This window comes from Streptomyces sp. NPDC031064 (assembly GCF_055570965.1).
The window spans coordinates 572323-742168 of the sequence record NZ_JBVIGF010000004.1; the positions used below are offsets into that span (position 1 = coordinate 572323).

The 169846-nt window shown below is 72.6% G+C and carries 156 protein-coding genes, 1 tRNA gene and 1 pseudogene (1 of these 158 cut by a window edge); 100 read left to right on the forward strand and 58 right to left on the reverse strand.

Annotated features, from left to right (window positions below; genetic code table 11):
• Positions 1-1902, reverse strand: partial view of a transglycosylase domain-containing protein gene (locus ACZ46W_RS18040; RefSeq protein WP_468338436.1) — the 5' portion only. The gene continues 348 nt to the left of window position 1, outside the view; the window shows 1902 of its 2250 coding nt (coding positions 1-1902); the start codon lies at positions 1900-1902; the stop codon falls past the left edge of the window.
• Between the two features lie 540 nt (positions 1903-2442).
• On the opposite strand from ACZ46W_RS18040, the gene ACZ46W_RS18045 reads away from it, so the two are divergent.
• Positions 2443-2787 (forward strand): WhiB family transcriptional regulator, encoded by a 345-nt coding sequence (locus tag ACZ46W_RS18045; RefSeq protein ID WP_058940833.1) that lies wholly within the window; start codon positions 2443-2445, stop codon positions 2785-2787.
• Positions 2788-2950: 163 nt separating this feature from the next.
• On the opposite strand, the gene bagB is transcribed toward ACZ46W_RS18045, so the two are convergent.
• Entirely contained in the window at positions 2951-4264 is a 1314-nt protein-coding gene (gene bagB / locus ACZ46W_RS18050; RefSeq protein WP_468338440.1) for an ATPase BagB, read from the reverse strand.
• A complete protein-coding gene (gene bagA / locus ACZ46W_RS18055) occupies positions 4261-5223 on the reverse strand; it encodes an ATPase BagA (RefSeq protein WP_468338443.1) in 963 nt (320 codons plus the stop codon). The genes bagB and bagA overlap by 4 nt, the downstream gene beginning before the upstream one ends.
• 129 nt (positions 5224-5352) lie before the next feature.
• On the opposite strand from bagA, the gene ACZ46W_RS18060 reads away from it, so the two are divergent.
• From ACZ46W_RS18060 to ACZ46W_RS18080, 5 genes are all read left to right on the forward strand, one after another.
• A complete protein-coding gene (locus ACZ46W_RS18060; protein WP_019992579.1) occupies positions 5353-5511 on the forward strand; it encodes a DUF4177 domain-containing protein in 159 nt (52 codons plus the stop codon).
• Positions 5508-5981 carry a RidA family protein gene (locus ACZ46W_RS18065; RefSeq protein ID WP_366128350.1) on the forward strand — a complete coding sequence of 158 codons (474 nt, stop codon included), beginning with the start codon at positions 5508-5510 and terminating at the stop codon, positions 5979-5981. The genes ACZ46W_RS18060 and ACZ46W_RS18065 overlap by 4 nt, the downstream gene beginning before the upstream one ends.
• Before the next feature lie 103 nt (positions 5982-6084).
• Positions 6085-6954 carry an NUDIX hydrolase gene (locus ACZ46W_RS18070; RefSeq protein WP_468338448.1) on the forward strand — a complete coding sequence of 290 codons (870 nt, stop codon included), beginning with the start codon at positions 6085-6087 and terminating at the stop codon, positions 6952-6954.
• Entirely contained in the window at positions 6951-7781 is an 831-nt protein-coding gene (locus tag ACZ46W_RS18075) for an MBL fold metallo-hydrolase (protein ID WP_468338451.1), read from the forward strand. Before ACZ46W_RS18070 ends, ACZ46W_RS18075 begins: the two co-directional genes overlap by 4 nt.
• A gap of 207 nt (positions 7782-7988) precedes the next feature.
• A complete protein-coding gene (locus tag ACZ46W_RS18080) occupies positions 7989-8873 on the forward strand; it encodes a prohibitin family protein (RefSeq protein ID WP_468338454.1) in 885 nt (294 codons plus the stop codon).
• 61 nt (positions 8874-8934) lie between these two features.
• On the opposite strand, the gene ACZ46W_RS18085 is transcribed toward ACZ46W_RS18080, so the two are convergent.
• Entirely contained in the window at positions 8935-9609 is a 675-nt protein-coding gene (locus ACZ46W_RS18085) for a Crp/Fnr family transcriptional regulator (RefSeq protein ID WP_014046869.1), read from the reverse strand.
• 228 nt (positions 9610-9837) lie between these two features.
• On the opposite strand from ACZ46W_RS18085, the gene nth reads away from it, so the two are divergent.
• The 3 genes from nth to ACZ46W_RS18100 all read left to right on the forward strand — a co-directional run bounded on the left by nth (position 9838) and on the right by ACZ46W_RS18100 (position 13453).
• Positions 9838-10851 carry an endonuclease III gene (nth, locus tag ACZ46W_RS18090; RefSeq protein ID WP_468338457.1) on the forward strand — a complete coding sequence of 338 codons (1014 nt, stop codon included), beginning with the start codon at positions 9838-9840 and terminating at the stop codon, positions 10849-10851.
• A 673-nt stretch (positions 10852-11524) separates the two neighbouring features.
• The gene (locus ACZ46W_RS18095; protein WP_468338804.1) at positions 11525-12178 is read left to right on the forward strand and encodes an NUDIX hydrolase; all 654 of its coding nucleotides are present in this window, start codon (positions 11525-11527) and stop codon (positions 12176-12178) included.
• A 75-nt stretch (positions 12179-12253) separates the two neighbouring features.
• Positions 12254-13453 carry a MarP family serine protease gene (locus tag ACZ46W_RS18100; protein WP_468338460.1) on the forward strand — a complete coding sequence of 400 codons (1200 nt, stop codon included), beginning with the start codon at positions 12254-12256 and terminating at the stop codon, positions 13451-13453.
• 244 nt (positions 13454-13697) lie between these two features.
• Here ACZ46W_RS18100 and ACZ46W_RS18105 read toward each other — a convergent pair whose 3' ends face one another.
• From ACZ46W_RS18105 to ACZ46W_RS18130, 6 genes are all read right to left on the reverse strand, one after another.
• A complete protein-coding gene (locus tag ACZ46W_RS18105) occupies positions 13698-13877 on the reverse strand; it encodes a hypothetical protein (protein ID WP_084898261.1) in 180 nt (59 codons plus the stop codon).
• A 187-nt stretch (positions 13878-14064) separates the two neighbouring features.
• A complete protein-coding gene (locus ACZ46W_RS18110; protein WP_468338465.1) occupies positions 14065-14997 on the reverse strand; it encodes an alpha/beta fold hydrolase in 933 nt (310 codons plus the stop codon).
• Positions 14994-15500, reverse strand: a complete 507-nt coding sequence (locus ACZ46W_RS18115; protein WP_468338468.1) for a phage holin family protein — start codon at positions 15498-15500, stop codon at positions 14994-14996. The genes ACZ46W_RS18110 and ACZ46W_RS18115 overlap by 4 nt, the downstream gene beginning before the upstream one ends.
• Positions 15501-15539: 39 nt before the next feature.
• Complete coding sequence (gene nhaA, locus ACZ46W_RS18120; RefSeq protein ID WP_468338471.1) at positions 15540-17051, reverse strand: Na+/H+ antiporter NhaA; 1512 nt, start codon at positions 17049-17051, stop codon at positions 15540-15542.
• Between the two features lie 206 nt (positions 17052-17257).
• A complete protein-coding gene (acs, locus tag ACZ46W_RS18125; protein WP_468338474.1) occupies positions 17258-19213 on the reverse strand; it encodes an acetate--CoA ligase in 1956 nt (651 codons plus the stop codon).
• 281 nt (positions 19214-19494) lie between these two features.
• On the reverse strand, positions 19495-22179 hold the full coding sequence (locus ACZ46W_RS18130; RefSeq protein WP_468338477.1) for a bifunctional SulP family inorganic anion transporter/carbonic anhydrase: 2685 nt from the start codon (positions 22177-22179) through the stop codon (positions 19495-19497).
• 300 nt (positions 22180-22479) lie between these two features.
• Between ACZ46W_RS18130 and ACZ46W_RS18135 the strand changes: the two genes are divergently transcribed.
• The gene (locus tag ACZ46W_RS18135; RefSeq protein ID WP_468338480.1) at positions 22480-23913 is read left to right on the forward strand and encodes a polysaccharide deacetylase family protein; all 1434 of its coding nucleotides are present in this window, start codon (positions 22480-22482) and stop codon (positions 23911-23913) included.
• On the opposite strand, the gene ACZ46W_RS18140 is transcribed toward ACZ46W_RS18135, so the two are convergent.
• On the reverse strand, positions 23901-24887 hold the full coding sequence (locus tag ACZ46W_RS18140; RefSeq protein WP_468338483.1) for an ATP-binding protein: 987 nt from the start codon (positions 24885-24887) through the stop codon (positions 23901-23903). The two genes, ACZ46W_RS18135 and ACZ46W_RS18140, sit on opposite strands and share 13 nt — an antisense overlap.
• A gap of 113 nt (positions 24888-25000) precedes the next feature.
• Between ACZ46W_RS18140 and ACZ46W_RS18145 the strand changes: the two genes are divergently transcribed.
• Complete coding sequence (locus ACZ46W_RS18145; protein ID WP_468338485.1) at positions 25001-25825, forward strand: Fic family protein; 825 nt, start codon at positions 25001-25003, stop codon at positions 25823-25825.
• 489 nt (positions 25826-26314) lie between these two features.
• Here ACZ46W_RS18145 and ACZ46W_RS18150 read toward each other — a convergent pair whose 3' ends face one another.
• Positions 26315-27145 (reverse strand): HAD family hydrolase, encoded by an 831-nt coding sequence (locus tag ACZ46W_RS18150; protein ID WP_468338487.1) that lies wholly within the window; start codon positions 27143-27145, stop codon positions 26315-26317.
• A 559-nt stretch (positions 27146-27704) separates the two neighbouring features.
• On the opposite strand from ACZ46W_RS18150, the gene ssd reads away from it, so the two are divergent.
• From ssd to ACZ46W_RS18185, 7 genes are all read left to right on the forward strand, one after another.
• Complete coding sequence (ssd, locus tag ACZ46W_RS18155) at positions 27705-28808, forward strand: septum site-determining protein Ssd (RefSeq protein ID WP_468338489.1); 1104 nt, start codon at positions 27705-27707, stop codon at positions 28806-28808.
• Entirely contained in the window at positions 28805-29956 is a 1152-nt protein-coding gene (locus ACZ46W_RS18160; RefSeq protein WP_468338491.1) for a TadA family conjugal transfer-associated ATPase, read from the forward strand. Before ssd ends, ACZ46W_RS18160 begins: the two co-directional genes overlap by 4 nt.
• Positions 29953-30798 carry a type II secretion system F family protein gene (locus ACZ46W_RS18165; protein ID WP_468338493.1) on the forward strand — a complete coding sequence of 282 codons (846 nt, stop codon included), beginning with the start codon at positions 29953-29955 and terminating at the stop codon, positions 30796-30798. Before ACZ46W_RS18160 ends, ACZ46W_RS18165 begins: the two co-directional genes overlap by 4 nt.
• Positions 30795-31547, forward strand: coding sequence for a type II secretion system F family protein (locus tag ACZ46W_RS18170; RefSeq protein ID WP_468338495.1), 753 nt, complete (start codon positions 30795-30797; stop codon positions 31545-31547). The genes ACZ46W_RS18165 and ACZ46W_RS18170 overlap by 4 nt, the downstream gene beginning before the upstream one ends.
• Before the next feature lie 53 nt (positions 31548-31600).
• Positions 31601-31804, forward strand: a complete 204-nt coding sequence (locus ACZ46W_RS18175) for a DUF4244 domain-containing protein (protein WP_468338497.1) — start codon at positions 31601-31603, stop codon at positions 31802-31804.
• Complete coding sequence (locus tag ACZ46W_RS18180) at positions 31791-32156, forward strand: TadE family type IV pilus minor pilin (RefSeq protein ID WP_468338500.1); 366 nt, start codon at positions 31791-31793, stop codon at positions 32154-32156. The genes ACZ46W_RS18175 and ACZ46W_RS18180 overlap by 14 nt, the downstream gene beginning before the upstream one ends.
• A 221-nt stretch (positions 32157-32377) precedes the next feature.
• The gene (locus ACZ46W_RS18185; protein ID WP_468338503.1) at positions 32378-32719 is read left to right on the forward strand and encodes an Rv3654c family TadE-like protein; all 342 of its coding nucleotides are present in this window, start codon (positions 32378-32380) and stop codon (positions 32717-32719) included.
• Here the strand turns inward: ACZ46W_RS18185 and ACZ46W_RS18190 are convergent.
• A complete protein-coding gene (locus ACZ46W_RS18190) occupies positions 32661-35138 on the reverse strand; it encodes a DEAD/DEAH box helicase (protein ID WP_468338505.1) in 2478 nt (825 codons plus the stop codon). The genes ACZ46W_RS18185 and ACZ46W_RS18190 overlap by 59 nt on opposite strands.
• A 79-nt stretch (positions 35139-35217) precedes the next feature.
• Between ACZ46W_RS18190 and ACZ46W_RS18195 the strand changes: the two genes are divergently transcribed.
• From ACZ46W_RS18195 to ACZ46W_RS18245, 11 genes are all read left to right on the forward strand, one after another.
• A complete protein-coding gene (locus tag ACZ46W_RS18195; RefSeq protein ID WP_468338508.1) occupies positions 35218-35571 on the forward strand; it encodes an STAS domain-containing protein in 354 nt (117 codons plus the stop codon).
• 721 nt (positions 35572-36292) lie between these two features.
• Positions 36293-36751, forward strand: a complete 459-nt coding sequence (locus ACZ46W_RS18200; RefSeq protein ID WP_468338511.1) for an ATP-binding protein — start codon at positions 36293-36295, stop codon at positions 36749-36751.
• A gap of 237 nt (positions 36752-36988) precedes the next feature.
• On the forward strand, positions 36989-39379 hold the full coding sequence (locus ACZ46W_RS18205) for a sodium-translocating pyrophosphatase (RefSeq protein WP_468338513.1): 2391 nt from the start codon (positions 36989-36991) through the stop codon (positions 39377-39379).
• A gap of 245 nt (positions 39380-39624) precedes the next feature.
• Positions 39625-40329 carry a small secreted protein gene (locus ACZ46W_RS18210; protein WP_468338516.1) on the forward strand — a complete coding sequence of 235 codons (705 nt, stop codon included), beginning with the start codon at positions 39625-39627 and terminating at the stop codon, positions 40327-40329.
• Positions 40330-40420: 91 nt separating this feature from the next.
• Positions 40421-41962 carry a DUF7059 domain-containing protein gene (locus tag ACZ46W_RS18215; RefSeq protein ID WP_468338519.1) on the forward strand — a complete coding sequence of 514 codons (1542 nt, stop codon included), beginning with the start codon at positions 40421-40423 and terminating at the stop codon, positions 41960-41962.
• A 271-nt stretch (positions 41963-42233) separates the two neighbouring features.
• On the forward strand, positions 42234-42431 hold the full coding sequence (locus ACZ46W_RS18220) for a hypothetical protein (RefSeq protein ID WP_468338522.1): 198 nt from the start codon (positions 42234-42236) through the stop codon (positions 42429-42431).
• Positions 42432-42799: 368 nt separating this feature from the next.
• Positions 42800-45676, forward strand: a complete 2877-nt coding sequence (gene topA / locus ACZ46W_RS18225; protein WP_468338525.1) for a type I DNA topoisomerase — start codon at positions 42800-42802, stop codon at positions 45674-45676.
• A gap of 138 nt (positions 45677-45814) precedes the next feature.
• Entirely contained in the window at positions 45815-48961 is a 3147-nt protein-coding gene (gene tmk, locus ACZ46W_RS18230; protein ID WP_468338528.1) for a dTMP kinase, read from the forward strand.
• 101 nt (positions 48962-49062) lie between these two features.
• Positions 49063-50268, forward strand: coding sequence for a DNA polymerase III subunit delta' (locus ACZ46W_RS18235; RefSeq protein ID WP_468338531.1), 1206 nt, complete (start codon positions 49063-49065; stop codon positions 50266-50268).
• Between the two features lie 53 nt (positions 50269-50321).
• Positions 50322-51860: an alpha/beta hydrolase gene (locus tag ACZ46W_RS18240; protein WP_468338534.1), complete on the forward strand. Its 1539-nt coding sequence runs from the start codon at positions 50322-50324 to the stop codon at positions 51858-51860.
• Positions 51861-51937: 77 nt separating this feature from the next.
• Positions 51938-52011, forward strand: a tRNA-Thr gene (locus ACZ46W_RS18245).
• Positions 52012-52103: 92 nt separating this feature from the next.
• Here the strand turns inward: ACZ46W_RS18245 and ACZ46W_RS18250 are convergent.
• Positions 52104-52388 (reverse strand): annotated as a pseudogene (locus ACZ46W_RS18250) (tyrosine-type recombinase/integrase); the annotation flags it as partial.
• 152 nt (positions 52389-52540) lie between these two features.
• Here ACZ46W_RS18250 and ACZ46W_RS18255 point away from each other — a divergent pair.
• Positions 52541-53158, forward strand: coding sequence for a hypothetical protein (locus tag ACZ46W_RS18255; protein ID WP_468338537.1), 618 nt, complete (start codon positions 52541-52543; stop codon positions 53156-53158).
• A gap of 87 nt (positions 53159-53245) precedes the next feature.
• Here ACZ46W_RS18255 and ACZ46W_RS18260 read toward each other — a convergent pair whose 3' ends face one another.
• Together ACZ46W_RS18260 and ACZ46W_RS18265 are read right to left on the reverse strand one after the other, a co-directional pair.
• Entirely contained in the window at positions 53246-53881 is a 636-nt protein-coding gene (locus tag ACZ46W_RS18260; protein WP_468338806.1) for a vitamin K epoxide reductase family protein, read from the reverse strand.
• Positions 53882-54008: 127 nt separating this feature from the next.
• The gene (locus tag ACZ46W_RS18265) at positions 54009-54518 is read right to left on the reverse strand and encodes a DUF5949 family protein (protein WP_468338540.1); all 510 of its coding nucleotides are present in this window, start codon (positions 54516-54518) and stop codon (positions 54009-54011) included.
• A gap of 189 nt (positions 54519-54707) precedes the next feature.
• Between ACZ46W_RS18265 and ACZ46W_RS18270 the strand changes: the two genes are divergently transcribed.
• Positions 54708-55121 carry a tyrosinase family oxidase copper chaperone gene (locus ACZ46W_RS18270; protein ID WP_468338543.1) on the forward strand — a complete coding sequence of 138 codons (414 nt, stop codon included), beginning with the start codon at positions 54708-54710 and terminating at the stop codon, positions 55119-55121.
• Positions 55105-55971: a tyrosinase family protein gene (locus ACZ46W_RS18275; protein ID WP_468338546.1), complete on the forward strand. Its 867-nt coding sequence runs from the start codon at positions 55105-55107 to the stop codon at positions 55969-55971. Before ACZ46W_RS18270 ends, ACZ46W_RS18275 begins: the two co-directional genes overlap by 17 nt.
• An 80-nt stretch (positions 55972-56051) precedes the next feature.
• Here the strand turns inward: ACZ46W_RS18275 and ACZ46W_RS18280 are convergent, their stop codons facing one another.
• From ACZ46W_RS18280 to ACZ46W_RS18300, 5 genes are all read right to left on the reverse strand, one after another.
• Positions 56052-56339, reverse strand: coding sequence for a chaplin (locus tag ACZ46W_RS18280; protein ID WP_366128390.1), 288 nt, complete (start codon positions 56337-56339; stop codon positions 56052-56054).
• A gap of 366 nt (positions 56340-56705) precedes the next feature.
• Complete coding sequence (locus tag ACZ46W_RS18285; RefSeq protein WP_468338549.1) at positions 56706-57230, reverse strand: hypothetical protein; 525 nt, start codon at positions 57228-57230, stop codon at positions 56706-56708.
• 225 nt (positions 57231-57455) lie between these two features.
• On the reverse strand, positions 57456-57737 hold the full coding sequence (locus tag ACZ46W_RS18290) for a hypothetical protein (protein ID WP_468338552.1): 282 nt from the start codon (positions 57735-57737) through the stop codon (positions 57456-57458).
• A 303-nt stretch (positions 57738-58040) separates the two neighbouring features.
• On the reverse strand, positions 58041-58676 hold the full coding sequence (locus ACZ46W_RS18295; RefSeq protein ID WP_468338554.1) for a hypothetical protein: 636 nt from the start codon (positions 58674-58676) through the stop codon (positions 58041-58043).
• Positions 58677-59077: 401 nt separating this feature from the next.
• Positions 59078-59317: a chaplin gene (locus ACZ46W_RS18300; protein ID WP_366128394.1), complete on the reverse strand. Its 240-nt coding sequence runs from the start codon at positions 59315-59317 to the stop codon at positions 59078-59080.
• 362 nt (positions 59318-59679) lie between these two features.
• Between ACZ46W_RS18300 and ACZ46W_RS18305 the strand changes: the two genes are divergently transcribed.
• Genes ACZ46W_RS18305 through ACZ46W_RS18340 form a run of 8 tightly spaced genes read left to right on the forward strand, consistent with a single transcriptional unit; the run spans position 59680 to position 68912 of the window.
• The gene (locus ACZ46W_RS18305; protein ID WP_468338557.1) at positions 59680-60840 is read left to right on the forward strand and encodes a glycosyltransferase; all 1161 of its coding nucleotides are present in this window, start codon (positions 59680-59682) and stop codon (positions 60838-60840) included.
• The gene (locus ACZ46W_RS18310) at positions 60837-62270 is read left to right on the forward strand and encodes a sugar transferase (RefSeq protein WP_468338559.1); all 1434 of its coding nucleotides are present in this window, start codon (positions 60837-60839) and stop codon (positions 62268-62270) included. The genes ACZ46W_RS18305 and ACZ46W_RS18310 overlap by 4 nt, the downstream gene beginning before the upstream one ends.
• Positions 62270-63718: an O-antigen ligase family protein gene (locus tag ACZ46W_RS18315; RefSeq protein ID WP_468338561.1), complete on the forward strand. Its 1449-nt coding sequence runs from the start codon at positions 62270-62272 to the stop codon at positions 63716-63718. Before ACZ46W_RS18310 ends, ACZ46W_RS18315 begins: the two co-directional genes overlap by 1 nt.
• Positions 63711-65372, forward strand: coding sequence for a lipid II flippase MurJ (locus tag ACZ46W_RS18320; RefSeq protein ID WP_468338563.1), 1662 nt, complete (start codon positions 63711-63713; stop codon positions 65370-65372). The genes ACZ46W_RS18315 and ACZ46W_RS18320 overlap by 8 nt, the downstream gene beginning before the upstream one ends.
• Positions 65305-66033, forward strand: coding sequence for a polysaccharide deacetylase family protein (locus tag ACZ46W_RS18325; protein WP_468338565.1), 729 nt, complete (start codon positions 65305-65307; stop codon positions 66031-66033). Before ACZ46W_RS18320 ends, ACZ46W_RS18325 begins: the two co-directional genes overlap by 68 nt.
• Entirely contained in the window at positions 66030-67124 is a 1095-nt protein-coding gene (locus tag ACZ46W_RS18330; protein WP_468338566.1) for a glycosyltransferase, read from the forward strand. Before ACZ46W_RS18325 ends, ACZ46W_RS18330 begins: the two co-directional genes overlap by 4 nt.
• Before the next feature lie 7 nt (positions 67125-67131).
• Entirely contained in the window at positions 67132-67818 is a 687-nt protein-coding gene (locus ACZ46W_RS18335; RefSeq protein WP_468338568.1) for a YveK family protein, read from the forward strand.
• Entirely contained in the window at positions 67815-68912 is a 1098-nt protein-coding gene (locus ACZ46W_RS18340; RefSeq protein WP_468338570.1) for a GNAT family N-acetyltransferase, read from the forward strand. Before ACZ46W_RS18335 ends, ACZ46W_RS18340 begins: the two co-directional genes overlap by 4 nt.
• Here the strand turns inward: ACZ46W_RS18340 and ACZ46W_RS18345 are convergent.
• The 4 genes from ACZ46W_RS18345 to ACZ46W_RS18360 all read right to left on the reverse strand — a co-directional run bounded on the left by ACZ46W_RS18345 (position 68902) and on the right by ACZ46W_RS18360 (position 73136).
• Positions 68902-70365 carry a glycoside hydrolase family 26 protein gene (locus ACZ46W_RS18345; protein ID WP_468338572.1) on the reverse strand — a complete coding sequence of 488 codons (1464 nt, stop codon included), beginning with the start codon at positions 70363-70365 and terminating at the stop codon, positions 68902-68904. The two genes, ACZ46W_RS18340 and ACZ46W_RS18345, sit on opposite strands and share 11 nt — an antisense overlap.
• 208 nt (positions 70366-70573) lie before the next feature.
• Positions 70574-70807: a chaplin gene (locus ACZ46W_RS18350; protein WP_468338574.1), complete on the reverse strand. Its 234-nt coding sequence runs from the start codon at positions 70805-70807 to the stop codon at positions 70574-70576.
• Between the two features lie 459 nt (positions 70808-71266).
• Positions 71267-72619 carry a cytochrome P450 gene (locus tag ACZ46W_RS18355; protein WP_468338576.1) on the reverse strand — a complete coding sequence of 451 codons (1353 nt, stop codon included), beginning with the start codon at positions 72617-72619 and terminating at the stop codon, positions 71267-71269.
• 148 nt (positions 72620-72767) lie between these two features.
• The gene (locus ACZ46W_RS18360; RefSeq protein ID WP_468338578.1) at positions 72768-73136 is read right to left on the reverse strand and encodes a DUF6479 family protein; all 369 of its coding nucleotides are present in this window, start codon (positions 73134-73136) and stop codon (positions 72768-72770) included.
• Positions 73137-73338: 202 nt separating this feature from the next.
• On the opposite strand from ACZ46W_RS18360, the gene ACZ46W_RS18365 reads away from it, so the two are divergent.
• The 4 genes from ACZ46W_RS18365 to ACZ46W_RS18380 all read left to right on the forward strand — a co-directional run bounded on the left by ACZ46W_RS18365 (position 73339) and on the right by ACZ46W_RS18380 (position 76302).
• On the forward strand, positions 73339-73731 hold the full coding sequence (locus ACZ46W_RS18365; protein WP_366128409.1) for a rodlin: 393 nt from the start codon (positions 73339-73341) through the stop codon (positions 73729-73731).
• A gap of 161 nt (positions 73732-73892) precedes the next feature.
• Positions 73893-74285, forward strand: coding sequence for a rodlin (locus ACZ46W_RS18370; RefSeq protein ID WP_468338581.1), 393 nt, complete (start codon positions 73893-73895; stop codon positions 74283-74285).
• Positions 74286-74502: 217 nt separating this feature from the next.
• Positions 74503-75015 carry a SigE family RNA polymerase sigma factor gene (locus ACZ46W_RS18375; RefSeq protein ID WP_468338583.1) on the forward strand — a complete coding sequence of 171 codons (513 nt, stop codon included), beginning with the start codon at positions 74503-74505 and terminating at the stop codon, positions 75013-75015.
• Between the two features lie 63 nt (positions 75016-75078).
• Entirely contained in the window at positions 75079-76302 is a 1224-nt protein-coding gene (locus ACZ46W_RS18380) for a hypothetical protein (RefSeq protein WP_468338585.1), read from the forward strand.
• A gap of 14 nt (positions 76303-76316) precedes the next feature.
• Here ACZ46W_RS18380 and ACZ46W_RS18385 read toward each other — a convergent pair whose 3' ends face one another.
• The 3 genes from ACZ46W_RS18385 to ACZ46W_RS18395 all read right to left on the reverse strand — a co-directional run bounded on the left by ACZ46W_RS18385 (position 76317) and on the right by ACZ46W_RS18395 (position 80977).
• The gene (locus ACZ46W_RS18385; protein ID WP_468338587.1) at positions 76317-78005 is read right to left on the reverse strand and encodes a bifunctional 3'-5' exonuclease/DNA polymerase; all 1689 of its coding nucleotides are present in this window, start codon (positions 78003-78005) and stop codon (positions 76317-76319) included.
• 66 nt (positions 78006-78071) lie between these two features.
• The gene (locus ACZ46W_RS18390) at positions 78072-80159 is read right to left on the reverse strand and encodes an ABC transporter permease (RefSeq protein WP_468338589.1); all 2088 of its coding nucleotides are present in this window, start codon (positions 80157-80159) and stop codon (positions 78072-78074) included.
• Positions 80153-80977 (reverse strand): ABC transporter ATP-binding protein, encoded by an 825-nt coding sequence (locus ACZ46W_RS18395; RefSeq protein WP_468338591.1) that lies wholly within the window; start codon positions 80975-80977, stop codon positions 80153-80155. Before ACZ46W_RS18395 ends, ACZ46W_RS18390 begins: the two co-directional genes overlap by 7 nt.
• Positions 80978-81114: 137 nt before the next feature.
• Here ACZ46W_RS18395 and ACZ46W_RS18400 point away from each other — a divergent pair, with 137 nt between their 5' ends.
• The gene (locus ACZ46W_RS18400) at positions 81115-82275 is read left to right on the forward strand and encodes a DUF2786 domain-containing protein (RefSeq protein WP_468338593.1); all 1161 of its coding nucleotides are present in this window, start codon (positions 81115-81117) and stop codon (positions 82273-82275) included.
• Between the two features lie 201 nt (positions 82276-82476).
• Complete coding sequence (locus ACZ46W_RS18405; protein WP_468338595.1) at positions 82477-84534, forward strand: FUSC family protein; 2058 nt, start codon at positions 82477-82479, stop codon at positions 84532-84534.
• On the opposite strand, the gene ACZ46W_RS18410 is transcribed toward ACZ46W_RS18405, so the two are convergent.
• The 3 genes from ACZ46W_RS18410 to rpmB all read right to left on the reverse strand — a co-directional run bounded on the left by ACZ46W_RS18410 (position 84531) and on the right by rpmB (position 85575).
• Entirely contained in the window at positions 84531-84971 is a 441-nt protein-coding gene (locus ACZ46W_RS18410; protein ID WP_468338597.1) for a hypothetical protein, read from the reverse strand. The genes ACZ46W_RS18405 and ACZ46W_RS18410 overlap by 4 nt on opposite strands.
• Before the next feature lie 62 nt (positions 84972-85033).
• A complete protein-coding gene (gene rpsN / locus ACZ46W_RS18415) occupies positions 85034-85339 on the reverse strand; it encodes a 30S ribosomal protein S14 (protein WP_468338599.1) in 306 nt (101 codons plus the stop codon).
• Positions 85339-85575, reverse strand: coding sequence for a 50S ribosomal protein L28 (rpmB, locus tag ACZ46W_RS18420; protein ID WP_344356933.1), 237 nt, complete (start codon positions 85573-85575; stop codon positions 85339-85341). The genes rpsN and rpmB overlap by 1 nt, the downstream gene beginning before the upstream one ends.
• Before the next feature lie 63 nt (positions 85576-85638).
• Here rpmB and rpmG point away from each other — a divergent pair, with 63 nt between their 5' ends.
• From rpmG to ACZ46W_RS18445, 5 genes are all read left to right on the forward strand, one after another.
• A complete protein-coding gene (rpmG, locus tag ACZ46W_RS18425) occupies positions 85639-85803 on the forward strand; it encodes a 50S ribosomal protein L33 (RefSeq protein ID WP_290113321.1) in 165 nt (54 codons plus the stop codon).
• 8 nt (positions 85804-85811) lie between these two features.
• Complete coding sequence (locus ACZ46W_RS18430) at positions 85812-86075, forward strand: type B 50S ribosomal protein L31 (protein ID WP_468338602.1); 264 nt, start codon at positions 85812-85814, stop codon at positions 86073-86075.
• On the forward strand, positions 86075-87199 hold the full coding sequence (locus ACZ46W_RS18435; RefSeq protein WP_468338604.1) for a CobW family GTP-binding protein: 1125 nt from the start codon (positions 86075-86077) through the stop codon (positions 87197-87199). The genes ACZ46W_RS18430 and ACZ46W_RS18435 overlap by 1 nt, the downstream gene beginning before the upstream one ends.
• A 4-nt stretch (positions 87200-87203) precedes the next feature.
• Positions 87204-87449: a 30S ribosomal protein S18 gene (rpsR, locus tag ACZ46W_RS18440; RefSeq protein ID WP_366128422.1), complete on the forward strand. Its 246-nt coding sequence runs from the start codon at positions 87204-87206 to the stop codon at positions 87447-87449.
• 247 nt (positions 87450-87696) lie between these two features.
• Complete coding sequence (locus ACZ46W_RS18445; protein WP_351821188.1) at positions 87697-87936, forward strand: DUF397 domain-containing protein; 240 nt, start codon at positions 87697-87699, stop codon at positions 87934-87936.
• A 78-nt stretch (positions 87937-88014) separates the two neighbouring features.
• Here the strand turns inward: ACZ46W_RS18445 and ACZ46W_RS18450 are convergent, their stop codons facing one another.
• Positions 88015-88524, reverse strand: a complete 510-nt coding sequence (locus ACZ46W_RS18450) for an ATP-binding protein (protein WP_468338607.1) — start codon at positions 88522-88524, stop codon at positions 88015-88017.
• 328 nt (positions 88525-88852) lie between these two features.
• Between ACZ46W_RS18450 and ACZ46W_RS18455 the strand changes: the two genes are divergently transcribed.
• The 8 genes from ACZ46W_RS18455 to ACZ46W_RS18490 all read left to right on the forward strand — a co-directional run bounded on the left by ACZ46W_RS18455 (position 88853) and on the right by ACZ46W_RS18490 (position 96580).
• Positions 88853-89716, forward strand: a complete 864-nt coding sequence (locus ACZ46W_RS18455; RefSeq protein WP_468338609.1) for a helix-turn-helix domain-containing protein — start codon at positions 88853-88855, stop codon at positions 89714-89716.
• Positions 89717-89778: 62 nt separating this feature from the next.
• The gene (locus ACZ46W_RS18460) at positions 89779-91236 is read left to right on the forward strand and encodes an aldehyde dehydrogenase family protein (RefSeq protein ID WP_468338611.1); all 1458 of its coding nucleotides are present in this window, start codon (positions 89779-89781) and stop codon (positions 91234-91236) included.
• Between the two features lie 128 nt (positions 91237-91364).
• A complete protein-coding gene (locus tag ACZ46W_RS18465) occupies positions 91365-91910 on the forward strand; it encodes a DinB family protein (RefSeq protein ID WP_468338613.1) in 546 nt (181 codons plus the stop codon).
• A gap of 73 nt (positions 91911-91983) precedes the next feature.
• The gene (locus ACZ46W_RS18470; protein WP_468338615.1) at positions 91984-92625 is read left to right on the forward strand and encodes a PadR family transcriptional regulator; all 642 of its coding nucleotides are present in this window, start codon (positions 91984-91986) and stop codon (positions 92623-92625) included.
• A gap of 128 nt (positions 92626-92753) precedes the next feature.
• A complete protein-coding gene (locus tag ACZ46W_RS18475; protein ID WP_468338617.1) occupies positions 92754-93698 on the forward strand; it encodes an ATP-binding cassette domain-containing protein in 945 nt (314 codons plus the stop codon).
• Positions 93695-94543 (forward strand): ABC transporter permease, encoded by an 849-nt coding sequence (locus tag ACZ46W_RS18480; RefSeq protein WP_468338619.1) that lies wholly within the window; start codon positions 93695-93697, stop codon positions 94541-94543. The genes ACZ46W_RS18475 and ACZ46W_RS18480 overlap by 4 nt, the downstream gene beginning before the upstream one ends.
• A gap of 239 nt (positions 94544-94782) precedes the next feature.
• Positions 94783-95541, forward strand: coding sequence for a MerR family transcriptional regulator (locus tag ACZ46W_RS18485; RefSeq protein WP_468338621.1), 759 nt, complete (start codon positions 94783-94785; stop codon positions 95539-95541).
• Between the two features lie 337 nt (positions 95542-95878).
• A complete protein-coding gene (locus ACZ46W_RS18490; RefSeq protein ID WP_468338623.1) occupies positions 95879-96580 on the forward strand; it encodes a DedA family protein in 702 nt (233 codons plus the stop codon).
• A gap of 8 nt (positions 96581-96588) precedes the next feature.
• On the opposite strand, the gene ACZ46W_RS18495 is transcribed toward ACZ46W_RS18490, so the two are convergent.
• Positions 96589-101073, reverse strand: a complete 4485-nt coding sequence (locus tag ACZ46W_RS18495; RefSeq protein ID WP_468338625.1) for a cation-translocating P-type ATPase — start codon at positions 101071-101073, stop codon at positions 96589-96591.
• A gap of 90 nt (positions 101074-101163) precedes the next feature.
• Here ACZ46W_RS18495 and ACZ46W_RS18500 point away from each other — a divergent pair, with 90 nt between their 5' ends.
• Positions 101164-101586 carry a hypothetical protein gene (locus tag ACZ46W_RS18500; RefSeq protein WP_468338627.1) on the forward strand — a complete coding sequence of 141 codons (423 nt, stop codon included), beginning with the start codon at positions 101164-101166 and terminating at the stop codon, positions 101584-101586.
• Between the two features lie 236 nt (positions 101587-101822).
• On the opposite strand, the gene ACZ46W_RS18505 is transcribed toward ACZ46W_RS18500, so the two are convergent.
• Both ACZ46W_RS18505 and ACZ46W_RS18510 read right to left on the reverse strand, forming a co-directional pair.
• Positions 101823-103472 (reverse strand): threonine/serine exporter family protein, encoded by a 1650-nt coding sequence (locus ACZ46W_RS18505; protein ID WP_468338629.1) that lies wholly within the window; start codon positions 103470-103472, stop codon positions 101823-101825.
• A 216-nt stretch (positions 103473-103688) separates the two neighbouring features.
• On the reverse strand, positions 103689-104183 hold the full coding sequence (locus ACZ46W_RS18510) for an inorganic diphosphatase (RefSeq protein WP_031077398.1): 495 nt from the start codon (positions 104181-104183) through the stop codon (positions 103689-103691).
• Between the two features lie 111 nt (positions 104184-104294).
• Here ACZ46W_RS18510 and dacB (ACZ46W_RS18515) point away from each other — a divergent pair, with 111 nt between their 5' ends.
• The 7 genes from dacB (ACZ46W_RS18515) (at position 104295) to ACZ46W_RS18545 (ending at position 112827) form a co-directional block, all read left to right on the forward strand.
• Positions 104295-105728 carry a D-alanyl-D-alanine carboxypeptidase/D-alanyl-D-alanine endopeptidase gene (gene dacB / locus ACZ46W_RS18515; RefSeq protein ID WP_468338632.1) on the forward strand — a complete coding sequence of 478 codons (1434 nt, stop codon included), beginning with the start codon at positions 104295-104297 and terminating at the stop codon, positions 105726-105728.
• A 55-nt stretch (positions 105729-105783) separates the two neighbouring features.
• Entirely contained in the window at positions 105784-106911 is a 1128-nt protein-coding gene (locus ACZ46W_RS18520) for a zinc-dependent metalloprotease (RefSeq protein ID WP_468338634.1), read from the forward strand.
• Positions 106912-107111: 200 nt separating this feature from the next.
• A complete protein-coding gene (gene tilS, locus ACZ46W_RS18525; RefSeq protein WP_468338636.1) occupies positions 107112-108161 on the forward strand; it encodes a tRNA lysidine(34) synthetase TilS in 1050 nt (349 codons plus the stop codon).
• Positions 108162-108202: 41 nt separating this feature from the next.
• The gene (gene hpt / locus ACZ46W_RS18530; protein ID WP_064067358.1) at positions 108203-108742 is read left to right on the forward strand and encodes a hypoxanthine phosphoribosyltransferase; all 540 of its coding nucleotides are present in this window, start codon (positions 108203-108205) and stop codon (positions 108740-108742) included.
• Between the two features lie 170 nt (positions 108743-108912).
• On the forward strand, positions 108913-110979 hold the full coding sequence (gene ftsH / locus ACZ46W_RS18535; RefSeq protein WP_468338638.1) for an ATP-dependent zinc metalloprotease FtsH: 2067 nt from the start codon (positions 108913-108915) through the stop codon (positions 110977-110979).
• A 118-nt stretch (positions 110980-111097) separates the two neighbouring features.
• The gene (gene folE / locus ACZ46W_RS18540; protein ID WP_366128439.1) at positions 111098-111703 is read left to right on the forward strand and encodes a GTP cyclohydrolase I FolE; all 606 of its coding nucleotides are present in this window, start codon (positions 111098-111100) and stop codon (positions 111701-111703) included.
• Between the two features lie 119 nt (positions 111704-111822).
• Positions 111823-112827, forward strand: coding sequence for an aldo/keto reductase (locus ACZ46W_RS18545; protein WP_468338640.1), 1005 nt, complete (start codon positions 111823-111825; stop codon positions 112825-112827).
• A 22-nt stretch (positions 112828-112849) separates the two neighbouring features.
• Here ACZ46W_RS18545 and ACZ46W_RS18550 read toward each other — a convergent pair whose 3' ends face one another.
• From ACZ46W_RS18550 to ACZ46W_RS18575, 6 genes are all read right to left on the reverse strand, one after another.
• The gene (locus tag ACZ46W_RS18550) at positions 112850-113335 is read right to left on the reverse strand and encodes a DUF3180 domain-containing protein (RefSeq protein WP_468338642.1); all 486 of its coding nucleotides are present in this window, start codon (positions 113333-113335) and stop codon (positions 112850-112852) included.
• Between the two features lie 58 nt (positions 113336-113393).
• Positions 113394-113993: a 2-amino-4-hydroxy-6-hydroxymethyldihydropteridine diphosphokinase gene (folK, locus tag ACZ46W_RS18555; protein WP_468338644.1), complete on the reverse strand. Its 600-nt coding sequence runs from the start codon at positions 113991-113993 to the stop codon at positions 113394-113396.
• Positions 113990-114349, reverse strand: a complete 360-nt coding sequence (folB, locus tag ACZ46W_RS18560; RefSeq protein ID WP_366128443.1) for a dihydroneopterin aldolase — start codon at positions 114347-114349, stop codon at positions 113990-113992. Before folB ends, folK begins: the two co-directional genes overlap by 4 nt.
• A 133-nt stretch (positions 114350-114482) precedes the next feature.
• The gene (locus ACZ46W_RS18565) at positions 114483-114947 is read right to left on the reverse strand and encodes a nuclear transport factor 2 family protein (protein ID WP_468338647.1); all 465 of its coding nucleotides are present in this window, start codon (positions 114945-114947) and stop codon (positions 114483-114485) included.
• Positions 114944-115804, reverse strand: coding sequence for a dihydropteroate synthase (gene folP / locus ACZ46W_RS18570; protein WP_468338649.1), 861 nt, complete (start codon positions 115802-115804; stop codon positions 114944-114946). The genes ACZ46W_RS18565 and folP overlap by 4 nt, the downstream gene beginning before the upstream one ends.
• A 36-nt stretch (positions 115805-115840) precedes the next feature.
• Positions 115841-117673, reverse strand: a complete 1833-nt coding sequence (locus ACZ46W_RS18575; protein WP_468338651.1) for a phosphatidylglycerol lysyltransferase domain-containing protein — start codon at positions 117671-117673, stop codon at positions 115841-115843.
• A 145-nt stretch (positions 117674-117818) separates the two neighbouring features.
• Here ACZ46W_RS18575 and ACZ46W_RS18580 point away from each other — a divergent pair, with 145 nt between their 5' ends.
• Positions 117819-118934, forward strand: a complete 1116-nt coding sequence (locus ACZ46W_RS18580) for an alpha/beta hydrolase (RefSeq protein ID WP_468338653.1) — start codon at positions 117819-117821, stop codon at positions 118932-118934.
• Here ACZ46W_RS18580 and ACZ46W_RS18585 read toward each other — a convergent pair whose 3' ends face one another.
• The gene (locus ACZ46W_RS18585; RefSeq protein WP_468338655.1) at positions 118935-120077 is read right to left on the reverse strand and encodes an ABC transporter ATP-binding protein; all 1143 of its coding nucleotides are present in this window, start codon (positions 120075-120077) and stop codon (positions 118935-118937) included.
• A gap of 163 nt (positions 120078-120240) precedes the next feature.
• Between ACZ46W_RS18585 and ACZ46W_RS18590 the strand changes: the two genes are divergently transcribed.
• The 4 genes from ACZ46W_RS18590 (at position 120241) to ACZ46W_RS18605 (ending at position 123841) form a co-directional block, all read left to right on the forward strand.
• Positions 120241-120942 carry an ABC transporter permease gene (locus ACZ46W_RS18590; protein ID WP_468338657.1) on the forward strand — a complete coding sequence of 234 codons (702 nt, stop codon included), beginning with the start codon at positions 120241-120243 and terminating at the stop codon, positions 120940-120942.
• 3 nt (positions 120943-120945) lie between these two features.
• Positions 120946-121623, forward strand: coding sequence for an ABC transporter permease (locus ACZ46W_RS18595; RefSeq protein WP_468338659.1), 678 nt, complete (start codon positions 120946-120948; stop codon positions 121621-121623).
• Positions 121624-121677: 54 nt separating this feature from the next.
• The gene (locus tag ACZ46W_RS18600) at positions 121678-122658 is read left to right on the forward strand and encodes an ABC transporter substrate-binding protein (protein WP_468338661.1); all 981 of its coding nucleotides are present in this window, start codon (positions 121678-121680) and stop codon (positions 122656-122658) included.
• Between the two features lie 154 nt (positions 122659-122812).
• Positions 122813-123841, forward strand: coding sequence for a hypothetical protein (locus ACZ46W_RS18605; protein ID WP_468338663.1), 1029 nt, complete (start codon positions 122813-122815; stop codon positions 123839-123841).
• A 14-nt stretch (positions 123842-123855) separates the two neighbouring features.
• On the opposite strand, the gene ACZ46W_RS18610 is transcribed toward ACZ46W_RS18605, so the two are convergent.
• Positions 123856-124998 (reverse strand): NADH-quinone oxidoreductase subunit D, encoded by a 1143-nt coding sequence (locus tag ACZ46W_RS18610; RefSeq protein ID WP_468338665.1) that lies wholly within the window; start codon positions 124996-124998, stop codon positions 123856-123858.
• Positions 124995-126233 carry an SAM-dependent methyltransferase gene (locus ACZ46W_RS18615; RefSeq protein WP_468338667.1) on the reverse strand — a complete coding sequence of 413 codons (1239 nt, stop codon included), beginning with the start codon at positions 126231-126233 and terminating at the stop codon, positions 124995-124997. Before ACZ46W_RS18615 ends, ACZ46W_RS18610 begins: the two co-directional genes overlap by 4 nt.
• A gap of 96 nt (positions 126234-126329) precedes the next feature.
• Between ACZ46W_RS18615 and ACZ46W_RS18620 the strand changes: the two genes are divergently transcribed.
• The 3 genes from ACZ46W_RS18620 to ACZ46W_RS18630 are packed head-to-tail and all read left to right on the forward strand — an operon-like array spanning position 126330 to position 128837.
• Positions 126330-127532 carry a sensor histidine kinase gene (locus tag ACZ46W_RS18620; RefSeq protein WP_468338669.1) on the forward strand — a complete coding sequence of 401 codons (1203 nt, stop codon included), beginning with the start codon at positions 126330-126332 and terminating at the stop codon, positions 127530-127532.
• Positions 127533-127555: 23 nt separating this feature from the next.
• The gene (locus ACZ46W_RS18625) at positions 127556-128230 is read left to right on the forward strand and encodes a response regulator transcription factor (RefSeq protein ID WP_468338671.1); all 675 of its coding nucleotides are present in this window, start codon (positions 127556-127558) and stop codon (positions 128228-128230) included.
• A 4-nt stretch (positions 128231-128234) separates the two neighbouring features.
• A complete protein-coding gene (locus ACZ46W_RS18630) occupies positions 128235-128837 on the forward strand; it encodes an AAA family ATPase (RefSeq protein WP_468338674.1) in 603 nt (200 codons plus the stop codon).
• A gap of 277 nt (positions 128838-129114) precedes the next feature.
• On the opposite strand, the gene ACZ46W_RS18635 is transcribed toward ACZ46W_RS18630, so the two are convergent.
• Complete coding sequence (locus ACZ46W_RS18635; RefSeq protein ID WP_468338809.1) at positions 129115-130221, reverse strand: DUF5937 family protein; 1107 nt, start codon at positions 130219-130221, stop codon at positions 129115-129117.
• Positions 130222-130326: 105 nt separating this feature from the next.
• Between ACZ46W_RS18635 and ACZ46W_RS18640 the strand changes: the two genes are divergently transcribed.
• The 11 genes from ACZ46W_RS18640 to ACZ46W_RS18690 all read left to right on the forward strand — a co-directional run bounded on the left by ACZ46W_RS18640 (position 130327) and on the right by ACZ46W_RS18690 (position 138706).
• Positions 130327-130494: a hypothetical protein gene (locus ACZ46W_RS18640; RefSeq protein WP_468338676.1), complete on the forward strand. Its 168-nt coding sequence runs from the start codon at positions 130327-130329 to the stop codon at positions 130492-130494.
• Positions 130495-130576: 82 nt separating this feature from the next.
• Complete coding sequence (locus ACZ46W_RS18645; RefSeq protein ID WP_468338678.1) at positions 130577-131527, forward strand: Rossmann-like and DUF2520 domain-containing protein; 951 nt, start codon at positions 130577-130579, stop codon at positions 131525-131527.
• Positions 131524-132537 (forward strand): pantoate--beta-alanine ligase, encoded by a 1014-nt coding sequence (gene panC, locus ACZ46W_RS18650; protein ID WP_468338680.1) that lies wholly within the window; start codon positions 131524-131526, stop codon positions 132535-132537. The genes ACZ46W_RS18645 and panC overlap by 4 nt, the downstream gene beginning before the upstream one ends.
• A complete protein-coding gene (locus ACZ46W_RS18655; protein ID WP_468338682.1) occupies positions 132534-134228 on the forward strand; it encodes an L-aspartate oxidase in 1695 nt (564 codons plus the stop codon). Before panC ends, ACZ46W_RS18655 begins: the two co-directional genes overlap by 4 nt.
• Positions 134229-134230: 2 nt before the next feature.
• Complete coding sequence (gene nadC / locus ACZ46W_RS18660) at positions 134231-135241, forward strand: carboxylating nicotinate-nucleotide diphosphorylase (RefSeq protein WP_468338684.1); 1011 nt, start codon at positions 134231-134233, stop codon at positions 135239-135241.
• Positions 135241-136047, forward strand: a complete 807-nt coding sequence (locus ACZ46W_RS18665; protein WP_468338686.1) for a type III pantothenate kinase — start codon at positions 135241-135243, stop codon at positions 136045-136047. Before nadC ends, ACZ46W_RS18665 begins: the two co-directional genes overlap by 1 nt.
• Before the next feature lie 308 nt (positions 136048-136355).
• Positions 136356-136937 carry a hypothetical protein gene (locus ACZ46W_RS18670; RefSeq protein ID WP_468338811.1) on the forward strand — a complete coding sequence of 194 codons (582 nt, stop codon included), beginning with the start codon at positions 136356-136358 and terminating at the stop codon, positions 136935-136937.
• Positions 136938-136950: 13 nt separating this feature from the next.
• The gene (locus ACZ46W_RS18675) at positions 136951-137139 is read left to right on the forward strand and encodes a hypothetical protein (RefSeq protein WP_468338688.1); all 189 of its coding nucleotides are present in this window, start codon (positions 136951-136953) and stop codon (positions 137137-137139) included.
• 102 nt (positions 137140-137241) lie between these two features.
• Positions 137242-137670 (forward strand): BlaI/MecI/CopY family transcriptional regulator, encoded by a 429-nt coding sequence (locus tag ACZ46W_RS18680; protein WP_468338690.1) that lies wholly within the window; start codon positions 137242-137244, stop codon positions 137668-137670.
• 9 nt (positions 137671-137679) lie between these two features.
• Positions 137680-138207, forward strand: a complete 528-nt coding sequence (locus tag ACZ46W_RS18685) for an amino-acid N-acetyltransferase (RefSeq protein ID WP_366128466.1) — start codon at positions 137680-137682, stop codon at positions 138205-138207.
• Positions 138208-138370: 163 nt separating this feature from the next.
• A complete protein-coding gene (locus ACZ46W_RS18690; protein WP_468338692.1) occupies positions 138371-138706 on the forward strand; it encodes a histone-like nucleoid-structuring protein Lsr2 in 336 nt (111 codons plus the stop codon).
• On the opposite strand, the gene ACZ46W_RS18695 is transcribed toward ACZ46W_RS18690, so the two are convergent.
• Complete coding sequence (locus tag ACZ46W_RS18695) at positions 138685-139251, reverse strand: SCO3374 family protein (RefSeq protein WP_468338694.1); 567 nt, start codon at positions 139249-139251, stop codon at positions 138685-138687. The genes ACZ46W_RS18690 and ACZ46W_RS18695 overlap by 22 nt on opposite strands.
• A gap of 429 nt (positions 139252-139680) precedes the next feature.
• Here ACZ46W_RS18695 and ACZ46W_RS18700 point away from each other — a divergent pair, with 429 nt between their 5' ends.
• Positions 139681-142206, forward strand: a complete 2526-nt coding sequence (locus ACZ46W_RS18700) for an ATP-dependent Clp protease ATP-binding subunit (RefSeq protein WP_366128469.1) — start codon at positions 139681-139683, stop codon at positions 142204-142206.
• 87 nt (positions 142207-142293) lie between these two features.
• Here ACZ46W_RS18700 and dacB (ACZ46W_RS18705) read toward each other — a convergent pair whose 3' ends face one another.
• Positions 142294-143865 (reverse strand): D-alanyl-D-alanine carboxypeptidase/D-alanyl-D-alanine endopeptidase, encoded by a 1572-nt coding sequence (dacB, locus tag ACZ46W_RS18705; RefSeq protein ID WP_468338697.1) that lies wholly within the window; start codon positions 143863-143865, stop codon positions 142294-142296.
• A 521-nt stretch (positions 143866-144386) separates the two neighbouring features.
• Here dacB (ACZ46W_RS18705) and ACZ46W_RS18710 point away from each other — a divergent pair.
• Positions 144387-145103, forward strand: a complete 717-nt coding sequence (locus ACZ46W_RS18710) for a M23 family metallopeptidase (protein WP_468338699.1) — start codon at positions 144387-144389, stop codon at positions 145101-145103.
• Between the two features lie 3 nt (positions 145104-145106).
• Here ACZ46W_RS18710 and ACZ46W_RS18715 read toward each other — a convergent pair whose 3' ends face one another.
• Positions 145107-145682 (reverse strand): TetR/AcrR family transcriptional regulator, encoded by a 576-nt coding sequence (locus ACZ46W_RS18715; RefSeq protein ID WP_468338701.1) that lies wholly within the window; start codon positions 145680-145682, stop codon positions 145107-145109.
• A 102-nt stretch (positions 145683-145784) separates the two neighbouring features.
• On the opposite strand from ACZ46W_RS18715, the gene ACZ46W_RS18720 reads away from it, so the two are divergent.
• Positions 145785-147362, forward strand: a complete 1578-nt coding sequence (locus tag ACZ46W_RS18720; protein ID WP_468338703.1) for an MDR family MFS transporter — start codon at positions 145785-145787, stop codon at positions 147360-147362.
• A 63-nt stretch (positions 147363-147425) separates the two neighbouring features.
• Here the strand turns inward: ACZ46W_RS18720 and cseC are convergent, their stop codons facing one another.
• The 6 genes from cseC to ACZ46W_RS18750 all read right to left on the reverse strand — a co-directional run bounded on the left by cseC (position 147426) and on the right by ACZ46W_RS18750 (position 152526).
• Positions 147426-148754 (reverse strand): two-component system sensor histidine kinase CseC, encoded by a 1329-nt coding sequence (gene cseC, locus ACZ46W_RS18725; protein WP_468338705.1) that lies wholly within the window; start codon positions 148752-148754, stop codon positions 147426-147428.
• Positions 148751-149461 (reverse strand): two-component system response regulator CseB, encoded by a 711-nt coding sequence (gene cseB / locus ACZ46W_RS18730; protein ID WP_468338707.1) that lies wholly within the window; start codon positions 149459-149461, stop codon positions 148751-148753. Before cseB ends, cseC begins: the two co-directional genes overlap by 4 nt.
• A 33-nt stretch (positions 149462-149494) precedes the next feature.
• On the reverse strand, positions 149495-150205 hold the full coding sequence (locus ACZ46W_RS18735; protein WP_468338709.1) for a hypothetical protein: 711 nt from the start codon (positions 150203-150205) through the stop codon (positions 149495-149497).
• Positions 150193-150750, reverse strand: coding sequence for a SigE family RNA polymerase sigma factor (locus ACZ46W_RS18740; RefSeq protein ID WP_468338711.1), 558 nt, complete (start codon positions 150748-150750; stop codon positions 150193-150195). Before ACZ46W_RS18740 ends, ACZ46W_RS18735 begins: the two co-directional genes overlap by 13 nt.
• 173 nt (positions 150751-150923) lie before the next feature.
• On the reverse strand, positions 150924-151847 hold the full coding sequence (locus ACZ46W_RS18745) for an HhH-GPD family protein (protein WP_468338713.1): 924 nt from the start codon (positions 151845-151847) through the stop codon (positions 150924-150926).
• A gap of 25 nt (positions 151848-151872) precedes the next feature.
• Positions 151873-152526 (reverse strand): phosphatase PAP2 family protein, encoded by a 654-nt coding sequence (locus ACZ46W_RS18750; RefSeq protein ID WP_468338715.1) that lies wholly within the window; start codon positions 152524-152526, stop codon positions 151873-151875.
• Positions 152527-152662: 136 nt separating this feature from the next.
• Between ACZ46W_RS18750 and ACZ46W_RS18755 the strand changes: the two genes are divergently transcribed.
• Positions 152663-153502, forward strand: a complete 840-nt coding sequence (locus ACZ46W_RS18755; RefSeq protein ID WP_468338717.1) for a hypothetical protein — start codon at positions 152663-152665, stop codon at positions 153500-153502.
• A gap of 63 nt (positions 153503-153565) precedes the next feature.
• Here ACZ46W_RS18755 and disA read toward each other — a convergent pair whose 3' ends face one another.
• Positions 153566-154690, reverse strand: a complete 1125-nt coding sequence (gene disA / locus ACZ46W_RS18760; RefSeq protein WP_366128481.1) for a DNA integrity scanning diadenylate cyclase DisA — start codon at positions 154688-154690, stop codon at positions 153566-153568.
• Positions 154691-155063: 373 nt separating this feature from the next.
• Entirely contained in the window at positions 155064-156473 is a 1410-nt protein-coding gene (radA, locus tag ACZ46W_RS18765) for a DNA repair protein RadA (protein WP_468338720.1), read from the reverse strand.
• A gap of 198 nt (positions 156474-156671) precedes the next feature.
• On the opposite strand from radA, the gene ACZ46W_RS18770 reads away from it, so the two are divergent.
• Positions 156672-158417: a BACON domain-containing protein gene (locus tag ACZ46W_RS18770; protein ID WP_468338722.1), complete on the forward strand. Its 1746-nt coding sequence runs from the start codon at positions 156672-156674 to the stop codon at positions 158415-158417.
• A gap of 6 nt (positions 158418-158423) precedes the next feature.
• Here ACZ46W_RS18770 and ACZ46W_RS18775 read toward each other — a convergent pair whose 3' ends face one another.
• Positions 158424-159284, reverse strand: coding sequence for a DUF3109 family protein (locus tag ACZ46W_RS18775; RefSeq protein WP_468338724.1), 861 nt, complete (start codon positions 159282-159284; stop codon positions 158424-158426).
• A gap of 39 nt (positions 159285-159323) precedes the next feature.
• Between ACZ46W_RS18775 and ACZ46W_RS18780 the strand changes: the two genes are divergently transcribed.
• The 4 genes from ACZ46W_RS18780 to ilvD all read left to right on the forward strand — a co-directional run bounded on the left by ACZ46W_RS18780 (position 159324) and on the right by ilvD (position 163729).
• A complete protein-coding gene (locus ACZ46W_RS18780) occupies positions 159324-160256 on the forward strand; it encodes a Ppx/GppA family phosphatase (RefSeq protein ID WP_468338725.1) in 933 nt (310 codons plus the stop codon).
• Between the two features lie 44 nt (positions 160257-160300).
• Positions 160301-161107 carry a sugar phosphate isomerase/epimerase family protein gene (locus ACZ46W_RS18785; RefSeq protein ID WP_468338813.1) on the forward strand — a complete coding sequence of 269 codons (807 nt, stop codon included), beginning with the start codon at positions 160301-160303 and terminating at the stop codon, positions 161105-161107.
• A gap of 55 nt (positions 161108-161162) precedes the next feature.
• A complete protein-coding gene (locus tag ACZ46W_RS18790) occupies positions 161163-161771 on the forward strand; it encodes a TetR/AcrR family transcriptional regulator (RefSeq protein WP_468338727.1) in 609 nt (202 codons plus the stop codon).
• Positions 161772-161875: 104 nt separating this feature from the next.
• Positions 161876-163729: a dihydroxy-acid dehydratase gene (gene ilvD / locus ACZ46W_RS18795; protein ID WP_468338729.1), complete on the forward strand. Its 1854-nt coding sequence runs from the start codon at positions 161876-161878 to the stop codon at positions 163727-163729.
• A gap of 143 nt (positions 163730-163872) precedes the next feature.
• Here ilvD and ACZ46W_RS18800 read toward each other — a convergent pair whose 3' ends face one another.
• The gene (locus ACZ46W_RS18800; protein WP_468338731.1) at positions 163873-166002 is read right to left on the reverse strand and encodes a serine/threonine-protein kinase; all 2130 of its coding nucleotides are present in this window, start codon (positions 166000-166002) and stop codon (positions 163873-163875) included.
• A 149-nt stretch (positions 166003-166151) separates the two neighbouring features.
• Between ACZ46W_RS18800 and ACZ46W_RS18805 the strand changes: the two genes are divergently transcribed.
• The 5 genes from ACZ46W_RS18805 to proC all read left to right on the forward strand — a co-directional run bounded on the left by ACZ46W_RS18805 (position 166152) and on the right by proC (position 169484).
• A complete protein-coding gene (locus tag ACZ46W_RS18805; RefSeq protein ID WP_468338733.1) occupies positions 166152-166451 on the forward strand; it encodes a peptidase in 300 nt (99 codons plus the stop codon).
• Between the two features lie 34 nt (positions 166452-166485).
• Positions 166486-167004, forward strand: coding sequence for a hypothetical protein (locus tag ACZ46W_RS18810; protein ID WP_468338735.1), 519 nt, complete (start codon positions 166486-166488; stop codon positions 167002-167004).
• Between the two features lie 64 nt (positions 167005-167068).
• On the forward strand, positions 167069-167833 hold the full coding sequence (locus tag ACZ46W_RS18815) for an ABC transporter ATP-binding protein (RefSeq protein WP_468338815.1): 765 nt from the start codon (positions 167069-167071) through the stop codon (positions 167831-167833).
• Complete coding sequence (locus ACZ46W_RS18820; RefSeq protein ID WP_468338737.1) at positions 167830-168567, forward strand: ABC transporter permease; 738 nt, start codon at positions 167830-167832, stop codon at positions 168565-168567. Before ACZ46W_RS18815 ends, ACZ46W_RS18820 begins: the two co-directional genes overlap by 4 nt.
• 107 nt (positions 168568-168674) lie before the next feature.
• Positions 168675-169484: a pyrroline-5-carboxylate reductase gene (gene proC, locus ACZ46W_RS18825; RefSeq protein WP_468338739.1), complete on the forward strand. Its 810-nt coding sequence runs from the start codon at positions 168675-168677 to the stop codon at positions 169482-169484.
• Positions 169485-169846: the final 362 nt, after the last annotated feature.

Sequence of the window (169846 nt, forward strand, 5' to 3'; positions counted from 1 at the left end):
GGGGCTGCCCACCCACACGGCGCCCGACAGGTTCGGGGTGTAGCCGACGAACCAGGCGTTCTTGCGGGCGTCCGTCGTACCCGTCTTGCCCGCGTTGTCGCGGCTCGTCAGGCCCGCCTTCTCACCCGTACCGGAGTCGATCACACCGCTCAGCAGGGAGTTGATGGTGTCGGCCGTCCGCTCTGACATCGCCTTGGTGCAGGCCGTCTTCGGGACCGCCAGGCTCTTGCCGTCCGCCGTCTTGATGGACTCGATGGCGGTCGGGGTGCAGTACGTGCCGCGGTTGGCGAAGGCCGCGTATGCGTTCGCCATGTTCAGCGGCGAGATGCCGTTGGAGCCGAGAGTGAGGCTGGAAGGCCGCTCGGGCAGCTTCTCGTCGTTGCCCATCACCACGTTCAGCTTGTTCGTCAGCTCCACGACCGGGCACATGCCGATCTCGCCGAGCATCTGGACGAAGTAGGTGTTGACCGACTTGGCCATGGCGTCCTTCAGCGCGTACGGGCCGACCTCGGACTCGTTCTCGTTCTCCACGGTGTCCCCCTGGTTGCGCCAGGGCTTCCCGCTGCACGTGGAAACGGACTCCGGGTAGGGCATCTCGAACGGCGACGGGTACACCTGCGTCGGCGGCTTGCCCTGCTCTATGGCGGCGGCCGCCACGAAAGGCTTGAACGTGGAGCCGGTCGGGAAGCCGTAGTTCGAGCCGCCCATGCTCTTGTTGACCGAGTAGTTGATCTGGGTCTCGTTCTTCCCGAAGCCGTACGGCCGGGACTGCGCCATCGCCACGATCTTGCCGGTGCCGGGCTGAACCATCGTCACCGCCGTCGCGACCTTGTCGGTCTGGTAGACGTGGTTCTTGATCGACTCCTGCGCCGACTTCTGCGCCTGCGGGTCGAGCGTGGTCCTGATCGTCAGGCCGCCGCGGTTCCAGATCTTGTTGCGCTCCTCGCGGTCCTTCCCGAAGACCGGGTCGGAGAGGAAGACCTCGCGTACGTAGTCGCAGAAGAAGCCGGCGCCGTCGACGGCGGTGATGCAGCCGTTCTTGGGCTTGCTGACCTTCAGCTTGATGGGCGTGGCCTTCGCGCGCTCCGCCTCCGCCTCGCTGATGTCACCGACGGCCGCCATGCGCGACAGGACGACATTGCGGCGCTTGGTGGCCTCCTGCACGTCGTTGACCGGGTCGTAGCGGCTCGGCGACTGGACGATGCCGGCCAGCATCGCCGCCTCCTCCAGGCTCAGGTTCTTGGCGGGCTTGGAGAAGTACCGCTGGGAGGCGGCCTCGATGCCGTACGCCTGCTGCCCGAAGAAGGTGATGTTGAGGTAGTTCTCGAGGATCTTCTTCTTCCCGAGCTCCTCCTCGACCTGGATCGCGTACTTCAGCTCCTGGATCTTGCGGCCGAGGGTCTGCTGGGTGGCCTGGGCGACCTTGTCGGGGTCGTCGCCGGCCTCCTCCACGAAGACGTTCTTCACGTACTGCTGGGTCAGCGTCGAGGCGCCCTGGGCGACCCCGCCCGACTGGGCGTTGCGGTTGAGCGCGCGCAGGACGCCCTTGAGGTCGATGGCCCCGTGCTCGTAGAAGCGCGAGTCCTCGATGGCGACGATCGCCTTCTGCATGTACGGGGAGATGTCCTTGAGATCCACGACCGTGCGGTCACGGGAGTAGACCGTGGCGATCTGGCCGCCCTGCGAGTCCAGGATCGTGGTGCGCTGGCTCAGCGGCGGTCGCTTGAGGTTGGCCGGGATCTCGTCGAACCCCTGGACCGTGCCCTTCGCCGCGAGCCCCAGCGCTCCCGCGGCGGGCAGGGCGATGCCCGCCATCACGGCTCCGGCGAGCACGCTGACACCGACGAACTTGGCGGCCTGCTGGGTCCCGGTCAGACCACCGCCCGAGCGCTTCTTTGGCATGGATGCAGCCTAATCCGTCGGTGGTGGCGTTCCGAGGGAGCGGGTGCCTTACGGGATGTTCGAGTACGAGGTTGTGACACTGGTTGTGACGTCGGCTGGTGCGGGTGGTGGCGTTCGAGTGGGCTGTGGGTGGTCCGCGGGCGGTTCGCGGGCGGCTGCCGCGACCTCCCTCGGCGTTTTCCGGACAGGCGTACGGGCCTTGGCCTAAGCTGGTCACAACTGTCACACCCGTTGCGCCCCCGGCATGACCCCCCTGCGTTCCCGAGCCGCGCCGGACCATGTCCGTTTCCGCCCCATGCATCAGCACGTGCCCTTTGCGGGCCGCCTGAAGTGCCCTGCCTCGCGCTATTTATTACGCATGTCTATCGCTCACTCCCCTGGGTGATCTGCCGCGTACGCATAGTCCGTTCGGACCATTCAAGATTGGGCCCGAAGGGGGTGTTGCGCTGTGCCCACCTTCCGTAACGTCCTCAACTGGTGGCGGTGAATATGCCGCTGCCGCCGTGGGGGAGCCTCGATTCGGGAGAGGACGGCGCCGGTATGGGCTGGGTAGCTGACTGGAGTGCGCAGGCCGCCTGCCGCACTACCGATCCGGATGAACTGTTCGTACAAGGAGCGGCGCAGAACAGGGCCAAGGCGGTGTGCACCGGGTGTCCGGTGCGGACCGAGTGCCTGGCCGACGCGCTGGACAACCGCGTCGAGTTCGGCGTGTGGGGCGGTATGACGGAACGTGAGCGCCGCGCACTGCTGCGGCGGCGGCCGACCGTCACCTCCTGGCGCCGGCTGCTGGAGACCGCGCGTACGGAGTACGAGCGGAGCGCGGGCATCCTGCCCGTCGCGCTGGACGACGACGAGACGTACGAGACGTACGCGGCAGTGGGGTAGGGCGAGCCGCCCAGACGGGACCGCCTGACCGGGACCCCCCACCGGGCCCCCGACCGGACCACCTGACCGGGCCCCGACCGGCACCGGGCAGCGGTCGAGCGACGCGGACGGAACGCGGAACACGGGCGCGACGGCAGCGACGCCGCCGCGATGGTCGGTCAGGTCAGCCGGGCTGCCCTGCCGCGAGGCGGTCGCCGATGGCGCGGAGACCCGCCAGGTCGTGTACGTCGCCGGGGAGCGCGGGTACTTCGGTCACCGCCACCTCGGGGTGGAGCGCGGTGAACCGGTCACGCGTGCGCTGCTCCCGCGCGAGCACCTGCATCCGTTCGGCGTGCAGGCGCAGAAGACCCGCGGTCAGTTCCGCGACGGCGGGCGGCGTGGCGGTCGCGACGGCACCGCCAGGAGCGGTGGCGGCGCCGGAGCGTGCTGCTGCTGTGGTGTCAGGGGCCTCGGGCTCGGGAGAGGTGGCCTCGGGAGAGATGGCCTCGGGCCCACGAACACCAGTCTTCCCGGCCTCCTGATCCACAATGCGGACATCTTCAAGATCTTCCAGATTTTCCGCGGCGGCCAGCGCCCGCTCGGCGGACAACCGGACCGCCCCGCTCCCGTGCACCCGGTTGAGCACCAGCCCGGCCAGCGGCATCCGCTCCGCCGCCAGCCGCTCCACGAAGTACGCCGCCTCCCGCAGCGCGTCCCGCTCCGGCGCGGCCACCACCAGGAAGGCCGTGCCCGGCGCCTGGAGGAGCCGGTAGGTGGCGTCCGCCCGCGTACGGAAGCCGCCGAACATGGTGTCCATCGCCGCCACGAAGGTCTGTACGTCCCGCAGTAGCTGACCCCCCAGCAGCTTGCCCAGGGTGCCCGTCATCATCGACATGCCGACGTTCAGGAATTTCATCCCCGCCCGGCCGCCCACCTTGGCCGGTGTCATCAGCAGCTTGATGAACTTCCCGTCCAGGAACGACCCCAGCCGCTTCGGGGCGTCCAGGAAGTCCAGGGCGGACCGGGACGGCGGGGTGTCGACCACGATCAGGTCCCACTCGTCGCGCGCCCGCAACTGCCCGAGCTTCTCCATCGCCATGTACTCCTGCGTGCCCGCGAAGCCGGCCGACAGGGACTGGTAGAAGGGGTTGCCCAGAATGGCCGACGCCCGCGCGGGGTCGGCGTGCGCCTCGACGATCTCGTCGAAGGTGCGCTTCATGTCGAGCATCATGGCGTGCAGTTCGCCGCCGCCCCTGATGCCGTCCACCCGGCGGGGTGTGTTGTCCAGTTGGTCGATGCCCATGGACTGGGCGAGCCTGCGGGCCGGGTCGATGGTCAGGACGACCACCTTGCGGCCGCGCTCCGCCGCGCGTACGCCCAGGGCGGCCGCCGTCGTCGTCTTGCCGACCCCGCCCGCCCCGCAGCACACGATGATGCGGGTCGCCGGGTCGTCGAGCAGCGGATCGACCTCCAGGCCGGGAGGTCCGTCGAGAGTCATGCGCCCACCCCGAGCTTCCTCAGTTCCTTGGCCAGCCGGTAGAGACCGGCGATGTCCGCCCCTTCCCCGAGGAAGGGCAGTTCGTACGTCGGGACCTGAAGCTTCGCCAGCGCCTCGCGCTGCTCCCGCTCCAGCTCCACCCGCTGGGCGTGCTCGGCGGCCTGGTCCAGGAGCGGGCCGACCAGCCGGGCGGAACCGCTGATGCCCGCGGCGGCGAGCGCCGCGGCGATGCCCTTGCGGTGGTCGCCCCCCGCCGCCCGTACCGCGTCCTCGTCCAGAATGTGCGGGCGGACCATGTTCACGACGACGCCCCCCACCGGGAGGTCGGCCTCGCGCAGTTCGGCGATGCCGTCGGCGGTCTCCTGGACCGGCATCTCCTCCAGCAGGGTCACCAGGTGGACGGCCGTCTCGGGGGACTTCAGGACCCGCATCACCGCCTGGGCCTGATTGTGTATCGGGCCGATCTTCGCCAGGCCCGCGACCTCGTCGTTGACGTTGAGGAAGCGGGTGATGCGGCCGGTGGGAGGGGCGTCCATGACGACGTGGTCGTACACGAAGCCCCCCTGTTTCTCCCGCCGGCGTACCGCCTCGCACGCCTTGCCGGTCAGCAGGACGTCCCGTACACCCGGCGCGATGGTGGTCGCGAAGTCGATGGCGCCGAGCTTCTTGAGGGCGCGGCCCGCCGAGCCGAGCTTGTAGAACATCTGGAGGTAGTCGAGGAGCGCGCGTTCGGCGTCGATGGCCAGCGCGTACACCTCGCCGCCGCCCGGGGCGACGGCGATCTTCCGTTCCTCGTACGGAAGGGCCTCCGTCTCGAAGAGCTGTGCGATGCCCTGCCTGCCTTCGACCTCCACGAGGAGAGTCCGCTTGCCCTCGGTCGCGAGGGCGAGCGCGAGGGCGGCGGCGACCGTCGTCTTACCGGTACCGCCCTTGCCGCTGACGACCTGGAGCCTGCTCACGTATTCGAGCCTAACCAGTCGGGTCGTGAGCCAGTCGCCCCCGGGTCGGATTGGGCGGGTCACGGCCGGGCCACCCCTCGTGCCCGCCTGTGCGGGAGGCTGCCTTTGGCAGCGGCTACAGTCGGCTCCATGACCAAGTGGGAATACGCGACCGTGCCCCTTCTCGTGCACGCGACCAAGCAGATTCTGGACACCTGGGGCGAGGACGGCTGGGAGCTCGTCCAGGTCGTCCCCGGGCCCAACAACCCCGAGCAGCTCGTGGCCTACCTGAAGCGGGAGAAGCCGTGACCGGCCGCGTGGAGGCGACGCTCGCCGAACTCGGGCTGACCCTGCCGGACGTGGTGCCGCCGCTGGCGTCGTACCAGCCGGCGGTCAGGTCGGGCGTGTACGTGTACACGGCGGGCCAGCTCCCGATGGTGGACGGCAAGCTTCCGGTCACCGGCAAGGTGGGCGGCGAGGTCACCCCGGAGGAGGCCAAGAAGCTCGCGCGGATCTGCGCGCTCAACGCGCTGGCCGCCGTGAAGTCGGTCGCCGGGGACCTGGACCGGATCGCCCGGGTCGTGAAGGTCGTCGGGTTCGTCGCCTCGGCGGCGGACTTCACCGGGCAGCCCGCCGTCCTCAACGGCGCCAGTGAGCTGCTGGGCGAGGTGCTGGGCGACAAGGGCGTGCACGCGCGCAGCGCCGTGGGCGTCGCCGTGCTGCCGCTGGACGCGCCGGTCGAGGTCGAGATCCAGGTGGAGCTGGTCCCGGAGGACTGAGCGCCCCACTGCTCCACGGTCCCGTGCCCCGGGTGGGTGCGGGACCGTTGCCGTATCCACCTTTCCTCTCGAACATCTCGGCGGATGCGCATAGCATCCGGCCATGCCCAATGGTCAGTGGTACCCACCGGAGTGGCCCGACCGCATCCGCGCGCTCGCCGGCGGCACGCTCACGGCCGTGACGCCGAAGCGGGCCGCGACCGTGCTGCTCCTGCGGGAGGGCGTGGAGGTGCACATGCTGCGGCGGCGCACCTCCATGGCCTTCGCGGGCGGCGCGTACGCCTATCCGGGTGGCGGCGTCGACCCGCGCGACGAGCACCCGGTGCGGTGGGCCGGCCCGTCGCCGGCCGCGTGGGCGGCCCGGCTCGGGGTCGCGGAGCCGGCCGAGGCGCAGGCCATCGTGTGCGCGGCGGTGCGTGAGACGTACGAGGAGTCCGGCGTTCTGCTCGCCGGGCCGACCGCCGACTCGGTCGTCGCCGACACGCGGGGCGACGACTGGGAGGCCGACCGGGCGGCGCTGGTCGCCCGTGAGCTGGCGTTCGCCGACTTCCTGGAGCGGCGGGGCCTGGTGCTCCGCTCCGACCTGCTGGGCGCCTGGGCGCGGTGGATCACGCCCGAGTTCGAGCCGCGCCGCTACGACACCTGGTTCTTCGTGGCCGCCCTCCCGGCCGGGCAGCGGGCCTCCAACGCCTCCACGGAGGCGGACCGGACGGTCTGGATCCGCCCGGCGGACGCGGCGGCGGGCTACGACCGGGGCGAGCTGCTGATGATGCCGCCCACGATCGCCACGCTGAGGGCCCTGGAGCGGTACGGGACGCCCGCCGAGGCGCTGGAGGCGGCCAGGGAACAGGACCTCACCCCCGTACTGGCCCAGGCGCGTCTGGAGGGCGACCAGGTGGTGCTGAGCTGGCCGGGCCACGACGAGTTCACGAAACGTATCGGTACGGGGGGCACGGCGGGGGAGGCGACATGACCGACGCCGCCGCGCTCCCCGGGCAGCCGCGCGGAGCCGTGGTCTCCGGCCCCGCGACCGAACGTGCCGTCAACGTCCTCGCGCCCAACCCGTCCGCGATGACCCTCGACGGCACGAACACCTGGATCCTCTCCGAGCCGGACTCCCCGCTCGCCGTCGTGGTCGACCCCGGTCCGCTGGACGACACCCATCTGCGGCGGGTGATCGACACGGCCGAACGGCTCGGCAAGCGCGTCGCGCTGACCCTCCTCACGCACGGCCACCCCGACCACGCCGAGGGCGCGGGGCGGTTCGCCGAACTGACCGGGTCGCCCGTGCGCGCCCTGGACCCGGCGCTGCGGCTCGGTGACGAGGGGCTGACGGCGGGCAAGGCGGTCGAGGTCGGGGGCCTGGAGCTGCGCGTCGTACCGACGCCGGGGCACACCGCCGACTCGCTCAGCTTCCACCTGCCGGCCGACCGGGCGGTGCTCACGGGCGACACGATCCTCGGGCGCGGTACGACGATGGTGGCGCACCCCGACGGGCGGCTCGGCGACTACCTGGACTCGCTGCGGCGGCTGCGCTCGCTGACGGTCGACGACGGCGTGCACACGGTGCTGCCGGGTCACGGCCCGGTCCTGGAGGACGCCCAGGGTGCGGTCGAGTACTACCTGGCCCACCGGGCCACCCGGCTCGCCCAGGTGGAGACGGCCGTCGAGAACGGCCACCGGACGGCGGCGGACGTCGTCGCGCACGTGTACGCGGACGTGGACAGGTCCCTGTGGCCGGCGGCCGAGCTGTCCGTGCGGGCGCAGCTCGAGTACCTGTCGGAGCACGGCCTGATCTGAGCGGGGGCCGGGTGGCCGTGGGGCCGGGCGGCCGTGGGGCCGGGTGGCCGGGCGCGAGTCGGGCGGGGTGGATGTTGGCGCGGCTGGGGCCGGGCGGGGCGGATGGAGGCGGGGCGGGGCGGATGGGGGCTGGGCGGGGCCGGACGGGCGTAGGCCCATGCTTTACGCTCCGCTTACTTCTCTGCTCCGTCCCTGGGGGGATCTTCCGTGTTCGTCCTGTCCATCCTGTTGCTCATCGCCGCCGCGGTGCTGTTCTTCGTCGCGCGCGGCAGCGACCGCCGGGGCCTCAAGCTCGGCTCGGCCGGTGCGCTGATCGCCGGCCTGTTCGCCGCCCTGTCGAGCTGCCTCCACGTGATCAGCGCGTACGAGGTCGGCGTCCCCGTGACCTTCGGCAAGGTCGGCGCGCCCATGACGTCCGGCATGAACGTCACCTCGCCGTTCACCAACGTCACCACCTTCTCCACGCGCCCGGTCGACCTGAACCTCTCCGACAAGGACGTCGTCGAGGTCCGCTCGTCGCAGGGCGGCGTGATGTACGCGGAGGTGACGGTGAAGTGGGCCGTCACCCCGGCCAAGGCGGTCGAGCTGTACAAGCTGGCCGGCAGCGAGGAGGCGATCCAGCAGCGGCTGGTCTTCCCGGACAGCCGGGAGATCATCCGTAACGTCTTCGCCCGCCACACCAGCGAGGAGGGCTACGCCTCCGCCCGCGAGCAGATCAACACCGAGATCGGCGACCTGATCAAGGAGCGGCTGGCCCCGCGCGGCATCGACGTGACGACGGTGAACCTGCGCAACGTGAAGCCGTCGGACCAGCTCCAGAACCAGATCGACCGCAAGATCCAGCAGCAGCAGGCCACCGAGCGGGCGACCGAGGCCGCGCGTACCGCGAAGGCGGAGGCCGAACGGCGCCGGATCGAGGCGGAGGGCATCGCGGCGGCCAACAAGATCCTCAACAACTCGCTGAGCGACAAGGTCCTGCTGAACCAGTGCATCGACGCCTACAAGGAGGCGGCCGCGAAGAACCCGGTGTACGCCGTGCCCTGCGGCGGCGGCAGCGGCAACCCGCTCATCGTGGACGGCACCAAGAACTGACGTGACGACAATGGGCCGCCCCGGTGACCCCGGGGCGGCCCATTCACATCTGCCTGGCGTACTAGCGCGAGCGCTTGGCGAGCCGCTCGACGTCCAGCAGGATCACGGCACGCGCCTCCAGGCGCAGCCAGCCGCGGCCCGCGAAGTCGGCGAGGGCCTTGTTGACCGTCTCGCGGGAGGCGCCGACGAGCTGGGCCAGCTCCTCCTGGGTGAGGTCGTGCACGACGTGGATGCCCTCCTCGGACTGCACGCCGAAGCGGCGCGACAGGTCCAGGAGCGCGCGGGCGACACGGCCCGGCACGTCGGAGAAGACCAGGTCGGACATCTGGTCGTTGGTCTTGCGCAGGCGGCGGGCGACGGCGCGCAGCAGGGCCGTGGCGACCTCGGGGCGGGCGTTCAGCCAGGGCTGGAGGTCGCCGTGGCCGAGGCCGAGGAGCTTGACCTCGGTCAGGGCGGTCGCGGTGGCCGTGCGGGGGCCGGGGTCGAAGAGGGACAGTTCGCCGATCAGCTCGCCGGGGCCGAGGACGGCGAGCATGTTCTCGCGCCCGTCGGGGGACGTGCGGTGGAGCTTCACCTTGCCCTCGGTGACCACGTAGAGCCGGTCGCCCGGGTCGCCCTCGTGGAAGAGCGCGTCGCCGCGGGCGAGCGTCACTTCACTCATCGAGGCGCGGAGCTCCGCGGCCTGCTCGTCATCGAGCGCCGCGAAGAGCGGGGCGCGCCGCAGAACGTCGTCCACGAGTTCTCTCCTATGTCGACCTGCTCAGGGACGTTGGGTCCCATGATGCCGGACGGTAAAACAGTGCGATCAATCACAACAAGTTTGACGCACTGGCACGCGTGTCCGTACGGCAGGGGCCCGATTGGGTCGTGATCGACCATGGCCGGGGCGGATGTCAGCGGTGGCGCTTAGGCTGGCCGGGTGTCCAATTCGCCGGTGAGAGCGCAGGCCGAGGGGGCCGGGAGAGTGTCCGGGGAACAGAATTCCGCTGTGGGCGAACACGTGTCGGCCACGGCCAGGAAAGCCGCGAAAGCGGACAAAACGACGAAGGTGGCCAAGAGTGCCGCCAAGGTCGTCAAACCGTCGAAGAACGCGGCGAAGTCGTCCTCGGCGTCGAAGACCACGAGCTCCGCGAAGGCCGCGAAGGCCGCGAAGGCCGCGAAGGCGCCCTCGGCGTCGAAGGAGCCGAAGGCCCCGAGGGCGTGGAAGCCGGAATCGCACCTGGGGATGGTGCGCCGCGCCCGCAAGATCAACCGCGAGCTCGCCGAGGTCTATCCGTACGCCCATCCCGAGCTCGACTTCCGCAACCCCTTCGAGCTGCTCGTCGCGACCGTCCTGTCGGCGCAGACGACCGACCTCCGGGTCAACCAGACCACCCCGGCGCTGTTCGCGAAGTACCCGACGCCCGAGGACATGGCGGCGGCAGTTCCGGAGGAGCTGGAGGAGATCATCCGGCCGACCGGCTTCTTCCGGGCCAAGGCCAAGTCCCTGCTGGGCCTGTCCGCCGCTCTGCGGGACGACTTCGGAGGCCAGGTGCCCGGCCGTCTGGAGGACCTGGTCCGGCTGCCGGGCGTGGGCCGCAAGACGGCGAACGTGGTCCTGGGCAATGCCTTCGGCGTCCCGGGCATCACCGTGGACACCCACTTCGGACGGCTGGTCCGGCGGTGGAAGTGGACCGAGCAGGAGGACCCGGAGAAGGTCGAGGCGGAGATCTGCGCGATCTTCCCCAAGTCGGAGTGGACGATGCTCTCGCACCGGGTGGTGTTCCACGGCCGGCGCATCTGCCACTCCCGCAAGCCGGCCTGCGGCGCCTGCCCGATCGCCCCGCTGTGCCCGGCGTACGGGGAGGGGGAGACGGACCCGGAGAAGGCGAAGAAGCTCCTCAAGTACGAGATGGGTGGGTACCCGGGCCAGCGCCTGGCGCCGCCCCCGGACTACCCGGGCCGCCCGGCGGCGCCCCTGGGCACCGGTGACGAGTGACGGAACGAACCAGTGGGTGGAACGCGTTGTGAAGCCGGGGGTGCCTATGACGCGCGCTGAGGAACACACGTACGACCGCGGGACCGACCGCCCGGCACCGCCGGCCGGTCCCCGCCCGACCCCGCCGCCCTCGGGGATCGAGCCCACGGCCCCCCGCGCCCCCCGCCGAGCCCCGACCCCGCCCCCGGCCGCCCACCCCGCCCGGGCCGACACGCCCCCGGAAGCGCTCGCCCCCGGCGCCCAGGCACCACAGCGCACCGATCCCGCCGCCGCGGGCCGGGAGGCCGCCGCCCCGGACACGGCCGCCCGCCGGGAGGCTTCCGCCCCGGCCACCGCCCACCCGGAAGCCGCCGCCCCAGCCGCCCCCGTCGGCCACGCCCGCCCCGGCTCCGCCCATCAGGCCGCCTCCCATCAGGCCGCCTCCCGCCAGGCCGGTGCTACGCCCGCTGCCCGCCCGGGGCCGGACGGCCGTACGGCCCAGGAAGCCCAGGCGGCCCGGAGCGCGCCCCTCGACGGTCCCGCCGGTCCCGCCGCCCACAGCGCCCTCTCCAGGCGCACCGCGGGTGCCACCAGCACCACCAAGGCCACCGCGCGCACCGCCAAGGCCACCGCCCCCGCCACCAACCGCCCCACCGGCACCCCCAGCCCCACCCCCCACCACCCGCCCGTCGTCGTGAGCGAAGAGGGGTTGCCGGAGTGGCTGGAGCCGGTGGCGCGGGCGGCGCGTACCGTCGAGCCCGAGCAGCTCAGCCGCTTCCTGCCGCCCGAGCGCGGCGGCCGCCAGTCCGCCGTGCTGATCCTCTTCGGTGAGGGCGACCGCGGCCCCGAGCTGCTGCTCATGGAGCGCGCCGGCAGCCTCCGCTCGCACGCCGGGCAGCCGTCCTTCCCCGGTGGCGCCCTCGACCCCGAGGACGGCGACCCGGAGGGCGACGGGCTGCTGCGGGCCGCGCTGCGCGAGGCGGAGGAGGAGACGGGCCTGGATCCCGCCGGCGTACAGGTCTTCGGCGTGCTGCCCCGGCTCTACATCCCCGTCAGTGGCTTCGTCGTGACGCCCGTCCTCGGCTGGTGGCGGTCCCCGAGTCCGTTCCGGGCCGTCGATCCGGCGGAGACCGCCAGGGTCTTCACCGTGCCCGTGGCGGATCTCACGGACCCCGCCAACCGCGCCACGGCCGTCCACCCCAGCGGTCACCACGGTCCGGCATTTCTGGTCGAATCGGCTCTGGTCTGGGGTTTCACGGCCGGAGTGATCGACCGGATCCTCCATTTCGCCGGGTGGGAGCGCCCCTGGGACCGGGAGAAGCAGGTCCCGCTCGACTGGCGCTCATGACAGGCTGATCGCTGTGCTCCGCGGCCGGACGGGGCGACTGGGGCGACCGGAGACGAATCTGCGAGGCTAATGACGGTGAACGTGCTGGACATTCTGCTGCTGGTCGCCGCCGTGTGGTTCGCGATCGTCGGGTACCGCCAAGGCTTCGTGGTCGGCATCCTGTCGGTGATCGGCTTCCTCGGCGGCGGTCTCGTCGCGGTGTACCTGCTCCCGCTCGCCTGGGGGCCGCTGACCGACAACGCCAAGGTGTCGACGACCGCCGCGATCATCGCCGTCGTCATCGTGATCGTCTGCGCCTCGGTGGGCCAGGCCTTCACCACCCACCTGGGCAACAAGCTGCGCCGCCACATCACCTGGTCGCCCGCCCGGGCGCTGGACGCCACCGGCGGCGCCCTCGTCAACGTGGTGGCGATGCTGCTGGTCGCGTGGCTGATCGGTTCCGCCCTGGCCCGTACGTCCCTGCCCACGATCGGCAAGGAGGTCCGCAACTCCAAGGTGCTGCTCGGCGTCTCCGAGGTGATGCCCGCGCAGGCCTCCACCTGGTTCACCGACTTCACCTCCGTACTGGCGCAGAACGGCTTCCCGCAGGTCTTCAGCCCGTTCGCCAACGAGCCGATCACCGAGGTCCGCGCCCCCGACCCCGCGCTCGCGGGCAGCCCGGTGGCCGCCCGCGCCAAGAGCTCCATCGTCAAGGTCGTCGGTACGGCGCCGAGCTGCGGCAAGGTCCTCGAAGGCACCGGCTTCGTCTTCGCCGAACGCCGCGTCATGACCAACGCGCACGTCGTCGGCGGAGTCGACGAGCCGACCGTCCAGATAGGGGGCGAGGGCAGGCGGTACGACGCCAAGGTCGTCCTGTACGACTGGCAGCGCGACATCGCGGTCCTGGACGTGCCGGACCTGGAGGCCAAGCCGCTGAAGTTCACGGACGCGGACGCGCGCAGCGGCGACAACGCGATCGTCGCGGGCTTCCCGGAGAACGGCGCGTACGACGTCCGCTCGGCCCGCGTACGCGGCCGGATCAACGCCAACGGCCCGGACATCTACCAACGCGGCGAGGTCCGCCGCGATGTGTACTCGCTGTTCGCGACCGTGCGCCAGGGCAACTCCGGCGGCCCCCTGCTCACGGCGGACGGCAGGGTGTTCGGGGTGATCTTCGCGAGGTCCCTGGACGACCCGAACACCGGGTACGCCCTGACGGCGGACGAGATCCGCCAGGACATCGAGCTCGGCCGGACGGCCAACCAGCAGGTCGACAGCCAGGGCTGCGCCCTCTGACCGGCGCCACCCGGCACCCCGAACCCCAAACCCCGCGCCCCGATCCCCGAGGCGCGTGCGCGGTACCCCGAGGCGCGTGCACTCGCGCCCTCGGGGAGTGGGGGACGGGCGCCCGCGCACGGCCGGCGTCCAGGCCCGGAGGGGAGTCACCCGTACGCCTCAGGCGTCGACCGCGCCCATGCTCCGGATGCCTCCGCGCGGAAACGCCGCGGCCGGGCGCACGCGCCCCGCGTACGCTCCGGCGCTAGCCGCGCGTATGCCGCAGGCGGGCGGAGACCCAGCGGGCCCGGCGGCGGAGGATGCGGGAGATCCCGAGGCGGGGGTCCGGCCCCTGGCCGGCCGGCGGGCCGCTCCTCGGGGGGATCGGCGCAGAGGCCGAGCGGCGGTTGCGTGCTGCGTCAGCGTAGTCGTGCGTCCAGCCCATACCCCGACGTCTGCCCGGGCCCCAAGGTCGGTAACCGCCCCGGGGCCCGCCAATTGGCCTATGCGCCAGGCAATTGGCCGTTCGTCGCACAACCAGTTCGTCGTGCAACCGTACGACCATCCAAAGCGCGACAGCCAAGCAGCAACCACGCGGCGACCAGGTGACGGCCAAGCAGCCGGCCAGGTGACTACCGGTCCGGCTCGGGGTCCTTCAGCCAGTTGATGAGCTCCGTCGAGAACGCCACCGGGTCCTCCTCATGGGGGAAGTGACCCAGCCCGTCGAACAGCCGCCACCTGTACGGGGCTTCCACGTACTCGCCCGAACCCGCCGCGCTGCGCGTGCGCATCGCCGGGTCGAGGGAGCCGTGCAGATGCAGCGTCGGGACCCGTACGGGCCGCTTCATGCGGCGGTTGAACTGGATTCCGTCCGGGCGGGCCAGCGACCGCACCATCCACCGGTACGGCTCGATCGAGCAGTGCGCCGTCGACGGGATCGTCATCGCCCGCCGGTACACGTCGATCACGTCCTCGCCCAACTGCTGTCCCGGCCCCGACCAGTCGCGGATCAGCCTGCCCACCAACGCCCCGTCATCGGCGACGAGCTGACGCTCCGGCAGCCAGGGCCGCTGGAAGCCCCAGACGTACGAGCCGGCGCGCGACTGCGAGAAGTCGGACAGCATCGCCGAACGCCACCGCCGGGGGTGCGGCATCGACGAGACGGCCAGTCGGCGCACCAGCTTCGGCCGCATCACCGCCGCCGTCCACGCCAGGTACCCGCCCAGGTCGTGGCCGACCAGCGCCGCGTCCGGCTCGCCGAGCGAGCGCACCACACCCGTGATGTCGAGCGCCAGGTTCGCCGGGTCGTAACCGCGCGGCGTACGGTCGCTGCCGCCCACGCCCCGCAAATCCATCGCGACCGCCCGGAAACCGGCATCGGCGAGCGCGGGGAGCTGGTGCCGCCACGTCCACCAGAACTGCGGGAAGCCGTGCAGCAGCAACACCAGCGGGCCGTCGCCCATCTCGGCGATGTGGAAGCGTGCCCCATTGGCGGCCACGTCGCGATGTGTCCAGGGACCATCGATCCGTACGGGACTGCCGGTGCTGCTCTCAGGGACGGTCATGCAGACGAGCGTGCCACAACCCCGGCCTCGTCCTTGCCCTGAAGGGCGGGACGAACCGGACGGGACGAACCGGCGACGGACACCTCACGCGGGTGCGGCTTGGCGTTGCCGAGCACGGCGGCCGTCTGCTTGGCCGAGGCGATGGACCGCTCCGGCGGCTTGACCTTCTTGAACTTGGACACCGCGACCAGCGCCAGCAGCCCCGCCAGCAGCAGGTACGCGCCGCCCACGATGAGGAAGGACCAGGCGAGCCCGAGCCCCAGGTTGTGGATGCCGTACGCGGCGGCGAAGCTCAGCACGGGAAGCGAGAAGAGCGCGAAGACGCCCGCGACGCTGATGGCCGCACCGCCCATCACGCCGCGCTTGACGTCCTGTCGCAGTTCGGCCTTGGCCAGCGCGATCTCGTCGTGCACCAGCGCGGACATCTCGGCGGTCGCCGAGGCGACCAACTGACCGAGGCTGCGCTCGGCGCCGGGTCCACCATTCTCGGCGGGGTAGCTCATCGTCTCGCTCCCTCTTCTCTCCTACGGTCCGACCTCAGATCATGCCGGACGGTCGCCGTCTGCGCGCGATGCCCCCGCCACTTCCCCCGTACCGGCCGTCGTGCCCGCGTCGGCTGTCGCGCCCGTACCGGCCGTCTTACCCGTACCGGCTGTCGTGCCCGCGTCGGCCGTCTCGCCGGCGGCGGCCGCCGCCTCGGCCAGGCGCCGGTGCTCGGCGGCCTTCTTCTCGTGGATCGCCGCCATCCGCAGGTGGTACGCCGGGTCGTGCAGCTCGTACACGTCCGGTATGCCGTCCATGTCCTCGTCGCGCTCCTCCTCGGCGAGCAGCGCCTGGTACTTCCGTACCCGCAGCTTCAGCAGGATCGCGGCGAGTACGGCGGCGATGAGCGAGCCCATCAGGACGGCCGCCTTGACCTCGTCCGTCAGCGCCTCGTCCCCGGCGAAGGCCAGCTCGCCGATGAGCAGCGAGACGGTGAAGCCGATGCCCGCGAGCGTGGCGACGGCGAAGAGGTCCGCCCAGGTCAGGTCCTGGTTGAGCTCCGCCCTTGTGAAGCGGGCCGCCAGCCACGTACCGCCGAATATGCCGACCGCCTTGCCGACCACCAGGCCGAGCACCACGCCAAGGGTCACGGGCTCGGTGAAGACATCCGCCAGCGCGCCGCCGGAGACGGACACGCCCGCCGAGAACAGCGCGAACAGCGGCACCGCGAAACCGGCCGACAGCGGTCGCACCAGGTGCTCGATGTGCTCGCCGGGGGAGTGGTCCTCGCCGTCACGGCGGGTGCAGCGCAGCATCAGGCCCATGGCGACGCCGGCGATGGTGGCGTGGACGCCGCTGTTGTACATCAGGCCCCAGATGACCAGGGCGAGCGGCACGTACACGTACCAGCCGCGCACGCCCGTGCGCAGCAGCACCCAGAAGACGACGAGACCGGCGGCGGCGCCGCCGAGCGCCGCGAAGTTCAGGTCGCTGGTGAAGAAGATCGCGATGATCAGGATCGCGAACAGGTCGTCGACGACGGCCAGGGTGAGGAGGAAGGCGCGGAGCGCGGACGGCAGTGAGGTGCCGATGACGGCGAGCACGGCGAGCGCGAAGGCGATGTCGGTGGCGGTCGGGACCGCCCAGCCGTCCAGGGAACCGCCCCCGGTGACGTTGACCAGCACGTATACGAGGGCGGGGGCGATCATGCCGCAGAGCGCGGCGATCACGGGGAGTGCGGCCGCCTTCGGGTCGCGCAACTCGCCGGCGACGAGCTCGCGCTTGAGCTCGATCCCCGCGACGAAGAAGAACACGGCGAGCAGTCCGTCGGCCGCCCAGTGCTGGAGGGACAGGTCCAGCCCGAGGGCGGCCGGGCCTATGTGGAAGTCGCGAACGGATTCGTAGCTGCCGCTGATCGGGGTGTTCGCCCAGACGAGGGCGGCGATGGCGGCGAAGAGGAGCAGGACACCGCCGACGGTCTCCGCGCGCAACGCGTCCGCGATGTACGTCCGCTCGGGAAGCGGCAGCCGGGCGAGGAACGTACGCGGGGTGCTGGGGCGGGGAGCTGTCACGGCGGTGGACCTCCGGTCGGTTCGGCGGGCATGGCGAAACACATGCCGACCAGACTTCCCGGCGCACCCTGAAGCTCATGTTGTTGACGCGGTCCTTACACCCTACCCGGCGTGCGCAAGGGCATATCCGGCGAATGTCACCTTATGCGCGAAGAGGGCATCCGGCGCGTCGTCGCCGGATGCCCTCTCGGTGTGATCGAGGCCCGTCAGTCCTCGCTGGCGGCGGACGGCAGCTTGGACTGGATCAGGTCCATGACGGACGAGTCCGTGAGCGTGGTGACGTCACCGAGCTGGCGGTTCTCGGCGACATCGCGCAGCAGGCGGCGCATGATCTTGCCGGAGCGGGTCTTGGGCAGCTCGGCCACCGGCAGGATCCGCTTCGGCTTGGCGATCGGGCCGAGCGTGGCGCCCACGTGGTTGCGCAGGTCGGCGACGAGGGTGTCGTCCTCGCTCGCCGTGCCGCGCAGGATCACGAACGCCACGATGGCCTGACCGGTCGTCTCGTCGGCCGCGCCCACGACCGCGGCCTCGGCGACCTTGGGGTGGGAGACCAGCGCGGACTCGACCTCGGTGGTGGAGATGTTGTGGCCGGACACCAGCATGACGTCGTCCACGCGCCCGAGCAGCCAGATGTCGCCGTCGTCGTCCTTCTTGGCCCCGTCACCCGCGAAGTACTTGCCCTCGAAGCGCGACCAGTAGGTGTCGATGAACCGCTGGTCGTCGCCCCAGATGGTGCGCAGCATCGACGGCCACGGCTCGGTGAGCACCAGGTAGCCGCCTCCGCCGTTGGGGACCTCGTTCGCCTCGTCGTCGACGACCGTGGCGGAGATGCCCGGCAGGGGCCGCTGCGCCGAACCCGGCTTGGTCTCCGTGACGCCCGGCAGCGGCGAGATCATCATCGCGCCGGTCTCGGTCTGCCACCAGGTGTCCACGATCGGGGCCTTGCCGCCGCCGATGTTGTCCCGGTACCAGATCCACGCCTCGGGGTTGATCGGCTCGCCGACCGACCCCAGGACGCGCAGCGACGACAGGTCGAACTTCGCGGGGATGTCGTCGCCCCACTTCATGAACGTACGGATGGCGGTGGGCGCGGTGTAGAGGATGGTCACGCCGTACTTCTGCACGATCTCCCAGAACCGGCCCTGGTGCGGGGTGTCGGGCGTGCCCTCGTACATCACCTGCGTCGCGCCGTTGGCCAGCGGCCCGTACACGATGTACGAGTGGCCGGTCACCCAGCCGATGTCGGCGGTGCACCAGTAGACGTCCGACTCCGGCTTGAGGTCGAAGACGGCGTGGTGCGTGTACGCCGCCTGGGTGAGGTAGCCGCCGGAGGTGTGCAGGATGCCCTTGGGCTTACCCGTCGTGCCGGACGTGTAGAGGATGAAGAGCGGGTGCTCCGCGTCGAACGCCTCGGGGGTGTGCTCGGTGGACTGACGGTCGACGATGTCGTCCCACCACACGTCCCGACCCTCGGTGAACGCCGTGTCCTGGCCGGTGCGGCGCACCACCAGGACGTGCTCGACCTGCGGGCACCTGGAGACGGCCTCGTCGATGGCCGGCTTCAGCGCGGACGGCTTGCCGCGCCGGTAGCCGCCGTCCGCCGTGATGACGAGCTTGGCGTCGGCGTCCTGGATGCGGGAGGCGACGGCGTCGGCCGAGAAGCCGCCGAAGACGACCGAGTGCGCGGCGCCGATACGGGCACAGGCCAGCATCGCGACGGCGGCCTCGGGGATCATCGGCATGTACACCGCGACCCGGTCACCCTTACGGACGCCCAGTTCGGTCAGCGCGTTGGCCGCCTTGGAGACCTCGTCCTTGAGCTCGGCGTACGTGATGGCCCGTCCGTCACCCGGCTCGCCCTCGAAGTGGATGGCGACCCGGTCGCCGTGCCCGGCCTCGACGTGCCGGTCGACGCAGTTGTACGCCACGTTGAGCTTGCCGTCGGCGAACCATTTCGCGAAGGGCGGGTTCGACCAGTCGAGGGTCTCGGTCGGCTCGGTGGCCCAACTGAGCCGACGTGCCTGCTCGGCCCAGAAGCCGAGCCTGTCCGCCTTGGCCCGCTCGTACGCGTCCGCCGTCACATTGGCGTTCGCAGCCAGCTCGGCGGGCGGTGCGAAGCGCCGCTCCTCCTTCAGGAGGTTGGCCAGGCTCTCGTTGCTCACGACATCTCCCATTCCCAGGGCGTCCGATGTGTCCCAGCCCATAGCTCATCAGCCCGATGCCCCGGGTGACAAGAGCATCCGGCCTATTGGTTTAGACCTCTTCGGGTGAACGGGGCGACGGGACCGGTGGTCAAGTGGCCCCTCCTCCTCGGGCGGTGGGGAGAAGGGGCCACCGCTCACTCCCACGGACGGGACCCGCCGAAGGTTCACCACCGAAGGTTCACCACCGGTGGCTCGCCGCCGAAGGCTCACTGGCGGAGGCGTACCGGCCGGCGCGGCGGTCAGGCGGGTGCCCCCTCCCTGGACGACGGCCGGGAGGGCGGACGGGTGGCGGGGTGGGAGGAGCCGTGGGAGGAGGCGTGGGAGGAGCCGTGGGAGTCGGCGTCGGCGGAGGCACCCGCGGAGGTGTCGGGGGAGGACGCGGCGCAGGACGCCGGCGCGGAGGCGGGCGAGGTGGTGGGCGGAGCCGTGCTCGTCCAGGCCCTGCCGGTCGGGGCCACCCACTCGAAGACGGCGCCTTCCCCGTCGCCACTCGTACTCGTACTCGCACGCGTGTCCGGGTCCGGGTCCGGGTTTGGGGCCGGGTCCGGGCCCGGCTTCGGGTCGGTCAGCAGGTACGCCTGCGCCTCACCCACGTGGAAGTACATGCCGTGCAGTTCCAGCGTGCCCTCCGCGAGGCGCCGCGCCACGGCATCGTGGGCCTTCAGGTGCTCCAGTTGCTGGACCACATTGGCCAGGCACAACTGCTCGGCCGCGTCGGCCGGCAACCTGCCCGTGCAGTCGCCGGACGGGCCTCCGGAGAGCCGGGCCCAGGTGCGGTGCGCGCTCTTCATCCGCTCCAGGCTCGGCAGCCCGTGCCGCAGCCAGCGCCGCAGCGACGTCTCGGGCGCGTCCGGGTCGCTGCTCAGCAGGGTCTGCATCGCCCCGCAGTCCGAGTGCCCGCACACGGTGATGGACTGCACACGCAGCACGTCCACCGCGTACTCGATCGCGGCCGCCACCGAGTCGTCCCCGCTCTCCGCGCCCGGCAGCGGCACCAGATTGCCGACGTTGCGCACGGTGAACAGGTCGCCCGGACCGCTGGCCGTGATCATGCTCGTGACCAGCCGGGAGTCGGCGCACGTCAGGAAGAGCTGCGACGGCCGCTGGCCCTCCCGCGCGAGCCTCGCCAGCTCCTCGCGCACCAGTGGTGCCGTATTGCGCTGGAAGGAGCTGAGCCCGCTGGCGAGCTGGTGCCCCTTCAGGTGGTGCTGCTGGGGCTCGGCCTCGGGATGTTCGCCGCAGTGGTGGTTGCGCCAGGGTGTCCACGGGCGGCAGCAGGCGTGGGCGCCCGCGCCCGGCTCGGCGATCCGCACGCCGGTGCGGCCGGTCATCTTGACCTGCCCACCCCGGGCCAAATGGGACATCTGCCAGTCCTGGAGGGTCTCGTACGCCGCATGGTCCATGAACGAACCGTCCAACTCGACGACGGCGTCCGCCCCCTGCGGGATCTGGTGCAGTGCCCGGCTCAGCCTGGGCACGGCGAGGAACGTCAACTGCCCTCGGATGCGGATGTGTTCGACGCCCTCCTCGGTCTCCCTGGTGATCCGTGTCCTGGTCAGCCGGTGCATGGCGACACCGCTGGCCACGACGATGCCCAGCGCCACGCCCTCCAGGATTCCGATCAGGACGACCCCGGACACCGTCACGGCGTACACGACCACTTCGCGGTGGCGGGTGACGCTGCGGATGTGGGTGATGCTGACCATCTGGATGCCGATGACCATGACGAGCGCGGCCAGCGCGGGCAGCGGGATCAGATCCAGTACGGGTACGAGGACGAGGGCGGCCAGCACCACCCACAGGCCGTGCAGCATCGTGGAGTGCCGGCTCACGGCACCCGCCGACACATTGGCCACGCTGCGTACGGCGACCCCGGCGACCGGCAGTCCGCCGAGCGCCCCGGAGACGATGTTCGCGGCGCCCTGTCCCGCCAGCTCCCGGTCGAGGTTGGAGCGCGGTACGTGCACCGTGACGTTCTTGCGGGCGGCCGCCAGCTTGTCCACGGCGACGGCCGACAGCAGGGACTGGACGCTGGTGACGAGCGTGATCGTCAGGACGCCGGTGGCGATACCGAGGACGGGTCCCTCCGGCAGCCCGGGCAGCGCGTGGCTGCTCCAGGAGGGCAGGTCCACGCGGGGTACGCCGATCCCGGCGACGACGGCCAGTACGGTCGCGGCGGCCACGGCGGCGAGCGCGGCCGGCACCGTCCGCAGGGCGCGGCCGAAACGTCCGGGAAGCCGCGGCCACGCCAGCAGGACGACGACGGTCACGGCGCTCACGGACACGGCGGCCGTGTGCAGGTCGGCCAACTGCCCGGGCAGGCCCAGGAAGTTGTCCACGGCGGAGCTCTGCGGCGTACCACCGAGGACGACGTGGAGCTGGGCGAGGGCGATGGTGACGCCGATTCCGGCCACCATGCCGTGGACGATCGCCGGGGAAACGACGAGGGCCGAGCGGGCCACCCGGAGTGCGGACAGTGCGAGTTGGGCGAGCCCCGCCATGACGGTGATGGCACAGGTGGTGCGCCAGCCGTACTTCTGGATGAGCTCGGCGGTGACCAGGGTGAGTCCCGCGGCGGGCCCGCTGACCTGGAGCGGTGAGCCGCCGAGCCGGCCGGCGACGATGCCGCCGACGGCTGCGGCCACCAAGCCGGCCTGAAGCGGGGCGCCGGTGGCGAGCGCGATGCCGAGGGAGAGCGGCAGCGCGATGAGGAACACGGCGATGGAGGCCGACACGTCGGCGCCCGCGACGGGGAACCGCCGGCCGCCTCCCGAAGAACCTCCGGACGGCGGCGGACTGTGCGGCCTCTTGAAGCGTGGTCTCGCGGCGTCGAGGAACGCGCGGCCAGGACGGCTGGTACGGCCGGTACGGCCTGTGCGGTGACTGTGGGTGGGGCTGGTGCGTGCCGGGATGCAGGCAGTCATGGGTTCCCGTCTCCTCCGGGGCGGCGCGGTCGCGGTTACGTGCGGGCGGAACGAACGTGGGGTCGCGGCCGTGGGTCACGGCGTATAGCGGCGGGAGCTTGCCAACTCTCTGTAAACAGATCGTAATGCAGAGTAAAGACTCCGGCATTATTTTCGATGCAAATGGGGCAATGTTTCATCCCATTCAGTGATTAGTCGTTCTAGTACGGCTTGTCGTATCTTCACACCCACTTTCGTGGTGCGACGTTGACGGCGCTCGCAGCAGAGACCTCCGTGGACCACGAGAAGGGTGGGCGGAAGATGGCCGCCAGGAAGAAGAACGCCACGCACGGAACCGCCGCCCACGACGACACGGTCCGCAGCGCCGCCGCCCGGCCGTCCGCCGCCCGCCCGTTCGCCGCCCGCGGCACCGGCACCGGGCGGTTCCCCGGGCGCGCGCCCGGGGCGGCGGTGGCGGCCGGGGTGACCGCGGCACTGGTCGCCGGGGTGGCCGGATGCGGCGGCTCGGACGACGACACCAGGGGCGCGGGCGGGCCCCAGCGGCCCGCGGCGCCCAAGAGCGTGGTCCGCCTCATCGGCGACGGCTCGACCGCCTACACCGGTGCCCAGCCCGGACTGCACAAGCCGCAGCGCCTGAAGCCGGGCGAGAAGCCTCCGCAGTTCGTGGTCTTCTCCTGGGACGGCGCCGGCGAGGACAGCCAGAAGCTGTTCTCCCACTTCCGCGAGGTGGGCCGGAAGTACCGGGCGACGATGACGTACTTCCTCAGCGGCGTCTACCTGCTGCCGGAGGAGAAGTCGACGCTGTACGACCCGCCCGGTCACGCCCCCGGCCGCTCCGACATCGGCTTCAACGACACCGAGGGAATCCGTGACACCGTGCGCGAGCTGCGTGGCGCGTGGCAGGAGGGCAACGAGATCGGCACGCACTTCAACGGCCACTTCTGCGGCCCGGAGAGCGGTGTCGGCACCTGGTCGGTCGAGGACTGGAAGAGTGAGATCTCCCAGGCCAAGTCCTTCGTCAAGAACTGGAAGACCAACTCCGGCCTCACCTCCGAACAGCCCTTGCCGTTCGACTACGAGACCGAACTGATCGGCGCCCGCACCCCCTGTCTGGAGGGCCGGGACAACTTCGTCCGCGCCGCGAGCGAGCTCGGGTGGCGCTACGACACCAGCGGCATCAATAACCAGGTGTGGCCCGGGAAGGACCGTGGCCTGTGGGACCTCTCGCTCCAGATGATCCCCTTGCCGGGGCGGTCGTTCGAGACGCTGTCCATGGACTACAACTTCATGGTCAATCAGTCGGGGACGGCCAAGGGCGCGCCTTCCATGCACCAGTTCTGGGGCGACCAGTTCCGTGACGGGATGCTCCAGGCCTTCGACCGCGCGTACAACGGCAACCGTGCCCCGCTGATCATCGGCAACCATTTCGAGTCCTGGAACGGCGGCACGTACATGCGTGCCATCGAGGAGACGATCGCGAACGTCTGCGTCCGCAGCGACGTGCGGTGCGTGTCGTTCCGGCAGCTCGCCGACTGGCTGGACGCGCAGGACCCCGCCGTACTGGCCAAGCTCCGCACCCTGAAGGTCGGGGAGAGTCCGGAGGGCGGCTGGACGGCCTTCCTCGCCGCCCAGCCTTCCGCTGCTCCGGCGTCCGGCGCGGCCATGCCCGCCGGTCCGCCCGCCGGTCGGCCCACCGGTCCGTCCGGCGCCGCCGCCCGTCGTCAGGCCGGCTGAACGGCGTCGATCCCTTCACCGAGTACGAAGCCGGGGTCGACCTGCGCGGCCAGGTCGGCGCCCGTCTTCGCGTTGCCCCAGCTCTCCGCGTTCTTCAGGTGGAAGTGCACCATCTGGCGGGTGTAGCGCTCCCAGTCGCGGTGCCGGTACGAGTCGTCCGCGGCGTTCTGGAGGGACTGGAGCGCCATCCGGTTCTCGGCCTCCAGCAGCTCGAAGCGCGTGGGGCGGCCCTTCTCCATCGAGCGGACCCAGTCCGAGTGGCCGACCGTGACCAGCAGGTCGTCGCCGATCTCCTCGCGGAGGAAGTCGACGTCCTCCATGCCCTGCACCTTGTTGCCGACGACCCTGAGCGCGACGCCGAAGTCGCGTGCGTACTCCTTGTACTGGCGGTAGACGGACACCCCCTTGCGGGTCGGCTCGGCCACCAGGAACGTCATGTCGAAACGGGTGAACATCCCGGAGGCGAACGAGTCCGAGCCGGCCGTCATGTCGACGACGACGTACTCGTCGGGCCCGTCGACCAGGTGGTTCAGGCACAGTTCCACCGCGCCGACCTTCGAGTGGTAGCAGGCCACCCCCAGGTCGGACTCGGTGAACGGCCCGGTCGCCATCAGCCTGATCTCGCCGTCGTCCAGGAGGACCGGGCGGGCGCACGCCTCGTAGACGGGGTTCGCCTCGCAGACCCGCAGCAGTCGCGATCCCTCACCCGGCGGTGTCGTCTTGATCATCGTTTCGGCGGACGGGATCCGCGGATTGGTGCCGCGCAGGTACTCCTTGATCAGGGGCAGGTGCGCGCCCATCGCCGGCAGCGCGGCCGCCGCTGCCTCGTCGAGGCCCAGGGCGGCCCCGAGGTGCTGGTTGATGTCGGCGTCCACCGCGAGGACGGGGGCCTCATTGGCGACGAGGTGGCGGATGAAGAGCGAGGACAGCGTGGTCTTGCCGCTGCCGCCCTTCCCTACGAAAGCGATCTTCATGTTCAGATAGCGTAGCGGCGCGTAGCGGAGCCATTGCGGGAAGTCGCCGGTACGTATGAGGAACGCCACTCCAAGGTGGGGCCGCCGGTGCCGGGCGCGTAGCCTCGCTACTTATGAGTACGAATCCCGCTGACCCGCTGGTCGCGCTGGGGACGCTGCCCGGTGTGCCCGATGTCGTGGACTCCGTTCGCAAGGCCGTCGACCGGGTCTACGGGCACCGCGTGATGCGGCGCCGCAGCAATGAGGTGACCTCGGAGGCGGCGCTGCGCGGCGCGCGCGCCTCGGCGGCCCTGTCCGGTGCGGACTGGGCGCTGGAAGAGGTGCGCCGCCGTACCGACTTCGGCGGTGACGAGGAGGCGCGGACGGTCGGTGCCGCGCTGCGGCTGAGCGCCGAGGCGGGACAGCTCCTGTCCATCTGGCGCCAGTCGCCGATGCGTGTGCTGGCCCGGCTCCACCTGGTCGCGGCGGGCGAGGCGGGCGCCGCGGACTCGGTCGGGCGGCCGAGGCGGGACGGTGAGCCCGTCGACGAGCCGCTGATCGACGCGCCGCTGCCGGACGCCGATGAGCTCGCGGGCCGGCTGGAAGGGCTGGCGGACCTGATCGTCGCGGGTGGTTCGGCGCCGGCGCTGGTGACGGCCGCGGTGGTGCACGGCGAGCTGCTGGCGCTGCGGCCTTTCACCTCGTACAGCGGGCTGGTCGCGCGGGCGGCCGAGCGGATCGTGCTGATCGGCAGCGGGCTGGACCCGAAGGCCATCTGTCCGGCGGAGGTCGGTCACGCCGAGCAGGGGCGCGCGGCCTATGTCGCGGCGTTCGAGGGGTACCTGTCCGGTACGCCGGAGGGCATGGCGCAGTGGATCGCGCACTGCGGGCGGGCGGTGGAGCTCGGCGTCCGTGAGTCGACGGCGGTCTGCGAGGCGCTCCAGCGCGGCGCGGCGTAGGGCGCGGCATCGCGGCGCAAGGACAGCGCGGCGGCGCGGAGGAAGGTCCCGGACAGGATCGCGGTGAAGTCCCGGACAGGGTTGCGGCGGTACCGCTGAACGGTACCGCCGCTGGCACGTCCGCCGAGTTACCATGCGTCCTCGATATGTGCCCATCAGGCGGGGACTTTGCCCGACGCCTGGTGCGGCTGGCCCGTAATCGACGGGTCGACGTCGCGTGGGTGCTCAGCTTTCGTGCTGTTCGGTCCGTGGGGCCTTCTTGCTCAACAGGTAATCCTTTCGGATGTCCTCGGTCTCGCGGGCCGTTAAGTCCTTTGTACTACCGTCCGGGGGGATGCGAAAGCCCTGGCTCCACTTTTTACTTTTGGGGCCGGATGCCCGGTTACCTGGCCTCTTGGGCCCCGCTCGGAGCCCGCTCGGGCTCCGCTCGGAGCCCATCGGGTACCCGCTCGGGCCCGTCGGGTACGTGCTGAGCCGTCCGGGATGACGTCACGCCGACTGGCGGCGCCGGTTGGCGTACCAGACGAGGCCGGCGGTGGCCGCCGCCGCGCCCACCGCCGCCGCGGCGACGAGCGCGGGACGCGGTGGCATCCGGAAGGCGGGCAGGCGCTGCTTCAGCCGGACCGGGCGGTTGAAGACGAGAACCGGCCAGTCGCGCGCCGCCGCCTCCCGGCGCAGCGCGCGGTCGGGATTGACCGCGTACGGGTGCCCGACGGCCTCCAGCATCGGCAGATCGGTGGCCGAGTCGCTGTACGCGTAGCAGCGGGAGAGGTCGTACCCCTCTGTTTCGGCCAGCTCGCGGATCGCTTCCGCCTTGGTGGGGCCATAGGCGTAGTACTCCACCTCCCCGGTGAAGCAGCCGTCGTCGCCGACGACCATCCGCGTCGCCACGACCCGGTCGGCTCCGAGGAGCTCGCCGATGGGTTCGACGACCTCGGCGCCGGAGGTGGAGACGATCACGACGTCCCGGCCGGCGGCGTGGTGCTCCTCGATGAGGGAGGCCGCCTCGTCGTAGATGATCGGGTCGATCAGGTCGTGCAGGGTCTCGGCGACCAGCTCCCTGACCTGCTGGACGTTCCAGCCCTTGCAGAGGGCGGAGAGGTACTCACGCATCCGCTCCATCTGCTCGTGATCGGCGCCGCCGGCCAGGAAGACGAACTGGATGTAGGCAGTCCGCAGTACGGCGCGGCGGTTGATCAGACCGCCTTGGTAGAAGGACTTGCTGAAGGTCAACGTCGATGACTTCGCAATGACCGTCTTGTCCAGGTCAAAGAAGGCTGCTGTGCGCGGCAAGGAGTGGTTTTCCACGAGCCCGAGCATAGGTGCCCGCCATTCGGCGTACGCTGGGGCGTGTGGGTTTGCCTGAGAAGGCTCTCGGGTACACCATGGAAGTCACGGATCGTTCGCGACCGTGCTAACCCGGTCCGGCTCCTCCCCCCCCGAGTCGGCCGGAGAGACGACCCCCGCTCTCCCCCCCGGCGGGGGTCGTCGCATGTCCGGACGCGTTTTCGCCCGTGTCCCGCGGCTTGAACCGATCATTTGACTCTTCCCTCCGCCGCTCCGGCTGGACGCTCGTGTCGCCGGCTCTTCGTCACTCAGTGTAGTCGTTGCGCTGCTCTGTGGAAGTCGCTGGTATGGGCTAACGGGATATTCACAAGCGGTGAGTTGTCCACAGTTTTTGAGCAAGATCCACTTCTTTTCCGGAAGCCGTGCACCGTGATTCCGGTCGCGAAGTCCGCGGATGCGGGGAATCGCAGATCTCTCATCCGCGAGGACGGGGCGGGACTTCGTGTCGACTTCACGCCGACTTCGTACCGCCCGTCGTGGCGTATCGCACGGACAGGACAACGGAGAAGACAGGGGAGAGGGGGCGGAGATCATGGCCGGATCCATCACATCCGACCGGGCGCCGGCCGTCGAGGGGCGGCGGGCCGGACCGCTGATCGTCACCGAGGACATGGAGCTGCTCGACGACCTGCTGCGGCTGTGCGCCGCGGCGGGCGCGCACCCGGAGGTGTACCACTCGGTGCCCGAGCGCGGCACCTGCTGGGAGACCGCGCCGCTGGTGCTGGTGGGCGACGACGCGGCCGCCCGGTGCCGGGGTGCGGCACGGCGGCGTGGCGTGCTGCTCGTCGGACATGACCAGGACGATCCCGGTGTGTGGCGGCGGGCGGTGGAGATCGGCGCGGACTGCGTGCTGCGGCTGCCCGACGCCGAGAGCTGGCTCGTCGACCGGATCGCCGACGTGGTCGAGGGCGCCGGGCGGCAGGCGCTGACCGTCGGCGTGATTGGCGGGCGCGGTGGTGCGGGGGCCTCGACGCTGGCCTGCGCGCTGGCCGTCACGGCGGCCCGCGACGGCCGGCGAACGATGCTCGTGGACGCTGACCCGCTGGGCGGAGGGCTCGACGTCCTGCTCGGCGGGGAACAGGCGGAGGGGCTGCGGTGGCCGGATCTCGCCGCTTCCAAGGGGCGGGTTGCCGGTGGGGCGCTGGAGGAGTCCCTGCCTTCTCTGCGCGGGCTCCGGGTCCTGAGCTGGGACCGGGGCGACGCGGTGACGATCCGGCCGGAGGCGATGCGGTCGGTGCTGGCGGCGGCGCGCAGACGCGGCGGCGTGGTGGTCGTGGACCTGCCGCGCCGGGTCGACGACGCCACGGCCGAGGCGCTGGCGCAGTTGGACGTCGGGCTGCTGGTCGTGCCTGCCGAACTGCGGGCCGTCGCGGGCGCCAAGAGGGTGGCGTCCATGGTGGGCATGGTGCTGCGGGACCTCCGCGTGGTGGTGCGCGGGCCGTACGCGGCCGGGGTCGATGATCAGTGGATCGCCGAGGTGCTCGGCCTGCCACTGGTGGGCGAACTTCCGGTGGAGCCCGGCCTGTTGGCGGCGCTGGACGCGGGCGCCCCGCCGGGCGACAGCGCGCGGGGGCCGCTGGGCCGGTTCTGCGCGGCGTTCTGGGAGCGGGCGCTCGCCGGGGAGAGTGCGCCGTGACGGCCGCGCTGCTGGAGGCCGTCCGCCAACGTCTCGTGGAGAGCGGCACGGAGCCGACCCCGGCCGGTGTGGCGGCGGCACTGCGGGCGCAGGGCAGGTTGCTGGGCGACACGGAAGTGCTGGGTGCGGCCGAGGAGTTGCGCTGCGAACTGGTGGGGACCGGTCCGCTGGAGCCGTTGCTCGCCGATCCGGCGGTGACGGACGTGCTGGTGTCGGAGCCGGACCGGGTGTGGGTGGACCGGGGCGCCGGGCTGGAGTTGTCGGGCGTGGCGTTCCGCGACGCGGCGGCGGTGCGCAGGCTGGCGCAGCGCCTGGCGGCGGTGGCGGGGCGGCGGCTGGACGACGCCCGGCCGTGGGTGGACGCACGGCTGCCGGACGGGACACGGATGCACGCGGTGCTGCCACCGGTGGCGGTGGGTTCGACCTGCCTGTCGCTGCGGGTGGTGCGGCCACGCGCCTTCTCCCTGGGCGAGTTGACCGTGGCGGGGACGGTGCCGCCGGGCGGGGAGGAAGTGCTGCGGGCGCTGGTGGAGGCCCGGGTGTCGTATCTGATCAGCGGCGGTACGGGGTCGGGGAAGACGACGCTGCTTTCCACGCTGCTGGGCCTGGTGGGTGAGCGTGAGCGGATCGTCCTGGCCGAGGACTCGGCCGAGTTGCGGCCCGATCACCCCCATGTGGTGCGGCTGGAGGCCCGGCCGCCGAACCAGGAGGGCGCGGGCCTGGTGACCCTGCGGGACCTGGTGCGCCAGGCCCTGCGGATGCGCCCCGACCGGCTGGTGGTGGGCGAGGTGCGCGGCCCGGAGGTCACGGATCTGCTGGCCGCGCTGAACACCGGCCACGAGGGCGGCTGCGGCACCGTGCACGCCAACACCGCCGCCGATGTGCCGGCCCGCCTGGAGGCCCTCGGGACGGCCGCCGGGCTCGACCGGGCGGCGCTGCACAGCCAGGTGGCCGCCGGCCTGTCGGTGGTGGTCCATCTCGCGAGAGACCGGGCGGGACGGCGCCGGATCGCCGAGGTGCATGTGCTGGAACGGGACGTGCGGGGGCTCGTGGTCACGGTTCCCGCACTGCGATGGGGCGTCGAGGGATTCCGGCACGAGCGGGGCTGGGAGCGGCTGCGGTCGCTGATCGGGGGTGCGCCGTGGTGACGGGACAGCCGCTGTACGCGGCGGTGTGCGCGGGTGCGGCGGCCTGGTTCCTGCTGGACCGGGAGCGAGGGCCGCGGAGGGCGCGGCTGCTGTTCGCGGGCGTCGGCGGGACGGCGGTCCAGCCCCGGTGGTCCTGGCGACGGTGGGCGCCGGTGGTGCGGTTACGGCGCGAGTGGCTGTGCCTGGTGGTGGCGGTGGTCCTCGCGCTGCTGGGCCGGTCGGTACTGCCGCTCGTCGCGGGGGCGTGCGCGGTGCCGCTGGTGGGACGGCGGCTGCGGGCCCGGGAGCGAGCCCGGACGCGGGAGCGGCGGGCGGAGGCGGTGATCACGTTGTGCGGTGCCGTCGCCGGTGAGCTGCGCGCCGGGTGGCAGCCCGGGCAGGCGCTGCTTTGGGCGGCGCGCGGCACCGGGGCGCTGGGCGGTGAGGAAGCGGCGGTCCTGTCGGCGGCCCGGTTCGGGGGCGACGTGCCGGAGGCGCTGCGGCGGGCGGCGCGGGAGGACGGCGCGGACGGCCTGGCGGGTCTGGCGGCCTGCTGGCAGGTGGCCGTGGACGGCGGGGCCGGTCTCGCGGCGGGCCTGGACCGGCTGGAGGCGGCGCTACGGGAGCGGCGGGACCAGCGGGAACGGCTGAAGGCCCAGATGGCGGGTGCCTGGGCGACGGTGGGGTTGCTGGCGGCACTGCCGGTCGTGGCGCTCGCGATGGGCTGGGCGCTCGGCGCCGATCCGCTGCGGGTGCTCCTGCACACTCCGGCCGGCCTGGGCTGTCTGGCCGTCGGCGGGCTCCTGGAGGGCCTCGGCCTGTGGTGGGCCGGGCGGGTCGTACGGGCCGGGGAGGAGCCGTGAGCGGACAGCTCGTGGGGGCGGCGGTGGCCTTGGCGGCCGGTGTGGTGTGGCCGGTCTGGTCGGTGGCGGCGCGCCGACGGGAGCGCCGGGTACGCCGACGGGGCGCGGCCCTGCTGGGGTCCGGGCACGAGCGGCGCTGGGCCTGGCGGCCGGAGTACGGGGCCTGGGCGCGGCAATGGGTGGCGCCCGCCGGGGCGGTGATCTGCGGCTGGGTGCTGGTCGGCGGGATAACCGGGTGCGTGGTGGGCGTCGCGGCCGCGTACGGCGTGCGCAGGTGGCAGCGGCGCCCCCGCCCGGCCGGGGACGCGGGCGGCGAGGCTGCGCGTGGGCTCCCCCTCGCGGCGGACCTGCTGGCCGCGTGCCTCGCTGCCGGTGCGGGCCCGCGCGAGGCGGCGGAGGCCGTCGGGGCGTCGCTGGGCGGCCCGGTCGGCGGCGGGCTGGCCAGGGCGGCGGCCGAGCTGCGGCTGGGCGGCGAACCGAGCGAGGTGTGGGGCCGGTTCGGCGAGATACCGGGCGCCGGGCCGCTGGGGCGGTGTCTGGAGCGGGCGAGTGCCTCGGGTGCTCCGGCGGCGGAGGCGGTCTCCCGGCTGGCCGCCGGCCTGCGGGCCGAACAGGCGCGCCGGGCCACGACCCGCGCGCAGCGGGCGCAGGTACTGATCACCGCGCCGGTGGGGCTCTGCTTCCTGCCCGCGTTCCTCGCCGTCGGCGTGGCGCCGGTGGTCATCGCCCTGGCGGGCGAGCTGTTGTGACGGGCCGACATCTCAGTCGTGGACATCTCGACATCTCAAATGGGGGTTGTGGCATGTGGAATCGGATGGCGAAGGCCCTGGCGGCGCGGGTGCGCGGGCGGGGGCGTGGTGACGCGGGGATGACGACCGCCGAGTACGCCATGGGAACACTGGCGGCGGTCGCCTTCGCGGCCGTGCTCTACAAGATCGTCACGAGCGACGTCGTGTCGGGTGGGCTGGAGTCGGTGATCGGCAGGGCGCTCAATGCCCAGTTCTGACGCCGCCGGTGATCGCGGATCGGTGACGGCCGAGGCGGCGGCGGTCCTCCCGGCACTCGTGCTGTTCACGATGGCGCTCGTGTGGGCGCTGATGGCGGCCGCCGCACAGATCCAGTGCGTGGACGCCGCGCGGGCCGGGGCGCGGGCGGCGGCCCGTTCCGAGCCGCGCGAGCAGGCGGTGGCCGCGGCCCGCTCGGCCGCGCCGGACGGCGCCCGGGTGGCGGTCGAGCGGGCCGGGGACCTCTGGCGCGTCCGAGTGGAGGCCCCCGCACCCGGCCCCGGCCCCCTCGCCCTCACCCTCCACGCGGAGGCGGCCGCACTGGCCGAGGACACCGTGGGCGTGACGCCATGAGGGCCGGGGCTGGCGCCGTGGGCGGCCACTCGGACGGACACGTTGGCCCGGGCGCGGGCTTGGGGCGCGGCACGGAGGGCGGCGTGGGCGGCCTCGGCTCGGGCGGCCCCGGCTCGGGCGGCGGTGCGGGCCCGGGTGTAGGCGCCCGTCCGGGTGCCGGCTCGGGCGGTGGTGAGGGCCTCGGCTGCCGTCGCGGTCCGGGGCGGTGGTCGGATCGGGGGATGGCGACGGTGTGGGCGGCGATGGCGGGCATGGTGATGTGCGTGGTCTTCGCGGCGGTCCTGGCCCTGGGGCAGGCGGTGGCCGCGCGGCATCGGGCGGGCGGCGCCGCGGACCTGGCGGCGCTCGCGGCGGCGGACCGGGCGCTGTGGGGCGCGGCCGACGCGTGCGAGGCGGCGGACCGGGTGGCACGGGCGCAGGGGGCGGAAGTGGTGCGGTGCACGGTGCGCGGCGAGATCGCGGACGTGACGGCGCGGGCCCGGTTCGGGCCGTACGCGCCGGGGGTCAGGGCGCGGGCGGGGCCTCCTGGGGGGCTTCCGGGGCTCCCCGCAGCAGTTCCGTGAGCAGGCGGACGGCGCCCCGCTTGTGCAGGGGGTCGTTGCCGTTGCCGCACTTGGGCGACTGGACGCAGGAGGGGCAGCCGGCCTCGCACTCGCAGGACGCGATGGCGTCACGGGTCGCGGTGAGCCATTCCCGGGCGGTGTGGAAGGCGCGCTCGGCGAACCCCGCGCCACCCGGATGGCCGTCGTACACGAAGACCGTCGGCAGCAGGGTGTCCGGGTGGAGCGGGACGGACACGCCGCCGATGTCCCAGCGGTCGCAGGTGGCGAAGAGCGGCAGCAGGCCGATGGACGCGTGCTCGGCGGCGTGCAGGGCGCCGCCCAACTGCTCCGGGTTCACCCGTGCGGCGTCCAGTTGGTCCTCGGTGACGGTCCACCACACGGCGCGGGTGCGCAGGGTGCGCGGCGGCAGGTCGAGTTTGGTCTCGCCGAGCACCTCGCCGGTGATCAGGCGGCGGCGGAGGAAGGAGACGACCTGGTTGGTGACCTCGACGGACCCGTAGCACAGGCGTCCGTCCCCCCAGGGGACCTCGGTGTCGGTCTCGAGCACGGAGATGGCGGTGGTGTCACGGGCGGTGGTGGAGTACGGCGGGTTGGCCTCCTCGACGAGGGCGACGGAGTCCTTGAGGTCGAGCTCCTTGACCAGATAGGTGCGGCCCATGTGGAGGTGGACGGCGCCCTCGTGGACGGCGGCGTGGGCGGCCGACTCGTCGACCGTGCCGAGCAGCCGGCCCGTGCCCGCCTCGACGATCTGGACGGGGCTGCCGCCCTCGCCCCGGATGTCGGTGAGGTCGGCGGCGCGTTCCCGGCGGGTCCAGTACCAGCCGGACGCGCGCCGCCGCAGCAGGCCGGCCGACTCGAGCTGGGGCAGCAGCTCCGGGACGGCCGGGCCGAACAGGGCCAGGTCGGCATCGGTGAGGGGGTGTTCCGCGGCCGCCGCGCACAGGTGGGGGGCGAGGACGTACGGGTTGTCCGGGTCCAGGACGGTCGACTCCACCGGCTGGCGGAACAGCGCGTCCGGGTGGTGGACGAGGAACGTGTCCAGCGGGTCGTCACGGGCCACGAGCACCGCGAGCGCCCCCTGGCCGGAGCGTCCCGCGCGGCCCGCCTGCTGCCACAGCGAGGCCCGGGTGCCGGGATAGCCGGCGATCACCACGGCGTCCAGGCCCGATACGTCGATGCCCAGCTCCAGGGCGGTCGTCGCGGCCAGCCCGAGGAGTTCACCCGAGTGCAGGGCCCGCTCCAGGGCCCGGCGCTCCTCGGGCAGGTAGCCGCCCCGGTAGGCGGCGACGCGCTTGGGCAGCGAGCGGTCGACCTCCGCGAGGCGTTCCTTGGCGATGACCGAGATCAGCTCGGCACCGCGCCGGGAGCGCACGAAGGCGACCGAGCGGACGCCCTGGACGGTCAGGTCCGTCAGGAGGTCGGCGGTCTCGGCGGTGGCGGTGCGGCGTACGGGGGCGCCCTGCTCGCCCTGGAGTTCGGTGAGCGGCGGCTCCCACAGGGCGAAGACCAGCTCCCCGCGCGGGGAGGCGTCGTCGGCGACCTCGCGGACGGGCAGGCCGGTCAGACGCCCGGCGGCGAGGGCCGGCTGGGCGGCGGTGGCGGAGGCGAGGAGGAAGACGGGCGAGGAGCCGTACCGGGCGCAGACGCGGCGCAGGCGGCGCAGCACCTGGGCGACGTGGGAGCCGAAGACGCCCCGGTAGGTGTGGCACTCGTCGATGACGACATAGCGCAGGGCGCGCAGGAAGGAGGACCAGCGCGGGTGGGAGGGGAGTATCCCCCGGTGGAGCATGTCGGGGTTGGTCAGTACGTAATTGGCGTACTGGCGGACCCACTCACGCTCCTCGACGGGCGTGTCGCCGTCGTACACGGCGGGCCGGATCCGGTTGCCCAGCGGGGCGGCCAGCGCCTTCACCGAACGCCGCTGGTCGGCGGCGAGGGCCTTGGTGGGGGCGAGGTAGAGGGCGGTCGTGCCCCGCCCGTTGGGTGCCTCGGAGCCGTCCAGCAGAGTGGACAGGACCGGCGCGAGGTAGGCGAGGGACTTGCCGGACGCGGTACCGGTGGCGATCACGACCGACTCGCCGTCCAGCGCGTGCTCGGCGGCGGCCGCCTGGTGCGCCCAGGGGTGCTCGATGCCCGCCGTTTGGATGGCGTTGATCACTTCTGGACGGATGCGATCGGGCCAGACTGCATGGCGACCCGCTCTTGGGGGCAGGTGCTCCGTATGAGTGATGCGCGCAGCCCGGTTCGCCCCTGCGGCGAGCCGGTCGAGGACCGTACCGGGGGAGGGGCGGGTGTCCCCGCTCTCGGGAGGTCGACTGGGGCTGTGATTCATGGCCATCGGCACCGAGTGTGTCACCGGCCTGACGGACAATGCTCCCAAGGCGTCGTGCATGGCTGCTGGTAAGTGATTGAATGCCATCGCGGCTGGCGATCCGTCCCCTGGCTCCGTCCGGAGAATCCGAGGGGCGACCGCTCGATAGCAAGGTGCTGGAGGATCCGTGGACCTGTCCCTGGCGACTCGCAATGTGTCCGGCCCTGGTGGCGACCGTACGGTCGTCGAGGTCGGTGGCGAGATTGATGTGTATACCGCGCCCAAGCTGCGCGAGCAGTTGGTCGAGTTGGTGAATGACGGCAGCTACCACCTGGTTGTCGACATGGAGGGCGTGGACTTCCTCGACTCGACCGGCCTCGGCGTGCTCGTGGGCGGCCTGAAGCGCGTCCGCGCGCACGAGGGCTCGCTGCGCCTGGTCTGCAACCAGGAGCGCATTCTCAAGATCTTCCGGATCACCGGTCTGACCAAGGTGTTCCCGATCCACACCACGGTCGACGAGGCCGTCGCGGCCACCGACTGAGTCGTACGACTGAGCCGGCGCCGCACCGGTGGGTCGCCATCGGACGGCCGCCGTTCGGGGTCCGGCGCTGTCCGGCTCCCGCCCCGGTCCCGGCGCCGTTGGTCTCCGGCTTGTCCGGCCCGTCCGGCTCCGCCGGGCACGGCCCGGCTCCGCGCCGGGTCGTTCGGGACCGGCGCTCCGGGCGTTCCCGGCCCGGCCCGCGCTCGGGTCCCGCCCGGCAGGCAACGGCCGGCATCCGGGAGGGCAACCGGGCCGGTGGGACCGGGCTGGTGGGACCGGGCGACCGGGTCGGCGCGGCCGATCGGCCGACCGGTGCTCGGCCGGTCAACCCGCCGGTCGGCGGACCGGTGGGCCGGGTCGGCCACCACGGCCGGGGCCCGGGGCGCCGTAGGCACCCGGCGGCCGTGGGCGACCGGGCTCGGCCGACTCGTCGGCTCGACCGGCCCAACCGGCCCGACCGGCACCGCCCGGCCGGACCGGCACCAACCGGCCCAACCGGCCCGACCGGCACCGACCGGCCGGACCGGCAGCAACCGGCCCGACCGGCCCGACCGGCACCGACCGGCCGGACCGGCACCGGCCGGCCCGACCAGCTCGACCGGCCCAACCGGCACCCACCGGCTGAGGCCCGGAGAACTGAAGGATTCGGGAGGAAGAGCAGGGTGCCGGGCGTTCAGCCCGGTCCTCTGAGAGGCACGCTCGCACGTCCGAGGGGGACCGCATGGCCACCGTTGAACTCCGCTTCAGCGCCCAGCCCGAGCACGTCAGGACCGCCCGTCTCGTGGCGGCCGCCGTGGCGCGCCGGGCCGGGGTCGATGAAGCCGTGCTGGACGAGGTCAGGCTCGCCGTCGGCGAGGCGTGCTCGCGCGCCGTCGGGCTGCACCGCAGCAACAACGTGACCTCCCCGGTCCGGGTCGTGCTGACCGAGGAGGAGAAGACGTTCTCCATCGAGGTCGGTGACGAGGTCCCGGGCGCGGGCGTCGCGGCGGCCGACGCCGCCGGGGTGCCGGGCAGCCGTGACGCCGCCCCGGCCGAGCAGTTCGACGACGCGGAGGGCGAGGACGAGATGGGCCTCGCGGTCATCACCGGGCTCGTGGACGACGTCGAGGTGTCGGCCGGCGAGGCGGGTGGCGTCATCCGGATGACATGGCCGACGAATCCCACCGCCGTGGTGTCCTGACCATCGGACCGGCGAAATAAAAGGCCCTGCTGAGCAGGGCCTTTTCTCATTTCCTAGATCGTCCTACCGGACGTCAATGGTTTAAAGTCATTACTGCTTTCGAGTGGATTCCTTGCAACGTGCATTTGCCGACTGGCAAGCGAAGGTCAATTCTGTTCTACGGCGCTCTGTTTTGATCAGGTTCTGCTCCCTACAATCCGTCCACGTCTTGAGCTCTTCTGACGTCAAGGAGGACGAATGGCGGGGCTCTTCACCACACAAGTGTCCGACCACCCGACTTCTCTCGCGGCCGCGGTTCTCACCGATGACAACCGGATCATCGTGGTCGTCATCGCGGCCGTGGCCCTGGCCGCCCTGATCGTGGCCCAGCTCCTGGTACGCCAGGTACTGGCGGCCGGTGAGGGCACCGCTGCCATGAAGAAGATCGCGGCTGCCGTCCAGGAAGGCGCGAACGCCTATCTGGCCCGTCAGTTGCGAACCCTCGGCATCTTCGCGGTCGTCGTGTTCTTCCTGCTCATGCTGCTGCCCGCGGACAACTGGTCGCAGCGCGCCGGACGATCACTCTTCTTCCTGGTGGGCGCCCTTTTCTCGGCGGTCACTGGTTACATCGGCATGCGGCTCGCCGTGCGGGCCAATGTGCGCGTGGCGGCAGCCGCGCGTGAGGCGACTCCGGGACCCGGAGAGCCGCAAAAGGATCTGACGACCGTCTCGCACAAGGCGATGAAGATCGCTTTCCGTACGGGTGGCGTCGTCGGCATGTTCACGGTGGGGCTCGGCCTGCTCGGCGCGTCCTGCGTGGTCCTGGTGTACGCGGCCGACGCGCCCAAGGTGCTGGAAGGTTTCGGCTTGGGCGCCGCGCTGATCGCCATGTTCATGCGTGTCGGCGGCGGCATCTTCACCAAGGCCGCCGATGTCGGCGCCGACCTGGTCGGCAAGGTGGAGCAGGGCATCCCCGAGGACGACCCCCGCAACGCCGCCACCATCGCCGACAACGTCGGTGACAACGTCGGCGACTGCGCGGGCATGGCCGCCGACCTCTTCGAGTCCTACGCCGTGACCCTGGTCGCCGCGCTGATCCTCGGCAAGGCGGCGTTCGGAGACCTCGGCCTCGCCTTCCCCCTGATCGTGCCGGCGATCGGCGTGGTCACCGCGATGATCGGCATCTTCGCGGTCGCCCCGCGGCGCGCCGACCGCAGTGGGATGGCCGCGATCAACCGCGGGTTCTTCATCTCCGCCGTGATCTCGCTCGCCCTGGTGGCCGTCGCGGTCTTCGTCTACCTGCCCTCCTCCTACGCCTCCCTCGAAGGCGTCACGGAGGCGGCCATCAGGACGCACGGCGGCGACCCGCGCATCCTCGCGCTCGTCGCGGTCGCCATCGGCATCGTGCTGGCCGCGCTGATCCAGCAGCTCACCGGCTACTTCACCGAGACCAGCCGGCGCCCGGTCAAGGACATCGGGAAGTCGTCCCTGACCGGCCCCGCCACCGTCGTCCTCGCCGGCATCTCCATCGGTCTGGAGTCGGCCGTCTACACCGCGTTGCTGATCGGCCTCTCGGTGTACGGGGCGTTCCTGCTCGGCGGCGCGTCGATCACGCTGGCGCTGTTCGCCGTCGCCCTGGCCGGCACCGGACTGCTCACCACGGTCGGCGTCATCGTCGCCATGGACACCTTCGGCCCGGTCTCCGACAACGCCCAGGGCATCGCCGAGATGTCCGGCGAGGTCGAGGGCTCCGGGGCGCAGGTCCTCACCGACCTCGACGCCGTCGGCAACACCACCAAGGCGATCACCAAGGGCATCGCCATCGCCACGGCCGTACTGGCGGCGGCTGCGCTCTTCGGCTCGTACCGGGACGCCATCGCCACCGCCGTGCGCGACGTCGGCGCCAAGGCGACCGAGATGAACCTGACCATGGACATCTCCCAGCCCAACAACCTGGTCGGCCTGGTCCTCGGCGCCGCGGTCGTCTTCCTCTTCTCCGGGCTGGCGATCAACGCGGTGTCGCGGTCGGCCGGAGCGGTGGTCTACGAGGTGCGCCGGCAGTTCCGCGAGCACCCCGGGATCATGGACTACAGCGAGAAGCCGGAGTACGGGCGCGTCGTCGACATCTGCACCAAGGACGCCCTCCGCGAGCTGGCCACGCCCGGTCTGCTCGCCGTCATGGCGCCCATCGCCGTCGGCTTCACCTTCGGGGTGGGCGCCCTCGGGTCGTACCTCGCAGGGGCCATCGGCACCGGCACCCTGATGGCCGTGTTCCTCGCCAACTCCGGAGGCGCCTGGGACAACGCCAAGAAGCTCGTCGAGGACGGCCATTACGGCGGCAAGGGCAGCGAGGCGCACGCGGCCACCGTCATCGGCGACACGGTCGGCGACCCGTTCAAGGACACCGCCGGACCGGCGATCAACCCGCTGCTGAAGGTGATGAACCTGGTGGCGCTCCTGATCGCGCCCGCCGTCGTCCAGTTCAGTTACGGCGACGACGCCAGCGCCGGCGTACGGGCGGTGGTGGCGACGCTCGCGATCCTCATCATCATCGGTGCCGTGTACGTGTCGAAGAGGCGTACGGTCGCCATGGGTGACGAGGACAACAACACCGCGAGCCGGGTCACCAGCAAGGCGGCGACCTTGTAGACCGGCGCCGGACCGGCGTACACCCGGGGTGGGCCCGGCGTAACACCTGGTCAGGGGACGGGCGGGCGGAGCGTGCTGACGCCCCGTCCGCCCGTTCGGCGCACCGGCGGTGAGAGGCTTCTCTCTCCCGTTTCTCTCTTGATGCAAATGGTTGTAAAAGCGTACGGAACGGTCACATGGCGCGCGAATGTAGCCCACTTGGCGTGTATGTTCCGGGGCCGAGAGCCTTGGAAGGGACCAAACCGGTGAACAAGAAGCTTGCGGTCGCACTGTCCGGCGGTGCGGTACTGATGCTCGCGCTGTCGGGCTGCGGCGGCGACGACGACGGCGGCGACAACAAGGTGGACGCCTGGGCCAAGAAGGTCTGCGACCAGGCGCAGCCGCAGATCCAGAAGAGGGCCAACGCCCAGCAGGCCATCATCTCGACGGCGGCGGACGGCAAGCCCGCCGACATCCAGGCGGCCGACTCGAAGGCCTTCCAGGACATCGCCGACGCGGACAAGGCGCTCGCCAAGGCCGTGCAGGACGCCGGCGTACCGCCCGTCGACAACGGCGAGAAGCTCCAGCAGGACGCGGTCAAGGAGCTCAACGCCACGGCCGTGGCGTACGAGGGCCTCAAGAAGCAGGTCGACGCGCTCGACCCGAAGAACCAGCAGAAGTTCGCCGACGGGCTGCAAGGCGTCGCGGACGGGCTGAAGAAGATCGAGAAGATGGACCAGGACGCGCTGGCCAAGCTGCAGTCCGGCGAGCTGGGCCAGGCGATGGCCAAGCAGCCCGGCTGCCGCAAGGCCGAGGCGACGGTCTCGCCGACCATCCCGCCGGCCAAGCCGGGCCCGGACGCGGCCGCTTCGGCGTCCGCCGGGGCTCCGGCGTCGGCCGGCACTTCGGCGTCGGCCCGTGCCTCGGCAACCGTCGCGGCTTCCGCGTCGTCGAGCAAGGCAGCCCAGTAAGGCGTTCCGGCCCTGACGTAAGAGTGGCCCGGTCTCCCCGCGGGGGCCGGGCCGCGCGTCGATTGTCAGTGGCGGCGGTCACAATGGGCAGGTGAGTACGTCCAGCCTTACCGCCAGCCTCCCGGTGCCCGACCGCGCCGACCGCCTCCGCGACGCCCTGCTCGCCGCCGACTTCACCGCCGACGGCCTGCTCGAACTGCTCGGCGCGCCCGCCTACGCGGCGCTCGCCCGCAGCGAGACGGTTCCCGCCCTGCGCGCCACCCGCGCGGACGGGCCGCTCGCCACGCTCGTCCGCCTCTTCCTCCTCCAGTGCCCCGTGCCGCACGAACGGGCGCGTGTGGCGCTGCCGCTGGACGAGGCGCTCGCAGACGGATGGGTGGTGGAGGAGGGCGGCGAGGTCCGCGCCACCGTGGACGTACGGCCGTACGGCGGGCCCGAGGGCCAGGACTGGTTCATCGTCTCCGACCTGGGCTGCGCCGTGGGCGGCGCGGCCGGGGCGAGCGGCCGTGGCGAGGGCGTGGTCCTCGGCGTGGGCGGCGCGTCGACCACGCTCGCCGGGATCACGGTCCGTACGCCCGTCGCCTCGGCCCTGGACCTGGGCACCGGCTCCGGCATCCAGGCGCTGCACGCCGCGCAGCACGCCACGCGCGTGACGGCGACGGACCTGAACCCGCGGGCGCTGGAGTTCGCCCGGCTCACGCTGGCGCTCTCCGGGGCGCCGGAGGCCGACCTGCGCACCGGTTCGCTGTACGAGCCGGTGGCGTCGGAGACGTACGACCTGATCGTGTCGAACCCGCCGTTCGTGATCTCTCCCCTGGCCTCCGGCATGGGGGGCCCGAGCGCCCGGCTGACCTACCGGGACGGCGGGATGGGCGGGGACGATCTGTGCAGGTCCCTCGTCCAGCAGGCGGGGGAGCGGCTGAACGACGGGGGGTTCGCGCACTTCCTCGCCAACTGGCAGCACGTCGAGGGCGAGGACTGGCAGGACCGGCTGCGCTCCTGGGTGCCGCGTGGGTGCGACGCCTGGATCGTGCAGCGCGAGGTCCAGGAGGTGACGCAGTACGCCGAGCTGTGGCTGCGGGACGCCGGGGACCACCTCCTCGCGGACCGGGAGGAGTACGCGGCGCGGTACGAGGCGTGGCTGGACGAGTTCGAGGCGCGCAAGACCAAGGCGGTCGGCTTCGGCTGGATCACGCTGCGCAAGTCCGGTGCGGACGAGCCGTCCATCGTCATCGAGGAGTGGCCGCACCCGGTGGAGCAGCCCCTCGGCGAGACGGTACGGGCGCACTTCGCGCGCCAGGACTACCTGCGCTCGCGCGACGACGCCGGGCTGCTCGCCGACCACTTCGTGCTGGCGCCGGAGGTGATGCAGGAACAGGTCGGACTGCCCGGCGCGGAGGACCCCGAGCACGTGGTGCTCCGGCAGAACCGGGGCATGCGCCGCGCCACCAAGGTGGACGCCGTTGGCGCGGGCTTCGCGGGCGTCTGCGACGGCACGCTCAGCGCGGGGCGCATCCTGGACGCCATCGCCCAGCTCATGGGCGAGGACCCGGTGCTGCTGCGGGACCGTACGCCGCAGTCGATCCGGCTGCTGGTGGAGGAAGGCTTCCTGGAGCCGGCGCGGGGCGCCTGAGGGCGCCGGGGAATGCCCGCCACGAGGGGTCCCCGCCACGGGGGCTCCCTCACGGGAGGCGAAACCGGCCAACATCCACTCCTCGCGGTGACCCCGCCGGTCCCCTCACCGCCCCCACCGCCGCCCACCCCCCTCCGCACCCGGCGCCGCGCGGGTGAACCCGCGGCGCGTCTCCCGTGCCGTTCACCCACAATTCGCGCCCACGACTCCCAGAGGTGTCAGCCTCGCCCTCGGGGCAACCCAGAGGATCACCGAGGAACGGGGTACGGGCATGGAGAGCGGACCGGCCATCTTCGCCGGGACGGCGTTCACGCTGTTCGGGGCGGGACTGCTGTTGTGGACCGGGACACGCGCGCTGCACCGGGCGCCGGTCGCGCTCGGGGTGAGCCCGGTCGCGGCGATCACGTTCGCGGTTTCGCTGGGCGCGGCCTTCGTGATCCTCGGGGTGTGGTGCTTCGGCCGCGTCTGAGCCTCGCCCGAGCCCCGTCCGCACCTGGTCGGAGCCGAGTCCGGAGCCGCAACCGAGCCGCGTCCGAGTCGCATCCGGAGCCTCGGCCGAGCCGCGTCCCAGGGCGCGGCGGAATGGGGGGCTCCGGGTTCTGAGGGGAGTCCGGGCGGCAGGAATGCCCGGAGTCGGGTTACCGTTCGAGTGGCCGTTGCGGTCTTTTGCCGTTTGACACGGGGGCGGGTTGTACCGTCACACTCCGCAGCGACAGCAGCGTAAACAGCGCGAGCAGCGTCAGAGCACAGCGTCACAGCAGTGCGCAAGGAGTGCACGCGGTGCGACCACACCGCGCGGCACGCGCCACCGAGCGTCGACCGGAGAGAAGAGCGAAGTTGTCCCCGACCAGCGAGACCGCACAGGGCGGCCGCCGACTCGTCATCGTCGAGTCGCCTGCCAAGGCGAAGACGATCAAGGGCTACCTCGGCCCCGGCTACGTCGTCGAGGCGAGCGTCGGGCACATCCGCGACCTCCCCAACGGCGCCGCCGAGGTGCCCGAGAAGTACACCGGCGAGGTGCGCCGCCTCGGGGTGGACGTCGAGCATGACTTCCAGCCCATCTACGTCGTCAACGCCGACAAGAAGGCCCAGGTCAGGAAGCTGAAGGAGCAGCTCGCCGAGTCCGACGAGCTCTTCCTCGCCACCGATGAGGACCGCGAGGGCGAGGCCATCGCCTGGCACCTGCTGGAGGTCCTCAAGCCCAAGGTCCCGGTCCACCGGATGGTGTTCCACGAGATCACCAAGGACGCGATCCAGGCCGCCGTCGCCAACCCGCGCGAGCTGAACAAGCGCATGGTCGACGCCCAGGAGACCCGCCGCATCCTCGACCGCCTTTACGGCTACGAGGTCTCGCCGGTCCTGTGGAAGAAGGTCATGCCCCGGCTGTCCGCCGGCCGGGTCCAGTCCGTCGCCACCCGCCTCGTCGTCGAGCGGGAGCGCGAGCGCATCGCGTTCCGTTCCGCCGAGTACTGGGACCTGACCGGTACGTTCGCCACGGGCCGCACCGGGGACGCCTCCGACCCGTCGAACCTCATCGCCCGCCTCACCACCGTCGACGGCCGGCGCGTCGCCCAGGGCCGTGACTTCGGCCCCGACGGGCGGCTGAAGGCCTCCTCGGGCCAGGTGCTGCACCTGGACGAGGCGAACGCCCGCGCCCTGGCCGCCGCGCTCGCCGACGCGTCGTTCAGCGTCCGGTCCGTCGAGTCGAAGCCGTACCGCCGCTCCCCGTACGCGCCCTTCCGCACCACCACCCTCCAGCAGGAGGCCAGCCGCAAGCTCGGCTTCGGTGCCAAGGCGACGATGCAGATCGCGCAGAAGCTGTACGAGAACGGCTTCATCACGTACATGCGTACGGACTCGACCATCCTGTCCGACACCGCCGTCGCGGCGGCCCGGGCCCAGGTCACGCAGCTCTACGGTGCCGACTACCTGCCCGACACGCCGCGCGTGTACGCCGGCAAGGTCAAGAACGCGCAGGAGGCGCACGAGGCGATCCGTCCCTCGGGTGATCGTTTCCGCACGCCCGCGGAGACCGGCCTGACCGGCGACCAGTTCAAGCTGTACGAGCTGATCTGGAAGCGGACCGTCGCCTCCCAGATGAAGGACGCCGTCGGAAACTCCGTCACCGTCAAGATCGGCGGCCGGGCGAGCGACGGCCGCGACGCCGAGTTCAGCGCGTCCGGCAAGACGATCACGTTCCACGGCTTCATGAAGGCGTACGTCGAAGGCGCCGACGACCCGAACGCCGAGCTCGACGACCGCGAGCGCCGGCTGCCGCAGGTCGCCCAGGGCGACGCGCTGACCGCCGAGGAGATCACGGCGGACGGCCACGCCACGAAGCCGCCGGCCCGCTACACCGAGGCCTCGCTGGTCAAGGAGCTGGAAGAGCGCGAGATCGGCCGCCCGTCGACGTACGCGTCGATCATCGGCACGATCCTGGACCGCGGCTACGTCTTCAAGAAGGGCACGGCCCTCGTGCCGTCCTTCCTGTCCTTCGCGGTCGTCAACCTGCTGGAGAAGCACTTCGGCCGGCTCGTCGACTACGACTTCACCGCGAAGATGGAGGACGACCTCGACCGCATCGCGCGCGGCGAGGCGCAGGCCGTGCCGTGGCTGAAGCGTTTCTACTTCGGCGAGGGCGACGCGACGGTCGCGGCGGGCGGTGCCGCCGAGGCCGGCAACGGCGACGGCGACCACCTCGGTGGCCTGAAGGAGCTGGTCACGGACCTGGGCGCGATCGACGCCCGGGAGATCTCCTCCTTCCCGGTCGGCAACGGCATCGTGCTGCGCGTCGGCCGTTACGGCCCCTACATCGAGCGCGGCGAGAAGGACGCGGAGGGCCACCAGCGCGCCGACGTGCCGGAGGACCTGGCGCCCGACGAGCTGACGATCGAGCTCGCGGAGGAACTGCTGGCCAAGCCGAGCGGTGACTTCGAGCTGGGCACGGACCCGGCGACGGGCCACCAGATCGTGGCCAAGGACGGCCGCTACGGCCCGTACGTCACGGAGATCCTGCCCGAGGGCACCCCGAAGACCGGCAAGAACGCGGTGAAGCCGCGCACGGCCTCCCTCTTCAAGTCGATGTCCCTCGACACGGTGACCCTGGAGGACGCGCTGCGCCTGATGTCGCTGCCGCGCGTGGTGGGCACCGACGCCGAGGGCGTCGAGATCACCGCCCAGAACGGCCGCTACGGCCCGTACCTGAAGAAGGGCACGGACTCGCGGTCGCTGGAGAACGAGGAGCAGCTCTTCACCATCACGCTGGAGGAGGCTCTGGCGATCTACGCCCAGCCGAAGCAGCGTGGCCGCGCCGCCGCCAAGCCCCCGCTGAAGGAGCTGGGCACCGACCCGGTGAGCGAGCGCCCGGTGGTCGTCAAGGACGGCCGCTTCGGGCCGTACGTCACCGACGGCGAGACGAACGCCACGCTGCGGACCGGCGACAGCGTGGAGACGATCACGCCGGAGCGCGGGTACGAGCTGTTGGCGGAGAAGCGCGCGAAGGGCCCGGCGAAGAAGACCGCCAAGAAGGCGGCGGCCAAGAAGGCCCCGGCGAAGAAGACCGCCGCGAAGAAGACGGCGACGGCCAAGAAGACGGCCGCGAAGACGACGACGGCCAAGAAGGCGACCGCCAAGAAGACGACGGCGAAGAAGGCGACGGCGAAGGCCACGGCCTCCAGGACCGCGTCGGCGTCGTCGGCGTCGTCGGAGGAGTGACCAGCCGCTGACGGTTGACGGCCGACGGCTGACGGCACCAGCACCGCCCCGGGGCCTCGCCCCGGGGCGGTGCTGCTGGTCAGCCGTTTGTTCGGGCGGGGACGACTGGGTGTCAGTCGGTCCGGATAGGCTGATGGGATGACGCGAGCCGAGCAGCCAACGGTCTTGAGCCCCACCTCAGACTCCGACGCCGCACTTGCCGCAGACTCCCGCGAGCGCGCCGTACGGGCTCTGTTGCGCACCCCGCCGCTGAGGCGGCTGTGGAGCGCGCAGCTCGTCGGCGGGATCGGCGATGCCCTCGCCCTGCTCGTCCTGGTGCTGCTGGCCCTGCAGGCGGCGGTCGTCGAAGGCGCCTTCGGAGGCGGGTACCGGGGCGCGGCCTTCGCGGTCGCCGCCGTCTTCGGGGCCCGGGTGCTGTCCACGCTCCTGTTCGGCGCCGTCCTGCTCGGCCCGCTGACCACGCTCACCGCCCCCAAGGGCCCCCTGGACCGGCGCTGGACCATGGTCGGCGCCGACGGCGTACGGGTCGTGCTGCTGGTCATCGCGCCGCTGTGGATCGACTGGACGCCCGACCAGGCCTTCGCGTTCCTCCTCGGCACCGCCTTCCTGGCCGGGGTCGCCGAGCGCTTCTGGACCGTCGCCAAGGAGGGCGCGGCCCCCGCGCTGCTGCCCGCCCCGCCCCTGGAGGGCGCCGCCGTACGGCCGCTGCCGGACCACATGGACGCGCTGCGCCGCCTGTCGCTGCGCACGGGCTTCGCCGCCATCCCCGGCGCCGCCGCCGCGCTGCTGGTCGCCACGCTGATCGGGAACGTGCTGGGGACGGGCATCGACTGGTTCTCCGGCCACCAGGCGGCCCTCGGCTCGTACGTGGCGGCCGGACTGTTCGCCGCGTCCGTCTCCGTCCTGTACTTCCTGGAACTGCCCGACGCCCAGACGCCGCGCCCCCGCTCCCCGCTGGAGGGCCTGCGCCGCCCGTCGACCGGCAACGGCGTCGACAAGGGGCGTACGGGAGCCATACCGCTGCTCGTGCTGGCCTGCGCCGCCGTCGCCGGAGCCGTCGCGTCCGCCGCCGCCGTCGCCGCCCTGCACGCCAGGGACCTCGGCGGGGGTCCCGTCGCGTTCGCGCTCCTGGTGCTGGTGCTGACCGGCGGCGCGGGCCTCGGCATCCGCCGCGCCCCGTCCGTACTGCCCGCCCTCTCCCGGCGCCGCCTGCTGGCGCTCGCGACCGCCTCCATGGGCGTCGCGCTGCTCGCCCTGGGGCTGGTGCCCGACACGGCGACCGTGCTGTTCGTCGCGCTCGGCGCGGGCTTCGCGGCCGGTGTCGCCGCCAACACCGGGCACACCCTGCTGGACCAGGAGACGGAGGAGTACCGGCGGCCGCGGCTGACCGAGCACCTCCACGCCGTCGTACGGGTGTCCATCGCGCTCGGCGCGCTCGCCGCCCCGCTGCTGGCGGCCGCCATCGGCCCGCACCGGCTCGCCAGCGGCGACTTCGTCTTCGCGCACGGCGGCGCGGCCTTCACGCTGATGCTGGTCGGCGCCCTGCTGCTGCCCGTCGCGGCACTGGTGCTGGCCAAGACGGACGACCGTTCCGGCGTGCCGCTGCGCCGCGACCTGCGGGACGCGCTGCGCGGCGGGGACCCGGCGCAGGCGCCGTCGAAGACCGGGTTCTTCATCGCCCTGGAGGGCGGCGACGGCGCCGGCAAGTCCACGCAGGTGGAGGCGCTGGCCGAGTGGATCCGCGCGAAGGGCCACGAGGTGGTCGTCACGCGCGAGCCGGGCGCCACACCGATCGGCAAGCGGCTGCGCTCCATCCTCCTCGACGTGTCGAGCGCCGGGCTGTCCAACCGCGCGGAGGCGCTGCTGTACGCCGCCGACCGCGCCGAGCACGTCGACTCGCTGGTCCGCCCGGCCCTGGAGCGGGGCGCCATCGTCATCTCCGACCGGTACATCGACTCGTCCGTCGCCTACCAGGGTGCGGGCCGCGACCTGTCGCCCACCGAGATCGCCCGCATCAACCGCTGGGCCACCGGTGGACTCGTACCCCACCTGACCGTTCTCCTCGACGTGTCGCCCGAGACCGCGCGGGAGCGGTTCACGGAGGCGCCGGACCGGCTGGAGTCGGAGCCGGCGGAGTTCCACCGGCGCGTACGGGCGGGCTTCCTCGCCCTCGCGGCGGCGGACCCCGGGCGGTACCTGGTGGTGGACGCGGGGCAGGAGCCGGAGTCCGTCACCACGGTCATCCGCCACCGGCTCGACCAGGTGCTCCCCCTCTCCGAGGCCGAGGTGAAGGCCATGGAGGCGGCGCGCAAGGCGGCCGAGGAGGAGGCCCGGCGCAAGGCCGAGGAAGAGGCGGCGCGCAAGGCCGAGGAGGAGCGCCTGGAGCGTGAGCGCCAGGAGCAGCTCGCCAGGCTGCGCGCCGAGGAGGAGGAGCGCAAGCGCCGCGAGGAGGAAGAGGCGCGGCAGCGCGAGGCCGAGCGGCAGGCCGAGGAGGCCAGGCGGCGGGCGGAGGAGGCGCGCCGGCTCGCCGAGGAGGAGCGGCGCCGCCGCGAGGCCGAGGAGAAGGCCCGCCGCGAGGAGCAGGAGCGGCTGCGCAAGCTCAAGGAGGAGCAGGAGCGGCTGCGCGCCGAGGCCGAGGCACGGCGCCTGGAGAAGCAGCGCAAGGCCGAGGAGGCCCTGCTGCGCGCCGAGGAGGCACGGCGGCGCGCGGAGGAGGCGGCCGCGGCGGCGTCCGCGTCCGCCGCGGAGACCACGGTGCCGACGCCGGTCGTCAACCCGGACCAGGAGACCCAGGAGGTCCCGGCGCCGCGCGTCAACATGCGCAAGGACGACGACGAGACGGCTCTCCTTCCGCCCGTACGGGACACGGGCGCGGCGGCCGACGACGAGACGACCGTGCTGCGCGCGGTGCGCGACACCGGGCCTGCCGACACCGACGCGGCCGGTCCCGCCACCACCACCGGTTCGCCTGCCGACCCCAGCGACACCACCGGCCCCACCGGCCCCACCGGCCCCGCCGACGAGACGGCGGTCCTGCCGCCCGTCCGGGACGCGGGGCCCGCCGACCGCGTGCCGCCGGGGTTCTTCCGTGACGAGGAGCCCGGGCGCGCCGCCGTGGAGCGGACCCGGGAGCTGCCGCAGGTCGACGAGCAGGGCCGGCCCCGGCGCCGCTCGGACTGGGCGGAGGAGACCCCGCTGGACGACCTGCCGACGCTCGCGGACGAGCTGCTCGGCCCGCACGACGACGACCAGGACTACGGGGCGGGAGGCGGCCGCCGCCGCTGACGGGCGCCTCCCGTCAGCGGCGGCCCGGCGATCGTTGTCAGACCCCTGCCCCACAATGGGAAGCCGGATCGATACGTACGTCCGCAGGAAGGCGGTGACCCATGCCCGTATGGGACGACCTGGTCGGCCAGGACCGTGTCCAGGAGCAGTTGCGGGCCGCCGCCCGTGACGCCGACGCACTCGTCACCGCCGACGCGGGCGGCACGGCGCCGCCGGACGCGTCGAAGATGACCCACGCGTGGCTGTTCACCGGTCCGCCCGGCTCCGGGCGGACCACCGCCGCCCGGGCGTTCGCCGCCGCGCTCCAGTGCGTCAGCCCCGACCGGGCGCTCGGCGGGGAGCCGGGCTGCGGATTCTGCGACGGCTGCCACACGGCGCTGGTAGGCACGCACGCGGACGTGTCGACGGTCGCCGCCGTGGGCACGCAGATCCTGGTCGACGACATGCGGGACACGGTCCGCAAGTCGTTCACGTCGCCGGCGAACGGCCGCTGGCAGGTCATCCTCGTCGAGGACGCCGAGCGGCTGAACGAGAAGTCCGCCAACGCGGTCCTGAAGGCGGTGGAGGAGCCCGCCCCCCGCACGGTGTGGCTGCTGTGCGCGCCCTCCATCGAGGACGTCCTGCCCACCATCCGCTCCCGCTGCCGCCACCTGACGCTGCGGACGCCGCCGGTCGAGGCCGTCGCCGACGTCCTGATCCGGCGCGAAGGCATCGAGCCGGAGGCCGCGTACGCCGCCGCCCGCGCCACCCAGGGCCACATCGACCACGCACGCCGCCTCGCCACCGACGAGCGCGCCCGGGCCCGCCGGGCGACGGTCCTCAAGGTGCCGCTGCGGGTGGACGACATCGGCGGCTGCCTCAAGGCGGCCCAGGAGCTGATCGACGCGGCGGCCGAGGACGCCAAGGAGGTCGCCGAGGGCACCGACGTCAAGGAGACCGAGGAGCTGAAGGCCGCGCTCGGGGCCGCACCCGGAGGCAGGATGCCGCGCGGCACCGCCGGCGCGATGAAGGAGCTGGAGGACAAGCAGAAGCGCCGTAGGACCCGTACGCAGCGCGACAGCCTGGACCTGGCCCTCGGCGAGCTGACGAGCTTCTACCGCGACGTCCTCGCCCTTCAGCTCGGCTCCGGCACGGCCCTGGCCAACGAGGACGTGCGCGACGCGCTGGACCGGATAGCCCGCGAGTCGACACCCGAGCGGACGCTGCGCCGGATCGAGGCGGTGCTCGCCTGCCGGGAGGCCATGGACCGCAATGTGGCGCCGCTGCTCGCGGTGGAGGCGATGACCATGGCCCTCCGCCAGGGGTAACCCGTACGGGTAGTCGCGGGCACGAGGCGTGAGCATCCGGCTACGCTCCGGGGATGGACTCCAGCCGTCTGCTCCGCACGTCCGCCATCACCCTGTCGGTCTTCGGCCTGCTCCTGGCCGGCTGCACGGAAGGGGGTACGACACCGGCCGCCTCCGCCCCGGCCGCGTCCTCGGCCGCCTCGGCCGAGCAGCTCAAGGCGTACTACGGCCAACGGCTGACCTGGCGCGCGTGCGGTGCCCCCGGCTTCGAGTGCGCCACGCTCAAGGTCCCCCTCGACTACGCCGAGCCGCACGGCGAGCAGATCAAGCTCGCCGTCTCCCGGGTCAAGGCCACCGGCCCCGGCAAGCGCCTCGGCTCCCTGCTCGTCAACCCGGGCGGCCCCGGCGGCTCGGCGGTCGGCTACCTCCAGGGGTACGCGGGCGTCGGCTACCCCGCCCCCGTGCGCGCCCGCTACGACGTGGTCGCCGTCGACCCGCGCGGCGTGGCCCGCAGCGAGCCCGTCCGGTGCCTCGACGGCCCGCAGATGGACGCGTACACGCAGGTGGACCAGACCCCCGACGACCCGGGCGAGACCGACCGCCTCGCCGCCGCCTTCCAGAAATTCGCGGCCGGTTGCCGGCAGCGCTCCGGCCGGATCCTGCCCCACGTCTCCACGGTCGAGACCGCCCGCGACATGGACATCCTCCGCGCGGTCCTCGGGGACAAGCGGCTGAACTACGTCGGCGCCTCCTACGGCACGTTCCTGGGCGCGACGTACGCCGAGCTGTTCCCCTCCCGCACCGGCAGGCTGGTCCTGGACGGGGCGATGGACCCGTCCCTGCCGACCGCCGAGCTGAACCGCGACCAGACGGCCGGCTTCGAGACGGCCTTCCGCTCCTTCGCCGCCGACTGCGTCGAGCAGCCGGACTGCCCGCTGGGCACCGAGTCGCCCACGGCCGCGGCCGCCCGCCTCAAGGCGTTCTTCGCCGCGCTCGACGACCGGCCCGTCCCCACCGGCGAGAGCCGCGAACTGGGCGAGGCGCTGGCCACCACGGGTGTGATCGCCGCCATGTACGACGAGTCCGCCTGGCCCCAGCTCCGCGAGGCACTGACCCGGGCGATGGGCGGCGAGGGCTCCGCCCTGCTGGCCCTGGCCGACGGCTACTACGAGCGCGACGACGACGGCACGTACTCGAACCTGATGTACGCCAACGCCGCCGTGAACTGCCTCGACCAGCCGCCCGCCTTCACCAGCCCCGACCAGGTCGCCGCCGCCGTCCCCTCCTTCGAGAAGGCGTCCTCGGTCTTCGGCGAGGGCCTCGCCTGGGCGTCCCTGAACTGCGCGTACTGGCCCACCAAGGCCACCGGCACCGCCCACCGCATCGAGGCGAACGGCGCCGCACCGATCGTCGTCGTCGGCACCACCCGCGACCCCGCCACCCCCTACAAGTGGGCCAAGTCCCTCGCCGCCCAGCTCTCCTCCGGCACCCTCCTGACCTACGACGGCGACGGCCACACCGCCTACGGCCGCGGCAGCGACTGCGTCGACACCGCGATCAACACCTACCTCCTGGACGGCACGGTCCCCCCGCCCGGAAAGCGCTGCCGCTGACGCGTGTGCGAGGCACCCCCTGGACCTGTGTAAACTGGTCCCCGCTGCTGCACCTCCCAGGGGGATCGCACGGCACTGCCGCCTTAGCTCAGTTGGCCAGAGCAACGCACTCGTAATGCGTAGGTCTCGGGTTCGAATCCCGAAGGCGGCTCACTCTGGAACCCCAGGTCAGACTCTTCTGACCTGGGGTTTTGTGGTTCAGTGGACGCGACGGCGGAGCCGGGAGCGTGCCGCGCGTGTGACCGTGGTCTCAGTTCTGGTCTCAGTCGGGGGTTCGGCGGGCCCCGGATCTGCGGCCGGAGCTGGGGGAGGAACGCGTCTCCGGCGGCGGTGTGCGATCTTCAGCGCCCGCGACAGGATGCGGTGCACCTTGAGCACGTGGGAGGGGGCGTGTCCCTCCTCCGGCATCGCCGCGTGCGTCGTTTCCAGGTGCTCCGGTTCCAGCTTGTTCAGCCGGTGCTGACCGATGCCCGGGATGATGTCGTTGCGGGTCTTGGACGAGTAGTCGTCCAGCGATCGTGGCCTGACCGGCCGGACGGGAGGGCCGTCCCCTCTCCACAGTGGCGCCTCTGCATCCTGGGGTTCGCCGTCCGCTTCTCGTGGGAGCCAGGGCGGGGCCCTGTGTAAAGCCCCTTAGTATCGAGCGAATTGACGATCAATCATGGAAGGACGGGGGCGTCATGGTGATGCGGAAGACGTGCGGTGGGCTTGTCGGGCTCGCGCTGGTACTGGCGCTGGCCGGCTGCTCGGACGATGGCGGAACGAATGCCGGTGGCGAGAAGGCGGCCGTCGGACCGCTCACCCCGTCCCAGGTGGCGCAGGCCATTCCGAGCGAGCTGGCCGCGCCCAAGGGGTGGAAGGGTCGGACTCCGCAGGTTCAAGAGGGCAGCGAAATACAGGAGTTCTGTCAGATGAAGGGCGCTTGGAACTGCGCCGGACTCACCGGCGTAGCGACTACCCAGCACTTCGAGCTGGACAGCGGCGGTGAGACCGACGTGGACTTCGAGCTGCTGGCTTACGACTCCGTCGAGAGCGCCAAGGCCGGCATGAAGACGGTGGTCGCCCGGCACCATGAGAAGAACACTGCCGCGATCAAGCCCTTGACGATCGAGGTGGGCGCCGATGAGACCGACGCCTACACGAAGGAAGAATCCACGGTTGCGGCGCTCCGCGTCGGCACTGTCGTAGCCCTTGTGTACGGCCATTCGCTGCCGAAGGACCACGACTTGCGGTCCTTCGCCACGATGCAGGTGCAGCGCATCACCACCGTCGCCGCCGGTAAGAACCCGGACGCCTAGGCGGACGCCTCCTGGGCGTCGGCGGACGTCCACGGAGAGGCCCGGAACAAGATCGGACAACTCGTCATGCGTACCCGCCCGGGCTCGTCAGCTTGTCCAGAAGGTCCACCAGCGGGTGAGGATCAGCATGCCGATGATCCCGATGTGGAGCGCGGGCAGGACCCAGGTGAACTCGTCGAGGAAACCCCGCACCGCGCGCGGGGCGGGGAGCAGGCCCTTGCGGAGGGTGTGGGAGGTCACGTACCAGAACATGACGATGGTCGCGGCCCAGGCCGAGCAGCACCACAGGCAGAGCGAGCCGATCTCGTAGAGGGACTGGTGCATCAGCCAGGTGCAGAAGCCGACTCCGAAGAGCGTCCCGGTGTTCAGGCCCAGCCAGTACCAGCGCCGCAGGCGGGCGCCCGAGAGGAGTGCCGCGCCGATGGCGATCACCATGCCGTAGGTCACCAGCCCGAGCATCGGGTTGGGGAACCCGAACACCGACGCCTGCTCGCTCTTCATGATGTTGCCGCACGACACCACCGGGTTGAGGCTGCACCCCGGGGTGAAGGACGGGTCCTCGAGCAGTCTGAACTTGTCCAGCGTGATCACCCACGCCGCGAGCAGCCCGACCGCGCCCGTGATCACCAGCAGCCACGCGAGCGGCCGGCCGGCGCCGACCGTGATGTCCCGCTCGCGATCCTCAGTCCGGGCGAGGGGCGCCTCGTCCTTCACGCGCGTCATCGTCATGGCGGCGACGTTACACGCCGAATCCTTTCGTCGCGGTTTTCCCCGATTTCTTCCCCGGAACGAGGGAAAGCCCCGGCGGCAGGTCAACGCGCCTGCCGCCGGGGCCTCTTCGGGGGAAGGGTCAGGTACGTACCCTGCGCACGGGCAGCAGGCAGTGGGCGCTCTGCTCCACCAGCTCGTCGGCACCGACGAACGCCCGCAACTGCTCCTCGCTGACCGGCTGTCCCTGCACGGCCTCGGGCCACGGGCGCAGCGAGCAGATCAGATAGGCCTTGCCGGTCTCGTGGGCGGCCTTCTCCCACTCCGGCGGCACCGGACACTGCACCTTCATGAACGGCAGGTTGAGCACGGCCTGTTCGGCCTCCACCAGCAGCGTGACCGGAACGCGGGTCTCGCGGGTGAGGTCCGTGACCTTGTCGCCGATGGACAGGCCGGCCTTCTCCAACTCGCTCCGCAGCGCCTCCGCCCCCGCCTCGGGCCCGTCCCGGCCGTCCCCGAGGGAGTACACCATCAGGAACGGCATGACGGGCGCATCGGACTCGGGCTCGGGCTCATTGGCCCACGGGATGACGGCAAGGGTCCCCAGGAGGGATTCCTGCTGCCCCGGGGTTGCGGCGGTGGAAGAGGTCATGCTGCCGGATGGTAGTGGCGTCTTGCGGTGCCTTCGGATGGGTTTCCACCCGTTCAGCCGATATGCCGGGCCAATGATTCACCTGGCCGGGTAATGGCCCGGTGAGGGATGCGGTTACGCCCTCCGGAACGGTTCAGGTGCGGGGTCGTTGTGCCCGGTGGGAGCCACGATGAGCAGGGAGCCCGATCGATGAGCGTCGTACAGCCGTTGTCCCGCCTCCTCCCGCGCCGGCGCGCCGCGCTGCGGGCACTGTTCACCCTGACCGTCACCGCGTTCACCGGCGGGACGCTCGCCCATGTCGCCGCCACGCCCCGCGACGGGGCGGCACGGACGCGGTCGTGGGCGCCCGGGGCGGGGTTCGACGAGATGTACAAGGGGCGGCACATCCAGGGCGAGCCCCTGCCACCGGACGGGCGGCGATTCGGCGTACGGGTCGACGGCAGGCCCCTGCACCTGATGCGGTGCGCCGACGGCGGCTACCTCACGCCCGTCGACCACTACCAGTCGTACCCGACGCCCCTGGCCGCCACCCGCGCCGCCGTGGACGAGCTGGGCTCCGCCCGGCTCGCCCCGGGAGGAGGACACCATGGCGTACGTTCGTAAGAACCAGCGCGACCTGACCGGCGCCGAGCGCAAGAAGTTCGTCAGCGCCGTCCTGGCGCTGAAGCGCAGCGGCCGGTACGACGACTTCGTCCGCACGCACATCGAGTACTACAGCGCGGACGGCGACGACGATCTGCGGGTCGCGCACATGGCGCCGTCCTTCCTGCCCTGGCACCGGCAGTACCTGCTGGAGTTCGAGCGGGCGCTCAGGAGCGTCGACCCGACGGTGACCGTCCCCTACTGGGACTGGACCCGCGACAACACCCCCGCCGCGTCCCTGTGGGGCGAGGACTTCATGGGCGGCAACGGGCGGCGCGGCGACCACCAGGTGATGACCGGCCCCTTCGCGTACGCCAGGGGGAACTGGCCGATCACGGTCGGCGTCACCGAATCACCGTTCCTGACGCGGAACTTCGGCAACCCGGCCAACCCCATCGGGCTGCCCACCGCGCGGGAACTGGCCGGGGCGACCGCCGAGACCGTGTACGACTCCGCGCCCTGGGACTCCACCAGCCGCACCGGCTTCCGCAACGCGCTGGAGGGCTGGACCCGGCAGAGCGGCAACGGCCGCTGGCGCAACCACAATCGCGTCCACCGGTGGGTCGGCGGTCTGATGCTCGGCGGCGCGTCCGTCAACGACCCGGTCTTCTGGCTCCACCACTCCTTCATCGACCTGATCTGGTCGCGCTGGCAGCGGAAGAACCCCAGGGCCCGCTACCTGCCCGCCACACCGCCCCCGCCCGGCTCGGCCCAGTACCGCCGGGTCGTCGCGCGGAACGAGCCCATGCCGCCGTTCAAGGTCACCCCCGCCGACGTAGCCGACCACCACCACATCTACCGCTACGCGTGACCGGCCGGAGACGCGGAACGGCCCCCCGGCCGGTGAGCCGGGGGGCCGTATGCTGCTGACGTGGTTGTACGCCGCGGTGTTCAGCCGCCGTAGCCGCCCTTGTGGTCCTTGTGGTCCTTCTTGTGACCGTCGACGTTTGCGCACTGGTTGCCGAACGCGGGGTTGAGCAGACCGATGATGTCGATGGTGTTGCCGCACAGGTTGATCGGGATGTGGATCGGGACCTGGATCGCGTTGCCGGAGATGACACCGGGGGACTCGACGGCAGCGGCGTCGGACCGCGCGTCGGCGACGGCCATGCCGGTTCCGCTCAGGGCGACAGCACCCGTGCCGACGATGACGGCGGCAGCCTTCGCGATGCGAGACATCAAAATCTCCTTGTACGTGGAAATCCGACCGCGGAACCGCGGTCGTCACTCCCCTACAACGCCGCTTTTCAGGACGGGTAACGGCCGCGCCACTCCAACAGCCGGTCGTGGCACAGGGTTCGCCCTTTTGGACGCAGGGAGTGCGGGGGAAGGGAATTCGGGGACGGGGGGGAACTTGTGCTTGAACTTGTGGGGGGTGGGGGGGAGAGGGGGACTTGTTGGACGGAGCGGGGGCTTGAGGAGGAAAGGGAACGTGCGGGGCGATGGGATTTGCGACCGCTCGGTGAGAGGGGCCGCTCGGGGGGAGTGACCGCTCGGGAGGAGGGACCGCTCGGCGGCAGGGGCCGCTCGGGGGAGGGGCCCGGGTCAGTTCTTCGGCTGAGCCAGCCCGAGCGTCGAGTCCAGCGCCCCCGACACGGTCGGCGCCAGGAAGCCCGCCTGCGGCAGCTCGACGCCCGGCAGGCCGAGCGACTCGGCGCGCGGCAGGGTGATCGGGAGGCCGAGGATCGCGCCCGGCGTGGTCGCCTGCACCTCGGAGGCGGGGGCGGCGACCAGCGCCCGGCCCGTCGGCTCGCCCTCCACGACGTCCGGCAGCGGCGCGCTGACCAGCGTCTCCGGGATCCCGGCCGTGATGGGGAGCTGCGGCAGGAGCAGCGGCTGTACCCTGCCCTCCCCATGCCCGGTGAGCCCCATGGGCGCCCCCGGGAGCGGGATGGGGACGCCGGTACGCAGCGTCGGCGTCTCCGTCGGGAGTACGGTTCCGAGACCGTGCAGCGGCACGTCCACCGGTGCGACCGGCACGGCGGCGGACGCCGCCGCGGGCGACGCCATCGCCGCCGATGCGAGGCACGTGACGACAATCCCCACGCCTGCCTGAGACTTCAGGTTCATTGCTGCGTACGCCTTCCCGGGCTGTGAGTAACGGTGCTGCCTCAAAGAACGAGCACGCGCCGAGAGCGGCGTCAGAATTCGCCTGATTGCAGCAACGCCGGTGCGTCGCGTCGCGCGCGGAGAACCGGGCATGCCGAAAGGCCGACGGGAAACGAAGTTCATCGTCTTCCGCCGGCCCCGGCAGCGTCACGTACGAGGGAGTACTTTCCCGTCCATCAGGCGAAGTTACTTGCCGCCGCCCAGCGCGGGCAGGCCGCCCAGGAGCGGCGTGGCGGTGTCCTTCGCCCCACCGGCGGTGTCCTGCACCTTGTCGACGGCCTTGCCGTCGGTCACCTTGCCCACCGCGTCGGCGGGAACGGCCTCGGTCAGACCGCGCTTGCCCAGGGCTTCGACGCCTCCGTTGAGGCTGGACGGGGTGAGGGTGGGGTCGATGGCGAAGGCCGGCGAGGCCGCGCCCAGAGCCATCACGGAACCGGCGACGACCGCAGCAACCTTGGTGGGCTTCATGGGAGGGAGTCCTTCCTGGAATGGCGTCTGTTCGCTGCAACTCACGCACATCACAGGCCACTTGGATCACCTGTGCAGCGCTCTGTCTTCCCTAACGAGCCCTCCGCGTGGGGGAAACTCCACGAGCCGCGAATTCTCGGCACTGCACTCGAACGATACGAATCGGTCCTATTCTCCGATCAGCGAGATCAGTGGGATGAACCAGATCAATGGGATCAGCTTGGCGGGTGGGAAATGGCCGGCGGCCGTGTCGGCTCAGTGGGGGCTGAGGCGGCACGGCCGTCGGGGGCGGGCCCGATGGACCTAGAGGCCGGTGGCCGGGAGCGTGGTGGCCGGGAGCGTGCTGACGCCCGTCGCCTGCGTACCGGTCATTCCGGCGACGTCGCGCATGATCGCGTCGATCAGGGTCTTGGTGGCCGTCTGGACCTGGGACGCCGAGGTGACCGCCTGGCCCTTCATCGCGGCGGCGACCATGTCGTCGATGGCCTTGTCCATGCCGGCGAGTGCCTTGTCCACGGCCGCGTCCGTGGTGTCGGTGGTGTCCGTCGAGTCCGTCGCGTCCATGGAGGTGCCCGCGGGCGCGGGGGCGGAGGTCGCGGGTGAGGAGGTCGCGGGGCCGGAGTTGGCCTCCGCTTCGGCCGCCGCCTTTCTCAGGGCCTCGATGGCGGCCGTGAGGTCCTTCATCTGCTGGTCCATGTCGGTCGCGGGGAGCGTCTGGGTGCCGCTGTTCGCGCCCGACACGGTGCCCAGGACGGAGTCGAGCACGTTGCCGATCGAGCCGAGGATGTCGCCGATGTCCTCCGGCGCCTTGACCTGCTCCTTGGCCTGTTCCTTGGCGGCCTGGTGGGTGGCGTGGGCGAGGGCGGGTCCCGCCGTACCGAGCGTGAGCGCGGCACAGAGCGCGGTGACCGCCACACGGCGGGGTGTCAGGAGACGCATGCCTTGTCCTTCCGGTGATGCCCAGTGATGCGTCGAGAACGTGACATCACCGTGAGTCCGCCCATTGCGGCCCGCAAACGCATGCGTGACCACGTACGAGTGGGCCCGACGGGTGAATCGGGCCGCCTGACCTGCCACGAAAAGCACCCCGGACTCGGCCGCCGGGGCGATGGCGGCGCGCCGCCGATGGAGTGGCACGCCCTTTTCCGCACGCGTTCCCGCACGCGTTCCCGCACGCGTTCCCGCACGCGTTCCGGCAGCATTCCGCACGCGTTCCCGTACGCGCTTCCGCGTCCGTTTCCACCCGCGTTCCCGCACCCGCTTCCGTACACGCAGAAGTGCGCCACCCCCCGCGGGGATGACGCACTGTCTCGCGCCGGCTGTGCGCGTGGCGTGCCGCGTCAGTCGTTGACGCAGACGTTGCCGAAAGTGGGGTTCAGCGCACCGATGATGTCGATCGTGTTGCCGCACAGGTTGATCGGGATGTGGATCGGCACCTGGATGATGTTGCCGGAGATGACGCCGGGGGACTTCACGGCCGCTGCATCCGCGTCGGCGTCGGCGTGCGCGACGCCGGTGGCACCGGCGACGGACGCGGCTACGGCGGAGGTCAGGACGGCTGCCTTCGCGATACGGGACATGGAGGAGCTCCTAGGTTGGTGGGGCACTGCGGCCGACGTGGCCGGCTACACCAACAACGCCTCAGTATTTCGCCGGTTGCGCGACCGAATGGGTGACACCGCCGCCCGGCTCTCGCGCGCGACACGCCGCACCACGAACGCGACGTGAAAATACGGAAGTTGCTCCGGCGGTGTTTCATATGCTTCTGGTCGTGATTGTTGAGTTATAACGTTCCTCTCGCCGGACCTCATCCGTCAAAGCGGAGAAGCGAGGAAGCGGAGAAGCGGAGAACCAACAGGGGGAATTCAGAGGCCTGACATTCGCCCGCGCGCCGGAAAGCGCCGACCCCTCACTGCCACCAGCTTCGTAGAAAGGGTCACGCGTGCGTCCCCCACTTACCGCATTGCATGTTGTCCAGCCGGGTGACGGCGGCGTGGCCCGTGTGGTCACCGACGTGGCCGGTGCGCAGGTGGACCTGGGAATGCGGGTGGCCGTCGCCTGCCCGCCCGGGACGCCGCTCGCGGTGGCGGCCGGGGCGTGCGGCGCCGATGTGCACCCGTGGCGGGCGGGGCGCGAACCGGGGCCGGGGCTGGTGGCGGAGAGCCGCCGGATCGCCGAGCTCGTCGACCTGCTCCGCCCCGACCTGGTGCACGCGCACAGCGCGAAGGCCGGGCTGGCCGCCCGGATCGCCGTGCGCGGCCGTGTGCCCACCGTGTACCAGCCGCACGCCTGGTCGTTCGAGGCGGTCGACGGGGTGACCGGCGCGCTCGCCAGGCGGTGGGAGCGCTGGGCCGCCCGCTGGACCGACCGGGTCGTCTGCGTCAGCGAGGCGGAACGGCGGCGTGGCGAGCGGGCGGGCGTACGGGCGGCCTGGTCGGTGGTCCACAACGGCGTGGACGCCCGGCGGTTCGCCACGGCACCGGACCGGGCGGCCGCCCGCGCGGCGCTCGCGCTGCCCGCCTCGGCACCGCTCGTGGTGTGCGTGGGACGGCTGTGCCGTCAGAAGGGCCAGGACACCCTCCTGGAGGCGTGGCCCGCCGTCCTCGACCGCGTACCGCACGCCCGGCTCGTCCTCGTCGGCGACGGCCCGGACGCCGAAGCCCTGCGCGCCGCCGCCGGGCGGGGCGGCCGCGTGACGCCGTCGGTGACCTTCGCCGGCGCCGTCGCCGATCCCGCCCCCTGGTACCGGGCCGCCGACCTCGTCGTCCAGCCGTCCCGCTGGGAAGGGATGGCCCTCGCGCCCCTGGAGGCCATGGCGGGCGGCCGCCCCGTCGTCCTCACCGACGTGGACGGCGCCCGCGAGAGCCTGCCGCCGGGCCACGAGACGCACTGCCTGGTACGCCCCGGCGACCCGGCGGCACTCGGCGCCGCCCTCGCCGGACTGCTGCGGCGGCCCGTCCTGCGGGAGGCCCTGGGCCGCCAGGCCCAGCAGCACGTGCTGCGGCGGTTCGACGTGCGGCGCGCGGGCGCGGCCATCGCGGACGTGTACCGCGAGGTGACCGCCGCACCGCGCCACGAGCTCAGGGAGCCGATCTCCCAGTGACCACGGAAAGCACCAGCCCGGCCACCACCGTCGTCCCGCCCCGCGGGCGGGCGGACCGGCTGGCCCTGCCGCCGCGCCGCCCGGTGCCCGCACCGCCCTTCGTCTCCTCCCTCGTCGCCGCCGACTGCGCCGCCGTGCTGCTCGCCGCGCTGCTGCTCGACCACGAACAGCGCGCCGCCGCCCTGCTGATGCAGCTCACCGCGTTCCTGGCCGCGCTCAACGCGTACGCCGGCCTCTACCGGCCCGGCCCCGTCCTCTCCGTACTCGACGAACTGCCCACCCTCGCCGGGCGTGCGGCCATCGCGTGGTGCGCGGCCGCCACGCTGCTCGCCGCGCAGTCCCCGCAGCGCGCCATCGGCCCGGCGACGCTGGCCGCCGCGTACGCCGTCCACCTGGCCTTCGTGTGCGGGTGCCGTGCCGTGCTGCACCACCGTCGCCGCGCCGCCGCCCGCGCGCACCCGCGCTCCGCGCTCGTCGTCGGCCCAGCGCCCGCCGCGCAGCGGCTGGCCGCCACGCTCGCCAGGCACCCCGAGTACGGCATCCGGCCGGTCGGCATCGTCGACACGCAGCGGCCGCAGCCGCCCGCCGAATCGTCACTGCCGGTGCTGACCAGCCCCGAGGAGATCCACCGGGCCGTCATCCAGAACAGCGTGCGCGACGCGTTGTTCGCCGGCGCCGAGCAGACCGACCTCGTCGCGCTGCTGCGCCACTACGGCTGTGTCGGCTGGCTCGTCGGCGACACGGGCGGCGACACGGGCGGCGGTACGGCCGGCGGTACGGGCGGTGGTACGCCGATGAGCCAGCACCTGTGGGGCCACGCGTGCCGGCGCCTGGACCCGCCGCCCGCCCACCGGGGCCGACTGCCCAAACGGATCCTCGACGTCACCGTCGCCGGGCTCATGCTCGCCGTACTCTCCCCGCTCCTGCTGCTGTGCGCGGCCGCGATCCGGCTGTCGGACGGCCCCGGTGTGGTCTTCCGGCAGGAGCGCGTCGGCCAGGACGGCCGACTCTTCACGCTGCTGAAGTTCCGTACGCTGCGGCCCGCCGACGACGAGGAGGCCGCCACCCGGTGGAGCGTCGCCCACGACGAGCGGATGAGCGTTGTCGGAACGTTCCTGCGCCGGACCTCGCTCGACGAGCTGCCGCAGCTCTGGAACGTGCTGCGCGGCGACATGAGCCTCGTCGGGCCGCGCCCGGAACGCCCCTACTTCGTCGCCAAGTTCAGCCGCGTCCACCCCGGTTACGCGGCACGGCACCGGATGCCGGTCGGGCTGACCGGGCTCGCGCAGGTGCACGGGCTGCGCGGCGACACCTCCATCGAGGACCGGTGCCGCTTCGACAACCACTACATCGACCACTGGTCGCTCTGGCAGGACGTGTGCATCCTGCTGCGCACGGCGGCCTCGCTGATCCGCCCGGCGGGAAGCTGATGCCGGTACGCAGGTGGGCGCCGTTGGTGCCGTTGCTCGTGGTCGTCGCGCTGCTCGCCGTCCCGCCGCCGCACGGCTCCTCGGGCACCGGAACGGTCGCGGACGCCGCGTCCGCCGTGCTGGTCGCCTTCTGCGCCGTACGCCTGGTACGGGACCGGGCGCGGCCGCTGTCGCGTACGGCGGCCGTCGTGCTGGGCCTGCCCGTGCTGGGCGTCTGCACGGCGGCGGTCACGTCCCACGACCCGGCCGCCAGCCTTCCGGGCGTCGCCCGCTACCTCCAGGTCTTCGTCCTCGTACCGGCGGCCGTGGTGCTGCTGGTACGCGACCGGCGGGACTTCGCCGTGGTCACCTGGGCGGTGATCGGCCTCGCGCTCGCGCAGGGGGCGGTGGGCGTCGCCCAGTACGTGACCGGCACGGGCGCGTCGTACATGGGGGAGGACGTCCGGGCGGTGGGGACCTTCGGGCCCACCGACGTGATGGGCATGGCGACGGTCGTCGCGTACGGGATCGTCGCGGCGGCCGGGATCGCGCTCGGTTCCCCGGGGGAGGCGGGGCGGCGGGCCCGGGCGTGGGCGCCGGCCTGCGGCGGACTGCTGCTCGTGCCCCTGGTGGTGTCGTTCAGCCGGGGCGCCTGGATCGCGACGGTGGCGGCCTGCGGGCTGCTGCTGGCGCTGTGCGGGGTGCGGCGCGCCGTGCGGGTGGGGCTCGCGGCGGGCGCGCTGGGCGTGGTGCTGGTGGCCGGGCTGGGCGTCGGTTCGCAGATGGTCCAGGAGCGGGTCGCGAGCATCTCGCAGGTCACGGCGACCCCCGACCGGTCGGTCACCGACCGGTACACCATGTGGGCCGCGGCGGCCGGGATGTGGCGCGCCGAGCCGCTCACGGGCGTCGGGCTCAAGGGCTTCCCCCACTACCGGGACAGTCACGCCTCGCTCGGCCTGTCGTCCGGCAGCGACACGGCGGGCGCCGGCCGGGGCTTCGAGCGGCAACCCCTGCTGTCGCCGCACAACATGTACCTCCTGGTACTGGGCGAGCAGGGGCTGCTGGGCCTGCTGACGGTCGCCGGGAGCTGGCTCGCGCTGCTGGCGTGCGGGGTGCGGCGCCTGGCGGACGCCCGCCGGGCCGGGGCGGTGCCGGACTGCGGGCTGGTCGCGGTGGGCCTGCTGGTCTGGCAGCTCGTCGACTTCGCGTACGCGGACATCGGCGGCCCGGCGACGGTCCTCACGGCGCTGGTGCTCGGGCTTGCCGCCTGGTGGGCGTTCGCGCCGGAGGCGGTGGGCGGGGGCGAGGCCCCTCCGGCACCGGCCTTCCCCCAGAGGGGGGACCCCCGCGCGGATCGGCGGGGTGCCCGACCGGCTTCGTGGCCGTACGCCGACGCCGGCCCGCCGGGACGGTCCGCCACGGCCCCTCGCGCCGACGCCGCCCCCGTGGCCGGAGGCCCGCATGGCTGACGCCCCCCACCGCGTCGCGGCGGCCCCGGCGCCCGAGGACCGGGCATGGGCGCCGTCCGGCCGCTTCCTCGCCCGGGCGGCCGCGCTCACCGCGGCCCTGACGGCGGTGGGCGCCCTGCTCGGGCTGGTCCGGGACCAACTGCTCGCCCACACGTTCGGCGCGGGTACCGGCACGGACGCGTTCCTCGTGGCATGGACCGTCCCGGAATTCGCGGCCACCCTGCTGATCGAGGACGGCATGGCCCTCGTCCTCGTACCCGCCTTCGCCGCCGCCCTCGCCCGCCGGGCGGGCACCACCGGCGACCCCGTCCGCGCGCTCGTCCGGGCCACCCTCCCCAGGACGGCCCTCGGCATGGGCGCGGCCGCCGGGCTGCTCGTGCTCGCCGCGCCCTGGCTCGTCGGCCTGCTCGCGCCCGGGCTCCCCGAGCGACAACTGGCGGTCGACTGCACTCGGTTGACCGCGACCTGCGTGCTCTCCTTCGCCCTCGCCGGCTACTTCAGCGCGGCGCTCCGCGCCCACGGCCGCTTCCTCGCGCCCGCCGCGATCTACGTCGCGTACAACACCGGCATCATCGCGGCGGTCGTCCTGCTGGACCCGGGCGAGTGGGGCGTGCGCGCGGCGGCGGCCGGGGTCGCGGCGGGCGGCGCGCTGATGGTGCTGGTCCAGGCGCCGGTCCTGTGGCGGCAACTGCGTACGCCCGGCCCGGCGCGTGCCCGGAACGGGCCGGCGCCCCGCCTCGTGCTGGCCGCGCTCGCGCCGGTGATCGTGTTCGCGGTGTGCCGCCAGTCGCAGGTCCTGGTCGAGCGCTTCCTCGCCGCGCCGCTGCCCGCCGGGGCGATCTCGCACCTCAACTACGCGCAGAAGGTCGCCCAACTGCCGATGGTGCTCTCGCTGATGCTGTGCACGGTCAGCTTCCCGGTCGTCGCGCGGGCGCTCGCGGCGGGCGACCCGGACACCGCGCGGCGGCGGGCCGAGCGCGACCTGCTGCTCGCGGGGGTGATCGTCCTCGTCGGCGCCGCGACCGTCGTGGCGGCCGCGCCGCAGATCGTGGAACTGCTCTTCCAGCGCGGCGCGTTCGACGCGGCGGACACCGCCGCCACGGCCGCCGTCATGCGGGCGTACGCCCTCGGGCTGCTCGGCCAGACGCTCGTCGGCGCCCTCGTACGCTGCTACTTCTCCGCCTCCCGCCCCCTGTGGTACCCGGGCGCCGTCATGCTCGGCGGCATCGCCGTGACCGCCGCGGCCGGCCGGGCGTGGGCCGGACCGTGGGGCGCCGCCGGTATCGCCGCCGCCAACGCGCTCGGCATCAGCCTCGCCGCCGCCCTCCTCCTGGCCGGCGTACGACGGCAGAGCGTCCCGCTCGACGCCCGGCACCTCGCGCTCGGGCTGGCCCGGCTCGCCGGGGCGGCGGCCGTCGCCACGGCGGCCGGATGGTGGTGCGCGGCCGGGCCGCCCCCGCTCGCCGTGCCGCTCGCCCTCGCCGTGGTCACGGCCACGTTCACCGCCGCCGCCTGCGCCCTGCGTGCCCCGGTGGTCCCCGCCCTGACCCGTTCCCTGATCCGATCCGCCCTGCGAAGGCCAGCACATGAACCAGCCGAGAATCCCCCTCTGGGTGGCGATGTACCACTCGATCGACGACACCACGGACGATGACCCGTACCACGTGACCGTCTCACCCGCCCGCCTCGACAAGCAGCTCCGCTGGCTGCGCGACCACGGCCTGCGCGGGGTCGGGGTACGGCAATTGCTGCTGTACGCGGCCCGCCACGGCGACACGCGCGGCCTGGTCGGCCTCACCTTCGACGACGGGTACGCCGACTTCCTCGACAACGCGGTCCCCCTCCTGCGCCGCCACGAGTGCACGGCCACCGTCTTCGTCCTCCCGGGCCGGCTCGGCGGGGACAACTCCTGGGACGCGCTCGGCCCGCGCAAGCCGCTGCTCACCGAGGACGGCGTCCGGCGCTGCGCAGCCGCCGGCATGGAGGTCGCCTCGCACGGTCTGCGGCACGTCTCCCTGTCCGGTGCGCCCGAACACGTACTGCGCGAGGAGGTGGCCGAGAGCCGGGAGGCGCTCCGCACGATCACGGGAACGGCCCCGGACGGGTTCTGCTACCCGTACGGGCACGTCAACGAGCGCGCGGTCCGGACCGTGCGGGAGGCGGGGTACACGTACGCCGCCGCCATCGACCCGGGCGCCGTGAGCGGCGTGTTCGCCCTGCCCCGGGTGCACATCGGGCAGCGCGACACCGCGTGGCGGCTGCACGCCAAACGGAAGCTGCACGGGTCCCGGCGCGCCCCCGTACCCATGTCATGAAGGTCCTGCACATCATCACCGGCCTCGGCATCGGCGGCGCCGAGCAGCAACTGCGCCTGCTGCTGCCGCACATGGACCGCGTCCGCAGCAGCGTCGTCACGCTCACCAACCCCGGACCGGTCGCCGACGCGCTGCGCGCCGACGGGGTGCCGGTGGCCCACCTGGGCATGCGCGGCAACCGCGACCTGGCCGCCCTGCCCCGCCTCACCCGGCTCATCCGGCACGGCGCCTTCGACGTCGTCCACACGCACCTGTACCGGGCGTGCGTGTACGGGCGGCTCGCCGCCCGGCTGGCCGGCGTACGGGCGGTCGTCGCGACCGAACACTCGCTGGGCGCCGCCCAGATCGAGGGCCGGCGCCTGAGCAGCGGCGCACGCGCCCTGTACCTGGCCAGCGAGCGGCTCGGCACGTCGACGGTCGCCGTCTCCGACACGGTGGCGCGGCGGCTGGCCGGATGGGGCGTGCACCCGGGGCGCATCCGGGTGGTGCCGAACGGCATCGACGTGGAGCGCTTCGCGTTCGACCCGGCCGCGCGGCGGGCGGTGCGGCGGCGGCTGGGGCTGGCGCCGGACGCGTACGTCGTCGGCGGGGTGGGGCGCCTCGCGGCGGGCAAGCGGTTCGACACGCTGATCCGCGCGGTGGCCTCGGTGCCCGGCGACGTCCGGCTGCTGCTGGTGGGGGAGGGCGAGCAGCGGCAGCGGCTGGAGGCGGTCGCCCGGGAGTGCGGGGCGGCGGACCGGGTGGTGTGGGCGGGGGCGGTCGACCGTGGGCTGCCGGAACTGCTGTCGGCCATGGACGTGTTCGTGTCCACGTCCGCCGACGAGGCGTTCGGGCTCGCGATCGTCGAGGCGCTGGCCGCCGGGCTGCCCGTGCGGTACGTGGCGTGCCCCGCGCTCGACGACCTGCCGCCCGAGGAGGCGCCCGGCGCGCGCCGGATCGGCGGCACGGCACCCGAGGTGGCCGCCGCGCTGGCGTCGGTCGCCCGTGAGCGGCTCCCGGTCCCCGCCGCCGTGCACCGCTACGACATCGCGCACAGCGCCCGGCAGTTGATGTCCCTCTACAGCGAGCTAGCGAGCTCTACGACGAAGTGAGTTGTCGATGACCACCACCCAGTCCCTTGCCGTACGCCGTGCGATCGGCTGGCTCACCCGTCTCAAGCGCACCCGCCGCCGGTGGCTGGTCCCGGCCGCCGCGCTGCTGGGCGTCCTCGCCGGCGGCGGGTACGGGCTGCTGAAGACCCCCGAGTACGCGGCCACCAGTTACGTCATCGTCGTACCGTCCGCGAAGTCCGACCCGGCCGGGGCGATGGGCCTGGCGCAGGCGTACGGGAGGGTCGCCACCGACATCGCGATCGTCGGCGACGCCCAGGTCGCGGCCGGCGTGCCGGCGGCCACGCTGCGCGCGAGCGTCCAGGCGGTGACCTCGCCGGACGCGCCGATGATCGCCATCACGGCGCGGGCGCCGGAAGCCGCGGCCGCGGCGGGCATGGCCGACAGCGTGGCCAGGGCCCTCGTGCAGAAGGGCTCCCACACGGAGGGCAGCACCGGAGTGAAGGTCCTCCAGTTCACCCGGGCGGCCACGCCGACGAGCCCCGTCTCGCCGTCGCCACCGCTGTCCGCGCTCGTCGGCGGCTGCGCGGGCGGGCTGCTCGGCGGGCTCGCCCTGCTGGTGCGGCCCCGGTACGGGCGGCGCGGGTCGCGGTACGGGTACCGGTCCGTGCCCGGCCCGGGCCCGGCCGCGCAGTCGGCGCCCCAGCCGAACCCGCATCCGGAGGCCCTCGTATGACCTGGGAGGTGACCGTCTGCCGGGACGGCGAGGCGTTCGGCCGGCTCGCCGCCGAGTGGGCGCGCCTGTACCGGAGGTGCGCCACGGCCACCCCGTTCCAGTCGCACTCCTGGCTGCACTCCTGGTGGGTGTCGTACGGCACGCCCGGCCGCCTGCGCGTCGTCCTGGTACGCCGCGACGGGGCGCTCGTCGCGGCGGCGCCCCTCCGGCTGGTGCGCCGGCCGCTGCCGGTGCTGACCCACCTGGGCGGGGCCATCACGGACTTCTCCGACGTGCTCGTCGACGACGCCCACGCCGACGAGGCGGTACCGGTACTGGCCCGGGCGCTCGGCCGCCTCGCCCGTACCGCCGTGATCGACCTCCGGGAGGTGCGGGCCGGGGCCGCCGCGCAACGGGTCCACGCCTGCTGGCGCGGCCCGCGCCGCCGCCTGCCCGACTCGGTGTGCATGGAGCTGCCCGCCGCGCCCATCGACGAACTGGTTGGCCGCCTCCCGTCGTCCCGTGCCCAGCGGGCCCGATCGAAACTGCGCAAGCTCGACAGGCTGGGCATCGAGGAGCACGTCGTACCCGCCGCCGAGGTGCCGCACGCCCTGGAACGGCTGCTGGCCCTGCACCACCGGCAGTGGGCGGACCGCGGGGTGACACCGGAGCACCTCCGGCCCCGGTTCGTGGAGCACCTCCAGCGGGCGGTGCGGTCGATGGTGGAGTCGGGGGACGCGATGGTGACGGAGTTCCGCATGGCCGGTGACCTGGTCGCCGCGGACCTCACGCTGATGTCCCCGCTGCTGTCCGGCGGTTACCTGTACGGGGCCGATCCCGTGCTGCGCGCGCACAAGGTCGACGTGGCGACCCTGCTGCTGCGCAACGGCGCCCGGGAGAGCAGCGCGAGCGGCCGCACCACGCTGAGCCTGCTGCGCGGCCGGGAGCCGTACAAGAGCCACTGGCGCCCCGAACCGGTCGTCAACCAGCGGCTGTTGCTCGCCCGGCGACGGACCGCGCCGCTCCTGCTGCTCCTCGCCGGGTACGCGGCCGGCCGCCGGTGGGCGGCGGACCGGCTGCGTGACCGGACGTGGGTGCGGCGGCTCAGGACCTGACGTAACGACGCCACTCGAACTTCACGCACAGTTGGCGGCCGAGCCACCGCTCGACCCAGTCGCCGAGGTCCAGCGGAGTACAGGCGGCCTGCTCGGGCTGCTCGGGCTGTTCCGGCTGCTCGGGGCGTCCGGGCTGTTCGGGCTGCTCTGGCTGCTCTGGCTGCTCGGGGCGTCCGGGCTGTTCGGGTTGCTCCGGCTGTTCGGGCTGCTCGGGCTGCGGTTCCGTGGGGTTGCCCTTGCCGGAGAGCATCGTGCGGAACACCTCGGCCGACTTCGGATTCTCGTCGCACTGCCAGACGCCGTGCGGGCAGTAGTCGGTGATGGTGTGGTACAGCGGCTTGTGCCGTTCCATCCACTCCAGCATGCGCCGCATGTACTCGGGGTTGTCGCCGTTGCGGAACAGCCCCCACTCCGGGTACGAGATCGGTTTGCCGTGCTCGGCGGCGAACTCCACGTGCTGCCGCAGCCCGTAGGGCTGGTTCACCTGCTCGTCGAAGCTCTCGCCCGACGGCTGGTCGTAGGAGTCCATCCCGATGATGTCGACGACGTCGTCACCGGGGTAGCAGGCGGTCCACGGAATGGCGTCCCGCCCGCGATTGGGCGCGAAGTCGAAGCGGAAGCGCTGGCCGGGCACCGCGCGCATGGCCGTGACGATGCGCTTCCAGTACGCCTTCCACGCCTCCGGGTCCGGTCCGCAGCGGTGCGAGTACGTGATGCCGTTCATCTCCCAGCCGAGGACCAGGATGGTGTCCGGCACGCCGAGCTGGACGAGGCGTTCGCCGAGGGCCCGGAAGTGCCGGTCGAACCGCCCGTCCGCGCCCAGCCGCAACAACTGCCGTACGACGGGGTCGGGCAGGTGGCTCTCGTTGCGCTCCAGCATGGGCACGTTGAGGACGAACAGCCGGTCCCCGCGCTCCTGCCGCCACCGCGCCCAGTGCTCCAGGAACCCGGGCCGGCCCTCGATATTGGTCCACACGTCACCGGGCAGGTACGTGTGCCCGACCCGCAGGTCCGTGCCACCGAGCCACTTGCGAAGCCCCGCCATGCGGTGAATGCCCCGCGGCCCGTAATCCAGGTAGGCCCCCATGGCCGGTCCGCTCCCCACCCCCGGCGCCGGCTCGTTCTCCGGACCGGCGGTCTCCGCGCGCTCCAGTCCCGCCCCCGTCCCGGGCCCGCTGCCCGTGTCGGCCTCCACCCCGCTCGTCGACCCCGTGGCCGCCGTCGACCCCGTGGCCGCCGTTGCCGCCCCGGCTTCCCGGTCCCCTTCCGGGCCCGGGCCCTGCCCTGTTCCGGGCGCCTCCAGGACTTCCGGGGACGGGCCCCGTGGAGCCGCCGGCTCGGAGGCGTGGCCGGCCGGGGCCGACAGGACCGAACCGGCCGTCAGCAGGCTCAGCAGCCCGGCGGCGAGCACCCCCCGCCGCGTGCCTCTCGTCTTCGCTCTCCGGTGACCCATGCTCCGCTCCTTCGCCAGGCGCCAGGATTCGCCAGTCGCTCAGTCACTCGGAGCAAAAGTATTCTTAATGGGCCGACCGGGATCGCGGTCCCGCCGCTCAGTAGGCCGTTGGTGGATTTCATCGCCCGCTTGGGGCAGCCGGGCACGGAAAAGCCGGTCCCGGAGCGCTCCGGGACCGGCTGTTACGCGGCCGAGGCCTGATGTCGCGTCACTTGTTGACGCAGACGTTCCCGAAGGCCGGGTTCAGCAGCGCGATGATGTTGATGGTGTTGCCGCACACGTTGATCGGCACGTGAATCGGGACCTGGACGACGTTGCCGGAGATGACGCCCGGCGAGTTCACGGCGGCACCGTTGGCGTCCGCGTCGGCCACAGCAGGCGCGGCCGCACCCAGCGCCATGACAACACCGGCGACGGCTACCGCAGCCTTCTTGCACTTCATAGTTCGGCTTCCTTTCCACAGGAGGAAGTCTTGCCACGGATTTCGTGACGAACGGACCGCGATGAGGCCCGGCTTCCACTGCGAAAATCACAACGAATGCGAAAGCGGAAAGACACCACTGCGGCTGCTTTCGGCGCCGATTCACTCGAACCGCCGAGCTACGGCCGGAGGCAGATGGCTCAACGGCTGGGCCACACGGGGCGCGCCACCAGAACGTCCCATTCGCGGTCCGGCAGGCCCGGGACCGTCCGGCCCAGCGCTCTCCATTCGCGCGTCAACGACGAATAGACGGGGACCGTCTCGGCCTCCGTCGCTTGCCTGCTCTGAGGGATGAGGGGCACACGCTGCCATTTACCGGCGCGAGGAGCCATGCCGAACCTTTCCGTTCACAGCAGCCTTGGCGAGGCTCTCGCATCATGTCACAGCCCGTGCCCGTACCCTCACGCTTCACGGAACCGCTCACGGTCGGTGGGGCAGGGCCGCGAAGCGCAGGCCGAAGTGGTCGAGGGTGCGGGGCAGGGGCCGGTCGGGCCGCAGTCTGCCGGGCCGCTCCGGCAGGTACGTGTGCCGTTCGAGCAGGGCCGCCAGCATGGTGGAGGTGACCAGGAGCACCAGGTCCTCGCCCGGGCACTCGCCGGGGCCCGCGCTGAACGGCATCAGCGCCTCGGTGTCCTGGGCCGTGCCGTCCAGCCAGATCTCCGGGGTGAACCGGTCGGAGTACGGCAGCGACTCGTCCCGGTGGAACAGGGGCGTATAGATGAGGAACTCGGTGCCGGCCGGCAGCGCGTCCTCGCCCCAGTCGGTCTCGCGCACCGACTCGCGCAGCACGAAGGGCGTGGTCGGCCACAGGCGCAGCGACTCCAGCACACAGGCGCGGGTGTACGGCAGGAGGCGGGGCTCGGTCAGGTCGGTGACCGCCAGTTCGTTGCGTACCTGCGTCTCCTGCGCGGTGTGCGTGGACAGCAGGGCCAGCGCACGGAAGGTGGCGATGCCCGCCGCGTCGAAGGCGAACAGCCAGTGCGGCACCTGCCCCGCCGGGTCGGTGCCGGGCGCGGCGGTCGTGGCGGCCAGGGCGGCGGCGAGGCTGCCGGGTTCGGCGCGGTCGAGGTGGGCGCGGAGGCGGCGTTCGAAGCGGCCGCGCAGCGTGGTGCGGCGCGGGGCGGCGACGGACCAGTTGGCGGTGGCGCGCAGCCGGCCGAGCATCGCGGTCAGGCCGGTGTCGTCGCGCCCGGTGTCGCCCAGTACGAGGCGGCGGGCGGTGCGGTCCCAGGCGGTGCCGAAGTCCGCCCAGCCGATCTCTCCGTCGCCGGCGGTCGTCGCGCCCAGGAGCTTGCCGGCCTCTTCCCTGACCGTGCGCACCATCCGGGGCGCCAGCCTGTGCATCTGGTGGCCGTACTCCAGCACGGCCTCGTTGAACGCGCGCCGCGCGTCACGCTCGGCACCGCGCGAGACCAGCACGCCGTGCGGCTGGAACTGCTCCAGCGAGGCGCGCTTCTCGCGGGTGGCGGGGGAGTACGGGTCCGGCGTGCCGTTCAGGACGCGGGCGGCGTCGCCGGCCCGGAGGAGGACGGCGAAGTGGCGCCCGGCCACGTCGAGCCGGAGGGGGCCGGGGCCGTAGGCGCCGCGCAGTTCGGTGAGCAGCCCGGTGGCGCGCCGGTCGAGGGCGTACCGCTCGGCGAGGGCCATCCCGGCGCGGCGGCGGACGATGGCGCCGGCCGCGAGGGTCGGTGCGATCACCTGCGCCGCCAGCCGCGCGGTGTCGCGCGCGGACGCCCGGGCGGGGGTGTGCGTGGCCGTGTCCGTACCGCTCATGGCCCCCGGGTGCCCAGGGGCCGAGCACGCGAAACGGTGCGTGGGGCGGGGCCACGCGGGCCGGGCGTCCGGGCAGCGGTCGGCCCGGGCGGTCCGTTCGCGGCCCGCCCGGGGACACCCGGCGATGTGGCCCGCCGGGCGGTGCGGGTCAGCCGCCCGTGGTGGGCCCGCCGCTGCCGAAGCCGCCGCTGGGGGCGCCGCGCCACTTGACGTCCTCCTCGGTGGGCGGCGTCGGGTCGGGGTCGGTGTTCTGGTGCCTCAGCTCGTACGGCATCACCCGGTCCTCGCGCTCGTCGAGCTCGGCGGGCCGGCGGTGACCCTCGGCCTCGCCCGGCAGCCCGGCGTCCGGCGGCCGGTGCGGCTGCTCGTCGGGCTTGGGGGGCGCGGGCTCCCGGTTCCGGATGCGCCGTCCCAGCCAGAAGGCGCCGATCAGGAAGCCGACGAGGAGGATGCCCGCGACCAGCGGACCAATACCGACGACATGGTCCTTAGCGGCGAATTCCGTGGTGAACGTCATGAGAGAGTCCATATGGGGCGTGTACCCCGGACATGCCCCGACCAGACATGTCCAGGGGGATGGACAACCTCATCATCATTCAAGCGTTCCATCCGCTTTTAGGTGATTGATCTCTTCGGGTGACCTGGCGCAACTTAAACGGTGCCGTGCTGTTGATCAGGGCGACCCCGAGCACCGGGTCTCTCGACGAGAAGGATGGACCATGATCAAGAAGGTTCTGGCCACCGCCGGCGTCGCCGCGGCCGTCCTTGGCGCCTCCGCGCCGATGGCCGCCGCCGTGGGCGACCGCGGAATCGACACGCAGAACGGCAACTTCGCCACCCAGTCGTACGGCAACACGCACACCGGTGGCTACATGAGCCCGCAGATCGGGCTGATCCAGGGCTCCCTCAACAAGCCCTGCATCGGTCTGCCGATCCAGGCCGACGTTCAGAACATCCTGGCCCTGGTCAACGTCGGTGTTCAGGACATCCTCAACGACACGCAGAACCAGCAGTGCGCCGAGAACTCCACGGCGGTCAAGGGCGACAGCGCCCTGTCGCACCTCCTGGAGGACGTCCTCTCCGAGAACGTCTCGGCCGCCGTCCGGGACTGACGCGAGGCCACCGTCCCGCACGGCCGCAGGGCCGTGCGGGCGGTACCGCGTGGCGTCCGCCGCCACGCGCCCGGGGCCATCCCCGGCTACACCCCCCACGCGCCCGACGCCGGGCGCGGCACGACCCGAGCACCCGGGTCTCTCGACGAATGGGATGAACCATGATCAAGAAGGTTCTGGCTACCGCCGGCGTCGCTGCGGCCGTGCTCGGCGCGTCCGCGCCGATGGCCGCCGCCGTGGGCGACCGCGGAATCGACACGCAGAACGGCAACTTCTCCCGGCAGATCTACGGCAACACCGTGACGGGCGGCCACCAGAGCCCGCAGGTGGGCCTTGTCCAGGGCACGCTGAACAAGCCGTGCATCGGTCTGCCGATCTACGCCGATGTCCAGAACATCATCGCGCTGGTCAACGTCGGCGTTCAGGACATCCTGAACGACCAGCAGGACCAGCAGTGCGTGGAGAACTCCACGGCGGTCAAGGGTGACAGCGCCCTGTCGCACATCCTGGAGGACGTCATCTCCGAGAACGCGTCCGCCGCGGTTCGCGACTGACGCGATCCGGGACTGACGCGGGACACGACGCGCGCGTAGCCACCGCATGGGCGGGCCCCACATCCGGCACCACGGATGTGGGGCCCGCCCTCGTGTGCGGGGGCGGGTCCCGCGGTGCGCGGGAAGGAGGGCGGCGGGGAAAGCCGTGTGAAACATTTGCCGGAGGCTGACGCGTCAAGGGGGTGGAGCACGACGGCAGCGGGGTGAAGGGGAGGGCATGAGAAGGTCCCGAGCGGACGAGTTCATGGAGTTCGCGGCGGGCCGTACCGGGCATCTTTTCCGCTCCGCCTGCCTGCTGACCAGCGGCGACACCCACCTCGCCGAGGACCTGGTGCAGGAGACGCTGGGACGGATGTACGCGCTGTGGGGCCGGATGGCGCGTGTCGACAGCCCGGCGGCGTACGCCCAGACCGTCCTCGTCCGCACCTACCTCACCCAGCGGCGACGGCGCTCCTGGGGCGAGCGGCCGCTGGCCGAGCTGCCCGAGACCGCCACCGGCCGGGGCGACGACCCGGACCTGCGGTTGGCGCTCCTCGACGCGCTGGCGCGGCTGGCCCCGAAGGACCGGGCGGTCGTGGTGCTGCGGTACTGGGAGGACCGCAGCGTGGAGGAGACCGCCGCGGCCATGAACGTCAGCGCCGCCGCCGTACGCACCCGCTCCACCAGGGCGCTCGCACGGCTCCGCGAACAGCTCGGTGGCACCCTCGCCGAGCTCGTCACCGCCCACTGAACGGCCTGCCGCCCTCACCCCTTCGACCCGAACGTCATACGACCCACGAACGGTGGTTCCCCCATGCCCTTTGAGGACGACGTCTCCGAGGCGATGCGCCGCGCCGGCGAAACCTTCACCACGGACCACCGCGCGATCGTGGAAGGCGGACTGCGGCGGGGCCGTGCCCGGGTGATGCGGCGCCGCGTGGGCGCGGCCGCCGGCGCCGTGATGGCGCTGACCGGTTCGGCGTTGTACGGGGGGTGGCTGCTCGGGACGTCCTCCGCCCGGGAAGTGGCCGACGACACCGGTCCGTCCCCGAGCGTGACCCGGCGGGAGACGCGGGACCCGAAGTGGCAGGACCCCGACTGGCACATCCGTGTCTCCGCCGACCAGATGGTGCAGATCCTGGAGCGGGGGCTGCCGCAGGGCAAGATGACCCAGCAGCGTGCCGACAGCAACCTCGGCAACCCGTTCGAGGCGGCGCGCGCCTCGCTCGTGTACGACGACGGATTCGGCGAGGCCCTGGTGGAGATCTCGTTCAAGCGGGCCGACCCCAAGGACCCGGCCGCCCGCAAGGAGGCCACCTGCCCGAAGAACCTCACCCCTCCCGTCACCAAGTGCGACGACGATCCGTACCCCTTGGCAACCGCCACCTTCGTCAGCACCGCCGACAAGGGCCTGACCAAGTCCCGGTCCGTGAGCCTGTCGGAGGAGGGCTTCCTCGTCGAGCTGACCACGTACAACGGCCTGCCGAAGGAGGGCCGGGCCACCCGGGCGCGGCCGCCGTTCACGCAGATGCAGACCTCCAACCTGCTGCTCTATCTGCGGATGTCGATGACGAAGTACGGCATCCCCAACCCCGACGTGTTCACCCGGAACCTGCGCGTCGGGGGAAGCGATGCCGTGAGCGACCAGGTGCGGCGCCTGTCGCCGAAGGGGCTGTCACCGCGCGGCGGCGGTGGCGAGGGGGCCACCGGCTACATGACCGCGTACGACGTCCGGAACAAGACCATGAGCTACCTCCGGGCCACCCTCACCCCGAAGGGCGCCCGGGGCGACGGGGAGCCGCGGTGGAGCGAGACGCTCCCGGACGGCACGAAGATCGCCACGTCGGAGCGGCCGGCGCAGGGCAAGGGCGTCACGGAGTGGCGGGTCGACGCGCTACGGCCGAACGGCCTGCGCGTCACCATCACCTCGTACAACGCGGAGTACCCGCACAAGGACGCCAACCGGACGACACCGCCCGCCACCCTGGAGCAGCTCAAGGCGATGGCCGTCCACGACTCCTGGCTGACGCTGAAGTAGGCCGGAACCGGGGGTCACTTGGCGTCGGAGTAGCGCTCGACCGTCGCCGTCGTGAAGGGGAAGCGCACCGGGGTGTCCCCGAAGGCGATCCGCCCGGCCGTGTCGCCGGCCGTGCGGATCGCTTCGGCGACCGCCGGGGCCTCCCCGGCCGGGCAGTGCACGATCACCTCGTCGTGCTGGAAGAACACCAGCTCCGCACGCATCCCGGCCAGCGCCCGCCGCAGCGCGGCCAGCATCAGCAGCGCCCAGTCGGCGGCGCTGCCCTGCACGACGAAGTTCCGGGTGAACCGGCCCCGCGCGCGGGCGTTCACCGAGGCGTACCCCGGGGTGAACTCGCCGTCCGACAGCGGCTCTTCCGCGCCCTCCTGGGGGATGCCCGCCTCGTCCGCCTCCGCCGCGCCCGCCGCGCGCGGGCTGGTGCGGCCCAGCCAGGTGCGCACCAGGCGGCCTTCCTCGCCCGCCTTCGCCGCGTCGTCCACGTACGCCACCGCCCGGGGGAACCGGCGCCGCAGCGCGGCCAGGTTCTTCAGGCCGTCCCCGCTGGTCTGCCCGTAGATCGCACCGAGCAGCGCGAGCTTCGCGTGCTCCCGGTCGCCGGAGAACGCCCGGTCGGACAGGCGTGTGTACAGGTCGTCCTCGTGCCCCGCGACCTCCATCAGGCCCGGGTCCCTGGAGATCGCCGCCAGCACCCGGGGCTCCATCTGGTCCGCGTCCGCGACGACGAGCCGCCATCCGTCGTCGGCGACGACCGCCCGCCGGATGACCTTCGGGATCTGGAGGGCGCCGCCGCCGTTGGTGGTCCAGCGTCCGCTGACCGTGCCGCCCGGCAGGTACTCCGGCCGGAACCGCCCGTCCCGCACCCAGTCCTGGAGCCAGCTCCAGCCGTGCGCCGTCCAGATCCGGTACAGCTTCTTGTACGCGATGAGCGGCTCGACGGCCGGGTGGTCGATCTCCGCGAGCTCCCAGCGGCGCGTCGAGCGCACCACGATCCCCGCCCGCGCGAACGCCTTCACCACGTCCGCCGGCAGGTCGGGCCGGACCCGGCGCCCGAACGCCGCCGACACCTCGTCCGCCAGCTCCGCCAGCCGCCGCGGCTCGCCCCCGCCCGCGTACCGCTCGCCCAGCAGCTCGTGCAGCACCGCCCGGTGGACGTCCGCCCGCCACGGCAGTCCGGCCCGGGTCATCTCGGCGGCCACCAGCATCCCCGCCGACTCGGCCGCGGTCAGCAGCCGCATGCGGCCGGGGTGCTCGGCGGCCGCGTGTCTTCGGTGCTGGTCCGCGTACACCTCCAGCAGGCCCTCGAAGGGCACGTCCTGGCCGGTCGGCGGTTCGAACAGCGGTGACTGCGCGCCCGGCTCGGCCGCCCTGAGCGGCGGATCGGGCGGCACCGGACGGTCGTGCAGCCGCGCCCAGGCCGCCGCGACCGAGCGGGGCTCGCCGAGGCGCCCCTCGTGCCCGAGCAGCAACTGCTCGGCGACCTCCATGTCGTAACACCGCTCGACCCGGACCCCGGCCGCCAGGAGCCGGGGGTGGACGGCGCCGGTGGACCGCCACACCCACCGGCCGACGCCCGGGCGCGACCGCACCGCCTCGACGAGGTCCGGCTCGGTCAGCACCGGGCCCGTGGGCAGCCCGTCCGGACCGAGGGGGACCAGCCGCGCCCCGCCGCCCTCGGTGCCGTCCACCACCCAGCGTTCGTTCACGGGTGCGAGTCTGGCACCCGGCACTGACAACCGGCGCACGGCACGGCACGGCGCGGCACGGCACGGTCACCGGGCCGTGCGGGCGGCGGCCGGGAGCGCCGAGGCGACCGCCACCAGGGCGCAGCCGCCCAGGGCGGCGCCCACCGTGCCCCACGGGACCGTGATCGTCACCGGGGCGGACAGGGACGCCAGGGCCGCGCCGAGCCCGGCGAGGTTGACCGCCGCCACGGCCGCGCCGAGGATCGCGCCGACCGCGACCGCGAGCAGCGTCTCGCCCGCGACGACCGCCAGGGCCTGGCGGCGCGTCGCGCCGGCCAGCCGGAGTGAGCGCAGCTCCCCGCCGCGTACCGACGTGGCCATCACCAGCGTGTTGGCGAGGGCTATCGCGGTGTAGAGGAGGGCGATGCCCAGCACGACGAGGAGACCGAGCCGGGTCTGCGGGCCGGTGCCGGGCGTCGCCCAGGCGTCGGCGGTGGTCACCGTGCCGCCCGTGGCGCGGAGCAGGGCGGGATCGGCGCCGGGCGGCAGCCGTACGTCGATGCGGTCGACGGTCGCCGCGCGGGCGTGGGCGGCCGTGACGTACGGGCCGTTGTCGCCCGTCCCGGTCGCGAGCACCGCCGCGACGCGCAGCGACACCGGCCGGCCGTCGCCCAGCCACACATCGATGCGGTCGCCGACGGTCCTCTTCCCGGACTCGCTGTCCGCGATCTCCTCGCTGACCACGATCGAATCGTCGTCCAGGTCCCGTATGTCGCCCGTCATGACCGGCAGGCGCGCCAGGTCCGCGAAGGCGGCCGGGTCGGTGACCGCCCGGGCCTCGTACCGGACGACGGCCGTCTCCCCGTCCCGGACGAAGACGCCGGTCGACGCGGTGGGGGAGAGCGTGGCGCCGGGGACCCGGACGGGCTTGAGGTCCTCACCCGTCACCACGTGGTCCGCCGCCGTCTGCCGCCTGGCCTCGGCCGCCTTGGCCGCGGTGACCGTCGCGGCCGAGCCGAGCAGGGACCCGGCCAGCGCGACGGTGACCAGGACGGGCGCGGCGACGGCCGCGGTACGGCGGAGCGCGGCGGCCGTGTTCGCCCGGACGAGCATTCCGGTGGCGCCGGGCAGTGGGAGGGCGCGTGCGACGGGGCGGACGAGCGGCGGGACGAGCAGGGCCACGCCGGTGATGAGGAGCATCGGCAGGGTCGTGTACGTCTTGCGCTTGAGCAGGTCCGACGGGTCGGTGAACAGCGTCCAGGCCAGCAGGGCGGCGCCCGTGAGCAGCAGCGCGGCGCCCAGCAGGCGGCGCCCCAGCGGCAGGACGCCGCTGTCGACGTCGGCCTCGCGCAGCGCCTCGACCGGGCCGGTGCGTCCCGCCCGGCGGGCGGCCGCCCAGGCGCCGGTGACGGCCACGGCCAGCCCGGTCCAGAAGGCGACGTGGTACGGCCAGGCGGCGTCCCGGATGGTGAACCACTCGGGCGCGATCCCGCCCTCGACCAGGACGCGGGCCAGCTCCGGCGCGCCCCACGACCCGAGCGCGCAGCCCGTCGCGGAGGCGGCGGCCCCGACGAGGGCCGCCTCGGTCAGCAGCGCCCGCCGCACCTGCCCGGGCGTCGCCCCGGCCGTGCGCAGCAGCCCGAACTCGCGCCGGCGCAGCGCCACCGCGAACGCGAACGTGGACGCCACGACGAAGACCGACACGAAGGCGGTGACCCCGCCGGCGGTGCCCAGCAGGGCGTTCACCGTGACCAGGGCCTCGGTGTCCCGTTCCGGCCCGGGGTCGGCCTGTCGCCGCTCGTCCCCGGTCAGGACGCGGCCCCGGTCGCCGACGACCCGGCGTACGGCGTCGGGATCGGCGTCCACGCCGACGGCGTCCGGGCGGCCGTCGGTCGCCACCGGCCCGAGGGCGCGTAGTCGGGCGAGCAGGCGCGCGTCCACAGGGTGTGGATGGAACAGCTCGTGCGACACGTCCCCGACCGTGAGCGTATCCGTGCCGATCACCACCACCGGCGAGGCCGCGAACCGCTCCGGCGGCCGCTCCGGTGCGTCGAGCGTCGAGGCGAGGCCCAGGCCCATGGTCGCCAGCAGCCCGACGCCGAGCGCGAGCGCGACGCAACTGCCGAGGAAGGCCGTCCAGCGGCCGCGCAGGCCGCTCAGCGCGAGGGTCAGCACGCCGCACGCTCCCGGGACTGCCGGGACTGCCGGGACTGCCGGGACTGCCGGGACTGCCGGGACTGCCAGGACTCCCGGGCCTCCAGGGAATCCCGGGACTCCCGGGATTCCAGCGCGGCCATCCGGCCCGCGACCGCCTCGGCGGTGGGCGCCGTCAGCTCCCCGCTCACCCGGCCGTCCACCAGGAAGACCACGCGGTCGGCCGAGGACGCGGCCACCGGGTCGTGCGTGACCATGATGATCGTCTGGCCCTCGTCGTCCACCAGCTCCCGCAGCATCCGCAGCACGTCACGGCTCGTCGTGGTGTCCAGCGCCCCGGTCGGCTCGTCACCGAACAGCACGGCGGGCCGGGTGATCAGCGCCCGCGCGATCGCCACCCTCTGCTGCTGTCCGCCGGACAGCTCACCGGGCCGGTGTCCCGCCCGGTCGGCCAGTCCCACGCGCGCGAGGGCGGCGCGCACCTCGGCCCGGGACGGGCGGCGCCCGGCCAGCCGGAGCGGCAGGGCCACGTTCTGCGCGGCGGTCAGCGACGGCAGCAGGTTGAACGCCTGGAACACGAACCCGATCCGGTCTCGCCGCAGCAGCGTCAGCCGCCGCTCGCTCAGCCCGCCCAGGTCCGTCCCGGCCACCTCGACGCGCCCGCTCGTCGGCCGGTCGAGCCCGGCCGCACACTGGAGCAGCGTCGACTTGCCGGACCCGGACGGACCCATGACGGCGGTGAAGGACCCGGCCCGGAAGTCCAGGTCGACCCCGTCGAGCGCGGTGACGTCGCGGTAGGCGCGGCGAAGGGCGGTGAGCCGTACGGCGGTTGTGGTCATGCCTCAAGCGAACCGCTTTCCCGGTCCGTGATCACGACCGCTGGCAGGTGTCTTCGAGGTAGGGCCGGCCCTACCCCCCTGCGACCATGGAGGTCCGGAAGCGCCGGCAGCGGCGTTCGCGCGAGGAGGCAGGGACCATGGCAGCGGGCCACACGGGGGCGAGCAGCGTCGAGCGGGCGTTCGCCGCCGCGCTGTACGCCGAGGACGACGCCGCCCTCGACACCGGCGCCTCGCTGCTGGCCGCCGACCCGGGCGCCGACGAGGAACTGGCGCGGCGGGGCGAGGAGTTCGTGCGCCGGGCGTGGCAGCGCGGCTGGCAGCCGGCCGATGTCGTGCGGCTCGTACGCCGTGACCTGGACGAGCACCATGTGCGGCTCGTATCCGGGCTGATCGCGGCGGAGACGAGCGCGTACGGGGGGCTGCCGCCCCGGTGGGCGGCGCAGCTCGCCGAGCTGCCGGGCGACGACTGGCGCGCGGACCGCTTCTCGTACGCCACGGCCGTGCTGGAGCTGTACCGGCTGCTCGCCCGGCTCCCCGCGATCGAGCCGGTCGGCCCCGTGCCCGGCGCGTCGCCGCTCCACGCCGCGCCCGTGCACGGCGAGCCGCGCATGCTGGCCCGCATCCGGGCGCTGCTGGCCAAGGCGGAGGCGACCGGGTACCCGGAGGAGGCCGAGGCGCTCACCGCGAAGGCCCAGGAGCTGATGGCGCGGTACAGCCTGGACGAGGCCGCTCTCGCGGCACGTACGCACAGCGCGGAGGAGCCCGGCGCGGTGCGGATCGGTGTGGACGCGCCCTACGAGACGGCCAAGGCGATCCTGCTGGACGCGGTCGCGTCGGCGAACCGCTGCCGGGCGGTGTGGAACGAGGCGTTCGGCTTCTCGACCGTCGTGGGCTTCGAGCCGGACCTGGAGGTCGTCGAGCTGCTGTACACCTCACTGCTCGTCCAGGGGACGGGCGCGATGGCGAAGGCGGAGGCGGAGCAGCGGAAGGGGGGACGGAAGCGCACGAAGACGTTCCGCCAGTCGTTCCTGCTGGCCTACGCGCACCGGCTCGGCGACCGGCTCTCGTCCGCCTCCCGCCGGGTGACCGCCGAGGAGCCGACGCTGCTGCCCGTCCTCGCGGCACGGGACGTGGCGGTCACGGCCCGGGCGGACCGGATGTTCCCCGAGACGACGACCACCAGGGTGCGCGGCGCCACCGACGAGGCCGGCTGGCACCACGGCACGGCGGCGGCGGACCGGGCGCGCACGGACCACGCACGCACGCGTGGCCCGGGCCAGGGCCGGCTGCCGAAGTAGGGCAGGCCCACGCAGGGCAGGCCCAAGTCCGGCCGGCTGCCCACACAGAGCACCCCCTCGCAGAGCAAGCCCTCGCAGGGCCAGCCCTCGCAGAGCAAGCCCTCGCAGGGCAAGCCCACGCAAAGCAAAGCCCAAGTCCGGCGGGCCGCCCACGCAGGGTAAATCCCGAGCGGGGCAAACCCACCCATTACGCTCGTCCCCATGAGCTGGCTCCGAGCGCTGAAGGCCACCGCCCGCTCGGGGCTGACGGTCGAGCGGCGGCGCCTGGAGCCGCTCGTCGCGCTGCGCGGGGCCGTCGGACTGGCGCTCGTGGTCGGGGTGAGCCTCCAGCTCTTCGGGGCCGGGGTCGCGGTGAGTTCGGCGTTCGGGGGCTTCCAGGCGGCCATCGCCACCTTCCAGCGGAGCTGGCGCCCGCGCCCCACCCTCGCGCTCGCCTCCGGGACCAGCCTCGCGGTGTCGACGTTCCTGGGGTACCTGACGGGCGCGCACCTCGCGCTCTTCCTCGCCCTGCTCGCGCTGTGGACCTTCCTGGCCGGGCTGGCCTGGGCGACCGGGCCCACCACCGGCATCATCGCCTCCTCCAACGTGGCGATCATGCTGGTCACCGTCACCCTGCCCACCTCCGTCGCGGACGCCGCCGGGCACGCGGCGATGATCGCCGTCGGAGGTCTCGTCCAGGCCGCGCTCATCGTCCTGGTCCCGATCCGCCGCTGGGGCGCCCAGCGTGACGCGCTCGCCGACGCGCTGGCCGCCGAGGCCGACTACGCCCGCCGCCTCCGCCACGACCCGTACGCCCCGTTCGACCCCGTACCGCTGATGACCGCGCGCAGCGCCGCCGCCGTCACGCCCCGCCAGGCCCGCCGCCGCCCGCCCGAACTGCAGGGCGCGCGCGGGCTCGCCGAGCGCATCCGCCCGGTGCTCGCCTCGCTCGCCGACCCGGCCGTCGGCGTCCCGGCCGAGGGTCCGCAGCGCGACCGGGTGCGCGAACTGCTGGGCGCCGCCGGCTCCGTACTCGACACCGCCGCTCAGGCCGTCCGCCACGGCCGCCCCGCCACCATCCCGCCCGCCGCCCTGGCCGCGCTGCGCACCCCCGACACGGGCGCCGTCCTGACCGGCCCCGCCCGCCGCGCGGCGACCCGGCTCGCGGCCCTCCTGGAGGACGTCGTCGAAACGGCGACGCCCACCGACCGGGCCGACGTGGGCGAGCTACGGGAGCGCCCGTCCCTCCTGAAGCTCCTCCCCGTCGCCGCCCGTACCGTCCGGGGCGAACTGCGCCCCGCCTCACCGGTCTTCCGGCACGCCCTCCGCGTCAGCGCGGTCGCCACGGGCGGGTACGCCATCGGCACGGCCCTGCCCCTCGGACACGGCTACTGGGCGCCGATGGCCGCCGTCATGGCGATGCGCCCGGACTTCACCCAGACCTACTCCCGTTCCGTGGCCCGCTTCTGCGGCACCCTGCTGGGCGTCGCGCTCGCCACGGGTGTGGTGCAGGCGGCGCACCCCGGGAGGTACACATCGGCCGCGCTGGCGGTGGTGTGCGCCTTCGGGATGTACCTGCTGATGCGCACCGGGTACGCGGTCGCGCAGGTCTGCGTGTCGGCGTACGTCGTGTTCCTGCTGGGCATGGGCGGTACGGAGTGGACCCAGACGGTCCCGGAGCGGGTGGTGCTGACCCTGCTGGGCGGTGTCCTCGCGATGGTGGCGTACGCGGTGTACCCGGCCTGGGAGACGCCCCGGCTGCGCACCCGGCTGGCCGACTGGCTGGCGGCGGACGGGCGGTACGCGGCCTGTGTGGTGGCGCACTACGCGGACCCGGCGGCGCGCGGCACGGGTGCCGTGCGGCGGGCGCTGCTGGCCACCCGGGACGCGCGCGTGGCGTGGCAGGAGGCCGTCGAACGGGCCGCCCACGAACCGGTCCGGCACCGGGGCCTGTCGCGTGCCGCGGCCGCCGACGCGGGCGACGCCCTGGCCCAGCTCGGCCGGGTCGCCATGCTGATGGAGGCTCACCTCCCGGACCGCGACACGGCCCCGCTGCCGGCCGCCGCCGGCCTCGCGGAGGCGCTGCGCCACGCCACGGAGCAGGGCGCCAAGGCCGTCCGGGAGCGCCGGGTCCCGCGCTGGGACGCGGTGCGTGACGCCGTCGCCCGGTGGGACGCCGGTACGGTCCCCGATCCGGTCGTACGCAACGGGGCGCGGCTTGTGCTGGAAGCCCTGGACGCGTTGTCGGACGCCCTGGAGGAGCGGCCCTCCGGGGCCTAGGCGGTGTCCGCCCTGGTGAGCGTGTCCTTCCCGCCGCCGGTCCAGGTGATGACGAGCCTGTCCTTGCCGGTCCTCGCGGAGCCCTCCGTACGGGCGGTGTATCCGTCGTCGCAAACCAGGGCGAGCGTCACCGGGTCCGTCCCCCGGGCGGTGCCCTGGCAGATGTGGCCCTCGGCCAGCACCAGGGCGTGCCCCTTGCCGACGGTCAGGCTGACGGGCTTGCCGTCCGTGAGCCCCACCCACGACCCCTCCGCCGCGCCGGAAGTGACGGGCGAGGCGGCCGGGGACGGGGTGGGGCTGCTGACGGGTCTGCCGCCGGAGCCGTGGTCGCCGCCGCCCCGCTGGTCGCGGCCGCCGCCGCAGCCGGCCAGCGAGAGGGAGGTGGTTATCGCCACTGCCGCGACGACCCCGGTTCGTACGAGCCTGTGCGCGTCCACGCCACGTCTCCCCAACGTCGGTGCCGGAAACGCGCGCCAAGCTACCAGTCGGTAGTTCCCGGCTACCAGGACGACTTGGTGACCCCGGGCAGGAACCCGGCGTGCGCCTGCCGGCGGACGTTCACCCGGGAGAGCCCGAATTTGCGGAGGTGGCCGCGGGGGCGGCCGTCCACGCTGTCGCGGTTGCGTACCCGGGTCGCGCTGGCGTCGCGGGGCTGGCGGCGCAGCTCGGCCTGGGCGGCGACCCGCTCGGCCTCGGGCGTGCCGGGCCGGCGGATGATCGCCTTCAGCTCGGCGCGGCGGGCCGCGTACCGCTCGACGACCTCTTTGCGCCGTTCGTTGCGCGCGATCTTGCTCTTCTTGGCCATCAGACCTTCACTCCCCGGGCGCGGATGCGGGCCACGGCGGCCTCGATCCCGATGGTGTCGACGGTCTTGATGCCCTTGGTGGACAGGGTGAGCCGGACGTACCGGCCCTCGCTCGGCAGCCAGTAGCGCTTGCGCTGGATGTTCGGGTCGAAGCGCCGGGACGTACGCCGGTGCGAGTGCGAGATGCGGTTGCCGAATCCCGGCTGGGCGCCGGTGAGCTGGCAGTGGGCTGACAAGGGTGACCTACCTCTCTGAATCCTGTCTTGGTAATGGAAACCATTTCCACTTACTCTAACCCCATGGCCCGCAACGAACTCCGACCGGTCATCAAGCTCCGGTCCACCGCCGGCACCGGCTACACCTACGTGACCCGCAAGAACCGCCGTAACAACCCCGACCGCATGACGCTGCGCAAGTACGACCCGGTCGTCGGACGCCACGTCGACTTCCGAGAGGAGCGCTGAGGTACGCGATGAAGCCCGGAATCCACCCCACGTACGAGCCCGTCGTCTTCCGTGACAAGGCGGGCGGCTTCGCCTTCCTGACCCGCTCCACCGCGACCAGCGACAAGACGGTCGAGTGGGAGGACGGCAACACCTACCCCGTCATCGACGTCGAGATCTCGTCGGCGAGCCACCCCTTCTACACGGGCCAGGCGCGCGTGCTGGACACGGCCGGTCGCGTGGAGAAGTTCCAGAAGCGGTACGGGTCCCAGGCCCGGCGCGAGGCCCGCTGATGCTGTCCGTCGCCCTCGTCGGCGGGCTGCACTCCGACGCCCGCGCGGCCGCCGTGGAGCGGCTGCTCGCCACCGTGCCCGGCAGCGTGGCGCTCCACCACGACCTGTCGACGGCCCCCGAGGGCACGGTCGTGCGGACGGTGCGCGACGCGACCGGCGTCCTGTCGTCGGATGAGACGCCGCTGGTCAACGACTGCGCCTGCTGCGCGCTCCGCGAGGACCTCGTGCCCGAGCTGGAGCGGCTCGCCGACGCCGGTCTGACCCGCCTCGCGGTCGTCGAGCTGTGGGACTCGGTCGAGCCCAAGGCGATGGCCGAGGTGGTCGCGGCGGCCGGGCTGACGGTCAGCTCCGTGATCACCGCCGTCGACCCGGCGCTGCTGCTGCCGTACCTGGGCAACGGCGACGACCTGATGGAGGCCGGCCTCGCCGCGGCCGCCACCGACCAGCGCACGGTCGCCGACACCTGGGCGCGCCAGTTGGAGTACGCGCCCGTGCTCGCCGTCCTGGACAGCCCCGACGCCGACGACGAGGACCGGGCGCTGCTCGCCCAGCTCCACCCGACGGCCCGCCAGGTGCCGGTGCCGGACGGCGACCTGGCCGCCGCCGCACTGGCCGGGTTCGACGTCGAGGCGGCGGCGGCCGCCCAGCACCCCGCCTGCGCGCTGCTGCCGCAGGAGGCGGACGCGCACGGCGTCGCCACGTACGTGTGGCACCGGCGCCGTCCGTTCCACCCGGAGCGGCTGTACGCGGCGCTGGAGGACCTGTGCTGCGCGGCCGCGCGCAGCCGGGGGCGGTTCTGGCTGGCCGACCGGCCGGACACGCTGCTGGCGTGGGACGCGGCGGGCGGCGCCCTGTGCGTCGAGCCCGCCGGGCCGTGGCTCGCCTCGCTGCCGGACGCCGCCTGGGAGATGGTCCCGCCCATGCGCCGGGCGGCCGCCGCGCTGGACTGGGACGCCGAGCACGGGGACCGCTGCCAGCACCTGGTCTTCACCTCGCCCGGCCTGGACCGCGAGGGGCTCGCCGAGCTCCTCGACTCCTGCCTGCTCACCGACGCGGAGTACGCCGCGGGCCGCGAGGCCTGGAAGCGGCTCCCGCCCGCCTTCGACGCCCTCCTGGAGGTCTGACCCCATGTCCCCCCGCCGCTCGGCCGACCGCAAGCCCGCGAAGTCCCGCCCCAACCCGCTGGACCGCGACGGCATCACGTACATCGATTACAAGGACACCGATCTGCTGCGGAAGTTCATCTCCGACCGCGGCAAGATCCGCAGCCGGCGCGTGACCCGCGTATCGGCGCAGCAGCAGCGCCAGCTCGCCCGCGCCATCAAGAACGCGCGGGAGATGGCCCTGCTGCCGTACTCCTCGTCGGCGCGCTGACGAGCCGCGCGTACGCACCCGCGGTACGAGGCCCTCCCTCCGGGAGGGCCTTTTCCCATGTTGTGGACAAAGGCGGGAGCCATCGGGCCCCTTCGTACGTCTCTACTCACGTACGGGGGAGTAGCACGAGGCGCTGTAACCGAAGGAGCACCCGACGTGCACGTGCATCTGCACGCGCGTTTGCATGCGAGTCGGCGCTATGATCCCGATAGTTGACACCTGCATCATGTATCTCGGGGAGCGTCCTGTGCACCACGTGTACAACGGCATGGCGGCCACGGAGCTTCACGGCGTCGTATGGCAGAAGAGCAGGCACAGCAACTCACAGGGCTCGTGCGTGGAGTTCGCCAAGCTGCCCGGCGGGCATGTGGCGGTACGCAACTCCCGGCATCCCGACGGTCCGGCGCTGGTCTACACCCCGGCGGAGATAGAGGCCCTGCTGCTGGGCGTGAAGGACGGCGAGTTCGACCACCTCATAGCGGGCTGAGACGCGCCCGCCCGCACACGAGTGCGGGCGCCGCCGGAGTGGCGGCGCCCGGCGGCACACTGGTGACCTTCTGCGCGCCTACGGTTCCCGTGGCGTGTCCGACAGGCGGAACAGCGCCCAGACCACCTTGCCGTGCAGCGTGCCGGCCAGCGGGTGCCAGCCCCAACTGTCGCTGAAGGACTCGACCAGGAAGAGCCCGCGGCCCGACTCCGCCGAGAAGTCCTCCTCCGACTCGCGCGTCGCGGGGCTGTCGGGACTGGGGTCGCGCACCGCGCACACCAGCCGGCTCGCCCAGCGCATCAGGTGCAGCCGGACGGGCGGGTCGTGCGGGCACTCCCGGGGCGTGTCGGCGGGCAGGGCGTGCCGGAGCGCGTTGGTGACGAGTTCGGACACCACCAGCGCGACGTCGTCGAACCGGTCGGTGAGGTCCCACTGGGCGAGCGTCGTGCTGGTGAACTTCCGTGCGCCGCGCACCGCTTCATAGCGGGCGGGCAGTGCGCACGAGGCGGAACTGGAGACGGAAGCGGCATCGATCGGCGGAAGCCCCTGCCTTAAAGGCTCGAGCATGGTCGATCCATTCGTCCCCATGCGAGGCACTCCCGGGATTCGCGGCTGTGGTGCGACAACACGAACGACTACGCAGGTGCGCGGGGACCATGGTTCCGAATGCGACCACCTGATGCAAGGGCAGATGCACGTGCACGCGCCCGACCTGTCCACCCCCGTGCCGGTTCTTGGTCATATCTTCCACCCATGACTTTCACCGACGGGACGCCGACGCGACCCCCAATGAGTCAAGCCTTCGTCTTTCCGTAACCGGTCGAGTACGCGGTGAAGCGTTTTGGTGGCAGAATCCGCCGTCTCGGGGCTCGGGGGTGCTCCGTCGTACACATCAGCGATGGGGAGGGTTGGAGACGTGACCGCAAGTGAATCGAGCGGTTCCGTGGTGCGGCGCATCCTGCTGGGTTCGCAGTTGCGGCGGCTGCGTGAATCGCGCGGCATCACCCGCGAGGCCGCCGGCTATTCGATCCGGGCGTCCGAATCCAAGATCAGCCGCATGGAGTTGGGCAGGGTGAGCTTCAAGGCCAGGGACATCGAGGACCTGCTCACGCTGTACGGAGTCACCGACGAGGCCGAGCGCGAGTCCCTCCTCGGCCTCGCCCGGGAGGCCAACGTCGCCGGGTGGTGGCACAGTTACGGCGACGTGCTGCCGGGCTGGTTCCAGACGTACATCGGCCTGGAGGGCGCCGCCTCCCTCATCCGCATCTACGAAGTGCAGTTCGTGCACGGCCTGTTGCAGACCGAGGCGTACGCGCACGCGGTCGTCGCCCGGGGCATGCCGGACGCCCCGCGTGCAGAGATCGACCGGCGCGTGGCGCTGCGGCTGGAGCGCCAGAAGGTGCTCGTCTCCGAGCGGGCACCGCGATTTCACGCCGTTCTCGACGAGGCCGCCCTGCGCCGCCCGTACGGCGACCGCGAGGTGATGCGCGACCAGCTCAAGCACCTGATCGAGGTCTCCGAGCAGCCGAACGTCACGCTCCAGATCATGCCCTTCAGCTTCGGTGGCCACGCGGGCGAGAGCGGGGCCTTCACCATGCTGAGCTTCCCCGAGTCCGACCTCTCCGACATCGTCTACCTGGAGCAGCTCACGAGCGCGCTCTACCTCGACAAGCGCGAGGAAGTGGCCCAGTACGAGCGGGTGATGGGGCGGCTGCATCAGGACAGCCCGGGTCCCGAGGAGAGCCGCGACCTTCTCCGAGGTCTCCTCCAACTCACCTGACTCGTCAGTAGGATGACGTCTCGTCATCATCAGCACGGCGCGCGCCCTCGGGAAGGGATGGCATGTCCTACTTCACAGACCTGGCCCAGCAGTACATAGACGGTGAGTGGCGGGCCGGCGGCGGCTCGTGGGACATCATCGACTTCAATCCGTACAACGAGGAGAAGCTCGCCTCCATAACCGTGGCCACGGTCGACGAGATCGACCAGGCCTACAGGGCGGCCGAGCGGGCACAGCGCGCGTGGGCGGACACCAATCCGTACACGCGCCGCGCTGTTTTCGAGCGGGCGCTGCGGCTCATAGAGGAGCGCGAGGCCGAGATCACCGAGGCGATCATCGCCGAGCTCGGCGGTACGCGGACCAAGGCCGGTTTCGAACTGCACCTGGCCAAGGAGTTCATGCGCGAGGCGATCCACCTCGCCCTGCGCCCCGAGGGCCGCATCCTCCCGTCGCCGGTCGACGGCAAGGAGAACCGCCTCTACCGGGTCCCGGTCGGGGTCGTCGGCGTCATCAGCCCCTTCAACTTCCCCTTCCTGCTGTCGATCAAGTCCGTCGCCCCGGCGCTCGCCCTCGGCAACGCGGTCGTCCTCAAGCCCCACCAGAACACGCCGATCCTCGGCGGCGCCCTGGTCGCGAAGATCTTCGAGGACGCGGGCCTGCCGGCCGGTCTGCTCAACGTCGTGATCACCGACATCGCCGAAATCGGCGACGCGCTGATCGAGCACCCGGTGCCCAAGGTCATCTCGTTCACCGGCTCCGACCGGGTCGGCAGGCACGTCGCCACCGTCTGCGCCGCCAACTTCAAGCGGTCCGTCCTGGAGCTGGGCGGCAACAGCGCGCTCATCGTGCTCGACGACGCGGACATCGACTACGCGGTCGACGCGGCCGTCTTCAGCCGGTTCGTGCACCAGGGACAGGTCTGCATGGCCGCCAACCGGGTGCTCGTGGACCGTGCGGTGGAGCGGGAGTTCACGGAGAAGTTCGTCGCCAAGGTGCGCACCCTGAAGACCGGCGACCCGGCCGACCCCGCCACGCACATCGGCCCGCTCATCAACTCCTCCCAGGCCGAGGCGGTGACGACCCTCGTCGACCAGACCGTCGGCGCGGGTGCGACGGCACTCGTCCGGGGCGGCGCCGAGGGCAACGTCGTGGCACCGACCGTGCTGGCCGACCTGCCGGCCGACTCCCCGGTCCTGAACCAGGAGATCTTCGGCCCGGTCGTCATGCTGATCCCCTTCGACGGGGAGGACGAGGCGGTACGGATCGCCAACGACACCCCGTACGGGCTCAGCGGCGCCGTCCACACCGGGGACGTCGAGCGCGGTGTGCGGATCGCCCAGCGCGTCCACACCGGGATGATCCACATCAATGACGGCACCGTCCACGACGAGCCGATCGTGCCGTTCGGCGGCGAGAAGCACTCGGGCGTCGGCCGGCTGAACGGCGAGGCGACGGTGGACGCCTTCACCACCTACAAGTGGATCTCGATCCAGCACGGCCGCAGCCGGTTCCCGTTCTAGGGCCCTCCGCTTCGGGTCCCCGCGTTTCGGCTTGATCCGATGTCCATTTAGGACCGGACCTGACCTCAACTGCCCGTAGCGTGGCCGTTGTCGAAAGAGCCCAGGAAACCGGCGAAAGGCGGACGGTCATGGTCACCCTTGTTCCCGCGGAGGCACACGGCGACGAGCGCGGCGCGCTGCTGTCGTTCATCGAGGCGCAGCGCGACGCGCTGCGCCGCTCGCTCCTCGGGCTGACCGACGAGCAGGCGGCGTCACGGCCCAGCGCCAGCGAACTGTCGCTGGCCGGAGTGGTCAAGCACGTCGCCGAGGTGGAGCTGAACTGGCTGCGGCTGGCGCAGCAGAAGCCGAACGAGCGGCAGCGCAGCCGGGACACCTGGGACGAGAGTTTCCGGCTGGTGGGCGACGAGTCGGTCCAGGGGGTGCTGGAGTTCTGGGACGGGGTGGTCAAGGAGACCGAGGAGTTCCTGCGCACCGTGCCGAGCCTGGACGACACCTTCCCGCTGCCCGAGGCGCCGTGGTTCCCCAAGGACGGCCGGGTCTCGATGCGCTGGATGGGGATGCACCTGGTGCAGGAGATGGCCCGGCACGCCGGGCACGCCGACGTGATCAGGGAGTCGCTGGACGGGAAGACCTCGTTCGAGCTCATCGCCCTGGAGCGGGGCGCGGGGGACTGAAGGGGCGCTCCGGCCGGCGTCGAGCGGCCTCTGCGTACCCTGGTCAAAATTGACCAGAAGGGTGCGTGAGGTGATGTCAGTGATCCGGCTGCTGGTCCTGGGGGCCGTGCGCCAGCACGGGCGGGCGCACGGCTACCAGGTCCGCAACGACCTGGAGTTCTGGGGCGCGCACGAGTGGTCCAACGCCAAGCCCGGTTCGATCTACCACGCCCTCAAGCAGATGGCCAAGCAGGGGCTCCTGCGCGCCTACGAGACCGCGCCCAGCACGGCCGGCGGCCCGCCGCGCACCGAGTACGAGGTCACCGACAAGGGCACCGAGGAGTACTTCGCGCTGTTGCGCGAGGCGCTGACGGCGTACGACCAGAAGATGGACGTCCTGTCCGCCGGGGTCGGCTTCATCGTCGACCTGCCGCGCGAGGAGGCCGTCGCGCTGCTGAAGCGGCGGATCGAGGGGCTGGAGCGGTGGCGGGCCGGCGTCACCGAGTACTACACGCCGGAGGACGGGCCGGAGCAGCTCGGCCACATCGGCGAGATCATGAACATGTGGGTGCACTCGGCCGACGCCGGTGCCGAGTGGACGCGCGGGCTGATCGAGCGCATCGAGGGCGGCGCCTACACGTTCGCGGGCGAGGGTGAGCCGTTCGTGGGCGTGCTGGCGGAGGGCCAGGAGAACCCGTACGCGACGGGTGAGCCGGATTCGGGGTCCACGCTCTAGCCCGCTCTGCTCTCACGCCGGGTCGCTGGGCCGCCTCTGAATCCTCCGGCTAATCAAGTTTGACTAATCCATCGGCATGGCTTACTTTGCATGGGTAGTCAATTTTGACTACCGGGTTGGGAGGGTGCATGACGGACGCGATCGTCGTCGAGGGCGCGCGGAAGCGGTACGGCGAGAAGCGGGCTCTTGACGGGCTGGACCTCGTGGTCGGCCGGGGCACGGTCCACGGGGTCCTGGGGCCGAACGGCGCCGGCAAGACCACCACGGTCCGGGTGCTGGCCACGCTGCTGAAGCACGACGAGGGCCTGGTACGGGTGGCCGGGTTCGACGTACGGACCCGCGCGGACGAGGTGCGGCGGCGGATCGGACTGCTCGGGCAGCACGCGGCACTGGACGAGGGGCTCAGCGGGCGGCAGAACCTGGAGATGTTCGGCCGGCTCCACCACTTGGGCGCCCGGCGGGCGGGCGCCCGGGCGGACGAGCTGCTGGAGCGCTTCGGGCTCGCCGACACCGGCCGCAAGGCGGTCAAGCAGTACAGCGGCGGCATGCGGCGGCGGCTGGACCTGGCCGCCTCGCTGATCACCGAACCGGAGGTGCTGTTCCTGGACGAGCCGACGACCGGGCTCGACCCGCGCGGGCGGGCCGAGGTGTGGGCCTCCGTCCGGTCGCTGGTGGGCGCCGGCACGACCGTCCTGCTCACCACGCAGTACCTGGAGGAGGCCGACCAACTGGCGGACCGGATCTCGGTCGTCGACAGGGGCCGGGTCATCGCCGACGGCACGGCGGACGAACTGAAGGGCAAGGTCGGCGGCGACCGGATCGACATCGTCGTACGCGACGCCCGGCACCTGGCCGCCGCGGCCGCCCTGGTGCCCGGCGCGGCCGACGTGGACGAGGACCGGCGGATGGTCAGCGCCCCGGTCGATGACCGCATGGCGGCGCTGACCCGGGTCGTACGGGACCTGGAGGCGGCCGGGATCGAGGCGGAGGACATCGCGGTGCGGCGGCCGACCCTGGACGAGGTCTTCCTGCACCTGACGGGCGGCGAGCACAAGGAGGCGGTGGCCGTATGAGCGCGGACGTGAGCGTGGGTACGGGTACGAGCGTGATCGGCATGGGCCGCATCGGGTGGGCGCTCGCCGACTCGTGGACCATCACCCGGCGCGAACTGGCCCACTGGACACGTGAACCGGTCCAGGTCGTCGTCGGGCTGGCCTTCCCGGTGATGATGCTGCTGATGTTCGGGTACCTCATCGGCGGCGGGCGCGGCGTCGAGGGCGATTACATCGACTACCTCATCCCCGGCATGTTCGCCCTGACCATGGCGTTCGGCCTGGAGGCGACCCTGCTGGCCGTCACGCAGGACCTCAACAAGGGCGTGATCGACCGCTTCCGCTCGATGCCGATGGCCAATGGCGCGGTCCTCGTGGGGCGCTCGGTCGCCGACATGCTCCAGTCGGTGCTCGGCCTGGCCGTGATGATCGGTGCCGGGTACGCCATCGGCTGGCGGGCGCACGGTGGCTTCGGGGCCTTCATGGTGGCCGTGGGGCTGCTGCTGTTGCTGCGGTTCGCGATGCTGTGGATCGGTATCCACCTCGCGATGGTGGCGGGCAGGCCGGAACTGGTGCAGGCGGTGCAGATCCTCGTCTGGCCGGTCGGCTTCCTGTCCAACGCGTTCGCGGCACCCGGCGCGATGCCGGACTGGCTGGGCTCGGTGGTCGAGTGGAACCCGCTGTCGGCGACCGCGACGGCCGTCCGTGAACTGGTCGGCCCGCCGGAGATCGCGGCGGCCACGGATGCCGCCGGGGCGTCGTGGGCGGCCCAGCACGCGGAGCTGCTGGCGGTGGCCTGGCCGCTGGTGCTGCTCGCCGTGTTCTTCCCGCTGGCGGTGCGGAGGTTCGGGCGGCTGAGCCGCTGACGGGAGCGCGCGGTGCGCGGCGTATCCGGGTACGGGCCGGATACGCCGCACGCGTGCGTGGGGGCGGCCGTGCGTGGGGGCGGCCGTGCGTGCGGGCGGCCGTGCGTGCAGGCGGCCGTGCGTGGGGCGTGGCGGGGCGTGGAGGGCCCGCACACTGTTGACGGGCAAACGGGCTTGCACCTCACGTCGCGTGAGGGCTCAGGGTGGGGTGCGTACCGACACGAAGGGAGCGGAGAGCCATGAGCTACTCCGTGGGACAGGTCGCCGCTTTCGCCCATGTCACGGTGCGAACGCTGCACCACTACGACGAGATCGGACTGCTCTCCCCGAGCGGCCGCAGCCACGCGGGCCACCGGCGTTACGACGACGCCGACCTCGACCGGTTGCAGCAGATCCTGTTCTACCGGGAGCTGGGCTTCCCGCTCGACCAGGTCGCGGCCCTGCTCGACGACCCCGACGCGGACCCGCGGGAGCACCTGCGGCGCCAGCACGAGCTGCTGACCACGCGGATCGCCGAGCTACAGAAGATGGCCGAGGCCGTCGAACACGCCATGGAGGCGAAGAAGATGGGCATCAACCTCACGCCCGAGGAGAGGTTCGAGGTGTTCGGGGAGAACGACCCCGAGCAGTACGCGGAGGAGGTCGAGCAGCGCTGGGGCGACACCGAGGCCTACCGGGAGTCCCAGCGCCGTGCGGCCCGCTACACCAAGGCCGACTGGCAGCGCATGCAGGACGAGAACGCCGACTGGGGCGCCCGGTACCAGGCCATGATGGCGGAGGAGGAGCCGCCGACGGGCGACCGGGCGATGGACCTCGCCGAGGAGCACCGGCTCCAGATCAACACCTGGTTCTACGAGTGCACCCACGAGTTCCACCGGTGCCTCGCGGACATGTACGTGTCCGATGAGCGCTTCAAGGCGTTCTACGACGCCATGCGGCCGGGCATGGCGGAGCACTTCCGCGCCGCCATCCACGCCAACGCCGACCGCCACGCCTGACGGCCCCGGCCCGGCGCCGTCCGGCCCCGGCACGGGGGCGGGGCGGCGCCGTCCGGGACGGGCGGCGGGCCCTGCGCGGGCCCGCCGTCCGGGCCTCCGGCCTGGTGGGGGCCTCCGGAACGGCCAGCCGTCGGGGACGGCGGGTCTCCGGAACGGCGGGCCTTGGGGACGGGGGTGGCCCGGGCCGGCCGCTCCCCGCGGGGGCCCGGGGCCGCCCGGGGCCCCCGGGGCAGCCCCGTCCCGGGCGGGCACCAGGCGGTGGAACCGGTACGAACGCGGAAGCGTTGATAGCTTTGGGCAGCCGTCCCCGCCCACCGACCCAGGAGCCCCGGAACCCGTGAATACGCTTGCGCTCGGACCGAGCTGGCTGGACCCGGACTATCTCATCGAGACCTTCGGCCTCATCGGCGTCCTGGTCATCGTCTTCGCCGAGTCCGGACTGCTGATCGGTTTCTTCCTGCCCGGTGACTCGCTGCTGTTCACCACGGGCCTGCTGGTCACCACCGGCGTCCTCGACACCCCGCTGTGGGTGGTGTGCACCCTGATCGTGCTGTCCGCGATCATCGGTGACCAGGTGGGTTACCTCTTCGGCCGCAAGGTCGGACCCGCCCTCTTCAAGCGCCCGGACTCCCGCCTGTTCAAGCAGGAGAACGTGGAGAAGGCCCATGAGTTCTTCGAGAAGCACGGGCCCAAGTCGCTGATCCTCGCCCGGTTCGTGCCGATCGTGCGGACGTTCACGCCGATCATCGCCGGTGTGAGCCGGATGAACTACCGCTCGTTCATCACCTTCAACGTCATCGGCGGCATCCTGTGGGGCGCCGGCGTGACGCTGCTCGGGGCCTCGCTGGGCAACGTCGACTTCGTACACGAGCACATCGAGGCCATCCTCATCCTCATCGTGCTGATCTCGGTCGTCCCGATCGTGATCGAGTACCTGCGGGCCCGCTCGCAGAGCAAGCGGAGCAAGGCGGACGGGCAGGAGCCGGCCGTCGAGGACGGGACGCCGCCGGCCCAGCGCGGGCGGCACGCCAAGCGCTGACCCCCTCCTCAGGAGGAGGCCTTGTCCTCGGCCTCCTCCTCGTGGTCCTCCTCCTGGGCCTCCTCCTCGTGGGCCTCCTCCGCCTCCGCGGCGGCCGTCGCCGAGCGGACCAGCGGCGACAGGGCCGTACCGAGCAGGGTCGCCGCGACGATCGAGCTCAGCGCGATGCCCCAGCCGACCGGCCCCAGCGGGGTGCAGCCGAAGAACTGGCTGACGCCCGGGGTCTGGATGACGGCGGCCAGCACCGCCGCCGAGCCCAGGCTCGCGGCCAGCACGTTGCGGTCCAGGCCCCCCGTCGCGAGGGTCTGCGCCAACTGCGTACCGACGACGGCGGCCAGCGCCACCGTGCTCGCCCGCCTGCCGCGCCCGGTCAGGCGGGCCCCGGTCCAAGCCAGCCCGGCGCCGGTCGCCGTGATGGCGCCGCGCAGCAGCATCTCGTGGGTGAGCGCGCTGCCCAGCGAGCGGCTCGGGCCCTCCGCCAGGAGCCGCTTCGCGGTGTGGCCGGCCGGCTCGCGCACCGCGATGGCGAGCGACGGCGCCAGGTCGGTGAGCAGGTTGACCAGCATGATCTGGCGGGCGTTGAGCGGCGTGGCGCCGGTGAGCGTGGAGACCAGCACGCTGAAGGTGACCTCGCCGAGGTTGCCGCCGATGAGGATGCCCAGCGCGGCCCGCACCGAGGCCCACATGGAGCGGCCCTCCATCAGCGCCGAGACGATCGTCTCCAGCCGGTCGTCGCCCACCACCAGGTCCGCGGCGGCCGTCGCGGACGGGGTGCCGCGCCGCCCGAGCGCGATGCCGATGTCGGCGAGCCGGATGGCGGGCGCGTCGTTGGCGCCGTCGCCGGTCATCGCCACGACCCGGCCGATGCGCTGGTACGCCTGGACGATCCGGACCTTGTGGTGCGGGCTGCAGCGGGCGATGACGTCCACGGTCGGCAGCAGCTCGTCCAGCTCGTCGTCGTCCAGCTCGTCCAGCTCGGCGCCCGTGCAGACCTTCGGGTCGGTGACGTCGCTGATGGTGGACGCGATGGCGTCGGCGGTGGCCGGGTGGTCGCCGGTCAGCATCACGGTGTGCACGCCCGCCGCCCGCAGCCGCGCGGTCGCCGGGGCGGCACCCGCCCGCACCGGGTCGGCCAGCGTGACGAAGCCCAGGAACACCAGGTCCCGCACGCTCTCGTCGGTGAGGTCCTCGCCGGGGTCCATCCGCCGCTCCGCCACCGCCAGCACCCGCCGCCCGGCGCCCGCCAGCTCCTCCGCCTCCGCGTTGAGCCGCTTGAGCCCCTCGGCGTCGAGGCCGGCCGCCTGCCCCTCCGGCGTACGGTGCCGGGCGCAGCGGTCCAGGACGTTCTCGGGCGCGCCCTTCACGCTGAGCAGCAGGCCGTGCGTGGTCTGCCCGGACGTGGCGTGGTACGCGCGGGACGGCTCGAACGGCAGCGTGTCCAGCCGCCGCCACCGCGCCGCCCCGTGCCGTACCGACACCTTGGCGCTGCGCGCCCCGGCCGTCACCGCGCGGTCGGTCTGGTGGGCCATGGGCTCGGCCTGCCGGGCGGGCGGGGTGGCCCGTAGCGCGGCGGCGAGGACGTCCTTGCGGACGCCGTCCAACTGGTCCAGCGGCAGGGCGCCGTCCCCGTCGCTGACCGCCGCGAGCTGGAGCTTGCCCTCCGTGAGGGTGCCCGTCTTGTCGAAGCAGAGCACGTCGGCGCGGCCGAGCGCCTCGATGGTGCGCGGGTTGCGGACCAGCGCGCCCACGTCGGCGAGGCGGCGGGCGGCGGCGAGCTGGGCGGCGTTGACCAGGAACGGCAGGCCCTCGGGGACGGAGGCGACGGCGAGGTTCACGGCGGAGGCCAGGTTGTCCGCGAGCGGCCGCCCGTGCAGGAGGCCCGACGCGGCGACCGCGCTGGCCGACCCGATCGCGATGGGCAGGCTGGACCGGGTCAGCGAGGCGAGTCGGGCCTCCACGCCGGTCTCCGGCGCGGCCTGCCGCGCGGTGGCGAGGCTGCGCCCGACCTCGGTGCTCGAACCGGTCGCCACGACCACGGCCACGGCCCGCCCGGAGGAGACGGTGGTGCCCTCGTAGATCATGGACCGGCGGCCGGTGATGTCGGTGGCGACGACCGGTGCCGGGTCCTTGTGGACGGCGAGGGACTCGCCGGTCAGTGACGACTCGTCGACCTCCAGCCCCTCCGCCTCCAGCAGCCGGCAGTCCGCCGGTACGACGTCCTCGGGCCGCAGCAGCACGATGTCGCCCTCCACCAGGTCACCGGCCGTGACCAGCCGCTCACGGCCGCCGCGGCGGACGCGCGCGCCGATGGCCGAGCGGCGGAACAGCTCCTCCAGGGCGCGTTCGGTGCGTACCCGCTGGAAGCCGCCGATGAGGGCGGACGTGCCGGTGATGGCGGCCACGAGCCCGGCGTCGGTGCGCGAGCCCACGGCGGTGGCGAGGGCGGCGCCACCGGCCAGGACGGGGGTCAGGGGGTTGGCCAGCTCCTCGATGAAGGCGGACGGCAGGGTGAGGCGGGCGGGCTCGTTGCCGCCACCGGGGCCTCCGCTGCGGGCGGCCGCCTCGTCGCCGGTCAGGCCGTCGGGCGTGCTGCGCAGCCGCTCCAGCACCCGGTCGGTGGGCATCAGGTGCCAGGGCACCGTGGTCACGGGTGGGGCGAGGGGGCGGGCCAGGAGCTGCCGGGCGCGCCAGTTGCCGAGGCAGAACGCGAGCGCTCCGGCGGTGGTGCCGGCCGCCATGCCCCGCGCGGTCGCCTGCGGGGAGCGGGCCCGCAGCGCGGCGACGGCGCCGATGCCGCTGCCGCCGGCCGCGAGGACGGCACTGTCCCGGTCGACCCGGGCCGCCACGCCGACGGCGTCCACGATGATCCCGGCCGATTCGAGGTCGGCGCCGACGATGAGGTGGGCGCCCCAGGCCGGCGGCTCGCCCTCCCGGTGCACGCCGACGCCGCAATCGGCCACGCCCAGCGCCCGCCGGTTGCCGGACACCAGCAGGATCACCGCGCCGTCGGCCTGAAGGCCCCGTACGGAGGCGACCAGGCGCCCGCCCGCCGGGACGACCGCGTCGGCGAACGTGAACGCCGGGGCCTCCCGGTCGGTGGCCAGCACCACCCGGGCGCCCGCCCGGCGGGCCGCCGCCGCGACGGCCTCGGCGCCCGGCGCGGTCTGCGTGGCCAGCCCGGCCACGGCCTGCAACCGGCGCCCACGCGCCAGGCCGAGCGTCTTCTCGCTGCCCCGGCGCCGCAGCCGTGCCTCGGCCTGCCGCCCGGTGCGGCCGGTCAGCTCGAGCTCGTCGAGCGGCCCGAGGACCCAGCCGTCGTCGTCACGGGCGGTCCGCAGCGGCGCGTCCGAGTCGAACAGGGCGAAGAGCCGCTGGGCCGTGAGCTCCGGGTCGGCGCCGCTGAGCAGCTCCAGGTCCACCGGCTCGTACCGGTCGCTGCGCAGCGCGTCCTCCTCCAGGACCACGGTGTCCACCTGCCCGAGCCGCCGCAGCGCGCCCCGGTCCATCGTGACGACGCCCCGCAGCGCCAGGGCCCGGCCCAGGCGGGTGGCGAAGCCCTCCCGGCCGGCTTCCGGGGCCTTCGGCACGGTGGACAGGGCGACCGCCAGCCCCTTGCGGGGCCCGGCGAACGGGACGGTCAGGGCGCCGACCGCCAGGCCCGCCGCCATGGCGCGCTCGGCGTACCGGTCGGTGGCGTCCTTGGGCGGCGGACCGGCGCGGTCCACGACGATCGGCTCGGCCGAGGCGTCGTCCGGCCCGGCGACGAGCGCGGGCTCGGCCTCGTTCCACGCGGCGCGTTCCGCGGTGGCCTCCCGCCACTGGGAGAGCCGTTCGAGGGCGTCCAGGGCGATGCCTCCGCCACGGGTGGCGACGCCCTGGGCGAGGGCGCTGGCGACCGGCAGCACGGACTCGGCCTGCTCGACGCTGCTGAGGTCGGCGACCAGGTGGCGCAGTTTCGGGTGGTGCTGGAGGGCGCCGGTGAGCGCCGCCACCTCGGGCGGCAGCCGGAACCACGGGGCCAACTGGCGTACGGAGGCGATGGCGAGCCCCACGGTGTCGGCGGCCAGCGCGGGCACCGACTGGCGGGTCCTGGGGCCCTCGCAGGGGTGGTGCGGCTCGGGGCACCACTCGTCGAACTCGTCGACGTGCGCGGCGAGCTGCCCCTCCGCCCGCTCGACCAGGGCGACCAGCTCGCGGTCGGAAGGCGGGGTCGGGGCCACGGCCACCACGACGCGCTCGGACGGCGCGTTCACCCGGGCCCACAGCACGCGGGGGTGGTCCTCCAGGGCGCGCTCGATGCGCCGGGCGACCCGTTCGCCGCCGGCGCCGTGGACGCCGTGCACCTGGATGTAGCAGCGCCCCGGCCGCCACCAGACGCCGCGCTGCGGCAGCCCCATGAGCTGTGCGGCCACATCGGCGGCTCCACGCACGCCGGCCGCGACCCCGTACGTCACGCCGGACGCTATCGGCCCGAGCAGTTGCAGCGGTGACATGGATTGATGCCTCCGGTCCGTTGTCCCGTCCGATTCAGCCGTCCCGGAATGGATACCCTGAAATGTAGACAACCCGCCCATACCACATCCATGGATGTGAGATCTGTGGCCACCTCTTCAACACCACGCAAGCGCACGACCAAGACCACGACCAAGACCACGAAGCAGGCTGCCCGGCCGCGCAAGGAAGCCGCCAAGGAGCCGGCGCGGGCCGCGTCCGCGGCCTCGTCCCCGTCCCCGTCCGCGTCCTCGGACGGGCAGCGCACGGTCAGCTTCACCGTCCCGTCCCTCGACAAGGTCGCGAGCAACGCGGCCAACGCCGCGCTGCTGCCGGTGGCGGCGGCCCGCCAGGTGCTCCCCGCGAAGGGCGGCCTGCCGCTCTACCTCGGCCTCGGCGTCCTGGGCGCCGCCGACCTCATCGAATGGCCGGTCGCCATCGGCATCGGCGTCGGCTACGCGGTCCTCCGCCGCGGCGGCTTCATGTCCACCCCCCGCCCGGGCGCTACCGCTTGACCCCGTTGTGGGCATTCGTTCCGCAGGGCGGAACGGGTGGGCACAAACGGTCCGCAGACGGACCGGTGCGCCCCGGTGGGGTGCGGACACGGCTGGTGGCGGCGGGGCCCCTCCGGGCTCGCCTCCTCGAGGCCGGCGGCCCTTGGCGCCGGTAAAGGGAGCCCAAGCTTCGCCGCCAACCTCTGCGGGGGCGACCCTGCACGGCCCCACCCGGCCGGACGCCGGGTGCGGACCCGTCAGAAACCGCGCGTCCGCTTCGCCGCGCGGCGCGCCGCCGCTGAGCCCGGCGCGCGGATGAACATGCGCGCCATCTCGCCGCCGAGGTTCACCCCGATCGCGATGGCCAGCGCCAGCGCCGCCGCCCGCGCCAGGGACGTGAAGCCCGCGTCCATGTTGTTCTGGGCGATGTTCAGCACCCCGAGGTACGTGGCGCTACCGGGCAGCAGCGGCCCGATCGCCGCCGTCACGTACGGCAGCGACGAGGTGTGCTCGTACCGGGCCATCAACTGCCCGAACAGGCCCACCAGCCCCGCCGCCACCGCCGTCGCCATCACGGTGGAGCCGTCCGCCGTGACCGCTATCGACGCGTAGACCACCCACGCCACCGCCCCGTTCAGCGCCACGAACAGCACCGTGGAACGTTCCTGCTGGAGCAGGATGGCGAACGTCACCGACAGCAGCACCGCCGCCAGGATCTGGATGACCGGCCGCTCGACCGCGTTGAGGACGCCCTCGGGGTTGAGCTTGGCGCCGAGCTGGACGCCCCCGTACAGGACGGACAGCACGCCCACCACGATGGCGACGAAGAAGTACCCGACCTCCAGCAGACGCGCCGAGGCGGTGATGTAGAAGCCGGTCAGGCCGTCCTGTACGGCGGCCACCAGCGCCCGCCCCGGGATCAGGGCGAACAGCCCACCGGTGATCACCGCGTTCGGCTGGAGCCCGGCGTGCAGCAGGCTCACCAGCACGCCCAGCGCGGCCGGCGGCACCGCGGCCACCGCGAACTGGTAGAACTCCGGCAGCCCCCGCCCCGCGCAGAACCAGGCCAGCCGGTCGCCCAGCATCGCGCCCGCCGCCGCGATCAGGAACACGGCCATGTCGCCGCCCAGCAGCATCGACGCCGCGCCCGCGAGCCCGCCCGCCGCCACGGTGAGGACCCAGCCGGGGTACGGGTGCCGGTTGCGCCGGATCTCCGCGAGGCGCCGGTACGCCTCCTCCAGGGAGACCTCGTAGTCGTCGGCGTTGATGTCGGCGACCAGCGTGTAGACCGCGGACAGCCGGTTGTAGTCGGTGCCGCGCCGCCGCACGGTCCGGTTCGCCGTCACCGGGTCGTCCACCAGCGAGGGCTGGTACGTGATCGACAGCAGCGTGAAGGTCACCGTCGGCTCGCAGCGGTCGAGCCCGTACGAGCGGCAGATCGCGAACATCGCCGCCTCGACGTCCTCCGCGCCCTCGCCGCCCGCCAGCAGCAGCTCGCCGATACGCAGCGTCAGGTCCAGCACGCGCGGCACGGCGGGCCCCGTGTCGCCCTGCTTCTGCACCGGCTCCGGCACCGGCCGCTCGCTCACCGGCATCCGCAGCATGGTGCGCATCCGGTCCTGCCAGGGCGCGTCCTTGGACAGCCGTATCGCCGGGAACCCCTGGGCGGGCGTGAAGGCCGGCGGGGACTCCTTCGCCGAGTACGTGGAGGGCGGGGCGAACGCCGACCCCTCCGGCTCGGCGGGGACCTCGGGCGTCAACCCTTCGGGGAGGGCGAACTCCGACGTCGTCTGCTGGTCCTCCTCGGTGCCGGAGGGCTGCTCCACGCCCGGCGGCGGCGCGAAGGCGCTGTGTGCCTCATCGGACTGAGGCTTACGGTCCTCGGGACCGTCCGTCTCCGGCGCCACTGTGCTCGTCCTCACTCCCATCCGACCCGTCTGCCCAGTATGGGGTGAGGCTAAGTCGTGGTGAGCCCAGCCGGGGGCGCGTGGGCGGGTGTGGGTGGGTGGCTTTCGGGCGAGCCGTTGGGCGGGTCGGTCGTGGTGGGCCGGCAGCGGAGCGAAACCGCGAACGGGCGGCGCACCCGCGAAGGTGCACCGCCCGCCATACGGGGAAACGGGGGCTCAGTGAGCGCCGCCCTGCGCCTCCAGGCGCTTGATGGAGGCCTCGATCTCGGCCTCGGCCTCGGCGCGGCCGACCCAGTTCGCGCCCTCGACGGACTTGCCGGGCTCCAGGTCCTTGTACACCTCGAAGAAGTGCTGGATCTCCAGGCGGTCGAACTCCGACACGTGGTGGATGTCGCGCAGGTGCTCCATGCGGGGGTCGGAGGCCGGGACGCACAGCAGCTTGTCGTCGCCGCCCGCCTCGTCCGTCATCCGGAACATGCCGATGGCCCGGCACTTCACCAGCACGCCGGGGAAGGTCGGCTCGTCCAGGATGACCAGCGCGTCCAGCGGGTCGCCGTCCTCGCCCAGCGTGCCCTCGACGAAGCCGTAGTCGGCCGGGTAGACGGTCGACGTGAAGAGGTGGCGGTCCAGTCGGATACGACCGGTCTCGTGGTCCACCTCGTACTTGTTCCGCGACCCCTTCGGGATCTCGATGGTGACGTCGAACTCCACGGGTGGCTCCTCCAAGATCAACACAAAATCGGGGGTGCCGTGCTCACGGCACAGCTCAGTGGTTAAGTGTCCCTCACGCAACTCTGTGCTCGCGAAAGGGGCTGGTCAGCCGTGCTGGAGCCGAAGGTGGTGCAGCTCACCGCGGGCTCCGCCGTACTCGGCCTCGTCCTGGCGGCCGGGGTGGTGACCCTGGCCGGGCCCTGGGACTCGGGTCAGCGTACGGCCGAGCGGGCCAGAGCCGCCGCCCAGGCCCGCACAGGTGGCGCACATCACGGCGCGACCGGCCCGGAACGCGCCGCCCCGAGGCCGCCTGCGCCGGCCCCCAGCGCCCCCGGCGTCCTCACCGCGCTCACCGCCCCGCGCGCGAAGGCCGCCCCGAAGGCCGGGCCCGGCCCCCTGGCGGCCACCCTGGACCCGCTCCTCACCGACCCGGGGCTCGGCCCGCTGCGCTCGGCGTCCGTCGTCGACCTGACGACGGGCAAGGAGGTGTACGGCAAAGGGGCCGGCGTACCGATGACCCCGGCCTCCACCATCAAGATCGCCACCACGGCCGCCGCCCTCGCCGCCCTCGGCCCCGACCACCGCATCCCCACCACGGCCGTGGCCACCCCCGACGCCCGCCGCGTCACGCTCGTCGGCGGCGGCGACCCCACCCTCGACCCCGCCCGGCTGCGCGCCCTGGCCGCCGACACCGCCCGAGCCCTGCGGGCCCGCCGCGTCACCACCGTCACGCTCACCTACGACACCTCCCGCTACACCGGCCCCGAGCGCCACCCGATCGGCGTCAACGACAACATCGCCCCCGTCACCGCCCTGATGACCAACGAGGGCCGGCTCGACGGCTCGGCCGCCGGCCCCGCCCCGCGCACCGCCGACCCGGCCGGTGACACCGCCCGCGCCTTCGCCGCCCTGCTCGCCGAACACGGCGTCACCACCGGAAAACCCCCGGCACGCGCGCGTGCCCCCAAGAACGCCGTCCCGCTCGCCAAGACCTGGTCCGAGCCGCTGTCCGCCCTCGTCGAGCGCACGCTCACCCACAGCGACAACGACCTCGCCGAGGCCCTCGCCCGCCAGACCGCCATCGCCTCCGGCCACCCCGCGAGCTTCGCCGGCGCCGGGCGGGCCGTGCGCGAACAACTGCGGAAACTGGGCGTACCGCTCGCCGGCGCGCGGTTCGCCGACGGCAGCGGCCTGGACCGGGGCGACCGGATCTCCGCCGCCCTCCTCACCGCGCTGCTCGCCCGCGCGGCCGACCCCGCCCGCCCCGAACTGCGCCCCGTCCTCACCGGCCTGCCCGTGGGCGGCTTCAGCGGCACCCTGGAGGACCGTTTCAGCGACGGCTCCCCGGGCGCGGCGGGCGCCGGACTGGTCCGGGCCAAGACCGGCACCCTCACCGGCGTCAACACCCTGGCCGGCACCGTGGTGACGGCGGACGGCCGGCTGCTCGCCTTCGCGTTCCTGGCGGGCCGGACCCCGTCCCCGTACACCGCCCAGCCCGCCCTGGACCGCCTCGCCGCCGCGCTGCTCCCCCAGGTGCCCCACTGAGCCGACCGGAGCCGCACCCTGACCCGATCGGGCACCGAGCACGTACGGTTGACGCATGACGAGCATCGGTGGTGCCGAGATGGTCGACTGGAACCTCGCGGTCGCGACCGCGACCCGACTGGTACGCCCCGGGCCCGAGGTGAGCCGTGACGAGGCCCGCGCGGTCGTCGCCGAACTGCGGCGGCACGCCAAGGCGTCGGAGGGGCACGTCCGGTCCTTCACCCGGATGATCCCCGAGGGCCACGAACCGGAGGACACCCCCGTCCTGGTCGTCGACCGGGCCGGCTGGATCCGGGCCAACGTCGCCGGTTTCCGCGAGCTGCTCAAGCCGCTGCTGGAGAAGATGCAGGAGCGGCGCTCCGGCACCCCGGGCGGCGCCGTGCTGGGCGCGGTCGGCGGCAAGGTGACCGGCGTGGAGCTGGGCATGCTGCTGTCGTTCCTGGCCTCCCGGGTCCTCGGGCAGTACGAGACGTTCGCCCCCGCCACCCGGGAGCTCCCGGCCGGCGAGAACGGCGGCGGCCGGCTCCTGCTGGTCGCGCCGAACATCGTCCACGTGGAGCGGGAGCTCGACGTCGCCCCGCACGACTTCCGGCTCTGGGTGGCCCTGCACGAGGAGACCCACCGCACCCAGTTCACGGCCGTGCCGTGGCTGCGCGACCACCTCCAGGGTGAGATCCAGTCATTCCTCGGCGCCACCGACATGGACCCCATGACCGTCCTGGAGCGGCTGCGCGAGGCCGCCCAGGCCCTCACCGGCGCCCGGCCCGAGGGCGAGGACGAGGAGGGCGGCCGCTCGCTCGTCGAGCTCGTCCAGACGCCCGAGCAGCGCGAGATCCTCGGCCGCCTCACCGCCGTGATGTCGCTCCTCGAAGGGCACGCGGACTACGTGATGGACGGCGTCGGCCCGCAGGTCGTGCCGTCGGTGGCGGAGATCCGCGAGAAGTTCCAGCAGCGCAGGGCGCGCGGCGCCTCACGCCTGGACCAGGCGCTGCGCAAACTCCTCGGCCTGGACGCCAAACTGCGCCAGTACCGGGACGGCGAGCGGTTCGTCCGCGCGGTGGTCGACGAGGTCGGCATGGCCGGCTTCAACCGGGTGTGGACCTCTCCGAACACCCTCCCCACCAAGGCGGAGATCGCCAAACCGGCGGACTGGGTCGCGAGGGTGCACCGTAAAGCAGAATGAGGAGTCCATTCCGGCCGACGGCAGAAGAACGCCCCTCCAATCACCCATCCGAGGGACCGTGGGCAATGGGTAGGCGTGCGATGCTCGGGTAACGGCCGAGTTCTGTCACCATCGACGCACTCTGAGTGACCGAACCCCCCGCTCCGGCCGTTAAGACTCCGACCGAGGCACCCCCCAACTTCACACGAAGGGCACCGGACATGGGTCCCCATCCTGCGGTCGCGGCGATACGCCTGGCGGTCCGCCGCGTACTCCACGACGTCATCACCGAGCACACCACCCCCGCGCAGCCCGCTGCCGGAACAACCGAAGACTCCGTCACCGGCGGGCGCCCGCAGCCCCCGCTCGTCCTGGTGGCCTGCTCCGGCGGCGCCGACTCCATGGCGCTCGCCTCCGCCCTCGCCTTCGAGGCCCGCAAGCTCGCCGTCCGCGCCGGCGGCATCACCGTCGACCACGGCCTCCAGGCCGGCTCCGACCTCCGCGCCGCCGAGGTCGCGGCCCGCCTCACCGCGATGAACCTCGACCCGGTGGAGGCCATCGCCGTGTCCGTCGGCCGCGACGGCGGCCCGGAAGCGGCCGCCCGCGACGCCCGGTACGCCGCGCTGGACGAGGCCGCCGAGCGCCTCGGCGCCGCCGCCGTCCTGCTCGGCCACACCCGCGACGACCAGGCCGAGACCGTGCTGCTCGGCCTCGCCCGGGGCTCCGGCATCCGCTCCCTGTCCGGCATGGCCGCCGTCTCCGGCACCGGCGACCGCTACCGGCGCCCCTTCCTTCAGCTCGACCGGCAGACCGCCCGCAAGGCCTGCATGGTCCAGTCCCTGCCCGTCTGGGACGACCCGATGAACGCCGACCCCGCCTACACCCGGTCCCGGCTGCGCCACGAGGGCCTGCCCGCCCTGGAGAAGTCGCTCGGCAAGGGCGTCGTCGAGGCCCTCGCCCGGACGGCCGGCCTGTGCCGCGACGACGCCGACGCCCTGGACGCCTGGGCCGCCGACGCCGATCCGACCGTGCGGGACGAGGCGGGCCTGCTGGAGTGCGCCAAGCTGTACGCCCTGCCCCCCGCCGTCCGCCGCCGCGTACTGCGCCGCGCGGCCATCGCCGAGGGCGCCCCCGCCGGCTCCCTGTTCGCCCGGCACGTCGAGGAACTGGACAAGCTGATCACGAGCTGGCGGGGCCAGGGAGCCATCAATCTGCCCGGCCGCGTCGTGGCACGCCGCCAGGGTGGCAGACTGGTCATTCGGCAAGGCTGACGCAGGCTGCAACGAAAGTGACCCGGGTGAACGAGAAAGACATGGGCACCGACCTCAAGTCGGTGCTCATCACCAAGGAAGAGATCGACGCGAAGCTGGCGGAGCTCGCCGCGAAGATCGACGCTGAGTACGCGGGCAAGGACCTGCTCATCGTGGGTGTCCTCAAGGGCGCCGTCATGGTGATGGCGGACCTGGCGCGTGCGCTGTCCACCCCCGTCACCATGGACTGGATGGCCGTCTCCTCGTACGGCGCGGGCACCCAGTCCTCCGGTGTGGTCCGGATCCTCAAGGACCTGGACACCGACATCAAGGGCAAGCACGTCCTGATCGTCGAGGACATCATCGACTCCGGCCTGACGCTGTCCTGGCTGCTGTCGAACCTCGGCTCGCGCGAGCCGGCCTCCCTGGAGGTCTGCACGCTGCTGCGCAAGCCGGAGGCCGCGAAGGTCGCGATCGACGTGAAGTGGATCGGTTTCGACATCCCCAACGAGTTCGTCGTCGGCTACGGCCTGGACTACGCGGAGAAGTACCGCAACCTGCCGTTCGTCGGCACGCTCGCGCCGCACGTCTACGGCGGCTGAACCGCCCCGGACACCCACCGGGCCCCGGGAACCCAGGCCGCCCTCCCGCCGTTGGAGCATGGGAAGGCGGTCGCGGGTGACAATGCTGGGGTACCGTCCGAAGAACAGCTTTTTCTCATAGCAGCATTTACCTACGGGCAGGAGGGACGGGGCGTCATCGCTCCGTATGGATGGACGTGAAGCGATACTTCCGTGGGCCGGTCATGTGGATCGTGCTGGCCGTCCTCGCCGTGGTCGTGTTGATGCAGGTCGTCGGCTCGTCGGGCGGCTACAAGACGGTGGACACCGGCAAGGTGGTCCAGGCGATCGACAAGAACCAGGTCGAGCAGGCCAAGCTGACCACCGGCGACGAACAGATGATCAAGATCGACCTGAAGGATGGCTTCAAGGTCGACGGTGCCGACAAGGTCCAGGCGAGCTACATCGGCACGCAGGGCTCCGACCTGGCCATCACGCTGCAGAAGAAGTACGAAGCCGGCGACATCGACAAGAGCTACACGGTCTCGCCGACCAAGCAGAGCGCCATCGTCTCGGTGCTGCTCTCGCTGCTGCCCTTCGTGCTGATCGTCGTGGTCTTCCTGTTCCTGATGAATCAGATGCAGGGCGGCGGCTCCCGGGTGATGAACTTCGGGAAGTCCAAGGCCAAGCTGATCACCAAGGACACCCCGAAGACGACCTTCGCCGACGTGGCGGGGTCCGACGAGGCCGTCGAGGAGCTCCAGGAGATCAAGGAGTTCCTCCAGGAGCCGGCGAAGTTCCAGGCGGTCGGCGCCAAGATCCCCAAGGGTGTGCTGCTGTACGGCCCGCCCGGCACGGGCAAGACGCTGCTCGCGCGCGCCGTCGCCGGCGAGGCGGGCGTGCCGTTCTACTCGATCTCCGGATCCGACTTCGTCGAGATGTTCGTCGGCGTCGGTGCCTCCCGTGTCCGTGACCTGTTCGAGCAGGCCAAGGCGAACGCCCCGGCGATCGTCTTCGTCGACGAGATCGACGCCGTCGGCCGGCACCGTGGTGCGGGTCTCGGCGGTGGCCACGACGAGCGCGAGCAGACCCTCAACCAGCTCCTCGTCGAGATGGACGGCTTCGACGTGAAGGGCGGCGTCATCCTGATCGCCGCCACGAACCGGCCCGACATCCTCGACCCGGCGCTGCTGCGCCCCGGCCGCTTCGACCGGCAGATCGCCGTCGACCGCCCGGACATGCAGGGCCGGCTGGAGATCCTCAAGGTTCACCAGAAGGGCAAGCCGGTCGCCCCGGACGTCGACCTGTCCGCCGTGGCGCGCCGTACGCCCGGCTTCACCGGCGCCGACCTGTCGAACGTGCTGAACGAAGCCGCGCTGCTCACCGCGCGCAGCGACCGGAAGCTCATCGACAACCAGATGCTGGACGAGGCGATCGACCGGGTGGTCGCGGGCCCGCAGAAGCGGACCCGGATCATGTCCGACAAGGAGAAGAAGATCACCGCGTACCACGAGGGCGGTCACGCCCTGGTCGCGGCGGCCTCGCCGAACTCCGACCCGGTCCACAAGATCACCATCCTGTCCCGTGGCCGTGCCCTGGGCTACACCATGGTCCTGCCGGACGAGGACAAGTACTCGACCACGCGCAACGAGATGCTCGACCAACTGGCCTACATGCTGGGTGGCCGCGCGGCCGAGGAGCTGGTCTTCCACGACCCGACCACGGGCGCGGCCAACGACATCGAGAAGGCGACCGCGACCGCGCGGGCCATGGTCACGCAGTACGGCATGACCGAGCGGCTCGGCGCGATCAAGTTCGGCGGCGACAACACCGAGCCCTTCCTGGGCCGTGAGATGGCGCACCAGCGCGACTACTCGGAAGAGGTCGCCGCGCTCGTCGACGAAGAGGTCAAGAAGCTCATCGAGGCCGCGCACAACGAGGCCTGGGAGATCCTCGTCGAGAACCGCGACGTCCTCGACAACCTGGTCCTCCAGTTGCTGGAGAAGGAGACGCTCAACAAGGAGGAGATCGCCGAGATCTTCGCCCCGATCGTCAAGCGCCCGGCCCGCCCGGCGTGGACCGGCTCCTCGCGGCGTACGCCCTCGACGCGGCCGCCGGTGCTCTCCCCGAAGGAGCTGGCCCTGACCAACGGGGCGGCGGGCACCAACGGCGCCACGCCGACGGACGTCACCAAGGCGAACCCGGGAACCACGGGCTCCTCCTCGGCTCCGTCCGCTCCGTCGGCGGAGGCGGTCCCGGAGGAGCGTCCCGAGAGCTGACCGGCCCATACCGGAAAGCCCCGGAATGAAAGCCGCGCCCCTCAGGTTCTAGCCTGGGGGGCGCGGCTTTCGCGTGCGCGGTTGGGCGCGCACTCAAGCAACACGGAACGAGGCACACATGACCGACCCGGTGACGCTGGACGTCGAGGGCACGATCGGCGAGTTCGACGAGAAGCGAGCCGAGAACGCCGTACGTGAACTCCTCCTCGCGGTCGGTGAGGACCCTGACCGCGAAGGGCTGCGGGAGACGCCGGCCCGGGTGGCGCGGGCGTACAAGGAGATATTCGCGGGCCTGTGGCAGGAGCCCGAGGACGTCCTGACGACGACGTTCGACCTGGGGCACGACGAGATGGTCCTGGTGAAGGACATCGAAGTGTTCAGCACCTGTGAGCACCATCTGGTGCCCTTCCGTGGAGTGGCCCACGTCGGATACATCCCCTCCACCACCGGCAAGATCACCGGCCTGTCGAAGCTGGCGCGGCTGGTGGACGTGTACGCGCGCCGCCCCCAGGTGCAGGAACGTCTGACCACCCAGGTCGCCGACTCCCTGATGAAGATCCTGGAACCGCGCGGTGTGATCGTGGTCATCGAGTGCGAGCACATGTGCATGTCGATGCGCGGCATCCGCAAGCCCGGCGCGAAGACGATCACGTCGGCCGTGCGCGGCCAGCTCAGGGACCCCGCGACCCGCGCCGAGGCCATGAGCCTCATAATGGCGGACTGAAATCCCCATCCATAGCGGGGAGTTATCGCGCGAGGCATTGGACGTGCGGGCGTCCGGGGAGAAGACTCATGCCCGTACGTCAGGAAGTCTTACGGATCCTTGGGGGTCCGAGGATGGAGATGCCGCGCATGAGCGACACTGCCCTGCCCACCCGCCGGCTCGGTGACCTGGAGGTGTCGGCCCTCGGCTTCGGCGCGATGGTGCTGTCGCCCGGGGTGTACGGAGAGATCGACGACGCGCGTGCCGAGCGGGCGCTGCTCGCGGCGGTGGACGCCGGGGCCACGCTCATCGACACGTCGGACGGCTATGGGGCCGACGGCCACAACGAGCGGCTGATCGGCAAGGCGCTCGGCGGGCGGCGGGACGAGGTGGTCATCGCCACCAAGTTCGGCTTCCGGCTCCCGGAGGGCGTCGAGCCGCACCCCTTCCCGGTCGGGTACGCCTTCGGTGAGCTGGCCGTCAACGCGGACCCCAAGCATGTGCGCGGGTACGCCGAGGCCAGCCTGCGGGAGCTGGGCACCGACCGGATCGACCTGTACTACCCGCACTTCCCGGACCCCCAGGTCCCGCTGGAGGACACCGTGGGCGCGGTCGCCGACCTCGTCGAAGCGGGCCTCGTCCGGCACCTGGGCCTGTCCAACGTCACCGCCGGACAGCTCCGCGCCGCGCACGCCGTGCACCCCGTGGCGGCCGTCCAGACCGAGTGGTCCATGTGGCGGCACGTCGACGAGGAGCTGCTCGCCGCCGCGCGCGAGCTGGGTGTGGGCGTCGTCGCCTGGTCACCGCTGGGCGCCGGCTTCCTGACCGGCAAGGTCGCCAAGGTGGAGGAGGGCGACTTCCGGCAGCACATGCCCCGGTTCGACGCCGCGAACCACCAGGCCAACAACGACCGCTTCGCTCCCGTCCGAGGGATCGCCGAGGAGCTGGGCATCACCCCGGCGCAGTTGGCCCTGGCCTGGCTCCTGGACCAGGACGACCACGTCGTCCCCATCCCCGGCAGCCGCACCCCGGCCCACATCCGCGAGAACCTGGACGCCGCGCGCGTACGGCTCTCCCCGGACGTCCGCGAGCGCATCTCGGCCGTCCTCGCCGAGACGGAGGTCTCGGGCGGCACGCTGCTGTAGCAGGCGCCGACGTGGGTATCGCCTAGGCGGCGGGCACCCCGCCGCCCTGGTGGTCCTCGTCCTCCGGGAGCTTGCAGACGCGCTCCAGGAAGATCGCCGCGGCGATGACGCCGATGCCCGCCAGCACGGAGAAGCCGGCGTAGATGGCCTGGTCGCGGCGGGCCGGGATGTCGAGGGAGCCGAGCAGGAAGACGCCGGTGCCGCCGTACATGCCGCTCACCAGGGCCGCGACCAGGGCGCTCGCCTGGCCGAAGACGACCGCGCGGGCGGCCATCAGCGGCTCGACGCCCTTGGCGTCGGGGCGGCGCTCGCGCTGGGCGCGCAGCCGGGAGCGCAGTGAGAGCGCGGTGGCGGTCAGGACCACCGCGATGACGGCGAGGACGATGGGCGCGGCCAGGGGAACGCTCGGCAGGGTGCCGAACGACTCCCACAGCCGGGCGCCGCCCCACGAGAGGATGCCGGCGACGGCGAACAGTCCGGCCAGTACCTTGAGCCGCAGTTGTTTCACCAGGGGCCCTTCATCTCGTCGCCGTGCGGTCCGTGCGGTGTTTGCCGATCATTCAACGCTACTCGGGCAGGCGCAGTTCCAGGTCCGCCCTGGGCAGGACGCCCTCGCGGCCGACTCCGCCGAGCAGGTCCGCGATCGCGCCGACGCCGGGCAGGTGCGCCTCCGGCTCCACGTCGTGCCACGGCGCCAGTACGAAGGCCCGCTCGTGGGCGCGGGGGTGCGGCAGGGTGAGGACGGGGTCGTCGGAGACGACGTCCGCGTACGCCACGATGTCGACGTCGATCGTGCGCGCGCCCCAGCGCTCGTCCCGGACCCGGTGGAAGGCCTCCTCCACCGCGTGCGCCCGCTCCAGCAGGGACGCCGGGGGAAGCGTGGTCTTCAGGACGACGACCGCGTTGAAGTACGACGGCTGGGAGCCGGGGTCGACGCCCCAGGGCTCCGTCTCGTACACCGGCGAGACGGCCTTCACCCGGACGCCCGGGGTGTCCTCCAGGGCGTCGATGGCGCCCTGGAGGGTCTCCAGGCGGTTGCCGAGGTTGGAACCGAGGGAGAGCACGGCCCGTTTGGGGTTGGACAGGGTGATGTCGGCGGCGTCGACCTGCTCCGTCACGGAGGCGGGCACCGGCTGTACCGTCGGGTCGCTGTGCGTCTTGTTCATGCGCGGCTCCGGGTGATGGTGATGGTCACGTCGTCGAAGGGCACGGTGATCGGGGCGTCCGGCTTGTGGACCACCACCTCCACCTCCTGGACGCCGTCGTGCTTGAGGCACTGCTCGGCGATGCGCTCGGCGAGCGTCTCGATCAGGTCGACCGGCTCCCCCTGCACCACATCCACGACCTCTTCCGCCACGACGCCGTAGTGCACGGTCTTCGCCAGGTCGTCGTCGGCCGCCGCGGGGCGGGTGTCGAGGCCGAGCACCAGGTCCACGATGAACGTCTGGCCTTCCTCGCGCTCCCGTGGGAAGACGCCATGGTGCCCGCGGGCCTTGAGGCCGCGCAGCGCGACACGATCCACGCGAATCACTCCTGCTGTCGTTGGTCTGGCGGGCACGCGACCGGGTGCGGACGGCGCGATGCCACCAGTCGAATCTACCTGCGAGCACTGACAGGGCCCGCCCACGGGCTCCTCATGGGGCTCGCCTACCCACTCAGGAGGGGTTCTCGTCGCCCTCTTCCTCGCCGGTTTCGGCCAGAACGGGTGAACCGTGGTGCGACCAGATCCGCCACCCGTCCGGTGTGCGGCGGAACACATTCGTGGCGACGACGAGCTGTCCGACGAGCGGCCCGAGGTCGGCGCCGTCCTCGGCCGGGCCGCCGCTGAGGATGTTCTCCGTGCAGGTCACCAGGGCCGTGTCGGCGGCCACCGAGACCTTCACGTCGGTGAGGAAGAACTGGATGTAGTCGGTGTTCGCCATGATCAGCGCGTACGAGCGGAGCACCTCGCCACGCCCGGAGAGCACCGGCCAGCCGGGGTGGACGCAACTGATCTCGCCGAGCGAGTCGTCCAGCCAGAGGTCGGAGATCTCCTCGAAGTCGCCGCGCTCCATCGCCTCGTAGAAGGCGGTGTTGGCGCGCTCGACCGCTTCGATGTCGGTGCGTGCGGCGTCGTTCACCGGGCTCCCTCGACGGCGCGGGCCACCCGGACCGCGTCCGCCGTCGCGCGGACCTCGTGGACCCGCACGGCCCAGGCGCCCTCATGGGCCGCGATCGCCGAGACCGCGGCGGTGGCGGCGTCGCGTTCCCGCGCGGGTGGCGGGGTGGCGCCCTCCCCGGCCAGGACGTGGCCCAGGAACCGCTTGCGGGAGGCGGCGACCAGCAGCGGGCGGCCCAGGGCCCGCAGGTCGGCCAGGTGCGCCACCAGGGCCAGGTCGTGCGGGGCCATCTTGGCGAACCCGAGGCCGGGGTCGACGACGATCCGCTCCGGGTCGACGCCGCCCTCGACGACGGCGTCCATGCGGGCGCGCAGCTCGGCGACGACCTCGGCGACCACGTCGTCGTAGACGGCCAGGCTGTTCATGTCCTTGCTGAAGCCGCGCCAGTGCATGACGACGAACGGCACCTCGGCGGCGGCGACGGAGGGGACCATCTCCGGGTCGGCCAGGCCGCCGCTCACGTCGTTGACCAGGACCGCACCGGCCTCCACGGCCCGGCGGGCGACCGAGGCGCGCATGGTGTCGACCGAGACGGTGACCCCTTCGGCCGTCAGGCCGCGTACGACGGGGACGACGCGGCGCAGCTCCTCGTCCTCGTCCACCCGGGTGGCGCCGGGGCGGGTCGACTCGCCGCCGACGTCCACCAGGTCCGCGCCCTGGGCGACCAGGTCCAGGCCGTGCTTGATGGCGGCCGTGGTGTCGAACCAGCGGCCGCCGTCGGAGAAGGAGTCGGGCGTCACATTGACGACCCCCATGACCGCACAGCGGTCGAACGTGGGCAGGCCCCGGGCCGTGCCCCGTCCGCGCAAGGTACTCATGCGTCCAGCCTAGGGGGTGTCCTGTGGACGCCCCGTTCAGGCGGCGCGGACCTCGTGTTCGCCGTGGGCCGGGGTGATGTGCGCGCAGGGGCGGGCCGTGGCGGCCGTACGGCGGCGGCGGAACGGACGGGGGAGCTCCACGTTCACGAAGCCCTCCGCCTGCATCGCGGCGAAACCGATGCGGGGCAGGTCCCGGGCGTTGCGGTAGACCACGAAGCGGGGCTCCCAGCGCGGCTGAAACTTGGCGTTGAACTTGTACAGCGACTCGATCTGGAACCAGCGGGAGAGGAAGACCAGCAGGCCGCGCCAGACCCTCAGGACCGGGCCCGCGCCGAGCTTCTCGCCGCGCGCCAGGGCGGAGCGGAACATCGCGAAGTTCAGCGAGACCCGCTCGATGCCCAGCTTGGGGGAGGCCTGGAGGGCGGCGACGATCAGCAGCTCGTTCATGCCCGGGTCGGCGGAGCGGTCGCGGCGCATCAGCTCCAGCGACATCCCGTCGGTGCCCCAGGGCACGAAGTGGATGATCGCCTTCAGGTCGCCGTACGGGGAATCCGGATCCTCCTTGTGGGCGGTGGCGATCACCGCGTCACCGTCGGCCGGGTCGCCGATCCGGCCCAGTGCCATGGAGAAGCCGCGCTCGGTGTCGGTGCCGCGCCAGTCGGCGGCGGCGCGCCGGATGCGCTCCAGCTCGCCGTCCGACAGGTCACGGGCGCGCCGGACGCGGGTCGTGTACCCATTGCGCTCGATGCGCTTGACCATCTGGCGCACGTTGCGCATGGCGCGCCCGGTCAGGGAGAAATCCGCGACGTCCACCACCGCCTCGTCGCCCAGTTCCAGCGCGTCCAGGCCGGTCTCGCGGGTCCAGACCTCGCCGCCGGTCTCGGAGCAGCCCATGACGGCGGGCGTCCAGGAGTGGGCCTTGGCCTCGTCCATGAACCGCTCGATGGCGCCGGGCCAGGCCTCGACGTCGCCGATCGGGTCGCCGCTGGCGAGCATCACACCGGAGACGACGCGGTAGCAGACGGCGGCCTTGCCGCTGGGGGAGAAGACGACGCCCTTGTCGCGGCGGAGCGCGAAGTGGCCGAGCGAGTCGCGGCCGCCGTGCTTGTCCAGCAGGGCGCGCAGCCGGGCCTCGTCGTCCTCGGTGAGCCGGGCGACCGGGTGCTCGGGGCGGAAGGCCAGGTAGATGGTGGTGATGGCAGTCAGCAGGCCGAGGGCGCCGAGCGAGTAGCCGACGGTCCAGTCGACGCCGCCCCGGTAGCCGACCGGGCCCTCCACGCCGAACAGGCCGTACAGCACGTGCTCCAGGCGGTCGCTCAGGCTGGGGTTACCGACGACCTTCCCGGGGTGGGCGCTGACGATGAGCAGCCCGAGCGCGATGGAACCGGCGCCCATGAGGACGAAGTTCGCGAGCGCCTTCCAGCGGCTGCGCGGGTCGGGCAGGGCCGCGAACTCGCCCCGGTGGCGCAGCAGCAGCGCCAGGAGCAGCACCGAGAAGAGCACCCCGATGACGGAGTGGCGGTAGACGAACTGCGCCACGGCCCCCACCGGCAGGAGGACCACGGCCGCGCGCCAGGCGCGGCGCTTGTGGCGCTTGAGCCCGTGGGCGAGGAGCAGCAGCAGGACGCCGGCGCTCAGGGAGAGCGCGGCGGACAGCGGCCCCAGGGTGCCGGGCAGCACCTCGGCGATGGCGTGCATGCGGCTGGCGCGGAAGCGCGGGAAGACCCCTGCGGCGATGTCGATCAGACCGATCAGCGTGCACGCCGTTCCGACCAGGGAGGGCACCTTCTCGGCGCGTGGCCCGCGCAGGACGCGGCCTATCCGGCTCGGAACCGATCCCGACTTATCCCCATCTACCGTGACAGACATCGCTTCCCAAGGCTCCGCAAAGATTCGTGTGTCCCTTCGGCCGGAACGTTCGGCCCGGACGATTTGCGCTCTCTAGGACGGGACCCGGGGGAGGCGGGTTCACTCACTCCCCGGAAAATCTCGACGAAGAAGGCTTGAACTCCTCATGGGTCTCACCAGCAACAAAGTCCTGGCGCTGGCCGCCCTGCTGGCCGTGGCACTGTTCGCCGTCACGGTGTGGCTGTGGCCACGGCTGGCGCGCGGCGGCTGGCGGCCGGTGCTCGGCAGGATCGGCCTGCTGCTGGCGACCCAGGTGGCGCTGTTCGCGTCCGTCGGTCTCGCCGCCAACAACTACTTCCTCTTCTACGGCTCCTGGGCCGACCTCTTCGGCCAGGAACAGGAGATGGGGGTGGTCGTCGACCACTCGGCGGGCAGCAAGGACATCAAGGTCGTCGGCAAGCAGAAGCTGGAGGGCGTGCCCGGTGGCGGCCGTCCGGCGGCGGGCGGGCAGATCCAGAAGGTCGTCATCGCCGGTGAGACCTCGAAGATCGACAGCCCGGCGTACGTCTACCTGCCGCCGGAGTACTTCCAGCCGGCGTACGCGAAGAAGACCTTCCCCGCCGCCGTCGTGCTGACCGGCTACCCGGGCACCGCCGAGAACCTGCTGAAGGGGCTGAAGTATCCGCGTACCGCCTTCGAGCAGGCCAAGGCCAAGAAGATGCAGCCGATGATCCTGGTGATGCTGCGGCCGACCGTGGCCCCGCCGCGCGACACGGAGTGCGTCGACGTCCCGGGCGGCCCGCAGACGGAGACCTTCTTCGCCAAGGACCTGCCCAAGGCGGTCTCCGAGACGTACCGCGTCGGCAAGTCGCCCCGGAACTGGGGGTTCATCGGCAACTCGACCGGCGGCTACTGCGCCCTGAAGATCGCGATGCACCACCCGGAGCGGTACGCGGCCGGCGCGGGCCTGTCGGCGTACTACAAGGCGGCCGAGGACATGACGACCGGCGACCTGTTCCACGGCGACCAGCACCAGCGCAACCGGGCGAACCTGCTGTGGAGCCTGGACAACCTGCCGCAGGGGCGGTCGTCCTTCCTCGTCACCACCTCCGCCAAGGGCGAGGGGAACCTCAAAGGGACCCAGTCCTTCATCAAGAAGGTGAAGTCGCCCGCGCGCGTCTCGTCGATCACCCTGGACAGCGGCGGGCACAACTTCAACACCTGGAACCGTGAGATCCCGCCGGCGCTGGTGTGGATGAGCGGCCGGCTCAGCGCGGCCTGATCAGCCGACCGTCTCCAGGTCCACGTCCGTACGGGGGATGTCCTGGGCGTCCGCGTCGATCGAGCGGCGCAGCGCCTCGTGGAGCCGGGCCGGGGTCAGCACCCCGAGGAAACGGCCCTTCTCCTCGCGGTCGATGACGGCGATCCAGCCCGCGTCGTGCTGGAGCATGGTCGCGAAGGCCTGCTTGAGCGAGGCGCCGACGGGCAGCCAGGCCTCCATGCGGCGGGCGTGCTCCCGTACGGTGCCGGAGTCCCGGGCGGCCCGGTCGGCGGCGATCCAGCCGTGCAGGTTGTCGTCGCCGTCCAGGACGACGGCCCAGCGCGAGCCGAGCTCCCGGGGCAGCGCGTCGTCAAGGTGGACGACCGGCGGCTGTTCGAGGTCGCCCACCTCGATGGGCGTGACCGACAGCCGCTTCAGGCCGCGGTCCGCGCCGACGAAGTCGGCGACGTACGGGGTGGCCGGGGCGCCCAGCACGGTGGCCGGCGCGTCGAACTGCTCGATCCTGCCCTGCCCGTAGACGGCGATGCGGTCGCCGAGCCGGACGGCCTCCTCGATGTCGTGGGTGACGAACAGGACCGTTTTGCGCACCGCCGACTGGAGCTTGAGGAACTCGCTCTGGAGGTGCTCGCGCACCACGGGGTCGACCGCGCCGAACGGCTCGTCCATCAGCAGGACGGGCGGGTCGGCGGCCAGGGCGCGGGCTACGCCGACGCGCTGGCGCTGGCCGCCGGAGAGCTGCTCGGGGTAGCGGTCGCCGTGGACGGACGGGTCGAGCCCGACGAGGTCGAGGAGTTCGGCGGCGCGGGCGCGTGCCGTGGCGCGTTTGACGCCGAGCAGGTGGGGGACGGTCGCGGTGTTCTCCAGGACCGTCTTGTGCGGGAAGAGCCCGACCTGCTGGATGACGTAGCCGATCCGGCGGCGGAGCTGGACGGGGTCGGTGTCCGCGATGTCCTGGCCGTCCACGAATATCCGGCCCTCGGTCGGCTCGATCAGCCGGTTCACCATCTTCATCGTGGTGGTCTTGCCGCAGCCCGACGGCCCGACGAGCGTGACCAGTTCGCCCTCGGCCACCTCGAACGACAGGTCGTCGACGGCGGTCGTGCCGTCCGCGTACCGCTTCGTGACGTGCTCGAATCGGATCATGGATCCCATTGTGGCCGCCGTCCGGCCCGTGGCGGCCGTCCGGTGTGTGAAGGCCGTGTTGCCAGGCTGTGGTGACGATCGGTGATTGTCAGCGGCGGGGGTTAGGGTCGTTGTCGGGTCGAACACCGGATCGGACGACGAGGCGGGGGAGGAGGTGGGGGCGGTGGCTGCTGCCGGCTGCCTGGCGGCCAACGAATGGATCTGCGGCGAGTATGTCCGCTCCCGCGCCGAGGAGTTGACCGATGCCACCGTCCAGCACGTGTGGATCACGGCCGTGTCGGTGCTGATCGGAGTGGCGGTGGCCTTCCCGCTGGCGCTGCTGGTACGCGCCCGGCCGGGGTTCGCGGCGCCGGTCCTCGGGCTGACGACCGTGCTGTACGCGATCCCCTCGCTGGCGATGTTCTCGCTGCTGCTGCCGTTCTTCGGCCTGTCGGCCGCCCTGGTGGTGACCGGCCTCGTGCTGTACTCGCTGACCATTCTCGTGCGGAACATCCTGGCCGGCCTGGCCGCGGTGCCCGAGGAGGCGCGGGAGGCGGCGCGCGGCATGGGGTACGGGCCGGGCCGACTGCTGTGGGAGGTCGAACTGCCGCTGGCGCTGCCCGCGGTGATGGCGGGCGTGCGGATGGCGACGGTGTCGACGGTCGCCCTGACGACGGTGGGCGCGTTGGTGGACTACGGCGGGCTGGGCACCCTCATCACGGCGGGGCTGAAGAGCTTCTTCAAGGCGCAGGTGCTGACCGCGTCCGTGCTGTGCGTGGTGCTCGCGGTCACCGCCGACCTGCTGCTCCTCGGGCTCCAGCGGCTGCTGACGCCGTGGACGCGGCCGGCCCGAATACCCGGCGCGGGCGTACGCGGGACGGGGTGAGCCATGGACGCGGTGACCGGTGCCTGGACGTGGCTGACGACCGGGGCCAACTGGCAGGGCGAGAGCGGGGTGTGGAACCGGCTGCTTGAGCACCTGTGGTTCAGCGGCGTGTGCCTGGCCCTCTCGTGCCTGATCGCCCTGCCGCTGGGGCTGTGGCTCGGGCACATCGGCCGGGGCGGCGCGCTGGCCGTCAACGTCTCGAACGTGGGGCGTGCGGTGCCCACGCTGGCGGTGCTGGTGCTGCTGACGATCACGCCGCTGGGCAAGCACGGCGACCTGCCGACGATCATCGCGCTGGTGCTGTTCGCCGTGCCGCCGCTGCTCACCAACGCGTACGTGGGGATGCGCCAGGTGGACCGGGCGGTGGTCGAGGCGGCGCGCGGCATGGGGATGTCGGGCGCCCAGGTGTTCCGCCGGGTGGAACTGCCCCTCGCCCACCCGATGGTGATGACGGGCCTGCGGTCGGCCACCGTGCAGGTGATCGCCACCGCGACGCTCGCCGCGATGGCGGGCGAGGGCGGGCTGGGCCGGATCATCACCGCCGGGTTCAACACCAACAACACCCCGCAGGTGGTCGCCGGGGCGCTGGTGGTCGGCGCGCTCGCCCTGCTGGCCGAGGGCCTGCTGGTGGTGGCGGGCCGGGCGCTCGACCCCATGCGGGCGACCCGGCGCGCGCACTGAACCGAAGCTGACCGAAGCCGAACGGCAAAGCGGCTGGACCGGACGGAGAACGTGATGAACAGGAACTCGCGCATGGCGGGTGCGGTACTGGGCGTGGTGGCCCTCACCGGCGGGCTGGCGGCGTGCGGCGGCGGCCGGAGCCTGGAGGAGCGGGGCGCGGCGGACGGCCCTTCGTCCGGTGGCGGCGGTAAGGGCACGCTGGTCGTCGGCTCGGCCGGCTTCACCGAGTCCAGCGTGCTGGCGGAGTTGTACGCACAGGTGCTGAAGGACGCCGGATACCGCACGTCCATCAAGACGGTGGAGAACCGCGAGCTGTACGAACCGGCCCTGGAGAAGGGTGACATCGACGTCGTACCGGAATACGCGGCTACGCTTGCGGAATTCCTGAACGCGAAGGTGAACGGTCCGAAGGCGGTCGAGGAGAAGCCGGTCGCCTCCAGCGATGTCGCCGCCACCGTAACGGCGCTGGAGAAGCTCGCCGGTCCGCGCGGGCTCAAGGTGCTCCCGGCGGGTGAGGCGGTCGATCAGAACGCCTTCGCCGTCACCAGGGAATTCGCCGAGAAGAACAAGCTCAAGACGCTTTCGGATCTCGGTGCTTCGAAGCTGAAGGTCACGATCGCGGCCGGTGACGAGTGCGAGATCCGGCCGTTCTGCGCGCCGGGGCTGAAGAAGACGTACGGGATCGATGTGGCGGGCATCGACCCCAAGGGCGTGGGCACGCCGCAGGCCAAGCAGGCCGTGAAGGACGGCGTCGACCAGCTCGTCCTCACCACGACGACCGACGCGACGCTGGACGCCTTCGGCCTGGTGCTGCTGGAGGACGACAAGAAGCTCCAGAACGCCGACAATGTGCTGCCGGTCGTCAATGCGAAGGACGCGGGTTCGGCGGAGATAGCCGCGGCTCTCAACAAGATCACCAAGGCGCTCACGACCGCGGATCTGGTCGAGTTGAACAGGAAGGTCGACGCCGAGCGGGCAAAGCCCGCGGACGTGGCGAAGGGTTACCTGGAGTCCAAGGGGCTGATCGAGAAGTAACCGGCGTGGGGAAGTCGGTGCGGGGAAGTCGGCGCGAAGGGAAGTCGGCGTGAAGGGGGCCCGGAAGTAGGTTCCCATGATGTTCGGATCACAGGGCCGAAACATTGCCGGGCCGACACCCCATACGACACCTACGCACGGTAAATTTCAGGCCATGCCACGTGGACGCCACCGCCATTCCCCACCCCTGCACAGGCTTCTGCCCCCTTCCGCGGTAGCCGGAGCGGCCGTTGTGTGCGCCGGCGGCGCCTGGCTCCTCGCGGATCCGCTGGTCCTGCGCCTGCTGACCGCCGCCGCTGCCGCCGCCGCCATCACCGGCTCGGTCCTGATGCGCAGTTGGGACCGCGCGGCCGGGCGCCGCGTCGCCGAACTGACCCGGGCGCGGGCCGGCGACCAGTGGCGCACCGAGGAGCGCATCGCGGAGCTGGAGAGCGACCTGGAAGAGTCCCGCGAGCTGCGCGCCAAGCTCGACGCCAAACTCCGCGCCAAGCGGGTCGAACTGGCCGCGCTGCGGGGCGAGCACGCCGAGCTGCTGCGGCGGTACGCCACCGCCGAGACGGAGCGCGCCAGTGCCCTGGAGGGCCGCCGGCAGCTCGCCCTGGAGGCGGCCGCCCCCACCCGGGCGCTGCCCGCCGCGAGCTCCACGCCCACCCCGGCCGCGTACCTCCAGGCCGCCAAGGCGCTGGAGAACCTCACGCGCAACGCCGCCGAGCAGGAGGCCAGGCGCACCACCGAGGAGGCCCGGCGCCGGGACCTGGCCGAGCGGGCGAGGGAAGCGGCGGCGGAGGCGGACGAGCCGCAGGGGAAGCACGCGGCGGCCGCCGAGCGGGAGCACGACCGCCCGTCGGCCGCCGCCCCTCCCGCTCACGCCCCCTCCGCTCACGCCCCTTCCGCTCACGGTGCCTCCGCGATGCGCCGGGTCCCGCCGGCCGCCGCCGTCGTGCCGTACACCGAACCGCGCCGCCCCGCGTCGCGCCTCCAGGGCGGGTTCGACTTCTTCGGCACGAAGAAGAACGTGCTGGAGTCCGTGCAGCACGAGGACCTGGCGGACGTCGTGGGTGAGGAGGCCCTCGCCGTACGGCGCCGGGAGGACCGCGCGGTCGGCAAGGTCATCGACCTGACCGCGCACGACGAGACCGAGCAGCTCGACGTGGTGGAGCTGCGGCGCGACGCGGTGTCCTGACCCGGCGGTCCCGACTACTTGTCGATGTCGCCGACGACGAAGAAGAACGACCCCAGGATCGCCACCATGTCCGCCACCAGCGTGCCCGGCAGCAGCTCGACCAGCGCCTGGATGTTGTTGTAGGACGCGGAGCGGAGCTTGAGGCGGTACGGGGTCTTGTCGCCCTTGGAGACCAGGTAGTAGCCGTTGAGCCCGAGCGGGTTCTCGGTCCAGGCGTACGTGTGGCCCTCCGGTGCCTTGAGGACCTTCGGCAGCCGCTGGTTGATCGGACCGGGCGGCAGCTCGGCGAGCCGGTCCAGGCAGGCGTCCGCGAGGTCCAGGGAGTTGTGCGTCTGCCCCAGCAGGCATTCGAAGCGGGCCAGGCAGTCGCCGTCGGAGCGGGTGACGACCTCCAGGGTGTCCTGGAGCTCCCCGTACGCCAGGTACGGCTCGTCGCGGCGCAGGTCGAAGTCGACGCCCGAGGCACGGGCGATGGGGCCGCTGACCCCGTACGCGTGCACGACCTCCGGCGAGAGCACGCCGACGCCGCGCGTGCGGCCGCGGAAGATCTCGTTGCCGAGGACGAGCCGGTCGTAGACGTCCATCCGCGAGCGGACCTCGGCGACCGCGTCCCGGGCCCGGCCGAGCCAGCCGGCCGGCAGGTCCTCCTTGAGCCCGCCGACCCGGTTGAACATGTAGTGCATCCGGCCGCCGGAGACCTCCTCCATGACGTGCTGGAGGTCCTCCCGCTCCCGGAAGGCGTGGAAGATCGGGGTGATACCGCCCAGTTCGAGGGGGTACGAGCCGAGGAACATCAGGTGGTTCAGGACCCGGTTCAGCTCGGCGAGCAGGGTGCGGGTCCAGACGGCCCGCTCCGGGACCTCCATGCCGAGCATCCGCTCGACGGCCATCACCACGCCCAGCTCGTTGGAGAACGCCGACAGCCAGTCGTGGCGGTTGGCCAGCATGATGATCTGGCGGTAGTCGCGCGCCTCGAAGAGCTTCTCCGCGCCGCGGTGCATATAGCCGACGACCGGCTCGGCATGCCGGATCACCTCGCCGTCCAGGACGAGGCGGAGGCGCAGCACGCCGTGCGTGGAGGGGTGCTGGGGCCCGATGTTCAGCACCATGTCGGTGCTTTCCGCGGCACCGCCGATGCCGACCGTGGTCTCCGTCATGCCGGACAGTATCCCTCGCCGGGCACCCGCTGGAGCAGCCAGGTGAAGTCCCCGAGCCCACCGCGCGCGGTCAGCTCGGCGGCCTCCCCGGCACGGGCCAGTGCCCGTACGTATCCGGCGGGGTCCGTCCGGGCCATGTCGAGGGGCGGCCGCCCCCCGCTCACCCCGAGCCGCCCGAGCGCCTGGCGCTGGGTGACCAGCTCGGTCCCGGCGGGCAGCCCACCCGCACGGCCACACCCGGCCGGGTCCGCGCCGGCGTCCCCCGCCGCCACGCCTGCGCGGGAAGGACCGGCGATGTCCCCGCGCGCCCCGCTGGGGCGCCCGTCCCCCGCCCGGCCGCCTGCCGCGGCGTCCGCGCCCCCCGCCGCCGCGCCCGCGGCCCGGCCGCCTGCCGCCGCCGCGCCCGCAGCCCGGCCGCCTGCCGCCGCCGGGCCTTCCCGTACCGCCGAGCCGCCCACCGCCGCCGCGCCCGCCGTCGCGCAGGCGTCCAGGGCCACGTGGGCCGTGATGTCGCACGTTCCGTCCGGGGCCGGGGGGACCTCGCGGCCGGCGCGGAAGCCGGTCAGGGTGCCGAACGGGGGCCGGGCGCCCGCCACGTGGGCGTAGTCCACCGCCACCGCCAGGCCGGCCGACAACGACGACACCGCCCCCGCCCACGCCTCGTCGCGGGGGCGGCCGATCTCGGCGCGCTCGCCCGGTTCCCGCAGCGGCCACCAGCGGGCCAGCCACGCCGCGTCCGCGCCCGCCACCGGGGCGCCCAGCCGCTCCGCGCCGTCGGGCGCCACCTCCACGTACCGGGGCGTGCCCGAGGCGTCCACCTGGGCCACGTCCACCGGGACGTTGTCCAGCCACTCGTTCGCGAACAGCAGCCCGCGCACCCCGGGCGGCGGCTCCGCCGACCACGTGACGCGCGGATCGAGCCCCTCGGGCCGGGCGGCGCGCTCGACGGCGTACGCCCGTACGCGCAGCCCGGCCGGGGCGGCCGCCAGTACCCCCGTCACCAGCTCGCCGCGCCCCGCGCCCAGGTCGACCACCGCGACGTCGTCCGTGCCCAGCTCGTCCGCCACCTCGGCGAGCAGCCGGGCCACCGCGCCCGCGAAGAGCGGCGAGGCGTGCACGGACGTGCGGAAGTGCCCCGCCGGCCCCTCGGGGCGCAGGTAGAAGCCGCCGGGCCCGTACAGCGCCGCTTCGGTGGCAGCGCGCCAACCACGCCATTGACACGTCTCATCATTCACGGGCCCCAGTCTCCACCTTGCGGAGTAGGGCCCGCTGACGTGGATGGGACCTCCGGTTGACCCCTGCACCTATCCGGCTTCCCTACGCTGGGTTACGTGCAGCGTCTCTATGACTTCATCCGCAGACACCCCACGGGCGTCGACAGTTTCTGGGCTGTGATGCTCCTCGGGTTCTCGTCGCTGTGGGTGGCCCAGGCCCCGGAGGGTGCCGAGCCCCGCCTCCTGGCGGCCGGGATCGTCCTGCTGCTCTGCCTCGCGCTCGCGCTGCGCCGCCGGGCGCCGGACAAGATGCTGCTGCTCGTCGCGGTCATCGGCGTCGCCCAGCTCGCCCTGGACATCGAGGTCAACCCGGCCGACTTCGCGATGCTCGTGGTCATCTACACCGTCGCCGCGCAGGGCGACGGGCCACGGTGGGCGTCCCGCCTCGCCCTCGTGGGCGGGGTGTGCGCGGCGCCGCTCGCGCAGGTGCGCTGGCCCGAGCCGAACATCTCGACCGCCGGCAAGGTCTTCTTCACGGTCGTGATGACCGTGCCGTTCGTCCTCGCCTGGGTGCTCGGCGACTCCATGCGCACCCGCCGCGCCTACTTCGCCCAGTTGGAGGAGCGCGCCACCCGCCTGGAGAAGGAGCGCGAGGCGCAGGCCAAGGTCGCCGTCGCCGCCGAGCGGGCCCGTATCGCCCGCGAGCTGCACGACGTCGTCGCCCACAACGTCTCCGTCATGGTGGTCCAGGCCGACGGGGCGGCGTACGTCCTCGACACCTCCCCCGACCAGGCGAAACAGGCCCTGGAGACGATCTCGACCACCGGCCGCCAGGCCCTCGCCGAGATGCGCCGGCTGCTCGGCATCCTCCGCACAGGCGAGCCCCAGGACTCCGAGGACTATGTCCCGCAGCCCGACGTCCAGCAGATCGAGGACCTCGTCGAACAGGTCCGCAACGCCGGTCTCACCGTCGACTTCAGGGTCGAGGGCACCCCGCGGCCGCTGCCCAGCGGCGTCGAGCTCACCGCGTACCGCATCGTCCAGGAGGCCCTGACCAACACCCGCAAGCACGGCGGCCCGGACGCCGGGGCGAGCGTGCGGCTGGTGTACTTCGACGACGGTCTGGGCCTGCTCGTCGAGGACGACGGGCGCGGCGCGGCCCACGAGCTGTACGAGGACGGCGGCGCCGACGGCCGGGGCCACGGCCTGATCGGCATGCGCGAGCGCGTCGGTATGGTCGGCGGCACCCTGGACGCCGGCCCGCGCCCGGGCGGCGGCTTCCGGATCAGCGCCCTGCTCCCCCTCAAGCCCGCCCACTGACCCCGTATCCCCGAAGGAATCCCATGTCCATCCGTGTGATGCTCGTCGACGACCAGATGCTGCTGCGCACCGGCTTCCGCATGGTGCTCGCCGCCCAGCCGGACATGGAGGTCGTGGCGGAGGCGGGCGACGGGGCCGAGGCCATCGACATCCTCCGCGCCACCGCCGTGGACGTGGTCCTGATGGACGTACGGATGCCCAGGCTGGACGGCGTCGAGGCGACCCGCCGCATCTGCGCGCGGCCGGACGCCCCCAAGGTCCTGATCCTCACCACCTTCGACCTGGACGAGTACGCGTTCTCGGGGCTGAAGGCGGGCGCCAGCGGCTTCATGCTCAAGGACGTGCCGCCCGGCGAGCTGCTCAGCGCGATCCGCTCGGTGCACAGCGGGGACGCGGTCGTCGCGCCCTCCACCACCCGGCGGCTGCTGGACCGCTTCTCCCCGATGCTCCCGGCCACCGGCAAGGAGCCGCGCGACAAGACGCTGGAGAAGCTGACCGAGCGGGAGCGCGAGGTGATGATGCTGGTCGCCCAGGGCCTGTCGAACGGTGAGATCGCGGCCCGGCTGGTGCTGTCCGAGGCCACGGTGAAGACCCATGTGGGCCGCATCCTCACCAAGCTGGCGCTGCGGGACCGTGTCCAGGTCGTCGTCCTCGCCTACGAGACGGGTCTGGTGCGGGCGGGCGGCGGGGGGCTGTGACCCGGTGCTGATCTGGATCAACGGTCCGTTCGGGGGCGGCAAGACGCAGACCGCGTACGAGCTGCGGCGGCGCCTGCCGGGCGCGGTCGTCTGCGATCCGGAGGAGGTCGGCTTCGGGCTGCACCGGATGACGCCCAAGGCGCTGAGGGGGGACTTCCAGGATTTCGCCGCGTGGCGGCAGGGCGTGTACGAGGTGCTCGACCTGACGCTGCGGCGGTACGAGGACGGGCCGGTCATCGCCCCGATGACGCTGACGGACCCCGGGTACTTCGACGAGGTCGTCGGCCGGCTGCGGGCGGCCGGCCACGACGTCCACCACGTCGCGCTGCTGGCCCGGCGGGAGACCGTGCTGCGCCGGCTGACCGAGCGCGGCCTGGGGCGCGGGCTGAAGCGGGAGAGCTTCGCGGTCCAGAAGCTCGACGAGTGCCTGGAGCGGCTGGACCGCCCCGCCTTCGCCGAGCACATCCGAACGGACCGGCTGACCGTCCCGGAGGTCGCCGACCGGGTCGCGGCCTCCCCCGGACTGCGGCTCGCCCCGAACACGGACGGCCCGCTGCGCCACCGGCTGCGGCGCGCCGGGGTGGGACTGCGCCACATCCGGCTCTGAACCGGGCGGCTAGGTCGTGTCCGGCGGATCATGCCTGGGCCGCGAGGCCTGGCACGCCCTGCCCCAGAGGGGGCGCCCCCAGCGGCGTTGTCGTCGGTCGCCGATGCCCCCCGTAGCCCTTCGGGCACGGGAGGTGCCCCCACCGCAGTGGCTCCCTCCTCCGCCTTGCATCTGCACGCTCCCCCCTCGGCTTCGCCTGGGGGGGGACCCCAGACCCCGCTCACCATCACCACAAGCGCACCCGACTCCGATGACGCCATGATCCGCCGGACACTCCCTAGCGCAGCACCGTCTCCAGGAAGTCGCTGCCGATCCGGGCCACCGCGGCCACGTCCAGTTGGTGCAGGACGTACCGGCCGCGCCGGCGGGTCGTGACCAGGGACGCCTTCTTCAGCACGGCCAGGTGGCGGGAGACCTCCGGCGGGGTGATGCCGTACGTCTCCGCCAGCTCCCCCGTCGTGTACGCGGCCCGGGCGAGCTGCCGGCACAGCCGCATCCGCATGGGGTGCGCCAGGGCGTCCATGCGGAGCTGGAGCAGCTCCACGGAGGCGGGGCTCGGCAGCTCGGGCGCGCCCACCGGGTAGTGGACGACGGGGCGCCAGCCCGGGGCGTGCAGGACCATCAGGTGGGGCCAGCCGTAGCTGGACGGCACGAACGACACCCCCGGGCCGGTGCCCGGGTCGGTGGCGGTGGTCCGCCCGTTCGCCAGCTTGTCCACCTCGACGCGCTGCTGGGCGCCGTCCTCGGAGAACCCCAGCGTCACCGCGGGCGACACGGCCCGGAGCGTCTCGGGCAGGCCCTTGCGGCGCAGCAGCTCCGTCTTGTGCCGGGCGTCGGCGGCGAGGGTGGGCGCCACCCGGCGCCAGGTGTCCGCGAAGAACGCCTGGTCGCAGTCCTCGAAGAGCCTGCGCAGCCAGGCGCGTACGCCGGCGGGGTCGGCGAGCAGGCGGCGCGTGAAGTCCAGCGGCCCCGGTCCCCGGTTGGCGGCCAGCTCCAGGGCCCGCTCGGCGCGTACGGGGCCGCCGACCGCGTACTGCGCGGAGCAGGTGAACTCCAGGGCGGCGGCGACGAACCGGTCGTCGTCCAGCCGGTCCAGCATGTCCAGCTCCTCGGCGAGCGTGGCGCCGGTGCGGCCGTCGCCGCCGCGGATGCCGGCGTACGGCATGAAGATGTCGGAGAAGGTGGTCGTCCAGAGGAAGTTCGCCTCGTGCAGCCGGTCGGCCAGGTCGGGCTTGAGCGCGGCGGCGGTGGCGGTCGCCCAGCCGTGCAGCCCCGGGTGGTGGCCCGGTTCGGACAGCGCGTGCAGCGCCACGCCCAGCTCGGCGAGGGGCGACGGCTCGAAGACGATCCGCTCGGGCGGCAGGCCGGTGATGTCGATGGTCACGCTCACGCCCCCATGGTGAGGGGTGCGGCGGCGGGCCTCGCGCCATTTGACGGGGCTCGTCAATCCACGGGGCGGCGCGGCGCGCGGGGGCGGAGGGTGGCGTACATGAACGCCATCGAGCAGCACATGATCGACGCCTACCGGGCGCTCCAGCGCGGCGAGGCGCCCCCGCCGCCGCCGGGCCGGGACGACCTGGCCGCCCTCCGCGCCGCCCGCGACCACCACCTCGGCGGCTCCCGGCCGAGGGAGGAGTCCACAGGCTGTGGACAGTGACGTAGCCGCGCGTAACGCTGGCGTAGCATGACGAGAAATCGTCCGGTACCCCTGGCGGACTGGAACGGAAGGCCGTCGACGCGTGAACGCACCCTCACAACCCCGCCCCGCCCGGCTCACCGTCGGTGTCGTCGGCGCCGGCCGGGTGGGCCCCGCCCTGGCCGCGTCCCTGCGGCTCGCCGGGCACCGCCCCGTCGCCGTCTCGGGCGTGTCCGACGCGTCCCGGCGCCGCGCCGCCGAGCTGCTGCCGGACGTCCCGCTCGTGCCGCCCGCCCAGGTCCTGGAGCGCGCCGACCTCGTCCTGCTCACCGTCCCCGACGACGCCCTGCCCGGCCTGGTCCAGGGCCTGGCCGACACCGGAGCCGTACGGCCGGGCCAGCTCCTGGTGCACACCTCCGGGCGGTACGGCACCGCCGTGCTCGACCCGGCCCGCCGCGCCGGGGCACTCCCGCTCGCCCTGCACCCCGCCATGACGTTCACCGGCACCAGCGTCGACGTCCAGCGGCTGGCCGGGTGCTCCTTCGGCGTCACCGCCCCCGACGAGCTGCGCCTGGCCGCCGAGGCCCTCGTCATCGAGATGGGCGGCGAGCCGGAGTGGATCGAGGAAGCGGCCCGCCCGCTCTACCACGCGGCCCTCGCCCTGGGCGCCAACCACCTGGTCACCCTCGTCGCCCAGTCCATGGAGCTGCTGCGCCAGGCCGGGGTCGCCGCACCCGACCGGATGCTCGGCCCGCTGCTGGGCGCCGCCCTCGACAACGCCCTGCGCTCCGGCGACGCCGCCCTCACCGGCCCCGTCGCGCGCGGTGACGCGGGCACGGTCGCCGCGCACGTGGCCGAGCTGCGCAAGCACGCGCCCGCCACCGTCGCCGGATACCTCGCCATGGCCCGTACGACCGCGGACCGCGCCCTCGCCCATGGCGTCCTCAAGCCCGAGCTCGCGGAGGACCTCCTCGGTGTCCTCGCGGACGGCTCGGCGTCAGCCGGCGACGGCCCGGCAGGAGCAGCAGGAGCTGAAGGAGACAGCGGCCGATGAGCCCCGACTTCGAACTGATCCCGACGCGCGACGAGCTGGAGTACGTCCTCGAACACTTCGCGCCCCGGGGCCGTACCGCCGTCGTCATGACCATGGGCGCCCTCCACGAGGGGCACGCCACCCTGGTGCGGGCCGCGCGCAAGCACGTCGGCAAGAAGGGGTACGTCCTGGTCACGGTCTTCGTGAACCCGCTCCAGTTCGGCGCGGGCGAGGACCTCGACCGCTACCCCCGCACCCTGGAGGCCGACCTCAAGACCGCCGAGCAGGCCGGCGCGAACGCGGTGTTCGCGCCGTCCGCCGACGAGGTCTACCCGGGCGGGGAGCCCCAGGTCCGGATCACGGCGGGCCCCATGGGGGAGCGGCTGGAGGGCGCCTCCCGCCCCGGCCACTTCGACGGCATGCTGACCGTCGTCGCCAAGCTGCTGCACCTGACCCGCCCCGACGTGGCGTTCTTCGGCCAGAAGGACGCCCAGCAGCTCGCCCTGATCCGCCGCATGGTCACCGATCTGAACTTCCCGGTCGAGATCGCCGGCGTACCGACCGTGCGCGAGCCCGACGGCCTGGCCCTCTCCAGCCGCAACCGCTACCTGTCGCCCCGTGAGCGCCGTACCGCCCTTGCCCTGTCCGCCGCGCTGTTCGCCGCCCGCGACCGGCTCGCCGCGCAGACCGCGCTGCTGGCCCGCGCCGAGACGCTGCCCGCCTCCGAGAGCCGCGCCGAGGCCCTGTCCCGGATCGGCGAGTCCCGCGCGGCCGCCGACGCCCACGCGGTCGCCGCGGCCGTCCCGGGCGGCGGCGCCCACGCGGTTCTGGCGGCCGCCCGCGCGGTACTCGACGAGGCGGCGAAGGCCGACCCGCCGCTGCGCCTGGACTACGTGGCGCTGGTGGACCCCGCCGACTTCACCGACGTCCCCGACGACCACACCGGCGAGGCGATCCTCGCCGTCGCCGCGAGGGTCGGCACCACGCGGCTGATCGACAACCTCCCCCTCACCTTCGGAGCCCCCGCATGACCGGCATACGCCTCCAGGCCCCCGCACCCGGCTGGGCGATCGACGCCGACGTCGTCGTGGTCGGCTCCGGCGTCGCGGGCCTGACCGCCGCACTGCGCTGCACGGCCGCCGGGCTGCGTACGGTCGTCGTCACCAAGGCCCGCCTGGACGACGGCTCCACCCGCTGGGCCCAGGGCGGCATCGCGGCGGCGCTCGGCGAGGGCGACACCCCCGAGCAGCACCTCGACGACACGCTCGTCGCGGGCGCGGGCCTGTGCGACGAGGAAGCCGTACGCCTGCTGGTCACCGAGGGCCCCGGCGCCGTACGCCGCCTGATCGCCACCGGCGCCCGCTTCGACACCGACGACGCCGGCGCCATCGAGCTCACCCGCGAGGGCGGCCACCACCGCCGCCGCATCGCGCACGCGGGCGGCGACGCGACCGGCGCGGAGATCTCCCGGGCGCTCGTCGAGGCCGTGCGCGACCGCGCCGTGCGCACCATCGAGAACGCGCTCGTCCTGGACCTGCTGACGGACGCGGACGGCCGCACGGCGGGCGTCACCCTGCACGTCATGGGCGAGGGCCAGCACGACGGCGTCGGCGCCGTCCACGCGCCCGCCGTCGTCCTCGCCACCGGCGGCATGGGCCAGGTCTTCTCCGCCACCACCAACCCGGCCGTCTCCACCGGCGACGGCGTCGCGCTGGCGCTGCGGGCCGGCGCCGAGGTCAGCGACCTGGAGTTCGTCCAGTTCCACCCGACGGTGCTCTTCCTCGGCCCGGACGCCGAGGGCCAGCAGCCGCTGGTGTCGGAGGCGGTACGGGGAGAGGGCGCCCACCTCGTCGACGCGGACGGCGTCCGGTTCATGGTCGGGCAGCACGAGCTGGCCGAGCTCGCCCCGCGCGACATCGTCGCCAAGGGCATCATGCGCCGCATGCGCGAGCAGGGCGCCCGGCACATGTACCTGGACGCCCGGCACTTCGGCGCGCAGATGTGGGCCTCGCGCTTCCCCACGATCCTCGCCGCGTGCCGCGCCCACGGCATCGACCCGGTGACCGAGCCGATCCCGGTCGCCCCGGCGGCCCACTACGCCTCCGGCGGCGTCCGCACCGACCTGTACGGCCGCACGACGGTGCCCGGGCTGTACGCGTGCGGGGAGGTCGCCTGCACGGGCGTCCACGGCGCCAACCGGCTCGCGTCGAACTCCCTCCTGGAGGGCCTGGTCTTCGCCGAGCGCATCGCGGACGACATCGCGGCCTCCCGGGCACGTGCGGGCGCGCCCGTGCCGCACCCGGCGCCCCGGGTCCTGCCGCTGCTGGACCCCGACGCCCGCAGCCGCATCCAGCACGTCATGACGCACGGCGCCGGTGTGCTGCGCTCCGCCGCCAGCCTCGCGGAGGCGGCCGACGCGCTGGACGCCGTGCACGCCGAGGCGCTGAACGGCGGCCCGGACGGCAGCAAGGCCGCAGAGCCGGGCGTGGAGTCCTGGGAGACCACCAACCTGCTGTGCGTGGCCCGCGTCCTGGTCGCCGCCGCCCGCCGCCGCGAGGAGACCCGGGGCTGCCACTGGCGCGAGGACCGCCCCGACCGCGACGACACCTCCTGGCGCCGCCACCTGGTGGTGCGCCTGGCCCCGGACCGGACCCTGGACGTCCGCCCCACCGACACCCAAGACTTCCCCCCGACCGACGCCGACGCCCCCAGGGAGCCGTAACCGTGAGCACGCCCGAAGAACGCCCGCAGCCCGTGGACGTACCCCTGATCAACATCGGTGCCGCCCCCCAGGGATGCGGCGACGGATGCGGGTGCGGCGGCGACGACGAGGTGTACGAGTGCGGCCTCGACCCCGCGCTCGCCGCGCTCCTGGTGAACGCCGGCCTCGACCCCGTACTCGTCGAGGACGTGGCGTACCGCGCGATCGAGGAGGACCTGGACGGCGGCGAGGACGTGACGAGCGTCGCGACCATCCCCGAGGACGCCGTCGCCACCGGTGACTTCACCGCGCGCGAGGCGGGGGTCGTCGCCGGCATCCACGTCGCCGAGGCGGTCCTGTCGGTCGTCTGCACGGAGGAGTTCGCGGTCGAGCGGCACGTCGAGGACGGCGACCGGGTCGAGCCCGGCCAGCAACTGCTGTCGGTCACCACCCGCACCCGCGACCTGCTCACCGGCGAGCGCAGCGCGCTGAACATCATGTGCCGCCTGTCGGGCATCGCCACCGCCACGCGCGCGTGGGCGGACGCCCTGGAGGGGTACAAGGCGAAGGTCCGCGACACCCGCAAGACCACTCCGGGGCTGCGCGCCCTGGAGAAGTACGCGGTGCGCTGCGGCGGCGGCGTCAACCACCGCATGTCGCTGTCCGACGCGGCCCTCGTCAAGGACAACCACGTGGTGGCGGCCGGTGGGGTGGCGGCGGCCTTCAAGGCCGTACGGGAGCGGTTCCCCGACCTGCCGATCGAGGTGGAGGTCGACACCCTCCACCAGGTCCGCGAGGTCCTGGAGGCGGGCGCCGACCTGATCCTGCTGGACAACTTCACGCCGGCCGAGACGGAGGAGGCCGTCACCATCGTCGCGGGCCGCGCGATGCTGGAGTCGTCCGGCCGCCTGACCCTGGAGAACGCCGCGGCGTACGCCGCGACCGGCGTCGACTACCTGGCGGTGGGCGCCCTGACCCACTCCTCCCCGATCCTCGACATCGGCCTCGACCTGCGAGAGGCGGACCAGGGCTGATGCTGCTCACGATCGACGCGGGCAACACCCACACCGTCCTGGGCCTGTTCGACGGCGCGGAGATCGTCGAGCACTGGCGGATCTCCACCGACGCCCGCCGCACCGCCGACGAGCTCGCCGTGCTCCTCCAGGGCCTGATGGGCATGCACCCGCTGCTGGGCGACGAGCTGGGCGACGGCATCGAGGGCATCGCCATCTGCTCGACCGTCCCGTCCGTGCTCCACGAGCTGCGGGAGGTCACGCGGCGGTACTACGGCGACGTCCCGGCCGTGCTCGTCGAGCCCGGCATCAAGACCGGTGTACCGATCCTGACCGACAACCCCAAGGAGGTCGGCGCGGACCGCATCGTCAACGCGGTCGCCGCCAACGAGCTGTACGGCGGCCCGGCGATCGTCGTCGACTTCGGTACGGCGACGACGTTCGACCCGATCAGCGCGCGCGGCGAGTACATCGGCGGCGTGATCGCCCCGGGCATCGAGATCTCGGTCGAGGCGCTCGGCGTCAAGGGCGCCCAGCTCCGCAAGATCGAGCTGGCCCGCCCGCGCAGCGTGATCGGCAAGAACACGGTCGAGGCCATGCAGGCGGGCATCGTGTACGGCTTCGCGGGCCAGGTCGACGGCATCGTCAGCCGCATGAAACGCGAACTCGCCGGCCGCGACGGCGACCCCTCGGACGTCACCGTCATCGCGACGGGCGGCCTGGCCCCGATGGTCCTCGGCGAAGCCACCGAAATCGACGAACACGAGCCCTGGCTGACGCTGATCGGCCTCCGCCTGGTCTACGAACGCAACGTCGCCCGCATGTAGCCCCGCCGGGCGGTGCCCGCCCCCCCGTTGTGGGCGATCGCCTCGCCCACTTCCGTTGTGGGCAGTCGTCCCGCAGGGCGGGACGGGTGGGCACAACGGACCGGGGCGGTGCCTGTTCCCGGTGACCACGGGTGCGGTGCCCGTTCCCGGTGACCACGGGTGCGGGGAGGTGGGGCGGGCGGCCACCGCCGGTGGGTGGGTGCGGACCGCTACGGGGTCAACGCGCCCGAGAGGCCCCGGTAAGCGAAGTTTGTCCGATTAGCACGTATCGTCGGGCCATGCCCACGCCATACGGATCCCGCGGCGGCCTGGCGTTCGGCGCAGACGAGCTGCGTGTGCTCCGACGCGCCCTCGCCCACGCCCTCCACCCCACCCCCCTCGACGACGAAGACGTGCAGGACTGCCTGCGACTCGCCGGTTCCGTGGACGAGGCGGTCCGCGAGGCCGGCCGGATGCGGGCCTTCCTCCTCGCCGACCTCGCCCGCTACCGCGACGCGCTGCCCGGTTCGGCGGCCGGGTACCTGGAGCTGCTCCAGGACGCCCTCGCCGCCGGCTACGACCCCCGCCCCGAGGACCTCGCCGCGCTGCGGACCCTGCGCGGTACGCCCGTCGGCGCGGCCCTGCTGGTGCGGTGCCAGACGCTGGCCGAGCACTCGGTCCGGGCCCGCCTGGCCGGACGGCACGTCACGCCCGGCCCGCGCACCCGGCTGCTCGCCCTGCCGGGCGGCCGCAAGGGGGAGGGGGAGGGCGAGCCGAAGCCCCGGCCCGCGCCGCCGAAGCCCAGCCCGGCTCCACCGCCGGCCGACCGCCCGGTGCCCAAACCGTCCGAGGTGTTCCCGCCCCGTCGCCGCCCCGCCCGGCCCCCTTCGGAGGAGCGGGCCGTCGGCTAGCTACCCTGGAGTCATGGAATACGTATCCGCGCTCCTGCCCCCCGTGGTGATGGCCGCCTTCTTCATCGGCCTCGTCGTGACGATCGTCAAGAGCCAGGGCGGCCCCAACAAGGCCAAGGAGGACGCGGCCGTGGACGCGGCGCTCGCCCGCGCCGAGGCCGCCCGGCAGGCGGACGGGACCGCGAGGGCCGGCCAGGCCTGACCCGGCGGCACCCACGCCGAGGGCGTACGACCACCGTTGTCGTACGCCCTTTTTGGTACGTCAATAGCCAGTTATTCCGACATCTCCCACTATGGTGGCAGTGTGCCCCGTCAATTGGGAGAGCTCGAAGACGCCGTCATGACACGCGTCTGGCAATGGAACCGGCCCGTCACCGTCCGGGAAGTCCTGGAGGATCTCCAGCAGGAACGGTCCATCGCCTACACCACCGTCATGACCGTAATGGACAATCTCCATCAGAAGGGCTGGGTGCGCAGGGAAGTCTCGGGCCGCGCCTATCGATATACGGCGGTCTCCACCCGTGCCGCCTACTCGGCCGCACTGATGAACGAAGCCTGGTCGAAGAGCGACAACCCCGCCGCCGCGCTCGTCGCCTTCTTCGGCATGATGTCGCCGGAGCAACGCGAGGCACTGAACGACGCCGTCCGCATCGTGCAGCGCGACAACCCCGAAGACCCCGAAGAGCCCGAAGAGGGCCGGGGCGCCGAGGGTGAGACGGGCGGCGAGCGATAGCGTCCAGCCATGTCGTCCTCCTCTCCCGCCGCGAAAGCGGTGACCGTCCGCCGGGCCCGGACCAGTGATGTGCAGGCGGTTCGCCGACTCGTCGATCCGTACGTCACCGAAGGCATCCTGCTCGACAAAGCGACCGTGACGCTTTACGAGGACATCCAGGAGTTCTGGGTCGCGGAACGCGACGAGGACGGCACCGTCGTCGGCTGCGGCGCACTCCATGTGATGTGGGAAGACCTCGCGGAAGTGCGTACTCTCGCCGTCGACCCCCGCTTCAAGGGCGCCGGGATCGGGCATCAAGTGCTGGGCAAGTTGCTGGACACCGCCCGCTGGCTCGGGGTGCGCCGGGTATTCTGCCTCACCTTCGAAGTGGACTTCTTCTCGAAGCACGGCTTCGTCGAGATCGGTGAGACCCCGGTCGCCGGAGATGTCTACGCCGAGCTCCTCCGTTCCTATGACGAGGGCATCGCCGAGTTCCTCGGTCTCGAACGAGTGAAGCCGAACACCTTGGGCAACAGCCGGATGCTTCTGCACCTGTGATCTGTCGATCCGGGGCGGCGAACGCGATCCCGGGCGATCCCTATGTCCGAATCGCGCACGTTTCCCGCGTTCTCGAGGATCTGAACCTCTCCCAGGGGTTTGTGTTTTCCAGGGAAAAGCGGTTTCCTTTCCGCGTACTGCATTTTCGATGAAAGGAAATCCGGTGGCACAGAAGGTTCAGGTCCTTCTTGTCGACGACCTCGACGGTGGCGAGGCGGACGAGACGGTGACGTTCGCTCTGGACGGCAAGACCTACGAGATCGACCTCACCACCGCCAATGCGGACAAGCTCCGTAGCCTGCTCGAGCCGTACACGAAGAGCGGCCGTCGTACCGGTGGCCGCGCTTCCACCGGCCGCGGCAAGGGCCGGGCCGCCACGGGTGGCAGCCCCGACACCGCCAAGATTCGCGCTTGGGCCAAGGAGAATGGCTACAACGTGAACGACCGCGGCCGTGTGCCCGCCGATATCAAGCAGGCTTACGAGGACGCCAACCGCTGAGTGCGGCCCGCACCCAGCAATCGGACCCGGTGACATTCCGATGCCGCCGCGTCCACGAGTCGTACGAGACAGGGGGCGCCGACTCCGCCCCCTACGGCCGACATGGCCGGAAGCGTCGGCTCCACTTCGCGCCCGGGTTCGGGGGGGCGCAGCCACGAGGCGGCGCCGGGTGAGCCGGATCCGCTCCATCCTGGGGGAATCGGAGCGGTCATCCGGTCACCGGCGCCCAGGGCGACGAGGTCGAGGGCGATCCCGCCCCACTCCAGCCAGTCGAGCAGCCCCGGCAGCTCCTCCGCGGCGCCCGCGGCCACCAGCAGCCGCATCCTCGGCCCCGCCAGGGCGGCCGGCCACCGGCCCCCGAGCCGCCGCAGCACGGCGAACCCCGCGGCGGCCGGCAGCTCCAGGACGTCGAAGCGCAGTCCGGTGAGCAGCTCCACGCCGTCCCCCCGGGCCGTGGCCCAGCCGAGCTCGTGCTCGTACCACCACGCGACCCCCTCACGGTTGAACGGTGAACGGGGCAGCGGGAGGGGAGCGGTGAAGGCCATGTCCGGGGAACTCGTACGGCGGCCGTCAGGTTACGGACCGCGTCCGGCCGGACACCCTGTGTATTCAAGGTGGGGGCGCGCGAAGGCGTGGAGGAGCGCAAGGGTGTTCGCCCGTAGCTGAGGGAACCGGGGTGCGCCGCATGGAGTGTCACTGCTTACGGGTAAGACATTCCTAGTGGGGAGGGGCGACACGCAGGATCGGGCGTCTCACGTTCGCCATCGGCGTACTGCCGGTGAGGGTAAGTGCCTGGCCTGCGGGAACATCGTCTCGGACCATTGGGTTGGAGCATTTGTCGGCGTTCGGGTCAGGAGGCCAGAGACGGGTGTCGGCAGTTGGAATGAGCGGTCCCCGCTTGCGGGACTAAGCTGCGGAAGGACAGGGAGGGGACCGACCCCTTACTGCCTGACCGCTCTGAGGAGCGATTAACGATGTTCGAGAGGTTCACCGACCGCGCGCGGCGGGTTGTCGTCCTGGCTCAGGAAGAAGCCCGGATGCTCAACCACAACTACATCGGCACCGAGCACATCCTCCTGGGCCTTATCCACGAGGGTGAGGGTGTCGCCGCTAAGGCCCTGGAGAGCCTCGGGATTTCGCTCGAGGCGGTCCGCCAGCAGGTGGAGGAGATCATCGGCCAGGGCCAGCAGGCCCCGTCCGGGCACATCCCCTTCACGCCCCGTGCCAAGAAGGTCCTGGAGCTGTCGCTCCGCGAGGCCCTTCAGCTCGGCCACAACTACATCGGCACCGAGCACATCCTGCTCGGCCTCATCCGCGAGGGCGAGGGCGTCGCCGCCCAGGTCCTCGTGAAGCTGGGCGCCGATCTCAACCGGGTGCGGCAGCAGGTCATCCAGCTGCTCTCCGGCTACCAGGGCAAGGAAGCCGCCACCGCCGGTGGTCCTGCCGAGGGCACCCCCTCGACGTCCCTGGTCCTCGACCAGTTCGGCCGGAACCTCACCCAGGCCGCTCGTGAGTCCAAGCTCGACCCGGTCATCGGGCGCGAGAAGGAGATCGAGCGGGTCATGCAGGTGCTGTCCCGCCGTACCAAGAACAACCCGGTCCTCATCGGCGAGCCCGGCGTCGGCAAGACGGCGGTCGTCGAGGGCCTGGCGCAGGCCATCGTCAAGGGCGAGGTGCCCGAGACCCTCAAGGACAAGCACCTCTACACCCTCGACCTGGGCGCGCTCGTCGCCGGCTCCCGGTACCGCGGTGACTTCGAGGAGCGCCTGAAGAAGGTCCTCAAGGAGATCCGCACCCGCGGCGACATCATCCTGTTCATCGACGAGCTCCACACCCTGGTGGGTGCGGGCGCCGCCGAGGGCGCGATCGACGCCGCGTCCATCCTGAAGCCGATGCTGGCCCGCGGTGAGCTCCAGACCATCGGTGCCACAACGCTCGACGAGTACCGCAAGTACCTGGAGAAGGACGCGGCCCTGGAGCGCCGCTTCCAGCCGATCCAGGTCGCCGAGCCGTCGCTGCCGCACACCATCGAGATCCTCAAGGGCCTGCGCGACCGGTACGAGGCCCACCACCGGGTCTCCATCACGGACGAGGCGCTGGTCCAGGCCGCCACCCTGGCCGACCGGTACATCTCGGACCGCTTCCTGCCGGACAAGGCGATCGACCTGATCGACGAGGCCGGCTCCCGGATGCGCATCCGCCGGATGACCGCGCCGCCGGACCTCCGCGAGTTCGACGAGAAGATCGCGGCCGTCCGCCGGGACAAGGAGTCCGCGATCGACTCCCAGGACTTCGAGAAGGCAGCGTCTCTCCGCGACAAGGAGAAGCAGTTGCTGGCGGCGAAGGCCAAGCGGGAGAAGGAGTGGAAGGCCGGCGACATGGACGTCGTCGCCGAGGTCGACGGCGAGCTGATCGCCGAGGTCCTCGCGACCGCCACCGGCATCCCGGTCTTCAAGCTGACCGAGGAGGAGTCCTCGCGTCTGCTCCGCATGGAGGACGAGCTCCACAAGCGCGTCATCGGCCAGAAGGACGCCATCAAGGCCCTGTCGCAGGCGATCCGCCGTACGCGCGCCGGCCTGAAGGACCCGAAGCGCCCGGGTGGCTCGTTCATCTTCGCCGGCCCGTCCGGTGTCGGTAAGACCGAGCTGTCCAAGACGCTCGCCGAATTCCTCTTCGGCGACGAGGACGCGATGATCTCGCTCGACATGTCGGAGTTCAGCGAGAAGCACACGGTTTCCCGTCTCTTCGGTTCCCCGCCCGGATACGTGGGTTACGAAGAGGGCGGCCAGCTCACCGAGAAGGTGCGCCGCAAGCCGTTCTCCGTCGTCCTCTTCGACGAGGTCGAGAAGGCCCACCCCGATATCTTCAATTCCCTTCTCCAGATCCTGGAGGACGGTCGCCTGACCGACTCCCAGGGCCGGGTCGTGGACTTCAAGAACACGGTCATCATCATGACGACCAACCTCGGGACCCGGGACATCTCGAAGGGCTTCAACCTGGGCTTCGCGGCCCAGGGCGACGTCAAGACCGGTTACGACCGGATGAAGGCGAAGGTCAACGAAGAGCTGAAGCAGCACTTCCGGCCCGAGTTCCTCAACCGCGTCGACGACACGGTCGTCTTCCACCAGCTCAGCCAGGACGACATCATCCAGATCGTCGACCTGATGATCGCCAAGGTGGACGAGCGCCTGAAGGACCGCGACATGGGCATCGAGCTCAGCGGTTCCGCCAAGGAGCTCCTGGCCAAGCACGGCTACGACCCGGTGATGGGCGCCCGGCCGCTGCGCCGGACGATCCAGCGCGAGATCGAGGACGTGCTCTCGGAGAAGATCCTCTTCGGCGAGCTGCGCCCCGGTCACATCGTGGTCGTGGACACCGAGGGCGAGGGTGAGGAGAAGAAGTTCACCTTCCGCGGCGAGGAGAAGTCCGCCCTGCCGGACGTCCCCCCGATCGAGCAGGCCGCCGGCGGTGCCGGTCCGAACCTCTCGAAGGACGCGTAAGCGGTAACGACCGCTGACTGAAGGAGCTGCCCCGGGCGTGAACGCCCGGGGCAGCTCCTTTTCCGTGCCCAGCAGCACACGGGCTGTCTAGCAGCGCACGGGTTTCGTCCAGGAGCATTCCAGCTCGCCGGGTGCCTCGGAGGTACGGGCCCGGTCCGGCCGGACGGTGGTGATCGTGCCCTTGGAGGTGTCGGACCTCGCCAGGGTCACGACGATGGCGTCCTCGACGCTCTTCACGGAGGACGCCAGGTGGTTGTTGAGGACGATGCCGTAGACGAGGCGTCGGCCGCCGGCGTCCGTGACGTAACCGGAGAGGGCGGAAGCGCCGGTGAGCGTCCCGGTCTTCGCGCGGGTGTTGAGTGCGGCGGGGGTGTTGCACATCCGGGTGCGGAGTGTGCCGCCGGTGGCGCGGTCCGGGGCGCAGGCGACCGGCAGCGACGCGTACCAGTCGGCGAACCAGGGGGCGTCCTGCACGGCCAGGAGCAGGCGGGTGAGCTGGCCGGCCGGGAAGAGGTTCATCCGGGACAGGCCGGAGCCGTCGACCTGCCGGACGGTGGACGTCTGTACGCCCTGCTCCTTCAGGTACGTGCCGATGGCGGCGAGCCCCGCGCTCCACGTGCCCTGGCCGGACGTCTCGTACCCGATGGTCTTGGTGAGGGCCTCGGCGTGCATGTTGTTCGACAGCTTCATGAAGGGCCGCATGAGGTCCTTGAGCGGCATGGAGCTGTGGGTGGCCAGCACCCGCGCGGTGGGTGGGGTCGGCTCGCCCTGCCGGGGCTCGCCCCCGACCCGTACGCCTCGGGCGGCGAGGGCGTCGGCGAAGACGGCGGCCGCGTAGCCGGTGGGCTCCCAGACGGTGACCCATTCCTTGGTGGGGGAGCCCTGGACGGGGATCTCGCCGGTCACGGTGATGGTGTTCGTACCGTGCTCGCGTTCGATCGTGAGGGTGTCGGGGCGGCCGGCGGGGACGGTGGTGGCGCGGTTGTCGATGCGTACGTAGTCGGTGGCGGGGGTCACGCCCACCCGGGGGCGCGCGCCCGCCTCCGCCGCAGGGGCCGCCTCGACGACGACCGTGCCGGAGTCGTAGTCGGTGTCCGGGGCGACCGTGAGGGGCGAGATCTGCGCCGAGTAGTACGACGACTCGTCGTCGGCGGCCCAGGCGCGGCCCAGCCGGCTGGCGTCGAAGCGTGTGTCGTCCGCGACGAGCCGGCCGGTCACCCGCCGGACGCCGGCGGCGGCGACCCGGGCGGCCAGCGCGTCGTAGTCCCTGGCGAGCGTGGTGGGGTCGCCCGTGCCGCGCAGGTACAGGTCCCCGTGCAGCACGCCGCCCTTGGGCCGGGCGGTGGCCAGCACCTCCGTGCGGAACCGGTACTCGGGGCCGAGCAGCGCCATCGCGGCGACGGAGGTGGCGATCTTGGTGTTGGAGGCGGGCATGAGGCGGTCGCCGCCGTCCCGCTGGTAGAGGGTCTCGCCGGTGGCGGCATCGGCGACGACGACGCCCGCCGCGCCGCCGTCCAGCCGTGGGTCGGTGAGGATCGTGTCGATGGCGCCCTTCAGTCCGGTGTCGGAGGGGTCGGCCCCGGCCGTGAGGGTGCTCGCGGCGAGGAGTCCGGCGAGCCCTAAGGCGAGGGCGGTCACGCGCGTCACGTGTCTGCTCATGGGGCGAGGATGGCGGAGCTGGGGTGGGGTGGGAAGGAGGCGGGGGCAGGCGGACACGCACACCCGCCGACTGGGTCGGCGCGCGGCGCCGCGACCGGCCGGGGTCGCCTCCTTCGTCCCGGAACGGGGGGTCTTCCGGCCCGGTGGCCGTGACAAGGCGCACAGGCGTTTTGGGCGGTACTAGGTGGAATAGTGCGTTCGGCCGGGTAGGAGGCGCGGTTTCGCGGGGGTGGCCGGGTCTCCGGCGGGCGGGGGGCGGCGGTGGGGGCGGTGAGCAGGGCGGAAAGCGCCAGGTGGCAGGGGGCCCTAGGGGGATAAACCTTCCTTTCTAAGGACATTTCGGGCTGTTGCCCTGGGTTGGGGCGGCACGTCAAGAGTCCACGTCACACCGGGGGGCCTACGACCAGATGTCGTAGATGGGTGGTTTGAGCCGGGATGGGTGGGCGGGTTACCAAGGATGAGCCCAACCGCCCGGCGCGCCCTTCGCGTCGGGTCCGTTCTTGTCCGGAGGACTTCCCCGCATGTCGAAGCGCGTCAAGCATCCCGCCCGTAACGCCGTCGTCGCCCTCGCCGCCGCCGGCATGGGAGCGTCGATGGTGTTCGGAGGCGGTGCCGCCGTCGCCGCCGACAGCAAGACCGCCCCTGCTCTCGGGTCGGCCACCGCCGCTGCCGTCGCCGCCCAGGCCGACGCCCAGGCGGCGCAGGCCAAGGCCGCCAAGGTCGCCGCCGCCAAGAAGGCCGCTGCCGCCAAGGCCGCCGCCGCGAAGAAGGCCGCTGCCGCCAACGCCGCCAAGAAGGCCGCCGCCAAGAAGGCCACGTCCTGGGTCAAGCCGGTCACCGGTGGCTACACCCTGACCGCCAGCTTCAACCAGGGCGGCTCCATGTGGTCCAACAAGCACTCCGGCCAGGACTTCGCCGTGCCGGTCGGCACCCCGGTCAAGGCCACGCACTCCGGTGTCGTCGTGAAGGCCGGCCCGAACGGCGGCGGCGACGGCCCGGCGTACGGCAACGCCATCGTGGTCAAGCACGCCAACGGCACGTACTCGCAGTACGCGCACCTGTCGAAGATCAACGTCGGCGTCGGCGAGACCGTGAAGACCGGCGAGACCATCGCCCGCTCCGGCAACACCGGCAACTCGTCCGGTCCGCACCTGCACTTCGAGATCCGTACGACCCCGAACTACGGCTCCGCGCTCAACCCGGCCAAGTTCCTGCGCGGCGAGGGCGTCGTCATCTGACGCTCAGCGCCGCGACCCCTGTGACGGCCCCTGGTGGGCCTGGGTCACCAGATCGATGGCGACCTCGAGGACGGCTTCACGCTTCTCCTCGGGGTCGCCGTCGACGTGCTGCATGAAGAACATCCCGGCGTGCATCGTGAACAGGGCGCTGATGCAGCGCACCCGGTCGGCCATGGCGAAGTCCGGCTCCTGGACGAGTCGGGTCAGCGTGACCATGCGCTCCTTGAACGTCTCGCCGATGCTCAGGTCGCGCACGGTCGCCTGGTTCTCCTGCATGAAGCGGAAGAGCGGCGCCGCGCCGATGAGCGCCGCGTGGTAGCGGCGGAGCATCTCCCGCTTGGTCTCCAGCGTGCGCGGTTGCCGCTCGGCCCAGGCGATCAGCTCGTCGATCGGCCGCGTCAGATCGCGGAACAGGCTGATGACGATGTCTTCCTTGGTCTTGAAGTGGTAGTACAGCGCCGCCTTCGTGACCTCAAGGCGCTCGGCGATCTCGCGCAGCGACGTCTTCTCGTAGCCCTGCTCGGCGAAGAGTTCGAGGGCCACGTCCTGGATGCGCTGACGGGTGTTGCCTCTGGCCATGGTCCGCTCCCACAAACTTACTTGACGCCCGGCTAGTGACGGGTCTACCGTCCCCAGTCTAGTAACTAGCCGGGCGGCAAGTAAGTAACGGGAGTGGGGATCATGTCGGAGCCCTTGCACACACCAGCCACCGACCAGGGCAAACCGCCGCGCAGCGTACGGGTCGTGCTGCTCGCGCTGATGATCGCGATGCTGCTGGCCATGCTGGACAACATGATCATCGGTACGGCGATGCCGACGATCGTCGGCGAGCTGGGCGGCCTCGCGCACCTGTCGTGGGTCGTCACCGCGTACACCCTCGCCACCGCCGCCTCCACCCCCATCTGGGGCAAGCTCGGCGACCTCTACGGCCGCAAGGGCACCTTCCTCACCTCGATCGTCATCTTCCTGATCGGCTCGGCGCTCAGCGGCATGGCCCAGGACATGGGCCAGCTCATCGGCTTCCGGGCCGTACAGGGCCTGGGCGCGGGCGGCCTGATGGTGGGCGTGATGGCGATCATCGGTGACCTGATACCGCCGCGCGAGCGGGGCAAGTACCAGGGCATGATGGCCGGCGTCATGGCGCTCGCCATGATCGGCGGACCGCTGGTCGGCGGCACCATCACCGACCACTGGGGCTGGCGCTGGTCCTTCTACATCAACCTGCCGCTCGGCGCCGTCGCGCTCGCCATGGTCACCGCCGTCCTGCACCTGCCCAAGCGGCAGCGCGACACCCGGCCCCGCATCGACTACCTCGGCGCGGCCCTGCTGACCGTCGGGATCACCGCCATCGTGCTGGTCACCACCTGGGGCGGTACCGAGTACGCCTGGGACTCCGCCGTCATCATGGAACTGACCGCCATCGGAGTCGTCGCGCTCGCCGGCTTCCTCCTCGTCGAGACCCGCGCGCCCGAGCCGATCATGCCGCTGCACATCTTCCGCAGCCGCAACTTCACCCTCATGTCGGTGATCGGCTTCCTCACCGGCTTCGTGATGTTCGGCGCCACGCTCTTCCTGCCGCTGTACCAGCAGTCCGTGCAGGGCGCGTCCGCCACCAACTCGGGCCTGCTGCTCCTGCCGATGCTGCTGGCGATGATGGCGGTCTCGCTCATCGCGGGACGCGTCACCACCAACACCGGCAAGTACAAGATCTTCCCCATCGCCGGTGGCGCCCTGATGGTCGTCGGCCTCTTCCTGCTCGCCCAGATGGACACCGGGACGTCCCGGTTCACCTCGGGCGTCTACATGGCGGTCCTCGGCGCCGGCATGGGCTTCCTGATGCAGATCACCATGCTCGTCGCGCAGAACAGCGTCGAGATGAAGGACATGGGCGTCGCCTCCTCGGCGACCACCCTCTTCCGCACGCTCGGCGCGTCCTTCGGCGTCGCCATCATGGGCGCGCTGTTCACCGGCCGCGTCCAGGACGAGATGGCCGCCAGGGGCGGCGGCGCGGCCACGCAGCAGTCGGCGCAGCTCGACGCGGCGAGCCTGGCGAGGCTTCCGGAGCACATCCGCGAGGCGTACCAGTTCGCGGTCTCGTCCGGTACGCACCTCGCGTTCCTGGTGGGCGCGGCGGTCGCGGTGATCGGCTTCGCGGCGGCGTTCTTCGTCAAGGAGGTCCCGCTGAAGGGCGCCGGCCCCGAGGGCGCGCCTTTGGAGGCCGCCCGGAAGGACGAGCGGCTCGCCGACACGGCGGCCTGAACCCGCGCGGGCACGCCCGCACCCGCTGACGGCCGTGGGCCCTGACGAAAGGGCCCACGGCCGTCAGGGCGTGTCGGGGAACTGAAGTATCGGGAAGCTGCCCGTCGTCGTGGGGGCGTGCTCCGGGAGCCACAGCACCGCGATCGCGCCGCCCGACTCCGTGGCGGTGCCCGTGGGCGCCGCGTTGCGGAAGGTGAGCCGTGCGCCCAGCACCCGGGCCTGGCCCGCCGCGATGGTCAGGCCCAGGCCGTGGCCGTGTCCGGCGCGGTCGCTGGCGCCCGTGCGGAACCGGCTCGGGCCCTCCCGCAGCAGGGCCTCCGGGAAGCCCGGCCCATGATCGCGCACCCGCACCACCCGGCCCTCGACCGTGACCTCGACCGGACCCGGTCCCTTGCCGTGCTTGGCGGCGTTGGCCAGCAGGTTGCCCAGGATGCGCTCAAGCCGGCGCGGATCGGTGTTCACCCACGACTCGTGCACCACCCGCACCACGGCGTCCGGGTACAGGGCGACGACCCGCCGCTCGACGAACTCCCCGAGCGCGATCTCCTGGAGCTCGGCCCGCTCCGAGGCACTGTCCAGCCGGGCCACCTCCAGCACGTCCTCGACCAGTGTGCGCATCGCCTGCGCCCGGTCCCGCACCAGCTCGGTCGGCCGCCCGGGCGGCAGCAGCTCGGCGGCGGTGAGCAGCCCGGTCACGGGCGTGCGCAGCTCGTGCGCGATGTCCGCGGTGACCCGCCGTTCGGCCTCGATCCGCTCGTTCAGCGCGTCCGTCAGGGCGTCCACCGCCCGCGCGAGCTCGTCCGTCTCGTCGCGTACGACACCGCCGATCGCGTCCCGGACCCGTACCTCCGTATTGCCCTGGGCGACCTTCCCGGCAGCGGTGGCGGCCTTGCGCAGCCGCCGCGACAGTTGGCCTCCGATCAGCACGCCCAGCGCACAGCCGCCGAAGACCACCGAGACCGAGCCGACGATCAGCGCCTCGTCCAGGTCCTTCATGATCGTCGTGCTGCGGCTGGCGAACTGGCTGTGCAGCGACAGCACGTCCCCATTGCCCAGCGGCACGGCGGCCCACACGTCCGGCGGGCCGTCCTCGTGCTCCTGCACGTACGTCCCGCGCCGCCGCTCCCGCATCAGCTCGTCGAGCTGCGGCGGCAGCGCCGGGTCGTTGAGCTTCGCCCCGAACTTGGGGTCGCCCTTCGGCTTCGCCGACTCGTACATCCGCTGGGCGAACAGCAGCCGCTCCATCTGCACGTCACGCGCGTTGCCGAGCATCGAGACGCGGGCGGCGTTGTGGACGACGAGGCTGAGCGCGACCGCGACCAGGGCGCCCACGGCGGCGATGGCGATCGAGATCTTCCATCTGACGCCGGTGCGCAATGCGGGCGGCTTCATGCCTTGAGCTTGTAGCCGAAGCCGCGGACCGTCTCGATCCGGTCCTGGCCGATCTTGGTGCGCAGCCGCTGCACATGGACGTCCACGACCCGGGTGTCACCGCCCCAGCCGTAGTCCCAGACCCGCTCCAGCAGTTGGTCGCGCGACAGGACGGTGCCCGGCGCGGAGGAGAACTCCAGCAGCAGCCGCATCTCCGTCGGGGTCAGCGCCACCGGGGCACCGCCCTTGCGGACCTCCATGCCGTCGGTGTCGACCTCCAGGTCACCGAAGACCAGTACGCCGCCCTGGGCCTGCCCGGCCCGGTCCGCGTCGCCGGCGCCGCCCCCGGGGCCGCCCGCGTGCCCGAAGCGGCGCAGCACGGCGCGGATGCGCGCGACCAGCACGGCGCCGTCGAAGGGCTTGGTGACGTAGTCGTCGGCACCGGCCTCCAGGCCGAGCACCACGTCGATCGAGTCGGCCCGGGCCGACAGCATGATCACCGGCACGGTCGACTCGTCACGGATGCGCCGGCACAGGCTCACGCCGTCCATGCCCGGCAGCATCACGTCCAGCAGCGCGATGTCCGGCTGCCGCTGCCGGAAGGACTCCAGACCGGACAGCCCGTCCGGCATGGCCGTCACCGCGAAGCCGTCCCGCTCCAGGGCGAGCTGCGTGGCCTCACGGATGACGTCGTCGTCCTCCACGAACAGGACATGGGTCTCGGCCATCGACGTCTTCTCTCCGTGCTCTCTCAGGTCTGCTCAGTTCTTGCTGGGCGCGGGCTGCTCGCCGGGGTCGTCGATGCCGCCGTCCCCGACCGTCTTGCTGTACTCGTTGTGTACCCGGTCGTGCTCGGTGAACTTGTTGCCCGTCCACCGGTAGGTGATCACGTCCTCGCCGGAGGGGTACGACACCGGGTCGTCCTCCGCGTACACCTGCTTGGTGACGACCAGGTCGCCGCGGTCGATCGTCGAGTAGACGGCCGGCTCCTCCAGGGAGAACACATTCTCGTACGCCGTGCCCTTGGCGTCGTCCTTCGGGTCGCCGAGGCGGTACACGTACGTCCCGACGCCCACGGCGTCACCGCACGTCAGCACGTTCACCACGACGTCCGGGCTACCGGAGTCGGTCAGCGTCCCGTACGAGGTGTCCACCGGGTAGGCGTCCGCCACGCACGGCTTGAGGTCGTCCTTGACCCGGTCGCTGACCTTCGGGTCGTTCATGATCAGCCCGACCGCGTTCACCTTCTTCAACGGCGACGACGCGGGCGACGAAGGGGCCGGCGCGCTCGACGGCGTGCCCTGGTCGGTCCGTGCGGCACCCTCGTCGCGCGTACCCGTGCCGCCGGTGGAACAACCGGCCGTGAGCAGGCCGATGGCGGCGGCCACGGCCATCGCCGTGGTGCCCGCCGCCCGGATCCTGCCCGTGCCGCTTGTGCCGCTCGTGTGCTCTCTGGCGCTCAGGCCGCGCACCGCTCCCGCCCCCGCTCGTCACTGCGTTCCGTACGCTCCAGGGCGCGGGCGTCGATGTCCCGGCTCTCCAGCTCCTGCCGGAGACGGGCGAGTGCCCGGTGAAGCGTGGACTTCACCGTACCGGTCGACATGCCGAGCGCGGCGGCCGTCTCCTCGGTGCTCATCTGCTCCCAGTGGCGCAGCACGACGACGCTGCGCTGCTTGGGCGCCAGCACCTTCAGGATGTCCATCAGCAGGGCCCGGTCGGCGTGCTGCTCGGTGGCGTCGTCGACGGACGCGTCCGGGAGCTGCTCGGTGGGCACCTCCTCCAGCTTGCGGGCGCGCCACCACTCCGTACGCGTATTGATCATCACCCGGCGGAGGTAGGCGTCGGCGAGGTTCTTGTCGGCTATGCCGTCCCAGCGGCCGTACGTACGGGCCAGCGCCGTCTGGAGCAGGTCCTGCGCGTCCACCGGGTCGGGGACGAGACGTCGGGCGCTGCGCAGCAGGGCGTCCTGCCGTGTGCGTACGTACTCCTCGAATTCGAGCACCTCGCCGTGCGACATCCCGAACCGCCTCCGATCCCCGTGAAACCCCGTGTGCTGCTTACGTCCGGAGACGCTACGGAGCTCTTGTCACGGGGCTGTCCGCGCAGGCCCTCGGAGGACGCACGGCTGGCCATCGGTTGTGTAACAGCGATGGTGTTACGAAGCCGGGGGCGGGCCCGGCTCCGTACGCCTCACCCGGCCGGGAGCCGGTACCGCCCGCCGTCCAGGGGCTCGACCAGACCGTCCGCGACCAGGCCGTCCAGGGCGCGGGCGCGCTGCACCGGGTCGTGCCAGACCGCGTCCAGCGCGGCCTGGCCCACCGGGGCCACCGCCTCGCGGAGCACGGCGAGGAGCTTGCCGCGCACCTGGCGGTCCGTACCCGCGTACGTCTGGCCCCGCCGGGCCGGGCCGTCGTGGGCCGGCTTGCCCGCCAGCCGCCACGCGCACCGCGCGGCGATCGGGCACCGGGCGCAGTCCTCGTTGCGGGCCGTGCACACCAGCGCGCCCAGCTCCATGGAGGCCGCCGCCCAGCGGGCCGCGGTGCGCTCGTCGTCCGGCAGCAGCGCCCGCGCCAGTTGCCGCTCGGCCGCGGTGGTGGCGTTCGGCGGGTACTGCACACCCGTCACCGACCGGGCGAACACCCGCCGCACGTTGGTGTCCAGCACGGCGTGGCGCTGCCCGTACGCGAACGACGCCACCGCCGCGGCCGTGTACTCGCCGATGCCGGGCAGGGCGAGCAACTGCGCGTGATCGCTCGGTACGTCGCCGCCGTGCCGTTCCGTTATCGCGACCGCCGCGCCGTGCAGCCGCAGCGCACGGCGCGGGTAGCCGAGCCGGCCCCAGGCGCGCACGGCCTCACCGGGGGCCTCGGCGGCCAGGTCGGCGGGGCGGGGCCAGCGGGCCAGCCACTGCTCGTACACCGGGAGGACCCGGTTGACCGGGGTCTGCTGGAGCATGAACTCGCTGACCATCACCCCCCAGGCACCGGCCTCGGGGCGGCGCCAGGGGAGGTCGCGGGCGTTCTGCTCGAACCAGGCGAGCACCGGCGCGTGCAGCTCCACGGCGGCGGGCCCGGAGCCGGGCCTGGTTTCGGGGGAGGAGGGGATCGCAGTCATGGCACGTCCGATCCTGGCACGTTCCTCACCCGCGACGGTGCATCGGCTCCCGGCGCCGCCGGGACACGGCGTGGTCGGGAACGGCCGGCCCGGGCCCGGCCAGCCACGCGGCCGCGGCCGACCGGCTCATCCGCATCGTGTCGGCCAGTGCCCTGGCCGGCCCGGTCAGCAGCTTGACGAACAGCACCGCGGCCAGCGCGCCCAGCACCAGGCCGGCCGCCACGTCGTGCGGGTAGTGCACCCCGACGAACACCCGTGAGAACGCCATGAGCAGCGCCATCGGCACCGTCAGCCAGACGATCCCGCGCCACGCCAGGGCGAGGGCGACCGCGGCGGCACCCGCGATGGCGGAGTGGTTGCTCGGGAACGACCAGTCGCCGTGCGGCGGGCACTCAACGATCGAGGCGGCGGCCCCGGCCACCGCGCGGCACGGACGCTCCTCGTCCACCACCGACTTCAGCAACTCGCTGACCACGTACCCGAACGCGGTGCCCAGCGGCGCGAGAACGGCCAGCGCCATGGCCCGGGAGTCGGCGGGGCGCGCCCGCCACCAGCCGGCGATGAACAGCGCGCCGAACAGCAGCAGGCCGGCCTCCGTCCACAGCTCGGCGACGAGCTGCAACCAGCCCGGGGTGTCGTGGGCGAGGTCGGTGATGTCGCGATAGAGGTCCTGGCTCATGGTTACGGACGGTACCTGGCGCCGGGAGCGCGCCCGACCGGGAGCCGGGGTGTTCGAGTGTGATCATCGGCAAAACTTGGTGCACAGGCGGCGGGTGGGGCGGGAGTTGGTGCCGATCTCTCGTACAGTTTGCGCCGTGGGATCTCTGCGCAATCCGGTCGGGCCGCTTCCCTCCTCCATCTACTGGCGACGGAGGGCAGTCGCGGCGAGTCTGGTCGTGCTCCTCGCGCTGCTGATCGTATGGTTCGTCAGTTCCGGTGACGACAACGGGCAGAAGGGCAGCGACAGCTCCAACGGGGCCGCTCCCGCGACCTCCATCACGCCGGGTCCCTCCCGGCCGGGACCGGCGATCAGCGAACAGCCGGGCGGCCGCGACGAGTCGGCGCCCGGTGAGGGCGACGACGGCGGGAAGAACGGCGACACGGCGGCGCCGGGCGGCGCGGACTCCGGTACCGGCGGCGACGCCGGCTCGGGCACCGACGCCGGAGCGGGAACCGGCACGGGCACGGGCTCCGGCGGCGGCACGGGCTCCGGCGGTGCGACCTCCGGCCAGCAGGTCCCGGCGAACTCCCCGCTCCCCGACTGCGCCCCCGGCTCACTCCAGTTGACGCTGCGCAGCACCAAGGTGAGCTACGTGCCCGGTGAGAAGCCCCGCTTCCAGCTCGTGGCCCGCAACACCTCCACGGCCACCTGCAAGGCCGACCTCGGTCCCAGGACCGCCGTGCTGACCATCAAGAACAACGAGGCCGACCAGGTCTGGTCGTCGAAGGACTGCCCGCGCGGCTCCGGCACCCTGCTGCTGCGCGTCCCGGCGGGCGGGAGCGTCACGCACACCGTGGAGTGGGACCGCCGCCCGAGCGCACCGCGCTGCGCGACCCCGTCCGCGCCGGCCGCCGGGCCGGGCACCTACCTGGTCGAGGCGACCGTGCCGGGCGCGAAGGTGATGCCGGCGTCGTTCACGCTCACCAAGGACTGACGGCCCGCCGGTCGGGCATACCGCCGGCCGTACCGCTCCAGGGTCGGACGTACCGCCCCGGGGTCAGACGTACCGCTCCAGGATCGACGACTCGGCGAGCCGCGACAGGCCCTCGCGCACGCTGCGGGCCCGCGCCTCGCCGACCCCGTCGACGGTCTGGAGGTCGTCCACGCTCGCGGCGAGCAGCTTCTGCAGGCCGCCGAAGTGCTCCACGAGCCGCTCGATGATCGCGCCGGGCAGCCGCGGCACCTTGGCCAGCAGCCGGTAGCCGCGCGGCGAGACCGCCGAGTCGAGCGTCTCGGGCGAGCCGCTGTAGCCCAGGGCGCGGGCCACGATGGGCAGTTCGAGCAGCTCGGCGTGGCTGAGGGCGTCCAGCTCGGTGAGCGCCTCGGCGACCGTGCGGGACCGCTTGGCGGTGGGCTCCGGTACGTAGTCGCGCACCACGAGCTCCCGTTCGGGCTCGACGCCCGCGATCAGCTCGTCGAGCTGGAGGGCGAGCAGTCGCCCGTCGGTGCCGAGCTCCACCACGTACTCGGCGATCTCGGTGGCGATCCGGCGCACCATCTCCAGGCGCTGGGCGACAGCGGTGACGTCCCGGACGGTCACCAGGTCCTCGATCTCCAGCGCCGACAGGGTGCCGGCGACCTCGTCGAGGCGGAGCTTGTACCGCTCCAGGGTGGCCAGGGCCTGGTTCGCCCGCGACAGGATGGCCGCCGACTCCTCCAGGACCCGGCGCTCACCGTCCACGTACAGGGCGATCAGCCGCATCGACTGCGACACGGAGACCACGGGGAAGCCGCACTGCTTGCTCACCCGGTCCGCGGTGCGGTGCCGGGTGCCGGTCTCCTCGGTGGGGATGGAGGCGTCCGGGACGAGCTGGACGCCGGCCCGGAGGATCTTGGTGATGTCCTTGTCGAGGATGAGCGCGCCGTCGAGCTTGCACAGCTCGCGCAGCCGGGTCGCGGTGAACTCCACGTCCAGCACGAACCCGCCGGTGCACATCGACTCGACGGTCTTGTCCATGCCGAGGACGATGAGTCCACCGGTGTTCCCGCGGAGGATGCGCTCCAGTCCGTCGCGCAGCGACGTACCCGGGGCGACGGCGCTGAGCGAGGCGCGCATGAGCGCCTCGTTGCCGGAGCCCGCGCCGGACTTTCCGGGAGCTGCTGCCCCGTCCTTGGCTGCCACTGCACTCCTCCGGCTCGTACGGATGGGCGAGACCTGGGCAAAGTCTAGCGACCCCGCCCGCGCCCGTCGGGCCTCCCGGCCCGTCCACGGTGCTCTCCCGCGGAACGGGTGGGCACAACGGACCAGGGTGGCGCCCCTTCCGGTGTGCACCGCGGCGGTGCCCGGTGGGTGGCGGGGCGCGGCCCCTCCGGGCTCACCTCCTCGAGGCCGGCGGCCTTGGGCGCCAGTAATAGGGAGCCCGAGCTTCGCCGCCAACCTCTGCGGGGGGCGACCCTGCACGGCCACCCCCCAGGTGGTACGCCGGGTGCGGGCGCGTTTCATCGACGACGGCGAGGAGGTGAGCCCGGAGGGGCCCCGACCGGGCCCACGGGCCTCAGCCGACGGGCCCCGGGGCGTCAGCCTTGGAGGGCCTCCTCCCGCGCGGCAGCACCCGCAGCGCGTCGCCCATGTCGGCGACCTCCGTGACCGTCATGCCCGCCGGGACCCTGCCCGGGTCGGCCGGGACCAGGGCGTGGGTGAAGCCCAGCCGGTGGGCCTCGGCGAGGCGGCGCTGGACGCCCGTGACGCGCCGTACCTCGCCCGCGAGGCCGACCTCGCCGATGGCGACCAGGTTCTTCGGCAGCGGGGTGTCGCTGGCCGCCGAGGCCAGGGCGAGCGCGACGGCCAGGTCGGCGGCCGGTTCGGAGAGCTTCACCCCGCCGACCGTCGCCGAGTAGATGTCCCGCTTGCCGAGGGCGGTGATCCGGCCGCGCTGCTCCAGGACCGCCAGCATCATCGAGACGCGGGACGTCTCCAGACCGGAGGTGGTGCGGCGGGGCGAGGGGATCTGCGAGTCGACCGTGAGCGCCTGGACCTCGGCGACCAGCGGACGGCGGCCTTCGAGGGTGACCGTCAGGCAGGTGCCCGGCACGGCCTCGGCGCGGCGGGTGAGGAAGAGGCCCGACGGGTCGGCCAGGCCCGTGATGCCCTCGTCGTGCAGCTCGAAGCAGCCCACCTCGTCCGTCGCCCCGTACCGGTTCTTCACGCCCCGCACCAGGCGCAGCCGCGCGTGCCGGTCGCCCTCGAAGTGGAGGACGACGTCCACGAGGTGCTCCAGCAGGCGGGGCCCGGCGATCGCGCCGTCCTTGGTGACGTGGCCCACCAGCAGCGTGGACATGCCGCGCTCCTTGGAGGCGCGGATCAGCGCGCCGGCGACCTCGCGGACCTGTGCCATGCCGCCCGGCGCGCCGTCGATCTCGGGGGAGGCGACGGTCTGCACGGAGTCGAGGACGAGGAGCGAGGGCTTGACCGCGTCCAGGTGGCCCAGGACGGCGGACAGGTCCGTCTCGGCCGCCAGGTACAGGTGGTCGTTGAGCGCGCCGATCCGGTCGGCGCGCAGCCGGACCTGGCTCGCGGACTCCTCGCCCGTGACGTACAGCGTGCGGTGGTCGTCGCTCGCCGCCTTGGCCGCGACGTCGAGCAGCAGGGTGGACTTGCCGACGCCGGGCTCGCCCGCGAGGAGGACGACCGCGCCCGGTACCAGCCCGCCGCCCAGGACGCGGTCCAGCTCGTCCACCCCGGTCGTCCGCGCGGTGGCCTGCCGGCCGTCGACTTGACCGATCGGCAGGGCGGCGGTGGAGACGCGCCCCGCGGCAGTGGTACGGACGGCGGGCGCGCCGTACTCCTCCACCGTCCCCCACGCCTGGCACTCGGGGCAGCGGCCGAGCCATTTGGCGGTCGTCCAGCCGCATTCCGTGCAGCGGTAGGAGGGCCTGTCCTTGGCGGATTTCGTACGGGCAGCCATGCCGAAGACCGTAGCGGGCCCCACTGACAACGCCGTCCGCGCGGGGCTCCCGGGGCGGCCGGGACCGCAGGGACGCGGGTGGGTGACCGGCGTAGAATCTGCGCTTCCTGTCCCCTTTTGAGGGATACGTTCACCCGTAAGGATTAAAAGTGCGGAAGGGGTGCGAAGGGTGTGCCTTCCACTGCCTACGGTCGCCGGGTGACGAGCAGCAGGCTGGAGCCCCCCACGCACACCACCGGCGCACACCGGGCGCGGCGCCGCGCGCCCCGGACCGGGCCCCGCACCCTGGCCCAGCGCCCACCGGCGCGGTACGAGCCGTATCTGGACGGGCTGTTCACGTACTGCCTGTCCGTGCTGTGCGACCACGACGTGGCCACCACGGTGCTGGGCGACGTACTGGCCATCTCCGAGCGGCAGTTCGGGCGGTGTCCCGGCGCCGACCCCGAGCGGCGGGCCTGGCTGTACGCTCTCGCCCGCTGGGCCTGCCTGCGCGAGCTCGGCGAGCAGCGGCGCCGGCGCAGCGGGCAGCGGCACGGCCAAGGGGCGCACGCCGGCCGCCCCGCCGCCGCGCCCACCTCCGCCGCCTCGGAAGGCGTCCCGCACGTTCCGCCCGAGACCGCCGAGCGGCGCCGCCGCGAACTGTCCCTGCTCGCCTGGCCCGAGGCCGCCGGCACCACGCCCGAGCAGCGCGAGGCGCTGGAGCTGGCCGTACGGCACCAGCTCGCCGCCCCCCAGGTCGCCGCCGTTCTCGGCATGGAGGCCCTCGCGGCCCGCGAACTGCTGTCCGCCGCCGCCTGCGAGGTGGAGCGCACCCGCGCCGCGCTGGCGGTCGTCGAGACCGGCACGTGCCCGGCCGTCGCCCGGCTCACCGGTGACAACCAGGTCCTGCTCTCCGCGGCCCTGCGCCGCGAGCTGGTCCGGCACGTCGACGACTGCCCCCGCTGCCGCCGCGCCGCCGAGCGTGCCGAGGCCGGCGGCCCCTGGCCCGGCTCGTCGGTGACCCCCGCGCAGTTGCCGCTCGTCGAGGCGCCGAGGGCGGCGGCGTACGTCGCGATGCTGCACGTCCCGCGCGCGCGGGCGGGCGGGCCGCGGTTCGGCCGCGACGGCTTCCCCCTGGACCCCAAGGACCACGCGGCCCGCCGGGACCGGATGCGGGCGCGGGCCCTGACGACGACCGTCGTGGCCACCGTGGTCGCCGCGCCGGTGCTCGCCCTGTGGGCGGCCTACCGGGGGGCTCCGGTGACGGGGGAGGGGCACGACGGTGCCCCGATCAGCGCGGCGGAGGCCGACGACCGGGCCGCGCGGGCGGACGGGTCCGGCGACCGGCCGGAGCACTACGAGAACGCGGGCAACGCCCGTAACGACCCGAGCCGCTCCGCCGCCCCCGGCTCGTCGCACGTCTCCGTCGAGGTCCTCAGCGCGGGTACGCCCCCACCGCCGTCCGCACCCGGCCGCCCCTCCCCGGGCCGCGTCACGGTCACCGCGCAGCCGTCCGGCGGCGACACGACGATGCTCACGCTCACCGCGTCGGGCGGCTCACCCGTGACCTGGTCCCTGTGGACGGACGCCCCGTGGCTCTACGCCAGCCGCGCCTCCGGCACGCTCGCCCCCGGCCAGTCGGTCACCGTGTACGTCTCCGTCGACCGTGCCCGCGAACCGGCAGGCCCCTGGACCGCCCGCGTGGGCGTCGACCCGGCGGGCGCGGTCGTGGAGATCGACGGCCGTGGCGCGTCCCGCCCGCCGTCCCGGCCGGGCCAGGGCCCGCGGCCCACCCCGAGCACACCGGCGACGACCCCGCCGCCGTCCCAGGACCCGACGCCGACGCCGCCCCCGACGCCGCCCCAGTCCACGCCCCCGTCGACCCCGCCGCCCTCGCCGGACCCGACGCCCTCGGACACGCCCGCGCCCACCGCGAGCCCGTCCACGGACGCACCGGCGAGCTGACCGGCGTCAGTCCACCGGGGACACCGGGGACACCGGGGACACCGGGGACACCGGGTCCGCCGGATGCGGGGCCACCAGCGGCAGGTGCGACGCCAGGCGGGCCTCGCACAGCTCCACCAGCACGTCGTACGCCGCCTTGCCCATCAGCTCCGTCAGCTCCGGGCGGTACGTCACGTACACCGGCTCCCCCGCCCCGTGCGCCGAGGTCGCCGACGTACACCACCAGTGCAGGTCATGGCCGCCGGGCCCCCAGCCGCGCCGGTCGTACTCGCCGATCGAGATCTGGAGCACCCGCGTGTCGTCGGGACGGTCGATCCAGTCGTACGTACGCCGCACCGGGAGCTGCCAGCAGACGTCCGGCTTCGTCTCCAGCGGCTCGCGGCCCTCCCGCAGCGCCAGGATGTGCAGCGCGCAGCCCGCCCCGCCCTTGAACCCCGGGCGGTTCTGGAAGATGCAGGAGCCCTCCCAGCGGCGCGTCTGCCGCTCGCCGTCCTCGTCGAGCTGCGTCCAGCCGCCCGCGGACGTGCCCTCGTCGTGGAACTGCCACAGCTCCGGCGTCAGCCGTGCCACGTGCGAGGCGACCCGCTGCTCGTCGTCCTCGTCGGAGAAGTGCGCGCCCAGCGTGCAGCAGCCGTCGTCCGCACGCCCCGCCTGGATGCCCTGGCAGCCGCTGCCGAAGACACACGTCCAGCGTGACGTCAGCCACGTCAGGTCGCAGCGGAAGACCTGCTCGTCATCGGCCGGGTCCGGGAACTCCACCCACGCACGGGGAAAGTCCAGGCCCTTTTCATCGGAAACGCCCGTTACGGGCAGGACGGGGGACTTCTCGTGCTTCTTGGCGGGCTTCGCCTTCTTCGTCTTTGGCACACACCAAGCGTATGCGCCAGGCGCAGTAGCGTTCAGGGCATGAGACTCGGAGTCCTCGACGTCGGTTCGAACACAGTGCACCTGCTGGTGATGGACGCCCACCCCGGCGCCCGGCCGCTGCCCGCCCACTCCCACAAGGCGGAGCTGCGGCTCGCCGAGCTGCTCGACGCGGACGGCTCCATCGCCGACCACGGCATCGAACGGCTCATCACGATCACCCATGACGCGCTGCGCACCGCCGAGGACAAGGGCTGCGAGGAGGTCCTCCCCTTCGCCACCTCGGCCATCCGCGACGCGGCCAACGCCGACGCCGTACTGAAGCGGGTCAGGGACGAGACCGGCGTCGACCTCCAGGTCCTCACCGGCGAGGAGGAGGCCCGTCTCACCTTCCTCGCCGCCCGCCGCTGGTTCGGCTGGTCCGCCGGGAAGCTGCTGCTCCTGGACATCGGCGGCGGCTCGCTGGAGATCGCGTACGGGATCGACGAGGAGCCCGACGCGGCCGTGTCCCTCCCGCTGGGCGCCGGGCGGCTCACCGCCGGCTGGCTGCCCGGCGACCCGCCGGATGCCGCCGACGTGAAGGCGCTGCGCCGCCACGTACGGGCGGAGATCGCCCGCACGGTCGGCGAGTTCGCCCGTTTCGGCAAGCCGGACCACGTCGTCGCCACGTCCAAGACGTTCAAGCAGCTCGCCCGGATAGCCGGCGCGCCCGGTTCGGGCGAGGGTCTGTACGTGGAGCGGATTCTGAGTCGTACGTCACTGGAGGAGTGGGTCCCCAAGCTCGCCGCCATGACCGCCGAGCAGCGCTGCACCCTTCCCGGGGTCTCCGAGGGCAGGGCGCCGCAACTGCTGGCCGGAGCGCTGGTGGCGGAGGGCGCGATGGACCTGTTCGGCGTCGAGGAACTGGAGATCTGCCCATGGGCCCTGCGCGAAGGAGTCATCCTCCGTCGGCTGGATCACCTCCCGACCGCCTAGCGGGTGCCCGTAGTCTGTCCCTCGTGGCTGAAACGTCGGAATCAGTGGTGCGCATCCCGGATGCGAAGGTCGCACTGTCGACGGCCTCGGTCTATCCGGAGTCGACGGCGACGGCCTTCGAGATCGCCGCCCGCCTGGGCTACGACGGCGTCGAGGTCATGGTGTGGACCGACCCCGTCAGCCAGGACATCGAGGCGCTGCGCCGCCTCTCCGACTACCACCAGGTCCCGGTCCTCGCCGTCCACGCGCCCTGCCTGCTGATCACCCAGCGCGTCTGGTCGACCGACCCGTGGGTGAAGCTCCAGCGCGCCCAGGCGGCGGCGGAGAAGCTCGGCGCCTCGACCGTCGTCGTCCACCCGCCGTTCCGCTGGCAGCGCCAGTACGCCCGGGACTTCATCGACGGCATCTGGCGGATGGCGAACGAGACGGACGTGCGCTTCGCCGTCGAGAACATGTACCCGTGGCGCTACCGCGACCGCGAGATGCTCGCGTACGCGCCCGAGTGGGACGTCAGCAAGGACGACTACCGCCACTACACGATCGACCTCTCGCACACGGCGACCGCCCGGATCGACGCCCTGGACATGGTGGGCCGGATGGGCGACCGGCTCGGCCACGTCCACCTCGCCGACGGGCGCGGCTCCGCCAAGGACGAGCACCTGGTGCCCGGGCGCGGCACACAGCCGTGCGCCGAGCTGCTGGAGCACCTGGCGCGCTCCGGCTTCGACGGCCACGTCGTCATCGAGGTCAACACCAGGCGCGCCATGTCGGCCGCCGAACGCGAGGCCGACCTGGCGGAGGCGCTCGCCTTCACGCGCCTGCACCTGGCCTCCTCGGCCCGGGTCCGGTGAGGCGCTCCACCGGGGGCCGTCCGGTGAAGCCCTCCACCGGGGGAGCGGGGCTCCGATGACCGGCGTACGCAGGGGGCGCGGCCGGCCGCCCAAGGTCGAGGCCGTCGGCGGCCCCGACGCGCGGACGCGCATCCTTCAGGCCGCCCGGGCCGAGTTCGCCGAGCGCGGCTACGACAAGACCTCCGTACGTGGCATCGCCAAGGCGGCCGGTGTGGACCCGGCCCTCGTGCACCACTACTTCGGTACCAAGGACGAGGTCTTCGCCGCGGCCATCGAGCTGTCCTTCGAGCCGGCGCTGCTCATCCCGGCGATCATCGGCGAGTCCACCGAGGGCATCGGCGAGCGGCTCGCCCGCTACTTCATCGGCGTCTGGGAGAACCCGGTGACCCGGACGCCGCTGCTCGCCGTCATCCGTTCCGCGCTCACCCACGACGCGGCGGCGAAGGTGCTGCGCGGGTTCGTGCTGCGGCGGGTGCTGGAGCGGGTGGCCGACGACCTCGACGTACCGGACCCGAAGTTCCGGGCGGAGCTGGCGGCCTCCCACATGATCGGCATCGCGATCCTGCGCTACGTCATCCAGGTGGAGCCGATGGCGTCCGCGCGCCCCGAGGACATCGTCGCCATGGTTGCGCCGACCCTCCAGCGGTACCTCACCGAGGCGTGACCGAAAGCTGAGCCTGCCGTCCCGCCATCCGGACGGCTTGTCCAGATCTTGGAGCCGAAGCGTACGCTCGAAGCAGACACCTCTCTGTTAAGGAGCGACGGATCATGCCCGAGCTGAGGTCCCGCACTGTCACCCACGGCCGCAACATGGCGGGCGCCCGCGCCCTTATGCGGGCCTCCGGTGTACCGGGCGCGGACATCGGCCGCAAGCCGATCATCGCCGTCGCCAACTCCTTCACCGAGTTCGTGCCGGGCCACACCCACCTCCAGCCGGTCGGCCGGATCGTCTCCGAGGCGATCCGCGAGGCGGGCGGCATCCCGCGCGAGTTCAACACGATCGCCGTCGACGACGGCATCGCCATGGGCCACGGCGGCATGCTGTACAGCCTGCCCTCCCGCGACCTGATCGCGGACAGCGTCGAGTACATGGTCGAGGCGCACTGTGCCGACGCGGTGATCTGCATCTCCAACTGCGACAAGATCACGCCCGGCATGCTGATGGCCGCCCTGCGCCTCAACATCCCCGCGGTCTTCGTCTCCGGCGGCCCGATGGAGGCCGGCAAGGCCACCCTCGTCGACGGCACGGTCCGCACGCTCGACCTGGTCGACGCGATTTCGGACGCCGTCAACGACAAGATCTCGGACGCGGACATCCTCCGTATCGAGGAGAACGCCTGTCCGACCTGCGGCTCGTGTTCCGGCATGTTCACCGCCAACTCGATGAACTGCCTGACCGAGGCGATCGGCCTGTCCCTGCCCGGCAACGGCTCGACCCTCGCCACCCACACGGCCCGCCGCGCCCTGTACGAGAACGCCGCCCGCACGGTCGTCGAGCTGACCGACCGCTACTACGCCCAGGGCGACGAGTCCGTCCTGCCGCGCAACATCGCCACCATGGCCGCCTTCGAGAACGCCATGGCCCTCGACATCGCCATGGGCGGCTCCACCAACACGATCCTGCACCTGCTGGCCGCCGCCCAGGAGGCGGGCGTCCCCTTCGGCCTGGAGGAGATCGACGCCGTCTCGCGCCGCGTGCCGTGCCTGGCCAAGGTCGCGCCGAACGTCGCCAAGAACCGCACGTACTACATGGAGGACGTGCACCGCGCCGGCGGCATCCCCGCCCTGCTCGGCGAGCTGCACCGCGCCGGGCTGCTCAACGAGGACGTGCACAGCGTCCACAGCCCGTCGCTGGCCGACTGGCTCAAGACCTGGGACGTGCGCGGCGGCTCCCCGTCGGCCGAGGCCGTCGAGCTGTGGCACGCCGCCCCGGGCTGCGTCCGCTCCGCCGAGGCGTTCTCGCAGTCGGAGCGCTGGGACACCCTGGACACGGACGCCGCCGAGGGCTGCATCCGCTCCGCCGAGCACGCCTACTCCAAGGACGGCGGCCTCGCTGTGCTGAAGGGCAACCTGGCGGTCGACGGCTGTGTCGTGAAGACGGCCGGCGTCGACGAGTCGATCTGGACCTTCGAGGGTCCGGCGGTCGTCTGCGAGTCGCAGGAGGAGGCCGTCGAGAAGATCCTCAACAAGCAGATCACCGACGGCGACGTCGTCGTCATCCGCTACGAGGGCCCCAAGGGCGGCCCCGGCATGCAGGAGATGCTCTACCCGACGTCGTTCCTCAAGGGCCGGGGCCTCGGCAAGACCTGCGCGCTGGTCACGGACGGCCGCTTCTCCGGCGGTACGTCGGGCCTGTCGATCGGCCACGCGTCGCCCGAGGCGGCGAGCGGCGGCACGATCGCGCTGGTCGAGGACGGCGACCGGGTCCGTATCGACATCCCCAACCGCTCCATCGAGCTGCTGGTCTCCGACGACGTGCTGGCCGCCCGCCGCGAGGCCCTCGGCGGCGTGTACGCGCCGAAGAACCGCGACCGCAAGGTGTCGGCGGCCCTCCGGGCGTACGCGGCGATGGCCACCAGCGCCGACAAGGGCGCGGTCCGGGACGTCACCAAGCTCGGCTGACCCGGCGCGGGCGCGCGCGGCGCGCGGTAGCGGGGTGCGCGGTGCGCGGGTCATGCCACGCGGGCCCGCGCCCCGCTGGTCACCTCCGCCGGGTCGTCCGCGCCGGGCTGTCACCACGCCGCCGGGTCGTCCGCGCCCGGCTGTCACCACGCCGCCGGGTCGTCCGCCTTCACCGCGAAGACCGAACCGTCGGGCGCCGTCGCGAACACCGTGCCGTTCGCGACGGCGGGCGCCGGCAGCAGCGGCGCGAACGTGTACCGCCCGCCGTCCATGCGCGGCTTCGTCATCCCCAGCAGCACCCCGCGCCCCGCGTCCACGGCCAGCAGCCGCCCGTCGGCCGCCGCCAGGTACACGTGCCCGCCCGCCACGACCGGCCGGGAGGCGCGCGTCACCCCGGTCTCCAGCCGCCAGCGCTGGGCGCCCCCGCCGGTGGTGTCCACGGCGAGCAGCGAACCGCCCGACCCGATGACGTACACGGTGTCGCCCGCCATCGCGGCCTGCGCCTGGTCCACGGGGACGGCGAGCGGCACGCGCCGAGCGGTCCGGTCGGCGGTGTCCAGCCGTACGACCGCGTCGGTGTACAGGTCCTCGTCGGTCGACAGCAACAGCAGCGCGCCGTCCGACGCCTGTACGGGGCTGAGGGCGCCGCTCAGCCGCTTGCTCCACAGCACCCGTCCGTCCGCCGGGTCGAGCGCCCGCACCAGCGTGGCCGCCGCGTCGGGCGAGGCGGTCGCCGCGTAGGCGACACCGCCGGGGCCGGTCACCCACTGCGCGCCGGGCGTCCCCGCGACCCGCTTGGCCCAGCGCTCCTCGCCGGAGGCGCCGTCCAGGGCGCGCACGCCGCCGTCCGCGGCCACGAGCAGCACGGTGTCGCCCGCGTGCAGCACGTTCGCGTAACCCGAGACGTCCTCGCTCCACCTGGCCCCACCGGTGGCCGGGTCGAGCGCGTCCAGGCGGGCGCGGCCGGGTGTCACGACGTGGACCAGCCCGCCGGACAGCACGGGCGGGGTGCCGGTTTCGGTGGCGGCCGCCTTCGTCGTCCAGGCCTTGTCGCCGTTCGCGGGGCTGAGGCGGGCCGCCTTGACGCCGGGGGCGGTGCAGTACAGGGCGTCCGGCGCGGCCGTGCACAGGGGCGTGAGGTTCTCGCCGCCGGCACCCAGGGCGGCGGACCAGGGCCGGAACGGCTGGGCCTGCCGCCCGGCCTCGGCGGTGGTCCGTGACGGCTCGCCGTCCGGGCCGGGCAGCACGGCGACGGCCCCGCCCGCGATCAGCGCCGCGAGGACGGCGAGCCCGGCGGCCCACCGCAGCCGGCGGCCACGGCGCGGCGTCGCGCCCGGGCCCGGGCCCGGCTGTGCGGCGGGACCGGGGTCCTTCTCCGCCCGCCGCTGGGCGGGTATGAACGGCGCGGCCGTCCCCTCCGGCTCCCCGGCCGCCCGCAACTCGCCCATCAGCTCGTCCGCCGTGGGCCGCTCGGCGGGGTCCTTGGCCAGGCACCGCATCAGCAGCGGGACCAGGTCCTCCGGTACGCCGGCCAGGTCGGGCTCGTTGTGGACGACCTGGTAGGCCACGATGTACGGCGAGTTGGAGTCGAACGGGCCGCGCCCGGTCGCGGCGTGGACGAGGACGGCGCCCATCGCGAACACGTCGGCGGCCGGCCCCACGTCGCGGGGCCGCTGGAACTGCTCGGGCGCCATGAACGGCGGGGTGCCGATCAGCTTCCCCGTCTCGGTGCGCAGATCGCTGTCGGCCGGCCGCGAGATCCCGAAGTCGATGACCTTCGGACCGTCGGCGGCCAGCAGTACGTTGCTCGGCTTCAGGTCGCGGTGCACCACGCCCGCCCGGTGGATGTCGCGCAGCGCCTCCGCGAGCCCGGCGCCCACCCTCCGCAGCTCCACGGAGCCCAGCGGGCCGTTCCGCTTCACCCGCTCGGACAGGGTCGGCCCGTCGATGAACAGCGTGGCCATCCATGGCCGCTCGGCGGCCGGGTCGGCGTCCACGACCGGCGCGGTGAACGCCCCGCTGACCCGCCGCGCCGCCATGACCTCCTGCCGGAACCGCGCCCTGAACTCGGCGTCCGCCGCATGCTCGGCATGGACGACCTTCACCGCCAGGCGCAGCCCGGAAGCGGACCTGGCCAGGTGGACGACACCCATGCCGCCCGAGCCCAGGCACTCCTCCAGCCGGTACCGTCCGGCGTACTCCGGATGCTCCGCTTCCGGAAAGGCTGCCCGAAACGGCTCCGGAACCGGTCCGGTGCTGCGCAACGGCGGCATCGCCCACCCCCGTGTGTGTTCGTCCGCGCGCGTCCCGCGTCCAGCGCGACGCACGGAGCCTAGTCGATGATGCGTGCGATGCCGTGGGGGCTTGCTAGCCTGCGCGCGGCGCGCGTGCACGGGGCACGCGCCCGACGGGGGAGGGCCACATGGCCATGGAAGAAGTCACCGAAGAAGCGGTCGAGGCCGCGACGTACACCGTGAAGCGCTACCCGGTGGCGCCGGGCTACCGGCTCAACGTCCGCAGCGGTCCGGGCACGAACTACAGCATCGTGAAGGTCCTGGCGGAGGGCGTCCGCGTCCCGATCAACTGCCAGAAGCCGGGCACGACGGTCACCGGCCCGTACGGCACGACCAACCTGTGGGACAACATCGCCAACGGCCAGTACGTCTCCGACGCCTACGTGAACACCGGCAGCGACGGCTACGTCGCCGTGCGCTGCTCCTGACCGCACCACGGCCCGCCCGGGGATAATCGACCCCGTGAGCGACCAGACGACCAGCACCAGCACCAGCACCGGCACCCCGGCCGGGCCGCAGCCCGAGCCCATCCGCTTCTTCGGCACGACCTGGGTCGGCCACGACGGCGGTTACGGGCTGCGGCGCGCCGGGGTCGCCGCCGGCTCGCTCGCCGCCGCCGTGGCCGGGGCGTTCGTCCTCCGCTTCGCCTACCAGGGCCTGGCCATCGCCGACGTCGGCGGCTTCGTCAACGCCCTGGTCGTCGTCATGTTCGCCGTGTGCTCCGCCATCGCGTTCAGCCGGACGTGGCAGGGCTTCACCCGCCGCCCCGCCGACCCCTCCCGCGAGGACGCGCTGCGCAGCCTGAAGGCGATCGGCTTCATCGGCTCCCTCCTCGCCTACTTCCTCCGCTCGCTCACCGAGGCGCCCGGCGAGAAACTGCTGCGCTCCGAGTACGAGACGGCCCGCGCCCAGTACGAGAAGCGCCGCTCCACGCGCACGGGCAACCCCGCCGCCCGCGCCAAGAAGCCCAAGCGCCGCTAGGCCCCGCTTCCCGGACCGCCATGCCTTGACGCCCACCTTCCGCGGGCCCACTATTCATCACGTGATGAATTTTAGCGGCCCTGCCGTCGAAGCCCGCGGCCTCACCGTCGTACGCGGCCATCGCACCGTCCTGCGCGGCCTCGACTTCGCCGTGGCGCGCGGCCGGATCACCGGCCTCCTCGGCCCCTCCGGCTGCGGCAAGTCGACCCTCATGCGGGCCATCGTCGGCACCCAGGCCAAGGTCACCGGCACCCTCGACGTCCTCGGCCGGCCCGCCGGCGACGCCTCCCTCCGCGCCCGCGTCGGCTACGTCACCCAGGCCCCCTCCGTCTACGACGACCTCACCGTCCGGCAGAACCTCGACTACTTCGCCGCCGTCCTCCTCCCCGGCCGCCGGCACCGCGACGCCCGAGCCGACACCGTCACCCGCGCCATCACCGACGTCGACCTCGCCTCACACGCCGACGCCCTCGCCGGAAACCTCTCCGGCGGCCAGCGCAGCCGCGTCTCCCTCGCCGTCGCCCTGCTCGGCACGCCCGAGCTGCTCGTCCTCGACGAACCGACCGTCGGCCTCGACCCCGTACTCCGCCGCGACCTGTGGAACCTCTTCCACCGCATCGCCGCCGACCGGGGCGCCACGATCCTCGTCTCCTCACACGTCATGGACGAGGCCGAGCGCTGCCACCGCCTCCTGCTCATGCGCGACGGCGACATCCTGGCCGACGACACCCCCGAAGCCCTCCGCCGCCGCAACGACACCGCCACCGTCGAAGACGCCTTCCTCCGCCTCGTCGACGCCGCCAACGCCCTCCAGGAGGCCCAGCGATGAACGGCTCCCGCACGCTCGCCACCGCCGCCCGCGTCCTCCGCCAACTGCGTCACGACCCCCGCACCATCGCCCTGATGCTGCTCGTCCCGATCCTGATGATCACGCTGCTGCGGTACGTGTTCGACGGCAGCCCCGGCACCTTCGACTCCATCGGCGCCTCACTGCTCGGCATCTTCCCGCTGATCACCATGTTCCTGGTGACCTCGATCGCCACCCTGCGCGAACGCACCTCCGGCACCCTGGAACGCCTCCTCGCCATGCCCCTCGGCAAGGCCGACCTCATCGCCGGATACGCCCTCGCCTTCGGCCTCCTCGCCATCGTCCAGTCCGCGCTCGCCACCGGAGTCGCCCTCTGGGTGCTCGGCCTCGACGTCACCGGCTCGCCCTGGCTGCTGCTCGTCGTCGCCCTGCTCGACGCCCTGCTCGGCACCGCCCTCGGCCTGTTCGTCTCGGCGTTCGCCGCCTCCGAATTCCAGGCCGTCCAGTTCATGCCGGCCGTGATCTTCCCCCAGCTCCTGCTCTGCGGCCTGTTCACCCCACGCGACCGGATGCAGCCGGCCCTCGAAGCCGTCTCGAACGCCTTGCCCATGTCATACGCCGTCGACGGAATGAACGAGGTCCTCCGCCACACCGACATGACCGCCGACTTCCTCCGCGACACCCTCGTCGTCGCCGCCTGCGCCCTCCTCGTCCTCACCCTCGGCGCCGCCACCCTCCGCCGCCGCACCGCCTGACCGACCGGCCCGGCCGCGTACCGCCCCTCGGACACACCCGCCCCACCCGGCACCCCGGTGCGAGGATGGCGTCACGTACCCCCCGTCCGGCGAGGTGAACTTCAGCCATGACCCAGACAGTCGCAGTCCTTGGCACCGGAAAGATCGGCGAAGCGCTGCTCAGCGGGATGATCCGGGCCGGCTGGCCCACCGCCCACCTCCTGGCCACCACCCGCCGCGCCGACCGCGCCGAGGAACTCCACGCCCGGTACGGCGTCGAGACCGTCGGCAACGCCGACGCCGCCAAGCGCGCCGACACCCTCATCCTGGCCGTCAAGCCGCAGGACATGGGCAAGCTCCTCGACGAGCTCGCCCCCCACGTCGCCCCCGACCGCCTCGTCATCAGCGCCGCGGCCGGCATCACCACGACATTCATCGAAGAACGCCTCGCCGCCGACACCCCCGTCGTCCGCGTCATGCCCAACACCCCCGTCCTCGTCGACGAAGGCATGTCCGTCATCTCGGCCGGCAGCCACGCCACCGGCGACCACCTCGCCCACGCCGAGGAGATCTTCGGCGGCGTCGGCAAGACCCTCCGCGTCCCCGAGTCCCAGCAGGACGCCGCCACCGCCCTCTCCGGCTCCGGCCCGGCGTACTTCTACTACCTCGTCGAAGCGATGACCGACGCGGGCATCCTCCTGGGCCTGCCCCGCGCCCAGGCCCACGACCTGATCGTCCAGGCCGCCATCGGCGCCGCCGTGATGCTCCGCGACAGCGGCGAGCACCCGGTGAAGCTCCGCGAGGCCGTCACCTCCCCGGCCGGCACCACCATCAGCGCCATCCGGGAACTGGAGAACCACGGCGTACGCGCCGCGCTGATCGCCGCCATCGAGGCCGCCCGCGACCGCAGCCGCGAGCTCGCCACCGGCAACGGCTGACCCCGGCCGCTCCACGCTCCGCAGGACTCCGGAGGGAGGAGGGGCCGAGGTTGACACGGCTTTGCTCGGTCCGTACTGTTCTCCGGGTTGTCCGACGTGAGCGCCGACTCCGGTCGGTCCCCGGACAGCCATCCCGCAAGAACCACTCCAAGCGAGCGACGCTCCGTCGCGCCGCTTTCCGTGCGCTTTTGCGAAATGAGGAATCCGCGTTCGAGAGAGCGCAGCCCCGATTAGCGTCGGCGGCAAGGAATCCGCTAAAGTCTCACTCGTCGGAACGGCCCAACAGCCGGAAAGACAACCCGCTCTGACCGGGAATCAGGCCCGAAAGGATCTGATAGAGTCGGAACCGCCGGAAAGGGAAA

Bases quoted from the DNA above. Each gene is read 5' to 3' on its own strand.
- cseC (WP_468338705.1), bottom strand. From the start codon at position 148,754: ATGAAGCCGCCCGCATTGCGCACCGGCGTCAGATGGAAGATCTCGATC.
- ACZ46W_RS18790 (WP_468338727.1), top strand. From the start codon at position 161,163: ATGACCGGCGTACGCAGGGGGCGCGGCCGGCCGCCCAAGGTCGAGGCC.
- ACZ46W_RS18710 (WP_468338699.1), top strand. From the start codon at position 144,387: ATGTCGAAGCGCGTCAAGCATCCCGCCCGTAACGCCGTCGTCGCCCTC.
- ACZ46W_RS18150 (WP_468338487.1), bottom strand. From the start codon at position 27,145: ATGCTCGGGCTCGTGGAAAACCACTCCTTGCCGCGCACAGCAGCCTTC.
- ACZ46W_RS18430 (WP_468338602.1), top strand. From the start codon at position 85,812: ATGAAGCCCGGAATCCACCCCACGTACGAGCCCGTCGTCTTCCGTGAC.
- ACZ46W_RS18200 (WP_468338511.1), top strand. From the start codon at position 36,293: ATGGCCACCGTTGAACTCCGCTTCAGCGCCCAGCCCGAGCACGTCAGG.
- ACZ46W_RS18205 (WP_468338513.1), top strand. From the start codon at position 36,989: ATGGCGGGGCTCTTCACCACACAAGTGTCCGACCACCCGACTTCTCTC.
- ACZ46W_RS18350 (WP_468338574.1), bottom strand. From the start codon at position 70,807: ATGAAGTGCAAGAAGGCTGCGGTAGCCGTCGCCGGTGTTGTCATGGCG.
- ACZ46W_RS18685 (WP_366128466.1), top strand. From the start codon at position 137,680: ATGTCGTCCTCCTCTCCCGCCGCGAAAGCGGTGACCGTCCGCCGGGCC.
- ACZ46W_RS18500 (WP_468338627.1), top strand. From the start codon at position 101,164: ATGGATGTGAGATCTGTGGCCACCTCTTCAACACCACGCAAGCGCACG.
- ACZ46W_RS18640 (WP_468338676.1), top strand. From the start codon at position 130,327: ATGAACGCCATCGAGCAGCACATGATCGACGCCTACCGGGCGCTCCAG.
- ACZ46W_RS18345 (WP_468338572.1), bottom strand. From the start codon at position 70,365: ATGGGTCACCGGAGAGCGAAGACGAGAGGCACGCGGCGGGGGGTGCTC.
- radA (WP_468338720.1), bottom strand. From the start codon at position 156,473: ATGGCTGCCCGTACGAAATCCGCCAAGGACAGGCCCTCCTACCGCTGC.
- ACZ46W_RS18300 (WP_366128394.1), bottom strand. From the start codon at position 59,317: ATGTCCCGTATCGCGAAGGCAGCCGTCCTGACCTCCGCCGTAGCCGCG.
- ACZ46W_RS18380 (WP_468338585.1), top strand. From the start codon at position 75,079: ATGCCCTTTGAGGACGACGTCTCCGAGGCGATGCGCCGCGCCGGCGAA.
- tmk (WP_468338528.1), top strand. From the start codon at position 45,815: ATGACGCGAGCCGAGCAGCCAACGGTCTTGAGCCCCACCTCAGACTCC.
- ACZ46W_RS18450 (WP_468338607.1), bottom strand. From the start codon at position 88,524: ATGGGGACGAATGGATCGACCATGCTCGAGCCTTTAAGGCAGGGGCTT.
- rpsR (WP_366128422.1), top strand. From the start codon at position 87,204: ATGTCCCCCCGCCGCTCGGCCGACCGCAAGCCCGCGAAGTCCCGCCCC.
- ACZ46W_RS18075 (WP_468338451.1), top strand. From the start codon at position 6,951: ATGACCGACGCCGCCGCGCTCCCCGGGCAGCCGCGCGGAGCCGTGGTC.
- folK (WP_468338644.1), bottom strand. From the start codon at position 113,993: ATGAACAAGACGCACAGCGACCCGACGGTACAGCCGGTGCCCGCCTCC.
- ilvD (WP_468338729.1), top strand. From the start codon at position 161,876: ATGCCCGAGCTGAGGTCCCGCACTGTCACCCACGGCCGCAACATGGCG.
- ACZ46W_RS18745 (WP_468338713.1), bottom strand. From the start codon at position 151,847: ATGACTGCGATCCCCTCCTCCCCCGAAACCAGGCCCGGCTCCGGGCCC.
- ACZ46W_RS18750 (WP_468338715.1), bottom strand. From the start codon at position 152,526: ATGAGCCAGGACCTCTATCGCGACATCACCGACCTCGCCCACGACACC.
- rpsN (WP_468338599.1), bottom strand. From the start codon at position 85,339: ATGGCCAAGAAGAGCAAGATCGCGCGCAACGAACGGCGCAAAGAGGTC.
- cseB (WP_468338707.1), bottom strand. From the start codon at position 149,461: ATGGCCGAGACCCATGTCCTGTTCGTGGAGGACGACGACGTCATCCGT.
- ACZ46W_RS18495 (WP_468338625.1), bottom strand. From the start codon at position 101,073: ATGTCACCGCTGCAACTGCTCGGGCCGATAGCGTCCGGCGTGACGTAC.
- dacB (WP_468338697.1), bottom strand. From the start codon at position 143,865: ATGAGCAGACACGTGACGCGCGTGACCGCCCTCGCCTTAGGGCTCGCC.
- ACZ46W_RS18045 (WP_058940833.1), top strand. From the start codon at position 2,443: ATGGGCTGGGTAGCTGACTGGAGTGCGCAGGCCGCCTGCCGCACTACC.
- rpmG (WP_290113321.1), top strand. From the start codon at position 85,639: ATGGCCCGCAACGAACTCCGACCGGTCATCAAGCTCCGGTCCACCGCC.
- ACZ46W_RS18180 (WP_468338500.1), top strand. From the start codon at position 31,791: ATGCCCAGTTCTGACGCCGCCGGTGATCGCGGATCGGTGACGGCCGAG.
- ACZ46W_RS18665 (WP_468338686.1), top strand. From the start codon at position 135,241: ATGCTGCTCACGATCGACGCGGGCAACACCCACACCGTCCTGGGCCTG.
- panC (WP_468338680.1), top strand. From the start codon at position 131,524: ATGAGCCCCGACTTCGAACTGATCCCGACGCGCGACGAGCTGGAGTAC.
- ACZ46W_RS18335 (WP_468338568.1), top strand. From the start codon at position 67,132: ATGACCACCACCCAGTCCCTTGCCGTACGCCGTGCGATCGGCTGGCTC.
- ACZ46W_RS18240 (WP_468338534.1), top strand. From the start codon at position 50,322: ATGGACTCCAGCCGTCTGCTCCGCACGTCCGCCATCACCCTGTCGGTC.
- ACZ46W_RS18290 (WP_468338552.1), bottom strand. From the start codon at position 57,737: ATGAAGCCCACCAAGGTTGCTGCGGTCGTCGCCGGTTCCGTGATGGCT.
- ACZ46W_RS18465 (WP_468338613.1), top strand. From the start codon at position 91,365: ATGGTCACCCTTGTTCCCGCGGAGGCACACGGCGACGAGCGCGGCGCG.
- ACZ46W_RS18820 (WP_468338737.1), top strand. From the start codon at position 167,830: ATGAACGGCTCCCGCACGCTCGCCACCGCCGCCCGCGTCCTCCGCCAA.
- ACZ46W_RS18285 (WP_468338549.1), bottom strand. From the start codon at position 57,230: ATGAACCTGAAGTCTCAGGCAGGCGTGGGGATTGTCGTCACGTGCCTC.
- ACZ46W_RS18715 (WP_468338701.1), bottom strand. From the start codon at position 145,682: ATGGCCAGAGGCAACACCCGTCAGCGCATCCAGGACGTGGCCCTCGAA.
- ACZ46W_RS18110 (WP_468338465.1), bottom strand. From the start codon at position 14,997: ATGACCGTCCCTGAGAGCAGCACCGGCAGTCCCGTACGGATCGATGGT.
- ACZ46W_RS18610 (WP_468338665.1), bottom strand. From the start codon at position 124,998: ATGACGGAGACCACGGTCGGCATCGGCGGTGCCGCGGAAAGCACCGAC.
- ACZ46W_RS18580 (WP_468338653.1), top strand. From the start codon at position 117,819: ATGGGTCTCACCAGCAACAAAGTCCTGGCGCTGGCCGCCCTGCTGGCC.
- ACZ46W_RS18655 (WP_468338682.1), top strand. From the start codon at position 132,534: ATGACCGGCATACGCCTCCAGGCCCCCGCACCCGGCTGGGCGATCGAC.
- ACZ46W_RS18435 (WP_468338604.1), top strand. From the start codon at position 86,075: ATGCTGTCCGTCGCCCTCGTCGGCGGGCTGCACTCCGACGCCCGCGCG.
- hpt (WP_064067358.1), top strand. From the start codon at position 108,203: ATGGGCACCGACCTCAAGTCGGTGCTCATCACCAAGGAAGAGATCGAC.
- ACZ46W_RS18675 (WP_468338688.1), top strand. From the start codon at position 136,951: ATGGAATACGTATCCGCGCTCCTGCCCCCCGTGGTGATGGCCGCCTTC.
- ACZ46W_RS18175 (WP_468338497.1), top strand. From the start codon at position 31,601: ATGTGGAATCGGATGGCGAAGGCCCTGGCGGCGCGGGTGCGCGGGCGG.
- ACZ46W_RS18720 (WP_468338703.1), top strand. From the start codon at position 145,785: ATGTCGGAGCCCTTGCACACACCAGCCACCGACCAGGGCAAACCGCCG.
- ACZ46W_RS18395 (WP_468338591.1), bottom strand. From the start codon at position 80,977: ATGACCACAACCGCCGTACGGCTCACCGCCCTTCGCCGCGCCTACCGC.
- ACZ46W_RS18460 (WP_468338611.1), top strand. From the start codon at position 89,779: ATGTCCTACTTCACAGACCTGGCCCAGCAGTACATAGACGGTGAGTGG.
- ACZ46W_RS18135 (WP_468338480.1), top strand. From the start codon at position 22,480: ATGGCCGCCAGGAAGAAGAACGCCACGCACGGAACCGCCGCCCACGAC.
- ACZ46W_RS18805 (WP_468338733.1), top strand. From the start codon at position 166,152: ATGGCCATGGAAGAAGTCACCGAAGAAGCGGTCGAGGCCGCGACGTAC.
- ACZ46W_RS18605 (WP_468338663.1), top strand. From the start codon at position 122,813: ATGCCACGTGGACGCCACCGCCATTCCCCACCCCTGCACAGGCTTCTG.
- ACZ46W_RS18070 (WP_468338448.1), top strand. From the start codon at position 6,085: ATGCCCAATGGTCAGTGGTACCCACCGGAGTGGCCCGACCGCATCCGC.
- ACZ46W_RS18275 (WP_468338546.1), top strand. From the start codon at position 55,105: ATGGCGTACGTTCGTAAGAACCAGCGCGACCTGACCGGCGCCGAGCGC.
- ACZ46W_RS18320 (WP_468338563.1), top strand. From the start codon at position 63,711: ATGGCTGACGCCCCCCACCGCGTCGCGGCGGCCCCGGCGCCCGAGGAC.
- ACZ46W_RS18105 (WP_084898261.1), bottom strand. From the start codon at position 13,877: ATGGGCTGGACGCACGACTACGCTGACGCAGCACGCAACCGCCGCTCG.
- ACZ46W_RS18280 (WP_366128390.1), bottom strand. From the start codon at position 56,339: ATGTCTCGCATCGCGAAGGCTGCCGCCGTCATCGTCGGCACGGGTGCT.
- ACZ46W_RS18115 (WP_468338468.1), bottom strand. From the start codon at position 15,500: ATGAGCTACCCCGCCGAGAATGGTGGACCCGGCGCCGAGCGCAGCCTC.
- ACZ46W_RS18625 (WP_468338671.1), top strand. From the start codon at position 127,556: ATGTCCATCCGTGTGATGCTCGTCGACGACCAGATGCTGCTGCGCACC.
- ACZ46W_RS18235 (WP_468338531.1), top strand. From the start codon at position 49,063: ATGCCCGTATGGGACGACCTGGTCGGCCAGGACCGTGTCCAGGAGCAG.
- ACZ46W_RS18220 (WP_468338522.1), top strand. From the start codon at position 42,234: ATGGAGAGCGGACCGGCCATCTTCGCCGGGACGGCGTTCACGCTGTTC.
- ACZ46W_RS18255 (WP_468338537.1), top strand. From the start codon at position 52,541: ATGGTGATGCGGAAGACGTGCGGTGGGCTTGTCGGGCTCGCGCTGGTA.
- folE (WP_366128439.1), top strand. From the start codon at position 111,098: ATGACCGACCCGGTGACGCTGGACGTCGAGGGCACGATCGGCGAGTTC.
- ACZ46W_RS18330 (WP_468338566.1), top strand. From the start codon at position 66,030: ATGAAGGTCCTGCACATCATCACCGGCCTCGGCATCGGCGGCGCCGAG.
- ACZ46W_RS18595 (WP_468338659.1), top strand. From the start codon at position 120,946: ATGGACGCGGTGACCGGTGCCTGGACGTGGCTGACGACCGGGGCCAAC.
- ACZ46W_RS18295 (WP_468338554.1), bottom strand. From the start codon at position 58,676: ATGCGTCTCCTGACACCCCGCCGTGTGGCGGTCACCGCGCTCTGTGCC.
- ssd (WP_468338489.1), top strand. From the start codon at position 27,705: ATGGCCGGATCCATCACATCCGACCGGGCGCCGGCCGTCGAGGGGCGG.
- folP (WP_468338649.1), bottom strand. From the start codon at position 115,804: ATGAGTACCTTGCGCGGACGGGGCACGGCCCGGGGCCTGCCCACGTTC.
- tilS (WP_468338636.1), top strand. From the start codon at position 107,112: ATGGGTCCCCATCCTGCGGTCGCGGCGATACGCCTGGCGGTCCGCCGC.
- ACZ46W_RS18060 (WP_019992579.1), top strand. From the start codon at position 5,353: ATGACCAAGTGGGAATACGCGACCGTGCCCCTTCTCGTGCACGCGACC.
- ACZ46W_RS18260 (WP_468338806.1), bottom strand. From the start codon at position 53,881: ATGACGCGCGTGAAGGACGAGGCGCCCCTCGCCCGGACTGAGGATCGC.
- ACZ46W_RS18815 (WP_468338815.1), top strand. From the start codon at position 167,069: ATGAATTTTAGCGGCCCTGCCGTCGAAGCCCGCGGCCTCACCGTCGTA.
- ACZ46W_RS18470 (WP_468338615.1), top strand. From the start codon at position 91,984: ATGTCAGTGATCCGGCTGCTGGTCCTGGGGGCCGTGCGCCAGCACGGG.
- ACZ46W_RS18695 (WP_468338694.1), bottom strand. From the start codon at position 139,251: ATGGCCTTCACCGCTCCCCTCCCGCTGCCCCGTTCACCGTTCAACCGT.
- ACZ46W_RS18340 (WP_468338570.1), top strand. From the start codon at position 67,815: ATGACCTGGGAGGTGACCGTCTGCCGGGACGGCGAGGCGTTCGGCCGG.
- ACZ46W_RS18315 (WP_468338561.1), top strand. From the start codon at position 62,270: ATGCCGGTACGCAGGTGGGCGCCGTTGGTGCCGTTGCTCGTGGTCGTC.
- ACZ46W_RS18365 (WP_366128409.1), top strand. From the start codon at position 73,339: ATGATCAAGAAGGTTCTGGCCACCGCCGGCGTCGCCGCGGCCGTCCTT.
- bagB (WP_468338440.1), bottom strand. From the start codon at position 4,264: ATGACTCTCGACGGACCTCCCGGCCTGGAGGTCGATCCGCTGCTCGAC.
- ACZ46W_RS18600 (WP_468338661.1), top strand. From the start codon at position 121,678: ATGAACAGGAACTCGCGCATGGCGGGTGCGGTACTGGGCGTGGTGGCC.
- ACZ46W_RS18585 (WP_468338655.1), bottom strand. From the start codon at position 120,077: ATGATCCGATTCGAGCACGTCACGAAGCGGTACGCGGACGGCACGACC.
- ACZ46W_RS18265 (WP_468338540.1), bottom strand. From the start codon at position 54,518: ATGACCTCTTCCACCGCCGCAACCCCGGGGCAGCAGGAATCCCTCCTG.
- ACZ46W_RS18375 (WP_468338583.1), top strand. From the start codon at position 74,503: ATGAGAAGGTCCCGAGCGGACGAGTTCATGGAGTTCGCGGCGGGCCGT.
- proC (WP_468338739.1), top strand. From the start codon at position 168,675: ATGACCCAGACAGTCGCAGTCCTTGGCACCGGAAAGATCGGCGAAGCG.
- ACZ46W_RS18545 (WP_468338640.1), top strand. From the start codon at position 111,823: ATGCCGCGCATGAGCGACACTGCCCTGCCCACCCGCCGGCTCGGTGAC.
- ACZ46W_RS18130 (WP_468338477.1), bottom strand. From the start codon at position 22,179: ATGACTGCCTGCATCCCGGCACGCACCAGCCCCACCCACAGTCACCGC.
- ACZ46W_RS18355 (WP_468338576.1), bottom strand. From the start codon at position 72,619: ATGAGCGGTACGGACACGGCCACGCACACCCCCGCCCGGGCGTCCGCG.
- ACZ46W_RS18800 (WP_468338731.1), bottom strand. From the start codon at position 166,002: ATGCCGCCGTTGCGCAGCACCGGACCGGTTCCGGAGCCGTTTCGGGCA.
- ACZ46W_RS18740 (WP_468338711.1), bottom strand. From the start codon at position 150,750: ATGTCGCACGGCGAGGTGCTCGAATTCGAGGAGTACGTACGCACACGG.
- ACZ46W_RS18520 (WP_468338634.1), top strand. From the start codon at position 105,784: ATGACGAGCATCGGTGGTGCCGAGATGGTCGACTGGAACCTCGCGGTC.
- ACZ46W_RS18480 (WP_468338619.1), top strand. From the start codon at position 93,695: ATGAGCGCGGACGTGAGCGTGGGTACGGGTACGAGCGTGATCGGCATG.
- ACZ46W_RS18370 (WP_468338581.1), top strand. From the start codon at position 73,893: ATGATCAAGAAGGTTCTGGCTACCGCCGGCGTCGCTGCGGCCGTGCTC.
- ACZ46W_RS18400 (WP_468338593.1), top strand. From the start codon at position 81,115: ATGGCAGCGGGCCACACGGGGGCGAGCAGCGTCGAGCGGGCGTTCGCC.
- ACZ46W_RS18485 (WP_468338621.1), top strand. From the start codon at position 94,783: ATGAGCTACTCCGTGGGACAGGTCGCCGCTTTCGCCCATGTCACGGTG.
- ACZ46W_RS18185 (WP_468338503.1), top strand. From the start codon at position 32,378: ATGGCGACGGTGTGGGCGGCGATGGCGGGCATGGTGATGTGCGTGGTC.
- ftsH (WP_468338638.1), top strand. From the start codon at position 108,913: ATGGACGTGAAGCGATACTTCCGTGGGCCGGTCATGTGGATCGTGCTG.
- ACZ46W_RS18270 (WP_468338543.1), top strand. From the start codon at position 54,708: ATGAGCGTCGTACAGCCGTTGTCCCGCCTCCTCCCGCGCCGGCGCGCC.
- ACZ46W_RS18575 (WP_468338651.1), bottom strand. From the start codon at position 117,673: ATGTCTGTCACGGTAGATGGGGATAAGTCGGGATCGGTTCCGAGCCGG.
- ACZ46W_RS18145 (WP_468338485.1), top strand. From the start codon at position 25,001: ATGAGTACGAATCCCGCTGACCCGCTGGTCGCGCTGGGGACGCTGCCC.
- ACZ46W_RS18780 (WP_468338725.1), top strand. From the start codon at position 159,324: ATGAGACTCGGAGTCCTCGACGTCGGTTCGAACACAGTGCACCTGCTG.
- ACZ46W_RS18405 (WP_468338595.1), top strand. From the start codon at position 82,477: ATGAGCTGGCTCCGAGCGCTGAAGGCCACCGCCCGCTCGGGGCTGACG.
- ACZ46W_RS18325 (WP_468338565.1), top strand. From the start codon at position 65,305: ATGAACCAGCCGAGAATCCCCCTCTGGGTGGCGATGTACCACTCGATC.
- ACZ46W_RS18190 (WP_468338505.1), bottom strand. From the start codon at position 35,138: ATGGCATTCAATCACTTACCAGCAGCCATGCACGACGCCTTGGGAGCA.
- ACZ46W_RS18700 (WP_366128469.1), top strand. From the start codon at position 139,681: ATGTTCGAGAGGTTCACCGACCGCGCGCGGCGGGTTGTCGTCCTGGCT.
- ACZ46W_RS18360 (WP_468338578.1), bottom strand. From the start codon at position 73,136: ATGACGTTCACCACGGAATTCGCCGCTAAGGACCATGTCGTCGGTATT.
- ACZ46W_RS18140 (WP_468338483.1), bottom strand. From the start codon at position 24,887: ATGAAGATCGCTTTCGTAGGGAAGGGCGGCAGCGGCAAGACCACGCTG.
- ACZ46W_RS18475 (WP_468338617.1), top strand. From the start codon at position 92,754: ATGACGGACGCGATCGTCGTCGAGGGCGCGCGGAAGCGGTACGGCGAG.